We start from the raw sequence: 230,686 nt of genomic DNA, 5'->3' as shown, positions 1-230,686 counted from the left end.
ACTATCGGTTCTCTTTCGGAACCATCATAGTTATCTTGATAATCAATTGTATTTTTTGAAATATCACGTATTAATTCCATAGAAATCTTAGACATTCTTGCCTCTGTATAACGCATTGCAGCTGCTGAATCTCCATCTACAGAACCGAAGTTACCATGCCCATCTACAAGCATATAACGTTGACTAAAATCTTGCGCCATACGTACCATTGTTTCATAAACGGCTGAATCACCATGAGGGTGATACTTACCGATTACTTCACCGACAATACGTGCTGATTTCTTATACGCTTTATCAGCTGTAATTCCTAAATCATTCATCGCATATAAAACCCTACGATGCACAGGTTTTAATCCATCACGAACATCTGGTAATGCACGAGATACGATAACACTCATTGCGTAATCTAAAAATGAGGTACGCATTTCATGACTAATATTAATTTCTCGAATTCGTGCTTGTTGTTGATTGTCTGACATCAACGAGCACCTCCTCTTACATTTCCGTTACACATACATTGATTTATATGTAGAAGACAGGAATACTTAGATTCCTGTCATTACTCATTTAAATATCAAGGTTCTTCACGTATTTTGCATTCTCTTGGATAAAGTTACGACGTGGCTCTACTTTATCTCCCATTAAAATTTCAAATGTTTCGTCTGCTTCAATTGCATCTTGAAGGGAAACTTGAAGTAATGAACGTACTTCTGGATCCATTGTCGTCTCCCATAGCTGAGTTGGATTCATTTCCCCTAGACCTTTATAACGCTGAATCCCTGGCTTAGGTTGGGCCGGTAATTCTGCTAAGATTTTTTCAAGTTCCTTATCGTTGTAAGCATATTGAATTTTTTTACCTTGTTGTATTTTAAACAACGGCGGCTGTGCAATATAGATATAACCACACTCAATTATTTGACGCATATAACGATAGAAGAACGTTAATAATAGGGTACGAATATGTGCACCATCAACATCGGCATCGGTCATAATAATAACCTTATGATAGCGTGCTTTTTCAATATCGAAGTCTCCACCAATATTTGTACCAATCGCCGTAATAATTGTACGAACTTCATCATTTGATAAAATCTTATCTAAGCGTGCCTTTTCCACATTAATAATTTTACCCTTCAGCGGTAAAATTGCTTGGAAATGACGATCGCGTCCTTGTTTTGCAGATCCACCCGCAGAGTCACCCTCTACGATGTAAATTTCACTAATTGCTGGATCTTTCGAAGAGCAATCAGCTAATTTACCAGGTAAACTTGAAACTTCTAACGCACTCTTTCGACGTGTCAATTCACGCGCTTTTTTCGCAGCTACACGTGCACGTGCAGCCATCGTACCTTTTTCTACAATTTTTCGCGCTACATTAGGATTTTCTAGTAAGAACTTTTCAAACGCCTCTGAGAATACAGACTCTGTAATTGTTCTCGCTTCACTATTCCCAAGTTTTGTCTTCGTTTGTCCTTCAAATTGTGGATTTGGATGCTTGATTGATACAATTGCTGTTAAACCTTCACGAACATCCTCACCAGTTAAATTACTGTCCGCATCTTTTAAAATGCTATTTTTACGACCATAGTCGTTGATTACACGAGTTAAAGCTGTTTTAAAACCTACCTCATGTGTACCACCTTCATACGTATGGATGTTATTCGTAAATGAGTAAATATTATTTGTGTATCCCTCGTTATATTGAAGAGAAACCTCAACCTGAATACCATCTTTTGAACCTTCTACGTACACAGGCTCTTCATGAATCGGTTGTTTTGAGCGATTTAAATGCTCAACGTATGATTTAATTCCACCTTCGTAATGGAATTCTTTCTTTTGCTTATGTTCACGTTTATCTTCAATTGTTAATTTAATATTACGATTTAAAAACGCTAATTCACGCATACGAGTTGCTAGCGTATCAAAATCGTATACTGTTGTTTCTTGGAAAATTTCCGGATCTGGTTTAAATCGAGTTATTGTTCCTGTTTGATCTGTGTCACCAATGACCTTTAAATCCGCAACCGGAATACCTCTTTCGTATTTTTGGTAATGGATTTTACCTTCACGATGTACAAATACTTCTAATTCTGTTGATAGAGCATTTACAACCGATGCCCCAACACCATGTAAACCACCAGAAACTTTATAACCGCCACCGCCAAATTTACCACCGGCGTGGAGAACAGTCATAATAACTTCTACAGCTGGACGTCCCATTTTTTCTTGTATACCAACCGGAATACCACGCCCATTATCCGTTACACGAATACTATTATCTTCTTCGATACTAACATTAATTTCATCACAATAACCTGCAAGTGCTTCATCAATACTATTATCTACGATTTCCCACACAAGATGGTGAAGCCCTTTTCCACTTGTAGATCCAATATACATACCAGGGCGTTTCCGAACTGCCTCTAGTCCTTCAAGCACCTGTATCTGACTTTCATCATATGCATTTTCTTGCATTTGCTTTTGTTCCATTGACACAAAGATCACCTACTTTTCCATTTAAACAGGGGTTATTCCCTATCTATTTCACAATCTACAGTGCCGTTCGTTACATGAATTGTTTTCGCTTCTTTTAATGTTTCGTGTTCAATTCCGTCGACACTCGTCGTTGTAACAAATGTTTGCACTTTTCCTTGAATTGTATTTAAAAGATGTGATTGACGATAATCATCTAATTCTGATAAAACATCATCCAACAAAAGGATTGGATATTCTTTAACCTCTGAATAAATCAATTCAATTTCAGCTAATTTTAGGGATAGTGCGGTCGTTCGTTGTTGTCCTTGCGAACCAAAGACTTGAACATTTTTACTATTAACGAAGAATTGTAAATCGTCACGATGAGGACCAATTAAAGTCGTACCACGGAAAATTTCACGTTGTTTCACAGATTGAAAACTTTCATAGTATACTTCTTTTATTTTCGACAAATCCATTGATTCTGATACATCTACACTTGGTTTATAGACAATTTCTAACTCTTCTAATCCACGGCTTATACCTCGATGAATTGGAGCTGCCCATTCCTGTAGCAAATGCAAAAATTCAAAACGTTTTTGCAGTATTTTCGCACCATGCTCAATTAGTTGAAGTGTAAATACATCCAACATCGTTTCCTCATTCTTACTATTCCCTTGCATTTTTTTCAACAAGTGATTTCGTTGCGTGAGCACCTTTTGATATTGACTTAATTCATACAAATATACAGGAGCTATTTGTCCTAATTCCATATCTAAAAAGCGTCTTCTTACTTGAGGGCTTCCTTTTACAAGATTTAAATCTTCTGGGGCAAACATGACAACGTTCATCACGCCAATATATTGACTTAACTTTTGTTGTTCAAGTTGATTTAATTTTGCCTTTTTACCTTTTTTCGAAATATTTAATTCCAAAGACAAAGAACTGTTTCTTTTTTGTAATTTCCCCTTTATTTGACCAAAATCTTCATCCCAGCGGATAAGTTCGCGATCATTAGAGGTTCTATGAGATTTCGCCATCGCTAAAACATAAATAGCTTCCATCAAATTTGTTTTCCCTTGTGCATTTTCGCCGATAATTACATTTACCTTATCTTCAAAGGAAAGCTCTAATTTTTCATAATTGCGATAGTTTTTTAATTGTATTTCTGAAATAAACAAAGGGCTCCCCCTTTATGCCTGAACTTGGAAAGTTCCGCTTCCTGGAATTTCAATAACATCATTCGCATATAGTTTGCGACCTCTTCTATTTTCAAGTTCGTTGTTCACGTACACTTCATATTCTTGTAAAAACCATTTTACAGCGCCACCTGTATCAATTACATCAGCTAACTTTAAAAATTGTCCTAGTGTAATATACTCTGTTGAAATTTTAATACGTTTCATAAAATCGCTCACTTTCTGAAAGTGTTCATTCTTTCATTGTACTAAATAAACTAGCATTAGGAAAGTAATACCCAAAAATCAAATAAGGGCCACTAGCATCTTTAAACTAGCAACCCTTATTCCTTACCTAGTAAGTACGAACCGGTAAAATTAATTGAATAATTGAATCATCATTTACTGTACGAATTAAGAACGGTCTCATTGCCCCAGTAAAGCTAACTTTAATCTCTGTACTATCCAAAGCTTTTAATGCATCCATCATATATTTTGCACTAAAAGATATTTTTAACTCTTCTCCATCTACTTTTTCGCATTGTACTTCTTCGACAACTTTTCCGATTTCTGGTGAATTCGAAGAAATCTCTAGCATTTCTTGCTCTAAAGTTGATAATTTAACAACGTTATTGCGGCCATCTCTTGCTAATAGTGAAGCACGATCAATTGCTTGTAGGAATTCTTTTGTATTTACAAAAATATCCGTTTTACTCTCTGCTGGAATTAAACGTGTCGTATCAGGATAATTTCCTTCTAACAATCTTGAGAAGAATAATAAATGTTTTGTACGGAATAATACTTGATACTCCGTAATAACGATATCTACCATTTCTTCAGACTCATCTAAAATTTTACTTAATTCATTTAAGCTCTTACCTGGAATAACAACATTAGCTTGGAATTCATCTGCAATGTTATGTCCTTCAATTTTTGCTTTTCGAAGTGCCAGTCTATGACTATCTGTTGCAATACAAGTTAACTCGCTGTTATATACCTTCCAGTTTACACCTGTCAAGATCGGTCTTGTTTCAGAAGTAGAAACTGCAAATACAGTTTGTCTGATCATATGCTTAAGTAAATCTGTTGGTATCTTAAATACATGATGTTCTTCAATCTGTGGCAATAACGGATATTCTGCAGAATCTAAACCATTTAAGTTAAACTCTGATTTTCCAGATTTTATTTTTGTCATAAAATGATTTTCTACAGAAATTTCGACAGTGTCTTTAGGTAGTTTTTTTACAATCTCACTAAAATATTTTGCCTGTAAAACAATGCTTCCTGATTGAGCAATTTCTACGATTTCTTTTCCATCTTCTTCGACTGGAATAAACGATTCAATAGAAATATCAGCATCGCTTCCTGTTAATGTAACCCCTTCTTCAGTAGCTACAACTTTAATTCCCGTAAGGATGGGGATTGTTGTACGAGAAGAAACTGCCTTCATTACATCTTGTACACCTCTTACAAGATAGTCTTTTTGTATTGTAAAACGCATAAAGAAAAACCTCCGGTAAGTATAAGATTTTATTTAATTAATAAAGATAAAAAAATAGTAGTAATAGTAATAGGGCTTGTGGATATGTGGATAACCCCTATAAAGGATGTAAAAACAGTCTATCTACATGTGGATAGACTGTGCGTAAAACAAGGTAAGTTATTCACACTATTCAGCTACAACTTTAAAATACCATTAATTTCTTCAACTTGCTTTTGTAATTGCGTATCGGTTTTTAGTAGTTTAGAGATTTTTTCATGGGCATGGATAACTGTTGTATGATCACGTCCACCAAATTCTTCACCTATTTTTGGTAAAGAGGAATCTGTAAGCTCGCGCGATAAATACATTGCAATTTGGCGAGGAAACGCAACTGATTTGGTACGTTTTTTCGCTTTAAAATCTTCTAATTTCACTTGATAAACATCCCCGACAGCTTTTTGAATATCATAAATAGAGATAATTTTTGGCTTAGAATTTGGAATAATATCTTTAAGTGCTTCAGCTGCTAAATCAGCATTAATATCTTTATTAATTAAAGATGAATAAGCTACAACTCGGATAAGTGCACCTTCTAATTCACGAATATTTGAATCAATTTGATTTGCGATATAAAGCATAACTTCATTTGGTATATCAAGCCCTTCAGCTTTTGCTTTTTTGCGTAAAATCGCAATTCGTGTCTCTAAATCTGGCGGCGTAATATCTGTAATAAGCCCCCATTCAAAGCGGGAACGAAGACGATCTTCTAAAGTCGGAATTTCTTTTGGTGGTCGATCACTAGAAATTACAATTTGTTTACTTTCTTCGTGTAATGCATTAAATGTATGGAAAAACTCTTCTTGAGTTTGTTCTTTTCCAGCAAGAAATTGAATATCATCTATCAATAAAACATCTACGTTGCGATATTTATTACGAAAATCAACAGCCTTATTATCACGAATAGAGTTAATAAATTCATTTGTAAATTTTTCTGATGATAAATATACAACTTTTGCATTTGGATTATGTTCAATTACATAATGACCAATTGCGTGCATTAAATGCGTCTTTCCAAGCCCAACTCCCCCGTAAATAAAGAGTGGGTTATACGCTTTAGCTGGCGCCTCGGCTACAGCTAATGAAGCTGCATGGGCAAAACGGTTACCAGAGCCGATAACAAATGTATCAAATGTATATTTTGGATTTAACATGCTCTGTGGTAAATGAGCTGAATCATCTTGTGCTGGATTCGGCTTAACTGGAGGCAGATCAATATCCTCTTCAGCTTGACTTTGAGGAATAATAAAGCGAATTGCTAATTTTGCCCCTGTTAAATCGTATAGTGTTTCTGAAATTAGTTCGGAGTAATGAGATTCTAGCCAGTCACGAGCAAATTCATTTGGAGCTGTAATCGTTAATACGTCTTTCTTCAAGTTATGAGCCGTTGTTGATTTTAACCATGTCTCATAACTAGGCTTGCTTACCTTTTTTTCTAATTCTTTTAAGGCACTATTCCATAAATCAGAGATATTTTCCAAAGGTGTCCCTCCTTTACTAAGATGGTAAAAGAATAAGGTTGCGCAACAAATGTACAACCCAATAAATATAAAATGTATATTTATACGAAACGTATTTTAAAACCTAAAAACGTCGTTTGTATATGAGATAGGGTTTTCGACAAAAAAAGCAAATGTGGACAACTATTTACCCACATGTGATTAAAACTGTCCACATGTTATACACAAACTGTGGATAAAATAAAGGTGTGGAAAACTTATTCAAAGTGAAAACACAACTATAATATCAAAAAAAAGTGGCTATAGCAATGAATTTAAGAAAGTTATCCACAAAATCAATACCTTGTGGAATAAACTTGTCCACAACACGATATACTGTGTAAAAGTGCGAAAAAAGTTTGTGGATATAAAAAACGTGAAAAAACATTTATCCACAAGGAAATATAGGTGCTGTGTAAAAGTATGTGAATAGGTTCAAAATGAATATTTGATGAAAATTTCTAGAACCATTGACATTTTCCTAGTTGATTAACTATAATTTATAGGACTGTCTTTAACAGATATTCCTCAGGGAGGTGTCATATAATGAAAAGAACTTACCAACCAAATAAACGTAAGCGCAGCAAAGTACATGGTTTCCGCAGCCGTATGAGCACAGCGAACGGACGTAAAGTGCTAGCAGCTCGTCGTCGTAAAGGAAGAAAAGTATTATCTGCGTAGACCACTGATCGTTCAGTGGTCTTTTTTTCTAATAATAGTGAATTTCCGCTGATGAAATACAGGAGTGTCAATTGATATGAAGAAAAAACATCGTATAAAGAAGAATGATGAATTCCAGGCGGTTTTTCAAAAAGGAAAATCAAATGCGAATCGTCAGTTTGTTGTATACCAATTAGATAAAGAAGAACAGCCAAACTTTCGCATCGGCCTTTCTGTTAGCAAGAAAATTGGAAATGCAGTAGTTCGTAATCGAATTAAGCGCATGGTCCGTCAGGCTATTACAGAGTTAAAAGATGAGATAGATTCTGGGAAAGATTTTGTTATAATAGCAAGGAAGCCTTGTGCAGAGATGACATATGAAGAAGTAAAGAAAAGCTTAATTCATGTCTTTAAACGCTCTGGTATGAAAAGAATAAAAAAGTAGCGTAAGGAAATGAATTACACTATATACATACCGATACAAGGAGGAGTAGGCTTTGAAAAAGAAATTAGGTTTACTAGCCATGGTCGTTGCATTAATGGCGATTGCCACCGGTTGTAGTGAAACGGGTCAGCCGATTACATCGAAAAGTACTGGGATTTGGAATGAATATTTCGTATATCCGCTTTCTCAGTTAATCACGTATTTTGCCGACTTATTTAACAGTAATTACGGTTTAGCAATTGTTATTACAACTCTTATCATTCGTTTTGCATTATTACCACTAATGATTAAACAAACGAAGAGTACGAAAGCGATGCAAGCGTTACAACCGGAAATGGTGAAGTTAAAAGAGAAATATAGCTCTAAAGATCAAGCGACACAGCAAAAACTGCAGCAAGAAATGATGCAGTTATATCAAAAAAATGGTGTAAATCCATTAGCTGGTTGTTTACCAATCTTTATTCAAATGCCAATTCTGTTCGCTTTTTATCATGCAATTATGAGAACAGCTGAAATTAAACAACATAGTTTCTTATGGTTCGATTTAGGACATGCAGACCCGTTCTATATCTTACCGGTCGTTGCAGCAATTACGACATTTATTCAGCAAAAGCTTGCAATGGCAGGAACAGCTGGTCAAAATCCGCAAATGGCAATGATGCTTTGGCTTATGCCGATTATGATTTTAATCTTTGCAATTAACTTCCCAGCCGCATTATCACTTTACTGGGTTGTTGGTAATATCTTTGGTATTGCTCAAATGTACTTTATCAAAGGGCCAGAAATTAAGGCTAGCAAAGCTGGAGGCTCAAGCAAGTGAGTGTAATTACTGCTAAAGGACAAACAGTCGAGCTGGCAGTAGAGGATGCTTTAAGGCAATTAAATACATCAAAAGATCGAGTAGATATAAATATTGTCGATGAGGGTAAAAGAGGATTCTTAGGTTTATTTGGGAATCGTCCTGCAGTAGTAGAAGTTGTATTGAAGAAAGATCCAATTCAAGAATGTGAAGAATATTTAAGAAATGTTATTCACGATATGGGTGTGGAAGTTGAGATTAGTAAAATTGTAAAAGGACGCGAAATTGAATTTACAATTTCTGGTGATAATGTAGGTGTTTTAATTGGGAAAAGAGGTAATACATTGAACTCTTTACAGTATTTAACAAAACTTGTCGCGAATCGTAACACGAAGCAGTATATCGGTATTACACTAGATGCTGAAAATTATCGTAGTAAAAGAAAAAGTACGTTAGAATCACTTTCTTATCGATTAGCGAAACAAGTATTTAATACGAAAAAAAGAGTTATTTTAGAACCGATGCCATCTTTTGAACGAAAAATTATTCATCAGGCATTATCAAATCATCAAGGTATCAATACAACTTCTGAAGGAAATGAACCACATCGGCATGTTGTAATATATCCTAAATGACCGGTTGCTCAAATGAGTGCCGGTTTTTTTGAGCGAAAAATAGATGTGGATAACTAAAAAACACTAAACTTATCCACTGTGAATAAGTTTAGTGTTTTTTACATGGGGATATAATAAAATGAGTTATTCTTCTTTTGTAGATAGGTTCGTTATGGTATCCTAATAATTTAGTGAAAGAAATAATCATGTTGAAATAGAGATAAATAAGCAAGTGAGGTGAAAGGACATGGAATTTGATACAATTGCTGCGATTTCCACAGCGCTTGGAGAGGGTGCAATTGCCATTGTTCGAGTAAGTGGGGATGATGCGGTTGAGAAAGTTAATCGTATTTTTAAGGGGAAGGATTTAACAGAGGTTCCTTCTCACACTATTCATTATGGTCATATTGTTGATTTAGATACAAATCAAGTTATTGAAGAAGTTATGGTGTCTATTATGCGCGCACCAAGGACTTTTACACGTGAAAATATAGTGGAAATTAACTGTCACGGTGGACTTGTTTCAGTAAATAAAGTATTGCAACTTATTCTAGCACAAGGAGTACGATTGGCAGAACCGGGCGAATTTACAAAACGTGCTTTTTTAAATGGACGTATCGATTTATCACAAGCAGAAGCTGTTATGGATTTGATTCGAGCAAAAACAGATCGTGCGATGAATGTAGCAATTAATCAAATGGAAGGGCGATTATCTAAATTAATTGGTCTTTTGCGTCAAGAAATATTAGAAACATTAGCTCATGTTGAGGTAAATATAGATTATCCAGAATACGATGATGTAGAAGAGATGACACATAATATTTTAATTGAGAAAGCGACGCATGTTCGTTCGGAAATCGAAAAAATATTAGAAACATCAAAACAAGGGAAAATTTTACGTGAGGGTATTGCTACAGCAATTATCGGTAGACCCAACGTTGGGAAATCATCGTTATTAAATAGTCTTGTTCAGGAGAAAAAGGCAATTGTAACTGATATTGCAGGAACAACTCGTGATGTTATTGAAGAGTACGTTAACGTGCGTGGTGTACCTCTTAAACTTATAGATACAGCCGGTATTCGGGAGACAGAAGATGTTGTTGAACGAATTGGTGTGGAACGTTCAAAAGAAATGATGAGCCAAGCGGATTTAGTATTAGTTGTTGTCAACTATAGCGAGGCTTTAACAAATGAGGATGAAGATCTATTCCGTGCGGTACAAGGAAAAGACTTTATTGTTATTGTGAATAAGACTGATTTACCGCAAGCGATTGATATGGAACGTGTTACAGAGTTAGCCGCGGGAAATCGTGTTATTACAACATCCTTAATTGAGGAACAAGGAATAGATGAACTCGAAAAGGCAATAGCTGATTTATTCTTTGAAGGAACAATCGATTCTGCAGATATGACATATGTTTCTAATGCGAGACATATTGGATTATTAACACAAGCAGGAAAAACAATCGGTGATGCAGTTGAGGCGATTGAAAATGGTGTACCAATTGATATAGTACAAATTGATTTAACAAGAACGTGGGAAATACTTGGTGAAATTACTGGGGACACAGTGCATGAAAGCTTAATTGACCAGTTGTTCTCTCAATTTTGTTTAGGAAAATAATATAGTGAAGTTGTAGAAAGATAGAGATTATTAGGAGGAATAAACAATGGGATACAATGCCGGTTCATACGATGTCATAGTAATCGGTGCAGGTCATGCAGGATGTGAAGCTGGTCTTGCGGCAGCACGAATGGGCTCAAAAACATTAATGTTAACAATTAACTTGGATATGGTAGCATTCATGCCATGTAACCCTTCTGTTGGTGGACCAGCAAAAGGGATTGTTGTTCGTGAAATTGATGCATTAGGCGGAGAAATGGGACGTAATATTGATAAAACTCATATTCAAATGCGTATGCTAAATACAGGTAAGGGACCAGCCGTACGTGCACTTCGAGCGCAAGCTGATAAATTCTCTTACCAACATGAATTAAAGAAAACAATTGAAGAAACACCAAACTTAACGTTGTTCCAAGGAATGGTAGAGCGTTTAATCGTTGAAGAAGGTGTATGTAAAGGGGTAGTTACACAAGCTGGTGCAGAATATACAGCAAAAACAGTTGTAATTACAACTGGAACATTTTTACGCGGCGAGATTATCATGGGCGACTTAAAATATTCAAGTGGTCCAAATAACCAGCAACCGTCTATTACATTATCTGAGCATTTAGAGGAGCTTGGATTTGATCTTGTGAGATTTAAAACAGGGACACCTCCTCGTGTAAACAGTAATACAATTGACTACAGTAAAACAGAAATTCAACCAGGTGATGATAAGCCACGTGCATTCTCTTTTGAAACAACGAAATTTATTATGGATCAAATTCCATGTTGGTTGACATATACAAGTACAGAAACACACCGTTTAATAGATGAAAATTTACATCGTTCAGCTATGTATTCTGGTATGATTAAAGGAACAGGTCCTAGATACTGTCCTTCTATTGAAGACAAAGTAGTAAGATTTAATGATAAACCACGTCATCAAATTTTCTTAGAGCCAGAAGGGCGTAATACACAAGAAGTATATGTACAAGGTTTATCCACAAGCTTACCAGAAGATGTACAACGTGACATGCTTAGAACAATTCCAGGCCTAGAAAATGTTGAAATGATGCGTACAGGTTATGCAATTGAATATGATGCAATCGTGCCAACACAACTATGGCCAACACTTGAAACGAAAAAGATTAAAAATTTATATACAGCAGGACAAATTAATGGAACTTCTGGTTACGAAGAGGCGGCCGGACAAGGGCTTATGGCTGGAATTAATGCAGCATGCCGTTCTTTAGGTAAAGAAGAAGTTGTTTTAGGTCGCGAGGATGCTTATATTGGCGTCTTAATTGATGATCTTGTAACGAAAGGTACAAATGAACCATATCGTTTATTAACGTCTCGTGCAGAATACCGTCTATTATTACGCCACGATAATGCTGATCTTCGTTTAACTGAAGTTGGTCGTAAAATTGGATTAATTAAAGAAGAGCGCTATGAGCGATTTACAAATAAAAAATTACAAATTGAACAGGAAAAGGAACGTTTAAGCAGCATTATTATTAAACCACGTCCTGAAGTTCAAGAATTAATTCGCAATATTGGCGGAAGTGAATTGAAAGATGGAATACGTGCAAGTGACTTATTACGTCGTCCAGAGATGACATATGAGCATATTCATCTTTTAGTACCAAGTGAAGTAGAATTAAGTGATGAAGTTAAAGAACAAGTTGAAATTCAGATTAAGTATGAAGGATATATTGAAAAATCTTTACAGCAAGTAGAGCGTATGAAGAAAATGGAGAATAAAAAAATCCCTGTAGATATTGATTATGATGCGATTTCTAGCATTGCTTCAGAAGCTAGACAGAAATTGAAAGATGTTCGTCCACTTTCAATGGGGCAGGCTTCACGTATTTCTGGCGTAAATCCAGCGGATATTTCCATTTTACTTGTGTATATAGAACAAGGAAAAATTGCACGCGTATCGAACCAATAAATAGTAAGGAGATATTGCTAGATGAACAAAGAACAATTTCAATCTATGCTAGAAGAGAAGGGAATCACCCTCTCTTCTAGACAGTTAGAGCAGTTCAAAATCTACTTTGAAACATTAGTAGAGTGGAATGAAAAAATGAACTTAACGGCTATTACAGAAAAAGAAGAAGTATATTTAAAACACTTTTTTGATTCCATTACAGCTGCTTTTTATTATGATTTTTCAAAACCATTCTCAATTTGCGATGTTGGTGCAGGGGCTGGATTCCCAAGTATTCCTTTAAAAATTTGTTTCCCGCATTTAAAAGTAACAATTGTAGATTCGTTGCAAAAACGTATTAATTTCTTAAATCACTTAGCACAAAAGTTAGAATTAAGTGATGTTGCATTTTGTCACGATCGTGCTGAAACGTTTGGGAAAAAAGAAGGTGTACGTGAATCATACGATATTGTAATGGCACGTGCAGTTGCGCGTCTTTCTGTATTAAGTGAGCTATGTTTACCGCTTGTAAAAGTTGGAGGAACATTCATTGCAATGAAAGGTGCAGCAGCAAACGAAGAAATTGAAAATGGCAAGTATGCTTTAGAGGTGCTAGGCGGAGAGTTAAAAGAGATGTCTACGTTCCAATTACCGTTTGAAGAGAGTGAACGTAATATTTTATTAATTGAGAAAAAGCGCAAGACACCAAAGAAATATCCACGCAAACCGGGAACACCCAATAAATTACCTATTGAAAAATAAATCTTATTAGACGTAAGATTAAATTATATAAATGAAAACGTAAATGTTTCATAGGAAACATTTTATGGAGAATAGTCAATAGGCCTAAAAGGTGGTGGAATATGTATGAAAAATACGTTTTCTCGTTTATTTGGCTTTGGAGATAAAGAGAGCGAATTCGAATTACAAGACGAAAGCCATGAAGAGATAGATAAAAAGGTATATGAAGAAATACAAGAAATTCCGATAGTAAATATTACCCCTAACCGTTATCAACCAAGAACAGTTTTTGATGATGCGCGTATTGATGAGCTAGCATTAACAATTCGTACACATGGACTTATTCAGCCGATTGTTGTAAGGCAATATGAGGATGATAAGTACGAGATTATTGCTGGAGAAAGACGTTTTCGCGCGGCAACAAAGTTAGGTTGGGAAAAGGTTCCTGCAATTATAAAGAACTTAAATGATACAGAGACAGCTTCTGTAGCTTTAATTGAAAACTTGCAACGTGAGGAACTAACGGCAATCGAGGAAGCTGTGGCATATCAAAAGCTGATTGAGTTACATAATTTAACACAAGAAGCATTGGCACAACGACTTGGAAAAGGACAATCTACAATCGCAAATAAGTTGCGATTGTTAAAGTTGCCTGAAGAAATAAAAAGTGCATTATTAGAAAAAAGCATTACAGAACGTCATGCCCGCGCTCTCATTCCTTTAAAAAATGAGGAATTACAACTGAAAGTTTTACAGGAAATTGTGGAGAAACAACTAAATGTAAAGCAAACAGAAGAACGAATTGCGAAGTTACTAGAGGAAGCGAAACCGAAGCGTAAGGCAAAGCAAAAAGCAGTAAGTCGAGATACGAGGATTGCTATGAATACAATTAGACAATCTTTACAAATGGTTACTGAAAGTGGTTTGAATGTTAATTCTGAGGAAGAAGAATTTGATGAGTACTATCAAATTACAATTAAAATTCCAAAGAAAAAATAATAATGACGTGCTAGAGACCTTATCCTATTGGAGAGGTCTCTTTTACTATATTTTCTTGTTAAATGAAGAAGGAGTTTAGAAATAAATTTTGAAGTTTAATAAAGGACGTAAAAGAAAAAGTTTTATTTCATGTTACAATAAACGTAATTGTTACTAGAATAAGATAGAAAGGTTGAAAGTAGGTGACATCATGGGAAAAATCATTGCTATTGCTAATCAAAAAGGCGGTGTTGGAAAAACAACAACATCTGTTAATTTAGGGGCTGGATTGGCGCAAGTAGGTAAAAAAGTCCTTCTTGTAGATATTGATGCTCAAGGAAATGCAACGACTGGTGTGGGAATTGAAAAATCTGAATTAGATCAATGTATTTACAACGTTCTTGTGGAAGATGCAGATGTTCAAGGGGTTATACAGAAAACCGCAACTGAAAACTTAGATGTTCTACCCGCTACAATTCAATTAGCTGGTGCTGAAATTGAATTGGTACCGACTATTTCCCGGGAAGTACGTTTGCAAAGAGCATTACAGCCAGTTCGTGATGAATATGACTATATTATTATCGACTGTCCCCCATCTTTAGGGTTATTAACGATTAATGCATTAACAGCAGCAGATTCTGTTATTATTCCTGTACAGTGTGAATATTACGCACTAGAAGGGTTAAGTCAGCTATTAAATACAGTTCGACTTGTACAAAAACATTTAAATAAAAATTTAGCAATTCAAGGTGTATTGTTAACAATGTTGGATGCCCGTACAAATTTAGGAATTCAAGTTATAGATGAAGTGAAAAAGTATTTTAGGGATAAAGTATATCGCTCGATTATTCCGCGTAATGTACGCTTGAGCGAGGCTCCAAGTCATGGGAAACCTATTATGCAGTATGACGCTAAATCAAGAGGAGCAGAAGTATATATAGATTTAGCAGAGGAAGTGATTGCAGGTGGCTAAAGGATTAGGAAGAGGAATTAATGTGTTTTTTCCTGATTTAGATGTGAAAGAAGAGGAAACAATTCAGGAGATTCTTGTAACTGAATTAAGGCCGAATCCATATCAACCGCGTAAACACTTTAATAAAGAGGCGATTCAGGAATTAGCAATTTCGATTAAGGAACACGGTATTCTACAACCATTAATTGCTAGGAAGAGCATTAAAGGATATGAAATTGTTGCAGGTGAAAGACGATTTCGTGCTGCGAAAGAGGCTGGTTTAGAAAAAGTACCTGCGGTTGTAAGACAATTAAATGAACAGCAAATGATGGAATTTGCTTTGTTAGAAAACTTACAACGAGAAGATTTAAATCCTATGGAAGAGGCAATGGCATACCAGATGTTAATGAATGAGCTAAATGTAACGCAAGAACAATTAGCGAAACGTCTTGGTAAAAGCAGACCTTACATTGCAAATTATACTAGGTTATTAAGCCTACCTTCTTTCGTACAAGATATGATTGCAAATGGTCAACTTTCAATGGCTCATGGGAGAACTTTACTTACGATAAAAGATGAAGAACAATTGAAGTCCTTATTGAAACGCATTGAAAAAGAAGGATTAAATGTTCGTCAATTAGAGAAAATCGTCCAAGAGATTAATCAACACGTTTCACGTGAAACAAAAAAAGTGAAAAAAGAGCGAAATATATTTTTCGTAGAACGTGAAACGTTCTTAAGAGAAAAGTTTGGCACAGATGTGAAAATTAAAGAGACGAAAAAAGAAAAAGGTAAAATCGAAATTGAATTTTTTAATAAAGAAGATTTAAATCGTATTTTAGAACTATTAGCACAGAAAAATTAAAAAGCAAACCATCTTATTATTTATAGATGGTTTGCTTTTTTTAATGCGGATAATTTTTGATCCGTCTCTTTTATACTTTGTGCGATTACATCAGCCATTTTCATGACTAAACTTAATCTTGTATTTTGAAGAACGAAAAACTCCATAAACCCATTTAGATTGACGATACCGTGTATGTGCAAATCACCAACTGCAGGTAATTTCTTATTCATAGCAGCTCCAGGTTTACTAGGTCCCTTTCCAGTAGTGATTGATCCGATATTTTGGGACTTTCCTAAACATGCATCAACAGCAATTATAAATGCAGTAGGATATTCTTTCTGTATATTCTGAATTTTCTCTTCTAAATTTAGCGCATGTACTGGCTCATCTAGTGTACCGAATACTTGGAGGTTTTGGATGTCTATTTGTTCAAGTTTTGTACCAACTAATGGGCCGAGTGCGTCACCTGTAGAGCGATCTGTGCCGATACAAACGAGAATGAGTGGTATATTAGTTTTAATAGGAATATGGGTAAGTAAGAAATTACTGATTATCTCGGAGGCTTCTAGATCTTGGTGCATAACGTTTTGAGTTTCTTTCTCAAAAAATGGTAAGCGAAAACTTCCAATATTCATGAAGCACCCATCCTTTTAATAAATTTTCAATATATGTTATATGGTGAGGAAAATGGAAAGTTATAAGTACGTAATTTTTGCAAAATGTGAATGAAAACGGAAATAATAGTACTAGTATATATATATTCGTTCCATTTTATACCTGGATGTCGGGGATAAAATAGGATTAAAATCATAAAATTTTTTCAGCAATTAGGGGACTTCTGATACAATAATAAGGGTAACTAAAAAGAAATTTTAGCTAGAGAGGTAGAGGTACATGGATTTATTAGCGAAGTGGTTTAATTCTATGAAACAGTATTTATTAGATGCTGATCGTTGGGCTCATATTGGAGTTGCGACATTAAAAATATGTATTATTTTAACAATTGGTGCAGTTGTTGTGCGAATTGCAAGAGCGGTTGTACGAAATGCGTTTCGCATGGGAAGTCGTTCTCCAATTCAAATTTCAGAACGTCGTACAGTTACAGTAGCGAAATTACTTGAAAATATTGTAGCGTACGTTGTTATGTTCATTATGCTAATTGCGATTTTAGGTGTGTTTGATATTAATGCATCAGGTTTATTAGCGGGTGCTGGGGTAATTGGTTTAGCAGTCGGATTTGGTGCTCAAAGTTTAGTGAAAGATGTTATTACAGGTTTATTTATTTTGTTAGAAGATCAGTTTTCGGTTGGCGATTATGTTAAAATCGGTCAATTTGAAGGAGTCGTTTTAGAAATTGGACTTCGTACAACGAAAGTAAAGAGTTGGACAGGTGAAATTCATACTTTACCAAATGGAAGTATTGTTCAAGTTACTAACTACTCAGTTAGTAATAGTGTAGCGTTTGTTGATGTATCTATTTCATATGAGGCTGATATTGCGAAAGCAGAGCAAGTTATTGAAGATTTATTAGTAGAATTACCTTCAAAGTACGAAAAAATGGTAACAACACCTCAATTATTAGGTGTGCAAACATTAGCTGCATCAGAAGTTATATTACGTGTTATTGCTGAAGTAGAACCGATGCAACATGCAGTTATTGCAAGGGCACTTCGTAAAGAGATTAAAAATCGTCTTGATTTACATGGAATTGAAATTCCATATCCACGTATGGTTTTATATAATCGTGAAGAATTAGTTAGTGGAAAAGCAATTTAGTATGGAGAGGAGTTTGGAGAGTGGAGCAAAAGGAATATAACTTGTATGATGTTGTGGAAATGAAGAAAGCCCATCCATGTGGCGAGAATCGTTGGAAAATTATTCGTATGGGAATGGATATCCGCATTAAGTGCGAGGGGTGTGACCATTCAGTAATGATTCCTCGAAGAGAGTTTGATCGTAAGGTGAAAAAAATACTTGTGAAGCACGAAGAATAGAGGGAGAGTAACAGTTACAGTAGGTAACTGTTACTTTTTTTCGTTTGGCGGAAACTTGTCATTTTTTTCGTTACTATCTATAATGATGAAAGATTGAGACATAGGAGTGAAAAATATGGGATTAACGGCTGGGATTGTTGGATTACCTAACGTAGGGAAGTCCACTTTATTTAATGCAATTACACAAGCAGGAGCAGAATCTGCGAACTATCCATTCTGTACAATTGATCCAAACGTAGGGATTGTAGAAGTACCAGATGAGCGTTTAAATAAATTAACGGAATTAGTAGAACCGAAAAAGACTGTTCCGACTGTATTCGAGTTTACTGATATTGCAGGTATTGTAAAAGGTGCTAGTAAAGGTGAAGGTTTAGGAAATAAATTCTTATCTCACATTCGTCAAGTAGATGCAATTTGCCAAGTTGTTCGTTGTTTTGAAGACGAAAATATTACGCACGTTTCAGGGAAAGTAGATCCAATTGATGATATTGAAACAATCAATTTAGAGCTAATTTTAGCGGACTTAGAGTCTGTTGATAAGCGTATCGAGCGTGTTGCGAAATTAGCAAGACAAAAAGATAAAGAAGCGGTATATGAGCATGAAATTTTAGTTCGTTTAAAAGAAGCTTTTGAAGAGGGAAAACCAGCTCGTACTGTTGAATTTACAGAAGAGCAGATGAAGGTTGTTAAAGGCCTTCATTTACTTACAACAAAAGAAATGTTATACGTAGCGAATGTAAGTGAAGACGATGTTATCGATCCTTCGGAAAATAAATACGTACAAATGGTAAAAGAATTTGCAGCAAATGAAAATTCTCAAGTAATCGTTGTATGTGCAAAAATCGAATCAGAAATCGCTGAATTAGACGAAGAAGAGAAAAAAGTATTCCTTGAAGAATTAGGAATTGAAGAGTCTGGTTTAGATCAATTAATTCGTGCAGCATATGACCTATTAGGACTTGCTACTTACTTTACAGCTGGCGTTCAAGAAGTACGTGCTTGGACATTTAAACAAGGAATGAAGGCACCGCAATGTGCTGGTGTTATTCATACAGACTTTGAGCGTGGATTTATTCGTGCAGAAACAGTTTCTTACGATGACTTAATGACAAACGGTTCTATGACAGCTGCAAAAGAAGCTGGAAAAGTACGTTTAGAAGGAAAAGAATATATCGTAAAAGACGGAGATGTTATGCACTTCCGTTTTAACGTTTAATTTAATATTTCCTAGGAAAAATAAAGATATGAGCTTGGCAAATATATTATATGTTTGCCAAGTTTTTTATGTATTGGTGAGTTGATTCATATAACTTACTATGATATAATCTAAACTCGTGAGTAATTACTATAAATTAATTGCTCCTTGCCCATTACGGGCCGTTTAGACCAAAAGGAGGTGAAAGTGTAATGAGAAAGTACGAAATTATGTACATCATTCGTCCTGGCGTTGAAGAAGAAGCTCAAAAAGCTTTAGTTGAACGTTTTGCAGGTGTTTTAACAAACAATGGTGCAGAAATCATTAACACGAAAGAGTGGGGTAAGCGTCGTTTAGCTTACGAAATCAACGACTTACGTGAAGGTTTCTACATGATCTTAAACGTGAAATCTAACGCAGAAGCGATTAACGAATTCGACCGTTTAGCTAAGATCAACGAAGACATCCTTCGTCATATCGTTGTTAAAGAAGAAGAAAAATAATTGATATATAAGGGAGAGTGGTTCGATTGATGAATCGTGTTATCCTCGTTGGTCGTTTAACTAAGGACCCTGACTTACGTTACACGCCCAATGGTGTTGCAGTAGCTACTTTTACGTTAGCTGTGAATCGCGCATTTGCCAATCAACAAGGTGAGCGTGAAGCTGACTTTATTAATTGTGTAATATGGCGTAAACAAGCAGAAAACGTAGCAAATTATTTGAAAAAAGGTAGCTTAGCAGGCGTAGATGGACGTCTTCAAACTCGTAATTACGAGGGACAAGATGGTAAACGTGTATACGTAACAGAAGTTCTTGCGGAAAGCGTGCAATTTTTAGAGCCGCGTAATGGCGGTGGGGAGCAACGTGGTTCATTTAATCAGCAACCATCAGGAGCTGGTTTCGGTAACCAAGGCTCTAACCCATTTGGTCAATCTAGTAATTCAGGTAACCAAGGTAACTCTGGATTTACGAAGAATGACGATCCATTTTCAAATGTAGGTCAACCGATCGACATTTCCGACGACGATTTACCGTTCTAATACAGTAAATTTGTTAGTTTTAACAAAGAATGGAGGGAAATAGACATGGCAGGACGCAAAGGTGGACGTGCGAAACGTCGTAAGGTGTGTTTCTTCACAGCTAACGGCATCACTCGCATTGACTATAAAGATGTTGATTTATTAAAACGTTTCGTTTCTGAGCGTGGTAAAATTTTACCTCGTCGTGTAACAGGAACAAGCGCGAAATACCAACGCAAACTTACAGTTGCAATTAAACGTGCTCGTCAAATGGCACTTTTACCATATGTTGGTGAATAATAGCGTATGAAATGCACAGTAGAGTCGGACTCTACTGTGCATTTTGCTATGCTTTTCTTTTTTGAAAGAGAGGTTAAAATGTGAAACAAGCAAGATTTATTACTGAAGGTGCCGCGTTGTTGGCTATATATGCAATGTTATTGCTTATATCTATGTATGTTCCGATTTTGGGTACAGTTGTAACTTTTGCGTTGCCGTTACCATTTATACTATTAATGATAAGACATAAACTATCTAATGTGCTCGTGGTTTTTGTAGCGGCACTTTTTGTTACTGTTATTGTGAGTCAACCGATGAATTTAGTGAAGACAATTATGTTTGGATTGATAGGGATTGTTTTAGGATATATGTATAAAACAAGAAAAAAGCCAGTGGAAATCTTAATAGCTGGGACGCTTGCATACTTAATTGGTTTTGTACTTATTTATGTTGCGAGTATAAAGTTTTTCAACATAGATATAATGAAGCAAATGCAAAGTATATTTAGTGAAAGTATGGCGAAAAGCGAAAAGATAGTAAGTGCTACAGGTATGCCGATTAGTAAGGAACAAAAAGAGTTACTTGCACAAATGAACGATATATTACAATCGTTACTTCCGAGTATACTTGTGCTAGTTTCAGTATGTTTTTCTTGGATTACAGTGATAATATCAGGTAGTGTTTTGAAAAAGTTAAAACATGACGTTATATCTTGGCCTAAATTTAAAGATATACAATTACCAAAGAGTATCATTTGGTATTACGTTATATTTATTTTGTTAGCAACTTTTATAAAAGTAGAACCAACATCATATTTACATATGGTATTTTCTAACCTAAATGTCATATTTGCACTATTGCTTGTACTGCAAGGTCTGACATTTATCGCCTTTTTAGCGTATAGAAAAGGTTTTACTAAAGGGGTTCCTATTATTAGTTTTATTGCATGCATGTTTATTCCGATGCTGTTTCCTCTTGTGACAATCTTAGGTATAATTGACTTAGGGATTTCATTGCGTTCTAAAATAGGGGGATAAAATAATATTCCTTATACTATTTTAATCTGTTTAACTAACTGGAAGGTGAGTTAGTTTTACTTTATAGGAGTTGTATACATGCCTGAATTTGATAAGAAACAGTGGTTTTTATATCCTGTTTATGTATTGGCATTTTTTGTGTTTGTGCTCATTTCAATTCTCTGTTATTTTCATTTAATTATGGGGATAGCTGCTTTTGTCATTTTTTGTATCGTATTCTTTATCGTTATACGATTTGAACTTAATTTTCAAAGGAATTTCGAAAAGCATACGACAGATATGATTACAAGAGTAAAGAAAGTAAGTAATGAAGCATTTAACCAAATGCCGATTGGTATTTTGTTATACAATAAGGATTATGGGATTGATTGGGCAAATCCTTATTTATCTTCATGTCTGGGACAGCATGCATTAGCTGGATGGCACCTTTACGATGTATCAGAAACATTACTTCTTTTCATTAAAGGAGAAACTTCTGATGATATAGTCTCTTTAAATAATCGAAAGTTTCGCGTTTTTGTAAGGAAAGAAGAAAAGTTAATTTATTTCTTTGATGTAACGGAACAAACAGAAATCGAAAAGATGTACGAGGATCAAAGGACTGTTTTAGCTGTCATCTATTTGGATAATTATGATGAAGTTACACAAGGATTAGATGATCAATTACGTACGAATATAACAAGTCTTGTGACATCGCGACTAAATGAATGGGCACTTAAGTATGGGGCGTATTTAAAACGTGCATCTTCAGAAAGATTCTTCGTTGTGCTAAATGAAAGTATTTTGACGCAGATGGAAAAAGGGAAATTTAGCATTTTAGATCAGGTGCGTGAAGAAACATCTAAAAGGAATATACCACTTACATTAAGTGTGGGTGTCGGATCAGGTGATTTACCTTTATCAGAGCTTGGAGCAATGGCTCAATCTGGTTTAGATCTTGCGCTTGGGCGTGGGGGAGACCAAGTAGCTATTAAACAAGCGACAGGTAAAGTTAAGTTCTATGGAGGTAAGACAAATCCGGTTGAAAAACGTACCCGTGTACGCGCTAGGGTCATTTCGCATGCGTTAAAGGATTTAGTATTAGAAAGTAGTAATGTCATTATTATGGGGCATAGGGCTCCCGATATGGACGCAATTGGTGCTGCGATTGGTATTTTAAAAGTGGCTCAATTAAATGAGCGTAAAGGATATATTGTGTTAGATGAAAATGATTCCGATAAAGGAATTAAGCGTTTGATGGACAAAGTGAAACAAAATGAGGAGTTATGGTCTCGTTTTATTACTCCAGAGCAAGCGATGGAATTTGCAAATGATGAGTCGTTACTTGTTGTTGTCGATACGCATAAACCTTCTATGGTGATGGAGCAAAAACTGTTACATAAAATTGAAAATGTAGTAGTTATTGATCATCATCGCCGTGGAGAAGATTTTATTGAAGATCCATTGCTAGTTTATATGGAACCATATGCTTCTTCAACAGCAGAATTGGTTACAGAATTACTTGAGTATCAACCTAAAAATTTAAAGATGACAATGTTAGAAGCGACGGCATTGTTAGCGGGTATTATTGTCGACACGAAAAGTTTCACATTCCGGACAGGGGCTCGTACATTTGATGCTGCTTCTTATTTACGCTCACATGGTGCAGATACTGTACTTGTACAAGAACTTTTAAAGGAAGATATGGATCAGTATTTACGGGTTGCAAAAGCTATAAAAAATGCGTACATTTATAAAAATGGAATTGCGATTGCTAAAGTTGATAGTGATGATTACTACGATCAAGTGCTTATTGCGCAATCGGCAGACACGTTATTAACGATGACAGGGATTATTGCATCATTTGTTGTTGCGAAACGTGGCGAGAATCTCATTGGAATTAGCAGCAGGTCTTTAGGTGAAGTGAATGTGCAGCTAATTATGGAAAACTTAGGCGGTGGCGGGCATTTGACGAATGCAGCCACACAGATGAAAAATGTTACAGTAGATGAAGCTGAGGAGAAGCTTCGATTTGTTATTGATGACTATTTACAGGGAGGCACACAATCATGAAAGTAATTTTTCTAAAAGACGTAAAAGGTAAAGGTAAAAAAGGAGAAGTAAAAAACGTACCAGATGGCTATGCAAATAACTTCTTATTAAAACAAGGATTAGCTGCTGAAGCAACAAATAGCAGTATGAAAACTTTAGAAGCTCAAAAGCGTAAAGAAGAAAAAGATGCAGCAGCAGAGCTTGAAAATGCAAAAGAGTTAAAAGAGACTTTAGAGAAATTAACTGTAGAATTAAAGGCGAAATCTGGAGAAGGTGGCCGTTTATTTGGTTCTATCACAAGCAAACAAATCGTAGATGCAATGCAAAAATCACACAAGATTAAGCTTGATAAACGTAAATTTGAAATGGACGATGCAATCCGCGCGTTAGGTTATACAAACGTTACTGTGAAATTGCATCCACAAGTAACAGCAACAGTAAAAGTTCATGTTAGTGAACAATAAAAATAAATTAAGCAAGGAGGATTGCGTATGAGTGATGTACTTGCTGATCGTACCCCTCCGCATAATATAGAGGCTGAGCAGGCGGTTTTAGGGGCCATATTGATTAATCAAGATGCGTTAACTTCAGCATCAGAGTTATTGGTACCTGATTCGTTCTATCGAACGAAACATCAAAAGATTTTTGAAGTCATGCTTGGGCTATCTGATAAGGGAGAGCCGATCGACTTAGTAATGATGACATCAGCAATGGCTGATCAAGGATTACTAGAAGAAGTTGGTGGGGTTTCTTACTTAGCAGAGTTAGCAGAAGTTGTGCCAACTGCAGCTAACGTAGAATATTACGCACGCATCATCGCTGAAAAGGCGCTTTTACGTCGTTTAATTCGCACGGCGACTCATATTGTATCGGATGGATACGAGAGAGAAGATGATGTGGATGGTCTTTTAAATGAGGCTGAGAAAAAAATATTAGAAGTATCCCATCAAACGAATGCAAAAGCATTCCAAAACATTAAAGATGTTCTTGTAGATGCTTATGACAAAATTGAACTTTTGCATAATCAAAAGGGTGAAGTTACTGGGATACCAACTGGGTTTACTGAATTAGATAAGATGACAGCAGGTTTCCAACGAAATGATTTAATTATCGTGGCAGCACGTCCATCAGTAGGGAAAACGGCATTTTCATTAAATATTGCACAAAACGTAGCGACGAAAACGGATGAAAATGTAGCGATTTTTAGTTTGGAGATGGGTGCTGATCAGCTTGTTATGCGTATGCTTTGTGCAGAAGGGAATATTGATGCACAAAGACTTCGTACTGGTTCATTAACTTCCGATGATTGGGCAAAATTAACAATGGCAATGGGGAGTCTCTCAAATGCTGGTATATATATTGATGATACGCCAGGTATTAAAGTAAATGAGATTCGAGCAAAATGTCGTAGATTAAAGCAAGAACAAGGTCTTGGTATGATTTTGATTGACTATTTGCAGCTTATTCAAGGAAGTGGGAAATCAGGAGAAAACCGTCAGCAGGAAGTATCTGAGATTTCTCGTACCTTAAAAGGGATTGCACGTGAATTGCAAGTGCCTGTTATTGCTTTATCACAGTTATCTCGTGGTGTAGAATCTCGTCAAGATAAACGCCCGATGATGTCTGATATTCGTGAATCTGGAAGTATTGAGCAGGATGCTGATATTGTAGCTTTCCTATATCGTGAAGACTACTATGATCGAGAAACGGAAAACAAAAATACAATTGAAATTATTATTGCAAAACAACGTAACGGTCCAGTAGGTTCAGTGGAACTTGCATTCGTCAAAGAGTTCAATAAGTTCGTTAACTTAGAACGTCGTTTTGAGGATGGACATGCTCCACCGGCATAAAGGCAGTATAAAAAAGAAACACATTTCTTATAATAAGATGTGTTTCTTTTTTTTTATAAGAAAGATAAGGCTTTCATAAGTTAAATATATAATTCTTACGAACGAAAATGTTTTTTTGTGAAAAAATGTTCGCTTTTCGGTTGACTTCTCTTTCGGTTTTGGTACAATTATATTGTTTGAATAGATCGTTTGAAAATTGCGGAGGTGCTTTAATAATGTCTTCAGTAGTAGTTGTAGGAACACAATGGGGCGATGAAGGAAAAGGTAAAATCACTGATTTTCTTTCTGAGCATGCGGAAGTAGTTGCAAGATATCAAGGTGGAAATAACGCGGGACATACAATTGTTTTCGGCGGAGTTAAATATAAATTACACTTAATTCCATCTGGTATTTTCTATAAAGAGAAAATTTGTGTAATCGGAAACGGATTAGTAGTAGATCCAAAAGCATTACTTGAAGAGTTAAAATACTTACACGATCGTGGTGTAAGTACTGATAATTTACGTGTAAGTAACCGTGCACATGTTATTTTACCTTACCACTTAAAGCAAGATGAGTTAGAAGAAGCAAGTAAAGGTGATAACAAAATCGGTACAACGAAAAAAGGTATCGGTCCTGCATATATGGATAAAGCTGCTCGTATTGGTATTCGTATGGCTGATCTTTTAGACCGTGAAGCATTTAAAGAGAAGCTTGAGCGCAATTTAGTAGAAAAAAATCGTTTATTTGAAAAAATGTACGATACAGAAGGTTTCACTGTAGAAGAAATTTTCGAAGAGTACTTCGAGTACGGGCAACAAATCGCGCAATATGTATGTGATACATCTGTTGTATTAAATGATGCATTAGATAATAATCACCGTGTATTATTTGAAGGTGCGCAAGGTGTTATGCTTGATATTGACCACGGTACGTACCCGTTCGTTACATCTTCTAACCCAATTGCTGGTGGTGTAACAGTTGGAACTGGAGTTGGTCCTGCGAAAGTTACTCGCGTTGTAGGTGTATGTAAAGCATATACAAGCCGCGTTGGTGATGGTCCATTCCCTACTGAGCTTCATGATGAAATTGGTCATCAAATTCGTGAAGTTGGTCGCGAGTATGGAACGACAACTGGTCGTCCACGCCGCGTAGGTTGGTTCGATAGCGTTGTTGTAAGACATGCACGTCGTGTTAGTGGTTTAACGGATCTATCATTAAATTCTATCGACGTTTTAACAGGTATTCCAACTCTTAAAATTTGTGTTGCTTACAAATACAATGGTGAAGTTATTGATGAAGTTCCAGCTAACTTAAACATTTTAGCAAAATGTGAGCCTGTATATGAAGAGCTTCCAGGTTGGGAAGAAGATATTACTGGTGTAAAATCATTAGATGAACTTCCTGAAAATGCACGAAAATACGTAGAACGTGTTTCTGAGTTAACAGGAATTCAAATATCTATGTTCTCAGTTGGACCAGATCGTAACCAAACAAATATTGTTCGTAACGTATACGAAGCTTAATTAATAGTATTTAGAAAAAACTCATGTCCGCATGAGTTTTTTCTTATTCTTTTATAAAAAAACAAAAAAAGTATTGCAATAAATACAGAATACATGTTATGATACATCTTGTCGTCACGAAAATATGACGTTGGTGAGTATGAGCCATTAGCTCAGTTGGTAGAGCATCTGACTTTTAATCAGAGGGTCGAAGGTTCGAGTCCTTCATGGCTCACCATTTTATTTTTCGTGGCCCGTTGGTCAAGTGGTTAAGACACCGCCCTTTCACGGCGGTAACACGGGTTCGAATCCCGTACGGGTCATGTTTTTTTTTGCTTATTTTTGGTCCCGTGGTGTAGTGGTTAACATGCCTGCCTGTCACGCAGGAGATCGCCGGTTCGACCCCGGTCGGGACCGCCACTTTTGTTTATACCACCATTAGTGGTTTTATATATAGTTTTGGCTCGGTAGCTCAGTCGGTAGAGCAGAGGACTGAAAATCCTCGTGTCGGCGGTTCGATTCCGTCCCGAGCCACTCTCAGGATATTAAGTGGGCCCACTTAATATCCTTTTTATTTATGTAATTTTACAAAACTGAGTAGTTATTTTAAAATAGAACGAGGAGTCTCTAGCAGTTGAAGCTAGAGGTTTTTCTATAGATCGTATAAGATGCCGTGTAAAAGTGGATCATACATGAGTCTATGAGAATAGAGGAGAAAATACTTAAACAAAGGATGCGATCATATAGGACATACTATGTAAACATCAATATGTTTAGGGATTATTGACCATATTTTTATAAGGAGGAAATAGACGATGATGGGAAAGAAAATTTTAGTAGTTGATGATGAAAAGCCGATTGCAGATATTTTGAAGTTTAACTTAGAAAAAGAAGGTTTTGAAATAGTAATGGCACATGATGGTGATGAAGCAATTGAAAAGGCTAATGAAGAGCAACCAGATATGGTTTTATTAGATATTATGCTACCAGGTAAAGACGGCTTAGAGGTTTGCCGTGAAATACGTAAAAGCTCAGAAATGCCGATTATTATGCTTACAGCAAAGGACTCTGAGATTGATAAAGTATTAGGGCTTGAGCTTGGGGCAGATGATTATGTAACGAAGCCATTTAGTACAAGGGAATTACTTGCTCGTGTGAAGGCGAATTTACGCCGCCATCAACAAGGTGGTGCTGCGGAAAAAGAAGAAAATACAGAAATGGTTATTGGACCAATTGTGATTAATCCAAATGCATATAGTGTAACGAAGCGCGAGGAAAATATCGAGCTTACACATCGTGAATTTGAGTTGCTACATTATTTAGCGAAACATTTAGGACAAGTTATGACACGCGAACATTTATTACAAACAGTTTGGGGTTATGACTATTTTGGAGATGTGCGCACAGTAGACGTTACAGTACGTCGTTTGCGTGAAAAAATTGAAGATAATCCAAGCCATCCTACTTTAATTGTAACTAGACGTGGAGTAGGGTATTACTTGCGTGACCCAGAGCAGGAATAGTATATGAAGAAAGTTGGTTTTTTTCAATCTATTCATTTAAAATTTGTGCTTATATATATGCTATTAATATTAATAGCGATGCAAGTTATTGGAGTATATTTCGTAAGGGAATTAGAGAAGAGCTTAGTACAAGGTTTTAGGGATTCTTTAACGCAGCAAACAAACTTATTATCATATAATTTGAAGCAAGAGTTTAAAAAAAGTTATACAAAAGCAGAAACAGAGTCAACAGATGAAACGATTAAAACGTCAATTCGAAAATTTGCCTCTGATCAGAAGAAAGTTATACAAGAGGTAAGTGTATTTGATTCGCACAGAAAGTTACTGGCTATTTCAGATGAATCAAAGCAGAATAAGGTGAATCGAACATCAACTGATATAGCTGTTCAGCGAGTGTTAGTACAAAAAAAGCCAGAAGTGAAAATTGAGAAGGATGGTAGTACAGGTCATCGTGTTCAAGTTATGCTTACTCCGATTCTAGATGATAACGGTAAGGATGCGCTTGGTGTTATTTACATTGTGGCATCTATGGAAGATGTATATAAACAAATGAAGGATATAAATCAAATTTTTGCTACGGGAACAGTAATTGCTTTATTAGTAACGGCCGTACTTGGGATTTTATTGGCTCAAACAATTACAAGACCAATTTCAGATATGCGGAGACAAGCAATTGAAATGGCAAAAGGAAATTATTCCAGAAAAGTAAAAGTGCATAGCCATGATGAAATTGGACAACTGGCATTATCCTTCAATAATTTATCGAAAAAATTACAACAAGCTCGTTCTTCTACAGAAAGTGAAAGGCGTAAATTATCATCTGTTTTATCACATATGACAGATGGAGTAATTGCTACTGATCGAAAAGGGGATATTATTTTACTAAATGACCCTGCGGAAAAGATGTTAAATGTTTCTCGTGAAACAGCGCTCGATCAATCTGTTTTAGAGGTATTAGGGATACAGGAAGAATTTACGCTCGATCATTTATATGAAGAGCCAGATTCTGTTTTATTAGATTTTAGTACGAGAAACGAACCATATATTTTACGTGCTAGTTTCTCTGTTATTCAAAAAGAAACAGGGAAGGCAAACGGCTTAATTGCTGTACTATATGATGTAACAGAGCAGGAACGTATAGAACGGGAACGCCGTGAGTTTGTGGCAAATGTCTCTCATGAATTAAGGACGCCATTAACGACGATGCGCAGTTATTTAGAGGCACTTACAGATGGAGCATGGCAGGATCCAAATATTGCACCACAATTTTTAACGGTTACACAAGAAGAAACAGAAAGAATGATTAGACTTGTAAATGCGTTGTTACAGCTATCTAAACTGGATAGTACAGAGCATCGTTTAATGAAAGAATGGGTCGACTTTACTGATTTCTTTAATAATATTATTGATCGCTTTGAAATGTCTAAAGAGCAAAATGTAAGTTTCAAACGATCTTTCTCTAAGAAATCTAGATTTATTGATATGGATACTGACAAAATTACTCAAGTGCTGTATAACATTATTTCTAACGCATTAAAGTATTCACCAGAAGGTGGAACAGTAACATATCGTTTACGTGATCGCGGTGATTTATTAGAAATTAGTGTAAGTGACCAAGGAATGGGTATTCCAAAAGAAAACGTTGATAAAATCTTTGAACGTTTTTATCGCGTAGATAAAGCTCGTTCAAGACAAATGGGTGGTACGGGACTTGGATTAGCAATTGCAAAAGAAATGATTGAGGCACATGGTGGCTCTATTTGGGCGAAGAGTGAAGAAGGAAAAGGGACAACTATTTATTTCACGTTACCAATGGCAGCAGATGAAGAGGACGATTGGGAATGAGTATGGAAAACTTTAAAACAATAGTTTTAATTAACCTAGTTGTAATTAGCCTATTTCTTACTTTTAATCTATGGACGTATGTGCCAGATTCTACATCCATGCAAAACGCGAAATTTGTACAGGGGAATGAAGGAATGAACCAAACTAAAATTTCCGATGTTGTCCGTCCTACTTCTATCATCGTGCATAAAGATAAAAATCATTATGGGAGCAGAAGAGAGGCAGATATAGAATCAATCTATAAGCCTCTAGAAGTAGGGGAACTACATGGTTTTAGAGAGATATCAATCACTAAGGGGGATTTCCTTTCATATGTGCATGGTGAAGGGAAAGTTGAACTTGTTTTCCCTACCGATATCCCATTTGATGCAGTTAAATCCATGTTCAACATGAAAGAGAAAAGTACAGATAAGCCTAAACATTTTAATCGTATTCTCCTTGATCCTTCTAGAAGTAAGGATCAAGAAATTAAAATTAACTTTGTTTCTGATGGTGATAACTTTAAAATATACGAGGCAAAATTAAGTGGCTTGTATTTAAAAGATATTGTAAATGCCCAAAATCAATTTATAGTATCAGCAAAACCTTATTTTGATTATCAACTTAATGATATGAAAAAATTATTTTTACCAGATGGAACGACAGAGTTAAGCAATATAACATATATTTCATCTAATTTAGCAGTTGATACGTTTAAGAATACTCTGTTTAGTGATCCTCGTTATTTAAGTCCGATTACCGAGATGTCGAAAGAAACATTTACAGATGGTATTAGATCCATGGAAATTGAAAACGATCGTCACATGCTAAAGTATAAAAACTCTTCTGTTTTAACTGAGAAAACGATAGATAATTTAATGCTTTTACAAAAAAGCTTTGAATTTGTAAGTGGTCACAGTGGGAGTTTGGATTCATATCGTTTGGACTATATGAATAAAGGAGAGACAGTATTTCGCTTAAATGAAGATGGATATCCAGTATTCAATGCAGATGGATTAGCGGAATTAAGACAAGTATGGGGATCAGAAGAAGTAATGGAATATGAAAGACCGTTGCTGTCTTTAAATACTAAAGGTATAGAACAGAAGGTTACTCTTCCGTCAGGGCATGTTGTAATAGCATCCCTAGAAAATAATCCAGAGATAAAGAAACAAGTAATTAAGGATATTGGCATTGGATACAAGTTATCACTAGATGGGCAAGTGGTTCGACTACAACCAATTTGGTATGTAAAGCTTGTTGAAGATGAAACAGGTAAACAGAAAATCTATGAGTGGAGTGAGGGAGGACTAAATGGATTGGGATCGGATTAAAACCATATTTATTGTGACCTTTTTTGTTTTGGACCTCTTTCTCATTTTCCAATTCATTCAAAAGCAAGATAGTAATCAATTGGAGCTTATTGCAGAAACAAAGATAGATCAAGAATTAAAAGCAAATAAAATTACGATGGGAAATATCCCTAAAGAACCGAAAAAAGAGTCATTTATTAGAGCGGAAAATAAAGCCTTTAAAGAAGAAGATATACAGTCTTTGAAAAATCAAACGGTGCATATACAAAATATGTACAAGATAGAAAGTAAGCTAAAAGAGCCTTTTTTAAATACGAAATCATTATCAAAAGATAAGTATAATGAATTTTTGAAGAACTATGTATTGGATGGACAAAAGTATGAATTTGGAGCGGTGAAAGACTCTAAAATTTATTTCTTCCAAAAATATAAAGATAAGCCTATTTTCTATAATAATCAGGCGATGATTGTTGTGGAATTAAATGAAAAAAATGAACTTGTTTCATATACGCAGACAATGCTAACTGATTTAAAAGAAATGGGCGAAGGTGAAAAAACGAAAGATCAAGAAATTATTACGGCTCAAACAGCTTTAGAAAATTTGTATTTAAAAAATAAAATTCATGGAAATACGCATGTTAAAGAAGCGCAAATTGGTTATGCCACTCTTACCGCATCTACTTCTAATAACCAAGTACTTGCTCCAACGTGGAATTTAAAAACGGAGCAGAAGCAGGACTTCTTTGTGAATGCAATTGAAGGACAAGTTATGGAATTAGGAGAAAAGGAAAATCAAGTGGTTGATGAACATACTGGAGTGAGAAAGAATGGGGTTGCATTTTAGCGTACTTGCAAGTGGAAGTACAGGAAATATGCTATACGTAGGAACCGATGAAAAAAAATTACTAGTCGACGCAGGTTTAAGTGGTAAAGCAACAGAGGCTTTATTTAAACAAGCAGAACTAAATATAAATGATGTATCAGGTATTCTTGTAACGCATGAGCATAGTGATCATATTAAAGGATTAGGTGTATTGGCACGTAAATATGATTTACCTGTTTATGCGAATGAGAAAACATGGAATGCAATGGAACATTTAATAGGAAATATCCCAACTGAACAAAAGTTTATTTTCTCAGTTGGTGATGTGAAAACATTTGGTGATATTGAAGTCGAGTCATTTGGAGTTTCTCATGATGCGGCAGAACCGATGTTTTATGCTTTCCATAACAATAATAGGAAATTAGCGCTTATTACAGATACGGGATACGTAAGTGACCGTATGAAGGGCGTTATTAAGGGAGCTAATGCTTTTGTATTTGAAAGTAATCATGATGTAGAAATGCTTCGTATGGGACGTTATCCATGGAGCATTAAACGACGTATTTTAAGTGACGTTGGGCATGTTTGTAATGAGGATGCTGCATTAGCGATGGCAGATGTAATTACAGATGAGACAAAGCATATTTATTTAGCCCATTTAAGCTTAGATAATAACATGAAAGAACTAGCGCGTATGTCAGTATCACAAGTACTAGAGGAAAAAGGATTTGGAGTGGGTGAATCCTTTGAAATTCACGATACAGATCCAAAAATGCCTACAAAAATTCAATACGTATAATTCTTCATTTTAGTAAACAATAAAGGTGAATATAGTTGTTTTCAGGAAGATAGGTGAACAAATATGTCCTTTATTGATGAAGAAAGTTATCGTATGAAACGTGCAGGAAAAAAGAAGCACAAAGGTATAGTTCTTTCGAGTATAGCGGGAACAATTGTAGGAGCTTCTTTATTTGCGTTTGGAGCGCCTTTATTTTCGAATTCTGCTGATACGCTTCCGCAAGCTGAAGCAAGTGGAAGTAATATGGCTGAAGCTCAAGGGATTAAACAGATTAGCTTTGTAGATGCTGTTGATCGTGCATCTGAAGCTGTTGTGGGTGTTATTAACATTCAACGAGATAATTTTTCAGAGGCAGATTCAGAGGCTGGTACAGGATCAGGAGTAATTTATAAAAAGACAGATGGTCAAGCTTATATTGTAACGAATAATCATGTTGTAGCTGGAGCGAATCGTATTGAAGTAAGTCTAAGTGATGGTAAGAAGGTTCCTGGAAAAGTATTAGGAACCGATGTAGTCACAGATTTAGCTGTATTAGAAATAGATGCAAAGCATGTGAAAAAAATAATTGAAATTGGCGATTCTAATACTGTTCGCAGAGGAGAACCAGTTATTGCGATTGGAAACCCACTTGGACTGCAATTTTCTGGAACAGTTACACAAGGTATTATTTCAGCTAATGAACGTATTGTCCCTGTAGATTTAGATCAAGATGGACATTATGATTGGCAAGTAGAAGTGTTACAAACAGATGCAGCGATTAATCCGGGGAATAGTGGTGGTGCGCTTGTAAATGCAGCAGGACAATTAATTGGTATTAATTCAATGAAAATTGCTGCAAAAGAAGTAGAAGGAATCGGCCTTGCTATTCCGGTGACTAGAGCTGTTCCGATTATGAATGAACTTGAGAAGTATGGAAAAGTAAGAAGACCGTATGTTGGGATTGAACTTAGGTCATTAAATGAAATCCCAAACTATTATTGGTCAAAAACATTACATTTACCAGGTACTGTAACAGAGGGCGTTTGTATTTTGGATGTGAAAAGTCCTTCGCCAGGTGCGGATGCTGGTTTAAGAGAACATGATGTTATTGTGGCAGTAGATGGAAAACCGATTCGCGATATTATTGGATTCCGTACGGCCTTATATGATAAGGAAATTAATGATAAAATGACTCTTACGTTTTATCGTGGTACAAAAAGAGTAACAACAACAGTGAAATTAGGCATTCAAAAGTATTAAAAACAGGAGGGCCTACCTCCTGTTTTCTATTGTAGAAAAGTGAGGTGTAGAAAATGAATTTACCTTGTTGTTTAGAACATGTTGAATTAGCGTTAGATATTATTGTGGATGAGTGTGAAGTTGCACCAGTTATCAACAATGTGGATAACTCGGGAAAAGAGAAAAAAACATGTGAATTTTGTCAAAATGAGGCGACATATGTTGTATCGAACACAGATTCTCACACAATATGTGGGTAGTATTTGTGGATATGTGGATAAGTTTTGTGGATAACATGTTTGTAAGGTGGAGGATACGTGTGAATATCTCGATTATTTCAATTGGGAAATTAAAAGAAAAATATTTGAAACAAGGTATAGCAGAATACTTAAAACGATTATCTGCATACGCAAAAGTAGAAGTAATTGAATTACCTGATGAAAAGGCGCCAGAAAATTTAAGTGAAGCAGAAATGTTAATTGTAAAGGAAAAAGAAGGTATACGTATACTCGATAAAATTTCTGATGACACGCATGTGATTGCATTAGCTATAGAAGGAAAGCAAAAGTCATCAGAAGAATTTGCGGTAAGTCTAGATCGCCTTGCTACATACGGAAAGAGTAAAGTCGCATTTGTAATTGGTGGATCACTTGGACTAAGCTCAGAAGTGATGAAGCGTTCAAATGAATCACTTTCTTTTTCAAAGATGACATTACCACACCAATTAATGCGATTAGTGTTGCTTGAGCAAGTCTATAGAGCGTTTCGGATTAATCGTGGAGAACCGTATCATAAGTAATGTATTCTATGTAAAACACTGATATTATCATATTTATTTTATTATGCCTATAATTGGAGGCTATGTGAATGGTAAGTGATCAGACGAGATATTCTAGACTCGCAAATATAACAAAAATAATAAATACGAAATTAGAACTACGTGACGTATTGCAGCGTGTGACAATGGCGATATCAGAGGAAATTGTTAGGTGCGATGCTGTTGGAATTTATTTACCCCAGGAAGATGGAACATTTAGAGGGTTTGCAGGAAAACCAGAGACTATAAATGGCGTAACGCTCGATACTCAAGTAATTGATCCTGAAATAGACTTACTGGCAAAAGAGGTTATTGAAACGAAAAAAACCATCTATATTCCTGATACCTCAAAGGATCATCGACCAGATCCGAGACCGGTTAATGCATTCAAAATTAAGTCCTTATTAGCTTTGCCTATCTCATTTGGGCAAGAGTTATTTGGTCTAGTTTTTTTATTTGATTATGGAATTCCGATGAACTTAACAGATTCAGAAATTCAAAGTGTTGAAGCTTATGTAAATATGGCTGCGGTTGCAATTCAAAACACAAATAATTTAAAACAAAAGGAAAACCTTATTGCTGAGAAGCAGCTGTTACTAAATGTTACACGTGATTTATCAATGTGTTCCTCGATACAGGAGAGTTTTGATAAATGCTTTTTTTATCTAGAACAGATTTTAGAGAGTAAAAATATGACTGCCCATCTTCTAGATCCGCTAGATAAAACAACAATTAAAACAACGAAATTAAGTAAGGGTTGTCATTGGACAGAAGCGGATTGGACAGAGAAAAGCTATGAAGCCAAGATTCAAGAAGTTATTCAAACAAAAAATATAGATAGTAAGGGTCTATTGATGATTCCATTGGTTTCAATTGGAGAAGTATTAGGGGTAATCGTCGTTGGCAAAGAAGGAAAAGCTCACAATTATGATCATTCTCAACTTCAACTAGCAAAATCTATCGTTGATGCCACAGCCCCTACGTTTTCGAATTTGTCATATATGGATCAACTAGAAAGCATAGTGGAAGAGCGAACGAGAGAGCTAGCTGCTGCTAATGAAAAAGTTACAAGTGTGATTGAATGTATTACGGATGGATTTTTTATTTTAAATAATAAATGGGAATTTACGTACGTAAATAAGCACCAATATTTTCCGCAAAGAAAAACAGCAAAAGATGTATTAGGAAAGAATATATGGGATGTTTTCCCGAGTGAAATCGACACAGTTATGTATAAGGAATTTCATCGTGCGATGTCAGAGCGAACTACAGTTCATTTCGAATTTCTTTCTACTGCAGATGAATATTGGCACGAAGTTATTGCATACCCGTATGATGATGGTATTTGTTGTATTTTTAAAAACATAACGGAAAAAAAGAAATATGAACAGGAATTGAAAAGATTATCCAACATAGATTTAATAGGGCAAATGGCAGCAGGTATCAGCCATGAAATTAGAAATCCAATGACAACAGTACTAGGATTTTTACAGTTATTAAAAGAAGAGAATACCTATGAGAAACATAATAAGTACTTTCATTTAATGATTGAAGAACTTAACCGTGCCAATTCTATTATTACTGAATTTCTCTCAATGGGTAATACAAGGAAATCGGATTTGCAGATGTTAGATTTAAATTCAATTATCCGCGATATTATTCCTTTAATAAGGATTGATACGTACAATCAAAATAAATATATTCAAGTCGATACAAATGACATTCCAGAATTACTTTTAAATCGTAATGAAATACGGCAATTATTAATGAATCTATATCGTAATGGCTTAGAAGCGATGAATACAGGGAAAGTTCTAACCATTAGCACTTACAAGGAAGGTCAAAATTGTGTGGTGCTTGCGGTGCGGGATCAAGGAAAAGGTATCAGGCCTGAAGTATTAGAGAAACTGGGTACGCCGTTTTACACGACCAAAGATAATGGAACTGGATTGGGGTTAGGTGTATGTTATGCTATTGCTGCCCGCCATAATGCAAAAATAGAAATTCAAACAGGATCGGAAGGCACTACCTTTTTTGTTAAATTTAATTATGAAAATAATAAAAAATAACCTTATTTAGAATAGTTACGATGAACCGTATCATAAATAAATTTATTCTTTGCATATAAAAGGATAAAAAGACCATTGGACAAAAATTACCGATGGTCTTTTAAATATTATTAGATGGTATGTAGATTTCCTAAAATAAGTATGTTTCTATTTCCATAAAAATATGCTGTAATATGAAGAGGAAAAAGTATAAGTAGTTAGAGAAGTGAGGAATTAAAGGTGAAGAAGTTTAAGAAGTTTTACTTGGAGATTACGAGTGTATGTAATCTTGCGTGTAGCTTTTGTCCGCCGACGGAAAGGCAGAAGCAATTCATTTCTGTGGAGGATTTTGCTAAAAGATTAGACCAAATTAAACCTCACACAGACTACATTTATTTGCACGTGAAGGGTGAGCCGTTGCTCCACCCGAAAATAGATCAACTATTAGACTTAAGTCATGAAAAAGGGTTTAAAGTTAATATTACAACGAACGGAACGTTAATTAATAAGAGAAGACATAGGCTGTTAAATAAGCCTGCGTTAAGACAAATGAATTTTTCACTGCATAGTTTTGATGGACATCCAGGTTCGCAAGATAAAGAGGGCTATGTAAGGAGTATACTTTCCTTCATTAGGGAAGCGACAAGTCAATCAGATTTAATTGTATCGTTAAGGTTATGGAATTTAACTCAGGATAATAAAACGAATGCTGAAATCCAGAAAAATAGAGAGTTATTATCTATAATTGAAAATGAATTTGATCTATCTTATCAAATTGAAGAGAAGCTTACACCAGGAAAAGGTATAAAAATTGCAGAACGTGTCTTTATTAATCAAGACTATGAATTCCAGTGGCCAGCATTACATGAAGAAGAGGATGATGGGAAAGGATTCTGTCATGGACTTCGTAATCAAGCGGGTATTTTAGCGAATGGAACAGTTATTCCTTGTTGTTTAGATGGTGAAGGGATTATTAACCTTGGGAATATTAATAATGATTCATTTTCTAACATTATCGAAGGTGAAAGAGCAACAAACATTGTCGATGGATTTTCGAAAAGAGTTGCGGTTGAAGAACTTTGCAGGAAATGTGGATATCGCAAACGGTTTGGGAAGTAAATATGAAATAAGCCCTCATAAAGCGAGGGTTTATTTTTTATACTTGATAAGAATGCTCTAATTTATCAATTAATGAACCAACGTAAGAAACAGCTTTACGGATTGCATCTGGTTTTGACATATCTACTCAGGCATGTTTCATTGTACCACCAGCGATCAATAGCAGGTTGTCCTTCCTCTTTAATCATTTGAGCTACTGCAGTGGATGCAGTGTGTGCTGCCTTTTTTGTAGTATTTCTAGTAACGATTTACGGAAAGGTTCAAGTTTTGTTTCTTCAGTTAAATATTTTTCAATTGTTCCTTCGCCGAATGAGAGGATTTCATTATGAATAAAGGATAGTGCAGTATGTACTTTCGTCCATAAAGCAGCAATTTTGGAAGAGTTCGCTTGAATACTTGGATTTGTACGATCAGTAGATTCTTTTAAATTTGCATATGAGTACAGTTTTGTTAACGTCATTAAAAGTTCTTCTTCTAAAAGTAGGCAATTTAATAAAGTATGGGAGCTAGTATGTAAATGTCCTTTAAATGAATCAAGTTTCTGTATATCATTTTCCAATGCGTTTAATGCAGTATGCTATTCGGCATCAGAATTATACAAATCGGATAAATCCCATGTTAGTTCAGCAGGTACCTCTGCGCAATTAAGACGATTTTCTATTACATTTTTCAAGTCGTATATACTCCTTCTTAAGACTATCTAAAAATATAATGATAAAAAATTCAGTTAAATTAAATTTTTTTTCATTTTTATATACAAAAAAGAAGGACAAGCATGAAAATACTTGTCCTTCAAGTTAATTTAAGAATTAATATACTTTGTCACCATTGAAAATCGAGTTTTTCACGACAACATAATCTACAGTACGAATAGCATCTAATTTTGTTCCACCAGCGTAAGAGATAGAAGATTGAAGATCTTGTTCCATTTCGATTAACGTATCTTCTAAAGAACCTTTATGCTCAACGAACATTTTCTTACCTTCAACGTTTTTCTTCTCACCCTTTTGGAATTCAGAAGCAGAACCGAAGTATTCTTTATAAAGTTTGCCATCTCTTTCAATTGTTTCCCCTGGAGACTCTTCGTGACCAGCGAATAGAGAACCGATCATGACCATAGTTGCCCCAAATCGAATAGATTTAGCTACGTCGCCGTGTGTACGAATACCACCATCAGCGATAATTGGCTTACTTGCAGCTTTTGCACACCAGCGAAGTGCAGCTAGCTGCCAACCACCAGTTCCGAAGCCTGTTTTAATTTTAGTAATACAAACTTTACCAGGTCCAATACCAACTTTTGTTGCATCGGCACCAGCATTTTCTAATTCTCTTACCGCTTCTGGAGTTCCAACGTTTCCAGCGATAACGAAGCTCTCTGGTAAATGTTTTTTAATATGTTGAATCATGTTGATCACAGCATTAGAATGACCGTGTGCGATATCAATCGTGATATATTCAGGTGTCAGTTGCTCAGCAGCTAATTGTTGTACGAATTCATATTCGTCTTCTTTTACACCAACGCTGATAGAAGCGATTAATCCACGTGATTGCATATCTCTAATGAATGAGATTCGTTTCTCTGGTTGGAAACGATGCATGATATAAAAGTAGTTGTTCTCAGCTAAATAAGTTGCAATTCTTTCATCAATAATCGTTTGCATATTTGCAGGTACGACAGGTAATTTAAATTTATGTTTTCCTAAAGTGACAGTTGTATCACATTCAGAGCGGCTATTTACAATACATTTTGCAGGAATTAATTGAATATCTTCATAGTCGAATACGTTTTCCATCATTTACACCCCTAAAATACGAATATTTTATTTTTATTAATTAAAAATGTTCGTCCATAGGATAATTTACATTATTTTTATTAAGAAGTCAAAGAATTTCTTAACATTTTTTGAAAAAGTAGATTTTATACCTGAAAAACAACGTTAAAAACGAATTTAAAACGTTTTTTTATTTTTATTGTTCGTTTATGAAAAAGGTTGAAAAATTAAGATAATTACACAAGGTTGTATGTATTCTTTTTATTTTTTTGGAGTGGATGTAGGATACTATGAAAAGGTTAATGCTAACAATGCAAGCAAAAGATGTTATCAAGTAGTTGAACAATATATGAAATGAAAAGGTTTGTTTCTATATAAAAAGATGAATCTGGCATGATTCACCTTTTTATGTGAGGTTTCAAGTATAATAAGTAGGGTGATAGTAACGTATACAAAAGATAAAAAAGAAAATAATACAGAATAAAATGAGGTTAATATATGAGTAAAAAAAGTTTTTCTGATTATAAATTAAGTAAGGAAATTGTAAGGGCACTTACTGGGTTAGGGTATGATCATCCAACAGAAGTACAAGGTGAGGTTATTCCAGTTGCATTACAAAAGAAGGATCTTGTTGTGAAGTCCCAGACTGGAAGTGGAAAAACAGCTTCATTTGGTATTCCACTTTGTGAAATGGTGGAGTGGGAAGAGAATAAACCACAAGCATTAGTTTTAACACCAACGAGAGAGCTTGCGGTACAGGTAAAAGAAGATATTACAAATATAGGTCGATTCAAAAGGATTAAGGCTGCGGCAGTTTATGGGAAATCTCCATTTGCACGTCAAAAATTAGAATTAAAGCAAAAGACACATATTGTAGTTGGTACTCCTGGTCGTGTGTTGGATCATATTGAGAAGGGTACCCTTTCTTTAGAGTGTTTGAAGTATTTAGTTATTGATGAAGCAGATGAGATGCTAAATATGGGCTTTATCGATCAAGTAGAGGCAATTATTGATGAATTACCTACAAAAAGAATGACGATGTTATTTTCAGCAACACTTCCAGAAGATGTTGAGAAATTGTCTCGTACATATATGAATTCACCAATTCATATTGAAATTAAAGCAGCTGGGATTACGACGGATAAAATTGAACATACTCTTTTTGAGGTGATAGAAGACGAGAAGCTTTCACTACTTAAAGATGTAACAACGATTGAGAATCCTGATAGCTGTATTATTTTCTGTCGTACACAAGAAAATGTAGATCATGTATATAGACAATTAAAACGAGCTAACTATCCTTGTGACAAAATACATGGTGGTATGGTACAAGAAGATCGTTTTGAAGTCATGGATGATTTTAGAAAAGGAAAATTCCGTTATTTAGTAGCCACAGATGTAGCTGCGAGAGGAATTGATATTGATAATATTACACATGTTATTAATTATGATATTCCACTTGAAAAAGAAAGCTATGTACATCGTACTGGAAGAACGGGACGAGCTGGAAATAGTGGAAAAGCTATTACATTTATAACACCATATGAAAATAGATTTTTAGAAGAGATTGAGGAGTATATTGGATTTGAAATTCCAAAGGCAATTGGACCTTCAAAAGAAGAAGTTATGAAAGAGAAAGCTGCATTTGAAGAAAAGATACATGCTAAACCAATTATAAAGAAAGATAAAAATGCAGATATCAACAAAGGCATTATGAAGCTGTACTTTAATGGCGGGAAGAAAAAGAAAATTAGGGCGGTAGATTTCGTCGGTACAATTGCTAAAATTAAAGGTGTTACAGCAGAAGATATAGGTATTATTACGATACAAGATAATGTTTCTTACGTTGAAATATTAAATGGAAAAGGACCACTTGTCTTGAAAGTCATGAAGACTACAACGATTAAAGGGAAACAACTAAAAGTTCATGAAGCAATTAAGTAAATAAAAAACTATCCACTTTAATAGGTGGATAGTTTTTTATTTATGATTCTTTTAAATCATCCACTAGTTGCTCCGCTAAACGTCTATACATATTACTCATAGTGACGAAGGATGTTAGTAGTAGAAATTTTTCTAGCTTTGTATCTTCTAAGGAAGAAATCTCATTTACTTCTGTAACACGGTTATTTACGTCTTGTTTAAAGCTTTCGACATTGCTTTCAGTAAGAGCAAGATAATTTTTGTATAACGTATTTAATTCGAATGAATCATCATTTAATAAGGAGTCATTTATAGTTTCTAATGAACTTTTTATGTCGTTAATGGAGAGAGCTCCCTTTAATTGATAAATTAGGCTAATTAAAATCATATGCTCTTTTGAATACTTTTTATTTTTGATAGGGATGAATAGTTTACCTTTTGCGTAATTATTAATCATCGTTTTTGTTAATACTTTTTCATCATCAGTTCTCGTTGTATCTGCATAAGTATTCTCAAATAGTTGGACAACTTGGTCTACATATAAGTCAACATTTGGAATATCCTCAAGTTTAATGTTTTTTTCTAAATGTAATGTCTTAAGTAATTCATTTATATTTTCCACGTAGAATCCCTCACTTTTATAACTTAGTGGAACTTAATGTTTAATATATCTTTAAATATGGTATTACGAAACAAATGAATTGTAAATGTTGACCTTAAAAAGAAATGTGTATATAATTACATGTAGTTATCAAAACTACATGTAATTATATGAGGGGTGTTATTATGAATGCTTATGTAAGGGAACCAGTTAATGCATTTACTCACTTAGGTGGAGCGATATTATCATTTATTGCGTTATTAGCTATGCTTGTGAAAGTTTCTATCAAGATGCCATCATTTGCCGCAATTACAGCTGTTATTTTATTTGGTATTGGAATGATGGTCCTTTATACGGCGTCAGCTGTATATCATAGTGTTGTGGCCAATGAACGTGTTATTTACTTCTTTAGGAAGCTAGATCATTCTATGATTTTTATATTAATTGCAGGTACATATGCACCCTTTTGCTTAATTACATTAAATTCAGCAAGTGGTTTACTATTATTTTGTTTAGTCTATGCAACTGCGATTTGTGGCATTGTATTTAAAATGTTTTGGTTTAATTGTCCAAGATGGTTATCGACAGCAATTTATATTACGATGGGTTGGTTAATTGTTTTATTCTTTGCACCGTTAGCTGAGAATTTAAGTACAGGAGGCATTATTTTCTTAGTACTTGGGGGCATTTTTTATACAATTGGTGGATTTATTTATGGAACAAAGCCAAAATGGTTAGAGTTTAAATATATGGGGCATCATGAAATTTTTCATGTTTTTGTATTATTAGGTAGTCTTGCGCATTTTCTAAGTGTATATTGTTACGTAATTTAATAAAAAAACGCCACATAATAAAAATTATGTGGCGTTTTTTTATTACCTAATTAGAATCGTATATGTTATAAAATTATTATGGGATAAAATGTAAGTTTCTGTGTTCGCATGTTAAACATAGGATAAGAAATATGTGATATACTTTGAGAAGTTTATAATGAATGAAATATGGAGGACTATAATTATGGCAATACTTGTAACAGGTGGAGCAGGATATATTGGTAGTCATACATGTGTAGAATTACTAAATAGCGGTTACGAAGTTATAGTAGTGGATAATCTTTCGAATAGCTCGGTAGAATCTATAAATCGAGTAAAAGAAATAACAGGAAAACAATTTAAGTTTTATAAAGAAGATGTTTTAAATCGCGAAGCGCTTGACGCAATTTTTGAAGAAAATTCAATTGAAGCAGTTATTCACTTTGCAGGATTTAAAGCTGTAGGGGAGTCAGTAGCGATTCCATTAACATATTATCATAACAACATTACAAGCACGTTAGTGCTATGTGAAGTAATGCAGAAACATAATGTAAAGAAGATAATCTTTAGTTCATCTGCAACTGTATATGGTATCCCGGAAACGTCACCGATTACGGAGGAGTTTCCATTAAGTGCAACAAATCCATATGGTCAAACGAAATTAATGATTGAGCAAATTATGCGTGATGTAGCATTTGCAGATGCAGAATGGAGTATCGCATTACTTCGCTATTTCAATCCATTTGGTGCACACGAAAGTGGGCGTATCGGAGAAGATCCAAATGGAATCCCAAATAACTTAATGCCATATGTAACGCAAGTAGCGGTAGGTAAGTTAAAAGAATTAAGCGTATTCGGAAATGACTATCCAACGAAAGATGGAACAGGAGTCCGTGATTACATCCATGTTGTGGACTTAGCAAATGGTCACGTAAAGGCGCTTGAGAAAGTACTGAGTACAACAGGAGTAGATGCTTATAACCTGGGCACAGGCATGGGCTATAGTGTACTAGAGATGGTTGAAGCGTTTGAAAAAGTTTCAGGCAAGAAAGTTCCTTATAAAATTACAGAGCGTCGCCCAGGTGATGTGGCAGTATGTTTTGCTGATGCATCGAAAGCAAAGCGTGAATTAGGCTGGGAGGCAACACGCGGATTAGAAGAAATGTGTGCTGACTCTTGGAAATGGCAATCAAATAATAAAAATGGCTATTTAGAAGTTTAAGGATGAATATAAAAAAATGACCTTTGCATAAAAGCAAGAGGTCATTTTTTATATTCATTTTCTACTAAGTTTATTAGCGAACCTAGAAAAGAACGTTCGCTGTTTTAAATGATATGATTTTACAATATCTTATGCTAGAAGGTAGTAGAATGAGATAGAGTAATGTATTATTTTATTAATTTTTTATGGGAATTGAAAGCGTATTATTGAAATGTATTCCAACACTTGTATCATTGCTAGAGTACGTTTATAATCAAGGAATCCTAGTTCATGTTTTGATAGGATTATTTATTATTGAAAGCGTTTTAAGTTCACTCCTTTTTTTGAGGTAGGAGGTCTGACTTATTTAGGTGAAAAATTATGTATGTAGTTTTAAATGGGAAGAAAAATAATATAAGTATCATTTTATAGTGTGGGGAGGTTAAAAGTGTGAAAGGTAAAGATTTTCACACGAATATATATGGGTTATGTAGGATTATTACTTTCAGGAGCAGCTTTATTTTTAAATAGTCTTGTTATATTAGGGAAAGCAGAGATGAAAAGTGCGGGTGTTTTTAATTTATTTGTGGGTGCACTACAAATTATTATTCCGTTTTATTTGATTATGATTTCTGACCAAAGCAATTGGACAGTGTATTCATATGCGGCTACTTTCTTATTTGGATTAACTTATTTATATGTAGGTGTTACTTTTATAAAAGGAATGGATAGTAGTGGTCTAGGATGGTTTTGTATTTGGGTAGCAATTATAGCCTTATTCTATATGGTTGTTTCATTTGTTCAATTCCATGATGTTGTTAATGCGTTAACGTGGTTTATGTGGGCATTACTTTGGTATTTATTCTTTGTATTAAATACACAAAAGAAGAACATTAATCAATATCTTGGAAGGATTGCCTTCGTACAATCATGGGTAACATTGACTTTACCTTCACTCTTTTATTTTATGGGAGTGTGGGGAGAGGGATTCGTATATGAATTATGGGTTTATGTATCTGTAATTTCTATTTTATACTTCTGTTATTGTATTTATAAATATCGAGTACGTTAATATATTATCTGTATAAAGGCATGGAATCGTTAAACGAATTCCATGCTTTTTATATGTTAGCACTTATAATAGAGAGGTAGTATTTTACAATTTGCTAAAGTGGGGATGATGAAGTTGAAAAAAGTATTGGTGCTAGGGGGAACAAGATTTTTTGGTAAACATTTAGTAGAAGCACTTTTGCAAGAGGGGCACGATGTAACGATTGCGACGAGAGGAATTACGGAAGATTCTTTTGGCAGTAGAGTAAAAAGACTTATTGTAGATAGGGAAGATGAAAAACAACTAGCAGAGCGTCTAGGAGATAAAAGTTATGATATTGTATACGATAATTTATGCTATAGCTCGAATGCAGCGAAGGTAATATGTGAAGTGTTACGAGGGAAAACGAAGAAATATGTTATGACATCTTCAATGGCCGTCTATGAACCTGCCCTAAGCTTATCAGAAGAAGACTTTAATCCGTACGAGTATGCAATCGCGTATGGAGATAGGAATGACTTCAATTATGGTGAAGGAAAGAGATTAGCTGAAGCCGTTGTATTTCAACATGAAACATTCCCGGTCGTTGCAGTGCGTTTTCCAGTTGTTATTGGAGAAAATGATTATACGAAAAGGTTACAATTTTACGTTGAATGTATTGTGAACCAAAAACCTATCGTTGTGGATCATGTAGATGGAACTTTGTCATTTATACATGAAAAAGAGGCAGGAGAGTTTCTAGCTTGGTGCGGAATGGCAAATGTGAGAGGACCAATTAACGCCTGTAGTAACGGAGTAGTTTCTATGGAAGAAATTATTCATTTCATAGAAGAGAAGACAGGAATAAAAGCACTCATTCAGAAAGCTGGGGGAAATATAGCTCCTTATAATGAGGTAACTAACTGTACGTTACATAATGGAAAGGCTCGTGAATTCGGATTTTTGTTCCGAGAGCTGAAACTAGAAATGAAAAATATTTTAAAACATTATATAAATACAATGAAGTAATCATAAATCCCCCGGTGGCAATCCGGGGGATTCTGGAGGATTTCGACAATACTGATTTTACATTACCAAATTTACCTTATACGTACGACTAATGTTTTTGTGATTGAATTGCTTGTAAATACTTCTCGTTTACTTGGTCCCAGTTTACTGTATGCCACCAGTTGGTAACAAACTCTGGGCGCCTATTTTGATACTTTAAATAATAAGCATGTTCCCATACATCAATTACGAGTAAGGGGATTTTCCCTTCTTGCAAAGGCGTATCTTGATTTGGTGTACTCATAACAGAGAGTTCCTCACCGTCAAGAACAAGCCATCCATAGCCACTTCCAAAACGACTAATAGCTGCTTTGGAAAGTTGATCTTTTAAGTTGTCAAAGGTATTGAAATAATAATCAATTACTTTTGCAACGTCTCCATTAGGCTCACCGCCACCTCGTGGGCTCATCACTTCCCAAAAAAGACTATGACAATAGTGACCACCACCGTTATTTCGTACAGCTGTAACAATTTCCTTCGGTAAAGCATCTAAATTACATAGCAATTCTTCTAAAGATTTATTATGTAATTCAGTATAATTTTCTAAAGTAGCATTTAAATTGTTTACGTATGTCGCATGGTGCTTTCCATGATGAATGGCAAGTGTATTGCTATCAATATGTGGCTCTAGTTCATCATAGTCATATGAAAGCTTTGGCAATTGAAATGAAGACATAACATTCCCTCCTTTCGACTTAAAAAGTTGGTCTAGGTAAAAATACTTTACCTGAGTCAAAAATACACCCATTTTCCATATAAGTCAATAGTAATTCCATTAATTTTCTGAAAAATATTACAATAAAAGTAACACTCTCACTTTCATTTGTGACTCCTATCCTTTTTGCTTATACTGTAAAGTAGCAGGGTTTTGTTGAAATAGAAGGAGATTGTTTATGAGTAAAACGAAACAATTAATAGAGGAAGCAAGTAATTTTATTACGATTTGTTATAAGGAGCTTCATAAAGAACAATTGATAGAAGAACGTATAAAAGAAATTCAAATTGAGATAGAGAAGACAGGGACATATGAGCATACATTTGAAGAACTTGTTCATGGTTCACGAATGGCATGGCGTAACAGTAATAGATGTATTGGAAGACTATTTTGGAGTAAGATGCACATATTAGATGCGCGCGAAGTAAATGATGAAGAGGGTGTATATAATGCATTAATTCATCATATTAAATATGCAACGAACGACGGAAAAGTTAAACCAACCATTACGATTTTTAAGCAATATCAAGGTGAAGAAAATAATATAAGAATTTATAATCACCAATTGATTCGATATGCAGGATATAAAACAGAAACGGGAGTGATTGGTGATTCTCATTCCGCTACATTTACGGACTTTTGTCAGGAGCTTGGTTGGCAAGGAGAAGGTACGAATTACGATGTATTGCCACTTGTGTTTTCTATAGATGGAAAAGCGCCTATATATAAAGAAATTCCGAGAGAAGAAGTAAAAGAAGTGCCAATTGAACACCCGGAATACCCTATTTCATCACTTGGAGTAAAATGGTATGGTGTTCCAATGATTTCAGATATGCGTTTAGAAATTGGCGGTATTTCTTATACAGCCGCTCCGTTCAATGGATGGTATATGGGAACAGAAATTGGGGCGCGCAACTTAGCAGATCATGATCGTTATAATTTACTTCCGGCTGTTGCGGAGATGATGGATTTAGATACATCGAGAAACGGTACCTTATGGAAAGATAAGGCGCTAATTGAGTTAAATATTGCCGTACTACACTCCTTTAAAAAACAAGGAGTTAGTATTGTTGATCACCATACTGCTGCACAACAATTTCAGCAATTTGAGAAGCAAGAAGCTGCTTGTGGTCGTGTTGTAACAGGTAATTGGGTATGGCTTATTCCACCATTATCTCCAGCTACCACCCACATTTATCATAAACCGTATCCGAATGAAATTTTGAAGCCAAATTTCTTTCATAAATGATATTTAGTGTAGGTTTTTTCTGTGAAATATAATTTTTTTTAATTACTGTTATGTAGCAAATGGAAGCCTTTACTCTCGGTTATTTTTGGAAGAGGCTTTTTGAACCAAGGAGTTCCTTATGTTATAATCAAATTTCTGTTTCGAAGACCTTATAGAAATATAAGGTCTTTTGTTTTGCTTTTTTATGTAAGAGGAAGAGATTCTTTCTTTTTAATAAGGGATTTGGCATATTTTTAGGGACAACATAAGTATGTGGGAAGTCGATAAAATGTTATGCATATATAATTATTGTGTTTTGGTTTTAAACAATAAAACATAATAAAGTTGTTTTTTTAGATTGCTGAGGAAGGAGGAAGTGTAAATGAGGATGAAGAGTCGAAAAACTGATTGGCCTGTATTTATTATTAGTGGTGGTTCACTTTTATTATTTGTAATTGCAGTTTTTTTGAACAAGGATTATGTAGAGAGTGCGATTAATAAAAGTTTCGCTTTTTCAATTAAATATTTCGGTGCCTTCTGGCAAATTTTATTATTAGGTACATTTATTGTTGCGATGTGTATGGCGTTCTCCAAATATGGGAGAGTTAAGCTTGGAGGATTAGAAAAACCTGAGATTAGTACGGCAAAATGGCTTGCTATTATTATGTCTACATTACTTGCCGGAGGTGGCGTTTTTTGGGCAGCAGCAGAGCCAATGTATCATTTGATGACGGTGCCACCAATACATGATGGTATATCTGCTGGAACGAAAGAAGCAGTCATGCCTGCTTTAGCACAAAGTTATATGCATTGGGGATTTTTAGCATGGACGATTTTAGGTACAATTAGTGCGGTAGTTATGATGTATGGACATTATCATAAAGATATGCCGCTAAAACCTCGAACGCTTTTATATCCTATTTTTGGGGAAAAATTAAGAAAGAGCCTGCTTGGAACGATAATTGATGCAGCTTCAATTATTGCAGTAGCTGCAGGTACAATTGGCCCAATTGGATTTTTAGGTTTACAAGCAAGTTATGGATTACAAGAATTATTTGGAATTTCTGATGTGTTTACTACTCAATTAGCAATTATTGTTTGTGTGGTGGCCGTGTCTACCATATCGGCAGTAACAGGTATTGATAAAGGGATTCAAATTATAAGTAATTTAAATGTTAGATTAGCAATTGTATTAATGGCATTCATATTACTATTTGGGCCAGGTGGATTTATTATTGATTCGTTTGTTTCTTCGTTTGGATTTTATGTAAATGAATTTATACCGATGAGCACATACCGTGGTGATGCAAGTTGGTTAGGATCTTGGACAATCTTTTTCTGGGGATGGTTTATTGGATACGGACCAATGATGGCAATTTTAGTGAGTCGAATTTCAAGAGGGAGAACGATTCGAGAAATCATCGTTGCAATTGGAATTATCGCACCTATTATTACAACGTTTTGGTTTACTATATTAGGTGGATCAGGCGTGTTTTATGAGTTGATGAATCCTGGGTCTATCTCGGACGCATTAAGTGAATCTGGTATGCCGGCAGCTATGATTGCAATTACAGGACAATTGCCACTTTCTAATATTATTGGACCAGCATTTCTTTTATTAACAATTTTATTTGTAGTAACAACAGGGGATTCAATGGCGTATTCCATTTCAATGGCAGTGACTGGAGACGGAGATCCTAGAATTAGTTTGCGAATTTTTTGGTCGCTTATTATGGGCGCAGTTGCAGCAATTCTTTTATATATGGGTGAAGGAAGTATTAATGCGCTACAATCGTTTATCGTGGTGACGGCAGTTCCGGTATCAATTTTGTTATTCCCAATGCTATGGTTAGCGCCTAAAGTTGCGGGAGAATTAGCATTAAAACAAGGTATTGTAAAAGAAGAAGATAAAACTGCATTCTTATTTCAGAAGGCTAGTAAATCAAAATAAATAAAAACGTAAAAGAGGAAGCATCTTAAATGAGATGCTTCCTCTTTTACGTTTAATCTAATACTTTTCCCTTTGTTTCTGGTACACATAGTAGCATTGTAATTAACCCGATTGGGTAGATGATAAAAATCAAGGACATTGCTCCAAGTAGGTTGCCACCTGTAGCGAGTAAGCCAATAATAACAGGCCCAAATCCAGCTAACCCACGTCCTGTACCGAAAATAAAGTTTTCAGCGGTAGAGCGAGCTTCAGCAGGATAGTTTTCAGCTAAAATTGCTCCAAATCCTCCCATCATTCCATTTGCAAAGAATCCAAGCAATGCACTTCCCCATAATAATAATGTTGAATCTGTGAATAAGAAGAAGTAAATGAGACAGTATACTGTACCGCCAATATAATAGATTGCAAAAGTTTTACGGCGACCAATTTTATCAGCTAGAATACCAAAGATTGCAATTCCAATTAGCATACCGATGGTAGAAATGAACATCCAGCCACTTGCTTTTGCTAATGTATAGTTATATTTATTTGCTAAAATAGTGGGCATCCATGTGAAGATTCCGTAATATCCGAAGTTTTGGATAAACGACATAATAATAAGACCAATTGTTGTAATTGTTACTTTTTTATTGGCAAATAACTTTCGAAGTGGGAATTTTTTTATATGTTTTAGTTGTTCTGCTTCAGTAGTTGTTAATTTACCTGTAGCTTCTTTTTGCAACAGTTCCTTTTTGTAGCGTTGTTTTTGCTCCCATATTTTCGGTTCACTTAAACTTTTACGGACATAGACAGCTAGTAAAGCTGGAATTAATCCAAATAAGAAAACGGCTCTCCATCCAAAGTGTGGGACAATAAATGCTGGAAGGAGTGAAGCAATCAGTACACCAAATTGCCATCCAAGTGCAACAACAGATGTCGCTTTAGCTCGCATTTCTTTAGACCAGGTTTCTGTTACGATGGCCATTCCGATTCCGAATTCACCACCAACTCCCATTCCAACTAAAAAGCGCAGAATTAATAATTGCCAGTAGTCTGTTGCGAAATAAATGAGTGCGGTTGCTAGTGAAAACAGTAAGATTGTGAAGGCCATTGTACGAATACGGCCAAATAAATCAGCAATAAATCCAAATAAATAAGAACCAATTAACATCCCTATTGTGGTAGCTAATGTTAAGTTTCCACCTTCAACAGGACTTAAGTGAAACTCTTTTAAAATATAGACAAGTACGAAAGATAATAGCAACATATCTAAACCTTCTGCTGCATATCCTAGCGCAGAACCAAATAATGTTTTATATCTTTTCGCTTTCGTCTCCGCTGTTATTTGTTGTACATCAGTAGTGACGTTCATTATTACTCCTCCTTATTTTCTACAGTCGCTATGGAAGAATAACAAAAGGCCTTCTCACCTGATATGATGAGAAGGCCAAAAAAGCATACGTATCCCCCAAAAAGAACATACGTATATTATATTCCGACTTCCTTCTCAACCTCACGGGGTTGGGTTAAAGGACTGTATTATATTACTTTATTTTTAGCACTCTTCTATTGTATTGTCAAATAAAGAGGAAGTTATTATGTGTAAAATATTTCAAAAAATATTTCGTCCTTCTTGACGCCGACTTCATTATTTTCCCATAATAAAACTAACTAAATAAAAAGGAATGAATCAAAGATGCTAAATTTAGTACTCATGATGATTGAACGAGTCGGACTTATAGTTATTTTAGGATTTTTACTCTCTCATATTAAAACTTTCAGACGCCTCCTTCATAAACAGGATGGCTATGTAGATAAGCTGAAGCTTATTTGTATTTTTTCGGTATTTACAATTGTAAGCAATTACACTGGGATTGAAATAGCAGGAAATACGATTATGAATGAAAACTGGTTACAGGGTGTTTCTTCGTCAAGTACAATTGCGAATACGCGTATTATGGGTGTCGGTATTAGCGGCTTACTTGGTGGCCCTATCGTAGGGGTTGGAGTAGGATTTATTGCTGGTATTCATCGTTATATGCTTGGTGGTACGACAGCGCTAAGCTGCGCAATCTCTTCTATTTTAGCGGGGATTATAACTGGTTATATTGGATATATTTTCAAAAAATATAATCGTACAATTACTCCTAAGTTTTCAGCAGTTTTAAGTGTTTTTATCGTATCTTTAGAAATGCTAATGATTTTATTAATTATAGAGGATGGAATTAGCGTTGTGAAAACAATAGCGATACCAATGATTCTTGTAAATAGTTTTGGAAGTTTTATTTTACTTTCTATGATACAAGCTATTTTGCGTCAGGAGGAGAATGCAAAGGCACTTCAGACCCATAAAGTATTACGTATCGCAGATAAAACGTTACCGTATTTCCGCCAAGGCTTAACAGAAGAATCATGTAAGCATGTGGCACAAATTATTCACCGTTTTACAGGAACAGATGCGGTATCCTTAACAGATACAGAGAAAATATTAGCTCATGTTGGATTAGCATCAGATCACCATATTCCTTCACATAGTTTAATAACCGGTTTGTCGAAAGAAGTGTTAAACACAGGGAAAATAATGAAAGCGAAATCACGTGAGGTTATTAATTGTCAACATGAAGGCTGCCCTTTGCAAGCGGCGATTGTAATTCCACTAACTTCGCATGGAAATACGATAGGGACATTAAAACTCTATTTCAAAAATCCTAACCAGTTAAGTCGTGTGGAAGAGGAATTAGCAGAAGGGTTAGCAAAAATATTCTCCACGCAGTTAGAGTTAGGAGAAGCTGAGTTGCAAAGTAAATTACTTCAAGATGCGGAGATAAAAGCATTACAAGCGCAAATTAACCCACACTTTTTATTTAATGCGATTAATACAGTATCAGCTTTATGTCGAACAGATGTAGAAAAAGCAAGGAAGTTATTATTACAGCTTAGCGTATATTTCCGTTGTAATTTGCAAGGGGCACGTCAGTTATTGATTCCACTAGAACAAGAATTAAACCATGTACAGGCATACTTATCACTAGAACAAGCAAGGTTCCCAAATAAGTATGAGGTAAAGATGTATATTGAAGATGAGCTAAAGACAACTTTAGTACCACCATTTGTTCTTCAACTATTGGTTGAAAATGCATTGCGACATGCTTTTCCGAAGAAGCAACCAGTATGCGAAGTGGAAGTGCATGTTTTTGAAAAAGAGGGTATGGTTCACTTTGAAGTAAAAGATAATGGACAGGGAATTGAGGAAGAACGTTTAGAACAATTAGGAAAGATGGTAGTTTCGTCAAAGAAAGGGACTGGAACAGCTTTATATAATATTAATGAACGTCTTATTGGGTTATTTGGGAAAGAAACGATGCTTCATATTGAAAGTGAATTAAATAAAGGGACGGAGATTACCTTTATTATTCCAAAAAAAGTAGGGGAGGAAGAGCCGGGTGTTAAAAGTATTAGTAGTTGACGATGAAATGTTAGCACGTGATGAACTAAAGTATTTATTAGAGAGAACGAAAGAAGTTGAGATAATTGGTGAGGCTGATTGTGTGGAAGACGCATTAGAAGAACTAATGCAAAGTAGACCAGATATTGTGTTTTTAGATATTCAATTATCCGATGATAACGGATTTGAAATCGCGAATATATTAAAGAAGATGAAAAATCCACCTGCAATTGTATTTGCTACTGCCTATGATCAATATGCGCTGCAAGCATTTGAAGTAGATGCGTTAGACTACATTTTAAAACCATTTGATGAAGAGCGTATTGTGCAGACATTAAAGAAGTATAAAAAACAAAAACAAGCGCAAATAGAAACGAAGCACGAAATAAAGGGGACAGATGTAACAGCAGAGATGCATAAATTAGCATTACCAATTGAAGAATCAATCGTACTTGTGAATATTGAAGATATTATATATGTAGGGCTTGTAGATGGGAAAGTAACAGTAAAAACAACGAGGGAAACGTATGTAACACATGATACACTTGTAATTTTAGAGAAGAAGTTACCACAAGCAAGCTTCATGCGCGTACACCGTAGCTTTATTGCGAATATTAATCATATTACTGAAATTCAGCCATGGTTTAATTCTACTTATAATTTAATCATGAAAGAAGGATCGAAAGTACCTGTTAGCCGTACATATGCAAAAGAACTCAAGAAGCTGCTTCGTATTTAAGAAGCAGCTTTTGTATTTCATCCTTTTATATTTGTAACTGATTCTGTATATTTGACGTTCTGTTATGTAAACGCTTACTTATACGTTTGTATCCTATACAATAAAGGTACCAAATCGAAAGAGGTGGCCAAAATGAGTACGAAAAAAGTATATAGTTTCTTATCACAAGCATTCATATTCTCAGCTATTATGTTAATTTCTAATATTATTGCAACACATTTACCAATTCCAATGCCTTCATCGGTAATCGGGTTAGTTATTTTATTTAGTCTATTATGTTTAAAAGTTATTAAATTGGAGCAAGTTGAATCACTCGGAACAGCTTTAACAGGTATTATTGGATTCTTATTCGTCCCATCAGGTATTTCAGTTATTAATTCTCTTGGTGTAATGGGGCAATACTTTGTACAAATTTTAACTGTAATTGTTGTAGCAACAGTTATTTTACTTGCTGTAACAGGGTTATTTGCACAATTTATTTTAGGAAAAGATGAAAAAGAAACAGAAGATACAAAAGAATTGAAAGTAGTAAATAAAGGACGCAAGCACGGAAAGGTTGCGTAACCATTGCATTTATATATTGTTAGGAGGTAATGAACATGGCAAGCACAATGACTCCATATTTCGGAATCGTCGTTTCATTAATCGCATACGGAATCGGAACATTATTATTCAAGCATTCAAAAGGGTTCTTCCTATTTACACCATTATTCGTAGCGATGGTATTAGGGATTGTCTTTCTAAAGGTAGGTAACTTTACTTTTGAAGAATATAATACTGGCGGAAAAATGATTAGTTTCTTCTTAGAGCCAGCAACAATTGCATTTGCTATCCCACTCTATAAACAAGTTGATAAGTTGAAAAAATATTGGTGGCAAATTTTATCAGCTATCGTGGTTGGATCTATTTGCTCAGTAATTGTCGTGTTCATTGTTGCAAAAGCAATCGGTTTAGATACAGCAGTAATGAATTCAATGCTACCACAAGCAGCAACAACAGCAATTGCGTTACCAATTTCAGAAAGTATTGGTGGTATTCCAGCAATTACATCGTTTGCAGTTATTTTCAACGCAGTTATCGTATACGCATTAGGAGCATTATTCTTAAAAACATTTAGAGTGAAACATCCGATTGCAAAAGGTTTAGCACTTGGAACAGCGGGTCATGCATTAGGAGTTGCGGTAGGAATTGAAATGGGTGAGGTAGAGGCAGCGATGGCAAGTATTGCTGTAACAGTAGTTGGGGTTGTAACAGTAGTTGTCATCCCAATGTTCATACCATTCATTGGATAGTAAAACTTACTTAAAAAACAAGAAAAGCAAGCTATTTGTAGGACAGATTTCTACTGATAGCTTGCTTTTTATGTTACAGTAGTGGTAAGACCTATTTAAAAAAATATAAGTTTCCTTAAATCTTCATTAATACTATGTAGAATACGTTTTGAATTAGGTCATTGTATTGTAAAATAAGAAGTAAGCTACTATATACCTGTTAAGGTAGGCATATAATGAGTTTATAAAAATCTTAATATGAATGAATAATTAAAAGTAGAAAAGAGAGAGAAATCTACTTATTAACGTTTTAGTTTATAGGACAGGAGAGAGTATTCGTCGATTATGCAAATAAAAAACCTGTTTCAAAGTAAAGGATTTCAGAGGTTACTCGTATTAGTAATACTTGCTCTCGTGTTATACGGGCTGCAAAGTATGTTGAATTTAATATTAATTACGTTTATTCTCACGTATTTAATGGATCGATTCCAAAAGTTTATTTCCCGCAAATTAGATCATTTCATGCCTATTAATCGAAAAATTATTATAGCATTTCTATATGTAATGTTAATTGGTGGAATTGCTATTACGCTATTTAAATATTTACCAGTATTGACGATACAAATTTCACAACTGATTTACCAATTCAATGTATTTTTAAGAAACCCACCAGATAGTGAACTAATTAAGTATGCAGTTAATGCTGTCAATCATATGGAGCTTTCTAAATATGTAGGACAAGGCGTAGACATTTTGTATAAATCGATTACGAATGTTGGTAAATTTGGCCTTCAGGTTTTACTTTCTTTAATTTTGAGTTTGTTTTTCTTATTAGAAAAATCTCGTATTGTTGGTTTTACTGCAAAGTTTAAAGAAAGCAGGCTTGCAATTTTCTATACTGAAATTGAGTACTTCGGAAAGAAATTTGCACGTTCATTTGGAAAGGTAATCGAAGCACAATTTTTAATTGCTGTTGTTAACTGTGTTCTTTCAGTTATCGCATTATGGATATTAGGATTCCCGCAATTATTAGGTTTAGCATTAATGATTTTCTTGCTTGGATTAATTCCAGTAGCGGGGGTTATCATTTCGTTATTCCCACTTTGTATGATTGCTTACAATATTGGCGGTATTATGTACGTTGTTTATATTTTAGTTATCGTAACAGTGATTCATGCGCTTGAAAGTTACGTATTAAATCCGAAGTTTATGTCGCAAAAAACAAATTTACCGATTTTCTATACTTTTATGGTATTAATTTTCTCAGAGCACTTCTTAGGTGTATGGGGACTGATTATCGGTATTCCAATCTTCATTTTCTTACTAGATGTTTTAGACGTGACAAGTGATGAAATGGAGAAGGATGTTGGAAAAAATAAAGTGAAGTAAGAAAAAGCATCGATGTTCGATGCTTTTTCTTTTATAACATTATGTTTCTTATGCCATACTGTAAGGAGAATATAGAATAGGGGTGAAGTAATGGCTGTAAATGAAAAGGTAGAGTTAGCTACATTTGCTGGAGGGTGTTTCTGGTGTATGGTTTCTCCATTTGAAGAGATGGAGGGCATTATACAGGTTATTTCAGGTTATACAGGCGGTCATAAAGAGGACCCAACGTATAAAGAAGTGTGCTCAGAAACAACAGGACATTATGAAGCGGTACAAATTACATTTGATGCAAATAAAATGTCGTATGAGGAATTGTTAAATATATATTGGAGACAAATTGATCCGACCGATATTGGAGGACAATTCCACGACCGCGGACAGTCTTATGAAACAGTGATTTTTTATCATAATGAAGAACAACATAAAAAAGCAGAAGCCTCAAAAGAAGAACTTGAGCAGAGTGGGCGCTTTTCAAAACCAATTGCGACAAAAATACTACCAGCAGCTACATTTTATCCAGCTGAAGAATATCACCAAGGATATCATAAGAAAAACACATTCCGCTATGAGTTATATCGTAAAGGCTCAGGACGAGATGCTTTTATTAAGCAACATTGGCCAAAGGATAATGCTCATTTAAAAGAAAAACTCAATGAGATGCAGTTTTATGTAACGCAGGAAAATGGTACAGAACCACCATTTCGAAATGAGTATTGGAACCATAAAGAGGAAGGTCTTTATGTAGACATCGTTTCAGGTGAGCCGCTATTTACTTCTCTAGACAAATTTGATAGTGGATGTGGATGGCCTAGTTTTACAAAACCAGTTATGTCAGCAAGTGTGAAAGAAAAGATGGATGTGAGTCATAATATGACGCGTACAGAAGTGAGAAGTAAGGAAGGAGATTCACATCTTGGGCATGTATTTCCAGACGGTCCAGGACCAAATGGCCTTCGTTACTGCATTAATTCTGCAGCCCTTCGATTTATTCCAAAAGAGGAATTAGAGAAAGAAGGCTATGGTGATTTTCTAGTCTTGTTTGGAAATAAAAAATAACCTCGCAGTTAGCGAGGTTATTTTTTGTTATTTTGTTTTTTTCTTTTTAAATTTGCTTAATACTTCATAAACGATTGGAACAATAAGAAGTGTTAATAACGTTGAACTTGTTAATCCACCAATTACCGTTACACCAAGTCCTTTAGAAATTAAGCCACTACCTTCAAATCCTAATGCAAGCGGGATAAGAGCACCAATTGTTGCAATTGCAGTCATTAAAATTGGACGAAGGCGTGTTGCACCAGCTTCTAATAAAGCTTCACGTGTTGATAGTCCTTCATTTTCTTTATGAATAACGCGGTCGATAAGCACGATTGCGTTTGTTACAACGATACCGATTAACATAAGCGCCCCAATCATTGCAGACACACTTAATGTTTCACCGGAGATTAATAAGGCAACAAGAGCTCCGATAATCGTAAATGGTAGCGAGAATAAAATTGCGAATGGTGCAAGGGCACCGCCAAATGTAACGACAAGAACGAAGTATACAATGGCAATCGCAGCTAACATCGCTAAGCCAAGTTGCTTAAATGATTCTTCAATATCTTTTGTAACGCCGCCCATAGAAACATCTACGCCAGAAGGAAGATCCATTTTATCTACTTCTTTTTGAACAGCGGCAGATGCTTTTGAAACGTCATCAGATGTTAGTTTTGCACTTACTTCTGCATAAACACGGCCATCGCGGTGTTTCACTGTATTCGAAGTTTCACCTTCTTTTACAGTCATAACATCTTTCACAGCCACTTCATTACCAAGTGGTGTTGTAATTTTACGATTTGTTAAGTCATCGATTGTTTCATAATTTTGTTTTTCAGCTTCTACATATACATTGATATCTTTACCGTCTTTTTTAATTGTTGTCAGAACAGGGCGATCATGTTGATTAGAAAGTCCCATTCCAATTTGAGCAGCCGTTAAGCCCATTTTACTCAGCTTTTCTTGATCTGCGACTAAAGTGTACTCTGCATATGTTTTTGCAATACTAGAATCTATATCTTTTAAGTCTTTATTTTTCTTCATGATATTTTGAATATCTTTTACGACAGGCTTAATGTCTTCTGAGCTATCTCCGTAAACGTATAGTTTAATTTCGTTACTACCGCCACTTGCTCCGAAGTCTTGGTTTTTCCATTCGCCTTTGCCAGACATCTTCTGTAAATCTTTAACGACTTGTTCTTTCTCTTTTTCAAAGTTTTTCGTGTCGTTATCATATTGCACGAAGAACATTGCTTGGTTTGATTGACCAGGACTCATTGGATTCTCTCCACCTAATGAGAACTGAATTGTTTTGACGTCTTTATTATTTTGGAAGTGCTTCTCAGCTTTTGTTGCAATTTTTTCAACGTCTTCTAACGTTTGACCTGGTTCAGGATTGTATGTTGCGATAATCATTTTTTCTTCTTCAGAAGGTAAGAAACTTACACCGATAACTGGTACAAGTGCAAGACTACCAACTAATAGAAGGACAGCGATACTTGATGTAATAATTTTGTGATTTAAAGCCCATGCAAGTATGCGTTTATACCCATTTGCTAATTTACTTGGTTTTTCTTCATGATGTACTTCTTTTTCCCTCATACTCTCTTTCTTAAATAAAGAGTGAGCTAGCATCGGTACGATTGTAACTGCTACTAGTAATGATGCTAATAAAGCGAAGACGATAGTTAAGGCGAATGGTAAGAACATTTCACCAATCATACCTTTTACTAGTCCAAGTGGTAAAAATACAGCAATTGTTACGATGGTAGAAGACATAATTGGGATAAACATTTCTTTCGTAGCTTCACGAATTAAATCTTTTCCGCGCAATTTCTCTTCTGATAACGACATACGGCGGTAAATATTTTCAATAACAACAATTGAGTCATCGACAACGCGGCCTATAGCAACGGTCATTGCTCCAAGTGTCATAATGTTAAGCGTAATATCCATTTGCTTTATGACTAAAACAGCAATTAATAAAGAAAGTGGTATTGAAACGACAGAGATTAACGTTGTTCGAATATTTCGTAGGAACAGCATAATAATAACGATCGCAAAGATAGCACCGAAAATTGCTTTGCTCAGCATTGTTTCTACTGATTTTTCAATAGGTGCACCTTGATCGAATGTTGAAATAATCTCTAAGTCTTTATACTTTTTCTCAAGTTCTTTTACTTTATCTTTTACTGCATTTACAACATCAACTGTATTTGCATCAGAGGCCTTCACAATTTGAATTCCAATTGCTTCTTTTCCATTTGTTCGAGAAATGGATTCTGCTTTCCCAACTTCTTTAATGTCAGCAATTTCATCTAATGTAACTGTTGGAATCCCGTTCATAGCGGCTGGATTCATTTGTGGCGTTTGTGCACCAGCGCCAGCATTTTGACTACCTTGACCGTTAGGTGAGGAAGGTATAGCTGGGATTTTAAGTTCTTTTAATGCTTTAATCGTTGTAATATTGCCATCTACAACAACTGATTTTTCCGTGTCTTTAAATGTGTATAAGCCAAGTGGTAAAGATACATCCGATCCTTTAATCACATTTTTTACAGTATCTTCACTTAGTCCTAGTTCTTTCATTTTATCTTTCTTAAAGATGAGCTGTACTTCATCTACTTGTTGACCAGCAATTTGAACAGATGCAACACCATCAAGTCCTTTTAATCCCGGTACAACATTTTTTTCTACATTTTCAGTTAAAGTAGCTAAAGATTCATTCTTGCTTGCTACGCTTAACGAAATAACGGGAAAAGCATTGAAGTTTACTCGTGAAACTTTAGGATCTTTAACACCTTCTGGGAGTTTTACATTTGTGAGAGCTTCTTTAATTTCTGTTTCTGCTTTTTCCATATTTTTGTCAAAATCGTATTCTACTTGAATAGAAGATGCGTTTTGAAAAGATGATGAACTCACAACGTTAACACCGCTTAAATTTTGTAGTTGTTCTTCCATCGGCTTTGAAACTTTATCAGCTACTTCTTCTGGTGTAGCACCAGGATAGACCGTAGTTACTGTCACAATCGGTGTTGTAATATCAGGAATTGTTTCCAGCTTCATATTGAGTCCAGAGTAGATCCCCGCAATAGTAACAATAATGGTTAGTAGCCAAACTGCGAACTTATTTTTTAACGAGAAATTGATGATTTTGTTCATGTTTGCGCTCCCTTTGTATTATATTGACCAACTGGTCAGTCTAATACATAATATAACTGACCGTTCGGTCAATCGTCAATAAAAAGGGATGGTATAATACATTTATAATAAGATGCGAGATTAAATTTAGGAGAGAAGATATGAAAGAAAAAGAGCGTTTAATTATAGAATCGGCTATGAAGTTATTTGCTACTAAGGGTGTAAATGCGACATCAGTGCAGGAAATTGTGACAGCTAGTGGTATATCTAAGGGAGCTTTTTACTTATATTTTAAATCGAAAGATGAGCTTTTATTAGCGACACTTCGATATTATTATGACAAAATCCAAAAGAAAATGCTGGATATTGAACAAGAGTCTTTATTACCACGTGAAAAATTTGCAAAACAATTACATTGTCAGTTTAATGATATACAAAAGCATAAAGAATTTATTATTATGCATGCGAGAGAAAATGCAATTCCGTTTAATAAAGAAGTAGAAGAATTTATGATGCGGATGAAGTTAGAGTCTCATGCATTTTATCGGAATAGTTTATTGTCCATTTATGGTGAAAAGGTTATGCCATATTTATTGGATTTAGTAATTATAGTAGAAGGCATATGCCGTGGTTATTTAGAGTTAATTATTTTACAAGCACCAGAAATTGATTTATCGTATGTCGCTGCTTTTATTTTAAAAAGAGTAGATCATTTAGTAGATGGCTTAGTAGAATCTTCGGAAGAACCTATTTTACATGAAGAAAAGCTTGGAGAATTCCTTTGTAAATCAGAGCTTATTAAGGAACAAGTTAAAGAGCATTTTTTAAAAGAAATTATTGTATTTAAGCGTAGTTTAGCTGATCAATTAGAGGATGATGAGTTGTTAGTAACGTTAGATGTTTTAGAGGCGGAAATACGATTGCTTAATCCAAGAATTCCAGTAATTAGAGGTATGTTAGCAAATTTAGAGGCGTATCCGGAATTAAAAGAATTTCGATTACGACTTATAGGATACTACAATATAAAAAATTCTTAATAAAAATAAGTAAAAAACTCCTTGTCTACACAAGGAGTTTTTTCTTAAAGACTATTTACTATTTTGAGACCATTCTTCAACATCCCAAACTTTTGTAATCCAATCTTCATAGAAATCCGGTTCGTGACATACAAGGAGGATTGTTCCTTTATATGCTTTCATAGCCTTCTTAAGTTCCGCTTTTGCTGTAACATCAAGATGGTTTGTCGGCTCATCAAATAGTAGCCAGTTACTTTCCTCACCCATTAGCTTACATAAACGAACTTTTGCTTGTTCTCCACCACTTAATTGACTTAATGGGCGAGAAATATGTTCATTTTTTAATCCGCATTTTGCTAACATCGCACGAATTTGATGCTGGTCTAAACCAGGGAATGTATTCCATACATCATCAATTGGTGTTATATTGTCAGCTTTAACTTCTTGCTCAAAGTATGCAGGCTCTAAGAAGTCACCAAGGCTTGTTTTACCGCTTAAAGGCTTAATTTTACCTAAGATTGTTTTTAGTAACGTTGATTTACCAACACCGTTACATCCAACAATAGCAATTTTTTCACCACGTTCGATCGTCATTGATAGCTTTGGTAGTAGCGGATGTGTATATCCGATTTCTACATTTTCACCTTCAAAGACGAAGCGACTACTTGCGCGACTTTCTTTAAATGAGAATTCAGGTTTAATTGCTGTTTCTGGGCGATCAATAAGTTCCATGCGATCAAGTTGCTTTTGACGACTCTTTGCACGACCTGTCGTTGAATAACGAGCCTTGTTTTTTGCAATGAAGTCTTCTTGCTTTTTGATAAACTCGCGCTGCTTTTCATAAGCGTTTATATGTTGGTTTTTATTGATTTCTGCTAGTTCTAGGAATTTTTCATATGTCGCTGTATAGCGTGTCATTTTTGTGAATTCTAGATGGAAAATAACATCAACACATTTGTTCATAAATTCTGTATCATGAGAAATTAATAAGAATGCATGTGGATATTCTTTCAAATAATTTGTTAACCAATGAATATGTTCAACGTCTAAATAGTTAGTAGGTTCATCAAGCAATAACACTTCTGGCTGTTCAAGTAATAGCTTTGCAAGCAATACCTTTGTACGTTGTCCACCACTTAGTGCTGAAACATCACGATCTAAACCAATAGCATCAATTCCAAGACCACGTGCAGCCTCTTCAATTTTCATATCTAGTAAATAGAAACCACCTGCTTCAAGTGCATCTTGTATTTCTGCCATTTGTTCAAGAAGTTCTTCTAGTTCTTCTGGTGTAGCAGTTCCCATTTTTTCTGTAACTTCATTTAAAGCTTTTTCCTTTTCGAATAACGGTAAAAATGCATCCGCTAGTACGTCACGTATCGTACGTCCAGGCGTTAAAACAGTATGCTGATCTAAGTAGCCGTAATGTGTGCCCGGTGTCCATTCTACACGACCTTGGTCATGAATAAGCTGACCAGTAATGATATTCATGAATGTTGATTTACCAACACCGTTTGCACCAACTAATCCAACGTGCTCACCTGCTAATAATCGCATAGATACATCTTTAAATAATGTACGATCACCAAATGTATGTCCTAATTTTTCAACTGTTAATAAGCTCATAGTATCCTCCGTCCAACTTGAAATAGTACCTTGAATCATGATACTAAATTCTTTCATATAATGCCATCATTTCAAAATGTATATTTTTTCAAAAGAAGTGTTTGTAAATGTTAGTATATAAAAAAGTTACTTCTACCTACAGAAGTAACTTTTTGGTTATGCCTTTTGTTTAACTTCACTAACTTTCTTTTCAGCTACAATAAAATGCGGTCTACGTTTTGTTTCATAATAAATACGACCGATATATTCACCAATAACACCTAGGAATATGAGTTGAATACCGCCAATAAATAGTATAGCGGAAATGAGAGTAAAGTAACCAGGAACTTCCACACCACCAAGGATGATTTGAACGAACGTAGTGATTACGTATAAAAGTCCTAAAATGGTTGTTAGTAATCCGAGATATATAGATAGACGTAACGGTTTATTATTAAATGAAATTACACCATCAATTCCGTAATTTAATAATTTCGAGAAGGTCCATTTACTTTCTCCATCAGAACGTAATACATTTTCATATTCAATGATTAATTCGTTATAACCGATCCAAGAAAATAAGCCTTTTGAAAATCGGTTGTATTCACTTAAAGATAATAAAGAATCTACTGCTCTTCGACTTAAAAGTCTAAAGTCACCAATACCGTCTACTAATTCAATATCTACAAATTTATTCATCACTTTATAGTAAAGACGAGAGACGAAAGAGCGAACGGGTGAATCACCAGTTCTTGTTCTTTTTGCAATGACTTGGTCGTAGCCGTCGTTATATCCTTCTAACAGTTCTTTTATTAACGTAGGAGGGTGTTGTAAGTCAGCATCCATAATAACAATTGCATCGCCTGTAGCATATTTTAAACCAGCTAACATTGCAGCTTCTTTTCCGAAGTTTCGACTAAATGATATGTAGTGTACTGACGAATCTGAACTAGCTAAATCACGTAAAATATTTAAAGTATCATCTTTACTACCATCATTAACAAAAACAAATTCATAATCGGTAGTTAATTTATGAATTTCAAGAGAAGTCTCTGAATAAAAGGCTCGAAGCACCTTTTCTTCATTGTAGCATGGTACAACGATTGAAAGAGTCATTTTTGACACTCCTTGTTTGTAGTGGGTTAAAACAATGTTATGCGTTTTTATATGAATCTATCCAATTGGATAGATTCATGATTCATTGATTGCTCATTATTGCTTTTTAAAAGAAAATTTTCGTCGTGCTTTTGGATTTTTGAAAATTAGTAAAGCTATACAGATAATTAGTGAGATGATTGATATAATCATACCTAATTTGAAGTAAGGTGTAACGTAGGTCATTTCGATTACATGTGAACCTTTTGTAATGGGAACACCGATAAAGGCAGAATTCGCTTTCGTAAATTCTGTTTCTTTTCCATCAATTTTTATAGTCCAGCCTTTACTATATGGGACAGATAAATATAAGAGCCCGTCTTTATTTGATTTGATATCCCCTTTTAAATAATTGTTCTTATAATAAATATTTTCAAGCCTATTTTCAGTTAGTTTTTTTGTTTCTTTTTGTACACTTTCATAGTTTACAATATTTGCTTGCAAGTCACCTAATTCATACTCACCTGCCATATCAATAGAGATAGTTAGGTTTTCTGGACGCTCATTGCCCAAATTGTAAACAAACCTTTCTAACGGATAAGAGTATGCACCAGCATCGTCCCCTTTTCCTATCGTTTTTCCATTAACAGTTGCATTGAATGTGCCTGCATTTTTTAATTTTAATTCTATCAGTAGATCACCAGGTGTATCAGGATAATTGATAGGTACAATCATATTTCCAAAGCCATGAACAATTAGTTTATTTTCTTGTTTTTCCATGTTTTCGAATTTTGCTTTTTCCGTTTTAATAGATACTGCCTTTGATTTGAGGTCTTGTTTATTAAAATGGTTTAATGAAAATTCTTTTGTATTATTAACGACAACAGCATGTAATAATAATTGATCACGCTGAGCGAAGTTTAATTTAGAAAATTCTTCTTCACTTATAGCCGAATCATATACATATCCTAACGGTAAAGCATAGTCATTTTTGTAAATATTATATGGTCCTACTTGCTGTAATAGTTTATATCCATAAGGTACATTCTTTGAATCTGTATCAGCACTTAATACGCGATATTTTATACCTAGCATATTTTCGAGTAGTAGTCGACTATCAGCTTGATAAAACATTGAAGGTGTATCGTACATTTGGAATACACCATATTTATTTTTCATAAAGTCATGGACATAATAATTAACTAAGCTTTGATACGTACTTACGCCATGATATCCTTGTAGCATCGGTGTGTTATATTCGCTATATGGATTAAGAATACGATAAAAGTCTTTATCATTTTCTTGTATGTAGCGAATTGCAGCAATTTCTTCTTTATTATCATAGCCTGGTTCGTGTAACTTTTCAGTTGAAATCTGGCTCTGTCCGTAAACGGTGCTAAGTATATTATTCGCATACATATAATTCATAGAAATTGTGCTAACGAGTACATTCAATACAACTAAAAATTGTATGAAAGGTTTGGAAATATAACGCCATAAACATACTGTAATAACAGAAAGAACGACAGTTCCGAGTAAAATGTTATCAACGTCTTGTAAAGGTTTATCAGTTACATTTATATTTGCTTTTCTATAAAATGCATAAATGAATAATCCAATAGACACTAATAAACTTATTAAATAAGGTAATTTGTAGTCTTTCTTATGAATAATCATCCAATCTAGAATGTATGCAATTGTTTGGGCAATTACAAATACAAATAAATAGAACCATCTAGATTGCATTGCTGAAAAACCATTAAACACAGAATATGTATATGGAAGCATAAACAGAATGAACATGAATAACGTAAAGAATACTTTATTTTTAACGAGTTTATCACGTATAAACATTCCAAATACGATTAAGAATAAAATTAAAGCTGGTAAAGCTAATTGATGATTTTCAGCATTATACATGAAGAAAATATTTTCCATTAAATCTTTATAAAATTTATCTTCAAATAATAATGGTATCTCAAACTTTTTTGATAGTCGATCAGCACTAAATACGGCATTAACTGATGGGAGGAAGCAAACGGCGGCTAAACCGAGTGATAATCCATACAATAAACCGATTCTAATATAATAAGTTAGAAAAGAGACAATCGTTTTATTTTGTTGTGTCGCAAAGTATTGGAATAATGCATAAATAAATATGAAAATACTTGTGATAAAAGCAAAATAAAAGTTTGATGCTAACATTAAAGTAGCAGCGATTAGGAAAAGTCCGCGCTTCTTTTCAATAATATATTTATCAAGTCCCCATATTACTAATGGTAAAAATACAATGGCATCAGCCATGAAATCCCATAGTAAAGAGTGGCGGATGAAAGTAATACAACCACCATATATAATAGCAGCAACAAAAGATGAGAATGCTGTTTTATTATGGTAACGTAAAGAACCATACATGAATACCATAGCTAAAAAGTTTTTTAAAATACTCATGTATAATTTCACGTCATATACTTGCTCAAGACTTAGTTTAGGTAGTAACAGTGTAATCCAGAAAAACGGTGATGTGCTGTAATAATAACTAAACTCTCCAAATAAATCTCCACCTAATCCATAATCAAAAGACCAAAAAAGGTTGCCATCTTTAAAGGCATGTTGTAGAAGAAACGTAAAAAAACCAAATTGACGTAACGCATCCCCTGTACCAGAAAAGGCTTGATTAGATGTTAAAAAGAAATAATGAAAAGCAAAAGCGCACAATAATAATATTGGCATAATTATTATTGTTTTCTTGGAAAAGAATTTATTATTCGGCTTTATGCTCATAAAAATTGATAATCCTCCTTTGAAAGTCGTTACATGTAGCAACTAGTTTTTAGGTAGCATATAAAAACACACCAATTTTTAAAGGTGTGTTCTTTAGTTTTAACATGAGAAAATATATATTTTTGTTGAAGCATATATATTTTTACAAGCGTTGAAGTTCATAGTTTACATGTAATTTAGTATAAGGCATTTTCAGAAAGTAAGTCAATTTGAGCTGGAATATATAGCATTTTTTTACTGAAGAAAAATGATGGTATATAAAAAAGCAAAAAGCTTTTCCGTTTTTAAATAGGAAAAGCTTTTTGCTTTTAAGCATGTTTGCGAATAAGCTTTTGTTTTATAAATCCTAAAACGAATCCACGTATTTGAGGATCAATTACAATTCCGATTATACCGTATAGTATACCAGTAAGAGTTAAAGCAACTAATGGTGGTAAGTTGATTAATGCAATTCGGTATATACCGTAACTAATAATAAAGGCTAAGGAATTAAATATAATTCCTTTAACTAATAATTGCATGCCTTTACGAATAAAGAGGATAAATCCAATTAATAGTGTAATTTCGGTAATGATGGCTGCGGCAGCTGCCCCCATCATTCCATATTTACTACCTAATACAATATAACCTATGATGGCAACAACTAATCCAATAGTCATTGTTGTTGCACGTTTCCATTGCTGGCCAATCGTTGTTAAATTATCAGCTAGTGGATAGTTAATTGATTGTAAAATAACCATAAACGCTAGAATAGCAAGAGCGTCACCAGCGGGAGCGTATTTTTCTCCTAATAAACTAACAATCCAGAAACTTGGATCAGCAATAAAGGGGATAGAAATTCCCATTCCTAAAAAAGACATAAGTTTTAATTCAAAACTTGATAATTTTCTATGTTCTTCAATATTTTTCTCATTACCAAAAGCAAAAAGTCTTGGATAAAAAGCAGCTGCAATTACTCCAGGTATTTGATATAGTACAGCAGGTATTTTAGATGCAGCACCAAAGAATCCAACTTGCTTATATGTTGAAACCTTTTCTAATATAATAGGGCCCAATTGTGGTAAGAGCATAATAATGATTCCGTTGATCGTGAAAATAAGTAGTTGATCTAAAATGCCTTTATCCCAACCCTTATGGACTTTCGTGTAACGTATTGTCATTATAAAGGCGATAACACCTGTTACAAGACTAGATACCCCGTACATGGCAGCAACCATCATAAGTGACCATTGGAAAGACATCCCTAGTAATAGGGCAGCAGCAGCTGTTACACCTTGTAGTACAGAAATAATAGCTGTAAATTGCATGCGTTCTGTTACTTGGAAGTAAGCCATACCAACACCTTGTAAGGTTGCTCCGAACATTGTTGGTAGGACAACCCAATATACCATCGCACGTAAGTAAGCATCGGGATAGAAGAACTGGGCAAAAATAGCGAAAAGTACAGAAATTACGATAGCTAATATTAAACGAATACGTAAATAACTACTTATTAGCACACTAATATTAGCATCGCTTCTCGTTCCTTCACGCATAAACGTATGTGTTAAACCTGCATCTGTAAAGTAACAAATAACAGCTGAAACTGCTAACGCAGTTGTAAACATACCGTAATCACTTGGAGAAACATATCTTGCAAAGAAAATTGTTGCAATAGCCAGTACAAAGCGGACAGTAATGTTTCCTACAAAGAGGTAGGATGCGTTTTTTAGAATTTTATTTGTTTTCATGAGAAAAGACCTTTCTATTCTTTAGGACCCGGTTAGTTTGTCCTATTTGTAAATTTAATTTGTTCACAGAAAGAGAGAGTATCGTTATATTTTCAGTTTAAGAAAACAGAAATTTAATTCGTACAAACCAAAGCATTGCATATAGTTTTTTACTACGCTTTCCATTCTTTGAATAGATTTTACGGCAATATTTCCTTATATCTTTTTTGATTAATTGAACTTGTGATTTATCTAATCGAGAGTTTTCTTTAATATATATACAAGCGTTATTGATGACTGTATAAGGGAATAAATAAGTCTCAAGAATCTCAATCAGTGACTGAGGGTCTTTCGTAATGAAGTCTTGAGATTTATTATGTACCCAATCTTTCATACGATTGAATACTTCTAGCTCTTTTGTTGTTTTTAATTCATAATCTTTATACTTAGAAGAAAGATTTCCTTCTGATAAGATTCTATAATAAGTTAAGTATTCATCGACATAACATACATTTGTCAAACTCATAAGTTTAAATAAAAACTCTAAATCTTCTCCCCAACTACATCCTGGTGTAAAACGAATGTTATGATCCATTACGATGGATCGTTTGAAAATCCAAGTACTTGTTTGAGCAACAACTTGATGTGTTAGGAATGCTTTTGCCATATCACCTTTAATAAAGTTTGTTGTATGCTCAAGCTTTTCGCCTGTTTCTTCGTAGAAATTCATATAACCACAATAGCACGCGTCCATGTTGTTTTTATGCATACTCTCGATTTGTTTCTCAATTTTAGTTGGATGCCATAAGTCGTCACTATCAAGGAAAGCGATATATTCTCCGCTAGCATTTTCGATACCTGTATTACGGGCTACCGAAACACCTTGGTTTTTTTGATGAACGTATTTTACTTGCCCTGGGTATTTTTCAGCAAGGTTTTTCACAATAGAAGGTGATTGATCTTTACTTCCATCATCTACAATTACAATTTCAATGTTTTTATATGTTTGATCTAGTATTGACTGCATCGTTTCTTCAATATATTTTTCCGTGTTATACAGGGGTATGACAACAGAAACAAGTTGCTTTTGTTCCATCATAGAATTTTTATCTCCTCAAGTTTTTTATGTCTTGCATCATATATACAAGCCTTTTGGAAGGAAGAAGATTACAAGAACATCTGTATAAGTTTAACGCATATAAACTTTGTAAATCAACTTTCTATTGTTGTACTTTGTATAAAAAGTATTTATTATAGAACGTATTATGTTGTAAAAATATAGAAATATATTTTGAAAATTATGTATCTGAAGGGAGAAGATGAGATGTTAGGGCGATTTACTCGCAAATCTAATATAATCCTTTTAGGGATTATTATGATAGTCGGTTTTGCACTTCGTTTTGCAACTTTACAAACACATGGTGCAGATCTATCTATAGCTAGCGATGATATAGGTTATCAAAAAACGGCAAATATTTTATTGGAAACAGGGATGTTAACATATCATGAACCAGATAAACCAACGATTCATATTATGCCGGGTTTTCCAGCTTTATTAGCTGTTGTATTTTATTTTTTTGGAAATGGCAGTGAAGGTCTTTTTGTAGCAAAATTAATTATTATCCTATTAGGGGTACTTAGTATTTTGCTAACTTATAAGATTGGTACTTATTTATTGAATTCTGCTGCAGGATTAATAGGTGCTTTCTTATTAGCTGTGTATCCTCCAGAGATTGTTATGGAAAATTTAACTTTAACAGAAGGACCGTTTCTATTCCTTTCATTAGGATTAGTATATTGGAGTTTAAAATTAGCTGATACTCATAAAACGAAACATCTTCTGATTGTATTAATTTTCTACTTTTTAGCACTGTACCTCCGTGTACAAATTGCCTTATATCCAATCTTACTATTTGGGTATCTTTTAATGAAACGCTACCCATTCCGTATTATGATGAAGCAAGCGATTATAAGCATAGGAATAGGACTTATCGTACTTGGACCATGGTGGGCTCGCAATTACATTCAATTTGATAAATTTATCCCACTAACTGCTGGGGCAGGGAATCCGTTATTACTTGGAACGTATCAAGGGAAAGGTTACCCAGAAGGTAAGGATATGGGGGAACTTGAAATAGAGTTACATGCAAAATACCCTAATCTTGAAGCACATGAATTTATGGAATTAGAAGAAAAAATAGCGATTGATAAAATGAAGGAATGGTGGAAAACTGATAAGGAATCTATGATAGAGAGTTATTTAGTTTTGAAGCCAGAAATTCTTTGGAAAAAACCGTATTATTCTATAGAGCATAATATTGAAGTATTCAATGTTTCTGCAAAGGATATGAATGAAATATATAATTTTATTAAGACGACGTTTTTAATATGTACAGTACTTTCATTTATTTTCCTTTTAAAAAGGTGGAGAGAGACTACATTTTTATGGTCAATCCTTTTATTGCAAACAGCTTTAACATGTTTTTATGTTGCATATGAACGATATGCATTACCGTTAATACCATTCTTATTTATTATAATTGGAGTTGGGACCGTGGCAACTGTTATGAAAATTAGTAAATTATTAATTAGAAAAAAATAGTTTGCAATAAAAAACATCTTAATTTTTTTAAAAAATTAAGATGTTTTTTTGTATATATTCATATTTAAATAGAAAACTATTCTTTATCGGTTTCAGGTTGCGTTACTTTTAATTTTTGCTTTAATAACGCATAATCTTGCGTTAACGTTACAAGTTGATGATGTAATTTAGAAATTTTTCTTGTTAAGTCAAAAATTAATATGAAACAGAATAATAGTCCAAATAAGAATAAAACAGATGGAGGATATTCTACGTGTAATAGTTGGCCAATCCAATTTATAATTTTTTCAGTAGAACTTAAAATAGCCATTGCAACACAAACAAAAATCCATAAAATAGCATATTTAGTTTCTAAAGCTCCACGACGAATGGAATTAATAATTAATAAAAATAATAATAGAATGAAGATAAATGAAAAGGTAATTATAGGCATTTATTATCAACCTTTCACAATTTTTTGCATCAATATAGCAAGGCTTACTTTAATCATGTAATATGCAGATTTAAGAGGTGTGATAGAAGATTGTCCCCCTTGACGCTCTTGCATATTTACGGATATTTCATTAATGCGTAATTTTTTCTTTTTTAAATGAATAAGGACTTCTGGTTCTGGATAATCTTTTGGATAATTATGTGCAAAAATCTTAATTACTTCTCTATTGATAGCACGATACCCAGAAGTTGGATCCATAAAGGTTTGTTTTGTTAGTACTTTCAGTAGAGCAGTAAAATAAAAAATACCAATTCTTCTAGAAATACTACCTTTATAGGCTGTTTTCTCTGTAAAACGTGAACCTAGCACCATATCGCATTGGTCTTCAGCAATAGGTTTTATAATTTTGTACAAATCATCAGGATTATGTTGCCCATCAGCATCGAACTGAATCGCAATATCATATCCATTCTCATAAGCGTATTTATAACCAGTTTGTACAGCTGAGCCAATACCTAGGTTATATGGTAAGTTCACAAGGTGAACAGGAAAATCATTTACGATTTGAGCTGTTTTATCATGTGATCCATCATTAATAACGCAAATGCTTAATTCTGTAAAATGCTGTTTTAGTTTTAATAATCTTGTTAATGTATCTGCAATTGCTTCTTCCTCGTTATACGCAGGAATAATAATTAACGTTTTTGGTATTGAAATTGGTACCTCAATAGACATTATCGCACCATCCCTTATATACTTAATTATATTATAGTTATTTTTAAACGAACCTTATCTAATATACCATTAATAGTATAGCAAAATAAAGGAAAAACTGGTGGATTATTTTAGGAGACAAACAGTAAATAAAAGATAAGAGGTGGAATTTTTTACAATAAAAAATACATGCAAGGATGAAATAAACCTGTGCATGTATGAAGTGAGAGTATCGTATTATATATTCCATGGCTTACTTAAAGTTAAAACTTCAGCCATCTCTTTACTTTTTAAACGTCCCTTTTTTCGGTTTTCCGCGCGTTCTAAACCGGTTGTGTGTAACCAATGTTCTTCTTCAGTTTCAGGAAGTACTTGTGGTACGGATGAAGGTTTTCCATCTTTTATTGCCACAAATGTAATGAAGCAAGTAGCAGCAATTCTACGCTCGCCTGCTAATAAGTTTTCTGCGATTACTTTTACGAAAACTTCCATTGAAGATTTCCCTGTATAACATACAAATGCTTCATAACAAACAGAATCAGCTTGGTGAATTGGAGTTAAAAAATCAACTGAATCAATAGATGCTGTTACGCAATGTTTACGACTATGTCTTGCAGCCGCAATTGAAGCAATACTATCAATTTCTGCTAATAATTTCCCTCCAAAAAGTGTTTGGTGATTATTTAAATCGTTAGGAAAAACACGTGTTGTCTTAATTGCTTTAGATTCTCGCATGAATTTCTTTTCCATATATTCAGCCCCTATAGTCTGTTTTCAATCAGAATAATATGTGTAAGCTTAGTACTCATATTAGATATTTAATGAAGTAAAGTGTATTCCAAAAGAGGATTATTTAAACTTCTGTATTTGTATTCATATAACTGAAAGAAAATTTATTTTATCTAAAATGTAGTGTAAAAGAGGATTCGCTTACATTGCAAGTAAAAAGTAATGACTATATATTTGTCATAGAAATTCCCTATCAGCCGTGTACCCATTCATGATAGAATCGTTTTGTTATGAATGGAAATAGAGGTGCAATGGACATATGAATCATATACAAACAAATTTTTCATCTTTCTTCAATAAAATTACAATCGGTGCGATGCTCGCATTTTTCGTTTATAGTTGTTGGGCAGCATTTGAGACAAGTAAGCAATTTTTTGGAGGAAGTACAACAAGTGTAACAATCATATTGGCAATTTTCGTCATACTTATTTTGTTAGTGGCATCAATTCTACAATATCGTTTTACAGATAAACAATTTCTTATTTTTCTTATAAGTATATCTATAGTTGTGAGGCTTAGTATGCTGTTATTTGTAGATGCTCCAATAATTGGTGATATGAAAGTGATGTATGAGTCTGCAAAGCAGATTGCAATTGGTAATAATATAGGGACTGTAACTCATTTACCTTTTATTATATATGAGTCGGTAATTATTCGTATATTTGGTGATTCATTATTCGCTTTACAATTATTTAATGTGCTATTTTGCACAGGAACAGCATTATTTATTTATCGTATTGCGGGAATGGTTTTTGGAGAAGAATGCGGTCGTATTGCTTCTATCTTTTATGCTCTGTATATTCCAAATATATTCATGAGTTCCGTATTAACTCCTGAGTCACTTGCAATATTTTTATTTTATTTTGCTTGTTACATACTTTTATATAAAGGATTAGATCATCCTTATATGTGGGTGTTTTCAGCGATTTTACTTGCATTTAGTAATATGATTTTCCCAATGGGATTATTTCTTCCTATTTTTATCACGGTATATGTATTATTAATCGAAGTATTTCAATCAGCAACGAAACAAAAGGTGTTACTAAAAATGATAGGGATACTTATTCTATTTTATAGTGCCCATTTTGGTGTGAATTATGGAATTAAGACAATGGGAATGTCACAATATACGATTGCGAATGAGACGTATGTTCAATCTGTATTAATTGGAAAAACGCAACATGAGGAAAAAATATCGAAAAATCAAAGTGTAACAGGGCATATTGATCAAAAGTTAAAAGAGATTGAGGGAGAAAGATTTAAACTTTTAGAACCGATGATAAATCAGTTTTCAGATGAAGGGATAAATTCTATTCTTTTCAAATGTGAAAAACTGATATATATAGCCGTAACATTGTTTATGACTATAGCTCTATTACACTTCCTTATTAAGAAACAACAAAATGAGGGATATATGTTGTTCTTATTTTTAATTAGTGGCTACGTATTGTTAAAGCTCTTCCGATTAGATATGGCATATTACAATGTAATTATGCCAGCATTGTTTATTTTGCAGAGCTTTGGTGTTTATATGAGTTATGTGTATTGTCAAAAAATATTTTTCAGAAAATAAAAAGAATCCATTCTGGATTCTTTTTTTGATGGAAGATGAAATTTAGTAGTCAGTGCAGATGGAAAGTATGCCTGACTTGAATTTGATCCCGCTATTTTCCAGGCAGTAAGACCCCCACCTCAAAATCAGCGAAAGCAAAGAAGTTAGGTGGGGGGCGGGCTGCCCGTAAAAGCCCGATTGGTGAGGGCTGATAATCAACGGGGGATGAACAAAACCCCCGTTGATTAAAGTTTCACTTTATCTTATCGATTTAGTTCTAGTTGCAAATTATCGGCTGTTAGAGCCATTTGTGAGGAATCATCTTGAATTCCTTTCATTACTTGTGAAATAGCTTGTAGTTCGTGTTCAATTTTCTTATTCTGTTCTTTTGAGTTAGACATATCTTTTACGATTTCTTGGAAGTATCGATCAGTTGCCGACATACTATCCGTTCCTTCCGATACGAGAGAGCTAATTTGTTTCACGGAAGACGATACACGGGTAATTTGTTCATTTGTTTTTTCGACGAGCTTTGTAACGTTAAATATAGATTCTTTCGTTTGCTCTGATAATTTTCGGATTTCACCAGCAACAACAGAAAACCCCTTCCCAAATTCTCCAGCACGTGCAGATTCGATAGCTGCATTTAGTGCGAGTAAATTGGTTTGCTCCGCAATCGATTTAACAATATCTATGATTTCATTAATTTTGTTAGAAATATTGAGAAGTTCATGAGTATCTGTAATAATCGTCTCCATATTCATTTGAATAGATCCCATTCGTTTGTTTTGCTGGTTTAATTGTTCTTTCCCTTTATTCGCTTTTTCTTCAGATGTTGTAGCTAATGATGTACCTGTTTTAGCAATCTCTACAATAGTTTCAGATTTGGCGGTTAGTTTTTGAATAGAAGAGCTTGTTTTTTCAGATACAGCAGCTAGTTCTGTTGCGATATGCGTAATTGTCATAGCAGTTAATTCTTTTTCTTTCTCAAGCTCTTTTTGCATTCTTTCATATTCAGATTCATAAGCTGCAAGAACAAGTTCTTGTTCAAGAGTGAATAATTTATTTATGACATTTATAGAATATGAAAAATCATCGATTGTCGTTATTTTTGTTTGCAAAATCTTCATGATAGAGCGGAATAATTCTTGATAAGCAGCAGTATACCATTTTCGATGTAAACCAATTTGTACATGCCTTTTGGCAATCCTAACACGCTGTTCAATAAAATCTTCATGCATATGGCCGCTGAATAATTCTTTAATATGTGTTTTTAAAGTTTGTTTTAGTTTTGGAATAGAGCTGTAACGCTCAATAATAGTAATTAAATTAGGTTGTTTTGTAATGTTGGCATAGAATTTTTCAGTAATCCAATCAATTTCTGCATAAATAAAAGGCTGTAGTACTTTTACAACTTGTAAATCTTCTTTTGAAATATGTAGCATATCCATTTGAATTTTTAATTCAGAATTAGTAGGTACATTAAAAGTTATTTGTTGGTCCTTACTTAATTCGATTATACTGGCATTTGTTTTATTAATATTTTTTTTGAAAACCCCAAGCATCATTCTTCCCCCTGTATATAAAACGTTTTCAATTTTAAAACTAATATAGAGTAATTATATATGCTTATATATAATTACTCTATATTAGTTCGTTGAATAGTATATAAATTAAGAGAATTCTATCTAGAATTCTCTTAATGGCCTTTATTAATTTTAGCATGTGTTTTAAAGAAAACAGGGAAATGAACATTATATATTACAGTGACGACACGAATAATGAATGTTACTAATAAACAAACATAGAAAGCTAACACGTGCGCCCCCATAGCGTGTGTGATTAGGAAGCTAATTGCTCCTAAGATAGAAGCGATTGCGTAAATCTCTTTTCGGAATACGTAAGGGATATCTTGAGCACAAATGTCACGCAAAATACCGCCTCCAATACCTGTAATGACTCCCATTGAAACAACTAGAAATGAGGCGTCAACATGATGTGACATTGCCGCATTTGCACCAATAGCTGTAAAAACACCTAAGCCAACAGCATCAGAAAGCATAATAACGACTTGAAGTTTATTGATGCGCTCAAAAAACATACAAGTAAATAATGCTGATAATACACTTACGAAAAAGTAAATGGGTTTTACAAATGCGACAGGGGGCAGGTTACCAATCATGATATCACGAATAATACCGCCGCCGAGCGCAGTAGCTACAGCTAAACAAAGGACACCAAATAAATCTAAATCTTTTTTTAAACCAACTAATGTACCAGAAATGGCAGCGGCGATAATGCCAAGAAACGTAAATATATCGATTAATAACATGGCCCTAATCCCTTCCTCTTAAAGATGTTCCAGAGAAAAAATATACACTAAAGTATTGGAAATAACAATTACTTTTCGCTACATGTAGAAAAACGGATAAAATTCATAAAGAAAGCGTTTGAAAATGTTTGGAAAATAGCCATAAAGTAATTTGAAAAAGATATGAAAAGATTAATTTTACATTTTTTGATGTTGTTTATTTGGTAAAACATTACAATTATAGGTAGGTTATTTATATTTGTATAAAATGATAAAAAAATATTTATATACTGACAAAAATAAGGGGATGGTTGTTAGATAGATTTTATAAAAATAGGGGAGTATAGCTAAAGGACGATAATTTCTATTACTGATTAATACTTGTCCTGGCTAGTTTTAGCTGGAAAAATAGTTCTCGATTTGAATATGAGTTATGTTATAATTGCTAGGTGTGTTTGAATGATAAAAAATTATGATTAAAAGATAATGTTAAGATTTTGTATGGAGGTCTTGGAATGTTAGCAAATCAAGCTAGGGTTAGATTTGAGCATTTTTTGCTCTTTTTTATTATTTTACAGCCTGTTTTAGATTTATTAACGTCTCTTAGCATCACTTTATTAAAGTCAAATGCTACCGTTGGAATTTTAGTAAGATTCCTTATTATGGCTGTTGGTGGTATTTACATTTTAATTCAGGCAAAAGAGAAGGAAAATAGAAAGTTTTTAATTTATCTTATATTGTTAGCCGGAGTTTTAGGGATAGGATTTATTAATAACAAACTAGTTAAGGATCCTATTGTACTTAGTGAAGAGGTTAAATTCGTTGCGAAAGCATTATATATATATATCATGCTGGGATCATACATTTTAGCTTTAAAATCATTGAAAAAGACAGTTAATATTAGTGATAAGGTTCGAAATAGTATTGTATATTCTACATTAATCATTAACGCAATTATGGTTATTTCTATTTCAACATCTACTGACTTTGGTAGTTATGAATGGATGAAGGTTGGTTCTCGAGGTTGGTTCTATGCAGGGAATGAACTAGGTTCAATCTTAGCTATTATTTTCCCTATTGTAGTACTATATTCTATTCAAAAAACAAAGAGCTGGAAACACATTCTATATTGGATTCCATCACTTTTAATGATTTATTCGCTAATTCAAGTTGGTACAAAAGTAGGAATGGGCTCAATTGGTGCTACGCTAGCGGCAGCAATCGGGATTATTTTACTACAATTATTATTTGATAGAAAAAATCCGAACAAAAAATCCCTTGCACTTAATGCAGTAATTGCTATTGTCCTATTAGCTGGTGTAGTCGGAACGTTTAAACAAACGCCATTAGCACAAAATATGGGTATTCACAATAATTATTTATCAGAGCAAAATGTGGCACAGCAAGGTCAAAAAGAAAAAGAAATTAAAGAGAAGCTGAAAAAAGAGCAAGAACTTAAAGCAAAAGAAGAAAATCATCATAAAGTTGAAAAGCCAGAAGAAAAGGCGAAGATAGAAGAGGAAGTTAAGAAAGAGCTTGAGAAAGAGCAAAAGAAAGAAAATCAAGAAAATCTTATTTTCAGTGGACGTCAAGTATATGAAGAAAGACATAAGCAGTTCTTTAAAGAAGCGCCAATGTCACAAAAGTTATTAGGAATGGGTTATGCAGGTAACTTTAAATACAATGAACAAAAGCAGCCAGATCCAAAACTAATTGAAATGGACTTCCATGATTGGTTTTATGATTTCGGGATTATTGGCTTTGTATTACTAATGATTCCATTTATTTATTACGGGCTAAGAATTCTACTAGCATTTGCTACGAGATTTAAGGACATATTTAATATAAAATATGGAATGATTTCAGCAAGCTTATTGTTAGCGTTAGGTATTGCTTATATTGCAGGACATATTTTAACAGCACCAGGAGTTGGGATTTACTTTGTAGTGGTGTTAGCTTATCTAATAGTAGACCTAGAAATTGAATGATAAAAATAAAAGCTAACTTTTGTTAGCTTTTATTTTTTAGTACAGTAAAATAAAAATAGATGGAAACGTAGCGAGGATTTAAAGGAGGAAAAAATATGAAAATATTGCATATGAATGCAGGAGCAGAAGATGGAGGAGGGAAAACACATATTATTTCACTTCTCGATCAGTTTCCAACTGGTGAAGTAGAATTAGCAGTATTTGAAGATGGAATTGTTGCGAAGGAAGCAAGGGAGTTAGGGATAAAAGTCCATGTGTTTTCACAAAAATCGCGCTATGATTTATCCATTTTAAAGAATATAAGTGAATTTATTAATAAAGAAAAATTTGATGTAGTTCATACACATGGCCCTAGGGCTAATTTCTATGTTTCTTTAATGAAAAAGAGAATAAAGGCAAAATGGGTAACGACTATTCATAGTGATCCATTTCAAGACTTTACTAAACAGGGCTTAAAAGGTTGGATTTTTACGAAATTAAATTTGAAAGCCTTAAAAAATATAGACTTATTTTTCGTTGTAACAAATAGATTGAAAAAAAGCCTGGCAGCATTAGGTATTTCAAATGAAAAGATGCATGTTATTTATAATGGAATTGAATACGATAAGGAAAAAGCAGAAGGCTATAATAAAAAAGAAATGTTCAATATTGATGAAGATGTATTTACGGCAATCCAAGTAGCACGATTACATCCTGTCAAAGGACATGAAGTTTTATTCGATGCGTTACAACAAACAAAATTAGAGAAAATTAAAGTATTATTAGTTGGCGATGGCCCATTAGAAGAAAATCTAAAGTCATTAGCTACTGAAAAAGGGATTAACGATAAAGTAGAGTTTTTAGGACATCGTCAAGATGTAAAACAATTATTTGCGTCGTCACATGTAAATTTATTAACTTCCCATAGTGAAGGGTTCCCACTAGTTTTATTAGAAGCGGCAAATCAATGCGTACCATCAATTGTGACTAGGGCTGGAGAAATTGAACCATTAATCGTAGATGAAACTTACGGATGGATTGTGCCAACAGGTGATGGAAAGGCATTAGCATTAGCTTTAGAAGAAGCGTATGATAAGTGGAAAACTGGAGAGTTAGCAGCAATGGGTAAACATATTTATGAGCATGCTACTATGAACTTCTCACTTCAGAAACTATATGAAGATACAAAGGAAACATATAAGCAATTAATAGCGAAAAACTTGTAATGATAGAGAGGATAGTTAACTATGGCAGTACAAACAGTTGATATTCTAGGCGTTCCTTTTTCTACAATGACAATGGATGAAACGGTCCAATATTTAAAAGAACAACTAGAAGCGGAGCGAACTCATACGTTTCAGGTAGTAACAGCAAACCCTGAAATTGTTATGTGCGCAAAAAAGGATGAAAAGTTCTATCAAACATTATTGAATACAGATTTAATTACACCTGATGGTATTGGGGTTGTAAAGGCAAGCGGGATGCTTGGTACACCTTTAAAAGAACGTGTAGCAGGTTTTGATTTAATGTGTAATTTACTTGCGAAGTTATCAGAAGATAGTAAGCCGGTATCTGTTTTCTTATTAGGTGCAAAGCCGCATGTTGTACAAGCTGCAGCAGATCATTTAACAAAGACATATTCAGCTGTATCCATCGCCGGTATACAAGATGGTTATTTTAAACAAGAAGACGAAGAGAATATTATTTCTCGCATTCAAGAAGCAAAACCAGATTTATTACTTGTTGCACTTGGTTTCCCGAGACAAGAGAACTTTATCCAAAACAATAAGCATCGTTTAGAAACGAAAATGGCTGTTGGAGTAGGTGGAAGTTTAGACGTATGGGCTGGAGAGGTAAAACGTGCACCAAAATGGATTCAAGCGATTCATTTAGAGTGGTTTTATAGATTATGCAGTAATCCAACACGCTGGCGTCGTCAGTTAGTATTAGCGGAATTTTTAAAAGAAGTAATGCGTTCGAAAAAGTAGCGAAATATCGCTGCTTTTTTTATTTGTTCATTTTTAATAAATTGAAACTTTAATCAGTGAGGCATCCCCACAGATTATTAGCTCTCACCAATCGGGATAGACGTTTTACTTTTTGGGAATGATGAAGGAGAATTTTTTACACAAAAGTATTTTACTTATACAATTCACACATGTAAAATGATGTGTAAAGACACCTGTGTGAGGAGGACTTCTAGTGGGCAAGGTTAAAGAAATTTCGAAGCGCAAACTACTAGGTATAGCTGGGCTTGGATGGCTATTTGATGCAATGGATGTTGGAATGCTTTCATTTGTAATGGTAGCCTTGCAAAAGGATTGGGGATTAAGTACGCAAGAAATGGGCTGGATAGGCAGTATTAACTCAATCGGTATGGCAGTAGGAGCGCTTATTTTTGGGATACTATCAGATAAAATAGGGCGAAAATCAGTCTTTATTATTACATTATTATTATTTTCTATCGGTAGTGGTTTAACTGCATTAACAACAACACTTGCGATGTTTCTCGTTTTACGCTTTTTAATTGGTATGGGGCTTGGCGGAGAGCTTCCGGTTGCCTCTACACTAGTATCAGAGAGTGTTGAAGCGCATGAACGTGGGAAAATTGTTGTGTTATTAGAAAGTTTTTGGGCAGGTGGATGGCTAATTGCAGCTCTTATCTCGTATTTTGTTATTCCTAAATATGGTTGGGAAGTTGCGATGGTATTGAGTGCAGTTCCAGCATTATATGCTTTATATTTAAGATGGAATTTACCGGATTCCCCAAGGTTCCAAAAAGTTGAAAAAAGGCCATCTGTTATTGAAAATATAAAATCAGTTTGGTCTGGGGAATATCGTAAAGCAACAATTATGCTATGGATTCTATGGTTTTGTGTTGTTTTTTCCTATTATGGAATGTTCCTTTGGTTACCGAGTGTAATGGTGCTAAAAGGATTTAGTTTAATAAAAAGTTTCCAATACGTACTTATTATGACATTAGCTCAACTTCCAGGATATTTCACAGCTGCTTGGTTTATTGAACGTCTCGGTCGTAAATTTGTTTTGGTTACGTATTTAATCGGGACAGCTTGCAGTGCTTATTTGTTTGGGGTTGCGGATTCATTAACAGTATTAATCGTGGCAGGTATGTTACTATCCTTCTTTAACTTAGGTGCTTGGGGAGCATTATACGCCTATACACCTGAGCAGTATCCAACGGTTATTCGTGGTACAGGTGCAGGAATGGCAGCGGCATTTGGTCGTATTGGTGGTATTCTTGGGCCACTATTAGTGGGATATTTAGTTGCCTCAGAAGCTTCACTATCATTAATATTTACGATTTTTTGTGGATCAATTTTAATTGGTGTATTCGCTGTAATAATACTTGGACAGGAAACGAAGCAACGAGAATTAGTATAAAGTGAAAATTTGAACGTATCCCTGACCGTTTATTATCCTACACTACTCGGATCTTTATAGGCAGTTAGTGCGGGATAAAAGGGGAGAGGAAACCGAAGTGGTTTCCTTTTTTCTGTTTTTTTAGATAAATAATGGTATAGTAAGAAAAAGGGATTATTTCTTATAAAAGCGAATGTATACAACAGGACATATGGACAAAGAATTAGGTGGTTGAAGAAATGAAAATTTTACTGATTATGGAAGAGGCAGAAGAGAGAAGAGAGTTAGCTGAAAATTTCACTGAAAATATGAGAAATGTAGAATGTTTTGAAGCAAAGACAGGAACAGAATCTTTATTTATGATGAAAAAACATATACCAGACTTTGTTTTTTTAAGTTCCAAATTACTAGATGGTACTGGTTTTGAATATGCAAGTTTATTACGAGAAATAAATTGCTATACAAAATTTATTTTTGTAGGTGAAAACATAGAAGAATCTATTACAGCTTTTCGTTTCCAAGCATTTTATTATTTATTGCGACCATTTCGTGAAGAAGATTTACAATTTCTTTTATATAAAATAGGTAAAGAACAAGGTGAGAAAGCAAAGAGTTATTTGCGAAAACTACCGATAGAAAGTCAAGAGGGGATACGATATATTCTTCCAGAAGATATCGTATATGTAAGTAAAAATAAAGAAAATAAAACTGTTTCAATTTACACAACGAATAATCAGTATATTTCAACATATACACTTCAGGAATTAGAAAATAAGCTAAATGCATATGATTTTTTACGTGTACATAAAAGCTATTTAATTAATATGTCATATGTAAAAGAACTGAAACCTTATTATAATGGCACGTATAATTTGTATTTAGATAGGTATGATGAGCAACCGATTCCAGTCAGTCGTAATTATGTAAAACGCCTTCGAAATAACATTGAATTATAGTAGGTAATGAGAGTATTTTAACATGATAAACTGAAAATCCTTCATGATAGGGAGGATTCAAGTTAAATATTCAGAAAATTTAGTACAATCTCCACTAAGAAATAGTATTGGGGGAATTGTATGTGAAGACATTGAAATCGATCTTACTTTGGGGCATTATTACAGCAGTAGGAGCAGGTGCTTTTGGGGTAGTAGCTTTATCACAAGGTGAAACCATTAATGCTGTATGGCTCTTAGTAGCTGCCGTATGTGTATATGCAGTTGCTTATCGCTTTTATAGTAGATTTATAGCGAGAAAGGTTTTTAATTTAGATGATAATCGGCAAACACCAGCCCATACATTAAACGATGGGAAAGACTATGTTCCAACAAATAAGTGGGTATTGTTTGGACATCACTTTGCAGCGATTGCTGGGGCGGGACCTTTAGTAGGACCGATTTTAGCAGCACAAATGGGATATTTACCAGGAACCATTTGGATTATTGTTGGGGTAGTTGTTGCGGGGGCTGTCCAAGATTTTGTCATTTTATTTGCTTCGATGAGACGTAATGGTAAATCGTTAGGAGAAATGATTAAGGATGAGATTGGACCTGTTACAGGACTAATTGCAATGATAGGTATTTTAGGAATTATGATTATTTTATTAGCAGTATTAGCGTTAGTCGTAGTAAAGGCACTAATCGGAAGTCCTTGGGGAATGTTTACGATAGCAGCAACGATTCCTATCGCTATTTTAATGGGAGTTTATATGCGCTATATTAGGCCTGGTCGTGTTGGAGAAGGATCAGTAATTGGTATTATCCTACTTATTTTATCTCTTGTTGGAGGACAGTATGTAGCAGAAAATCCAACACTTGCAAGTATGTTCACATTTAGTGGTGAAACAATTGCTATTATGCTTATTGTATATGGATTTATCGCATCGGCATTACCAGTTTGGATGCTTTTAGCACCACGTGATTATTTAAGTACATTTTTAAAAGTCGGAACAATTGTAGGGTTAGCAATCGGTATCTTAATTGTAGCACCAGATTTACAAATGCCAGCAGTTTCGAAATTTATTGATGGAACTGGTCCTGTGTTTTCTGGAAACTTATTCCCGTTCTTATTTATTACTATTGCTTGTGGTGCAGTGTCTGGATTCCATGCTCTCGTTTCATCAGGTACGACGCCGAAGATGATCGAGCAAGAGGGACACGCACAGCCAATCGGTTATGGAGCAATGTTAATGGAGTCGTTTGTAGCAGCGATGGCGATGATTGCGGCTTGTGTATTAACACCGGGAACGTATTTTGCAATTAATAGTCCCGCAGCACTTATCGGTACAGATGTTTCGCAGGCAGCTCAAGTTATTTCCTCATGGGGATTTGCTATTACACCAAATGAACTAAAAGATCTCGCTGTAAATGTTGGAGAGCAAACAATTTTATCACGTACAGGTGGTGCGCCAACATTAGCGATAGGTATGGCATATATTTTCTCACAAGTAATAGGTGGAACGGCCATGATGGCATTTTGGTATCATTTTGCGATTCTCTTTGAAGCTCTATTCATTTTAACAACAATTGATGCCGGAACGCGTGTCGGCCGATTTATGATTCAAGATATTTTAGGGCATGTATATAAGCCATTTGGGAAAACGGATTCTACATTAGCGAATGTAATCGCTACAACATTATGTGTATTAGGGTGGGGATATTTCTTATACCAAGGGGTAATAGATCCGCTCGGTGGAATTAATACATTATGGCCACTTTTCGGTATTGCAAATCAAATGCTAGCAGGTATTGCATTATTACTTGGAACGACAATTTTGTTCAAAATGGGAAAAAAGGCGTACGTTTGGGTAACACTTATTCCAACTGTCGGGTTGCTGATTGTAACGATGACGGCGGGGTATCAAAAGCTATTTCATGAAAATCCTAAAATTGGATTTCTATCGCATGCAAAGGTATTTCAGGGAGCATTAGATGAGGGAAAAGTGTTAGCGCCAGCAAAAAATGTTGCTCAAATGAAGCAAATTATTTTCAATGATTATATCGATGCAGCGCTTTGCGGAATTTTTATGATAGTTGTAATCGCTGTGTTAATTTCAGCACTTCGAATTTGGATCCAAGTATTAAGAAATAAGCCAATGCCGTTAAAAGAGGCACCATATATTCCTAGAGATGAAAGTGAGTCGAGGAACTATGCTTAAAAAGTTGTGGCAAGTATGGGGTGAAAGAAAACGCTTTATTAGTTTGCTCGTTGGGGTACCAAGTTATGAAGTATATGTGGAGCATATGAAAAAGCATCATCCTGAAGAAGAGGTTGTATGTCAAAAGCAATTTTTTGCTGAGGCACAAGAAGCAAGATTTAATGCAAAGGGTGGAAAAATATCACGCTGTTGTTAATGAAAAAGGGCGAGTTTTCGCCCTTTTTATTTTTTTGCTGTTTCACGTGGAACAGCAAAAATAAACAAAATATTTGGGAATTAAAGGTATTTCGTATACAATAAGGTGAGGAAGGGGATAGATGGAAAAGTAGGGAGATTATTTTATGTTAAGGGACTTATTTGTAAATACAACAATTATTCTTTCCTTTATTTTTATTGGAGGTCAGCTTTTAAGGGATAAGCCGTTAAAAGAAGGATTCTCTTTTGGGCAGAAATGTGTAGTAGGCATTTTTACTGGGATACTAGGTATAGTATTAATGTATTTCAGTGTTCGTGTTGGTACCATTCTATTGGATTTACGCTACTTAGCTGTTATTCTAGCTGTTATTATTGGAGGACCGATAGCGAGTACCATAACAATTGGTATGATTTTAGTAACTAGGCTGTTGTTTATGGATTATTCATTAGCTTCTCAAGTGGCTTTTTATACAATCATTGCGATAGGAATAGGGAGTATCTTTATTTCGCGCATGAAGCTTTCTTTAGGGGGAAAGTGGGTATGGTTACACACATATATTTTATTTATTCTAATCCCAGCGTTATATATATGGTTAATTAAAGAGATCCACATAGTGGGATTATATTTAATTTCTAGTATTATTACAGGTTACATAACATTCATAAGTGCAAATTATGTTTTACAATCCAATGAGTTATTTCAAAAGATGAAACAATACGCAACGATAGATGCATTGACAGGTTTAGGAAACGTAAGACAGTTTGATTTAGAGATGAATCGTCATATTAGTAATAAGAACATGAAAAATGATTCGTTTTGTTTACTACTTATAGATATTGACCACTTTAAGTATGTAAATGATACGTACGGGCATCCTGCAGGGGACGAAGTGCTAAAACAAGTAGGATGTATTTTACGAGAAACTTCACAATTTCCAGATTTGGCTTTTCGAAAGGGTGGAGAGGAGTTTGCGCTTTTGATACCGAATAAGGGATTAGCTTACGGAATTCTTATGGGCGAGCAAATTCGTACAGCTGTTGAAAGTCACTCATTTCAATTGTTAGATGAAACGAAAATAAAAATTACAGTTTCGGTGGGGGTTTCAGAATATGAAGGATCACCGGAGCAATTTATTCAAGCGGCAGATGATGCGTTATACTACTCGAAACGAAATGGTAGAAATAAGGTCAGCTCTGTATCTTAAAGATAAGATGACCAGAAGACATAAAGCTTATAAAAAACACTCACAGAGGCAATGTATGAACTTTGTGAGTGTTTTTTATTTATATATTAGACAAGTTCTTTTGATACAACAAATTTACGATATGCACCATGGTGAGTTGGACCTACGTATTCGTTAATTTTGAATGAGTAACGAATAGCAGCTGTGATGAATTCTTTAGCAGTTTTTACTGCTTCTTTCACAGGTTTTCCTTTTGCAAGTTCTGCTGTAATTGCAGCAGAATATGTGCAACCTGCGCCGTGTGTATTTGTCGTATCAATTTTTTCTGATTCTAGAAGGTCGAATGTTTCTCCATCATATAGGACGTCGATTGCAGTTTCCGTACCAAGTTTGCTACCGCCTTTAATTAGGACGTATTTCGCACCTAAAGCATGGATCTTTTTCGCTGCTTCTTTCATGTCTTCAAGAGAATTAATCTTTACGCCACTTAATTGGTAAGCTTCAAATAAGTTTGGTGTTACAACTAATGCCTTTGGAACAAGAACGTCACGTAAGCAATCATTCGTTTCAGGATGTAATGCTTCATCAGCACCTTTACATACCATAACAGGGTCAACTACTACATTTTTGAAATTGTGCTTTTCGATTGTTTCTGCAACCATTTCAATAATTTCTACTGATCCAAGCATACCTGTTTTTAAAGCGTCTACGCCAACACCTTCAATTGTTGTTTCTAATTGTGGTTTTAATGTAGAAGCTGGGATTGGAAATACGTTATGTGCCCAACCGTTATGTGGATCCATCGTTACGATTGTTGTAAGAGATGTCATTCCGTATACGCCCAGTTCTTGGAATGTTTTTAAATCTGCTTGTATACCAGCACCGCCACTTGTGTCAGAACCAGCGATAGTAAGTGCTTTATTTAATGTCATTATGAAAGCCCCCTCGAGTGATATAATGAAAACTATGTTCTCACCATTATATCAATGTTACGAATAAGTACAAAGTGAAAAGTAGATGATTTATTTTAAGAGCTATTTAAAATCTTGTATGCAGGAGACTGAGTATGTTTCGAGATAATCGTACAAATGAATTAGTTATATTAAAGGAAATTGCAGAAACATTAAATACATCAAATGATACATATCATGTATTGCAAGCTGTCCTAGAGAAATTACTAAGTGTAACAGGTTTAACGACAGGATGGATTTTTCTTGCGGATGAAAATGGGAAGTATACGAAGTTAATTGATTATCAATTACCAGAGGCACTTACATATGAAAATAAACGCCCGATGTGCGAAGGTGAATGTTGGTGTTTACGAGGTTTTGTAGATGGAAAATTAGAGAGAGCCGTTAATATTATTGAATGTAAAAGAATTAATAATGCAATTGAATATAATTGGGGGGATACGGAGGGCATTCTTCATCATGCTACGGTTCCTTTAAAAGCTGGGGGAGAAAAATTTGGGTTGTTAAATGTTGCAAGTCCGGGTAAAACACATTTTTCAGAAGAAGAATTAGTATTACTCCAATCGGTTGCCTTCCAAATTGGTACGGCTTTAAAGCGAACAAAATTATATGAAAATGAAAAGAGAAGAGCACATTATTATGTGAAATTAGAGCGTTTCATTCAAGATTTAAAAACGATTCATAAGTTTAATGTACTACCTGAAAAAGTGGTAAATCACGTAGGTGAAGTATTTCAATGGAATCAAGTAGCGCTTTTTATTAGGGAGGAAAAAGAATTATCTCTGCGAGCGTCTTACGTTCAGGAAGAGTTAAAAGAGGATATAAAAGAGGCGGCCAAGAGGGCGTTAGAACAAGATGAACCAGTTCTAATAAAACATCAAATAGGACATAATGTACATCTAAATCGAGCTGTTATTGCTACACCAATACATATTCAAAACCATATATTTGGTGTTTTATGTGTTAGCCTGAATAATGGAGAGTTTGATGCTAATACAATAGACGTAATTCAAGCATTATCGAACCATGTTTCGTTAATAATAGAGAATTTGAGGTTAAACGAGCAGCGCCGTGAACTTGTGCGAATGGAAGAAAGAAATCGGTTAGCAAGAGATTTACATGATTCTGTTTCGCAAAAATTATTTTCATTAACCTTCATGACAAAAGGCGCCGAGGCAGTTTTAAAAGGTAAAAATGAAAAGGTAGATCAATCTTTGCATGAGATGCGTGAACTTGCGCAAGGAGCTTTGAAAGAAATGAGGACATTAATTTGGCAGCTTCGTCCGGCGGGATTAGAAAAAGGATTATTGCCAGCTCTAAAGCAGTACGGTGAAAATTTGGGACTGAAAATTAGGGAGCAAGTTACGGGTGTTCGTGATTTACCTCGTGTAGTAGAAGAAGCTTTGTGGCGCATAGGCCAAGAAGCACTGAACAATGTAAGTAAGCATGCAGGTATAAAAGAAGCGACGATTTATTTTACAGTGAATGAGAAAAATGTATCATTAGAAATAGTTGATCAAGGAAAGGGATTTGTGGAAAAGAATATAAAAGAAAAGAAATCACTAGGTATGATTACGATGCGTGAAAGAGTAGAATTAGTTGGTGGAACAATTAAAATTGTAAGTAGTAATAAACGAACGAGCGTAAAAGTAAATGTACCATTATGATGTGAAAATGAGGGAAGTTTGTGAAAATAAAAGTATTGTTAGTTGATGATCATACAGTCGTTTTAAAAGGATTAGCATTTTTCTTAAGTACACAGGAAGATTTAGAGTTAGTTGGAGAAGCGAATAATGGGAAAGAAGCGTTAGTGAAAGTAGGAGAAACAACTCCCGATGTTATATTAATGGATTTATACATGCCTGAAATGGATGGTGTTGAGGCGACGGCATATATTAAAAAAGAGTATCCAAATGTGAAAGTAATTGTATTAACTAGCTTTTCTGATCAGGCGCATGTGTTACCTGCATTAAGGGCTGGAGCAAGTGGGTATATTTTAAAAGATGTAGAACCAGATCAGCTTGTTGAGGCTATTCGAAGCGCATATAAAGGTAATATTCAATTACATCCGGATATAGCAAATGCTCTTCTCTCTCAAACATTACCTGTAGAAGAAAAGGAAGAAGAACCTTCTATTCAAGTGGATGTGCTAACAGCGAGAGAAAATGAAGTATTGCAGCTATTAGCGAAAGGGATGAGCAATAAGGAAGTTGCATCTGTTTTAGTTATTACAGAAAAGACGGTTAAGGCGCATGTAAGTAGCATTTTGAGTAAGTTGAATTTATCTGATCGTACGCAAGCGGCATTATATGCAGTGAAAAATGGAATTGTATAAGACGAAAGTCGTAAGACCAAGTTCGCCTTTGGAAGGTGGACTTTTTTTATGGAAAAATACGTCTATGTGAGGACGAAATTGTCATTATATAAAGATAAAATATGTTTGTAAGCAACAAAACAACAATTACAAGGGATACCTTTTTTGAAAGCATATAACAACATAAGAGTGAGTACTAGGAGGAATAAATAATGGCAACAGTTTTATTCGTTAAAGCAAATAACCGTCCAGCGGAACAAGCAGTTAGTGTAAAATTATATGAGGCATTTTTAGCAAACTATAAAGAAGCACACCCAAATGATACAGTAGTAGAACTTGATTTATATAAAGAAGAATTACCATATGTAGGCGTAGATATGATTAATGGTACATTCAAGGTAGGTAAAGGATTTGATTTAACAGAAGAAGAGGCAAAAGCAGTAGCAGTTGCTGATAAGTATTTAAATCAATTCCTAGAAGCTGATAAAGTTGTTTTCGGCTTCCCATTATGGAACTTAACGATTCCAGCAGTATTGCACACATATATTGATTATTTAAACCGTGCTGGTAAAACGTTCAAATATACGCCAGAGGGTCCAGTTGGCCTAATCGGAGATAAGAAGATTGCATTATTAAATGCAAGAGGCGGCGTATATTCAGAAGGTCCAGCAGCTGAGGTAGAAATGGCTGTTAAATATGTAGCAAGTATGATGGGCTTCTTCGGCGCAACAAACATGGAAACAGTAGTTATTGAAGGGCATAACCAATTCCCAGATAAAGCAGAAGAAATCATTGCTGCAGGTCTTGAAGAAGCAGCTAAAGTAGCAAGTAAATTTTAATTAAAAGTATAATCGTCACTCGAAAAAACAGCATTAACATGTAAACGTTAATGCTGTTTTTTTATATTTTTAGTTCATCAGCAAGTTTTTCTAATGTATTTCGATCTTGTATATAATATGTTCGGCCTTCTTTTCTTAAATAATTTTGTTGGCAAAACTGATTTAATACATATAAAAGATGACGGTAGCTGACATTTAAATATTCCGATGCCTCGGTATGTTTTTCTATATAACAATTATTTTGCTCTGTTAATAAAATAAAAGCAGCTAATCGATTTTCAAAAGGATAACTATAGTTTTTTGCGTAATTTTCAGTGCGAGTAATTGTCTTTTCTCCAATAAATTTACATAAGTGCTGTAAAAACGTTGCATCTTGTAATAAAAGTTGCTGACAATCTTTAAGAGGAAGTGCCAAACACACACAATCTTCTAGTACTTCAACGGACTTAGTAATATTTTCTACTCCTATTAATCCTAATTCCCCGATAAAAGATGGTGCTTGAATAAAATTAATTAATGAAACCTTCCCGTTTTTATGACTCATATATATTTTTGCCTTCCCAGAAATTAAGTAATAGAGATAAGGGAGAGTATTTCCTTCGCTACATATCATCTCTTTCGTTTGAAAAGAATGTAGCTCTACATATGGCAAGACATGAAATGAAAATAGGGTATGGAATTGATGGATTTGCATGTATTGATAAATTTCTTCCTCATTTTTGCTGATTTTCATATTTTCACCCCCATGTATAGTATGAGATATCTCCTATTATCTTTACAAGAAGGAATGATACGATTTATGTAAATTTGTTTTTGTAGAAAAGAGAGTGTGATGAGTTTATGAAAAAATATAAAACATTGCTATTTGATGTAGATGATACATTATTAGATTTCCAAAAGGCTGAAAAAGTGGCTTTACGGGTGCTTTTTGAAGAGAAGGGAATCCCTTTAACAGACGAGATAGAGGCTCGTTATAAAAAAATAAATAAAGGTCTTTGGGATGCTTTTGAAAAAGGTGAACTATCACGCAATGAAGTTGTAAATACACGATTCTCTCTGTTGTTTAAAGAGTATGGAGAAGAAGTAGACGGAATATTATTCGAAAATAATTACCGTAACTACTTAGAAGAAGGAAATCAACTCATGCAAGGTGCGTTTAAATTTATAAATCAAATTCAAGGGGAGTATGAGTTGTATATAGTGACAAATGGTGTTTCTAAGACGCAAGATAAACGTTTGCGTAATGCAGGGTTACATTCATTGTTTAAAGATGTTTTTGTTTCGGAAGATACAGGTTTTCAAAAGCCGATGAAAGAGTATTTTGATTATGTTTTTGAACGGATTCCTAACTTTGCACCTGAAGAAGGGCTGATTATTGGAGATTCATTAAGCGCGGATATTAAAGGTGGATATGTAGCGGGAATTGATACTTGTTGGTTTAATCCAGAAAGGAAATTAAATGATAGTGGGATTATACCGACATATGAAGTGCATAATTTTGAGGAGTTAGAAGCGTTATTAAAGCAGCATGTGTAATAAAAAAATAGGCAGTGGAGCTTTCATCCCCACTGCCTATTTTTATTAATTTTTATTTTCGTTATGTTTTGGCAGCGGAAAGGCATTCCCGATAGCAGCTGCACCAAGCATGGGCAATAGTAAATTAAGCGGGAAAAACATAAGTAATAGTAATGTTATAGCTATTGGCTTTCGTAACGCATAGCTTGAAATTGCTGTCGTTACGATGGCAACAGATGCTACTGGATCTATAGGAAGAATAGATGCTACAGCGTATCCGATACTTGACCCGGAAAATATAATTGGGAAGATATGTCCACCTCGCCACCCTGTGTTCAAACAAACGGCAGTAATGCACAACTTTAAAATCCCTGAAAGAAGTAGTATCCAAAAAGATAAATGGCTCCATTCAACAACTAATTCTTTTAATTGATGTTCCCCTGAAAATAATGTGTACGGAAGAAAAGTTCCCGCAATTCCTAATAAAATACCACCGATAATTCCGAGTGTCAGTTTGTATTCCCTAAAAGGGTGGATTAACTTCTCTAATGTGAATTCTAACTTGAAATAAAAGAAACCAACTATAGCACCGATACTAGCAAGTGGAAGAAATGCGATCCATTCATTGAAAGAAAGTGCACCTTCCCCGAAATCAACAATAAAGGATCCACGATTATCGAGTTTACTCAGTAGTAAATAAACAGAAAAACCTGCGAAAGTAGTAGCTAAGTATACAATCGCCTTTTTTCCTTTAGAAAAAGCAGCAATTTGTTCCCCCTCATTTTCATTTGGTGCTAAATAACCGAATAATGGTGCGTTAAAAATGACACTTAAAGTAGCTCCAATTCCGATCTCGGTTAGCTCATTCATACCCTTTAAGGCAAATTTAAAGCGATCCCCTACCCATGTGCACAGTCCGCCTATAATTCCAACTAGTGCGGCTTCTGGACCAAGACTAGCACCGAAAATTAAAACAATAATCGCTGTTAAAGTAGCCTGATGGACAAAGCGATATTCGATTCGACCAGTTTTTTTATATTCAGCCATCACTTCAGGCATAAGGCGTGGGTATGTACCGAAATGTTTTTGTGATAGACCAACAAGGACCCCGCCAATTATTGTTACGCAAAGGGTGTAATAAGAGGGAAAAGAGAGAACTTCAGGCAAGTATCCCCAAATAAAGTGGATTCCAATATTTATTGTGACTAAAAATAACCAGACTGTAGCTCCTACTATAGATCCTAGAAGAATGCCATATAGAGCAAGTATGTACTGCATATCTTTTTTATTTGTCATGTTATACCTCCGTTATGTAAATCTTAGTAGGTAAAAAAGTGAAATATACTAGTGAAAAATGGATTGAATATATATAGTATCTTTTTGAGAAGATGGCCTATTCAACATATAGGCTAACTTTAGGGGAATTTGAATTTATAGGTTAAATTACTTATTTAATTTTATAGACTGATTTGAGGTTTTTAAAGGTCTTTTTTGAAATAGACTAGAATATATTTCTTTTGTTGCTTTATATGAAACTGTTAACATTTATTTTAGAACATTCAGAAAAACCGTTTGACATTAGGAAATTATTGCTATAAAATCAACGGTAATTGCATAGTCTTATCAAGAAAAGGTGGAGGGACAGGCCCGATGAAACCTTGGCAACAGCCGTATAACGGAATTGTGCCAAATCCTGCAGGTAGTAATCCTGAGAGATAAGAAAGAGCCTTTAGAGCGTGTTTTCAAACTGCTCCTTTCTTGTTTTCAGGAAAGGGGCAGTTTTTTATTTTGTATAAAAGAAAGGAGAATGAGAGATGGGAGAATCATGGGGAAAAGGAACAATTTGTGTGCAAGGTGGCTATACGCCAAAAAATGGTGAACCACGTGTTTTACCACTTTATCAAAGTACAACATATAAATACGATACTTCAGATGATTTAGCAGCCCTATTTAACTTAGAGGCAGAAGGATATATTTATACACGTATTGGAAACCCTACTCTAGCCGCATTTGAGCAGAAGTTATCAGATTTAGAAGGCGGTGTAGGAGCTGTTGCAACGGCTTCTGGGCAAGCAGCTATTATGCTCGCAGTTTTAAATATTTGTAGTAGTGGGGATCATTTACTTTGTTCTTCAACGGTTTACGGGGGAACGTTTAATTTATTTGGAGTGAGTTTGCGTAAACTGGGCATTGATGTTACGTTCTTTAATCCAAATTTAACGGCAGATGAAATTACGGCGCTTGCTAATGACAAGACGAAACTTATCTATGCAGAATCGTTAGGAAATCCAGCGATGAATGTTTTAAATTTTAAAGAATTTTCAGCTGCTGCTAAAGAATTAGAGGTACCTTTTATCGTTGATAATACATTAGCAACTCCTTATTTATGCCAGGCGTTTGAACATGGGGCAAATATTATTGTTCATTCTACGACGAAGTATATCGATGGGCATGCGAGCTCCTTAGGCGGTATTGTAATTGACGGTGGAAACTTTGATTGGACAAATGGAAAGTATCCGGAACTTGTTGAACCAGATCCAAGTTATCACGGTGTAAGTTACGTTCAAAACTTTGGTGCAGCAGCGTATATTGTGAAAGCACGTGTTCAGCTATTAAGAGATTATGGAAATTGTATGAGCCCATTCAATGCATATATTAGCAATATTGGCTTAGAAACATTGCATTTACGAATGGAACGTCATAGTGAAAATGCTCTTGCAGTTGCTAAGTGGCTTGCTAATCATGAACGTATTGAATGGGTGAATTATCCGGGCTTAGATAGTAATGAAAATTACTCATTGGCACAACAGTACTTGAAAAAAGGTGCTAGTGGTGTTTTAACTTTCGGTATTAAAGGCGGATTAGAAGCAGCAAAAGAATTTATCGCAAATGTAAAACTAGCAACTCTTGTAACACACGTAGCTGATGCACGAACTTGTGTTATACATCCTGCTAGTACGACGCATAGACAATTAAATGCTGAAGATCAGCGTTTAGCTGGTGTTACATCTGATTTAATTCGTTTATCAGTTGGTATAGAAGATGTTTCTGATATTATTGCAGATTTGGAAGCAGCTCTAGTTGGGGGCAAAACACATGCCGATCATAATTGATAAAGATTTACCGGCTCGCAAAGTGTTACAAAAAGAAAATATTTTTGTAATGACGAAGGAGCGAGCGGAAACACAAGATATACGCGCTTTGAAAATTGCTATATTAAATTTAATGCCAACGAAGCAAGACACAGAGGCACAATTACTTCGCTTAATTGGAAACACACCGTTACAATTAGATGTTCATTTGCTTCATATGGAATCACATCTATCTCGTAATGTAACGCAAGAACATTTAACAAGCTTTTATAAAACGTTTCGTGATATTGAAAATGAAAAGTTTGATGGGCTCATTATTACAGGAGCGCCAGTGGAGACCCTTGCTTTTGAAGAGGTAGATTATTGGGAAGAGCTTAAACATATTATGGAGTATTCAAAAACGAATGTAACATCTACGCTCCATATTTGCTGGGGAGCACAGGCTGGCTTGTACTATCATTATGGTGTTCCAAAGTATCCCCTTAAGGAAAAAATGTTCGGTGTATTTGAACATGAAGTTTGCGAGCAACATGTGAAATTGTTACAAGGATTTGATGAATTGTTTTTTGCTCCGCATTCTCGTCATACAGAAGTACGAGAGAATGATATTAGAGGAGTGAAAGACTTAACATTGTTAGCAAACTCTGAAGAAGCAGGTGTTCACCTTGTTATTGGGCCAGAAGGAAGGCAAGTGTTTGCCCTTGGACATAGCGAATATAGTTGTGAGACGTTAAAACAAGAATACGAACGAGATCGTGACAAGGGATTAAATATTGATGTGCCAAAAAACTATTTTAAACATAATAATCCAGATGAAAAGCCGCTTGTTAGGTGGAGGAGTCATGGTAATTTATTGTTTTCTAATTGGTTGAATTATTACGTGTATCAAGAAACCCCTTATATATTGTAAAGAAGGATTGTGTAACACGTGGCAACGTTTTCCTTGTAAAGATTAACCTTTATTTTTCCGAATGTTCAAAATACATTGTTTTTCAGATTTTTTACTCATATAATTTCATCTAAACACAATTTTTGAGGGGTGGACAGTACTATGAAAGAAATTCAAGTTGGGTTATTAGGTCTTGGGACAGTTGGCAGTGGTGTGGTTCGTATTATTACGGATCATCAAGAACGACTCATACACCAAGTAGGTTGTCCAGTGAAGGTAACGAAAGTATTAGTGCAAAACATTGAGAAAGAGAGAGTGGTAGAGGTACCTTCTACTCTATTAACACAAGATGCAAATGAAATTTTAGATAATCCAAATATTGATGTTGTCATTGAAGTGATGGGTGGCATTGATGATGCAAAATCATATATTTTACAAGCTTTAAAAAGCGGAAAGCATGTTGTAACTGCAAATAAAGACTTAATGGCATTACATGGAGCTGAATTATTAGCGACAGCAAAAGATAATAAGGCTGATTTATTCTATGAGGCGAGTGTGGCAGGGGGAATTCCAATTTTACGCAGTATCGTAGAAGGACTTTCCTCAGATCTTATTACGAAAGTAATGGGAATTGTAAATGGAACGACAAATTTTATTTTGACGAAAATGTCAGACGAAGGGAGAGCATATAACGACGTGTTAAAAGAAGCCCAACAACTTGGATTTGCAGAAGCAGATCCAACATCAGATGTAGAAGGTTTAGATGCAGCAAGAAAAATGACGATTTTAGCTACTCTCGGTTTCTCTACAAATGTAGAGCTTGGAGACGTGAAAGTAAAAGGGATTACCTCTATTACAGAGGAAGATATTGAATATAGTAAGAGCTTAGGTTATACAATTAAATTAATCGGTCTTGCAAAACGAGATGGTGAAAAATTGGAGGTTACAGTTGAACCAACTTTACTTCCAAATACACATCCTCTTGCGGCAGTACAAAATGAATATAACGCTGTGTATGTGTATGGTGAAGCAGTTGGGGAAACGATGTTTTATGGACCAGGCGCAGGAAGTTTACCAACAGCGACAGCTGTTGTTTCGGATTTAGTTGCTGTAATGCAAAATATTAGATTAGGGGTAACAGGAAATAGTGCTGTAGTCCCACAATATCAAAAAGTATTAAAAGAGCCAGACGAAATTGTCGTGAAAAAGTTTTTAAGACTGCATGTAAAAGACGAAATTGGTGTATTTGCAAAAATTACTTCATTGTTCTCTGAGCGCGGAGTTAGCTTTGAGAAAATTATTCAAATGCCGCTTGAAGAGAAAGGAAAGGCTGAAATTGTAATTGTAACGCATCGTGCGTCTCTTGCTGATTATGATTATATTCTACATACGTTGCAAGGGTATGAAGAAATAGATTGTTTGAAAGCGAACTATCGAATTGAAGGGGATGCTAAGTAGTATCCTTACCATAAAACAGAAAGAGCCTATTAAGCAGCTTGCTTAATAGGCTCTTTTCTATTTAAAATCTGCGTACCAACTTGAATAAATGCTTGGATAATCCAGCCTGTTGTAAAGGATAAGATGATTGTTCCAAAATAGATAGGTCCGTCTAATAAAAAGCTTAACGTTAAAAATAAAAAGGCTAATGAAATCTCTGTTCTTCTAAACGTCCATTTTTTCTTCTCAGCAACCGTTAAAACGAAAGCTTCTTGAGGCGCTGCGCAAAGGTTTGTAGAGACGTAAAGACCAATTCCAGCTCCAACGAATAGATTTCCGCAAATAAGTGTTATATATTTTGGAAGAGAGCGGATAGCGTCCATAATAGTTGTAATGGAACCAATCCAATCAACAAAAAGAGAAATAAGAACCATCGTTACAATTGTACCGATTGTAATTTGTTTTTTATTCCAAAAGAGTACGATAAGTGTAAAAGCAAAGTTAATCATGAAAATCCAAAAACCAATACTTATGCCAAAATTTTGATATAGTGCAATAAAGAAGGAATCATAAGGGCTAAGTCCAAAGGAAGTAATTGTCGTCATCATATTAATACCGATGGCAAGAATGAGTAAACCGCCAATGAAAAATATATATTCTAATTTGAATCGAAGCATAGTTGTATATCCTTTCTAAATGTATTTGCTAGGAAAGGATATATTGTGGAAAGCTTACCAGGTCAAGGGAGAATTTTTGTGAGAAGGGGAAAATGAGATGACAAATATAAGAAAGATTGCTGAACTTGCTGGAGTATCTGTTTCAACTGTTTCACGTGTACTAAATAATCATCCGTACGTAAATGAACAGAAACGAAAAGAAATTTTAGCGATTATAGAAGAATTAAATTACACGCAAAATGTGAATGCAATTCATTTAGTGAAAGGAAAAACGAATGTAATTGGCGTTTTATTGCCACACGTAAATGATCAATATTATAGCGCTATTATTGAGGGGATATCAAAAGAGACAGCAAAGAATAATTATAATATGATGCTTTGCCAGACGAATTATAGCGAAGAAAGAGAACTAGAAATTTTAAATATGTTAAAAATGAAAAAGCTTGATGGGGTTATTATTTGTTCTCGGGCAAATAGTAAGGAGAAGCTTGAAGAATATACAAAATTCGGCCCGATTGTTATGTGTGAAGAAATAGATTCAAAATGCATTTCAAGTGTCCATATCGATTACTACAAAGTATTTTCACTTGGGATGAAAAGCTTAATAGATGCCGGTCATACACATATTGGATATTGTATTGGAAGAAGTAATAGTGTTAATAGCCAAAGACGAAAGAAGGCATATGAAGATTCGCTTCAACAGAGTATCGTAACACCGTTAGACACCTGGAAATTTGAGGGTTGTTTTACAGTGGAAGATGGACGCAATGTAATTAGAGAATGGGCTCATATGTCAGTAAAACCGACGGCGTTCCTTGTATCTTGTAACCATATTGCAGCGGGGATGGTTACAGAAGCAAAAAAACAAGGAATTCGTATTCCAGAGGATATTACGATTATCGGGTGTGATGATCAAGAGGTGGCAGATATATTGGGTATAACGACGATTTCGCATTCTAGTAAAAACGTTGGAGTAAAAGCGTTTGAATTATTATATGAAAAGATTAATGAAGAGAAATTAGATGTGAAGCATATAGAGTTATTACCAGAGTTAGTAAATAGAGAAACGACGTAATTGAGAAGGTGTGAAAATCGCTTTTCAAAATTTCGTTTGGTATAATTATGGACAATCTATGAGGGCTAAAAGGGGTTTTGATATGAGATCAAAAGTAGTAAAAGTAATTCTACTCATTACAATTGCATCTTTCTGTTTATTTGCATATGGCTTTGTTTCAGGTGTAAATGATGTATTAAATCCGAAAGCTTCAAATTTAATTAAAAAGACCGATGTAGTGGCAAAAGAGAAAAAGAAAACGGGAACGTTACAAATCGTTAGTTTAGGTGATTCATTAACGCGTGGCGTTGGTGATAAAGAAGGAATTGGCTATGTTGGGCGAATGAAAGAGGATTTACAAAAAGATTATAAGCAAAAAATTGCATTAACAAATTTAGCAGTTAGTGGTGCAAAAATGCCCGATTTATTAAAACAAATTGAAAGTAATGGCGCTCAATATTCAATTAAGCAAGCAGATGTAATCGTGTTAACGATTGGTGGGAATGATTTGTTCCCAGGCTGGGAATCGCTTGGGAAAATAGATTTAGAGACGTATCGTCCTGACACAGAAACGTTTCAAAATGAAGCAAAGAAAATTATAGAAGAAATTCGTAAATTAAATACAGATAGTCCGATTTTTTGGCTTGGTTTATACAATCCTTTTGAAGATGTAGAAGATTTAAAAGGGTCTTCAAACATTGTTGTGGACTGGAATGCATCTTTAGAGAAGTTAGCGCTAAACGATAAAAATGTATATATTACACCAACATTTGATTTATTCCAAAACCGTGGGAAAGATTTATTATACTCTGATCATTTTCATCCGAACGAAGTAGGTTATACGTATATGGCAGAACGTTTAGTTCAAAATGTTGTAAGTAAATTAAAACTAGAACAAGGAGGGGTAAAATGACGACGATACTTTCCGTACGAGACTTGAAGAAGGTAATTGGAAAGAAGACTCTTGTAGAGAATATTTCCTTTGATGTAAAGCAAGGAGAAGTGTTCGGGTTCTTAGGACCAAATGGTGCTGGAAAGACGACTACCATTCGAATGTTAGTCGGATTGATTAAGGCGACAGAAGGTACGATTTCTATTGGTGGTTATTCGATTAAGGAAAATTTCAGAGAAGCGATGCGTCAAATTGGGAGTATCGTTGAAAACCCAGAGTTGTATACATATTTAACGGGATGGGAAAATTTAAAGCAATTTGCTCGTATGTTAGGTGATATATCAGATGAACGTATTATTGAAATTGCTGAAATGGTTCATTTAGATGAAAGAATTCATGACAAGGTAAAAACGTACTCACTTGGTATGAAACAACGCCTTGGAATTGCGCAGGCGCTCCTTGGGAATCCGAAATTGCTCATATTAGATGAGCCAACGAATGGTTTAGATCCAGCAGGGATTAGAGAACTTAGGGAATTTATACATAAGCTTGTAAAAGAAGAAAATATGAGCGTGTTTATTTCAAGTCACTTGCTAAGTGAAGTGCAAATGATATGCGATCGCGTTGCTATTATTCATAAAGGAAAAATGATAACAGTTGCCAAGGTTGAAGAATTAATTAAAACAGCAAGTGATCGTGTAGAATGGATTGTTACACCAATTTCTAAGGCGAAAGATATGCTAGAAGCGGCCGAAAAAGTAAGGGAAGTGAGTGTAGAAGGCGATCGATTACTATGCCGCATGGATATTGCATCTATAAGTAGTTGGAATAAACACTTTGTCGAAAATGAAATAGATGTACATAGCGTTAAGGAGCTTGTATTTACGCTAGAAGATTTATTTATTGAACTCACAAGGGGTGAGCAGCATGCGTGAATTTGCGAATCTAGTTTTAAATGAATCAGAAAAGATTTACCGCAAGAAACGTATTTTTGTTGTCATGCTTATTTTAGCAATCTTGATCCCGCTTTTTGTGTATGCGCAGTATCGTGAAATAGAAACGACACAAAAAAGACTCGGTACAACTGATTGGAAGGTTTCATTGCAACAGCAAATTGTTGATTCTCAGAACCGGTTGAACAATTCTAGGTTGCCAGAAGAATGGCGTGATTGGTTAAAGGTAAGAGTTGAGCAACAACAATATTATTTAGATCATGATATTAATCCGATGGCACCGGGTGCACCGACTTTTGTCAGAGCATTTATTGAACAAGGAATTACATTATTTATTCCGCTTCTTGTAATGATTGTAGCCATTGATATCGTTTCAGGAGAACGAAGTGATGGGACGATGAAGATGTTACTTACGCGGCCAATTCGGCGTTGGAAAATACTCCTTAGTAAATACGTGACGATGTTATTTTTCATTTCGCTCATACTGTTTCTTGTAGGTTTGTTTGCTTACATATTATCAGGGCTTGTATTTGGATACTCGGGATGGAATTTACCTGTTTTAACAGGATTTGTTATTGATAAGGAAACGCTAAATACGAACTTTGTGCATCTTATTCCGCAGTGGCAATACATCTTAATGGCGTATGGACTAGCATGGTTTGTTGCTATCGTTGTCGGAACTATATCATTTATGGTCTCTGTTTTAATTCGTAATACACCAGCTGGTATGGGCGTTATGCTAGCTGCATTAATTGCAGGCGGTATTTTAAGCTCGTTCGCAACATCTTGGGAAGGCGCCAAATATATTTTTAGTGTGAATTTATCATTAACGGATTATTTATCAGGAAAATTACCTGCATTACAAGGTTTATCGATGGGATTTTCTTTGATGAATTTAACTGTTTGGGCAGTTGTTTCTCTTGTTATTTCGTTCGTAGTATTTACAAGACAGGATATGGTGAATTAATTAGACAGGAAGTGACAGTATGGAAAATGTTTTAAAGAATGATTGGGAGCCACTATTGGCACCAGAATTCGAGAAAGAGTATTATCTTACTCTATCCAGTTTTTTGACAGAAGAATACAGCACGCATGTTGTTTATCCGAAGGTAGAAGATATTTTTAACGCTCTTCAGTATACAAGTTATGAAAATACAAAGGTTGTTATTTTAGGACAAGATCCATATCATGGACCGAATCAAGCGCATGGTTTAAGCTTTTCTGTGCAACCTGGTGTTAAAACACCACCGTCATTGTTAAATATGTATAAAGAACTTCGAGATGAATATGGTTATGAAATCCCGAATAACGGTTATTTAGTAAAATGGGCGGAACAAGGAGTATTATTACTAAATACCGTATTAACAGTTCGTCAAGGCGAAGCAAATTCTCATAAGGGAAAAGGATGGGAGCACTTTACAGATCGTGTAATTGAACTGTTGAATGAACGTGAAAAGCCAGTTATTTTCATATTGTGGGGGCGCCATGCGCAGGCGAAGAAGAAGTTAATTACGAATCCGAATCATCATATTATCGAATCTGTACATCCAAGCCCATTATCGGCAAGACGTGGTTTCTTTGGTAGTAAGCCATATTCTAAAGTAAATACGATTTTAGCTAATATGGGCGAAAGAGAAATTGATTGGGAAATTCCAAATTTATAAATAGAAAAGGTAGTTAACAGTCGTTAACTACCTTTTTATTATTATTGTTGCTCGTTCTTTAATTTTGCATCTAGTACAAAAGTGCCAAATGGGATAACTGATGAAACAAATGCTCCAAGTGCCCATAAAATTGATTTACGGTGTACGATTGTTACTTGAATTACTGCAAAGATGAATAGAATAAATAGAACACCATGAGCCATGCCTGTAATTTTAACAGCTGTTGCAAATCCTGCGAAATATTTCAATGGCATTGCTACAAATAATAGTAATAGGAAAGAAATACCCTCAACTAGTCCAATTGCTCTTAATCGTCCGATTGGTGTAGATAACATAAAGTAGCCTCCTTTAACGTATGCTTGTATATAGTAAATTTGTATTCTTTTTCAAAATAAAATAGTCTATTTTGTTTCATTATATACAAAAAGAAAGTTTACACTACGAGAATAGTGCAAAGTTCAAAATATAGTCACAAAAGCATGAGAATTTAAATAAAAACCTATTTGAAGTATTTGACTTCAAATAGGTTTTGTGAATGAAAATATTAAACAAGTACATCCGTTTTTAAAACGAATTTCTCTACAACTTTTGCAACACCATCGTTCATATTTGTATCTGTTACGTAGTTTGCAATTTCTTTAATATCATCAGGTGCATTGCCCATTGCAACGCCAAGACCAGCAAATTCAATCATCGCTTGGTCGTTATAGCTATCGCCCATTGCGATAACTTCTTCACGCTTAATGCCAAGCTTTTGGATCAGTTTGTTTAAGCTCGTTCCTTTTGTAACACCAGCTTCAGTAAATTCTAAGAAGAATGGTTTCGAACGCATCACGCTTAATTGGCCTTCTAGCTGTTTTTGTAGTTTTTTTTCAACTTCAACAAGGCGTTCAGCTTCTTTATTCATTAATACTTTTACTACGGGCTCTTTAACTGCAGCTTTAAAGTCATCTACTACAACAATTGGCATACCAGTAATATCGCCCTCAATTTCAGTATAAGGATTATTTTCTTCCGTTACGATATCATCGCCCATATAAGTATGAATCCATACATCTTCAGTTTGACTAATTTCAAATAGGTTGTGAACGATTTCAGGAGATAGTGTACTACTAAAGATTTCTTCGTTTGTTTTACAGTTAATAATTTTTGCACCATTAAAAGATAAAATGAAACTGCCGTATTCTTCTAAACGAAGTTCTTTCGCTACATTGCGCATACCGAACGTTGGACGTCCAGAAGCAAGTACAACCTTTACGCCTTGCTCTTGTGCAGTCATTAACGCTTCTTTCGTACGAGGTGAAATAGTATGGTCATCACGTAATAAAGTATCATCTAAATCTAAAACAATCATTTTATAAGTCATATAGAAAATTCCTTTCTTTAATTGAAATCAAAATACATGTTCATGAAGAGATTGAGGAATAATAGTAAGACATCAAACCTCTTTGAAAAGAAGTAGATAAATTATTATGAGTGTGTTGCTCATAATATTGGTTAATAATCATTGGGGATGAATAAAACCCCAATGATTAAAGTTTGATTTTATCGTAACAACTCTAAAGGTAGAGTGCAATAATGGAAGTTTTCCAATTTAAGATATTTGTTTTGCTGTGGAACGAGAAAATAGTATTTCTAGCAAGATTGCCATTACAGATCCAAGAACGAGACCATTACTTAAAAACGATGCTAGAAATGGTGGAAGTGTGGAATATGCTCCTGCTGGAACAAACATAACTCCGACTCCTGTAAAGATTGAAAGACCGGCTACTTTAAATAATCGTTCTTTATCCTGGACAGTTTCGTATTCTCGAAAGGCGAGGCCAATCATGCTTGCGAATACAGGATAAATAGCGGCATAACCAACTGCAACAGGGATTGCTGCAAAGAATGAAGTAATCTTTGGAAATATACTAACGACAATAATAAAGCTTGACCCTAATATAAACGGGAGACGTTTATAAATATTAGTCGTTGCAATAAAACCTGCTGATCCAGAAATAGCGACAGGCCCAATAGCTGAAAATAGGCCGCCTAGCAATTGGTTGATTCCTGTTATAATGCCAGCTTGTTTAAAACGATCTGATGCAGCGTTTTCTTCATATTTAGAGACAACCTTTTGTACAACGCGAATACTTGCTAACATATTTGTTAGAAGTAAGAGCGTAACGAAAATGACCGTAATTACCATGTTCCATTCAACACGAGGCATTCCGAAAACAAATAAGGATGGAAAACGGATTATGTCTGTCACTGGTGTTATTGGATTAGATAATCCGAAGCATGCGAATAATATCCAGCCACATACGATACTGAAAAGAACGGAATATTGTCCAATAATAGGTAGCTTCATGATGAAAAAGGATAGTAAAATAACAATGAGTGAAAGAATAAATACGTTAGGTTGTACTTCTGTATGTTTTCCATCAAGGCCAAACATTCCCTTTAAGAAGGAGCCACTAAGCTGCGCGACAAGAAGAAATAAATACGTTCCAATGACTGTCGGTGTAAAATAGCGAACGAGTTTATCAATAAGTCCAAAAACGCTAAGAATAATACAAATAATACCACTTAATAAGAAAGCATATTGAAGAACTTTAAGTGTCTCATTATTTGATCCAAATAGTACGACGCCTAAACTTGCGTAAAGGGAGAAAATTCCCCACCAAAGGCCAGCAGGACCTTCTTGAATAGGAAGTTTATGCCCAAATATAGCTTGCAAGAGACCAGCAAAACCTAGAACAAATAATGTTCTTTGTACAAATGCGATGGCTTCAGCGCCATTAAGACCATAACTAGTTGCGACACTAATTGGTACAATAAGGCTTCCAGCTAAAATAAATAGTGCCCATTGTAAGGCGGAAAGAAATGTCTTCATTATATCAACCTCTTTCATAGATTCCGTATCTAGTATATACGTATTTTATTTCCACTGGCAAAGATTGTAGGTAGAGAAAAGAGTTGAAACACAGTATGAATGCACGTAAGCAATTATGGATAGCAGTTATATGTATGACTTTTGTTGTAATTCTAGGCACGATAGGATTTATGACGATTGAAGAGATTAGTTTGTTTCAAGCATTTTGGATGACAATGATTACTGTATTGACTGTTGGATACGGAGATGCCGTTCCTGTAACGCAAGCGGGGAAAGTATTTGCGCTTCTTATTATTCCTGTTGGGGTAGGTATTGTTACGTATGCAATTGGGGTAGTGGCAGCTATGATTATTGAAGGGAATTTATTTCATGCAGTACGGAGGAAGAAGATGGATAAACAAATAGCGCAGTTGAAAAATCATATTATAGTATGTGGTTGCGGTAGAGTGGGGCTTCAAGTTGTACATGAATTGCAAGAAAAGAATATTCCATTTGTCGTTGTTGATAAAGATGAAAGTATATTGGAGCAGGAAAAGCTTTTATTTGTACATGGAGATGCAACGGAAGATCAAGTATTACATAATGCCGGAATTTTAAAAGCAGCTGGTTTAGTTGCTATTGTTGCAAATGATGCCGAAAATGTATTTATTACATTAACAGCAAGAGGGTTAAACGATACGATTAAAATTGTGGCGAGATCTGAAAAGCCAGAAACTGAAGAGAAATTAAGGCGTGCTGGTGCAAATAAGGTTATTAATCCATCTAGTATGGCGGGTATTCATATCGCAAAAGGTATTGCAAATCCATTAACCGTTCATTATATTGATACAGTGTTGTATGGAGTAGAACAGTCATTTGTCATTGAAGAAATTCTAGTTGGAAAAGATTCAATATTAGTTGGTAAATCGTTACTAGAGAGTAATGTAAGGAATCAGTTTGATGTAACAATATTAGCGATTTCAAGAAATGGGAATATTATACATAATCCGGCGGGGCAGGAAAAATTGAAAGAACGTGATATGATAATAGTATTTGGTTCAGTAGAAAAATTGGGACAATTCGAGAAAGAATTACAAAGTACGAGGTGATAAGGAATGCAAATATCTAGCGACAAGATTTTAAATAAAATGGCGAATGAAATTGCGAAGGCAAAAAGTAGTGAAGGACAAAAGTCAAAAGAACATTTATTAGTTGTGCGTGCTTTATGTGACTTATTATTAGATGAACAAGTTGAAACATCTACATATAGAGAACCGAAAATTCAATCGCAAGTAATTGGATCACAACCAGTAACAACTATGCAACCAATTGCACCTGTTTCTGGGGAGCCAGTATATATAAAAGAAAGTGATGCAAACGGTAATTCTTTATTTGATTTTTAGAAGATAAATCGTTTGGCTTATATGCAAAAATTGCTTATGATAAAGGTAAAAAAGGGGAATTAAGATGAAAATTTTCTTTTTACTAGGTTGTATTGCAGCGGGGCTATCTGTTGCGTTAGGGGCCTTTGGAGCACACGGTTTAGAAAATAAAATTTCTGCAAAAATGTTAGAAGTTTGGAAAACAGGCGTTACATATCAAATGTTTCATGCAGGTGGACTATTCGTAGTTGCTTTATTGATGGATAAGGTTCAATCATCACTTTTAACTACTGCTGGTTGGCTAATGGTAGCTGGAATTATTATGTTCTCAGGTAGTTTGTATGCATTAAGTACGACAGGCATTAAGTTCTTTGGTCCAATTACACCTCTTGGTGGTGTAGCGTTTATTGTGGCGTGGATTCTAGTAGGGACTGCAGTTGTAAAAGGATTATAAAAAAACAAAAGCTGGCATTTGCCAGCTTTTTTTATGGTCTTGGAGTATAAGTTGCTTGTTGACTAGGTAAATACGTAATTTCTTCTGGAAACTCTACGTAATCTAAGTAGATCATTAGTAGTAAATAGCGTTTTCCTGATTGCGGTTCACTAATAACAATATGGTCACGGCCAGCTGCTTCAATAATACCTGTATAAGATTGTGTACCAAGGGAACTGCCACGTTCATAAGTCATTACAACCGTAGCTTGCTTACCTTTGTTTAAACGAAGGATATTTTCAATATAGGATTGCTCTAGAGGTAACATGCCTTGAGAAATTGCATATTGAGCTTGCGCAGCTTGAGCTGTTTGTTGTTGCATCGCTTGCTGCTGTTGTTGAGTCATTTGTTGCGGTTGTACATAAGTTCCAGATGGTTGATAAAAACCTGTTCCATAGTACGGATTTTGTTGCTGTGCCATTCAAAAATCCCTCCTCATTTTTATTCCTTAATATACGCTAGGGCAGTCTCCAGCAGATGGCTGGAAGAAGCAGTGCTTTTTAAAGCGACCAGAGTTTTGTTGGTTATACCAAGTTGGTGGACATGCCCCTTCAGGTCTAAAGAACCATAAGGCAAAGTTGGCAGGCCAAAAACGTTGCCCTTGAATGGTCCGTCTCGCTAGGGCAATATCTTGTTCACGTGCCCGTTGATAAAAGTATCCTTTTTGCGTTGCTTCAAAACCGCCGGGGTTTTGATAAACCATTTGACGTAAATTACGAATGCTTTTAAAGTCTAAACAATTTCCGCGGACACGATTTACCCCAACGTTTCCGACCATTAACATTCCTTGTTGTCCTTCTCCTTCGGCTTCAGCACGCATCAGTCTAGCTAACAACTTTACATCTTCTTCGTTATAAGCAATAACTCCCATTATGTGTCACCTCTCTTTTTGGAATACCTTTTGGAAAGAGGTTTATCTCTAGATGAAGTGTGTAACAATTACTAGTTCATACGTATGAGGAAAAGGGCTCAGATATGACAACCAAACGAAGTTTTACATTGAGAGCGGAAAATAAAAAAAGCTAGCGTGAGCCAGCTTTTTTATTAAAAAACTTTAGACCATAAGTTTGAGAAGAAATCACCAATAGAGCGCATTGTTAACACAAACCAATTTGCTTTTTCAACTTCCTCTGTCGTTTTTGCAGTAACTTTCATACTTTTACTACCGTCTAAGAAACCATATTTATCAGTTGATTCTAAAGTAATTGAGCCTACTTTGGCATCTTTCTTAATAGGAGCAACTAAATGTCCATCTTCAGCAAGAGATTTATCTAATTCAGTCCCAATTTTATAAGGTTCTTTGCTACCTTTTTTCGCAATTACTGTTATTTCTTTTTCGGGTGCAACAGTTACTTGGTCTTCTTTCCCTTTTACTACAGAGATTGTATTGTTCTTATTAACTTTTAGTTTTTGTTTTTCAAAGTTATTAAATCCATATTCGATTAATTCACGAGATTCTGTGAAACGTTCATCCATTGATTTTGTTTTAATAATAACCGAGATAAGACGTACATCACCACGTTTAGCAGTAATAGTAAATCCGTATCCAGCTGTATCAGAACTTCCAGTTTTTAAACCATCAGTACCTTCATAAGCGAAAGCAGCTCCTGGTAACATCCAATTCCAGTTTTCCATACGAATTGGTTTTGGGTGATTGTCTGGGAAGTTTCTAAATCTTTGTTTTGTATCCTCTAGCATTTCTGGATACTTTGTAATCATTGCTTTTGAAAGCATACCCATATCACGAGCTGACATAGAGTTTTCTGCATTTGGATCAGTACCCTCAGGATGTTTTCCTTTTAAGTCAGCGTTATTTAAGCCCGTAGCGTTTACAAATTTATATTTCTTTAATCCTAGCTTTTTAGCATGTTCATTTGCAAGATTTAAGAAGTTTTTCTCACTTCCTGCAAGAAGTTCTGCTAAAGCGATACTAGATCCATTTGCAGAGAATATAACAATAGAATGATATAATTCTTTTACAGTATATTGACGTCCTTTTTCGAACGGTACATTAGAGAATTCATTATTACGAGAGACTTCATAAGCGTAATCAGAAATATTTACTTTCGTATCCCATGTGATTTTTCCTTCTTTAATTGCTTCTAAAACAGCGTAAACAACAATTAATTTCGACATACTAGCAATAGCTAGCAATTCATCTGGATTTTGCTCGTGAAGTATTTTTCCTGTATCTGCATCAAATAAAAGTGCAGCGGCTGCCTCAATATGTATTTTTTCTTCCGCATGGGATGTTGTTACTCCTAAGGAAGAAATTGACAATACAAGCAATAGTAAAATAGACAAAATTTTTTTCATATAGATTATCACCTTCGCATCGTTATTTAGCATATAGCTCGTATCATTTTAGCATATCTTTACATATAAAAAGGTTACAATTTTACAATAAATTTGAAAAAATGTCGGTTTTTCTTCAAAAGTGCAGAAAAAAGGGGATTTTTGAGGATAAATATAGAGAAGAATAAAAAAAGGAACGAATTTCGTTCCTTTTCACCATTTATATGTGTAAAAATTTCTCTACTTTTTCGTCTGGTAAAATGTTTCCAACGAAGAATGTTCCAAATTCACCATAACGAGCACTTACTTCATCGAAGCGCATTTCATATATAAGTTTTTTAAATTGAAGAACATCGTCAGCGAATAATGTTACGCCCCATTCGAAATCGTCGAATCCAACAGATCCTGAAATCACTTGGCGTACTTTACCTGCGTATTGACGGCCAATTTTACTATGACTGTACATCATTTTTTTACGCTCTTCCATAGGAAGCATGTACCAGTTGTCATCACCTTGGCGACGCTTATCCATTGGATAGAAGCAAATATGATTTGCTTTCGGCAATTCAGGATATAAGCGAGCTAAAATTTGCGGGTTTTGGTATGGATCCTCATCAGCTGGAAGATAGTTGCTTAATTCAACAACAGATACGTAAGAATATGCAGGAACCATATATTCAGCTAAAGTTGTTTTATTCAATTCTGTCTCAATTTCATTTAACTCTTCCATTGTTGGACGTAAAATCATAAGCATAATATCAGCTTTTTGGCCAACAACTGTATACATTGCGTGACTACCTTTTTTCGCAGTAGCTACTTCGTTCCATTTTTCAACGACATTTAAAAATTCAGACACTGCTTGTCCGCGTTCGTCGCTAGATAATGTTTTCCATGCAGCCCAATCAATAGAACGTAAATCATGTAAACAATACCAGCCATCTAACGTTGTTGTTGCTTCACTCATTCTATTCACCTCAGTTAATGATAGTTTTACACGTTAACTATAGCATATATAGTTTTAAAATCATCTATATAAAACCTTGGCGCATAAAATTGTCACATTTAAGTGTTTAAGCAAGGTGAATTTAACGGCTGAATTTTATGAAAATATAATCATTTTTATTTTATCTATTTTTTGGGAGCTATAAGTTTAAAATATAGAAGAAAAGCAGTATTCTTAAAGATAGAGTTTTTTTAACATATGTAGGAGGGTTTATTCGTGAGCAACTTATTTACAACAGTAAAAGAAAAAGTTCAAGGAAAAGGCATTTCTATCGTACTTCCTGAAGGAACTGATGAAAGAATTTTAGGCGCTGCAGAGCGTTTAGCAAAAGAAGAGTTAGTAAAACCAATCTTAGTTGGTAATAGAGAAGAAATTAGCGCAAAAGCTGCTAGCATGAATTTAACATTAGCAGGCGTTGATATTTACGACCCAGCTACATACGAAGAAATGGATGCAATGGTAGCATCTTTCGTTGAACGCCGTAAAGGTAAAGCAACTGAAGAAGACGCTCGCAAAATCCTTAAAGACGAAAACTACTTCGGTACAATGCTTGTATACATGGGCAAAGCACACGGTCTAGTAAGTGGTGCAGCTCACTCTACAGCTGATACAGTTCGTCCAGCACTTCAAATTATTAAAACAAAACCAGGCGTTACAAAAACTTCTGGCGTATTCATCATGGTACGTGAAGAAGAGAAATATGTATTCGCTGATTGCGCAATTAACATTGCACCAAACAGCCAAGATTTAGCTGAAATCGGTATCGAAAGTGCGAAAACTGCTGAGTTATTCGGCATTGATCCACGCGTTGCTATGTTAAGCTTCTCTACAAAAGGTTCTGCGAAATCTCCAGAAACAGAAAAAGTTGTAGAAGCAACTCGCATTGCAAAAGAAATGGCTCCTGAGTTAACTTTAGATGGAGAATTCCAATTCGATGCTGCATTCGTACCATCTGTAGCTGAGAAAAAAGCTCCAGGTTCTACAATTAAAGGTGATGCTAACGTATTCGTATTCCCAAGCTTAGAAGCTGGTAATATCGGCTACAAAATCGCTCAACGTTTAGGTAACTTCGAAGCAGTAGGACCAATCTTACAAGGCTTAAACATGCCTGTAAATGACCTATCTCGTGGATGTAACGAGGAAGAAGTGTACAAGTTAGCTTTAATTACAGCAGCTCAAGCACTTTAATTCTATAATGAATTGAAATAAAGACCGTCGCTATTATAGCGACGGTCTTTATTTTTCTAAACCAAGTGCTTTATTATTACGATCAATAATACGTTGTAAATTCGTCTCATATAAAGGAATCTCATCTATTGTTAATTGAGATGGTGTTAACTTTGGAGCGAATTGCTGCAATGTTTTTAAAAGACGCATCATTAAATCTTGTACTGTAATGGTTTCACCAAGTAATTCTGAGAGTGAGGCCATCGTACTTGGTACAATTTCAGGGTACGTAAAGCGTGTTTCTTCCCCTTGAATTGCTAGGTTGTAGAAATCACGAACGAGTGCGGCACGCTCAGAGCCACTTCCGGTAGCGCAGAGATAGATTTGGACAGCGACACCTCCGCGAATACGACGTTGTGAAATACCAGCGAATTTTTGATCGCGAATACTTAAGTCATAACTACCAGGACAGTAAGAGCCGACAATTTCTTTTGCCTCGATAGTAAAGTCGTAATCCTTTAACATCTCCTTAATCAAATGCCACATTGTATCGTATCCAAGGTCAATATCGATACCTTTTTCTGTTTCTTGGAATAAAAGTGATACGTTTAAAACACCTTCATCAAGCACGACCGCAAGCCCGCCAGAATTACGGACAATAACATTGAAGTTGTTTTGTTTTAAAAAAGAAATACCTTCTTCTAAATGCGGAAGGCGTGAATCTTGAATGCCAAGGACAATTGTATTGTGATGAACCCAAGAACGCATTGTTGCGGCTGACTTGCCATTTCCAATGCTTGTGCATAATGTGTCATCCATTGCGAATGACTGAAGTGCATGGAATGTTGGTCCCAAACTAGATTGATCTACAATGCGCCACTCTGGCTGAGATAAAATGGAACGGGAATTGCTCATATAACTAACCCCTTATCTTTAAAATGACAATCTCTATTATAGCAAAAAATGAAGAATGGAGTTTTCTCACATATAAAGGGGGAGCTTAGAGGTGAAATAATAAAAAGGATGCATTACATGCATCCTTTTTATTCTGCAATTTTTTCTAAATTACCGTTTCGGTCCATTCGGAAAGATGTTTGAGAACGTTCTTCGTCATCCATGACTGCCAATTTACGAGCTCGGTTCATAATGTTCATAAGTGTTTCGTAATCTTCTTGTACAGTATGAGATTGCTTTTCTAATTTTTCTAGTTTCTTTTCTAGTTCCTCATTCCGAAGGATTTGTGCTTTAATTTCTTGTTTCAATCTCGTATTCTCGTTTTCAAGAGCTGTCACTTTTATATTTGAAGATCCGACTGTTTGTAAAAAATAAATAACATCTTGCATTGTCATAGAGCTTCTTGCAGCAGGAGCAGTAGATTCTTGATATGGAATAGCTTCTTTATATTGTACGATTGATTCTTCTTGTACTAATTCTTCATAATCAGTTATCGAATCTGAAGCTGGTGGTGTATAAAGTAAACGTTTTTTCGCTTGTTCACCGCTTGCAGCACGCATTTTATCTTTACGATGTTTTTTTGCTAGTTGAAGAGCTTGTTCATAGCTATAGCGAACAACAGCATTCCAGCGGAAACCACAAGCAGCAGATGTACGATTTAACTGATCCCCTACTTCCTCAAATGCATTTAATTGCGTACTTCCTTCTCTAACATGACGAAGTACCGTTTCAGCAAGTAATAAATCATCCTCATCTGTCCAAGCATCTTGTCTTACTTTCATAGATTCAACTCCCTTTCTTTTTATGAACTTCCTATTTTTATAATGGGCAAAAAAATAAACTTTTATACAAAGCTTTTAAAAATATGGTAGATTTCGATGAAAGGTAAAAATTTTCCCATGAATGGTGAGCGCTTCTGTAGGAGAGCATATAAAATATGTAGCATTATGTAGAGAATAGGCTTTGTAGGGAAACTTGCAACGAGCTTCAAAGAGCGGTAAAATACCATTTAGTGTTTATTTTTAAACGTACTTGAGAAAAGTTTAAAATAGAGGAAGTGTTATATAATGGGAAACGAGTTTCGCGTGTGCGATGACTGTCAGGCAACGAACGTTAAAACGTTAGTTCCGAAGTTAAAAAAAGTAGATTCATGTGCAACGATTGAAGTTGGATGTCAGTCTTACTGTGGTCCTGGTCATAAAAAATCATTCGCATTTGTAAATAACCGTCCAGTTGCGGCTCCAACAGAAGATGAGTTAATCGCAAAAATTGAAGCAAAGTTAAATAAGTAAGAAAAAGAAGAGTGAAAAGATTACTCTTCTTTTTTATGCCCATAAGAGGAATAATTTATTCTGCGAAAGTACTCTTGTATGGACGAACGTTTTCTAAAGGATAGACACAACTTTTGTATTAAAATTCCAATTTGTATAAATTTATATTTCAAAATAATGGTTGACAGTCTTTTAAAGCGATAGGTAGAATAGAAGTGTCTGATTCTGAGAATCATTATCAGGAAAATAACAATTCACCTAATTTTTTTATTACTATTTGAGAATAAATTTCATTTCAATAAATATATGTTGTTAGTTAGGATGGTTGAGGGATGGAAGCGAGCGCAAGCAGTATAGAACAGCAAGAAGAGAATGTTAAAGAGATTAAGAGCAGACCGCTTATCGCTTCTATTATTTTAGTAGCGGGTACAGTTTTGTTAGCTTTAAGCATGGCAGTTTCTATTTCTTTTGGGGCTGCAGATATTAGTTTAAAGACTGTATGGCAAGCTGTATTTCAGTTTGATGGATCTATTACACATCATAATGTAATTCAAGAGCTTCGCATGCCTAGAGCAATAGGGGGCGTAGTTGCAGGTGCCTTTTTAGCGGTATCAGGAGCAATTATGCAAGGTATGACGCGAAATCCACTTGCTTCGCCATCGTTAATGGGGATTACAGATGGGGCTGTATTTGGAATTGCAATTATGTATGCATTTTTTCCTAATTCACCTTATTTAATGTTTGTTATCGCATCTTTTATTGGAGCTGCGTTTGGTGCAAGCATTGTATATGGAATTGGGTCTTCTTCACCAGGTGGATTAACACCTGTGAAATTAGCTTTAGCAGGTGCAGCTATTAGTGCTTTATTAGGGGCGATTTCATCTGGAATCGCATTGTATTTCAATCTTGCCCAAGAGGTAAGCATGTGGAATGCAGGCGGAGTTGCTGGAGTGAAATGGCAAAGTATTAATATGTTAGTGCCAATTGGCCTTGTTTGTCTTTTTATCGCAATTATGATGTCGAGATATATTACAATTTTGAGCTTCGGTGAAGAAATTGCAATTGGACTTGGTCAAAATACGACATTAATTAAATTTATCGGAACAGTACTTGTTCTTGTTTTAACGGGTTCCGCAGTTTCCATGGCAGGATCAGTTGGATTTGTTGGTCTTGTAATTCCGCATATGACTCGTTTTCTTGTAGGCTCGGACTATAGATGGGTTATTCCATGTTCTGCGGTCTTAGGCGGGCTGTTAATTGAATGTGCAGATATGTTATCTCGCGTTATTAACCCGCCATTTGAAACGCCAATTGGAGCAATTACAGCGCTAATTGGGGTTCCATTCTTCCTCTACTTAGCACGTAATGAAGGGAGAGGAAAGATGTGAGGACGAGTGTCTTAACAAAAAAGAACATTTCTATATTAACGATTTTAGTAGGACTAATCGTTTCTATATTTCTTATTAGTTTAAATACAGGAACTTTTAAAATCCCGCCAATGGACGTATTAAAGTCATTGGTTGGACTAGGGGCTGAAGATCAGTCTGTTATTTTATTTGAATTCCGTATGCCGCGTATGGTAATTGCTATACTAGTCGGATCTGCTTTAGCTATGTCAGGTGCGATTTTGCAAGGTTTATCACGAAATCCGCTTGCTGATCCAGGTATTATAGGTATTAATGCTGGAGCGGGATTAACAGTTGTTATATTCGTCTACTTCTTCTTCGGGAAAGTAGGGACTGGTACATTTTTATCTGTATTCATTCTTCCATTCTTCGCACTAGTTGGAGCGATATTAGCAGCGGTAATTATTTATTTACTAGCATGGAAAGACGGCGTTTCATCGACTCGATTAATACTTGTCGGTATTGCCGTTGCAGCTGGATTTGGAGCTGTTAGTTTAATTTTCTCTATGAAGATGACATCTAACGATTTTCGTTTTGCTACGATTTGGCTGGCGGGAAGTCTATGGGGTACAGATTGGAAATTCGTATTAAGTGTACTTCCATGGATGGTTATTTTCTTACCGCTTGCTATAAGTAAAGCACACATATTAAATGTAATGAACCTAGGCGATTCTACAGCAGTTGGCCTTGGTGTAAACGTAGAAAAAGAAAGACGTAAATTATTATTTATTGCAGTTTGTTTAGCAGGTGCATCTGTTGCTGTTGCGGGCGGAATTGGCTTTATCGGTTTAATGGCCCCGCATTTAGCAAGGCGCCTTGTTGGTGGTAAACATCAAATTATGTTGCCCACCGCTGCGCTAATAGGAACGTTTTTACTTTTATTCGCAGACGTAATTTCAAGAAGTGTATTAACAACTTCAGAAATACCAGTCGGTCTTGTTATTTCTGTAATTGGTGCACCATATTTCATTTATTTACTTATGAGGACAAAATAAAGGGAGGCTTTTCGTATGGCAACTTTAGCGGTGGATGCGGTATCTGTTGGCTATAATGAAGGTTTAATTATTGACGGGTTAACAGTTGAAATTCCGGAAGGGAAAATTACAACAATTATTGGACCAAATGGTTGTGGGAAGTCCACATTATTAAAAACGGCGTCTCGTATTTTGAAGGCAAAGCAAGGTACTGTTTATCTCGACGGAAAAGCAATTGAGAAACAGCCAACGAAAGAAATTGCAAAGAAAATGGCGATTTTACCACAAACTGCAGAAGTGCCAACGGGTCTTACTGTATTTGAGCTTGTGTCATATGGAAGATTCCCTCATCAAAAAGGGTTTGGCACGTTGAAAGAAGAGGATTATCGCTACATTAACTGGGCACTTGAAGTGACAGGAATGAAAGAATTTGCGAATCGTCCAGCAGAAGCGCTATCAGGTGGCCAACGTCAACGTGTTTGGATCGCAATGGCTCTTGCACAAGGAACAGAATTACTTGTATTGGATGAACCAACAACGTACTTAGATATGGCTCATCAATTAGAAGTATTAAACTTATTGAAAAAGTTAAATGAAGAAGAAGGTAGAACGATTGTTATGGTTATCCATGACTTAAACCACGCTTCTCGTTTCTCTGATCATATGATTGCATTAAAAGCAGGTAAGTTAATGAAACAAGGAACGCCAGATGAAGTTATGACAAGTGAAACACTTCGTAACGTATTTGAGATTGAAGCTCAAATCGTTCCATGTCCAGTAAACTGTAAGCCAATTTGTTTAACATATGATTTAGCGATGATTAGTAATCAATTGCGTAAAAAAGCATAAGTAGAACCCCCTCGTAAAGAGGGGGGCTTCTAATGGACGTTGAGCTTCTTATATATGAATGGGAAGTTGAACGCCCGTTAGAATGGGTTATTAACAACAGTTAATAAATATATATTAATTAATTGTTATCTTTGTTTCTTATAGTTCATTGTAACTTATAAGATAAATACAGCTAGAAGGAGTGGGAACATGAAGAATTTTAAAATGGCACTATTAGCAATGGTACTAGTTGTGACTTCTGTACTATTTGCAGCTTGTTCTAACAAAGAAGAAGAAAAGAAAACAGATGCAAAGACTGAAGAGCGCACTGTAAAACATGCAAAAGGGGAAATTAAAATTCCTGCAAACCCAAAGAAAATTGCTGACCTTAGTGGTTCAACAGAAGAATTATTAATTTTCGGTATGAAACCGGTTATTACTGCTAATACATCTCAAGAAAAAATTGATGCACATATTGAAAAGAAACTAAAAGACGTTAAACCAGTTGGTTCTGCTTGGGGCGATAAAATTAACATTGAAGCAGTAGCTGCTGCAAAACCAGATTTAATTCTTGTAAATAATCGTCAAGAAAAGATTTATGATCAATTATCTAAAATTGCACCAACAGTTATGTTAAACACTCCATTAGATCAATGGCGTCCAAAATTCGAAGAAGTAGGTCAAATCTTCGGTAAAGAAAAAGAAACAAAAGAATGGTTCAAAAAGTATGATGAAAAAGCAAGCAAATTACATGACAAAATCGTCGCTAAAACTGGTGAAGCAACATTTATGAAAATGGCTGCATATCCAAATGCTTTCCGCGTATATGGTGATTACGGTTACGGTAGCGTAATCTTTAATGATTTAAAACTACCAGCAGTTAAAGGTACACCAACTGATAAACCGTTAGTACAAGTACAAAAAGAAGCTTTAATCGATTACAACCCAGATTACTTATTCGTATTTACAACTGGTGACGGTTCTCAGCGCTTAAAAGAATTCCAAGAAGAATCAATTTGGAAAAACATGAACGCTGTTAAAAATAACCACGTATTTACAATTAAAAATGAAGACTTAAACAAAGGTTACTTCCCACTAGGGAAAGATATGATCTTAGACGAAGTTGCTGAATTCGTTTTAGGTAAATAATGTATAAAGGAAATCACTTTTACTTCGGTAAAGGTGATTTTTTCTTTTTATAAAGGAAATTAATACAGTCTTTCATTTCTTTCTGTTTCTCATTTCGTTTATAATATAAAGTAAGAATGTAGTAAAGAAAGGGGGATGTCGGAAAGTGGTATATTTAAACGACAAACTCAGCGAAACAAAAGTGTTTAAAGACCCAGTACATAAATATGTGCACGTGCGTGATCGTGTTATTTGGGATTTAATCGGAACGAAAGAATTTCAACGCTTGCGCCGTATTAAGCAGCTTGGAACGACATTTTTTACATTTCACGGTGCAGAGCATAGTCGCTTTACTCATTCGTTAGGTGTATACGAAATTATTCGTCGTATGATTGATGATGTGTTTGATGGCAGACCAAATTGGAATGCTGAAGATAGATTGTTATGTTTATGTGCGGCATTACTTCATGATGTCGGTCACGGCCCATTTTCTCACTCGTTTGAAAAAGTATTTTCATTAGATCATGAGAAATTTACGCAAAAGATTATCGTAGGCGATACGGAGATTAATGATGTATTAAGTCGTGTTGATAAGGAGTTTCCACAAAAGGTAGCAGATGTAATTGCAAAAACATCTACTAATAAATTAGCGATTAGTATGATTTCGAGCCAAATTGATGCGGATCGTATGGATTATTTATTAAGAGATGCTTATTTTACAGGCGTAAAGTACGGAAACTTCGATATGGAACGTATACTGCGTGTAATGCGTCCGTATGGGAATCAAGTAGTCATTAAAAATAGTGGTATGCATGCTGTTGAGCATTACATTATGAGTCGTTATCAAATGTATTGGCAAGTATATTTCCACCCGGTAACGCGAAGTGCAGAAGTTATTTTAACGAAGATTTTACACCGTGCGAAATCACTGCACGAGAAGTATTATACATTTAAAAATCATCCTGTTCATTTCTATTCTTTATTTGAAGAAGAAGTAACAGTAGAGGATTATTTAAAGTTAGACGAGAACGTTATGTATTACTACTTCCAAGTATGGCAGGAAGAAGAAGATTCAATTTTAAGCGATTTATGCCGCCGTTTTATGAATCGAAATCTATTTAAATATGTAGAGTTTACAGATAAACACGGTTTAGATAATTGGATGGAATTAAGTAGTTTATTTAAAAAGATTGGACTTGATCCGGAGTATTATTTAGTAGTTGATTCAACATCAGACTTACCGTATGACTTTTATCGTGCAGGAGAAGAAGAAGAGCGTCTACCAATCCTACTTCTTATGCCAAACGGAGAGCTTAGAGAGCTTTCACGTGAGTCGGATATTGTTGAGGCGATTACAGGTAAGAAAAGAACGGATCAAAAGCTATTCTATCCACATGATTTAATCTATGAAGATGGAAGAAAAGGAAAATATAAAGAGAGAATTATTGAGTTGTTAGAAGGAAAGAAATAAGAAGCAGCTAATGGCTGCTTCTTATGAAAAAACTTGAAATTATTTGTCACTTAAGCGTTTTCCGCCAACTGCATAATGGTTTTTAGACATTTCTTCGATGAAAACAACGATGTTTTCTTCAGGAGCACCAGTTGTTTCGCTTACTGCTGCTGTTACTTTCTCAGCAAGAGCTTTCTTTTGTTCTTCTGTGCGTCCTTCTAGCATTTTCACTGTTACGTATGGCATGTACAATCGCTCCTTTTATGTAAGTTACACTCTTATTATAGCGGATTATGGGGAAGAACAATCGAAAAAACAAATAATTTCTTTTTTTGACATATGGAAGAGGAGATGAAGCATGGATCAGTTATTTAGATACCCGTTGCACCAAATTCCCTTGGTAGCAATGGCCATTATTATCGCATTATCAGTTCATGAATTTGCACATGCATATGTAGCATATAAATTTGGAGACGATACAGCAAAGAGACAAGGCCGTTTAACGTTATCACCGATGGCACACTTAGATCCTATAGGTTTGATTGCAGTATTAATTCTTGGATTCGGTTGGGCAAGACCGGTTCCTGTTAACCCATATAACTTTAAAAGACCGCGTCTTGCAGGTATATTAGTTTCAATTGCAGGGCCGATTAGTAACTTAATTTTAAGCGCAATTGGTTTAATTATTTGGTATAGCTTAGTAAAATTTGGTGTATTATACTCAATTCCATCTGCAGTAGCAGATACGTTAGCTCAATTTTTCCAGATTTTTATTATGCTGAATATCGTTTTACTTGTATTTAACTTATTACCGATCCCGCCACTTGATGGGTATCGAGTTGTGGAAGATTTAGCGCCAGCAAATATTCGCGCGAAAATGACACAGTATGAAAAATACGGGGCAATTGCGTTATTAATTCTCGTTATTACACCGCTTAGTAATTACACAATTCAACCTATTTTCCAGGTAGTTATTCCGCATGTATTTGTATTTTTAGATAGCATCATTGCGCCTATTTTTGGCCTTTTATAATTTTTAAGTGAGGAGGATTTTACATATGACAGAGAAAAAGAAAAAAATCGGTTTTAATATCGTGAAAAATGATTCAACAGATGGACATGGTGGATTTGGTGTTGGGGCATTAAGCTTAGAAAACATTTCACCTGTATTTGTTGATGTACTAGAGAAAACTGCATTCGTTGATATTGGTGCGATGCACGCGCGTAGTACAGTAGAAAAAGGTATTAAGTTTTTAACAAATAAAGATGAAGTTCCAAACGGAAAACCATTTTGGCTTGTTTGGGTAACGATTGAAAGAACTGCGACAGGTGCGTATTATGCAGGTGTAACAGCTTGTGAAATGACAGTAGACCGTGAAATTCGCCGCGGATATAAATCACTTCCAGAGCACGTAAATAAAATGGATAAATCATTGAAGCGTCACATTATGGTTGACCATATGGATGAATCATCTAAAAAGGTACTTGGTACGTTCTTGAAAGAACATAATGAAGCGATTTGGAACGAATCTAGTGAAGAATTGCGCCGTGCATTATTAAGTGAATAAAAAATAGCTGACGGATGCCCGTCAGCTATTTTTTTACCAAGGAAGATATTTTTTCCACCAACTTGTTTTTTTCTTTTCTTCAGTCGTTTTTTCAAATTCTTCTTTATCATCGACGTGATCCATACAATATTCAGTCGGTTCGGTACCTTTAGCGAAATACATTTTCACAGAAATAGGACAATTTTTTGTAGCAATTTTACCGTTCTCTGGATTGATATTAACCGCTACGACGTCACTTGGTTGTTTAAATTCTTTTTTAGGCTGTCCATCTAAGCCCTTCTCCATCGTATCAGTCCATATTTTCTTCGCATACCCTTGTTCTGCTACGTTTGAAATAGATTTAGGTTGATCATATCCGACCCATACACCTGTTACGATTTGCGGAGTAAATCCGATCATCCAACTATCCGTTTCAGTAGAACCGGATTTTCCTGCATATGTTCTTGATAATTTTGATAACATCGATTGGCCAGTTACAGCAGCATAACTGCTTAGTTTCTTATTAAACATACCTGTCATCATTTCTTCCATTACAAACGCTTTGCTCTTGTCGAGAACTTGTTTACTCTCTAAATGAGCATCGTATAATATATTTCCTTCATGATCCATAATGCGGCGAATGAAAGTAGGTTTTACTTCTTTTCCACCGTTTGCGAACATGCTATAAGCGTTAACCATTTCAATTGGTTTTACTGGTGACGTACCGAGAGCTAGAGAAGGCACATCTTTTAATGCACTTTTAATTCCAAATTGTTTCGCTGTTTTTGCAAGCGCGTCATCTCCTAAAAACAAATTCGTTTTCACAGCATATATGTTATCAGAGACTGCGAGAGCTTGTGCCATCGTTACGAAATCATCTGCATAATAATCTTTATAGTTCTTCGGTTTATACTTTGAAACTCCGTCACCTAAGGTGAATACAGTATATTCGCTTTTTAAGCGCGTAGCAGGCGTGAATCCTCGTTCTAATGCCGCATAATATAGAAATGGCTTAAATGTAGAACCAGGCTGACGAACGGCTTGTGTAGCCCTGTTAAATTGACTCATATTATAATCAGTCCCACCAACAAGAGCAGCCACTTCACCTGTCGTTGGATTCATAGAGACGAGAGCAGTTTGTATGTTTGTTGTATCAGGTATATGATCTTTTACAGCTTGTTCTGCTACAGCTTGTAGTTTAGGGTCTAGCGTTGTATAAATTCGCAAGCCACCCCGTTGTAAAGCTTGTTCGTCTAATCCAACATCACGAAGGAGCGAAGCTTGTACAGCATCTTGGAAATATGGTGCGACCTCTGCTACTTTTTTCGTATCCAATGAGGCAAAAGTTAGTGGCTCTTTCTTCGCTAAGGCTGCTTGTTGCTTCGTAATATATCCTTGTTCTACCATTTCATCTAATATGAGAGCTTGTCGTCCTTTCGCACGATCCTCTTTCAAAAAGGGAGAATAGACACTTGGCCCTTTCGGGATACCTGCGAGCATACTAGCTTCTGCTAATGTTAACTCTTTTGCCGTTTTATCGAAATATAGACGGGACGCAGCTTCGATGCCATAAGCGCCATGTCCGTAATAAATTGTGTTTAAATATCCTTCTAAAATATGATTTTTATTATAGTTTACTTCAAGGCGGACAGTGTACATTGCCTCTAATAATTTACGTTTCCACGTTTTATCATGATCTAAATACAGATTACGCGCGTATTGTTGTGTAATTGTACTAGCTCCTTGTACTTTTGCCATCGCTTTTAAATCAGCAACAATTGCACCCGCAATCCGTTTCATATCGAAGCCGTGATGTTTATAAAATCTTTGATCTTCAATAGAAAGGGTCGCTTCTTTTACATAAGGTGAAATTTCATTAAGAGATACATTGTAACGTTTTTGCATTTCATTACTTTGTCCTATAACAGTGTCATCATTTGCGTAAAAGACGCTTGTTTGCGGGACCGCAACAGGAGGAGGTCCCATAATTTTTGCAACTATAATAATAATAATAAAAGAAAAAACGAAGAAAAGGACGCAAGAAAACATTGCGGTGAAGAAAAGACGTTTATATTTTTTAAGTTTTGGATTCATAGTTTGATCCATCTTTTTTCAGCCCCTCATTAATACAAGCGTTATTGTATTAGTATTGAGGGTTTTCGTTTATTTTAAACAATGAAATTTCGAAAATAAAAAAGCCCCTTCCATTAAGAAAGGAGCTCAAAGGCACGTGCTGGCCAATCGGTAATGATGACATCTACACCATAATCAATCATAGTTTGTAAATCTTTGTATTCATTAATTGTATATGGACGGAAAACATACCCTTGCTCTTGTGCTAACTGCACAAATTCTTTCGTTAATAACTGGAAGTTTGGATGTAATCCATTTGCTTCTCTATGTTTTGCTTCGGCAATTGGATCAGAAAGTGGTGTATCATATAAAATTGCTCTTGGGATTTCAGGAGCAATTTCTGCTAATAATGAAACAGAGTCATGGTTAAATGATGAAAATACAATTTGATTAGAAAGATGATATTCACGCACAAGTGCAACAGCTTTTTCCTCAATATTTGGGTAATGAATAACATCTGTCTTTAATTCAATATTTAGTTGTAAGTTCGTTGTGGAAAGCCAAATGAAAACCTCACGCAACGTTGGGATTTTTGCTTCATGGAAAGAAGGGTCTTTATAGCTACCAGCGTCCAATGATTGTAGTTCCTCTACCGTTTTTTCCGAAACAAGTCCAACGCCATTTGTTGTACGATCGACGGTTTCATCGTGAATTACGACAAGTTCACCATCTTTTGATAAGTGGACATCGAGTTCAATTCCGTGAGCGCCAATGCGTTCTGCTTCTTGGAAGGCAATCATCGTATTTTCGGGATGTGTTCCTTTTACTCCGCGGTGAGCGAAAATAAGTGGTTTACTCATGTGAAATTCTCCTTATTATCTCTTTTCTTTCATTATGAAACTGCTTTAGGGAAAATACAATTGAATATGACAAACATTTACAAAAGTCTAACAGTTGCACAAAAGTTAACGTTAACGTAAAATGTAATAATCAAGTGAAGGGAGGAATAAACATGTATAAAATTGATGAAGTAACAAAGCAAGTTGGTTTGACAAAACGTACACTTCGTTATTATGAGGAAATTGGTTTAATTCATCCCCCTGAACGTAGTGAGGGGAACATTCGCCTGTATACAGACGGGGATATCGCCAGAATTAAAAAAATTGTGGAAGCGAAAGAAGTGTTAGGAATTACGCTTCAAGAGATGCAGCATTTTTTATCGTTAAAAGAAAGAATGGAGCAAAGAAGAAATAGCGAAAACCCTCGTGATCGTGAAGTGATTCAAGAAATTAAAGATATGCTTGAAAAACAAGTGGAAACGCTAGACGAAAAAATGGAGCAAATGCAACGTGTAAAGGCAGAACTAGAAGATAGTTTACATCGTGCAGTAACATTTTTAGAGAACACAAAAGGAGAGTAATCAAAATGGAGAGCAAACAAAAACTAGGGAGATTGATTACAGTGGTGGCTACCTTTCTTGCCTTTTCGGGTATAGGGGTAGTTGACCCAATTTTGCCAATTATTGCTGAGAAAATTGGTGCAACGCATTGGCAAGTTGAAATGTTATTTACCGCTTATATTTTAACGATGGCAATCATGATGTTACCAGCTGGTATATTTGCATCGAGATTTGGTGATAAACGGATGATGACAATCGGTCTTGCGATTGTGACTGTATTTGCGTTTATATGCGGTATATCGCAAACGATTGCTCAATTATCTCTTTTCCGCGCTGGATGGGGATTAGGAAATGCGATGTTTTTTGCTACAGCAATGACGCTATTAATAGCATTAAGTAAAGAAGTTCATGAAGCAGTAGGATTATACGAAGCAGCTATCGGTTTAGGCATGGCTGGCGGACCATTATTGGGCGGGATATTAGGTGGTCATTCTTGGCGTTATCCGTTTTTCGCGACAAGTATTTTAATTTTCTTAGCATTTATTTTAGTATTCTTTTTTGTAAAAGAACCGGAGCGAAAAGTGAAGCGTAAGGCTGCTGGGGTAGGAGAATTACTTAACCTGGTGAAGTATAAACCGTTTATGCAAGGTGCGATTTCAGGAATGTTATACTACTACGGATTTTTCGTTGTGTTAGCATATTCACCACTTATTATGCATTTATCAGCTATTCAATTAGGCTTTGTATTTTGCGGATGGGGGCTCGCGTTAGCTTACGGTTCTGCAATTTTAGCACATAAGCTAGAAGGGAAATATGAACCAAAAACATTATTAAAGGGTAGTTTACTCGTATTTGCGATTTTCTTAATTGCACTATTCTTTGTGAAAATTATGTGGTTACAAATTACTCTTATCGTTTTATCAGGATTGGCATCTGGCTTAAACAATGCATTATATACAAGTTATGTAATGGATATTTCACCTTATGAAAGATCTGTTACGTCAGGTGTTTATAACTTTGTTCGTTGGTTAGGTGGTGCGATTGCTCCAATTTTATCAGGAATTATCGGTCATACTGTTTCACCACAAAGTCCGTTTTTAGTAGGTGGAATTGTTGTGTTAGTTGGTTGTATTATGATCCTAATTCCAATTCGTAAACCAGTAGAAATAGAGACAAAAGCCCTTTCTTAAGAAAGGGTTTTCTTTCCTTTTGCGGTGCAAACCCTTTCCGCACATATGTTAGAACCCTCTGACTAAAATATATTTTCGGTATTTTTGTACTTTTAACTATACATTTTGGATGTTTTGTTTTATTTTTGTTAGGGGACATTAATGATGTCCCTATTATAAATTTGCATTGAAAGGCGTGATTGTACGATGGAACTATGGTTCACTGAAAAACAAACAAAACATTTTGGGATTACGGCGCGTATTAACCGCACATTACATACGGAGCAAACAGAATTCCAAAAACTTGATATGGTCGAAACGGAAGAGTTCGGAAACATGCTTATTTTAGATGGCATGGTTATGACAACAGAAAAAGATGAGTTCGTTTATCACGAAATGGTAGCACACGTACCTTTATTTACACATCCAAACCCTGAAAACGTATTAGTTGTTGGTGGCGGTGATGGTGGTGTTATTCGTGAAGTGTTAAAACACCCAAGTGTAAAGAAAGCAACTCTTGTTGAAATCGATGGAAAAGTAATTGAGTACTCTAAACAATACTTACCATCAATTGCAGGCGCATTAGATAATGAGCGTGTAGAAGTAAAAGTAGGAGACGGTTTCCTACATATCGCAGAAAGCGAAAATGAATACGATGTAATTATGGTAGATTCTACTGAGCCAGTAGGACCAGCAGTAAACCTATTTACAAAAGGCTTCTACGCTGGAATTTCAAAAGCGTTAAAAGAAGATGGTATTTTCGTTGCACAAACGGACAACCCTTGGTTTACACCAGAACTAATTACAACTGTGTTTAAAGACGTAAAAGAGATCTTCCCAATTACTCGTTTATACACAGCAAACATTCCAACTTACCCAAGTGGTCTTTGGACGTTCACAATTGGATCTAAAAAACATGATCCATTAGAAGTAAGTGAAGAGCGTTTCCACGAAATCGAAACGAAATACTACACAAAAGAATTACACAATGCAGCATTCGCATTACCGAAATTTGTTGGGGATTTAATTAAGTAAGAGAATTGTATCAAACAAATAAAGTGTAAGTAGCTCATTTAAGGTGTTTGTCCAGAAGACTTGAACATGCTAGCTACTTACACTTCTGTAGAGAAAATCGTCTTCTTGTTGTTAAAAAGAAGACCCGGTAAATCGAGAAAGAGGAGCAATTCGCTCCAAATTTGAGAAATAGTGAAAGGTTGGGATACCTTAAGTTCCACATAAGGAGGAAAAGAATATGCGTTTTGATGAAGCTTATTCAGGTAAAGTATTTATTAAAAGTCATCCAAGTTTTGAAGAGTCAAAGGTAGTTATTTATGGGATGCCTATGGATTGGACAGTAAGTTACCGTCCGGGATCTCGTTTTGGCCCTGCACGTATTCGTGAAGTATCAATCGGTCTTGAAGAATATAGCCCGTATTTAGATCGTGAACTAGAAGAGGTAAAATATTTTGATGCGGGTGATATCCCATTACCATTCGGAAACGCACAACGTAGCTTAGACATGATTGAAGAGTATGTATCAAAACTTTTAGATGCCGATAAGTTTCCACTAGGTCTCGGCGGTGAGCACCTAGTGTCTTGGCCAATTTTTAAGGCAATGGCAAAAAAATATCCGGATTTAGCAATCATCCATATGGATGCTCATACTGATTTACGTGAATCGTATGAAGGGGAGCCTTTATCCCACTCTACACCAATTCGTAAAGTGTGTGATTTAATTGGTCCGGAAAACGTATATTCTTTCGGAATTCGTTCTGGAATGAAGGAAGAATTTGAATGGGCGAAAGAAGTAGGTATGAACTTATACAAATTTGACGTATTAGAACCGTTAAAAGAAGTATTACCGAAACTTGCTGGCCGCCCAGTCTATGTCACAATCGACATTGATGTATTAGACCCAGCTCACGCTCCAGGAACAGGAACATTAGAAGCTGGCGGTATCACATCTAAAGAATTATTAGATTCCATCGTAGCAATTGCAAATTCAAATATAAATGTAGTTGGAGCAGACTTAGTAGAAGTAGCTCCAGTCTACGACCATAGTGATCAAACACCAGTCGCAGCAAGCAAATTCGTGCGGGAAATGCTGCTCGGTTGGGTGAAATAAAAGTGAAGCCGACTGTTTAGACCCGGTGACTAAGGTTCTTTCCTGCAAAAGGTGCTTTTTACCTTTTGGCAGGGAAGGTTCTTAGACGCAAGGGTCTAGGAGGCGTAACTGGATAGTAATAAAAGCGGAGGCAGCTCGCTCAGAATCGCAGGTCATTGGAACGCTCGACCGAGAGTGTGAAATGGCTGGAGATTCTAGCCGCTGCAGCTAGATAAAATAAGAGCCCTCTATATGATTAGAGGGCTCTTATTTTGTCGTTATGTGTCGGTAAGTCGATATATTAAAAAAATCGCTGATATAATTCGAGTTGCGCCGATATATTAAAAAAATCGCCGATATAATTCGAGTTGCGCTGATATATTAAAAAAACCGCCGATATAATTTCATTTACGGTTACGCAACACAAAAAAAAGCTATTCTCAAACGATGGGAATAGCTCTTTTTCTTATGCAACCTTCTCTTCCGAAGTAACTCCGCGAATTTCATCAGCAGAGCGGATTGGATATTTACGGAACACAATAGATCCAATGTATCCGACAATAGTGGTAACGATTCCACATAGTACGGCAGCGATCGTTACTTTTATAACGTCATTAAATCCGAATAGGACAAGAAGACCTGGAATTGGTGATGCTGTTCCTGGTGCATTATTAACAAGCTGGAATAGCGATGTAATAATACCGGCAAGTGCACCGCCAACGAAATTTGTCATATAGATTGGAATTGGATTTGCTGAGACAACATCGGCTTGTGTTAAAGGTTCGATTGCTACAGCAATTGTATCTTTCTTTGAACAAATTTTTAATCGTTTAAAGAAAATAAAGTTCATCGGGGCTGAGGCCGCAACGGCAAGACTACCAATTGCCATAGGTAAACCTGTTAATCCAAGCATTGCAGTTAGTGCCATAGAACTTAGTGGAGAGGTAGAAATAACTGTTATTAATCCACCAAGCATAATACCCATAATGATAGGGCTTTCTGTAGTTGCAACTGAAATCATAGAACCGATTTTACCGAGTGTTGCGTTAACAAGCGGATCCATAAGCATTGCCATTCCGCGTGAGATTGGTGCAGCGATAAATAGGATTGCTAAAAATTCCACGCCAGCTGGTAATTTCTTTTCGAGAAATTTCACGACGAAAGCACAAACGTATCCAGCGAAAAATCCTGGTAAAATACCGAATCCACTAGTAGCGATACCAATTAAAACAGCGTATACGGGGGAAACACCGATTGCTAATGAGACTAAAATCGCTGCTGCGACACCGCTCATACTACCGGAAGCTTCTCCTACTGATTGTAAAAAGTCATTATGAAACATTTCTCCACCTATATAACGGTGAAATGCTTCAATAAGAAAACTTGCGATTGCTGCATTAGCTAAAGCACCCATCGCCTTCATTCCATAAGGCGCACGGTAACTAAAAAGTGTAAATAGACAAAGTACAACAAGTAATAGTGCTAAACCTTGCAAGATAGCCATTTGAAAACTGTCTCCTTTGATTTTTGTAATAAAAATTCGTATCATTCAATAATAATATAAAAGTGTATGAAACGGAAAAATTTTTTCTTGGGAACTTGCTGTAAGAAAAATCCCTTACAATAATGTAAGGAAAGTGTAAGACTTTTAGATAGAGTATAGTATGCTCTTTTCCGTATAATACAAGTATAGATATAATACTAGTGAGAAAGAAGTGCAAACAGGAGGTTCATGTATGAAATTGGTAATTAAAGTTTTAGCTATATTCGCCATTATTCTAGGTGGAACAGCGTATTATTTGAACACAAAAACAGAAGGTGTACATGCTTTTGTAGACAACTTCTTTTCAAATAAAGAAATACAAGATTATTATGCGGTTATAGATAAAGGTGAGAAAAAAGACGGAGAATACTTGTATACTTTTAAAGGGTATACAGAAGACGGAAAGTTACAGATCATTAAAAGAATGATGAACCGTGAATTGCATACGGGGGCGTTTATAAAAATTTATGCAAAAGGTATGCAAGGAAAAGGATGGGCTGAAATCCCGAAAGAATCTATTCCACAAAAAGCGTTGGAAAAAATAGAAAAACCATAAAAGGAGCGACTCATTCGCTCCTTTTTAGTGCGTTAAAATAGTGATAGATGTTTTTTCCTTGTTAGAAATAATTTTTGCACGTCCACCAATTGGGAAAGTGAAAATCGGGGTTGTATGCCCGAAACTTGCGTTTGCAATGATAGGAATATGTGCAAGTTCAGGTTTTGAAGCAATCATTTCTTGAATGTCTTCTATCGTACATTCTGCACCTTTTTGCATCTTTCCTATAACGATTCCCTTTATGTATTCAAAATCTTGCTGCTGCATAAGGGAATGTAAATAACGATCAAAAGTTTTAAGAGTAGATGTTCCAGTTAAACTATCTTCTTCAATAAATAAAATTTTGTCCTTTAAATTTGGCATATATGGTGTGCCTTGCAGTAAGTTAAATGTGCTCATATTGCCACCGATAATATCTCCCGTAGCTTCTCCTTCCTGAATTGAAACGTATCCTTCATTTTTAATAAATTCTCGATTTTCCTGATCTATATACCAAGAATCATCGCTCCATGTTTCAGATGGCAGGACTTCAATAGGCTCATTAGAAGTTAAGCACTTTAAAAAGTAATCGGTTGTATACTCGAGCCCTTTCTCCATTCCAAAGGAAGAGAAATGGGGTCCTGAATATGTAACGAGACCTGTTTTTGCGTAAATTGCATTATTTAAAGCAGTAATATCTGAATAACCACAGAAAAATTTCGGGTTTTTATGAATTAGATCATAATCGAGATGTTTCAATAAACTATTGGAGTTGTATCCGCCAAGTGTCGTCAAAATAGCTTTTACATTAGGGTCTCCAAATGCTTTATGGAGGTCTTGAATGCGGGAAGAAATAGAAGAGGAAGCAAATCGATCTATCTCATCGGCATATTTTGAGAATGTAACTTGAAAGCCCATGTCGGTTAATCTTTTTATAGCAAATTTTTTATTTTCATTTGAAACAATACTTAAACTACACGATGGTGAAATCACTCGTATTTCATCACCCTTTTTTAACTTTGTTGGTATCACTATATTCACCTCTTCAATTGAAAGAATATTTAGATTTAAAAAATATTTTATCATATGAAATAAAGTAGAAGTGAATTATTTTTTGAAATGGAGTTTTCCTGATTTTTCAGCAGACAGACAGAGTCTTTTTTTGATATGATAGGAAAAGTGATTTATTATAAGTAGTATTTAATATCTATAACATTTGAAAGGTGTGCAAGACGTGGAGAAACAACTTGCAGGCTTGCCGGTACACGTTCATTTCGTAACAGAAATCCGTGAAGGGGCGAGGAAGGAAACCGTTGCTTTTGAAGCAAATGGTCAATACTATGTAAAAGGTCAAGGTACATATGTAACATTCCAGGAGCCGAACGAACAAGGCGAAGTGAAAACAATTATTAAAATTCAAGATGAACAAGTTCTCATTATGCGTTCAGGTGCTGTTTCTATGCGTCAGACGCATGTGAAAGGTGAATGGACAACTGGTACGTATACGAGTGAACTTGGTACGTTTGCATTGCAAACAAAGACTGATAACGTTCTTTTTAAATGGTCGGATGAAAAGAAAAAAGGACAACTCTTCTTAACTTACGCATTGCTTCTAAGTGAACAAGAAGCTGGCAGATATACTATTACAATTAATTTGAAGGAGGCAAAATAATGAATTCCTTAGAACAAGTAAAAGGATTGATTAAAGAAGAAATTCAGGCTGCTGTATTAAAGGCAGAATTAGCGACAGAAGAACAGATTCCAAACGTTGTATTAGAATCTCCAAAAGATAAAACAAATGGTGACTTCTCTACAAATATGGCAATGCAACTTGCACGCGTTGCGAAAAAAGCACCTCGTATGATTGCAGAAGAACTAGTTGCAAACTTCGATAAAGCAAAAGCTTCTATTGAAAAAATCGAAATCGCTGGTCCTGGTTTTATTAACTTCTATATGGATAATAGCTACTTAACAGATTTAATTCCAACAATCGTAAACGCTGGTGAAGCTTACGGTGAAACGAATACTGGTAAAGGTGAAAAAGTACAAGTTGAGTTCGTATCTGCGAATCCAACAGGTGACCTTCACTTAGGACATGCACGTGGTGCGGCAGTAGGTGACACTTTATGTAACTTATTAGCAAAAGCAGGCTACGATGTATCTCGTGAGTACTACATTAATGATGCTGGTAACCAAATTCATAACTTAGCTCTTTCTGTTGAAGCTCGTTACATGCAAGCTTTAGGCTTAGATAAAGAAATGCCAGAAGACGGTTATCATGGTGCGGATATCATTGGAATCGGTAAACGTTTAGCTGAAGAATTCGGCGATCGTTATGCGAAAGCTGATGAAAAAGAAAGTTATGAATTCTATCGTGAATACGGTTTAAAATATGAATTAGCAAAACTTCAAAAAGACTTAGAAAGCTTCCGTGTTAAATTTGATGTATGGTTCTCAGAAACATCACTATACAAAAACGGAAAAATCGATCAAGCTCTTGCTGTATTAAAAGAGCGTGAAGAGATCTTTGAAGAAGACGGCGCAACTTGGTTCCGTTCAATGACTTACGGCGATGACAAAAATCGTGTATTAATTAAAAACGACGGTTCTTACACATACTTAACGCCAGATATCGCGTATCACCGTGATAAATTAGAGCGTGGTTTTGATAAGTTAATCAACATTTGGGGTGCTGACCACCACGGTTACATTCCTCGTATGAAGGCTGCTATTCAAGCACTTGGTTACGATAAAGACACGCTTGAAGTAGAAATCATCCAAATGGTACAACTATACCAAAATGGTGAAAAAATGAAGATGAGTAAGCGTACGGGTAAAGCAGTTACACTTCGTGAGCTTATGGAAGAAGTAGGCGTGGACGCAATGCGTTACTTCTTCGCAATGCGTAGCGGTGATTCTCATTTAGACTTCGATATGGACTTAGCTGTATCAAAATCTAATGAAAACCCAGTATACTATGCACAATATGCTCATGCTCGCGTATGTAGTATCCTTCGTCAAGGCGAAGAATTAGGATTAGCTGTAGATGGAGATGTGAACTATAAACTTGTTAATTCTGAGAAAGAAGTAGAGTTACTGAAAAAACTTGGTGAATTCCCAGCTGTAGTTGCGGATGCAGCACAAAAACGTCTGCCACACCGTATTACAAACTATGCATTTGAATTAGCAGCAACATTACACAGCTTCTACAATGCAGAAAAAGTATTAAACCAAGATAACGTAGAATTAAGTAAAGCTCGTTACGAGTTAATGAAAGCAGTACGCACTACACTTCAAAATGCATTAGCAATCGTAGGAGTATCTGCACCAGAAAAAATGTAATGAAGAAAAGCGGAAGCGGCTCGTTTAGAATAGGAGGGGGATGGAGCTCCTGACAGAGAGGTGTACTTTGCCTCGGAGGAAGGCGCGAAGCCACCGAGTATTCTAGCCGCTGGAACTGGACAATAAAGAAAAGCGGAGCCGATTTTTCGCTTTCAGTAAAAGGCAATCACACGATGTTGTGATTGCCTTTTTATGTGGAGATAATAAAAAAAATTTATCAAACAAAAGGGGAATTTGCGTCGTCTTATATAAATGACAGGAGGCTTATGATGGAAGAAAAGATAGAAGAATTAATTGATATATATAAGCAGCAAATATATTCCTTATGCTATAAGTTAGCGAAAACGAAAGAAGATGCGGAAGATATTTTTCAAGAGACGTGGATAAAGGTTTTTTCATCAAGGCACCAACTTTTTTATGTGGATAATTATAAAAAGTGGATTACTACAATTTGCGTTCGTACATTTTATGACTTTTACCGCAAGAAGAAAAGATGGAAAGATCGCGTCTTAGATTTATTTTATAAAGAAGATGGTGGAGAAATAGATTTCGCAGATGATGTGAATATATCAGAAGAATTTATTCAAAAAGTGGAAGCGGAAATGATACGGGAAGTTATACAGCTATTGAATGAAAAATATAAAACCGTGCTCGTACTCTACTATTATGAACAATACTCTTATAAAGAAATGAGCGAAATATTAAATATACCGATTGGTACAGTGAAATATCGCCTTAATTATGCGAAGAAGCAAATGCGAGAACATTTGGAGGGGTTCGTTTATGACAGAAGATAAATTTGAACAGAAGGTAAAGAGTAGCTTAGCAGAAGAGATAACTCCAAGCGAAGAGCTAATAAATAACACGAAGCAGGGCGTGCGAAAGGCTCAGAAGTTAGAGAGGAAATGGATGATTTGTATTCACACCATTTGGATTGTTTTGTTAACAATTGTTATAGAACAATTTGTCACACATTTGGATTATAAAATTCCTATGTTGATAGCCATTGTGATTATGATGCATGTATACATTCCGATATATGTTGTAATACAGTCATTTTTAAAGAAGGAGTATAGATTACATGAAAGAGTTCGCTAATCCGTTTGTACTATTTGAAGTAGCTGGAGTGACGATGTTTTTAGCTTTTATAGCACTTTTAATATGTGTTGCATCATGGGTATATACAGATGCTAAAGCACATCAAATGAGCAAAGGATGGAGTATTTTAGCAGTTATATTGCCATTCTTTATTGGGTTTTTATTATATATGGTAAGAAGAAGTAAAAAGAAGGTTGAAGGAGAATGTAAGGTGAATTTTGTTAAAAAACAGAAAGTAACATTAGTTGCGATATTGGCAAGCACAATGTTTGTATTACTTAGTGGTTTTACTTTTGCACAAACGTTAGATGATGCATGGAGAGCCGGGGATATATATTTAGCAAATGAGAAGCAAGGGAAAACAAGTTATGAGGCAAAATTCTCATCATGGGATATTGCCAGTAAGGATATTGAATTTCAGTATGAAAAGGATACAGAAGTGACATTTTCTTATGAGACAGATGCAAAACGAGGAAACTTATGTTTTAGTGTGTATGAAAGACAAGGAGAAGGTATAAAAGAGTTAAAGGAAATTTGTGAATCGAAAAAAGGTACTTTTACAGTTACTTTAAAAGCAAATGAAGAATATGTATTGAATATAAGCGGATTAACAGTAAAAGATGGATTTGTAAAAGTGAATTGGCAAGAGAAATAAAAGGGGCCCTATAAAGGACCTCTTTTTTATTGAATAGTATAAGTAACAGAAAAACTAACAGGACTATAGTAAACGTAAGGTGCATGAAATTGAACATACATATTTCCATCTGTTTTTGCAGTGAAAATTCGGCCGTAACCATCAGAATAACGTCCAATTAGGTTATGATTTGAGTCATAAACACTGTAACTAGGAGTTTTGCTGTTAGGATGAATTGTTAGTTCTTGTCCTTTTTGAAGGAAAATAGGTTCTTGTTCAGAACTACCTCCAGTTTGCAAAGAATAAAATTTTGTAAAGCTTTGTTCTTGAGCGGCAGCAGCGACTTTTGTTTCAGGAATAAACGCAGTAGCTCCAGTAATTCCTGCTAAAGTTAATGCACCTGCTAAAATCATTTTTTTCATAATAGAAAAAGCCTCCTTATTAGTTGTAATCAGATTTGTTACAATTAATATTGTATACGATAATGGGTAGGATAAAATATGCTTTTATGCATATATATTTTTTCTCAATAAAAGACCACCGATAAAAATCAGTGGTCTTTTAAATGATTAAGCAGCTTTCTGTTCAGTTTGAGGAACAGGTTTTTGAAGCGAGTTATAAACTCCTGTTCCGATAACGTCTAATGCCATTCTCATTCGTTCAGGTGAAATGTTTTCTAATACGTTATCTTGAGGTGTATGGTATACCTTCTCAATATGATAGATTAATGGATTCCAACTATCGACACCCATCCAAATGAATAGAGCAGCAGGAATACCAGCTTCAGCAAATGGAACATGATCACTAGAACCGAATTTACCTTGTAGGATGAGGTTATTATTTAGTTGTTTACCTGCTTGCAAGGCAGCGTCTGTTACAAAGTTTGTAGAGCCACCAGGTGTCATAGCATATAAATTCTTTGCTTTATCATAATTTGTTGCAACCATGTCGGCGTTAAAGACACCTAAAATACGGTCGCGTTCTTTTTGGGATAGACTATTCACGTAATAATCCGAACCAAGTAATCCAGTTTCTTCAGAACCAAAGGTAATAAAGCGAATTTCTTTATCAGTTTCTACATTTTGAAAAGCACGAGCTAGTTCTAATACTAATCCAGTTCCAGAAGCATTATCATTTGCGCCAGGTGCTCCGACAACACTATCATAGTGCGAGCTTACAACGACTGCTTTTTCATTACCTGTACTCTTCTTTGGTTTCTTTTTGGCGATAACATTTAGAGATGTTAATTTAGATTCATGTCTCGCTTTTAGGGAAAGAATTGTTGTCCCTTTTTTAGCGATTTCTTCTTTAAATGCATTTCCTTGCGCATAAGCAAGACCAAAGACAGGGATAGATTGCTTTTTCATTAGGCGGGGATTGAAGGTTTGTCCATAATTTCCGCGTCCGCCAATTAAACTGTATAAAAGAACACCTTTTGCACCTTTGCTAACAGCATTTTCAACTTGTTTATTATAGTCGGTAACTGTCGTTCCTCTTTCAAATAAAACAATTTTATCGTTTACTTCATTTGGAATATCTTCTAATTTTGTCCCACCTTGAACAAAGATAAGGGGAGCTGTAACAGCTTCTGTAGAAATTAGTGCATTAGGAGCAGCACCAGCTTGCCAATTACGTTTTGTTGATAGGGGTGATTCAATGAATCCAACGTATTGATCGGGCACCTGAAATGGTTGATATTCTACTTCATAGCCCATTGATTTAAGCTGCATACCAATGTAACGAGAAGCCCATTCTTCGGATTTTGTTCCACCGGGGCGAGGACCAATTGTTTCAGATAAGAAACGAACATGTTCAATCGCGCGGTTTGGATCAATCTGTTTTGTAATAGATGGAGTTTGTGTAACCTCTGACGTGGAATCCGCTTTTGCTTGCCCAATTGGAGCTAAGCTAACAGCAAGTGATACAGCAAGCAAAGAGCTTACTATTTTTTGTTTCAATGATTTTCTCATTTTTTCCTCTCCTATTCTTCTATTCTCTCTGACTGACAAAAGAAGACGGATAATGACTTTATTTTACCTTCACACCTTTTATTTTTCAATATTCTGACATCGAGAAATAAAAAAACGATATATGCATATTTGCATATTTTTGAGGGAGATATGTATGCTATCATTTTAAACGAAGGTTCGCTTTCTACTCTGAAAGCTCCTACATTGCATGAATCTAGTGTACCCAAACTTTAGATTATGTAGAGGAATGGAACCACTGTAGGGTTTCATTTCTCATGTTTGAATCAGTTGATGGTAATTATGTTTCCGCATTTCATAATTATTATCAGTGATATATGTAAGGCATCCATATGAAAATAAGAGGCTGTTCAAAGGTTTTCCGTACTTTTGGGCAGCCTCACCCCGTTAAAAGGACGATACTTTATGTATCGTCCTTTTTGTATAAAAAAACATCCAATCAATTGAGAGATTGATTGGATGTGAAAAAATTATTAATAATTTTTTTTGCGTTTTGTAGCTAAAATACTTAATAATCCAGCTAGTAGAAGAACAATACCTACTGTTTGTGTAGGGTCTTCTTTATGACCTGTATTTGGAAGGTGCTTATCCGTATTTCGATCATCTTGATGTTTGTTATCTGTTTTATTCGATGTTTCTTCGGAAGTTCCGTTTTCGTGTTTCTCAGATGTTTCATTGCCTTTGTTATCTTCTTTATTTGGAGGAGTAATTGGCTTGTCATCTCCACCTGAAGAAGATTCAATTTTTTTATTTGAAACTGTAATTTGTAGTGGCTTAGCTTGGGCTTTATCAATTGTAAAGTTTATTGGTGATGCATCTAATTGATAGCCTTTAGGAGCCTTTGTTTCTACTAATTGATAATTACCAGGTTTCAAATCATTTACGATTACTTTTCCGTGTTGATCTGTTTTTAAACCTTCTCGGATGACTTTTCCATCTTGGTCTAAAATATTGAAAATGGCACCTTCAAGTGTTCCATGGTGATCAATATCAACTTTAGTTAACTCAATTGAACCTGTTGTTAAACTATTTAAGGCTGTAACAGAGGTAACCTGAGATTGTCCTTTCGTAATTGTGAAAGGAATTGGTTTAACGTTTAAATCATAGCCAGTTGGAGCTTTCGTTTCAATGAACTGATAATCTCCCGGACGTAAATCAGAAACTGAAATCTTCCCATCTTTATCAGTAGTTAAATCAGTGCGAACAATTTTACCTTTCGCATCGATGATGTTAAACACTGCATCAGAAAGTTTTGTATCTGGATTTATATCATCCACTTTTATTAATTCTACAGCACCCTCAGTTAAGCTATTTGTAGCAGTAACTTGGAGCTTTTCTTTTTGGCTTTTCTTAATTGTAAACTTAATAGGTGTACTATCTAATTTATAGTGTTCAGGAGCTTTCGTTTCAATAAACTGATAGTCCCCAGGACGTAAATCAGAAACAGAAATTTTTCCATGTACATCTGTTGTAAGTTCAGTGCTAATGCCGTTACCATTCATATCAGTAATTTTAAATATCGCATCTTTAAGAGCAGTACCATCTACATCATCTACTTTAGAAAGTTCCACAGTGCCTTTCGTTAAGCTATTTGTAGCTGTAACGGAGATAGGATCAGCTTGGCTCTTTGTGATTGTGAATGGAATTGGCTCTTTGTTTAAATCATAGTGTTTCGGAGCCGTTGTCTCGATGAATTGATAATCACCAGGACGTAGGTCAGAAACGCTAATTTTACCTTGTTGATTCGTAACAAGATCTTTGCGAATTACAGTGCCATTCATATCCACAATTTTAAATACTGCGCCTTCAAGAGTAGTGCCATCGACGTCATCCACTTTAGAAAGTTCCACGCCGCCTTTTGTTAAACTATTTTTCATAGTAACGGTAGCAATATCTTTTTGGCTTTTTTCAATTGTAAATATAATTGGTTTTTTGTCTAAATCATAGTGTTCAGGAGCCGTTATTTCAACGAATTGATACGTACCAGGACGTAAGTTTTCGATAACGATTTTACCTTCACTGTTTGTTTTTAAATCTGTTTTAAGTACTTTGCCATCTTGATCTAGTAAATTAAATACCGCATCGGCAAGTTTTGTTTGAGTGTTTAAATCATCAACTTTAAGTAATTCGATACTACCTTGTTTTAAGCTATTTGTAGCAGTTAAAGAAATAACTTTCTTCTGTCCTTTTTCAATAGTGAATTTGATTGGTGTTTCATCTAAAACGTAATGCTTAGGAGCTTTCGTTTCGATGAATTGGTAATCACCAGGACGTAGGTCGTTAATTTCGATTATTCCTTGTTCATTTGTAACAAGGTCTTTATGAACTACATCACCGTTCATATTAACAATTTTAAATACTGCATCTTTAAGAACAGTGCCATCAATATCGTCTACTTTAGAAAGTTTAACTGCACCCTTTGTTAAAGCATTTGTAGCAGTGATATGAAGAGTTTCAGTTTGGCTCTTTTTAATTGTAAATACGATAGGTTTTTTATCTAAATCGTAATGTTCAGGAGCAATTGTTTCAACGAATTGATACGTACCAGGACGTAGATTTTCAACAACAATTTTACCTTCAGCATTTGTTTTTAAGCCCTCTTCAACTAGCTCACCGTCTGCATCTAATAAATTAAATACGGCGTTAGAAAGTTTTGTATTTATATCAATATCGTCAATCTTTGTTAGTTCAACGCTACCTTTTTTCAAAGCATTTTTGCCTGTAACATTGATCTCTTTCGTTTGACTTCTTTCAATTGTAAATGGAATCGTTGTTTCATCTAATACATAGTGCTCAGGAGCTTTTGTTTCAATGAACTGATAGTCTCCAGGGCGTAAATCAGAAACAGAAATTTTTCCGTTTTTATCTGTAACAAGATTCGTATGAACTTCCTTACCATTCATATCCACAATCTTAAAGATTGCACCTTCGAGCATCGTACGATCGATGTCATCAATTTTTGTTAATGTTACTGCACCTTTCTTTAAACTGTTAGTAGCGGTAACAGTAATATTCTCTTTTTGACTTTTTTCGATAGTGAACGGAATAGGGTCTTTGCTTAAGGTATAGTCTTTTGGAGCTTTTACTTCAATAAATTGATAGTCTCCAGGACGTAAATCAGAAGCAGTAATTTTACCGTTTTTATCAGTCGTTAAATCTTTTCGAATTACCTTTTTAGTATCATGAGCGTCAACGATTATAAATTCTGCACCTTCAAGAGTAGTGCCATCAACATCATCCACTTTTGTTAAAGTGACGCCACCTGTAAGTAAACTATTTTTTACAGTAACAGGGATAGGAAGATCTTCCTTACTACCTTTTTTAATTGTGAACTTAATAGGTGTTTTGTCTAATTTATAATGTTCAGGGGCTTTTGTTTCGATAAATTGATAATCCCCTGGTGCTAAATCAGGAATAACTAATACTCCGTGATCATCTGTTGTTAAATCTTTCATAATTTCTTTGCCAGTTGCGTCTTGCAATGTAAATACAGCGCCGGCAAGAGCTTTACTACTTTCCACATCATCTTCTTTAATAAGTTTAACTTTTCCTTTCGTTAAACTATTTTTAAATGTAAGTGGAAGGAGTTTTTGTTGTCCTTTTTCGATTGTAAATTCAATTGGTTCTACATTTACATCGTAATAAGTTGGAGCCTTTGTTTCGATAAGTTTATAGTTACCAGGACGTAAGTCATCTACAACTAGCCTTCCTTTACTATTCGTAACAAGGTCCGTACGAACATCTTCATTAGTATCTCTATTAACGATTTTAAATACTGCACCTTCAAGTGTTTCCTTTTCATCTGCAGCATTCACTTTTGTTAACTCAATACCGCCTTTTGTTAAGCTGTTTTTAGCGGTAACAGTAGCCTGAGTTGTTTGACTTTCTGTAATCGTAAATTTAATTGGTTTTGTATTTTTGTCGTAATACTTCGGTGCTGTTACTTCGATAAATTTATAATCGCCAGGGCGTAAGCCAGTAGCGATAGCTTTACCATCCGCACCAGTTTTTACATTTTCGCGAATGACTTTCTTTTCATCATTAGCATCAACAATTTTAAATACAGCACCTTCAAGAGCTGTACCATCGATATCATCAACTTTTGTTAATTCAACATCTCCTGGTTTTAAAGCATTTTCAGCTTTCACAAGTAGAGTTTCTTTCTGACTTCTATCGATTGTAAATTCAATAGGTTCTGCTCGTAAAACGTAATGTTCAGGAGCAGCTATTTCAATAAATTTATACGTACCAGGACGTAGGTTACTAACTTTAACTTTACCGTGTTTATCAGTAGTTAAGTTAGTGTAAGGGGAAACGTCATTATTATTTGTATCGACAAGCTTGAATACTGCACCTTCAAGGGGTTTTTTCTCACCAAACTCATCAACTTTTAATAATTCAACTTCGCCCGTTTTTAAGCTGTTATTTGCCGTAACAGTAGCAAGAGCTTGTTGGCTTTTATCAATTGTAAACTCGATAGGGTTTGTACTTAACGTATAATCCTTAGGAGCTTCTGTTTCGATAAATTTATAAACACCAGGCTCTAGATCTTTAATGGTAACTTTTCCATCTGAACCTGTTTTTATATTTTCACGAATTACTTGTTTCTCGTCATTCGCATCGACAATTTTAAATACAGCACCTTCAAGGGCAGTGCCATCGACATCATCGACTTTCGTTAAAGTGACACCACCTTTAATGAGGTGATTTGTCGCGGTAACAGTAAGTGCTTTCTGTTGGCTTTTTTCAATTGTAAATTTAAGCGGTTTTTTATCTATTTCATAATGTTCAGGTGCTTTCTCTTCAACAAACTGGTACTCTCCAGGAAGTAAATTTTTCGCTTCGATTTGTCCGTTACCATTTGTCGTTAATTTGGTATAACCAGGAATTCTTTTGTTATTTTGGTCCCGTACACTAAATACAGCACCTTCTAAAGTATTACCCTCTTTATCAACTTTTGTTAGGATAGCTGAGCCTCTAATTAAGCTGTTTTGGGCCGTTTTATTGATTACTGTTGTTTGATCTTCCTCGATTGTAAATTCAATAAGTCGATCATCTAATTGATAATGCTCAGGAGCCTTTATTTCTTTTAAATAGTAAGTTCCTGGTTTTAAATTATCTACAGTAATTTGTCCTTTATCATTTGTTGTTAATTTTTCGTGTTCTGAAATTATTTTTTTATCTTTATCAAGTAGTGTGAAAACGGCACCTTGCAGTGTGACGTTTTTATTCAGGTCATCAGACTTTGTTAAAACTACTTTACCGACAAACTTCTTATTTGCAAGTTTATATGTTGTAGTCTCTTGTGTACCAAGTTCAACAATTTTTCCTTGTTTTAAATCCCAGCTAATTACATAGCCTTCAGGAGCCTTTGTTTCTTTTAATAAATATTTATCGCGTTTTAAATTATTAAATTTAGCGATACCGTCTTTGTCTGTTGTAATTTTACGGATAACAGTTTTACCTGTACGATCGTATAAAGTAAATTCTGCCCCAGCTAATAGTGCGTTTTTATTGTCGTTATCTACCTTTATAATTTCAAGGTTTCCACGGCCTTTAGTAGCAGATCCTCCGCCTGAACCAGAAGACATTCTCACTTCAATCGTTTCAGTAGTTTCTGTGTTTTTAACTGTCAACTTATTGCCTGTGATTTTCGCTTTATTACTTACTTTTTCTTTATCGTCTGCATTAATAAGTGAGCGATATTCTAAAATATAAGCTCGATCAATTTTTTTCAAGAAGGCAATTTCGAAATGTTGCTTTCCGGTATTATTGTCTGTTGTTATTTTGAGTTTATAGTCTGTTCCTTCTTTTAATTCGTTTACTGTATCTTTTGTTAAATTTCCATATGGATCAACAGTTGTAGGATATAAGTGGAATGAATCTTCCACAATTACCTGATTTTCGGTTGGGTCATCTGTTACAACGGCATCTGCAATGGTTGATTGGCTTTCGTTAATTGCGATACTCCAATTAATATAGTTGTCGTCTTGCACAGCTTTTTTAGTAACGAAGCTGCCACCTTTATTTACTTGAGTGTCACCTGTAAGGGTGTTTACGATTTTAGAGCCATCTTTTAAATCTGCCTCGTTTTTGTAGGTGCCTTGGATAAGTTCACCATCAAGGCTTGTTTTAAAGATAATATAGTAAGGTGAATTAATTGATTGTTTGAAATGAACCTTTAGGGTGTTTTTATTTTCCTCTGTAGGTTCTTCAAGTTCATATTTCTCAGTTGGTACAGCATTACCAGGTTGTGCATTATCAGGATTTCCATTTAAAATCATATCGCGCACTTCAATGGATCCAGGCACTAACTTTTGTTTATCTTGTATGACGTCTATAACATAAGGATCTTTAATCTCAACATTATTATAGTTAAAGCCTATTATCCAAGTAATTTCCTTCGTTTGGGCGTTATAAGAACCGTATTTATAACCATTTGCCTTTGTGAAAGTATCAGGATCAAAATTAGCTTCAACTTTATTTGATTGTGGATTAGAATCCGTATCTATCCAAGAAAGATTACCTGTATTTTTAAATGAAGTTTTACCACTTTCTAGCTTTGTATAATCAAAGTCTGTCGTATATTTTACGACTAATGTCTTTGTCATATTAGACTGATACGTACCTATAAGAGTGATTTTGAAGCCTTTATCTGTTACATCTAAAACATAGTCAGTCCCAGCTTGAAGGGTATAATTTCCGTCTTTAATTTCTAGTTTCTTATCTTTTAATTGTAATCCACCATGATCAAAGGTGTCCGTAATAATCGCGTTGTTTAATGGATAGTTGTTATTATTTACTATAATTGTCCAAGTTGTTGTTTTGTCTTTATAATTTGTTTCAGCTTTATTATTAGATTTAATAATATTTTGCTGCTTGAAGCTAGCTTCATTTTCTTTACTTGAATCATTATCAGCTGTAACTTTATTTTTTACTTTTCCATCTTCTATAACTTTATTAGTTGGCTTGGTTTTATAGGTAATCACATAAGCACTATTAATATCATCATTAAACTGTAAATCGAAGCCATTCTTCTTGTTACTTACAGTGTAATTATTAACAGCGTCTCCTGTTACAAGCGTTCCTTTTTCATTATATGAAGCGTTTTTTACAACAATAGAATTTGCATCTAGTTCGTGTGTATCGTCAAAAATATCTTTTAAAATCGCATCTGCTTTTTTGATCTCTCTTTGATCACCATTGTAAGTAATTGTCCACTCAATTGTTTGCGTCTTTGGATCATATTTACTTGTTTTATTTAAGTGTGTACCACGAGAAACCGTTACAGTAGAGCTTGCGTTTTGTTGCTTTTGATTATCACTCGTTATCGTAACGTTATTTCGGAAACTTTTAATATTTTCATCAGTAATTTTTGTGGCATATTCGATTTGATATGCTTTATTGATAGAATCTTTAAAAGCAATCTCCAATTTTGAGCCATCTGATGAAATAATATTGTAATCTGTTGGCTCAGCTTCTGCACCACGCGTTACATTCCCATTAACATCAACTTCTAAATAATAAACTTTAATAGAATCTTTATTTAAGTTTGTACCTTGTGGAATGTTATCTTTAAAAATAGCGTTTTTAAGGGTGTCTTGCGTTTTGTTCATCTCTACTTTCCAATTAATTTCATTTGTATTAATTGGTCTATCAGGTAATCCTTTTTTATTCGTAGCTGTTTGTACATTAGGCTTAAAGTCAACTGTAATAGAAACATCCTTATCTTTAATCGGGAAAGGAATTTCTTGTGTTGTTGTACCTTTAATTTCAGCTTTATTAAATTCTGTCTTTAATTGTAGGTTACCAGCAACATCTGGATGCTCTTCAACATAATCGTTGAATGTCATCGTGACTTTTCCATCTTTTGTAACAGTAAAATTACCAATTTGATGGTTTTCACTATCATATAAAGGACTGTTAATTGTATTGTAAATCTTAAAATGTTTAGGAAGATCAAAAATATAGTAATCTCCATTTTTCACATTCATTGACTTTAAAAGTTCCCATGTAAACTCAATATTGGCAGGGGAATCTATACTTGGACGGTTATCCTCTGTAAATGGTTTTCCGTCTTTATCCGTCAACTTTACACCGGTTAAAATGTTTGTTGTTATTTGCTTTGGACCTGAATTTGTATTCTCAGCAGGGTCGCTTGATAGCTTTTGTTCTGGATTGTCAGTAGCAATTTTAGCTGCTAGGTTTTGTTCCGGATTATCAGTGGCAGTTTTAGCTGCTGGGTTTTGTTCCGGATTATCAGTGGCAGTTTTAGCTGCTGGGTTTTGTTCCGGATTATCGGTAACAGTTTTAGTTGCTGGGTTTTGTTCCGGATTATCAGTAACAGTTTTAGTTGCTGGATCTTGCTCCGGATTGTCAGTAACAGGTTTAGCTACTGGATCTTGCGCTTGTTTATTAGTATCCTGTTTGGTGCCATCTTCTTTAGAGTTTTCTACTTGAACAGGAACTGATATAGGCTGAACCATTGTTCCTAAAGGAAAAGCGATTTGAACTGATTTTTCCCCAGTTTTTAAAGTTGAGTTAAACACGGTATCAACTTTAATTTTTCCTTTAGCGTCTTTCAAATTTTCTACTTGATCATTAAATATTAATTTTAGTTTATTATCTTTAGCTGTTATAAAATATTGACCAATATTTTTTTGATCTGTTACTAAATCCCCTTGCAAATCTTTAGATACTTTTAATGCAAGTGGTATTTGAACTACTGCTGTATCATTTGCGTGTGCAACTTGTTGATCCTTTATTGACCAAGCGTATTCTACTTGAATGGTTGATCCTATCTTTATTAAATTGTTAGGATTTTTTGCTTCGTCAATAATATGATTCGTCGCATCTTTCATTTCAACAGTGTCAAATAAGGAATCTCCTGTTAAGGTTTCCGCTTTTACTTGATTGTATGGAAAACTAGCAAGTTGCGAAAATAGTACGAATACAATTAAACATACATTAAAAAGTTTTTTCATTTTTCCTCCTCTGAACATTCATTTGTCCATTGGGGACTTATTCCACATGAACAAATGGAATATTAAAAGTATTTGTTATAAGCTATTTATTTTTGTTATCCCTCCGTTTCTATACGCGTTCTCAGACAAACAGAATTATGTTCAAAGCAATATTATTTAACGTAAAACAAAATGTATATTTACACAGTTCTATGGAAATATACACAATTCGACAAAAAATGTCGAAAAAAATACTGATATAAATAATGATATCAGACCTTTATATGTGAGATAGTTTTCATGTATATCTAGTAAAAAAGAATGGTTATAAAGGTAAGTTTTACGATACATACTAACCAATGTAGTGTATCCCTTTGTGAAGGCTTATTTTTGCCTTAAAGTTATGTGGAAATAAAAATCTAGATAGGGTTGGTTTTGGTCAGAATGAAGACAATATGTACTTTGAAAATAGTCATTTATTTTGTCTAAAGAGAGTTGTGCGATTAGTGGACCGAAGTTGAAAGGTGATAGTTTCTTACATTGTTAGAGAAATATAAGGATTACAGAATATTCGACTAACACGTTACTACGGTCATTTTTGAGCCTGTTTAAACAATAGGAAAGAAGGTGTTTTACTCCTTAGTTACAATATCTTTTTAGTAAAGATAAGCTTAAGTAACCTCCGCTAAAGATTATATACTTAAATGATAAAGAGTTCAACACTAGTTCACATATTTTCCCAAAAATAAAAAACGGCTGTTTTATGTGGAATAAATCTACAAAACAGCCGTTTTTGGTATTAGATTTCTGTTAAGATTATTGGTTCACCGCGTGTTACGACAACGGTATGTTCACATTGTGCAACAAGACTTTTATCTGGTGTAACGAATGTCCAACCATCGTCACCACGTTCAATAATATGATCAGCTTTCATAGAGATGAACGGTTCTACAGCGATAACAAGACCGTCTTTTAGAAGCGCATTATCCATTGGGTCATAGTAACTTAAAATGTGATTTGGTGCTTCATGTAAGCTAAGACCAATGCCGTGACCAGTTAAGTTTTGGATAACATTGTATCCACTTTTATGTGCGAAGTTTGAAACAGCACGACCAATTTGATTTTGTTTTGAGCCAGCTCTAACCTTTTTCATTGCTGCCCAAAATGCATCAACCGCTGCTTGGCAAAGTTTTTCTTTTGCCTCGTCTTCTCCAAGAACAAATGAAATGCCTGTATCTGCATAATAGCCATCAAGTGCAGCGGATACATCGACGTTTACTAAGTCGCCTTCTTTTAATACACGATCTCCTGGAATACCATGAGCAACTTCTTCATTTACACTAATGCAAGTTACACCTGGAAAATCATATTCTTTTTCAGGTGCAGAAATAGCACCATGCTCATCTAATACTTTTTTACCGATCAAATCAAGCTCTTTCGTTGTCATACCTGGCTTCGCTTGTTTTTTCATTTCTTCACGTGCAAGCGCAACGATGCGGCCGATTTTTCGTAAGCCTTCTAAATCTTGTTCATTACGAATAATCATGAAAACCACTGTCCTTCCTCGAATATATATCTTATCCGATTGTATCATGTTTATTTTCGTCCTGCTACTCGCTTGCGGTATGGGGGCTGATTCCTCTCATAAAGAATACATGACAATTGTCATATCGATGTCATGACGCATCATACTGTTTCCTAAGTTTTCCAAGGAATACAATGTAAATATAAGAAACAGCGGGGGTGGAGAGATGGAAAAGATTATTGAAGTAAATGATGTTTCTAAAACATTTAAACATAAAAACGCAGTAAATAATGTTTCATTTCATGTAAATAAAGGGGAAATAGTAGCGTTGCTTGGTCCAAATGGTGCGGGGAAAACAACGACGATGTCGATGATGCTTGGATTAAAGGAACCAACGGAAGGTAAGGTCTCTATATTTGGAAAGAGTCCAAAGCATAGAGATGTTCGTAATAGCCTCGGTGCGATGCTGCAAGAAGTAAGTGTCATTGATAGTATTACGGTGGAAGAGGCAATTGAGTTATTCCGTAGTTATTATACGAATCCTATAGAGAAAGAAACGTTACTGCAGTTAGCAAATTTAGAATCAGAGCGAAAGCAAAGATGTGAGAAATTATCAGGTGGGCAAAAAAGAAGGTTAAACTTTGCGCTTGCACTTGCGGGAAATCCGGATTTGTTATTTTTAGATGAGCCGACAGTCGGAATGGATATTACGTCTCGAAGAACGTTTTGGGAAACGATTCGAAAGTTAGCAAGTGAAGGGAAAACGATTATTTTAACGACGCATTATTTAGAAGAAGCAGATGCTTTAGCAAATCGTATCTTATTATTTGCGAACGGAAAGATTATCTCAGATGGTACACCAGACGAAATGAAAGCAACGATTTCGAGAAAAACAATCACATTTTACTCAAAGGAAAGCATTCCTACAAAATTACTAAAGGAATTACCAAATGTAATAGAAGTAAAGTCAAACGAAGGCCGCTTCATTTTAACAACGGAGGATACGGATGCAACTTTAAAAGCCATTTATCAAAGGAGTTTACCTGTAACAGATGTTTCAGTTGAACGTGGAAGCCTTGATGAGGCATTTGAACAGTTTGTCGCAAATCAGAAGGAGGAAATCGCATGAGAGCGTTATGGATGCAGTGCAAAATAGAAATTTTACGTACATTCCGCAATAAATTATTTATCTTTTTCTCATTATTAATGCCTGTTATGTTTTACTACATTTTTACAAATGTTGTTCAAGTACCACAAAACGGAGATGCGTGGAAAGCACATTATTTAATTTCGATGGCAACTTTCAGTATTGTAGGGACTGCACTCTTTAGTTTCGGTGTGAGACTTTCTCAGGAAAAAGGGCAAGGATGGACACATCTTTTAAAAATTACACCGCTTCCAGAGGGAGCATATTTAACAGCGAAAATTATCGCTCAAACAGTAGTAAATGCTTTTTCAATATTAGTTATCTTTATTGCAGGGATACTAATTAATCATGTTGAGTTAACAGTAGGGCAATGGATTGGTGCGGGGTTATGGTTATTGTTAGGGGTAACACCATTTTTAGCGTTAGGAACAGTAATAGGTTCCATTAAGAAGGCGGACGCAGCTGCTGGCTTAGCAAATATTTTAAATATGAGTTTAGCTATAGTTGGCGGGTTATGGATGCCGATTGAAGTATTCCCCAAAATATTAAGAACGATTGGTGAATGGACACCAACATACCATTTCGGAAGTGGTGCGTGGGATATTGTAGCTGGAAAATCAATTGGATGGGAAAATATCGCGGTATTAGGAGGTTATTTCCTTATATTTGTTGTAGTATCAATATATATAAGAAAAAGACAGGAAGCGGTATAAATGATAGAGAAGAAGAGGATTGAGATTTTTCCGAAACATATGGGATTTTTTCCGTACATGTGGCTTGTGTATTTATTATTTCCAATTTACCATTTAGCACAAGCATCAGGATGGAAGCTTGTGCTAGGAAGCGGTATGTTGATACTTTTTATTATCACATACCGTCAGCTATATTTTGTTCAGAAGACGTTTATTTTATGGGCATGCATTCAAATGATACTCATCTTTTTATTTGCTTTATTTTATAATCCCTTCATGATATTCTTTGGCTTTTTCACGGCAAGTGCGATGGGATTTGCACCAAGTAAGAAAGTATTTCGGGTATTACTCTGTTTGTTAGCTGTAATGCTTGGAGCATTTGTATTTGTAAATATGAATCAACTAACACCAACAAGTTTAGTAAATATCGTCCCGATGTTTATTTTAATGCTTCTTACGCCATTTGGTATGCGTAATTTTAATCAGAAAAAGATGTTAAGAAATCAATTAGATGAGGCGAACGAGCAAATTAAAGACTTAGTAAAACGTGAAGAACGGCAGCGGATTGCAAGAGATCTTCATGACACATTAGGGCATACGTTATCTCTTATTACTTTGAAAAGCCAGCTTGTAGAGAAGTTAATTGTGAAAAATCCGGAGCGTGCAAGTGCGGAAGCGAAGGAAATTACACAAACGTCTCGTACAGCCTTAAAACAGCTGAGAGAATTAATTTCTGATATGCGTATGATTACGGTAGAAGAAGAGCTAGAGCAAATAAAAGCAATCTTACAAGCAGCTAATATTGAATTAGAAGTGAGGCAAGAAGCAAGATCGAGCTCGTTATCACCAATTGAACAAAATATTGTCGGGATGTGTTTACGTGAGGCCGTTACAAATGTTGTAAAACATAGTAAGGCGACGCGGTGCGCAGTTTCTGTATTAGAATCACAAGGTGAACTAATTTTGAAAGTAGAAGATAACGGAATTGGTTTAACAGATCAAAATCATGATGGAAATGGTATTCGCGGCATGAAAGAACGAATTGCTCTTATTGATGGATTTGTTGAACTAGGTACAATCAATCCAGGGACGTTGTTAACAGTAAAAGTTCCAGTTGTTATTAGAACAGGAAAAGATGAGGTGAGGGCATGATCCGAATTATTATTGCAGAAGATCAGCGGATGCTTCGTGGTGCGTTAGGGGCTCTGCTTGATCTAGAAGATGATATCGAAGTAATTGGACAAGCGGCAAACGGGGAAGAGGCGCTAAAATTAATTGAATCGTTAAAACCGGATATAAGTATTATGGATATTGAAATGCCGATTCAAAGTGGATTAGATGTTGCTGAAGCGTTAAAGAAAGAAAAATCATCATGCAAAGTAATGATTTTAACAACATTTGCACGGCCGGGATATTTTGAAAGAGCAATGAAAGCTGGTGTGCACGGCTATTTATTAAAGGATAGCCCAAGTGAAGATTTAGCGGCAGCAATTCGTAGTGTAATGAAGGGAAAACGAGAGGTCTCCCAAGATTTAATGTTCGGCCTATGGCAGGAGCAAAATCCGTTGTCAGATCGCGAAAAGGAAGTATTGTTGCTTGCGAAAGAAGGAAAGACGGCAAACGAAATTGCGAAGGCACTTTATCTTTCGCCGGGTACAGTGCGTAATTATATTTCTGAAGTATTAACGAAGCTCGATGCGAAAAATAGAATTGAGGCAATTACAATTGCGGAAGAAAAGGGTTGGATATGAAAAGAAGTTTACCTATGATTGGTAAACTTCTTTTTTATTATTGTACCGCTATTACTTTATTTATTTTTTGTAACGGTTTGTAACCGTGTGCTTCAAATGCCTTTGCAAATTCATTTGATACGGCAGTGCCATATAAATCTTTTGCAGCTTGTACAATATGAGATTGAAGTGATTCAAAGTCTTCAGCGGAAGTTGCATAATTTTGCAATGTACGCATAACAACTTTACTTACTTTTTCATTTCCTTGCTTTTGAACAGCAACACCGTTATATGTTTTACCTTCAGCTAATTGATATAATACGTGACTGATAATACCAGAATTCACGTGTGATTCTTGATTATTACCATCGTTATAGAAATCTTGTAAATTTGTATATAATTTATGACCGCCGTCACCAATTTCTCTTGGGATATCACGAATTGTTAGGCCACCTAATGTATCGCCCATAATCCAGTTTCCTTTATCTTTCTTTACGTAATATTCGATTTGTGTACCCCAGAAATCCGCTAATCCCTCGTTTAGTGCAGATGTTTCAGCGCTTGGATATCTCACGACTTTATTTTTCGTCGTGCCACTAAATACAGCATGTCCAAATTCATGAGCTGTTACATCAAGAGCGGATGTTAGTTTTCCGCCTAAACCATCACCAAATACCATTTGGTTCCAAGCGGGATGCCAAAATGCATTTACATAGTCTTCTTTTACACCATCACTAACTTCAGTAGAATCAAAACCGTGTACACTAGCAACAACTTTTGAATCTTTATTGTCGTAACTTTTTAGATTATGTTCTTTCTTAAAGTAATCGTAAATATCACTCATATTCTTCATAGCGCCCGCGGCTTCTTTATCCGCAAAATTAGGAGTACTACTTGAAATTAGTGTCCCTGGATAACCAGCTTGACTATATCCTCCGAGGGAATCGGCGTAGTTTGCATTATAAATATAAATACCATTTCCGCGTGATAAATCCGCTAAATAAAATTTCCCATCAGTTCCTTTGGCAATATTGAAAGAGATGTTTTCTTGAAGTGCATTTTTCCCAGTTCCTTGCTCACTTGCAGGGGATAATCTAGGTGATGTTACTTGATTTATAGTCTTATTCTCTTTGTTTTTAATGAACTTTTCTTGGAAAAGTACTTCGCCAGTTTTTAGATCAACGATAGCATTGCCGTTTATAATTTGTTCATTGTTTTCATAAGTAAATGTAATAACAGTTGCGAATGTATAATAGCCATCTTTTTTCTTATAAACAACGGTTTCGCTAGAGAATTCTGTCTCAACTGCATCACTTGGAATTTGAACTATATCGCGTAATTTAGATTTTACTTCATTTTTCGACAAAAAATTTGTTATAGTAAGATTAGGTTGTTGATTTAAATTTTGAACAACTTTACCACTAACAGTTGTGATCACTCCATTTTTATCTACTTTTACAATGAGATCTTGGCCATATACTTTATAGTTTTTATATGTTTGTGCAAGGCGAACTTCGGTTTGATTTTCTTTGGTTTCTTTATTTGTAGGTTGGAAATCTACATTTTTTTCAGTAGTGACTTGTTCTTGTTGAGCTTTCGCCCCATTTACCTCACCTTTTAAATACTTTTTAGCAATATTTTCTTTTGTATCATTTTGAGGTTGTGTTAATTTCCCGATTGTTAAACCAGGCTGAGCAATTTCAACTTTGACTACACTTTTGTCTAATTCTTGAGCATGAATAGCTTCTGTTGATAAAGGGCAAAGAAGACCGAATGTAACGAAAGCACTAGCAAGTTTTCTATAATTCATCTATAACACTCCTAATCTATTATTGTATGTGAGATGAATTGTATGAAAAATTTGCCGAATTTTATATATATTATGCATTATTTCATATCAAAAATTGTCGAATTCACATTATTGTAGTGGTATGACAACTTAACAAATTAGATTGTTATAATGGGATGGTGAGTAAGTATGCACGCAGAGAAATTAGGAAGTGAAATTAAGAAAATTAGAGTGTTGAGAGGATTAACACAAAAACAGTTATCCGAGAACATATGTCATCAATCGGAAGTGAGCAGGATTGAATCGGGTGCGGTATACCCAAGTATGGATATATTGCAAGGTATTGCAGCAAAGTTACAAGTTCCCATTATTCATTTTTATGAGGTACTCATTTATTCCGATATTGAGAGGAAAAAGCAGTTAAAAGATCAAATCATTATGCTTTGTAAGCAAAAGAAATATAAAGAAATTTATAATAAAGTATGGAATGAGTTGAAAAAGGAAGAATATCATCCTGAGTTTCAGCAATTTCTTCAATGGCAATATCATGTAGCAGCGTATGTATTGAAGAAAAGTGATTATGAATATTGTATTTTAGAATTAAAAAAATTGTTAAATCAACAATTAACTGGGATTGATGTGTACCAAAATCTTTATATAGAGAATGCAATTGCAAATATTTATGCTGAAAATGGTTACTTTAAGAAGGGCATGGAGTTATTTGAAGGTATATTAAAGCAATTAGAGGCATTACCTGAAAATAAAGAGTTTGATGTGAAGGTAAGACATAATTATGCGAAAACATTATACTTAGATAATCAATATGAAGAGGCTCTTTATCAAATAAATAAAGCTATTGAAATATCGTGTCGAATTAATAGTATGGCATTGATTGGGCAGCTATACTATCAAAAAGGTGAATGCTTAGAAAAGCTAGGCTATGATGAGGCAGAGAGTGAAGAAGCTTATGAAAAAGCTTATTTCTTTTTTGATATACTAGAAATGCATACGTATAAAGAAAAGTTTATGAAAAAAATGCCGAAATAAAATAACGCAAAAACTAAATATGCATAATTGCATAATATATGGATAAATTTTCATGATATATTAAAAGAAAAAATGTGGGTGATGGAATATGAAGAAACTACTTATCGGTAGTCTATTAACGTTAGCAATGACATGGGGTATTTCATTAGCGGATACAGCTTTAGAGAAAAGCCAAGTAATTTCTCATGATGATCAAGAGGTACAATTAGCTTCAGATATGCCTTTTGAGTTTTAAAAAAAACAACCGTCTTACTTAGACGGTTGTTTTTTTATGGAGTAACATCCAAACGTCTTTACTAGAAACAGGTTTGCTAATAAAGAATCCTTGAATGTGATCACAATTTTGTTTATGTAAAAATTTCCATTCTTCTTCTGTTTCTACACCTTCTGCAATCACTTCTAAATTTAGTTCTTTTGATAGTGTAATAATGGAAGAGACAATTGCTTCTTCTAAAGGGCTAGTTGTAATTCCACAAATAAACTCTCGAGCGATTTTTAATGTGTTGATTGGATATTTTGTTAAATAAGCTAAAGAACTATAACCAGTTCCAAAGTCGTCGATTGAAATTTGAATACCGAGATTTTGAAGTTGTTCTAGTTTTGCAACTACAGATTGATTTTGATTAATTGCGATGCTTTCCGTAATTTCAATATCTAGTGCTTCTGGTTTCAGTTCTGTTTCTTCCAACACCTTTGAAATAGTTGGGATTAAATCTGCATGGTTAAATTGAACAACAGATAAATTTACACCAACTTTTAAGTGAGAGAAACCTTGATTATGCCATCTTTTTGCCTCTAAACAGGCAGTACGTAAAATCCAATTGCCAAGTTCAATAATAAAACCAGTTTCCTCTGCTAGAGGAATAAATTGGGCAGGAGATACGATACCGAGTTTTGGATGCTTCCAACGTATTAATGCTTCAAAACCGATAATTTGTTTTGTTTTTGTGCTTACTTGTGGCTGGTATTCAAGGAAAAATTCATTTTGTTGTAATGCTTTTGAAAGTTCACCTTCTAAGAATTGAATTTCATTTTGAGCGATACTCATTTCTTTTGAGAAGAAAACAAATCGGTTTTTTCCATTTGCTTTCGCACGATACATAGCCATATCAGCATTTTTCATTAATTCATTTACATCAGTTCCATAATCAGGGTACATCGCAATTCCGATACTTGGTGTAATAGAGAGTTCTTCGCCTTGAATGAAGAATGGTTTGTTTAAAATAGTTAAAATCTGTTCAGCTATAAAAATTGCACTTTTTTCTGAGTACATTTCTGGTAACAGAATTGTAAACTCATCTCCACCTTGGCGAGCGACGATATCTTTTGAACGCAAGCAACCGCGTAATCTTTTTGCTACTTCAATTAATAATAAATCTCCAACGTCATGGCCAAGTCTATCGTTAATTTTTTTAAATCGATCTAAATCAAGGAATATGACGGCGACATCATTTGCGTTAGTTTGGGCTGTATTTAAAATGGCTTTTAAATCTTTTTCGAACTTTCGACGATTTGGTAATCCAGTAAGTGCATCGTGAAAGGCTAAATGCTCTACTTGTTTTTGTTTTTCATATAGAGTGGTAATATCACGCGCTATCCCAAACATTCCGACCACTTCTTTGTTTATAAAAGTAGGGATAAGTGTAATATGAAGATAATAATAATAGCCTTCTTGTTCTTTTGTACGAACTTCTAACGTTTGTGGCCTACCTTCCTTTGTAATTTGTAAAGCCTTCTTTAGTAGTTCGTGGTCTTTTGAATCAATGAAGTGTACCAGAGAATAGCTTGCTACTTCACAATAATAGGCAGTAAATAAGCTTTCGCATGCCTTATTAGATTGTTGAAAAATGCCATTCATATTTAAAGAGAAAACGGCATCGGGATGATCTTCGAATAAAGACTTATAGCGTTGTTCACTTTTTGATAATGCAAATGCACCTTCTTCAACTTCATCCTCTAGTTGTGTAGTCAACTGTTCATATGTAAGGATTAGTGCTTGATTATCTTTCCACATGTAAAGTTGCCGCAAGAATAACAAAATAAGTGATAATACGAGACCAATTAACATAAATTTATCATCCCAAGGTTGAATGATAATAAAGGAAAAAGTAATAATTATACTAAAATAAGGTAGTATAAAACGTACATAATCGAATCGATAATATTTTGCTTTCGTTTCATGTTGCATTGGTTTATCCAAGATATATAGTATGGAAGAAAGTCCAATTAATAAAATAGAAGCAGTGTGTATTAAATAATTAAATTCAGGAGAAGTTTTCATCCCAAAATTTAATTGAAACAGATGAATGTAACCGTATACGAGTATAATAGTGAAACCGATAATTAATGCGATTCTACTAGAAGAATATTGTTCTCTTCTATAAAGACTAATAACGGCGTAAATTACTAATGATTGCGCAATAAAATAGCCAATTAAAATCCAAGTTTCCTTTGTTAACATACGGAAGCTTGAAAGGTCCAAGATAAAAGTTAAAGTGAAATAAATGTTCATAATAACAATAAAGATGCTATCGAATGAAAATTGAGCAAGACCCTTAATAGAGTAAATTTTTATAAACTTTATAGCAAATCCAACAAAGAGTAAAACATATTGTATGATAAAAAAAGGTAATGCTTTATATGAGAATATAACTTGCTTATGAATAGAAAGTGAAGGAAGAAATAAAGTTATTTCCATAGCTAACCCGCATAGACAAGTACATAATAATAAAATCCAAAATAATTTATCACCATGCGTCATTTTTCTAATCGCTTTACATAAGCAATAGCAAGAAAAAAGTGCAGCGAAACAGAATAAGAAAAGAATCCCGATTTCTTTTATATTCGACTCATTTGGTATAAGGAATATCCAAAGAGCAAATATAAATATGTATATTATGACAGATTGTATATACTTTTTTTGATTAATCATATTATGACTCCGTTTCAATAAAGTTGAATCTCGGGGAGAAAATGCTAATTTAAATAATAGCATATAAAACAGAATGTTTTTTACTATAAAAATTACTTTTTTGAAAAAATGGTGCAAAGTTACAATTTACCACTGTAACATTGCACCACTTATTCTTTTAATTCCTCTTATAGCAGAAAGTTCATCTATTAATTGGAATAGTGCTAAGTCTTTTTGTTTACTTTCAATCATAATATCGAAATTATGATTGTGTTTTTTTGCAATGTGTAAGAAAGGCTTAATAAACTCTAAATCGATATATTCAGCATGAGCCCTAAATTCTTTTTCCGATCTCGGGGAGGAAATGTGAACTTTAGGAGAGATATTTGTATGTGACCAAGTTTCAAAAATTGCAGGAAGCAACTCTTCTAGTGGTTCCTCGCAAAGATTGGCCATATGATGATGATAATCAAATACAAATGGAATATTTTCTTTTTGGCAAATGGATAAAGTTTCAGCGGTTGTATAGGTTTTATCATCATTTTCAAGAGTCATTTGTTTTTTTATATGTGTAGGAAGTTTTTTTATGTTTTCATGGAAGCGCTCAATCGCCTTTTCTTTATTTCCATAGGCTCCACCTACATGAATATTAATGTAAGAAGAATCTGCAATGCCTATAGCATCCAATATTTTATAATGATAAGTCATATCCGTAATAGCGTTAGTAGTAATATGTGGCTTGTCGCTTGTAAATAGCGTAAATTGATTTGGATGAAAACTTATTCGTAAATTGTGTTCTTTAATTAAAGCCCCTATTTTACGCCAAAGTGGTGTGAATACCCCAATATAGTCAAACTCGACTTCGGGATGTGTTGCAAGTGGGACGATGGAAGACGATAGGCGATATAGTGGGATTTCATGCGCTATATTGTAATGAAGGATACGTATTGTGTGCTCTAAATTTTGCTTTATAACATGGTACAGTTTGTCTTCTCGTTCTTGCTTGCTAAGTTTCTTAAAACTTGTAAACGTCATTGTTTTGGCAGGAGAACAGTCCCAGAGTGCCATTGCATGTGAGACATATCCAAACCGTATAATCATATGAGATACACCTCTTTTATTCATTGTCTTTCCTATAAAAAGAAAGCAAGTATTGTTCCAATCCATTCCTTTCCTCTATTGATAAGAGAAGGCGGGTTTACATCGCTATAGGAAAGTACGGATGCATTCTCTAGATCTTCATGAAATTTATTTTTTACTGTTTGAATGAAATGTTTATTATATAACAGGCAGTTTATTTCATGGTTAATATATAAACTTCTCATATCAAAGTTTGCCGTTCCGATATCACAAATATCATCGTCCACTATAATAATTTTGGCGTGAAAAAACCCTTGTTGAAATGCATAAATATTGCAACCAGCCTGTATTAATTTTCGGCAGTACGGGAATTTTGCTTCCCGAACGAGAGGGTGATCAGCTTTTTCTGGAACAAGAATTGTGATTTGAACCCCTCTTTCTCTTGCTTTTAATAAGGCATTCATAATTTTTTTTCCAGGAATGAAATATGGCGTACCGATACAGATTTCTTTTTTTGCTCCGTTAATTAAATGTAAAAAAGTATGCTGTAAATAAGCACCATCAGTCGGAATAAATTGATGCAAGATGGTACCTGGTTGTTGTTTTGGAAAATAAAGAGAAGCATCCAATAAATTCTGTTTCGTATCATCAAACCAATCATGCAAAAATTGCTTTTGTAAATCTTGAACCCCTTCTCCTGTAAGACGTAAATGATAGTCTCGCCATAATCCTAAGTGTTCATTATGCCCTAGATACTCTTCGCCAATATTAAATCCCCCGATATAGCCGGTTTTCCCATCAATCACTGTAATTTTTCTATGATTTCTTTGATTGGCAGAAAAGAAAGGAAGAGGAAATTTTACCTTATGACAAAATGAAAAAGATACACCATGTTTTTGCAGGGAGCGAATAGCTTCGTTTGATAAAGAATGGCTGCCAAATCGATCAAGTAAAAGTCGTACTTCAATTCCTTCCTGAGCCTTATCAATCAGCAACTTTAAAAATTCACGACTGATTTTATCGTTTTTTACAATGAAGAATAAAATATGAATGTGGTGCTGTGCTTGTTTTATATCAGTAAATAAAGCATCATATAAATCTTTCCCATATGTATAAAGGTGAAAATCACTTTGACGTAAAGGGAAAGTGCGAGAGCTTACCCGTTTTAAATGAAGAAGTCTCCCGTATGAAAGGTCAATTGTAATCCAAAGAGCAACGGATATTAACAAAAGAGATAAGTAGAGCATCAGTGAATTCCCTCCTTCGCATTCTTTTCACCTTCAGTATGTTACAAATGATACGGGTAGCACGGCTGTTATTATAAATTTCTTTAGAGGATAGATGTTGTACTAATTAAAGTTTCACTTTATAGTTTCACCGAAATAAACAGCTTTATGAAAAAATGTGTTGTTCTATAACAAAAAACTGTTGACTGAATGCTCACTCATTATATAATGGGGATAGGGGATATAATTCAGAAAATTATATATTTTTGAAGATTCAAAAAGAAAGAGGGCTTACAAAGAGAGGGGTAGCATAAAAATGAATAGCTTACTGATTATTAATTGGCTGGCTGCCATTGCTGTTATTGCTTATGCAGGATATTTGTTTGTATATCTTATACGGACGAGAATGGCCTACATACAATTAGGAAAAAAAATTGAGTTTGACCGTCGTTTTAAAGAGCGTTGGGATCTCCTTAAGGTCAATGTTTTCGGTCAGAAAAAGCTGCTGAAAGATAAGAAAAGCGGCATCATTCACGTTATGTTCTTTTACGGATTTATTCTTGTCCAATTTGGAGCAATTGACTTCGTTTGGAAAGGACTCGCACCAGGATCACATCTTCCACTTGGACCACTATACCCTGCATTTACATTCTTCCAGGAAATTGTCACACTTGTTATTTTAATTGCAGTATTTTGGGCTTTTCATAGACGTTATGTAGAAAAGCTTGTTCGTTTAAAACGTAACTTCAAATCAGGTCTTGTTCTTATTTTTATCGGTGGTTTAATGATTTCTGTGCTACTTGGTAACGGTATGGGACTTATATGGCATGGCGAGGAGCTTTCATGGAGTGAACCAATTGCTTCTGCAATCGCTTACGTTTTTAGCGGGATAAATGAAACCGTAGCCATTTCAGTGTTCTATTTTTCTTGGTGGGTGCATTTACTAATTTTGTTAACGTTTTTAGTGTATGTTCCACAATCAAAACATGCGCATTTAATTGCAGGACCAGCTAATGTATTCTTCGGTCGTCTTTCAAACCCAGGGAAGCTTGAAAAGATTGATTTTGAAGATGAAACGCAAGAGACATTTGGTGTTGGTAAAATTGAAGACTTTAGACAAAATCAACTTATTGACTTATACGCTTGTGTAGAGTGTGGCCGTTGTACAAATATGTGTCCGGCAACAGGAACAGGAAAAATGTTATCACCGATGGACTTAATTTTAAAACTTCGCGATCATTTAACTGATAAAGGAGCTGCGGTAACATCAAAAGCACCGTGGGTTCCAGTAGTTGCCTTCAATAATACACAAGGAAATCAGTTAGCGATGATGGCAGCTGGAAAAGGGCAACAAGAATCAGCGTCTACAATGCTCGCTTACGATCCGAGTTTAATCGGAGATGTTATTACAGAAGAAGAGATCTGGGCATGTACAACGTGCCGTAACTGTGAAGATCAATGCCCAGTTATGAATGAGCATGTTGACAAAATTATTGACTTACGTCGATATCTCGTTTTGACTGAAGGAAAAATGGACGCGGAAGCACAACGCGCGATGACAAATATCGAGCGTCAAGGAAATCCGTGGGGGCTGAACCGTAAAGAGCGTGAAACATGGCGCCAAGGTGATGACGAAGTAACAGTTCCAACTGTAAAAGAAAAATCAAAAGCTGGGGAGGAATTCGAGTATTTATTCTGGGTTGGTTCAATGGGATCATACGACAATCGTAGTCAGAAGATTGCGATATCGTTTGCGAAGTTAATGAACGAAGCAGGCATTTCATTCGCAATTCTCGGTAATAAAGAAAAGAATTCTGGAGATACACCACGCCGCCTTGGAAATGAATTTGTATTCCAAGAGATGGCGACAAAGAATATCGAAGAATTTGAAAAGGCAGGAGTGAAGAAAATCGTTACGATTGATCCTCATGCTTATAACACATTTAAAAATGAGTATCCGGACTTTGGCTTGCAAGCAGAAGTCTATCATCATACAGAATTGTTAGCTCAGTGGGTGAAAGAAGGGCGCTTAAAGCCTGTTCACGCTATTGAAGAAACAGTTACGTACCATGATTCCTGTTATTTAGGAAGATACAACGAAGTGTATGAAGCGCCACGTGACATTTTGAAAGCGATTCCTGGAGTGAATCTTGTAGAAATGGCACGTAACCGTGAAACGGGAATGTGCTGTGGCGCAGGTGGTGGCTTAATGTGGATGGAAGAAACAACAGGTTCACGTATTAACGTTGCTCGTACAGAACAAGCATTAGCTGTACAGCCATCCATTATCGGTACAGGTTGTCCATATTGCTTAACGATGATCAGTGATGGAACGAAAGCGAAAGAGGTAGAAGAGAAGGTTCAAACTCTTGATGTGACAGAGATTTTAGAACGATCTGTTATCGGACAGAAAAAAGAAGCGATGTAGTTTGTAAGAATGTATACAACTTTAGAAAGAGGTGCAATGATTGCACCTCTTCTCAACGTAGGGATACCGAGCGAGCGCTCAGTGTTAAAAAATGAAATGGGGGAAAGAAACATGAGTAAAACAGTTATTTTAAGTGCTGCAAGAACACCAGTTGGAAAATTTGGAGGATCTTTAAAAGATGTAAAAGCGACGGAACTTGGAGGAATTGCAATTAAAGCAGCGCTTGAAAGAGCAAATGTTGCGGCTAGTGATGTTGAAGAAGTTATATTTGGAACGGTTATTCAAGGTGGACAGGGGCAAATTCCATCGCGCCAAGCTGCAAGGGCTGCTGGAATCCCATGGGAAGTGCAGACGGAAACAGTGAATAAAGTTTGTGCATCAGGACTTCGTGCGGTTACGTTGGCGGATCAGATTATTCGTACTGGCGATCAATCACTAATTGTAGCTGGCGGTATGGAGTCGATGAGTAACAGTCCTTACATTTTACGCGGAGCAAGATGGGGATACAGAATGGGCAATAACGAAGTTGTTGATTTAAACGTTGCTGACGGTTTAACATGTGCATTTTCAGGTACACACATGGGCATTTATGGCGGAGAAGTTGCGAAGGAAGATGGAATTTCTCGCGAAGCGCAAGATGAATGGGCATATCGTAGCCATCAGCGTGCGGTTTCAGCGCATAAAGAAGGGCGTTTTGAAGAGGAAATCGTGCCAGTAACGATTCCGCAAAGAAAAGGCGATCCTATTGTTGTTGCAAAGGATGAGGCGCCACGTGAAGATACAACGATTGAAAAGTTAGCAAAGTTAAAACCTGTATTTGATAAGACAGCGACGGTGACAGCTGGTAATGCGCCGGGACTAAATGATGGTGGTGCCGCACTTGTATTAATGAGCGAAGACAGAGCGAAGCAAGAAGGAAGAAAGCCATTAGCGACAATTTTGGCGCATACAGCAATTGCAGTGGAATCTAAAGATTTCCCAAGAACGCCAGGTTATGCAATTAACGCATTGCTTGAAAAAACAGGCAAGAAAATTGAAGACATCGATTTATTCGAGATTAATGAAGCATTTGCAGCGGTAGCAATTGCAAGTACAGAAATCGCAGGAATTGATCCGGAAAAATTGAATGTAAATGGCGGCGCGGTAGCGATGGGACATCCAATTGGAGCAAGCGGAGCGCGCATTATCGTTACACTAATCCATGCACTTAAGCAGCGCGGCGGCGGAATTGGAATTGCTTCGATTTGTAGCGGTGGCGGTCAAGGGGACGCAGTGATGATTGAAGTCCACTAATTAAAGTTCGAGGGTATAAAATTTATTAACAATTAAGGGGGAAGAAAAAATGGGTGTACAAAACATTGTTGTAATTGGTGCAGGGCAAATGGGATCAGGAATTGCACAAGTATGTGCAATGGCAGGATATGACGTGAAGGTACAAGATTTAAAGCAAGAGCAATTAGATAGAGGAATGGCTATCATTACGAAAAACTTAGCGCGCCAAGTAGAAAAAGGACGCATGAAGGAAGAAGAGAAGGAAGCGACATTAAATCGTCTTACAGTAACGCTTGATTTAGATTGTGTGAAAGAAGCGGATCTTATTATTGAAGCAGCTGTTGAGAAAATGGATATTAAAAAGAAAATCTTTGCGAATCTAGATGAAATTGCTCCAGAACACGCAATTTTAGCGACGAATACGTCATCTCTGCCAATTACAGAAATTGCAGCGGTAACGAAGCGTCCGGAAAAAGTAATCGGTATGCACTTTATGAATCCAGTCCCAGTTATGAAGCTTGTTGAGATTATTCGTGGTTTGGCTACCGATGATGCGGTATATGAAGCAATTGAAGATATTACGAAAAAAATTGGGAAAGTACCAGTTGAAGTGAATGATTTCCCAGGTTTTGTATCAAACCGCATTTTACTACCGATGATTAACGAAGCAATTTATACGTTATATGAAGGTGTAGCGACGAAAGAAGCAATTGATGAAGTCATGAAGCTTGGTATGAACCATCCGATGGGGCCTTTGACACTCGCTGATTTTATCGGTTTAGATACGTGTTTATACATTATGGAAGTGTTGCATGAAGGATTAGGAGATAGTAAATATCGCCCATGTCCATTATTACGTAAGTATGTGAATGCAGGATGGTTAGGGCGTAAAACAGGTCGTGGATTCTACGTTTACGAATAAATGCCCCCTTTGTTACAACATAGTGGTCTTACCAAATTATTTAAAGGATATATAGCAAATGGAGGCGGAATATATGAACTTTCGTTTTAATGAAGAGCAGCAAATGATGAGGAAAATGGTTCGGGATTTTGCACAGAAGGAAATAGCTCCCTTTGTTCCTAGTATGGAACAAGGGGTGTTCCCGAAAGAGATTTTGCAAAAGATGGGTGAGCTTGGATTAATGGGTATTCCAGCGCCTGCAAAATACGGCGGGGCAGAAATGGACTTTATTTCTTACATTCTAGCAATTGAGGAAATCTCAAAGGTAAGTGCAACAGTTGGTGTCATTTTAGCTGTACATACGTCAGTTGGAATGAATCCGATTTTATATTTTGGAACAGAAGAACAGAAGAAAAAATATGTTTCTAAACTTGCAACCGGGGAATATTTAGGTGCATTTGCTTTAACAGAGCCAAATGCAGGATCAGATGCAGGGAGTTTGAAATCAAGAGCTGTGAAAAAAGGTGATCATTATATTATTAATGGATCGAAAGTGTTTATTACAAATGGTGGTGAAGCAAGTACATACATTGTATTCGCTTCTACAAATCCAGAGGCAGGAAAAAGTGGTATTTCTGCATTTATAGTAGAGAAAGATACACCTGGTTTAATCATTGGAAAAGATGAACATAAGATGGGACTTCTCGGTTCTCGTACAGTACAACTTACTTTTGAAGATATGAAAGTGCCAGCTGAGAATTTACTTGGGGAAGAAGGACAAGGATTCAAAGTGGCGATGGCGAATTTAGATGTTGGGCGAATTGGAATCGGTGCGCAGGCTTTAGGAATTGCTGAAGCGGCGCTTGGCTGTGCAATTGATTATGCAAAAGAAAGAGAGCAATTCGGGAAGCCGATTGCGGCGCAGCAAGGGATTGGCTTCAAGCTTGCAGATATGGCAACAAGTGTCGAGGCAGCAAGGTTACTCGTATATAGAGCGGCATCTCTTAGGGCACAAGGATTACCATGCGGTAAAGAAGCATCTATTGCGAAATTATTTGCTTCTAAGACAGCGGTTGAAGTCGCGATTGAGGCGGTGCAAGTATTTGGTGGTTACGGTTATACGAAAGACTATCCAGTAGAACGATTTTTCCGTGATGCGAAAATTACGCAAATATATGAAGGAACAAGTGAAATACAGAAACTTGTTATTAGCCGTGCTTTATAAAAGGGCGAGGGGGAGACGGAGATGCATTTTAAACTATCAGAAGAACATGAAATGATAAGAAAAATGGTTCGAGATTTTGCTAAAAATGAAGTGGCACCAACAGCAGCTGAGCGTGATGAAGAAGAGCGATTTGATCGAGAGTTATTTGATCAAATGGCAGAGCTTGGTTTAACTGGTATTCCGTGGCCTGAAGAGTACGGCGGAATTGGAAGCGATTACTTAGCATACGTAATCGCTATTGAAGAATTATCTCGCGTTTGTGCTTCAACAGGTGTAACACTGTCTGCGCATACTTCACTTGCGGGATGGCCAATTTTTAAATTTGGGACGGAAGAGCAAAAGCAAAAGTTTTTACGACCGATGGCTGAAGGGAAGAAAATTGGTGCATACGGCTTAACGGAACCAGGATCTGGATCGGATGCTGGTGGAATGAAGACGATTGCTAAAAGAGATGGAGACCATTATGTATTAAATGGATCAAAAATATTTATCACTAATGGCGGTATTGCTGATATTTATGTTGTTTTTGCGCTAACTGATCCTGAATCGAAGCAGCGCGGTACGAGTGCATTTATTGTAGAAAGTGATACACCGGGATTTTCAGTTGGGAAGAAGGAGAGCAAGCTAGGGATTCGCTCTTCACCAACGACTGAAATTATGTTTGAAGATTGCCGCATCCCTGTAGAGAATTTACTAGGGGAAGAAGGACAAGGGTTTAAGATAGCGATGCAAACATTAGATGGAGGTCGTAACGGTATTGCGGCGCAAGCGGTTGGTATTGCACAAGGGGCTTTAGATGCTTCCGTAGAATATGCAAGAGAGCGTCATCAGTTTGGGAAGCCGATTGCGGCGCAGCAAGGGATTGGCTTTAAACTTGCGGATATGGCAACAGATGTAGAAGCAGCACGCCTTTTAACATATCAAGCGGCTTGGCTTGAATCAGAAGGGCTTCCGTATGGAAAAGAATCAGCGATGTCAAAAGTATTTGCAGGCGATGCAGCGATGAAGGTGACGACTGAAGCGGTGCAAGTATTTGGTGGTTACGGTTATACGAAAGATTATCCAGTAGAGCGTTATATGCGAGATGCAAAGATTACACAAATATATGAAGGAACACAAGAGATTCAGAGGCTTGTAATTTCTCGTATGTTAACGAAGTAGGAACGAAAGCGTAGGTATTTTCCTACGCTTTTTCCTTCCAAAAAATAATAGAGAGAGGTGAAGGGAATGGTTAAACATAATGTGCATGCATCGGTGAAAGATGAAAAATTAGTTGCGTTAAGACGTGAACAAATGATTAAAGGTGCGGTGCAACTGTTTAAACAAAAAGGATTTCCGCGTACAACAACGAGAGAGATTGCAAAAGCGGCTGGGTTTAGTATAGGGACACTTTATGAGTACATTCGTACCAAAGATGATGTTTTATATTTAGTTTGTGATAGTATATATGAACATGTAAAAGAAAGATTAGAGGAAGTAGTGTGTACAGAAAAAGGGAGTATAGAAAGTTTAAAGATAGCAATAACGAATTACTTTAAAGTGATGGACGAATTACAGGAAGAAGTATTGATAATGTATCAAGAGGTACGCTTTTTACCGAAAGAATCACTTCCGTATGTATTAGAAAAGGAGTTTCAAATGGTAGGAATGTTCGAGAATATTTTAGAACAGTGTACGGAAAATGGAACATTTACATTAAATAAAAAAGAAATACAGCTTCTTGCGCATAATATTTTTATACAAGGACAGATGTGGGGATTTAGACGCTGGGCGCTGCAAAAACTGTATACGCTCGAAGAATATACAGAAATGCAAATTAGGTATGTATTGCAAGGGGCCCATATGCTTCCGAAATAAGGAACAGACAAATTATAATTTTACTACCCTATAAAAGTTTCCCGTTTTTTTTGTAGCATATTTGTGCGACTTTTGTTTATAATGAATAGTATGGATTTTTTTAAGCAGGCCGTTATATATAAGGTTATATTTGATGAAAGGAAGTGCCGCATAAGTGGATTTTAAGCAATATTCACCAGAAGAGCTAAAAGAATGTTCAATGATTGAAGTTGTACATAGCGTTTTAGGGGATAAAAAACAAGCAACGACATTCAACGAGTTGGTTCAAGAAATCGCTCAAGTGCTGGGACTATCTCAAGAGCAAGTTAATGCGAAAATCGCACAATTTTATACAGACTTAAACATCGATGGACGTTTCATTAATTTAGGAGAAAATCGTTGGGGGCTACGCAGCTGGTACCCATATGAGCAAATTGATGAAGAAATCTTGCCTCAACCAAAACCGAAGAAGAAACGTAAAGTTGAAGAAGACGGTTTTGACGACTACATTGAAGAAGACGAAGATGACTTCGACGATGCAGACGTAAGTGAAGATGAAGACGATGTAGAAGATTTGGACAAGGTTCTTGAAGAAGAAGACGGAGATGACGACGATCTTGATGATTTAGACGAAGATGACGACGACTTCGCTGAAGAAGAACTTGAGTATGATGAAACTGAAGAAGAAGAAGAGGAAGAACTGTAGTTCTTGACTTTTCATTATCGTCCATGTAGAATCATTTTTGGGCTCTTTAAAAAAGGACGATAATACTTTTAAAGTGTAAATATAAAAGAAAATTGCTCCCTACTTATTACTTTTTGTGATGAGGGGAGCAATTTTCTTTTTTGTTTTTTGTTTAGAAAATAAAAAGAGTCTAACAATAAGATGGATACAGTGTTATCTACATACGTTGCGCTTTGCAACGGTGATTATATAACAGCAAAATAGAAGGGAGCTTTTTCATGACTAAGTATATTTTTGTAACAGGCGGTGTAGTATCGTCTTTAGGAAAAGGTATTACAGCAGCATCTCTTGGAAGACTTTTAAAAAATCGTGGTTTAAACGTAACGATTCAAAAGTTTGATCCATACATTAACGTAGACCCAGGGACTATGAGCCCATACCAACACGGTGAGGTATTCGTAACAGATGATGGCGCAGAAACTGACTTAGACCTTGGTCACTATGAGCGTTTTATCGACATTAACTTAAACAAATACAGCAACGTAACAACAGGTAAAATTTACTCTTCAGTTCTTCAAAAAGAGCGTCGCGGTGAATATTTAGGAGGAACAGTTCAAGTTATTCCTCATATTACTAACGAAATTAAAGAACGCGTATATCGTTCTGGTCGTGAAACAAATGCGGATGTTGTTATTACAGAAATCGGTGGAACTGTTGGTGACATCGAGTCTCTACCATTCTTAGAAGCAATCCGTCAAATTAAGAGCGACATCGGTCGTGACAATGTAATGTACATTCACTGTACGTTAATCCCGTACTTAAAAGCAGCGGGTGAAATGAAGACAAAACCAACACAACATAGTGTTAAAGAACTTCGTAGCTTAGGTATTCAACCAAACATTATCGTTGTTCGTACAGAAATGCCTGTTTCTCAAGATATGAAAGACAAGCTTGCATTATTCTGTGACATCGATACAAAAGCAGTTATCGAAGCTCGCGATGCAGATACTTTATATGCGGTTCCATTATCTCTTCAAGAACAAAACATGGACCAAATCGTTTGTGACCACTTAAAATTAGACAATCCAGCTGCAGATATGACAGAGTGGACTGCGCTAGTTAACAAAGTGCGTAATCTTTCTAAGAAAACAAAAATCGCTCTTGTTGGTAAATATGTAGAACTTCAAGATGCTTATATTTCTGTTGTAGAAGCACTTCGTCATGCTGGTTACTCATTCGACACAGATGTAGAAGTAAAATGGGTAAATGCTGAGCACGTAACAGCAGAAAACGTAAAAGAATTAGTTGGCGATACAGATGGTATCCTTGTACCAGGTGGCTTCGGCGATCGTGGTGTAGAAGGTAAAATCGTTGCGATTCAATATGCTCGTGAAAATAAAGTTCCATTCTTAGGAATTTGCTTAGGTATGCAACTTGCATCAATCGAATTTGCACGTAATGTATTAGGTTTAGAAGGTGCTAACTCTTCTGAAATCAACCCTGACACACCATATGCAATCATCGACTTATTACCAGAACAAAAAGATGTAGAGGACCTAGGTGGTACACTTCGTCTTGGTCTATACCCATGTAAGCTTGCTGAAGAAACAAATGCTTACAATGCTTATAATGAGCCGGTTGTATATGAGCGTCATCGTCATCGTTATGAGTTCAACAACCAGTTCCGTCCTGATATGGAAAAAGAAGGATTTGTATTCTCTGGTACAAGCCCAGACGGCCGTCTAGTTGAAATCATTGAATTAAAAGACCACCCTTGGTTCGTGGCAGCACAGTTCCACCCAGAACTTGTTTCTCGTCCAAACCGTCCACAACCATTGTTCCATGACTTCGTAAGAGCTTCTATTACGAATAAAGAGAGCAAGTAATAAAAAAAGCGCCTGAAATAAGGCGCTTTTTTTTAATATTCATTTAACATTTCATCGATTGTAAATTTGATTCCGTGATAAGCAAATAAAGCTACTATTAAACTTGGGAATCCGTAGCGATTACCTTCATCGTCTGGAATAAGACCTTTTAACAGTTTTGTATCAATATGTACGTCTGTATATCGTTCGAGTGATTCCGTACCTTCTTGAAGAGCAGAAATGCCGACAATAGAGTGTCCCTCTTCTTGTAGTTTTTTTGCAATTTCTACAACCGCTTCATCTGTTGAAAAACGGCTAATAAGAAGTACACGATCCGCAGAGGTTACTTCTGCTTCTTTACCATTTTCAAATAAGCGTTTTGCTTGCTTCATTGGTTCAGCACCGAATAGTGCCTCGGCAACAACGCCTTCCATTTCATTTGTACCATGTAAATAAATGAAACCATCGCCAACTAGTGCTTGAGCAAGTAAACGAGCACTATCTTCTATATTCATTTCTTCTTTTTGAGAAACTCTGGAGAAATAACCACTTAATTGAGTTGAAAAAATTTTTAACATAATGTTACTCCCTTCGTACGTGTTTGCCGGCTTTCATTATAGTTTATTTTTTTAGAAAGGTGAAATCGTAGGGTAGCATAACAAAATAGGAAACGGTAAAATAAGAAAGAATAGGAAGGAATTTGCCAAAGAATAGCGAAAATAAATCGTTAAGATATAAGAAGCTTTAAATCTTGTACTTACACAGAAAGGTTGGGAATTATGGAAGGTAAAATTTTAATCGTTGATGATCAATATGGGATTCGTGTGCTATTACATGAAGTGTTCCAAAAAGAAGGTTATCAGACATTCCAAGCAGCAAATGGATTTCAAGCTTTAGATATCGTGAAAAAAGATAATCCAGATTTAGTAGTGTTAGATATGAAAATTCCAGGCATGGATGGTATAGAGATTTTAAAGCATGTAAAAGAAATTGATGAGAGTATTAAAGTAATTTTAATGACTGCTTATGGAGAGCTTGATATGATCCAAGAAGCAAAAGATTTAGGTGCTTTAATGCATTTTGCTAAACCATTTGATATTGATGAAATTCGTCAAGCTGTGAGAAATGAGCTCGCTGTAGAGGCGTAAAAATGAATTTTTTATAAAAAATATGGAAAAAAGCGTTTACATGGACTATTGTGCAGGTGAATACGGTTGAGTTTTTGAGTACAAGTTGTTATCCTATTGAGTGTAGAAAAAAGTCCGGTATGTAGATATACATATTTTACCTTATTCTGGTCATACTACCAGCGATAAGAACTTATCGGATACAAAAAACGTTTTTTAGGAGGATTCACCATGCCTTTAGTTTCTATGAAAGAAATGCTAAACAAAGCACTAGAAGGAAAATACGCAGTTGGTCAATTCAACATGAACAACTTAGAGTGGACTCAAGCTATCTTAGCTGCTGCGGAAGAAGAAAAATCTCCTGTAATCCTAGGTGTATCTGAGGGTGCAGCTCGTCATATGACTGGTTTCAAAACAGTTGTAGCTATGGTTAAAGCTTTAATCGAAGAAATGAACATCACTGTTCCTGTAGCGATTCACCTTGATCATGGTTCAAGCTTCGAAAAATGTAAAGAAGCAATCGATGCAGGTTTCACATCTGTAATGATCGACGCTTCTCACCACCCATTCGAAGAAAACGTTGAAACTACTAAACAAGTAGTAGAATACGCACACGCTCGTAACGTATCTGTTGAAGCTGAGCTTGGAACAGTTGGCGGACAAGAAGATGACGTAATCGCTGAAGGCGTAATTTACGCTGACCCAGCAGAGTGTAAGCACCTTGTTGAAGCAACAGGTATCGATTGCCTAGCTCCAGCTTTAGGTTCTGTACACGGTCCTTACAAAGGTGAGCCTAACTTAGGATTCGCTGAAATGGAACAAGTTCGTGACTTCACTGGCGTACCTTTAGTATTACATGGTGGTACTGGTATCCCAACTGCTGATATCGAAAAAGCTATCTCTTTAGGTACTTCAAAAATCAACGTAAACACTGAGAACCAAATCGAGTTTACAAAAGCTGTTCGTGAAGTATTAAACAAAGACCAAGAAGTTTACGATCCTCGTAAATTTATCGGACCTGGCCGCGACGCTATCAAAGCAACTGTTATTGGTAAAATTCGCGAATTCGGTTCTAACGGTAAAGCGTAAGAATAAAATTCCGTTTTGGAAACCGTCTAGTCTTTTAGACGGTTTCCTTTCGTTGTATAATGAAAGCGTGAACAAGTCTAAAGATTTTATCATTTTTGGTTTTTAAATAGAAAATAATGTGCATAGTCCTATTAATAAATGTGATAACGTATCTAAATTGATAAAGTGAATTCGATGAATAGTTGATCTTTATCTATTCGTGCTACAGGAGAAATGAAGATAATGGTTTCCTATTTATTGAGTTTTGGGATGGAAAGAGTAATTGAGATTCTTAAGGGGAGCTTTCTATAAAAAGATAGAAAGTAAATACATTCACAAGAAGGGAGCTCAATATGGAAAAATTGCTAATTGAAGGCGGAAGAGCTTTAAATGGAACAATTCGAGTAAGTGGTGCAAAGAACAGTGCCGTTGCATTAATTCCAGCGACAATTTTAGCAGATACTCCAGTAACTATTGGTGGTGTCCCTAATATTTCGGACGTGAAAATGTTAGGAGACTTACTAGAGGAAATTGGAGGGAAAGTAACTTATGGACAGGAGGAAGAAATGGTAGTCGATCCTTCTAACATGGTTGCAATGCCTTTGCCAAATGGAAAAGTGAAAAAATTGCGCGCTTCTTATTATTTAATGGGTGCAATGCTTGGCCGTTTTAAAAAAGCTGTTATTGGGCTTCCGGGTGGATGTCATTTAGGCCCGAGGCCGATTGATCAGCATATTAAAGGGTTTGAAGCGCTAGGTGCACATGTTACGAATGAACAAGGTGCCATCTATTTAAGAGCAGATGAGCTACGCGGGGCACGTATTTATTTAGATGTTGTTAGTGTAGGAGCTACAATTAATATTATGCTAGCAGCTGTACGAGCAAAAGGTAGAACTGTTATTGAAAATGCAGCGAAAGAGCCTGAGATCATTGATGTAGCTACATTGTTAACAAGCATGGGAGCCCGTATTAAAGGTGCTGGTACTGATGTAATCCGAATAGATGGTGTTGACTCTTTACATGGTTGTCACCATACTATCATCCCAGATCGTATTGAAGCTGGTACGTATATGATTCTAGGAGCTGCATCAGGAGGAGAAGTAACGGTTGATAACGTTATTCCTCAGCATTTAGAATCAGTTACTGCAAAGCTAAGAGAAGCTGGTGTTCAAGTTGAAACGAACGATGATCAAATTACGGTGAACGGTAATAGAAAGTTAAAAGTAGTTGATATCAAAACGCTTGTATATCCAGGTTTTCCAACGGATTTACAACAGCCGTTTACGACGCTTTTAACAAAGGCGCACGGGACGGGAGTTGTAACAGATACAATTTACGGTGCCCGTTTCAAACACATTGATGAATTACGTCGTATGAATGCTCAAATTAAAGTAGAGGGTCGTTCGGCAATTGTAACTGGTCCTGTATTATTGCAAGGTGCAAAAGTGAAGGCGAGTGATTTACGAGCAGGAGCGGCACTTGTTATTGCAGGATTAATGGCAGATGGAATTACAGAAGTAACAGGACTTGAGCATATTGATCGAGGTTATGAGAATATAGTGGACAAGCTTAAAGGGCTTGGAGCAAACATTTGGCGAGAACAAATGACAAAGCAAGAAATTGAAGAAATGAAGAACGCATAAGTGATACTTCCGCAAGGGGGAAGCGAAGCATCACTACTTGCGGAAGTACACTTTATAGAAAAACACGGTTCACAAAATACGGCAGAAATATAAAGACTTAAAGGAGAGGGATTATCGTGGAGAGAAGTTTATCTATGGAGTTAGTACGTGTAACAGAGGCTGCAGCTTTATCATCAGCGCGTTGGATGGGGCGCGGGAAAAAGGATGAGGCAGACGGTGCAGCAACATCAGCTATGCGTGATGTATTTGATACAATTCCGATGAAGGGTACAGTTGTAATTGGTGAAGGTGAGATGGATGAAGCACCAATGCTATATATCGGAGAGAAATTAGGTACAGGATATGGACCACGTGTAGACGTTGCGGTTGATCCTTTAGAAGGGACAAACATCGTAGCAGCTGGTGGCTGGAACGCTCTTGCTGTTATTGCAATTGCAGACCACGGTAATTTGTTACATGCCCCTGACATGTACATGGATAAAATCGCGGTTGGCCCAGAAGCAGTTGGGGCGGTCGACATTGATGCGCCTATTATTGATAACTTACGTGCAGTTGCGAAAGCGAAAAATAAAGATATTGAAGATGTTGTAGCGACAGTTTTAAATCGTCCACGTCATCAAGAAATTATCGAAGAAATTCGTAAAGCTGGTGCGCGCATTAAATTGATTAATGATGGAGATGTAGCTGGAGCGATTAATACAGCGTTTGATCGTACAGGTGTAGATATTTTATTTGGATCTGGTGGAGCACCTGAAGGTGTATTAGCAGCAGTTGCTTTAAAATGTTTAGGTGGAGAAATTCACGGAAAACTATTGCCACAAAACGAAGCTGAATTAGCACGTTGTAAAAAAATGGGCATAGAAGACATTAATCGTATCCTTCGCATGGAGGACTTAGTAAAAGGTGACGATGCAATCTTTGCAGCAACAGGCGTAACAGATGGAGAACTATTACGCGGTGTTCAATTTAAAGGTAGCGTAGGAACAACGCAATCCCTTGTTATGCGCGCAAAATCAGGCACAGTTCGCTTCGTGGATGGACGTCATAGCTTGAATAAAAAACCAAACTTGGTTATTAAATAAAAAGCGTAAGCAGCTCGTTCAGAATGGGAGGGGGATGGAGCTTCTGACGTAGAGGCGCTTTTTGCCTCGTAGGAAGAAGTGAAGCCACCGACCATTCTAGCTGCTGAAGCTGGATTAAGTAAAAAGCGGAGGTGGCTTGCTCAGAAGGGGAAGACATTGGAACTCCTGACGAAGAGGCGTTTTGTGCCTCGCAGGAAGGGGTGAAATGACTGACCCTTCTAGACACCGGAGCTGGATTAAATAAAAAGTGCAAGCGGCTCGCTCAGAAAGGTTAAAATGGTCGACTTTTCTAACTATCGGAGCTGGAACTAAATTAAATAAGAAGCGAAGACAAATTTTCTTGTCTTCGCTTCTTGTATTTGTGTTCCAACGTATTGATTAAAACTAGATAAAAGGGTTACAATAGTGAATATTACCCTACTTGAACTTATTGCCTTTCATTATTAATTATTTGCCTTCCGTATTTTTTCCCTTTACCCATGAAAAAAGAGAATAACGTTAAAGTGTGGTGTCTGAATGAATTTGTCAATTGCAGCATTAGAAAACATGAAATTAAAAGAGTTATACGAGCTTGCGAAAGAATTTAAGATTTCGTATTATAGCAAATTAACGAAAAAAGAGTTAATTTTTTCTATTTTGAAAGCTCGAGCAGAAAAAGAAGGTTTCTTTTTCATGGAAGGCGTATTAGAAATTATTCAATCAGAAGGATTTGGATTCCTACGTCCTATCAACTATTCTCCAAGCTCAGAAGATATTTATATCTCAGCTTCGCAAATTCGTCGTTTCGATTTACGTAATGGAGATAAGGTTTCTGGTAAAGTACGACCTCCGAAAGAAAATGAACGCTATTTTGGGTTATTACAAGTTGAAGCTGTAAACGGAGATGATCCAGATTCAGCAAAAGAGCGTGTGCATTTCCCTGCATTAACACCATTATACCCAGATCGCCAAATGAAATTGGAAACGGAACCTAAAAAGTTACCGACACGCATCATGGATTTAATCGCACCAGTTGGATTTGGACAACGTGGTTTAATTGTTGCGCCTCCAAAGGCTGGTAAAACAAGTCTATTAAAAGAAATCGCGCATAGTGTTACAACAAATCATCCGGAAGCAGAATTAATTGTACTTTTAATTGATGAGCGTCCAGAGGAAGTAACAGACATTGAACGTTCTGTTAAAGGAGATGTTGTAAGTTCTACTTTTGATGAAGTGCCAGAAAATCATATTAAAGTAGCTGAGCTTGTGTTAGAACGTGCGATGCGTCTTGTAGAGCACAAGAAAGATGTTATCATTTTAATGGATAGTATTACCCGTTTAGCTCGAGCTTACAACCTCGTTATTCCACCAAGTGGTAGAACATTATCAGGTGGTATCGATCCAGCTGCCTTCCATAGACCGAAGCGTTTCTTTGGAGCTGCGCGTAATATTGAAGAAGGCGGTAGCTTAACAATTTTAGCAACAGCCCTTGTTGATACAGGATCACGTATGGACGATGTTATTTACGAGGAATTTAAAGGAACTGGAAATATGGAACTTCACTTAGATCGTTCATTAGCTGAACGTCGTATCTTCCCGGCGATCGATATTCGTCGTTCTGGTACACGTAAAGAAGATCTATTAATTCCAAAAGAACATTTAGACAAGTTATGGGGCATTCGTAAAACAATGCGTGATACACCAGACTTCGTTGAAAGTTTCTTACGTAAGCTTCGTCAAACGAAGACAAATGAAGAGTTTTTACAAAACATTGTTGCAGACTCAAAAAGGTATGTAACAACTAAGTAAAGGGAAAAAATCAGGACTCGCTTATTTTATAGTAAGCGAGTTTTTTATGCTGTTTAGGTGATATTAAAGAGAGAAATAAGTGAGAGAACCTTAGCCAGTCAGAGCTAAACGAGCCGTCTCCACTTTAAGATAATATCCAGCTCCAGCGGCTAGAATGGTCGGTGGCTTCGCGTCTTCCTACGAGGTAAAAAGCACCTCTACGTCAGAAGCTCCATCCCCCCTCCCATTCTGAACGAGCCGAGTGCGCTTTAAGGTGATATCGAGCTCCAGCGGCTAAAATCTCCGGTCATTTTGCTCTCTCGCATGAAGCAAAAAGCGCTTCAGGGTCGAGAGCTCCAAATAGCCTGCGATTTTGAACGAGCCGTCTCCACTTTAAGATAATATCCAGCTCCAGCGGCTAGAATGGTCGGTGGCTTCGCGTCTTCCTACGAGGCAAAAAGCGCCTCTACGTCAGAAGCTCCATCCCCCTCCCATTCTGAACGAGCCGCTTGCGCTTTTAAAATTAAAAAGACAAAAACAGGTAGTTGCAAAATGAAGTTAGCCTTGTTATAATTTCATCATATGTGTTTCATCAATATAGTTGTGTATGCAGCTGAAGATGAAAAACTCTGTTTCGAAAATGATTCAGGGCGGAAGGAGATGAAAAGAATGAAAGCAGGAATTCACCCAGATTACAAGAAAGTTGTATTCATGGACACAAACACAGGCTTCAAATTCTTAAGCGGATCTACTAAAGGATCTAACGAAACTGTTGAGTGGGAAGATGGTAACACTTATCCATTACTAAAAGTTGAGATCAGTTCTGATTCTCACCCATTCTACACTGGACGTCAGAAGTTTGCTACTGCAGACGGACGCGTTGACCGCTTCAATAAGAAATACGGTCTTAAGTAATAAAAACATAAAACAGGCAAGTGTATGTATTCGCTTGTCTGTTTTTTTTGCGAAAATATTATACCTTTACCCTACTTTTAACTGAAAAGTAGATGAAAGGAGAGCTTCATGTACTTAATAAATCAAAATGGCTGGATTGAAGTGATTTGCGGTAGTATGTTTTCTGGCAAGTCAGAAGAGCTAATCCGCCGTGTGCGCCGTACGCAATTTGCAAAACAACATGCAATTGTATTTAAACCATGTATTGATAATCGATATAGTGAAGAAGATGTAGTATCACATAACGGATTAAAGGTAAAAGCAGTTCCTGTTTCAGCTTCAAAGGATATATTTGAACATATTACAGAAGAGCTGGATGTTATTGCAATCGATGAGGTGCAATTTTTTGATGGGGACATTGTGGAAGTGGTGCAAGTATTGGCAAATCGTGGCTATCGTGTCATTGTAGCTGGTTTAGACCAAGATTTCCGTGGTCTACCATTTGGACAAGTTCCTCAGCTGATGGCGATTGCTGAACATGTGACAAAACTACAAGCAGTATGTTCTGTATGTGGATCTCCAGCAAGTCGTACACAACGATTAATTGATGGAGAACCAGCGGCATTTGATGATCCAATTATTTTAGTTGGAGCTTCAGAATCGTATGAACCGCGTTGTCGTCATTGTCATGCAGTACCTGCAAACAAAGATAAGTAAAACTCGCTGCGCAAGGCGGGTTTTTTTCAAAATAGAGAGAATGAGCGGTGTGAGCCGCTACCGCTTTTAAATATATCTAGTTCTGGTGGCTAGCTCTTCGCATCTAAGAACCTTCCGCCCAAAAGGTAAAAAGCACCTTTAGGTCGAAAGAACCTTAGCTGGTCAGAGCTGAAAGAGCCACCGCCACTTTTAAATATATTATCTAGCTCCAGCGGCTAGAATCTCCGGCCATTTCACTCTCTCGCTCGAAGCAAAGAGCGCTTCAAGATCGAGAGTTGAAAGTGGCCTGCGATTCTGAAAGAGCCGCTACCGCTTTTAAATATATCTAGTTCTGGTGGCTAGCTCTTCGCATCTAAAAACCTTTCGCCCAAAAGGTAAAAAGCACCTTTAGGTCGAAAGAACCTTAGCTGGTCAGAGCTGAAAGAGCCACCGCCACTTTTAAATATAATTTGCGTTTTTTTGAGTAAGTACCATATACTATTTGTATTAGATACTAGGATGTAGAGGTGAATGATGTGTTAGATCGTTTGCAAGCTGTAGAAAATCGTTATGAGAAGTTAAATGAATTGTTAAGTGATCCAGCGATTATTAGTGATTCAAATAAGCTTCGTGAATATTCAAAGGAACAGTCTGATATACAGGAAACGGTAGAGGTGTATCGTGAGTATAAGGATGTTCGTGAGCAATTAAAAGATGCGAAAGCAATGTTAGAAGATAAGTTAGACGCAGAAATGCGTGAAATGGTAAAAGAAGAAGTTTCTGAGTTAGAATCACAAGATAAAACATTATCAGAGCGTCTGAAAATTTTACTTGTTCCAAAAGACCCTAATGATGATAAGAACGTTATCGTTGAGGTTCGTGGAGCTGCTGGTGGAGACGAGGCAGCTTTATTTGCTGGTGACTTATACCGTATGTATAGCCGTTACGCTGAGGTACAGGGCTGGAAAACGGAGATTATTGAGGCTAGCTATACAGAGTTAGGTGGATATAAAGAGATTATCTTTATGATTAATGGTAAAGGTGCTTTCGCGAAGCTGAAATTCGAGAATGGTGCTCACCGTGTACAACGTGTTCCTGAAACGGAATCTGGTGGACGTATTCATACATCTACAGCAACTGTAGCTGTATTACCAGAGGCAGAAGAAGTAGAAATTGATATTCACGAGAAAGATGTTCGTGTTGATACATTCGCTTCTAGTGGACCTGGTGGACAGAGCGTTAATACAACGATGTCAGCGGTGCGTTTAACGCATTTACCGACTGGTGTAGTTGTATCTTGTCAGGATGAGAAATCACAGATCAAGAATAAAGAAAAAGCGATGAAAGTATTACGCGCACGTGTTTATGATAAGTTTAGACAAGAAGCGCAAGCTGAGTATGATCAAAACCGTAAACAAGCTGTTGGTACGGGAGATCGTTCAGAGCGTATTCGTACGTATAACTTCCCGCAAAACCGTGTTACAGACCATCGAATCGGTTTAACGATTCAAAAGCTAGATCAAATCTTACAAGGTAAGTTAGATGATTTCATCAATGCCTTAGTGATGGAAGATCAGGCTCAAAAGATGGAGGCAGCTGAGTAATGCGTGTCTATGAAGCCCTGAAATGGGCTTCTTCTTTTTTACAGGAAAATGGACGAGATGAAAATGCGGGAGAAATTGTCCTTTGTCATGTATTAAAGGTGAACAGAACAGGATTACTTATGAATATGCGTGAAGAAATAACTGAGGATCAAGAGAAAAGCTTTACGGAGTTTATCCACAAGCATGTAGAAGGTATTCCTATTCAATATATGATTGGTTATGAAATGTTTTATGGACGGTCTTTCTTTGTGAATGAAGAAGTATTAATACCAAGACCGGAAACAGAAGAGCTTATAGTGGGAGTATTAGAAAGAATCGAGCGCCATTTTGGTGATGAGAAACTACATGTAGCAGATATAGGTACAGGTAGTGGAGCGATTTCTATTACGCTTGCTTTAGAAAATGAAAATCTTCATGTGTATACAGTAGATATTGCACAAGAGTCGATTGAAGTTGCAAAAGAAAATGCAAAAGCTTTAGGTGCAGAAGTAACGTTCTATCACGGTGATTTATTGTCACCATTTCATAAAACGGGTCAAAAGCTAGATGTTGTTGTTTCAAATCCTCCATATATACCGGAAGAGGATTGGCGTGGTCTTTCTCCTGTTGTGAAAGAGCATGAGCCGAAGAGAGCACTTGTTGGTGGTGAAGACGGATTAGATTTCTATCGCCGTTTTATGGAAGAATTGCCGAATGTGTTGCAGAAGAAAGCGATTGTGGCGTTTGAAATTGGAGTAGGACAAGGTGGGGATGTAAAAAGATTGTTACAACAAGCTTTTCCACATGCTCATGTTGAGGTTGTTTTCGATATTAACGGAAAAGATCGTATGGTATTTGCAGAGATGGAGTAAGGTTCACACCTTACTCTATTTTTTTGTGGAAAAATTCATATAGATTTTGAATTTAATAGTTTAGAAAGATGAAAGTCTGTCCACACTGTTTGTAGAAGGGACGGTGGAGGAAATGAAAAAACAAGTTATTGCTTATCTTCTTATACTATTAATTGGTGCACAGTTACTTGTGCAGTTTGGATATATGAAAGCTGATGCGAAAGGGCCTTCAGTTATTCCGAAAGAGGCCGTTCGATTAAGAATTTTAGCAAATAGTGATTCAGATAAAGACCAGGCATTAAAGCGTAAAGTGCGTGATGAAGTAAAAGCACAAATTGATGGATGGGTAGCGGATTTAACTTCATTTGAAGAGGCACGCAAAGTAATTCAAAGTCATATTCCAGAAATCGAGAAAACGGTGGAAAATACGTTAAAAAGAGAAGGAAGTAAAGATTCATTTCAAGTGAAATTTAGTAAGAATGTAAAGTTTCCTACAAAGGTATACGGGAATTTTATTTATCCAGCAGGAGAATATGAAGCAGTATTAATCACAATTGGAGAAGGTGAAGGGGCGAACTGGTGGTGTGTATTATTTCCACCAATGTGTTTCTTAGATTTTTCGAGTGGGACAGCTGTAAGAAAAGAAGAGCACGTTGTAAAGGCGGAATCTCCTGAAGAGGAGCAGGTGAAACAACTAGATGAGGAAGTAATAGATAAAGAAGAGAAGAAAGTAGATAAGGTAAAAGAAACGAAAGCTGTAAAGCAGGAAGTAGTAAAAAAAGTAACAGCTTCTGAAAAGAAAGTAGTAAAAAATGAAACAAAAGTCGAAGAGCAGCCTGTAAGTAAAGAAGAAATAAAAACTGTGGAAAAAGTGGAGAAACCTGTGGAGAAAAAACAAGAAAAACAAAATGAGTATGTAAAAGTAGAAGAGGAAGAAGAAAAGCCAGAAGTTAAATTGTTTATTGTAGAAGCTTTTACATCTTTATTCTCTAAATAGTACTATTAATAAATCCCTCTTCATATATAAAAATGAGGAGGGATTTATTATGAAGAAAGTGTATTTTGCTACGAAAGCAGATGTGGAAAGATTACATTCTTTTTTCGGACAAGCTAATAAAAAAGATGATAAAATAAATGAGTTGTACGCACAATTTATGATTTTGGAAGAGGCAGAAGAAATACGAGCTGTAATTGGTTATGAACAAAGTGGGGAAGATGTGCTTATTCGTTCTTGTTTATTCACACCTCATGTGGATAAACAGACTTTCTTATATTTTTTTGAAATGTTTTTGCAGTATATGAAAGAAAAAAGTGTTCAACAATTGTACTTACTAACAAATCATCCACAATCTGTACCGATCTTTCAGTTTTTTGACTTTTTTACTATAGAAAAGGATGAGGTTCCAGAGGGAATTCAACAACTAGAACATTTTTGTAAAAATATAAAAGAGCAGAATGCAATAATACTAAATTGTCAGCTATTCACAAAGTTATCCACGGATTAATTAGGTTTATCCACATTTTGTGGATAAACCTTGTTTGTCTTTTGGATAAATCTCATAGTAAACTAAAAATATACAAGTATTTAAGGGTAGAAAAGGACGTGGAAAAAAATGCATACAAACATGTGGGTTGTGGATAATGTTGTGGAAAGAAAAAAATATTATCCACAGTTACAAGAAGCAGCAAAATTATTAAGAGAAAATGAGGCGGTGGCTTTCCCTACGGAAACAGTATATGGGTTAGGTGCAAATGCGATGGATGATGAAGCAATCGCGAAAATTTTCCAAGCGAAAGGAAGACCGAGTGATAATCCACTCATTGTCCATATAGGTACAAAATCTCAGTTAGATGGGATTGTGAAAGAAATTCCACCAGTTGCAGAGAAGTTAATGGCGCATTTTTGGCCAGGACCATTAACAATTATTTTGCCGAGAAAAGAAGGGATTTCAGAGAAGGTGACGGCAGGACTTAATACGGTTGGAGTAAGAATGCCTGATCATCCAATTGCACTTGCTCTTATTGAAGAGGCGAATGTACCTGTTGCGGCACCAAGTGCGAATCGTTCAGGGCGTCCAAGTCCAACATTAGCTTCTCACGTATATGAAGATTTGAATGGGAAGATTGCAGGTATTGTTGATGGTGGTGCAACTGGAGTAGGCGTTGAATCAACTGTAATTGATTGTACAAGCGCGGTTCCAACAATATTACGTCCAGGTGGGATTACGAAAGAACAATTAGAAGCGGTGATAGGTACTGTTTCTTTAGATCCAGCTTTAAAGGATGAGAAGGAAAAACCGAAATCGCCTGGAATGAAATACACACATTATGCCCCGAAAGCACCACTTAGTATTGTTGAGGGCTCACGTGAGTTTATTCAGCATCTTGTGGATGAGAAAAAGGAAGAAGGATTTAAAGTAGGCGTATTAACGACAGAAGAGTATCAGCATGTATATAGTGCAGATGTTATATTATCTTGTGGTGTTAGAAGTGACTTAGCTAGTGTTGCGACTAAATTATATGATGTACTTAGAACATTTGATGCAAGTGAAGTGGATGTTATTTTTAGTGAGTCATTCCCTAATGAAGGAATAGGGAATGCAATTATGAATCGTTTAACAAAAGCGGCAGGACATCATATTATTATTGAATGATAAGGTAAGATTAGCAAACAGAATATTTCTCCTTGGATAAGCATATTGTGAAGTAGCACGTCCAAGGAGGGGCATGAATGACGTTTGAACAGCTAATACCTTTAATAATTATGGCATTCGCCTTAGGGATGGATGCGTTCTCGGTGAGTCTTGGTATGGGGATGATACCCCTAAAGTTAAGACAAATCCTGTATATTGGTATGACGATAGGGATATTTCATATTATTATGCCGTTTATAGGAATGGTACTAGGTCGTTTTTTATCAGAGAAGTATGGAGATATCGCACATTTTGCGGGTGCTATTTTATTAATCGGACTAGGGTTTTATATCGTATATTCGAGCATTTTACAAAATGAAGAGACTAGAACAGCCCCTATTGGAATTAGTTTATTCGTATTTGCATTTGGCGTCAGTATAGATAGTTTCTCAGTAGGACTTAGTCTTGGTATTTATGGAGCACAAACAATTATTACGATTTTACTTTTTGGATTTGTTAGCATGTTATTAGCGTGGATGGGTTTATTAATTGGGAGACATGCGAAAGATATGCTCGGTACATATGGTGAGATAGTAGGTGGTATCATTTTAGTTGGGTTTGGATTATATATCCTTTTTCCTATATAATTTTATGTAGGAGGGAATTATGAACAAGCTATTGGAATGGTATGTTAAATTTTTAACCTTCTATCCTCGATGGCTAAGAAGACTTATAATTTGGGGTATTATTTTGCAAATTTCGATGTTAGGTTGGATTAAGTTAATTCGTGAATGGTGAGATAGTTCCTTTCTGTGAATATTTTGTTTGTACTATATTTATTGCGCTAAAAATTACAGATATAGAAAGGATGAGATGAATGACGAGATTGAAGCAAGTTTTTGGTATTATTATTAGTTTTTTTGTTTTTTGGTTTAGTATGCTCGGTGTACAAATGTTTGCTGAGTTTTTAGATATTGAGTCATTGAAATTTGTTGCGGGAAAGACTGAGGCGGCGCGTGCCTTTTACTCTCCGTACCCGTTTTTAATTGTTTTTCTTATTACATTGCTTTCCCTATACTTCTTCGTAATTAAGCTAGGGAAGCCGAAAAAAGAGAAAATGCCTACTTTAGAGGAAAAGAAGGAAGAATTACAATGATAAAATCCCCTGCTAAAAAGCAGGGGATTTTATATTTGAGTGATGGGAGGAATCTAGCCGCCTTGCTTTTAAATATATCCAGCTCCAGCGGCTAGAATCTCCGGTCATTTCGCTCTCTCGCATGAAGCAAAAAGCGCTTCAAGGTCGAGAGCTTGAAGTGTCCTGCGATTCTGAACGAGCCGCTTCCGCTTTTAGATATTATCCAGTTCCAGTGGCCAGCTCTTCGCATCTAAGAACCTCCCGCACGAAAGGTAAAAAGCACCTTTTGTGCGAGAGAACCTTAGCTGGTCAGAGCTAAACGGGCCACTTCCACTTTTAAATATTATCCAGCTTCAGCGGCTAGAATCTCCGGTCATTTCGCTCTCTCGCATGAAGCAAAAAGCGCTTCAAGGTCGAGAGCTTGAAGTGCCCTGCGATTCTGAGCGAGCCGCTTCCGCTTTTAGATTGGCCTAACCAATTCAAATTGTTCTCCTAATTTTGCATAGTTGTGTCCTGCTAGGCGGCTTATTGGTTTGAGTCCTTCGGCGTGAATGCGCCCTTTTTCATATAGATGTTCGGCAACGTGGAAACGAACGACGCGTCCAATTAGTAGATCACAAGCTGGTGAGTCTTCCGTTCCGCCAAGTGGAATTGCACGTTCTAATACGCATTCCATTCGAATATTTGCTTCTTTTACACCTGGAACAGAGATGACTTCACTTTCGATTGGTGTTAGTTTTGCTAGTTCAATTTCACTTTCATTTGGCGGGAGGTTAGCTGCTGTTTCGTTAATTGCTGCTACATATGATTCGTCAGAAATATGTACGACAAATTCTCCTTTTTCAATTGCGTTTCGGGAAGTGTCCTTTCTTTCTCCGGCTTTTCGTTGTACAGATACTGAGATAAGTGGTGGATTAGCAGCGACAATATTGAAATAACTATATGGTGCTCCGTTTAGTACGCCTTCTTTTGTTACAGAAGTAACGAATGCGACAGGACGAGGGATGATACTTCCAGTAAGTAATTTGTAATTATCTTTTTCAGTTTGTTCATTTGGATTAATGGATAACATGCTTGTAATCCCCTTTCTAAATATGAATACTTATTGTTTGTTTACAAGATAACGATGAGAAAATCCTGCTGGAAATAATATTTTGTTTCATAAAAAGAACTTACTTCAATTGTAATGAAGTAAGTTCTTTTTTCAAGAATCTCAAATTTGAGATAAAAATTAAAGTAAAACGTATGCGCCAGGTCCGATTAAAGCTACACCAACAGCGACAGCGATTAACATTAAGTTATATTCATATCCGTTTTGTGTTACCCAGTAACCATTTTTTCCGTGAACAGTGAAGATAGCCATTAACATTGTTCCAACGATAAATAATGAACCAACTACAATGAAAATACCTGATGCAAATAAGAAACCACCTAGTAATTCAGTTGCGCCAGCCATAAATGCCATAAATACACCAGGACGTAAACCGATTGACTCCATCCAGCCACCTGTTCCTTTTAAACCGTAACCGCCGAACCAACCAAATAATTTTTGAGCGCCATGACCCATGAATGTAATTCCTATAATAAGACGAATAATAAGTAGACCGAAATCCATCATTTTTAAAAACCTCCTAAAAGTTATTAACTTACCTTATGTAAGTAATAATAAAATAGTTACTTACTTTAGTCAAGTGGATTTTGAAAAAAGTTTGAATTAAATTTTACAAATTAACAACAAAAAATAAAATGTAGTAAAGACCTCTAGACAAGTTGGGCAAAAAAAGAGAAAATATGAATAGAAGTTAACTTCTAATTGTTATTCAGACAATCAGAATTGACTGGAATTTTGTGAAGCGCTACAATAAGAGTCTATTAGTAATGACGTAATTTATTTCGAAAGCGTTTTTACAGTATAATATTCGAAGTATGAAGTCTTACATGTATCCCGAGCTTTACTAGGGATTGCCCTATAAACTTTTAGGTAAATTATAAGGAGGACTATCCTATGTTTAAAAAATTATTCGGTCTTGGTTCAAAAACAAATGAAGAAACAATCGTAGCTCCATTAACTGGAGCAGTGAAAAATATTGAAGAAGTACCAGATCCAGTATTTGCTGGTCGTATGATGGGTGACGGTGTTGCAATCGATCCTACTGAAGGTGTAGTTGTATCTCCAGTTGATGGTGAAATCGTACAATTATTCCACACAAAACATGCTATCGGAATTAAAGCGAAAAACGGTACAGAAATTTTAATCCACGTTGGATTAGAAACTGTAAAAATGGAAGGCGAAGGTTTCGAAGCTCACGTTTCTGAAGGCCAAGCTGTAAAAGCTGGAGATAAATTAATCTCATTCGACTTAGAATTAATCCGTGAAAAAGCGAAAAGCACAATTACTCCAATTGTTATTACAAACACAGATGCAGCTGAGTCTATTAAGACAACTGTAGGCGTAGCAGCTACAAAAGGTTCAACAGAAGTAATGAAAGTTACAATGAAATAATTGCAATATAAGAGGAATCCGTTTCGTATGAAATGGATTCCTTATTTTTGTTGCATGTTCAGCATGTATGTTAAAATACTCTAGGCACTTGGAAATAGGGTTTCACATATATGTGGATAAGGCGCATTTTTCTTAGAAAAAATATAAGAGAAATGCGCCTTTTGTATATTCACATTTCTTTTGTTCTATTCTAATGTAAGTTATGATGAATGGTAAGAAATCGAATATAGGGGTGGGTTTGAATGAAACGAGTGTTATTTGTTTGTACTGGCAATACATGTCGTAGTCCAATGGCTGAGGCGTTGCTTCGTCATCACGGAGGAGATAAGTTTGAAGTGCAATCTGCTGGTGTTTTCGCCTATCCTGGGAGCGATGCATCGGTACATGCGAAGGAAGCTTTAGCTGAAAAAGGAATTTTAATTGATCATGCGGCGCAGCAAATAAATGAAACTTTGCTTGATTGGGCTGATATTGTCGTAACGATGACAGAAAACCATAAGCAAATTGTACTTGGGCATTATCCGAGCGTTGAAAAGAAATTAAATACGTTATATGGATTAACTGAAGGTATAGGCAAGGACATTTCAGATCCATTTGGAGGCTCGCTTTCTATTTATAAAGAAACGTTAGATGAGATGGAAAAACTTGTACAAACTTTACTGAAAAAACATTCAGTAGGTTGATGTTTCGTGTATAATACGATATTGGAGATCACTTCTTCCTATGTGAGGTAGCGAGTGTGAAATGAAGATAATTGATTGAAACTTTGGAGGGGTAAAAATGAAAGTAGTAATAGCATCTGATCACGGCGGTATGAATATCCGCAAAGAACTTGTAAGTTTATTAGAAGAGTTAAATATTGAATATATTGATTTAGGTTGTGAATGTGAAGCTGGTTCTGTTGATTACCCTGACTTTGCGTTTCCAGCAGCTGAAATGGTAGCGAATGGTGAAGTAGATCGTGGTATTTTAGTTTGTGGGACAGGCATTGGTATGTCAATCGCAGCAAACAAAGTAAATGGTATCCGTTGTGCGTTAGTTCATGATACTTTCAGCGCGAAAGCAACGAGAGAGCATAATGACACTAATATGCTAGCGATGGGTGAGCGTGTAATTGGTGCTGGTCTAGCGCGTGATATCGCGAAAATCTGGTTAACAACTGACTATGAAGGTGGTCGTCACGAAAACCGCGTAGGAAAAATTAAAACATACGAAACAAAGTAATAGATTCTAACTATCAGTAGTGTGAAATATAATTTGGTGAACCAACCTGTGAAAGGAAGAGGCGTAATGACAGAAATCGTAAAGGTAAGAGAACAGCTACAAATGTCGCTTTCTGATTTCCAAGAACAAGCTTCATTACAAAGCGGTCAAATTTTTGTAGTGGGTTGTAGCACGAGCGAAGTGCTAGGCGAAAGAATTGGAACATCAGGAACGATGGAAGTAGCAGAGGCGATTTTCTCTGAGTTAAAACAATTTCAAGAGCAAACAGGTATTGAATTAGCGTTTCAATGTTGTGAGCATTTAAACCGTGCTTTAGTAGTTGAGAGAGAAGTAGCGATAAAATATCAATTTGAAATTGTAACAGTTACGCCTGTTAGATCAGCAGGTGGTGCATTGGGGACATACGCGTATCACAATTTGAAAGATCCGGTAGTAGTTGAGTTTATTAAAGCTGATGCAGGAATGGATATTGGTGATACATTTATCGGTATGCATTTAAAGCATGTAGCTGTTCCGGTTCGTACAAGTGTGAAGGCAATTGGAAGTGCGCATGTAACGATGGCCAAAACACGTGGAAAACTAATTGGTGGAGCGCGTGCTGTCTATGCGGCAGTGGAAGAGACTATCACTTGCCGTTAAATATGAGAAATTAGGAAGTCATATAGTAACTGTTTATCATAAGATAAAAGGTATGTTGTCTGACTTTATAATAGAAGAAAGAAAAGACCGATTTTCGGTCTTTTTTTTCTTTTATGATATAGAAAGTCATGTTAGAATGTAGTTGAAAACATGAAGGTTCGAAAGAATTACAACCTGAATTTTCGTTTTTTCTGAATAAATAAGAAAAAACTGTTGGGAATCGATGTAATTCGTTCAGAAAAGGGGGATTTTGGTGGATCATTTAAAACGTCAAGATGAAAAGGTATTTGCTGCAATTGAGGCAGAACTAGGAAGACAGCGTTCAAAGATTGAGTTAATTGCTTCGGAAAACTTCGTAAGTGAAGCAGTAATGGAGGCACAAGGTTCTGTTTTAACGAATAAGTATGCTGAAGGATATCCTGGAAAACGTTACTATGGTGGCTGTGAACACGTAGACGTAGTAGAAGATATCGCACGTGATCGCGTGAAAGAAATTTTCGGCGCAGAGCACGTAAATGTTCAACCACACTCTGGTGCACAAGCGAACATGGCAGTATACTTTACGATTTTAGAGCAAGGCGATACAGTACTTGGTATGAACTTATCTCATGGTGGTCACTTAACACACGGAAGCCCTGTTAACTTCAGTGGAGTACAATATAATTTCGTAGAATATGGCGTGGATGCTGACTCTCACCGTATTAATTACGATGATGTATTAGCAAAAGCGAAAGAACATAAACCAAAATTAATCGTTGCAGGTGCAAGTGCATACCCTCGTGTTATCGATTTCAAGCGATTCCGTGAGATTGCAGATGAAGTGGGCGCTTATTTAATGGTTGATATGGCACATATCGCTGGTTTAGTAGCTGCTGGTTTACACCCAAATCCAGTACCACATGCACATTTCGTTACAACGACAACACATAAAACGTTACGTGGTCCGCGTGGTGGTATGATTTTATGTGAAGAGCAATTTGCAAAACAAATTGATAAATCAATCTTCCCTGGTATTCAAGGTGGTCCACTTATGCACGTAATCGCTGCAAAAGCTGTTGCATTTGGTGAAGCACTTCAAGATGATTTCAAAACATATGCACAAAATATCATTAACAATGCGAACCGCTTAACTGAAGGTCTTCAAAAAGAAGGACTTACACTTGTTTCTGGCGGAACAGACAATCACTTAATCTTGATTGATGTTCGTAACTTAGAAATCACAGGTAAAGTAGCAGAGCACGTATTAGATGAAGTTGGTATTACAGTGAACAAAAATACAATTCCATTTGAAACAGCAAGCCCATTTGTAACAAGTGGTGTACGTATCGGTACAGCAGCTGTAACATCTCGTGGTTTCGGTTTAGAAGAAATGGATGAAATTGCGTCACTTATTGCTTATACATTAAAAAATCATGAAAATGAAGTTGCATTAGAAGAAGTACGTAAGCGTGTAGAAGCGTTAACTAGCAAATTCACAATGTATCCAAATCTATAATAGATTGAAGAAGACTGCCGAGACTTAATTGTTTTGGCGGTCTTTTTTGTGGACATATATTATTTTTAAAGTATGTATACAAATGATGAATAAATTTTGGCGATATAATGAAGGATACAGCTCCCATAATTGGTAAAGATACTAGATAGATTCATCGTAAAATCATGATTTTGCCAAATTTGCCCTTGAATATTAGTAGCGTTTTCTTTACAATCGTAAATAGTGTAAAAAAGCGTGCAAACGCATGAATATCATCTAAAGGAGAGATTCACATGGGAAAACTGTATGTATTTGATCACCCGTTAATTCAACATAAGATTACATATATTCGCGATAAGAATACAGGTACGAAAGATTTTCGTGAATTAGTGGACGAAGTAGCAAGTTTAATGGCTTTCGAAATTACTCGCGACCTTCCACTTAAGGACATTGAAATTGAAACACCTGTAAGCAAAGCGACAACAAAAGTGATCGCTGGTAAAAAACTTGGTTTAATTCCGATTTTACGTGCAGGTTTAGGAATGGTTGATGGAATTCTGAAATTAATTCCAGCAGCAAAAGTAGGACACGTTGGTTTATACCGTGACCCTAAAACATTGCAACCGGTAGAATACTATGTGAAACTTCCAACGGATGTAGAAGAGCGTGACTTTATCGTACTAGATCCGATGCTAGCAACAGGTGGTTCTGCGGCTGAAGCAATTAACTCTCTGAAAAAGCGCGGTGCGAAACAAATTAAATTAATGTGTATCGTTGCAGCTCCAGAAGGGGTAAAAGTAGTACAAGAAGAACATCCTGATGTTGATATTTATGTAGCAGCATTAGATGAGAAATTAAATGACCACGGATATGTAGTACCAGGTCTTGGTGATGCTGGTGACCGTTTATTCGGAACGAAGTAAGACAACTGACGAGCAGGGGAGATTCCCCAGCTCGTCTTTTTTGTTGTAAGCAAGTAGGGGAGGGGGAGAGGATAAATATACATCGTATATACAACATAAGTTGCATACACCTCACATATAATATAGAAGTCTTACGTCTGAGGAACACTATATTATGGAAGAAAAGCGTTATATCTCGAAAATATAATAGTGACAAACTTGTGAACATTTCCTTCTATTATAAAGAGAAAACTGTTAGAAATTGCATATATGTAACCAGTATTTAGAAGGGGAACGTTTTCATTTTTGGGAGGAAATGCCTAATACTCAAATTTTTAGATTTTTTACGATTTCTCGTTGACACTGTTAATACCCTATTGTATGCTAACAACGGGGATAGATGGTAGGGCTTTCAGTGACAAAATTACATCTATTCCGTGACGAAAATGTAAACTTTTTGTTTTGTATAGGATTTATGCAAAAAAATGAGTTATTATTAACACATCGTGAATGAGGGTTACATATTGGAGGGATGAATCCTTGCAAAAAAACGATCGCAGCCATATAAAAGCTTATGCTTTAATGTCAGGTATTCTTGCTCAATTAGTCGGTTCTATTCTTGTTGGAATCTTTGGTGGGCAGTGGATTGATAATAAGGTTGGAACGTTTCCGTTGTTTCTTATTATAGGGTTATTACTCGGACTAGGAACAGGGGTATACGCAATGATTCGACTCATTCGACATTACTATTCGGGAGAGCAATGATGATAGACGTACATGGACTTGTCCAAAGACAAAAGAAATATATGTACTACTTGCTTGCGCTTCTAGTGCTAGGATGGGGATTTACCTCTTACAAGGATGTATTTCTTGGACTGATTATCGGGACGATTTTCAGTTTTCTTAGTTTGCGCATCATTGCACGTAGAACAGACAAGCTGCTAGATCGCGTAACAAATGGAGAAAACGTGAAGTTCAAGGCAACAGCGGTAAGTACATATTCAAGATTCGCCACGATTGGGTTATTAATTTTATTTGCAGCCAAATATCAAGAGTTAATCGCGATGTGGGGCCTAGGTGTAGGATTGCTGACAGGATACCTTGTCATGATCATAGATTTTCTTTATTTAGAGTATAAGAGCAGGGAAGAGAGGTGAATTACTAGTGGAACACGGTAAATTAGTTGAATTTCTAGGTTTAACGTTCGATTTGTCATCAGTTATGATGGTTACTGTAGCAGCAGTTATTGTTTTCTTAATCGCTGTTATTGGAACTCGCAGCTTAGCTCTTCGCCCAACCGGAATGCAAAACTTCATGGAATGGGTGTTTGACTTCGTGAAAGGGATTATCAATAGTACGATGGACTGGAAAACAGGTGGACGTTTCTTAACGCTTGGCGTTACGCTTATCATGTTTATCATCGTATCGAACTTCCTTGGTTTACCATTCATGTATTCAGCAACTGAAGCTGGCGAACATATTGCATGGTGGAGATCACCAACGTCTGATCCAGCAGTTACATTAACATTAGCCGTGATGGTAGTTACCCTCACCCATTATTATGGAATTAAGATGAAGGGTACGAAAGAGTACGTAAAAGGTTATTTCCAACCTATGAAATTCTTATTCCCATTAAAGGTTATTGAGGAGTTTGCTAACACATTAACGTTAGGTCTTCGTTTATTTGGTAACATTTATGCAGGTGAGATCTTGTTAGGATTACTTGCTAAGTTGGGCGGAGCATCAGTCCTTGGGGCATTAGGTGCGCTTGTACCAATGTTAGCATGGATGGGATTCAGTGTATTCGTTGGATCAATCCAAGCATTTATTTTCGTTATGTTAACGATGGTTTATATGGCTCATAAAGTAAGCCATGACCATTAATATAATTTAAGTAAGAAAAAATTTATTTTTTTATAATACAAAGGAGGACAAATTAAATGAGTTTAGGTGTAATCGCAGCTGCAATTGCAATTGGTTTATCAGCATTAGGTGCAGGTATTGGTAACGGTCTTATCGTATCACGTACAATCGAAGGTGTTGCTCGTCAACCAGAATTAAAAGGCGCACTTCAAACAATTATGTTCATCGGGGTTGCTTTAGTTGAGGCACTTCCAATCATCGGTGTAGTTATTGCATTCATCGTAATGAACAAATAAGGGAGACTCCCCTTACATAGATGGCGAAGAGTGTTTTTCCGAACTTTCTTCGCCATTGCTTTATGAATGAAACGTATGTCTTTTTTTTTCATATGATCAATTTAGATATTTTGAAGGGAGTGAATCCTTGTGCCAACTTTATTATTAGGTGCTGCCATTCCATTTGGAACGATTGCTTATACATTGTTCATTTTCTTACTTCTATTAGTAATGCTACGCAAATTTGCGTGGGGTCCTTTAATGGGAATTATGAAAGAACGTGAAGAGCATGTTACTAATGAAATCGACGCTGCAGAAAGAAGTAATGCTGAGGCGAAGAAATTAGTAGAAGAACAACGTGAAATGTTAAAACAATCACGTGTTGAAGCACAAGAGTTAATCGAAAGAGCGAAAAAGCAAGCTGTAGATCAAAAAGATGTTATTGTTGCTGCTGCGAAAGAAGAAGCAGAATCAATTAAAGCATCTGCTGTACAAGAAATTCAACGCGAAAAAGAGCAAGCAATTGCTGCTTTACAAGAACAAGTTGCTTCTTTATCTGTTCAAATTGCTTCTAAAGTAATTGAAAAAGAATTAAAAGAAGAAGATCAAGTGAAGTTAATTCGCGATTATATTAAAGAAGTAGGAGAAGCGCGATGAGCAATGGGATTGTAGCAAAACGTTATGCTGTCGCTCTTTTTAAAATTGCTAAAGAAAAACACGTATTAGAAATGTTTGAAGAGGAATTACGCCTTGTACAAAACGTTTATGTAAAGAACGGAGAACTACATAGCTTTTTAACGCAACCGAACATTTCAAAGGAACAAAAGAAAACGTTTCTTGCAAACGTATTCGGATCTGTTTCTGAATCTATTTTAAATACGTTATATATTTTAATTGATAACAAACGCATTGATATCTTACCTGAAATTGCAGATGAATATGTTGTTCTTGCTAATGAAGAACGTAACGTAGCGGACGCAACTGTATATTCTACTCGTCTTCTATCAGAAGAAGAGAAGCTTAACATTGCTGAAGCATTTGCAAAGAGAACGGGAAAAGATGCAATTCGCGTGAAAAATGTTGTAGATGAAGATTTACTAGGCGGAATTAAAGTACGTATTGGAAATCGCATTTATGACGGAAGTTTACAAGGAAAATTAGCACGTATTCAGCGTGAATTAATGAAGAATAGATAGGGGTGAAGCACATGAGCATCAGAGCTGAAGAAATTAGCGCACTGATAAAGCAACAAATCGAGAACTATCAGTCTGAAATCGAAGTTAGTGATGTTGGTACAGTTATCCAAGTTGGTGACGGTATCGCGCGTGCTCATGGTCTTGATAACGTTATGGCTGGTGAACTTGTAGAGTTCTCTAACGGCGTTATGGGACTAGCACAAAACTTAGAGGAAAACAACGTAGGTATTATCATTTTAGGACCTTACACAGAAATTCGTGAAGGTGACGAAGTTCGTCGTACTGGTCGCATCATGCAAGTACCGGTAGGAAAAGAACTAATTGGTCGTGTTGTAAACCCATTAGGTCAACCAGTTGATGGTTTAGGCCCAATCAATACAACAAACACTCGTCCAATCGAAAGTCCAGCACCAGGTGTAATGGATCGTAAATCTGTTCATGAGCCACTTCAAACAGGTATTAAAGCGATCGATGCTCTTGTACCAATTGGCCGTGGTCAACGTGAGTTAATCATTGGTGACCGTCAAACTGGTAAAACAGCAGTTGCACTTGATACAATCATTAACCAAAAAGATGAAGACATGATTTGTATCTACGTAGCAATTGGACAAAAAGAATCAACTGTACGTAACGTAGTAGAAACACTACGTAAGCACGGTGCATTAGAGTACACAATCGTTGTAACTGCATCTGCTTCTCAACCAGCTCCATTATTATACCTAGCTCCTTACGCTGGTGTAACAATGGGTGAAGAGTTCATGTACAATGGTAAACACGTATTAGTAGTATATGATGACTTATCAAAACAAGCAGCGGCTTACCGTGAGCTGTCATTACTATTACGTCGTCCTCCAGGTCGTGAAGCTTACCCAGGGGATGTATTCTACTTACATTCTCGCTTATTAGAGCGTGCAGCAAAATTAAGTGATGCAAAAGGCGGCGGTTCTTTAACTGCACTACCTTTCATCGAAACACAAGCAGGGGACGTATCAGCATACATCCCAACAAACGTAATTTCTATTACGGATGGACAAATCTTCTTACAATCTGACCTATTCTTCTCTGGCGTACGTCCAGCGATCGATGCGGGTACTTCTGTATCTCGTGTAGGTGGATCTGCTCAGATTAAAGCAATGAGTAAAGTATCAGGTACACTTCGTCTTGACCTTGCATCTTACCGTGAGTTAGAAGCGTTCGCTCAGTTCGGTTCTGACCTTGATAAAGCAACTCAAGCGAAATTAAACCGTGGTGCTCGTACTGTTGAGGTATTAAAACAAGGATTACACAAACCATTACGTGTAGAGAAACAAGTTATCATTCTTTACGCTTTAACACGTGGATTCCTAGATGATATCCCAGTAGTAGATATCACTCGTTTTGAAGAAGAATTCCATGCTTGGTTAGATTCTAATGCGACTGACTTATTAGAAGAAATCCGCACAACTAAGAAACTTGCGGATGACGACAAATTTGCAGCAGCAATCAATGGATTTAAAAAAGTATTTGTAGCTTCTGAATAATAAAAGCGGAAGCGGCTCGTTCTGAATGTGAGGGGGATGGAGCTTCTGACGAAGAGGCGGTGTTTGCCTCGTAGGAAGAAGTGAAGCCACCGAGCATTCAAGCCGCTGGAGCTAGATAGTATATATAAAAGGCATCTCGGGCTCTGAGATTGCTAAAGGTCATGTAAAGGAAAAGAGTAGGTGCACCTATTCTTTTCCTTCAATCATGAGCAAGAATATCTTGCAACGTAGATTAGGAAGAGGATTCTTACTAATCGTGCCAACTTCCGGAAAAAAGGTGGTGAAAACCTGTGGCATCTTTACGCGATATAAAAGCGAAGATTAACTCGACAAAGAAAACGAGTCAAATTACGAAAGCGATGGAGATGGTATCTGCATCTAAGTTAAACCGTGCAGAGCAAAATGCTAAATCTTTCGTTCCGTATATGGAAAAGATTCAAGAAGTAGTAGCGAGCATTGCGCAAGGAAGCAAAGGGATTAATCATCCAATGCTAAATGCGCGTCCTGTAAAGCGTACAGGATACATCGTTATTACGTCTGATCGCGGACTAGCAGGTGGTTATAACAGTAACGTATTACGTACAGTAAGTAACGTAATTCGTGAACGTCATAATATGGATTCAAACCAATATTCTATTATTGTGCTTGGACGACTAGGACGTGATTATTTAAAACGTCGCGGCTTTAACATTATTGATGAAGTAGTTGGATTATCTGACCACCCATCATTTACTGATATTAAAGACCTTGCTTCTCGAGCAATTGCGATGTTCGCAGATGGTGCTTATGATGAGCTGTACATCTACTACAACCATTACGTAAGTAAAATTTCACAAGAGGTAACGGAAAATAAAATTTTACCGCTTACTGATGTGGCGTCTGACAAACCGACGACAGCTTATGAATTCGAACCTTCTGAAGAAGAAATTTTAAAAGTACTATTGCCACAATACGCAGAAAGCTTAGTGTACGGTGCATTACTAGACGGTAAAGCAAGTGAACACGCAGCGCGTATGACAGCAATGAAGAGTGCTACAGACAACGCAATGGAAGTTATCGATTCACTTACACTTTCATTCAACCGTGCGCGTCAGGCAGCGATTACGCAAGAAATTACGGAAATCGTTGGTGGAGCAGCAGCGTTAGAATAGTATTAAAAGGCGGAAGCGGTTCGTTCAGAATGAGAGGGGGATGGAGCTTTTGACGTAGAGGCGATTTGTGCCTCGTAGGAAAAAGCGAAGCCACCGAACATTCTAACCGCTGGAGCTAGATTCAATAAAAAGCGGAAGCGGCTCTGTCAAAAGAGTCGCGTAAGCTATAAACCAATAAAAAATTAAAAGCTAGCTGCTCGTAGAAAGTTGGCTAATTAAAAGAAAGCTAGGAGGGAACCCGATGAATAAAGGGCGCGTTACGCAAATCATGGGTCCGGTTGTAGACGTTAAGTTTGATGGCGGAAAGCTACCAGAAATCTACAACGCCCTTACGGTAAAACAAAGCAACGAAAACGGAAGTATTAACTTAACATTTGAAGTTGCACTTCATTTAGGTGATGATACAGTTCGTACAGTTGCGATGTCTTCCACAGATGGACTTGTTCGTGGCACAGAAGTAGAAGATACTGGTAAACCAATCTCTGTACCAGTTGGTGATGTAACACTTGGTCGCGTATTTAACGTATTAGGTGATGCAATTGACTTAGATGGTGAGGTTCCTGCAGATGTACATCGTGATCCAATTCACCGTCAAGCACCTGCATTCGAAGAATTATCTACTAAAGTAGAAATTCTTGAAACTGGTATTAAAGTAGTAGACTTACTTGCTCCTTACATTAAGGGTGGTAAGATCGGCCTATTCGGTGGTGCCGGCGTAGGTAAAACAGTATTAATTCAGGAATTAATTAACAACATCGCACAAGAGCACGGTGGTATCTCTGTATTCGCTGGTGTAGGTGAGCGTACTCGTGAGGGTAATGACTTATACCACGAAATGAGCGATTCTGGCGTAATCAAGAAAACTGCGATGGTATTCGGACAAATGAACGAGCCACCTGGAGCACGTCAACGTGTTGCATTAACAGGTTTAACAATGGCTGAGCATTTCCGTGATGAGCAAGGACAAGACGTACTTCTGTTCATCGATAACATCTTCCGTTTCACGCAAGCGGGTTCTGAAGTATCTGCCCTTCTTGGTCGTATGCCATCTGCGGTAGGTTACCAACCAACACTTGCAACAGAAATGGGTCAATTACAAGAGCGTATTACATCTACAAATAAAGGGTCTATCACGTCTATCCAAGCGGTATATGTACCAGCCGATGACTATACTGACCCAGCACCAGCTACAACGTTCGCTCACTTAGATGCAACAACAAACTTAGAGCGTCGTTTAACGCAAATGGGTATTTACCCAGCCGTAGATCCATTAGCATCTACATCTCGTGCACTTTCTCCAGAAATCGTAGGAGAAGAACATTATGAAGTAGCTCGTCAAGTACAGCAAACTTTACAACGTTATAAAGAGCTTCAAGATATCATCGCTATCTTAGGTATGGATGAGTTATCTGAAGAAGATAAGTTAGTTGTACATCGTGCTCGTCGTATTCAATTCTTCTTATCTCAAAACTTCCACGTAGCTGAGCAGTTTACAGGTCAAAAAGGTTCTTACGTACCTGTAAAGAATACAGTTAGTGGTTTCAAAGAAATTCTAGAAGGAAAATATGATGACCTTCCAGAAGATGCATTCCGCTTAGTAGGTGGCATTGAAGAAGTTATTGAAAACGCGAAGAAAATGATGGCGTAAGGCCTTAGGAGGGACGAAGTATGAAGACATTTCCAGTCAGTATTGTAACTCCTGATGGACCGGTTTACGAAAAAGAAGTAGAAATGGTAAGTGTAAAAGCAGAGAGTGGGGAAATGGGGATCTTACCAGGTCACATTCCAACTGTTGCACCATTAAAAATTAGTGCAGTTCGTCTGAAAAATGGTGGACACACTGATTATGTAGCAGTAAGCGGTGGCTTTATCGAAGTTCGTCCAGATAAAGTGACTGTATTATCATCATCTGCTGAAGAAGCAAACCATATCGATATCCATCGCGCAAATGAAGCGAAGCGTCGCGCTGAGCAACGTCTGCAAGATAAACAAGCACATGTTGACTTTAAACGTGCAGAAATGGCATTACAACGTGCCGTGAACCGTTTAAACGTTTCCGATATGAAGTGAAAAAATCCGTAAGGGCTTTGCCTTTACGGATTTTTTTTTGTGTATTTTATGGATAATTTTACAAAACTGGTATAATTATATTGATGCTTGTATAAGTAGAAGTGTACAACAATTTATATTTCATAAAGGGGATGAATCAATGATTGGTGAAATGAAGCGAGAAGCATTGTACTCTTTAAAGGGAAAATGGGGACTAGGTGTTGGATCAACAATTTTATATTTTATTTTAAGTTATGTCGTTTCGATGGCTGCAATGCTTATACTATTAATTCCAGGAATTATTATATTTCTCTTATTTGCTGGTCTAGCAGGTTCACTTGAAGGGCAAACAATATCAAATGGAGCAAGTGTTACATTCGGGATTTTTTATTGCATTATGATAATTTTGAGTAGCGCATCGTATGGGATTACATCATACGGTTATACAAATGTATTTTTACAGATCAGTAAACGAGAAGATGCTAAAGTAGATTACTTATTTGAAGGATTTCGTGGCTTTAAAATAATGATGAAAACAATGTGGGCAATGCTTGCAATTTTATTATATACAGGTACATGGATTCCGATATTGTTAGTAGCCTTATTTGCATTTTTTGGTGAAGAAGGAAATGCGTCGTTTGCTATTGCTATCTGTGTACTACTAGCAATTTCAATTGTTGGTATGATTGTGATGTATTTTTCTTATGCACTGACGTACTATGTGATGATTGAAAATCCAGAATATAGTGTTTCGCAGGCGATGAAGGAAAGTAAGAATCTTATGAAGGGTCATAAGTTAGATTTGTTTCTTTTATGGCTTAGCTTCATAGGATGGGCTATTTTAGCGCTTCTTACTTTTGGAATAGGATTTCTTTGGCTTAGTCCGTATATGAGTACGACGACAGCACACTTTTATCGCTATATTTCAAAAGGTGAATTTCAATAGTAACATGCTATACTAATAGAATTATTGTGTATAGGAGGCGAGGCTACGCATGATTAGTGATTTAAAAGGAGAAGCACTAGATTCATTAGAAGGGAAATGGGGATTAGCTGTTGGAGCTACACTACTCATTTCAATTCTTATCACGGCTTTTAGTTTTAGTGTTGATTGGGGATTTTCTTTAATTTTCGGTTGGCAAAAAACAAATGGTTCACTTTCAACGAATATTCTTACATTTTTTGTTACTGGACCGTTAACTTTAGGTGGATATTACCTTGGTTTAAATATCCTTCGTGAAAAGCAAGCTAGTATTGGTAATATATTCATTTGGTTTTCAGAGGGAAAGAGATTTCTAAAATCATTTTTATTATATTTATTAGTAAATCTTTATCTTTTCTTATGGACGTTATTGTTCATTATTCCAGGTATTATTAAATCTTTTTCTTATGCGATGACATACTTTATTATAAACGATCATCCTGAGTATTCACTGAACCAAGCTATTACAGAAAGTCGTCGTATGATGGATGGACATAAGATGGAGTATTTCATTTTATGTTTAAGTTTTATTGGCTGGTTTATATTAAGTTGTATTACATTAGGAATTGGATTCCTGTGGTTAATTCCATATTTCTATACGACATCTGCAGCTTTTTACGAAGAGATCGCAGAAGAATATTATGAGAAAAATATTTAGCATTATAAAATCCCCAGTATGAATTATTTGTTCATACTGGGGGTTTTTTGTAGAAATTTTATAAACTGATTACTAGTAAGTGGTTTACTGAAATAGTAACCTTGCATATATTTACAGTTATGTTTTTGCAGAAACTTAAGCTGTTTTTCGGTTTCAATTCCTTCGGCAACGACTGAAAGATTTAAAGTATTTGCGAGGGAAAGTATTGTAGAAACGATGGCTCGTTCTTCAGGACGATGATCAGCTAATTGTGTAAATTCTCTCGGTACTTTTAATGTGTCGATTGGAAAAATTGATAAATAAGCAAGAGAAGAATACCCAGTACCGAAGTCATCAATGGAAGTTTGGATACCGTATTCTTTTAATTGCTTCAGTCTTAATAACGTTTCTTTCTCGTCAATCATTGCAATTCTTTCTGTTAACTCAAGTGTTACATATTTTGGATCGACTTGCACGTCGTTTAATATTTGTGAAATGTTTTCGATTAATTGATCTTGCCGGAATTCTTTTGCGGATAAATTAACACTTATTTTTAAATTTTGGTAGCCAAAGGTATGCCATATTTTTAATTGGAGACAAGCTTCTTGTAATACCCAATGCCCAAGTGGGACTACTTGTGGCGTCTCTTCTACAATTGGAATAAACTCACATGGTGAAATGTCACCTAATAGTGGGTGTTTCCAACGTATTAAAGCTTCAGCACCGATAATTTTATTTGTTGTCGTATCAATTTGTGGTTGATAAACGAGATAAAATTCTTTGTTTACTAAAGCGATTGGCAAATCTTTTTCAATTCGAGCTTTTCGTTCCATTTTTTTATATAGTTCTTTCGTGTAAAGAGAGCTGCCGTTTTTTCCTTTATTCTTTGCTTCGTACATGGCCATATCAGCATGCTGCAAAATGGATAGCGCATCTTCACCTGCTTCAGGATATATTGCAATTCCGATGCTCGGTGAGATTTGTAAATGTTGATTTTCGATTTCAAATGGCTCATTCATGGCCGCTACAATCCTATCAGCTATTTTTTGGACATCTGGCTTTTTTTTGTAATTCTCGATAAGGATTGTGAACTCATCTCCAGCTAGCCGCGCGAGTTTCATATTTGATGTTGCTATTCTTTCGAGCCTTTTTGCTACTGCGATGAGCAATAGGTCTCCTACTCGATGACCGAGGGTATCATTAATAACTTTAAAACGGTCTAGGTCGAGAAACATAACAGCAAAAGGCTTTTTCGATATTTTTGCTCGCGCAATTGCCTGTTCTAAATGTTGATGAAATGCACGTCGATTTGCAAGCTCTGTTAAAGTGTCATGGTATGCTAGGAAATTAATTTGTTCTTGTTGTTGCTTGCTTTCCGTAATATCTTTAATCATTAAATAAACCCCAGAAATTTTCTCCTTTAAAAAGATCGGTACGGCGGTAACGTGCAAGTAGTAAATATCTCTGTTTTTATGGTACGCCCGTATTTCTAAAGAGATAGAATCCCCCTTTTTCACGCGATGAAAGGCGTTAATCATTTCTTCTAAATCTTCTTCGTATATGAGTGAATAGTAAGGCTGGTTTAATAATTCATTCGTTTGATAACCGAGTAAAGTAGTACCAGCGTTATTTACTTTGAGAAAATTACCGTACAAATCTAATGTGAAGATTGGATCTGGATGATGCTCGTATAAAGATTTAAACATTTGTTGATTATGATAGAGTTCATTTTTCTGTTCTACTAAATCTTCTGTACGTAGTTTAATTTGTTTCTCGAGTTCTGAGTTGAATTGCATTTGAGCAATCAATAATATTTTATTTTGTTTTCGAACTAAACTATGACGTATGAGAACGAAGGAGAAAGTTATTATAAGTCCGATTACTATAATAGGCGCAAAAATGTATTCAACTAATATGAAAACAATAAGCATTACTACCGAAATATACGGTAATGATAATCGGATTGATTCACCAATTTTAGGTGTTAGTAGTACTTGTTCTTGTTTTTCAGGCTTTTTTGTATGGAGAATACAGGCGATTGCTACTAGTACTAAGGTTACTTGATAGAAAGGAGTAACTGTAAACATAGAATACTCTGGTATGAAGTATTTTATATACGCATAAATCGCATCTGTAGTAGCATATAAAATTAAAGCACTGCCAAGAAGTGCACCGACCTTTTTAGGTAATAAGGATAGTGGTTTGAATAAAAGGTTGATTCCTATTAAGAGAAAGAGTAAATCAGCCATTGGATAGGTAAGTTGAACAAATATGTCGATATAGGATGTTGTAAAGATATGAATAGTTCGTTCAATAAGTAAGTAGTAACTTAAAGTAAATTGGGCTGTAACGATAATACAAATATCACATAGCATAAAAAGTTTTTCTAATAAATCTCGGTTATAAATGATTTCGTATAGAAAGGCAAACGTAAAGCTAACTAAAAAAAGTAAGTAAAAAAAGTCAGATGGATCAACGAACGTATAGAAGTCCTTTACAATTAAACGCTGATAGGCAACGACTATATCACCGATAAAATAAGAGAGAGCTCCAACAGATAATATGATCCAAAATAAACGAGATAGCCCTTCTTTCATGTTTGAAAAATAAAGTATATAACTACAAGCGATAATATCAATTAATAGGGTACTCATTCCGATTAATAGCTGAAAAGAAAATGAGTATTCATATAGAAAAGGCATCGCTACATAGTGAAGCGTTATAGACAGCAATACAATGCTTATAAGAATACTTACATGTGTTTGTTTTTTCATTTATATCACCTACGGTTTCTTGAAAAGCATATATAAGTTTTATATTTATTTTGCACAATTATAGTAAGTTGTAAAGATAGATTTTAATAATTCTTGTTTCTGCCTCCCAACATATCGACATAGGAATTTGAAGTTTGCTATAATGATTATAATAGTTGCATTATTTAGAAAAATTTAAAAATAATAATTACTGCAACTAGGACATATTGTTTACTATGTGAACTTGTTCTTAATTTAGGGGGGAGGGTTTCACAATGGCAAGTGTATATGAAAATAGTTATATGATCGTTTTGATTTTCTTGCTATTAGGTATATTGCTGCCGGTAGTGGCTCTTACATTAGGAAGGATGCTGCGCCCAAATAAACCAAGTGCAGCAAAGGCGACGACGTATGAGAGTGGAATTGAGCCTTTTCATGATGCAAATATTCGGTTTCATGCTCGTTATTATATTTTTGCTTTATTGTTTGTGATCTTTGATGTAGAAACTTTATTTTTATATCCTTGGGCTGTTGCGTATGACAAGCTAGGTTTATTTGCATTAATTGAAATGCTCATCTTTGTTGTAATGTTGCTAGTTGGATTAGCGTATGCTTGGAAAAAGAAGGTGTTACAATGGTTATAAATTTTGAGGAATTACATCCAAATGAGCGAGCAGAATTAGAACGAAATATCTTTTTTTCTACATTGGAACAGTTGAAAGGATGGGCGAGGAGCAATTCTTTATGGCCGATGACATTCGGACTGGCGTGCTGTGCAATTGAAATGATGGGAGTAGGCTCATCACATTATGATTTAGATCGATTTGGGTCATTTTTTCGGACTTCACCAAGGCAATCGGACGTCATGATTGTATCGGGAACGGTAACGAAGAAGATGGCTCCTATTGTTCGGCGCTTATATGATCAAATGCCCGAACCGAAATGGGTTATTGCGATGGGATCTTGTGCAACAGCAGGTGGTCCGTATGTAAATTCATATGCTGTTGTGAAAGGTGTAGACCAAATTGTACCAGTTGATGTGTATATTCCTGGTTGTCCCCCAAATCCAGCTGCTTTAATTTATGGAATTAATAAATTAAAAGAAAAAATTCGTTACGAAGCAAAGACCGGGAAGCAGGTGACGAATAAATGAGCAATCCAAATAAAGATTTAGAGGAGCTGAAAAAAGAAGCAGCTAGGCGTGCAAAAGAAGAAGCGAGAAAACGCCTTGTAGCGAAACACGAGGCGGAAATAAGTGAGCTTGAGGAAGAAGATCAAGAAAAAGAGAAAGCGCTACCAAAAAACGATGATATTACTATAGAAGAAGCAAAAGCGGCAGCGTTAGCGAAGCAGAAAAGAGAAGGAACCGAAGAAGTGACGGAAGAAGAAAAAGCGAAAGCCAAGGCGAAGGCAGCAGCAGCTGCAAAAGCAAAAGCGGCGACGTTAGCGAAGCAGAAAAGAGAAGGAATAGAAGAAGTAACGGAAGAAGAAAAAGCGAAAGCCAAGGCGAAGGCAGCAGCGGCTGCAAAAGCAAAAGTGGCGGCGTTAGCGAAGCAGAAAAGAGAAGGAATAGAAGAAGTAACGGAAGAAGAAAAAGCGAAAGCCAAGGCGAAGGCAGCAGCCGCCGCAAAGGCAAAAGCGGCAGCGTTAGCGAAGCAGAAAAGAGAAGGAACCGAAGAAGTAACGGAAGAAGAAAAAGCGAAAGCCAAGGCGAAGGCAGCGGCAGCTGCCAAGGCAAAAGCGGCGGCGTTAGCGAAGCAGAAAAGAGAAGGGACAGAAGAAGTAACGGAAGAAGAAAAAGCGAAAGCCAAGGCGAAGGCGGTGGCAGCTGCCAAGGCAAAAGCGGCAGCATTGGCGAAGCAGAAAGCCTCGCAAGGTGATGGGGATTCGGGAGATGAAAAGGCAAAGGCAATTGCAGCGGCAAAAGCGAAAGCAGCAGCGGCTGCAAGAGCGAAGACAAAGGGGGCTGAAGGTAAGAAAGAGGATGAGCCGAAGCAGGAAGAACTGTCCGTAAATCAGCCTTATTTAAATCAGTATGTTGAGGCTATTAGGGAGAAGTTAGGAGAGGGTGTATTAGTAGATTCCTACATTAATAAACTGTCAAAGGATGTGCCAACTCTTGTGGTGGATCCCGAAAAATATTATGAAGTGATGGAGTCACTGCGATTCCATGAGGGACTTGCTTTTGATTATATGTCAGAGCTACATGCGACGGATTTTGTGACACATATGGAAGTGTATGTTCATTTGTTTTCATATAGTAAGAAACAATCGGTAGCGGTGAAGGTAAAGCTAGACCGGGAAACGCCGCAAGTCGAATCTGTGACAGCGCTTTGGAAAGGGGCTGACTGGCCGGAGCGAGAAGCATACGATTTGCTCGGCATTATATTTAAAGGGCATCCGAATTTAACACGTATTTTAATGCCAGAGGATTGGGTAGGATATCCGCTTAGAAAAGACTATGAACCGTATGATGTGGAGGTGTAGCTATGATCCGCACGGAAGAGATGCTTTTGAATGTAGGACCTCAGCATCCGAGTACACATGGTGTGTTCAGGCTCGTAATTAAGATTGACGGGGAAATTATTAAAGAAGCTACACCTGTTATTGGGTATTTACATCGCGGGACGGAAAAGATCGCTGAGAGCTTACAGTATACGCAAATTATCCCTTATACAGATCGAATGGACTATTTATCAGCTATGACGAATAATTACGTCATTTGCCATGCTGTAGAGACGATGATGGGGCTTGAAATTCCAGAGCGTGCCGAATACTTGCGAGTACTTGCGATGGAGCTAGGAAGAATTGCGAGCCATCTCGTTTGGTGGGGGACGAATCTTCTTGATATAGGAGCGGTTAGCCCGTTTTTGTACGCTTTTCGTGAACGAGAGATGATTATAAATTTATTAAATGAATTATGCGGGGCACGGCTTACTTTTAACTATATGAGAGTTGGTGGTGTGAAGTGGGATGCGCCAGATGGTTGGATTGAAAAGGTGGAAGAGTTTGTTCCGTATATGAGAGAGCAACTGGCAGGTTATCATGATCTTGTTAGCGGTAATGAGATTTTCTTAAATCGTGTGAAAGGCGTTGGTATATATAGCGCGGAAGAAGCGATTTCGTATTCTTTAAGCGGAGCAAATTTGCGGTGCACTGGAGTAAACTGGGATCTTCGCAAAGATGAGCCGTATTCGATTTATGATCGTTTTGATTTTGATATTCCTGTTGGAAGCGTGGGAGATGCTTGGGATCGCTACGTTTGCCGAATGCAAGAAATCGAGGAGTCTTTAAAGATTGTTGAGCAAGCGGTTCAGCAGTTCCCGAAAGATGGAGCTGTGCTGGCAAAAGTACCAAAAATTATTAAGGCACCTAAGGGAGAAGCATTTGTACGTATCGAATCGCCGCGCGGAGAGATTGGGTGTTATATCGCTAGTGACGGAAAGAAAGAGCCGTACCGTTTGAAGTTTCGTAGGCCATCTTTTTATAACTTGCAAATTTTACCAAAGTTATTGAAAGGTGAAAACATCGCTAATTTAATTACGATTTTAGGTGGAGTTGATATTGTACTTGGGGAGGTTGATGGCTAATGATTGAGACGCTCTTACAATCACCTTCAAGCTGGACGAATTTCTTCATTTTTTTCGGATTAGCGGTACTTCTACTATTTGCAGTCCTTGGCTTCGTTACATATGGAATCTTGGCAGAACGGAAAGTGATGGGGTTTATGCAAGGGCGGATTGGCCCAAACCAGGTTGGAGGCCGATTTGGTTTACTGCAAACGGTAGCTGATGTTTTAAAACTATTATTGAAAGAAGATAGTATTCCGAAAGCAGCAGATAAACCGCTGTTTATATTAGCACCTGTCATTGCATTTGCACCAGCATTTATGGTGCTTGCAGTTATCCCATTCACTGATAAATTTCAATTTGCAGATATTGGAGTCGGGTTACTTTATTATATCGCTGTTTCCGGTATTACGACGATAGGTGTTGTAACTGGGGGATGGGCATCGAATAATAAATATTCCCTTTTAGGAGGGATGCGTGCGGCGGCGCAAATGATTTCTTATGAGATTCCGCTCGTAATGAGTGTAATTGGTATCGTTTTGCTAGCTGGTAGCCTGAATTTAAATGAGATTGTAGCGGCGCAAGAGAAGGTTTGGTACATTTTCGTACAGCCAATTGGCTTCGTCGTTTTCTTAATCGCAGCAGTTGCAGAGTTAAATAGAACGCCATTCGATTTGCCAGAAGCGGAGTCAGAACTTGTTTCTGGATATCATACGGAATACTCAGGTTTTCGCTGGGCGTTTTTCATGCTTTCAGAGTACGTATATTTCTTCGGGATGGCATCGTTAATTACAGTGCTCTTTTTAGGCGGATGGAATCCAGTCATGTTTCTTGGATTTATCCCAGGTGCCGTATGGTTTGCTTTGAAATTTAGCAGTGTAGTCTTTCTATTAATTTGGTTCCGCGTTACGTTCCCGCGTATAAGAGGTGACCAGTTAATGGAGTTTGGTTGGAAAGTATTATTGCCGATTGCACTTGCAAATATTTTCTTAACGGCATTGATTAAGGAGTTATTCTTCTAATCTATGAGGGGGGTGCCAGTAAGAGATGAAAGGACTATTTAAAGGATTAAAATATACATTAAGTAATTTGAGCAAGAAGAAGGTAACGTATGATTATCCAAATCAACCGTTGCCGTTGCCAGACCGTTTTCGTGGAATTCAAAAATTTTATCCGGAGAAATGTATTGTTTGTAATCAGTGCTCTAACATTTGTCCGACAGACTGTATTCAGTTAACAGGAAAGAAACATCCGGATCCTACGAAAAAAGGAAAAATTATCGACACGTATGATATTAATTTTGAAATTTGTATTCTTTGTGATTTATGTACAGAAGTTTGTCCGACAGAGGCAATTGTCATGACAAATAACTTTGAACTCGCGGAATATTCACGTGATGACTTATTTAAAAATTTGCAGTGGCTTGACGAAAACGACGAAAACGTCAGGAAGGAGAACAAGGCATGAATGGCGAGTTTGTAGCATTCTTTATACTATCCTTGTCTGCAATTATCGGCGGTGTTCTTATGTTGAACTTAACGAAAGTTATGCACATGATGCTAGCTCTCGTTCTGACATTTCTCAGCATTGCAGGTTTGTATTTTCTTTTATCAGCTGAATTTATAGGCGTTGCACAAATTTTACTTTACTCTGGTGCAATCACAATTATTATGATTTTCGGCATTATGTTAACGAAACATAACGCGGAAAATGAATCGCGTCTTACTCTTCAAAAATGGATTATCTTCTTTGCAGTTGTAGCATTTGGAGCGGTTATGTATTTCGCTGTTAATAATGTTGATTTTGCAAATGAAAGCACACAAGGAAGTTTACCTCTCCATGAAAACAACACACTTCAAATCGGTACGCTTCTCTATTCAAAATATATTATCCCATTTGAACTAACTTCAGTTATTTTACTTGTAGCACTCGTTGGCGCGATTGTACTTGCGAAAAAGGATGAGAAAGAGGAGGATTCCAATGAGTAGCGTTCCAGCTTCTGCATATTTAACACTTGCGATTATTTTGTTTTGCATCGGTCTATTTGGAGCTTTAACAAAGCGGAATACAGTAATCGTATTAGTTTGTATCGAATTAATGCTGAATGCTGCCAATTTAAACTTAGTGGCGTTTAGTAAATTAGGCTTATTTCCGAATTTAACAGGTCAAATTTTCTCACTGTTTACGATGGCTGTAGCGGCAGCGGAAGCGGCGGTAGGACTCGCTATTTTAATTGCTTTATATCGTAATCGTACAACAGTTCAGGTGGATGAAATGGATACGCTTAAAGGATAGCATTGTGACCGAAAAAGGGGGAAGGAAACAATGATCGATTATGCATGGCTCATACCGCTTTTCCCACTCGTTTCGTTTTTGTTACTTATTATATTCGGGAAGAAAATTAGAGAAGGAAGCAGCGTACTTAGTATTTTTTTCGTCTTTCTCTCCTTTATACTTGCGGTACTTGTGTTAATAGAAAGGTTTTCAGAAGCAAGCGTGAAGCATAAGTGGGTGTGGCTTAGAGCTGGAGATGTGGATATATCATTCGGCTTTGAAGTGACTGCATTAGGAGCTTTAATGTTATTTATCGTGACGCTTGTGAGTCTACTTGTACATGTGTATTCGAAAGGTTATATGAAAGGTGATGAACGATTACCAACCTTTTACGCATATTTAGGACTCTTTACATTTGCGATGTTAGGGCTTGTTATATCAACGAATTTATTACAGCTTTATATATTTTGGGAATTAGTTGGCCTTGGTTCATTTTTACTTATCGGTTTTTATTTCTTTAAAGAAGAAGCGAAGGCTGCTGCAAAAAAGGCTTTTATTATGACCCGTATTGGGGATGTTGGTTTATTTATCGGGATGATTTTAATTTTTTGGTACGCAGGTAGTTTTGAATATGACGCAATATTTAGGGCGATTTATACAGGGGATCTACCTCCTTACATGATTACAATAACAGCGATATTAATTTTTATCGGGGCGATGGGAAAATCAGGTCAGTTCCCGCTTCATACGTGGTTGCCAGATGCAATGGAGGGGCCAACGCCCGTTTCGGCACTTATTCACGCGGCGACGATGGTCGCAGCTGGCGTATATTTAGTAGCGACGATGTTTCCTCTGTTTTCAGCAAGTACAGTGGCGATGCAGACAGTGGCAATCGTTGGAGCTTTCACTGCAATCTTTGCGGCCTCTATCGGTCTTGTGCAAACAGATATAAAGAGGGTGCTTGCTTATTCTACAGTTAGCCAGCTCGGGTACATGATGCTCGCGTTAGGTTCTGCCGGTTATGTAGCTGGTATATTCCATTTAACGACACACGCTTTTTTTAAAGCACTACTATTTTTGGCAGCAGGAAGTGTAATTCATGCTGTGCATACGCAAAACATTAATAAAATGGGCGGTTTACAGAAGAAGATGAAAGTAACTGGTACGCTATTTTTAATAGGTACCCTTGCCATTAGCGGTGTTCCGCTGCTTTCCGGTTTTTTCAGCAAAGATGAAATTTTAGCGGCGACGTGGATGAATGGCAATTACGTTTTATTTACTTTAGCAGTAATTGCGGCGTTTTTAACAGCGTTTTATATGTTCCGCCTATACTTTCTTGTCTTTACTGGAGAAACGAAGACGAAGGAAGAAGTGCATGAATCGCCTCGCGTTATGACGTATCCAATGATTGTTCTCGGCGTTCTTGCGGTAGTGGCAGGATATATAAATACACCGTGGTTTGGGACGTTTCTCGGAGATTGGTTGACGAAAGATGTAGGGTTTAAGGTTGAAGAAGCGCATGGACCAGTTTGGATTATGATTGTTGCGACACTCGTTTCATTTGCGGGAATCGCTCTTGCATATTTCATATATGGCAAGAAATCAATTTCTAGAAATTGGGCTGGGGGTACGGAAACATCTCTTTATAATCTTTTGAAAGAAAAATATTATGTGGATGAACTATACAACATGACGGTGATCCCTATTACGAAAGGAATCGCTCATGTGCTTCGCTTATTTGAAGTGTATGTAGTCGAAGGAATTGCAGTTTTAATTGGAAGTGTAGTTAAAGGCACAAGTAATCTTGGATCGAAACTTCAAAACGGGAATGTACAAGTGTACGGTACTGTAACGGCGGTTTCGCTCGCTGTACTCGTCATTATTTTGCTCTATACGGGAGGGGATTTACGATGAATGATTTGTTGTTAACGTTCTTCATTTTTTCCCCGCTTTTAGGAATTTTATTGCTTGTATTAACACCGAAAAAGGAATTGCGTACAGTGCGAGCGCTTGGCTTATTTGGGACGGCACTTCCATTTGGAATCGCTATCGTCCTCGCTTGTACATATGCTTCTGGAAAGAATTTGTCCCTATTTGATGAGAAGGTGAAATGGATTAAGTTCGGCGATTTCACAGCGGTAGATAAAAGGTGGTTTTCTATTTATTACGAGCTCGGTATTGATGGTTTGTCGCTTGTCATGATGGTACTGACGGCTCTTCTAGCGATGCTTGCAGCAATTGCAGCCTTTTCTATTAAAAGAAATTTAAAAGCATTTTATATGCTGTTACTTATGCTAGAAATAGGAATGCTCGGCGTCTTTGCTGCTCAAAACTTAATGTTGTTTTTTATCTTCTTTGAAATTACGTTGCCACCAATGTTCTTATTAATTGGAAAGTGGGGAAAATTGTCGAGTGAAAAGGCTGCGTATAGTTATTTAATATATAACGGTATTGGCTCAGCTATTTTGCTCATTGTTTTCTCAATTTTGTTTGCGAAAACAGGTACAACAAATATTGTGGAGCTGAAAGAGATATTAAGAAGCATAAACGCAGAGGGAGCACTCGTCATCCCAAGTAGTTTGCAGCTTAGTGTATTTATTGCCATAATGATTGCTTTTGCAATTAAACTACCTGTTTTTCCGTTGCACCGCTGGATGGTCAATGTACACATAGAAGCGCATCCAGCTGTAGTTATGCTTCATGCGGGTGTTTTGCTGAAGATTGGAGCGTACGGTATTATTCGCTTCGGGAAAGGGCTATTCCCGGAATATTTTCACGATGTTGCAACACTAATTGCGATATTAGGCGTAATTAATTTATTATACGGTGCCTTTTTAGCGCTCATCCAAACGGACTTTAGGAAAGTACTGGCTTACTCTAGTATTTCGCATATGGGAATTGTGTTAATGGGACTTGCGTCACTTAATGCACCTGGTACACAAGGAGCGTTATTCCAAGTTGTATCACATGGTTTAATTGCAGCCTTGCTCTTCTTCCTACTGGGTGTTATAGAACAACGATTTGGAACTTCGGATATTACGGTGCTAGGCGGACTTGCGAAAAGTGTACCGATACTTAGCGGATTCTTTTTAGCAGGAGGAATGGCATCGCTTGGATTACCAGGGATGTCTGGGTTTGTTAGTGAATTTCTTGCCTTTCTCGGTTTATTTCAAGGAGAGCCCGTCATTGCTGCAGTCGGTGTGATTGGCATCATTTTAACCGCTGTATATGTATTAAGGGCGACACTTCAAGTGACATTTGGAAAGAAAGAGTGGGAAGCAAAAACTGATATACACGGATGGGAGTATGTCCCTGTTTTACTACTTATCTTTTGTATTATTGCAATTGGGGTTATGCCAGAAATACTAGGGGATCCGCTTCAAAATACATTGAAAACATTGGGGGTGAAGTAGGATGGATATGAATACGTTACTTAGCTTATCGTGGTATCTAATGGTGCCAGAATTTATTATTCTCGGCGCCGCCATCCTCCTTTCCATATGTGATTTGTTTTTTAAGCTGAACCATAGATATGTAGCTCTTGGTGCGATTGCTGCTATCGTATTAGCAATCGTGTCATTAATTACGCTATATAGCGAACCGGCAGGAGATATTTTAAATGGATCGTTTGTGTTAGATGGATTTTCAAAAGGGTTTAAAACGTTGCTATTAGGTGCCTCAGCTCTCATTTTATGCACCGCAATGAGCGATGATAAGAAGAATCCAATTGAAGATAAGGGTGAATATTATTACTTATTTTTAATGGCACTTCTTGGTGCGATGTTCATGGCTTCTAGTGTTGATTTCATTACCTTTTTCGTTGGTTTGGAGTTACTTTCACTTTCTTCCTATATTTTAGTAGGAATACGAAAAAAGAGCCGTGCATCAAATGAAGCGGCAATGAAATACGTCATTAGCGGAGGAATTGGAACGGCGATTACGCTCTTTGGAATGAGTTATTTATACGGTATTACAGGTTCAACTAACATTGTAGATATGCAAAAGGTACTCACTGGGGAACTCGCTAGTGGTATTCAGTTATTGTTAGCTCTCGCATTTCTTTTATTGCTAGTTGGTCTCTCATTTAAAATTGCCACAGTGCCGTTTCATATGTGGGCACCTGATGTGTATGAAGGAGCGGCTACACCTGTTACTGCTTTTCTTGGAACGATTTCTAAAATTGCTGGTTTCCTACTCATTATTCGTTTGTTCCTTATGGTTTTTGCAAGTGTATTAATACAAGGAGATATGCAATCTTTATATGGGCATATGAGTATATATATTGCGGTGCTAGCAAGTATTACGATGATTGTTGGGAATGTAGTCGCGTTAAAACAATACAATATAAAGCGTTTATTTGCTTATTCGGGCATTGCTCATGCAGGGTATTTACTCGTTCCACTTGTCGCATTATCACCATTTACGATGGATAGCATGTGGTTTTATATGCTGGCATACATGCTTATGAATATAGGTGCATTTGCTATCATCCACGGCTTAATCTTACAAAATGATGAGGAAAATATAACGATTTTCACAGGTTTATATAAAAGGTCACCATTTGCAGCGATTATGATGACAATCTTTATTTTATCGCTGGCTGGGATACCAGGAACGGCTGGCTTCATTGGAAAGATTAACATCTTTTTAGGCGCGCTTCATGTAGAGCCAGCACATTACGTACTAGCTTCGATTATGATGGGTACGACAGTCGTTTCATTCGTATATTATTTCCGTATTTTACAACAAATGTTTTTCCGCACAGGAGAGACAGAAGAGAGGATACGGTTACCGTTAAATATAAAGGTTGTTATGAGTCTTTGTGCAATTTCGATTGTAATACTAGGGATTATGCCGATGATTGGGTACAATTTCTTTTATGAATATTTTCCATTAATGAAAGATTTCTTCTTCTTAGGGAACGTGGTACAATAGTGAAAATAAAAGGTGTGGAGTCAGTACTCTGCGCTTTTTATTTTGTGTTAACTTGTAATGTAGATATACGTTTTTGGAAAGAAAATCACGATGTAAAATGTAAGATGTCTATGTGCATTTGAAAAAGTGTAGCTCCTACTTATTATGGTATCGTTTTTATATTCTTTCATAAGTAGTAGCTGAGTAAAAAGGGGTCGATTTTTTGGCACAACTTTTAGGGCAACAAGCACTGATTGCCATTGTTTCGCATTTATTGTTTATTACCATTACGTGGTGGGCCTTACAAGGCATTCACATTGAGCGTTTAATGAAGTCCGGAAAAGTGCTGCAGACGCGAGTATTACTCATCTTAATTACAATTGCAATTGGGACATCTGTAAGTAACTTTTTCCTTGATTATTTAGGCTATTCGAAGAGTTTAACGTATTTAGTAAAGTAAGTGTATAGAACCTCAAATCTCCGTTAACAATGGGGATAGGAGGGGATGAAATTGAAGCTTAAAGCCATTCTTATTGTTGCACTTAGTGTTGTTTTATTTTTGGTTGGATATAGAGAGATGAAACCGATAAGCGATGAACAGAAAATGGAGAGCATGATCAAGGCTTTAGAGAAAAATGATGCTAAAGTAGAAAAATGGTCATGGTTAGCGAGAGAAACAAAAACAATTTCTAACATACATACGTTTCAAAAGTTGTTAAACGATGTGAAGGAAAAGGCAAATATTCAAAAGTGGGAAGTAGAGCAATCTCCAGATGGATATAAAGCTACATCCTATAAAAAGCTTTCTTCTTATGAAGAACGAGTAGTAGTAACTTGGAGTAAAGAAAATACTAAAGAAAACACTTTCATTATCTTTGAAGTAAGTGGGGCGAAATGGGACCCGAAGTATGTTCAAAACATGAATAAAATTTTTAGTGAAAAACCTATAATTTACACTTGTGTTCAAGGTGTACTGAATGATAAGATTGAAGGTGTTTTGCAAAATAAAACCAATCAGGTTTTGAAAGATCTTTCAGCAAGAGCGATCGAACAAGTAGAAGAAAGAGCATTTGTGTCAGTCTCCGCATACAATAAAAAGTGGGATGACGCTCTTTCAACAAATAGAGAGAAAATAAATGTGCAAATAGCAATACGTTCTACAGACAACAAAGATACAATTGTGGTTGGCACACCGATCATAACTTCTGAGTATTGAGTGAATAGATACTGAAAAAAGGACACGGAGGGGAATAATTTGGAAAAGATCATCGTCCGTGGCGGAAAGCGGTTAAACGGCACAGTGCGTGTTGAGGGCGCAAAAAATGCTGTATTACCTATAATCGCTGCAGCCCTATTAGCGAGTGATGGAAAGAATGTACTATCTGAAGTACCAGTTTTGTCTGATGTATACACAATTAATGAGGTATTACGTCATTTAAATGCTGAAGTCGTATTTGAAAATAATCAAGTAACAATCGATTCTTCTAAAGAACTAAACATTGAAGCACCATTTGAATATGTACGTAAAATGCGTGCATCTGTTCAAGTAATGGGACCATTATTAGCACGTAACGGTCGTGCTCGTATTGCACTTCCTGGTGGATGTGCAATTGGTTCACGTCCAATTGACCAACATTTAAAAGGCTTCGAAGCAATGGGAGCAAAAGTACAGGTTGGTAACGGTTTTGTTGAGGCATATGTTGAGGGAGAACTAAAAGGAGCTAAAATCTACTTAGACTTCCCAAGCGTAGGCGCGACAGAAAACATTATGTCTGCAGCTACATTAGCAAAAGGGACAACAATTCTTGAAAACGCAGCGAAAGAACCAGAAATCGTTGACTTAGCTAACTTCTTAAATGCGATGGGAGCGAAAGTACGCGGAGCTGGAACTGGAACGATTCGTATCGAAGGCGTTGATAAATTATATGGTGCAAACCACTCTATTATTCCTGACCGTATTGAAGCGGGAACATTCATGGTTGCAGCAGCAATTACTGGTGGAGACATCTTAATTGAAAATGCTGTACCTGAACATTTACGCTCAATTACAGCGAAAATGGAAGAAATGGGTGTTAAAATTATTGAGGAAAACGAAGGTGTACGTGTTATCGGCCCAGATAAGTTAAAAGCGGTTGATATTAAAACTATGCCTCACCCAGGTTTCCCAACAGACATGCAATCACAAATGATGGCATTATTACTACAAGCTGATGGAACAAGCATGATTACAGAAACGGTATTCGAAAACCGCTTTATGCACGTTGAAGAATTCCGTCGTATGAATGCTGATATTAAAATTGAAGGTCGTTCTGTTATTATGAACGGTCCAAACAGCTTACAAGGTGCTGAAGTAGCAGCAACTGACTTACGTGCTGCAGCTGCATTAATCTTAGCTGGTTTAGTATCAGAAGGTTATACTCGTGTAACTGAGTTAAAACATCTTGACCGTGGCTATGTAAACTTCCATAAGAAATTAGCTGCATTAGGTGCAACTATTGAACGTGTAAACGAAAAAGTAGAAGAAGTGAAAGAACAAGAAGTTTCTGATCTTCACGCTTAATTGAAATAGTCTCTATGTCTTTTGACATAGGGGCTATTTTTTTGGGTTATTACTGTTATAGTCAATAAATTCTATACTTATGCACGTACCAGTAAAAATATTTAGAAAATTTCTGTTTTATACTCTTCCCCTTAAGTATGTTCTAAAAGAAAGAGTTGTTCCATAAGAATGAATGGAGTAAAGCTTTTATATTGGGGGAAAATAGGATGAAATTTTCAAAGCCACTTTTTATTACAGTAGCGCTCTTAATAGCGCTCGTTATCATTGTACCTGCAGCCCTTGTTATTCCATTTGCGAAAGCAAAAGTAGGGGAAGAAACGGCCTCTAAAACTCCTCCAGCGATAGAAAGCATACCAGCTCCAGGAAAAGTAGATACAGCTGTTCAAGTTGCTGTATATCGCGAAAAACAGAAGAAGGTAGAAACATTACCAGTGGAGGAGTATGTGACAGGTGTAGTAGCTTCTGAGATGAATGCCAGTTTTGAAATAGAGGCACTAAAGGCGCAGGCATTAGCAGCGAGAACATTTGTAGTACAACGTATGCTAAGCGGAGGAAAGAAAAATAATGCGGACGTGACAGATACGGTGAAAGATCAAGTGTACAAAAGCAAAGATGAATTGAAGAAGCAATGGGGCAATAACTACGAAAATAATTTGAAGAAAATCGAAGAAGCCGTTTCGAAAACAGCAGGACAAGTTTTAACGTATGATGGAAAACCAATTTCAGCATCCTTCTTTTCAACGAGTAATGGCCGAACAGAAAATGCAGCTGACTATTGGGGAAATGATTATCCGTACTTGAAAAGTGTAGATAGTCCGTGGGATCAAGCCTCTCCAAAGTTTACGAGCGAGCAAACATTTACAGTAGCTGATTTTCAAAAACGTCTCGGTGTGAAAGTGCTAGCAGACGGGAAGGTTGGAAATATTAAAGACCTTACGGAAGGAAAGCGCGTAAAGGATGTAGCTTTTCAAGGAAAAACATTAACAGGAAAAGAAGTTCGTGAAAAGTTAGATTTACGTTCTTCTGATTTCACGTGGAAACAACAAGGAGATAAAATCATCGTTACGACGAAAGGGTTCGGTCACGGCGTTGGTATGAGTCAATACGGGGCGAACGGCATGGCAGCGGAAGGAAAGAAATATACAGATATCGTCGCTCATTACTATAAAGGCGTTGAAATAAAGACGATGAATGATTATGAAGGAAAACTGATGGTGAAGAAATAGGTGTCAGAACTCTGGCACCTATTTTTTTTGTTTAAAATATCATAATTTTCCATTAACTGTTTGATATAATAGGATAAAAAGGCATTTGGGGGAAATGAAATGGCGTTACTAGAGTTGAAACAGTTAGGGAAGGCGAACCAGTTACCGGAAATGGAGCTAAAGGTTGAAAAAGGGCAATGTATTGTTTTGCAATGCAATAATCATACAGCTAAAGTGTTACACCGCATTATTATTGGTCAAGAAGAAGCTTCAACTGGCAACGTACTGTTTGAAGGGGAAGCAATTGGAAAGAAAAATTATTCCCGCATAGGCTTTTGTTTTTTGAAGGATGAAGCATATGATCGTTTGAAGGTGAAGGAATACTTTAAGTTTTTAATAGGGCTTTATGAATCAAAGATAAGTATAGAAGAAGTTGTGCAGTCTGTTGGTCTCCTAGATAAGCTAAACGTTAAAATAGAAAAACTATCATTTTCAGAGAAGCGTCGTCTTCATATTGGGCGAGTGATGATTCATAATCCGGATTTAATCATTTTGGAAGAACCGGAGCAAAATGTAGATATAGAGAGTACGGTTATTATTCGAAAAGCAATTATGAAAATGAAAGAACAAGGAAAGGCAATTTTTATTACGTCATCTTTCCTATCGGATGCCCTTTCGTTAACAGAGGATGTATACATATTAAACAACGATGGTGTGAAAAAAGTAGAAATTGAACAAGAGGAAGTGGAAGAAGTCGATGAAGAGAAGGTCGTTCAAATAATTCCGCAAATGAAGTTAGAAAGAATACCTGCGAAAGTGAACGATAAAATCATTTTACTTGATCCGATGGAAATCCATTTCATTGAAACACAAAACGGAGTAACACATATTCACGTTCGTGAAGGAGATTTCGTATGTGCTTTAACATTAGGTGAACTAGAAGCAAGGTTAACAGGTTTTGGTTTCTTTAGATGTCATCGCTCGTACCTTGTGAATTTACAAAGAGTGCGAGAAGTGATTACTTGGACTCGTAACAGTTTTAGCTTAATTTTAGACGACGAAAGAAAAAGTTCAATCCCGCTTTCAAAAGGACGAATGGATGAATTAAAAGGTGTTATTGGACTATAAAAGTGCTCCAATAAGCTCAACATGCGATTCATTCACCGGTAAAAATACTCCTTTTACCGGTATTTTAATGCGCCTACCCTTTGTTTTTCATATGATTGAGTCAAGAAAAGCGAAACAAACGAACGAAAAGCGCTAAAGCGACTTTCATCTATAAAGAAGAAAAACAAAGGGGATGAAGAAATGACATTGGCAATTGAAATGAAAGATGTAATGAAAAGTTTCAACGAAAAAACGGCACTTCGAAATGTAAATATTGAGGTGAAGCAAGGAGAGATATTCGGATTCCTTGGACCGAGTGGATCTGGTAAGACGACAACAGTAAAAATTTTAACTTCTCAATTGCTTCATAGTGTTGGAACGGTAAGAGTATTAGGGAAAGATATTACAGGACCAAGTAGCATCGATTACAAACGAATTGGTATTTTAACAGATAACAGCGGCTTATATGAAAGACTTAGCATTTATGATAACTTACTATTATTTTGTGACTTATATGATTGCAAAAAAGAACGAATCGATGAAGTACTAGCACAAGTGAATTTATTAGATGATAAAAAAACACCAGTAAAAAAATTATCAAAGGGAATGAAGCAACGCGTCACACTAGCAAGAGCAATCCTTCATAAACCAGATATCCTCTTCTTAGACGAACCAACATCTGCACTTGATCCAGTAAACGTACAAAACATTCATAAAATCTTAAAAGACTTAAATAAAGAAGGAACGACGATTTTCTTAACGACTCACAACATGGACGAAGCAGAAACGCTTTGTAACCGCATTGCCTTCCTGTGTGGCGGAGAGATTGTAGCACTTGATACACCGGAGAACCTTCGCTTACAATACGCGAAAGATCAAATACAAGTCGTGTTAAAGGATAAGAAGAAAGAAACGGTACATAAAGATGAATTAGGTGCAAAACGTATTTCAGAATGGATGAACAAAGGAGAATTACTATCCATTCATTCACACGAACCAACTTTAGGCGATATTTTTATTGAAGTTACTGGGAGGGGATTATAATGACATTTTCAATGAGACGTGTATCAGCTATTTTTAGAAAAGAAGTACAAGATTTTAAGACAAATTCACAAGTGTTGTTAATGGCATTTTTACCAATTATACTTTCATTTTTGTTTAGCAGATTTGGAGCGGGAAAGGAAATGTTAGGCATTACTACTATAACGGCCTTCCTATTTGTCGCAGGCTTTGTTCAATCTATGGTAATTGCAGAAGAAAAAGAAAAACATACATTGCGTGTATTAATGCTATCACCGGCATCTTCGGTTGAAGTTCTACTTGGAAAAAGTATATTAACAGCATGTTTGACATTGGGCATTTGTATTGTGAACTTATTCATTTTGGATCAATTCAGTGGAAATCTATTATTGCTAGGATTTATTTTCTTATGTGGAACAATTCTATTTATTGTGATTGGAACAATGATTGGATTGTTAGCTGCATCTGTACCACAAACATCAATAATTGGAATGCCGATATTAATGACGATGTATTTGGCTGTACAGTTTGAGCCAATGGTTGAAAATAAAGTAATTAAGACGATGATTGGATATCTTCCAACATCTCATATTGTGAAAGCACTTAACAGCTTAGTAGGTGGGGCGGGATTTAGTAGTATTAGTGGGCATGTATTAAATGTTGCAGTTTGGCTTATTATATCGCTCTTTGTATGTTTAATCGTATATAAAAAGAAACAATTAGACTAAAAACTGAGCCGAAACGCTCAGTTTTTTCTTTTTTCTATCATTTCCTCGGAAATTTTACAGTTCTTATACATATTTTTACATATTTTGTCGAAAAGTAATTAGTTATACGTTGTATAGGATACGTGAATATTGTTCAAAATGATTGCTGAGGTGATGATGGAATGCGAGGAAGAAATAATAAAAAGTCGCAAAAGGTAGTACATTTATTTCAAAAAAGATGGGTGTTTCCGGCACTATACATTGCTTGTGCAGCGGTAATCTTAATGGTTGCGCTATGGTTCCAAGGAGCTAATCCGAAGAAGACTCCAAACCACGATCAAGCAACACCGTATACACAATCGGAAGATCCAGCAGTACCAGTAACAAAATCTTCAGAAGTAGTGAAAATGCCAGCTGCCGCGAATGCGGAAGTAGTCGTACAGAAGAAATTCTATGAAGATGCAGCAACTGAGGCGGAACAAGAAAAAGCACTTGTCTTTTATAACAACACATATTCCCCGAACAAAGGAATTGACATTGCTGCGAAGAATGGAAAAGAATTCAATGTTGCTGCTGCTTTAAGTGGTACAGTAACGAAAGCTGAAAAAGATTCACTTCTTGGTTATGTTGTAACAGTTGATAGTGGAAATGGTGTAGCGGTATCTTATCAAAGCTTAGGCAGTGTGAAAGTAGAAAAAGGTGCAAGAGTTGCACAAGGTGAAGTATTAGGAACATCCGGTCTAAGTGCAATGAATAAAGAGGCAGGTTCTCACGTTCATTTTGAAGTACGTAAAGACAATGTGGCTGTGAACCCTGAACGTTACTTAAATAAATCAGTAACAGAAATTAAAGCTGATGCAGGTGCTGCAAAGGCTACGAATGCTTCTGGTAAAAAAGCTGATGACAAATCTCAAAAAGAAGAGAAGTCAACGAGCACGAAACCTGAAAGTAAAACAGAAGACAAGTCTCAAAAAGAAGAGAAATCAACAAGCGGTTCAACTAGTGACAAAAAAGAAGAACCGAAGAAAGAAGAAAAATCAACAAATGGTTCTACAGAATCATCTAACGATTCTTCTTCACAAGAATAATGAAGTGAAAAAATCAGTTCCCACTAGGGGAGCTGATTTTTTTATTTTTATATAAAAATACTCAATTTCGAGAAAAAAGTTGCAATAACAAGGAAAAATGACGAGATTCTCGAATATATATTACAAAAGGGAGGGGATACTGTGTCATTTTTGTTTGTTCTGTCGACTGCTATTATTTTATTGTTTGTTTTATTCACTTTATATTATTACATTGCCGGTAAGAAAGAGGTTCCCCACCATCAATTGTTAGAAGAAGAATTGGAACGAGAAGAATGACACCTTATATATAAGGTGTCATTTTTTTTCGCTATAATAGTCAGTTTTAACGTATTTCTCACAAAAAAACATAATTTTTCTTAACTTAGTCCGCAAAAATAGTGAACATGTAGCATATATCAGTAGTGCGGGCAATACAATGGTATAAACCAAAGCAAAGAGAGTGTTTGAGGTGAGAAATCGTGAATCATTTCATTATAAATCCAAGAATGTTTAACGCTTACAAACAGCACTCACACTTACTTCTTAGTCGTATGCAGCGAGGCTCATTTCACCCTTCTCACATCCAAATTAGGGAGGCGAGTGGTGTGCACGATTACATCAAAGAGAGAACTATCAAGATTGGTAAGTATATCGTGGAGACAAGAAAGACAGTGCGTGTCATTGCAAAGGAATTTGGGGTATCAAAGAGTACAGTCCATAAAGATTTAACAGAACGTCTACCAGAAATTAATCCAGAGCTCGCAAATGAAGTGAAAGAAATTCTTGATTATCATAAGTCTATTCGTCATTTAAGAGGGGGAGAAGCAACAAAACAAAAGTATAGAAAAGAAGATGTAGAGAAGCCTGTACGTCAATAATGTTACAGTAGCAAACATTCCGTTCACATTCGGTAATATTTTTCAGAAGAATTCTTTTTGCGAATATTACGTTTCTGTTAAATTTATGATAAAATCAGAAATTAGGTGAAAAGAATTCGGGTGTAACCTGATTTTGAATATCGAGGAGGAAAAAACGGGAATGTTTGCGCGAGATATCGGAATTGACCTAGGTACGGCTAACGTATTAATTCATGTTAAAGGTAAGGGTATTGTATTAAATGAGCCATCTGTTGTGGCGATTGATCGTAATAGTGGTAAAGTATTAGCAGTAGGTGAAGAAGCGAGAAGCATGGTGGGACGTACGCCTGGTAATATTGTAGCAATTCGTCCACTTAAAGATGGTGTAATCGCAGATTTCGAAATTACAGAAGCAATGTTAAAGTATTTCATTAACAAATTGGACGTAAAGAGCTTCTTTTCAAAACCTCGTATTTTAATTTGTTGTCCAACAAATATTACATCAGTAGAACAAAAAGCAATTCGTGAAGCTGCTGAACGTTCAGGTGGTAAAACAGTATTTTTAGAAGAAGAACCAAAAGTAGCCGCAGTTGGTGCTGGTATGGAAATCTTCCAACCAAGCGGTAACATGGTTGTTGATATTGGTGGAGGTACAACAGATATCGCTGTACTATCTATGGGTGATATTGTTACCTCTTCCTCTATCAAAATGGCTGGCGATAAGTTTGATATGGAGATCTTAAACTATATTAAACGTAAGTATAAGCTATTAATCGGAGAACGTACTTCAGAAGATATTAAAATTAAAGTTGGTACAGTATTCCCAGGTGCACGTAGTGAAGAACTTGAAATTCGCGGACGTGACATGGTAACAGGCTTACCACGTACAATTACAGTATGCTCTGAAGAAATTACAGAAGCATTAAAAGAAAATGCAGCTGTTATTGTACAAGCTGCAAAAGGCGTATTAGAGCGCACACCACCAGAACTATCTGCAGATATCATCGACCGCGGTGTTATTCTAACAGGCGGTGGAGCTTTACTACACGGTATCGACATGCTTCTAGCAGAAGAACTAAAAGTACCAGTATTAATTGCTGAAAACCCAATGCACTGCGTTGCGGTTGGTACAGGTATTATGTTAGAGAATATCGACAGATTACCAAAGCGTGCTTTGAGATGATTTGAAAGAACTAAGGCTAATGCCTTAGTTCTTTTTTCGTTTTTATATTTTTTTATTTTGTTTTTTTGCGAAAATGGAAGGAAAATAGAGAAATATGAAGGAAACAGGTAAAATATTCATATATATGGTTAAATTTAATATTTCCTTAATTGAAAACGTTTATAATATAATGAGTCGAATACGACATTAAGGCAAATAATGTTTCAATACATATTGCCTTTCCCTAATTTGGGCATACACTCTTTTCCACCTCCGTGTCAGTTGCAAAAATGTGCAACTATTTTAATGGAATAGAGTGTGTGCATTTTTTTTAGGAAGTTGTGCTAAATATAAAATGTTACTTTGTAATGACAAACAATAAACAAAATGGGATAATAGCAATATGTCCAAGTGGTAAGACCAATATTACAAAAGGGGCGATTGTTACATGCTAAATATAGAACAAATTAAAGAAATCATTCCTCACCGCTATCCATTTTTACTTGTTGATAAAATATTAGAAGTAGATGAAGGCAAAAGAGCGGTTGGGATTAAAAATGTATCCGCAAATGAAGAATTCTTTAACGGACACTTCCCTGACTATGCAGTTATGCCTGGTGTACTTATTGTAGAAGCATTAGCGCAAGTAGGAGCAGTTGCAGTATTAAAGAAAGAAGAAAACCGCGGGAGACTTGCTTTCTTTGCAGGTATCGACAATTGCCGTTTCAAAAAACAAGTACGCCCAGGTGATCAGCTTCGTCTAGAAGTAGAAATGACACGCGTACGCGGCCCAATTGGAAAAGGAAAAGCAATCGCAACAGTAGATGGTGAAGTTGCATGTGAGGCAGAAATTACATTTGCGATTGGTGATAAAAAAGAATAGATAGTACTAAAAAATCTCCTTGTGAAAAGACAAGGAGATTTTTTAGTTTCTGCTATATAACGATGAAATGATAATATACAAACTAATCAGAAAATATCTTGTAAATAGATGGTAATTACCATATACTTACTTTATTGTTTATCTAGAAAACTGGATAAGTGATAAAGGTAATAAAGAAATAAGGGCTTTGTCATATTGTTAAGGTACTTAAATAAGACAAAGTAGAATGTTATTGATTATGATGAAATATGGGGAAAACAGCAAAAAATTAATTAGACGTATGAAATCGAGCATAAAAGAGAGAAAAGGGAAATGTCGCATTTCACAAAAGGAGATTATGAATATGTTCGGGAGAAAGAAAAGAAAACCATTACGACAATTAATTACACATAAAGAGCCTAAATCGCGTATTACAGAACAATACCGTAACATTCGTACAAACATTGAGTTTACATCTGTAGATAATCATGTTCGTTCTATTATTGTTACTTCAGCCGACCCAGGTGATGGGAAAACAACAACAATAGCAAACTTAGCAGTTGTTTTCGGACAACAAGGAAAGAAAGTTTTATTAATTGGAGCTGACTTGCGTAAGCCGACGATACAAAACTTATTTGCTATTCATAGTTCAAATGGGTTAACGAACCTATTATCAGGACAAGCGAAACTCGTGCAATGCATTCAAAAAACAGATATAGAGAACGTATACTTAATGGCAGCAGGTCCAATCCCGCCAAACCCAGCAGAACTATTAGGGAGCCGGGCAATGGACGAGGCGTTGCTAGAAGCGTATAACATGTTTGATATTATATTAATTGATACACCACCTGTCCTTGCGGTTACAGATGCACAAATACTTGCGAATAAATGTGATGGAATCGTACTCGTTGTACGAAGTGAAAAGACAGAAAAAGATAAAATCGTAAAAGCGAAACAAATATTAGATAAAGCATCAGGAAAACTACTAGGTGTTGTTTTGAACGATAAAAGAGAAGAAAAAGAGCAGTATGGTTATTACTAAAATATGAAAAAGCCAACAAGGAAGTACTTGTTGGCTTTTTTTTTATTTTGAAATTTATTTCTCAAGTTACATAGCATAAAAAACATGATATGATAAATAATTTGGAAAATCATTGGAATGTGTTGTCATATTTAAGATTATTTTGTAAGATTATACTTGTTTCTTGTGAACAAATATAGAACTGAATTATTAAAAATAAAAAATGTAAGATTTATATGTTATAATTTTTCCTATGTGTAAATTTTAGAAAGTTGGAGGAACTTATGGAAGAAACAATTAGTCTAAAAGAGTTATTTCATATCTTAAAAAAACGTTTAGCAATGATCCTCGTAATCGCATTTGGTGCAGCTATAGTAAGTGCTATCATTAGCTTCTTCTTTATGACACCAATCTATCAATCTTCGACGCAAATTCTTGTTAATCAGAAGAAGCAAGAGGGATCGATGTTTCAAGCTGGTGAAGTTCAAACGAATATTCAATTAACGAATACATATAAGGTTATTATTAAAAGCCCAGTAATCTTAGAACAAGTGAATGAAAAATTAAATTTAAATATGACAGCGCAAGAGTTAACGAAAAAAGTTAATGTTGCGAATGAAAAGGATTCACAAGTAATCGCTGTAACAGCTGAGGATAAAGATCCTAAAATAGCTCGTGATATTGCGAATGCAACTGCAGATGTGTTTAAAGGTGAAGTTGCAAAAATTATGAATGTTGATAACGTAACAGTAATATCTAAAGCAGAAGTTGCAGAAAATCAATCTCCGATTAAACCAGCGCCAATGCTTAATGTAGCAATTGCTTTCATTGTTGGTTTAATGGCTTCAGTTGGTCTTGCATTCTTACTAGAATACTTAGATAATACGGTGAAAAAAGAAGAAGATGTAGAAACCTTACTTGGCTTACCAGTGTTAGGAATTGTAGCTCGTATGGATGAAGAAACAATGAACGTGAAATCACACGCTCCATCATCAAGGAAAGTGAGGGGACAAACAATTGGCTCTTAATTTATTTAAAAAGAAAAAAAATCATCGTCAACGTCGTCAATTAATTGCTCATCAGCAACCGAAATCACCAATTTCAGAACAATATCGTAATATTCGAACGAATATTGAATTTGCAGCTGTTGATACGAATTTACATTCATTAATGGTCACGTCTGCAAACCCAAGTGAAGGGAAAACGACAACGACAGCGAATATGGCAGTTGTGTTTGCTCAACAAGGAAAAAAAGTATTATTAATTGATGCAGATATGCGTAAACCAGCAATGCATCAAATGTTCCAAGTAGATAACATTTTTGGACTTACGAATGTACTAACACATAGTGAACGTTTAGAAAAATGTGTACAGACGACATCTGTAGATAATCTACACTTTTTAGCTTGTGGCCCAATCCCACCAAATCCAGCAGAATTATTAGGTTCAAAATCAATGAAAGAACTTCTTGGACAAGCATACAGCATGTACGATTTAGTTATTTTTGATATGCCTCCAATTTTAGCTGTTACCGATGCACAAATCATGGCAAATGTATGTGATGCTTCTGTTCTTGTTGTTCGTAGTGAATCAACAGAGAAAGAAACAGCAGTAAAAGCAAAAGGGTTATTGGAGTCTGCAAAAGGTAAATTGTTAGGTGTTGTTTTAAATGACCGTGAACGTGAAAACGGCTTATATTATTATTATGGCGCAAACTAATTAAAAGGATGAGATATGTTTCAACCATATCTCCTTTTTTCCCTTGAATATGAGATGTCTCATATTCAAGGGAAAAAAGACTGATAGGAGAAAGGAAGGCTGAAAGAATGATTGATTTACATTGTCACATTTTACATGGTATCGATGACGGTGCACAAACAGTAACAGATAGTTTAGCAATGGCACAACAAGCCGTATCAGAAGGAATACATACAATTGTCGCAACGCCGCACCATCAAAATGGCAAATATATAAATGAACGTACCTCAATTATTCATCACGTAAAACAACTAAATGATGAACTACAACAACATAATATTCCACTTACCATTTTACCTGGACAAGAGATCAGATTATATGGTGATTTATTAGAAGACTATGAAGCTGGTAAAATCGTTACTTTAAATGAAACAAATAAATATATATTCATTGAATTCCCATCTAATCACGTACCGCGTTATGCGGAACACCTATTATATGAATTGCGTGTTAAGGGAATGATTCCAATTATTGTTCATCCGGAACGTAATGCCGAGTTAATCGAGCGGCCAGATAAGTTATATAACCTTGTAAATAAAGGTGCACTGACGCAAGTAACGGCAGGTAGTTTATTAGGGAAATTCGGTAAAAAAATCAAAAAGTTTTCACTTCAACTTGTAGAACACAACTTAACACATATGGTTGCTTCAGATGCACATAACATAACGTCAAGAGGATTTCATTTAGCGGAAAGCTATGAATTAATTGAGAAAGAATTTGGAATGAATGTTATGAGTGATTTGAAAGAAAATCCGTACTTATTAATTAGCGGGAAGGCAATTTACAAAGAAGATCCAGAACAAATTCGTCGTAAAAAATTGTTCGGTATTTTTTAAATAAAGAATGGTGATGTCTCCTAACCGTTATCAATGGGGGCACTCGGTCGTGCTGTGGGTAGAAATTTTATTTCATGCCTACCTTAGACGCTTGTCGTCGGGAGTATGGCGTGAGGATGGGTTAGATGCCCATAATTTATTTCTAATGGAAACTCTACCTATGGAGTTATAAAAATGACTCTATAGGTAGGGTTTTTGTTATTGTTACATGCAAATAAATAGATTTATAGGAGGAGTATAATTGAAAAAAGTAAGAAAAGCAATTATCCCAGCTGCTGGTCTTGGGACAAGATTTTTACCAGCAACGAAGGCAATGCCGAAAGAAATGCTACCTATCGTCGATAAACCGACAATTCAATACATAATAGAAGAAGCGATTGAATCAGGAATTGAAGACATTATTATTGTTACTGGAAAAGGAA

At 36.0% G+C, this 230,686-nt stretch carries 217 protein-coding genes, 4 tRNA genes, 2 pseudogenes and 1 riboswitch (2 of these 224 cut by a window edge); of the genes and pseudogenes, 169 read left to right on the top strand and 54 right to left on the bottom strand.

From position 1 onward, the window contains the following. The 6 genes from gyrA to dnaA all read right to left on the bottom strand — a co-directional run. Positions 1 to 479, bottom strand: the 5' portion of a protein-coding gene (gene gyrA, locus AC22L0_RS23490) for a DNA gyrase subunit A (RefSeq protein WP_001282864.1). It extends 1,993 nt beyond the left edge of the window; only the first 479 of its 2,472 coding nucleotides appear in the window; it begins with the start codon at positions 477 to 479; the stop codon falls past the left edge of the window. A gap of 88 nt (positions 480 to 567) precedes the next feature. Then, on the bottom strand, positions 568 to 2,490 hold the full coding sequence (gene gyrB / locus AC22L0_RS23485) for a DNA topoisomerase (ATP-hydrolyzing) subunit B (RefSeq protein WP_000435982.1): 1,923 nt from the start codon (positions 2,488 to 2,490) through the stop codon (positions 568 to 570). Between the two features lie 38 nt (positions 2,491 to 2,528). Then, entirely contained in the window at positions 2,529 to 3,656 is a 1,128-nt protein-coding gene (gene recF, locus AC22L0_RS23480) for a DNA replication/repair protein RecF (protein ID WP_000470745.1), read from the bottom strand. A 12-nt stretch (positions 3,657 to 3,668) separates the two neighbouring features. Beyond that, complete coding sequence (yaaA, locus tag AC22L0_RS23475) at positions 3,669 to 3,881, bottom strand: S4 domain-containing protein YaaA (protein ID WP_000821364.1); 213 nt, start codon at positions 3,879 to 3,881, stop codon at positions 3,669 to 3,671. Between the two features lie 127 nt (positions 3,882 to 4,008). Then, the gene (gene dnaN / locus AC22L0_RS23470) at positions 4,009 to 5,154 is read right to left on the bottom strand and encodes a DNA polymerase III subunit beta (protein ID WP_001212884.1); all 1,146 of its coding nucleotides are present in this window, start codon (positions 5,152 to 5,154) and stop codon (positions 4,009 to 4,011) included. A gap of 176 nt (positions 5,155 to 5,330) precedes the next feature. After that, positions 5,331 to 6,674 (bottom strand): chromosomal replication initiator protein DnaA, encoded by a 1,344-nt coding sequence (dnaA, locus tag AC22L0_RS23465; protein ID WP_087967109.1) that lies wholly within the window; start codon positions 6,672 to 6,674, stop codon positions 5,331 to 5,333. 564 nt (positions 6,675 to 7,238) lie between these two features. On the opposite strand from dnaA, the gene rpmH reads away from it, so the two are divergent. From rpmH to spo0J, 10 genes are all read left to right on the top strand, one after another. Continuing rightward, the gene (gene rpmH / locus AC22L0_RS23460; RefSeq protein ID WP_000831901.1) at positions 7,239 to 7,373 is read left to right on the top strand and encodes a 50S ribosomal protein L34; all 135 of its coding nucleotides are present in this window, start codon (positions 7,239 to 7,241) and stop codon (positions 7,371 to 7,373) included. Positions 7,374 to 7,449: 76 nt separating this feature from the next. Further along, the gene (gene rnpA, locus AC22L0_RS23455; protein WP_000726621.1) at positions 7,450 to 7,797 is read left to right on the top strand and encodes a ribonuclease P protein component; all 348 of its coding nucleotides are present in this window, start codon (positions 7,450 to 7,452) and stop codon (positions 7,795 to 7,797) included. 52 nt (positions 7,798 to 7,849) lie between these two features. After that, positions 7,850 to 8,617, top strand: a complete 768-nt coding sequence (spoIIIJ, locus tag AC22L0_RS23450) for a YidC family membrane integrase SpoIIIJ (RefSeq protein ID WP_000727737.1) — start codon at positions 7,850 to 7,852, stop codon at positions 8,615 to 8,617. Beyond that, positions 8,614 to 9,231, top strand: a complete 618-nt coding sequence (gene jag, locus AC22L0_RS23445) for an RNA-binding cell elongation regulator Jag/EloR (RefSeq protein ID WP_087967111.1) — start codon at positions 8,614 to 8,616, stop codon at positions 9,229 to 9,231. Before spoIIIJ ends, jag begins: the two co-directional genes overlap by 4 nt. Positions 9,232 to 9,457: 226 nt before the next feature. Beyond that, on the top strand, positions 9,458 to 10,834 hold the full coding sequence (gene mnmE / locus AC22L0_RS23440) for a tRNA uridine-5-carboxymethylaminomethyl(34) synthesis GTPase MnmE (RefSeq protein ID WP_070758286.1): 1,377 nt from the start codon (positions 9,458 to 9,460) through the stop codon (positions 10,832 to 10,834). Positions 10,835 to 10,880: 46 nt separating this feature from the next. Next, on the top strand, positions 10,881 to 12,770 hold the full coding sequence (gene mnmG, locus AC22L0_RS23435; RefSeq protein WP_000541055.1) for a tRNA uridine-5-carboxymethylaminomethyl(34) synthesis enzyme MnmG: 1,890 nt from the start codon (positions 10,881 to 10,883) through the stop codon (positions 12,768 to 12,770). Positions 12,771 to 12,791: 21 nt separating this feature from the next. Then, positions 12,792 to 13,511 (top strand): 16S rRNA (guanine(527)-N(7))-methyltransferase RsmG, encoded by a 720-nt coding sequence (gene rsmG / locus AC22L0_RS23430; RefSeq protein ID WP_001031395.1) that lies wholly within the window; start codon positions 12,792 to 12,794, stop codon positions 13,509 to 13,511. 105 nt (positions 13,512 to 13,616) lie between these two features. Next, positions 13,617 to 14,489 (top strand): nucleoid occlusion protein, encoded by an 873-nt coding sequence (gene noc, locus AC22L0_RS23425; RefSeq protein WP_000799016.1) that lies wholly within the window; start codon positions 13,617 to 13,619, stop codon positions 14,487 to 14,489. A 190-nt stretch (positions 14,490 to 14,679) separates the two neighbouring features. Continuing rightward, positions 14,680 to 15,441, top strand: coding sequence for a sporulation initiation inhibitor protein Soj (gene soj, locus AC22L0_RS23420; protein ID WP_000516114.1), 762 nt, complete (start codon positions 14,680 to 14,682; stop codon positions 15,439 to 15,441). After that, on the top strand, positions 15,434 to 16,285 hold the full coding sequence (spo0J, locus tag AC22L0_RS23415; RefSeq protein WP_001051829.1) for a stage 0 sporulation protein Spo0J: 852 nt from the start codon (positions 15,434 to 15,436) through the stop codon (positions 16,283 to 16,285). Before soj ends, spo0J begins: the two co-directional genes overlap by 8 nt. Before the next feature lie 20 nt (positions 16,286 to 16,305). Here the strand turns inward: spo0J and yyaC are convergent, their stop codons facing one another. Next, positions 16,306 to 16,902: a spore protease YyaC gene (yyaC, locus tag AC22L0_RS23410; RefSeq protein ID WP_001020715.1), complete on the bottom strand. Its 597-nt coding sequence runs from the start codon at positions 16,900 to 16,902 to the stop codon at positions 16,306 to 16,308. 259 nt (positions 16,903 to 17,161) lie between these two features. Between yyaC and AC22L0_RS23405 the strand changes: the two genes are divergently transcribed. From AC22L0_RS23405 to AC22L0_RS23285, 25 genes are all read left to right on the top strand, one after another. Then, on the top strand, positions 17,162 to 18,043 hold the full coding sequence (locus AC22L0_RS23405; protein ID WP_000364815.1) for a mechanosensitive ion channel family protein: 882 nt from the start codon (positions 17,162 to 17,164) through the stop codon (positions 18,041 to 18,043). A gap of 20 nt (positions 18,044 to 18,063) precedes the next feature. Next, positions 18,064 to 18,261 (top strand): DUF951 domain-containing protein, encoded by a 198-nt coding sequence (locus AC22L0_RS23400; protein ID WP_000435485.1) that lies wholly within the window; start codon positions 18,064 to 18,066, stop codon positions 18,259 to 18,261. A gap of 115 nt (positions 18,262 to 18,376) precedes the next feature. Then, positions 18,377 to 19,477, top strand: coding sequence for a redox-regulated ATPase YchF (gene ychF, locus AC22L0_RS23395; protein WP_000524672.1), 1,101 nt, complete (start codon positions 18,377 to 18,379; stop codon positions 19,475 to 19,477). 191 nt (positions 19,478 to 19,668) lie between these two features. Further along, the gene (gene rpsF / locus AC22L0_RS23390) at positions 19,669 to 19,959 is read left to right on the top strand and encodes a 30S ribosomal protein S6 (protein ID WP_001233778.1); all 291 of its coding nucleotides are present in this window, start codon (positions 19,669 to 19,671) and stop codon (positions 19,957 to 19,959) included. A 26-nt stretch (positions 19,960 to 19,985) separates the two neighbouring features. Beyond that, positions 19,986 to 20,498, top strand: a complete 513-nt coding sequence (gene ssb, locus AC22L0_RS23385) for a single-stranded DNA-binding protein (RefSeq protein ID WP_000981966.1) — start codon at positions 19,986 to 19,988, stop codon at positions 20,496 to 20,498. A 45-nt stretch (positions 20,499 to 20,543) separates the two neighbouring features. Continuing rightward, positions 20,544 to 20,777 carry a 30S ribosomal protein S18 gene (gene rpsR / locus AC22L0_RS23380; RefSeq protein ID WP_000918873.1) on the top strand — a complete coding sequence of 78 codons (234 nt, stop codon included), beginning with the start codon at positions 20,544 to 20,546 and terminating at the stop codon, positions 20,775 to 20,777. Positions 20,778 to 20,857: 80 nt separating this feature from the next. Then, a complete protein-coding gene (locus AC22L0_RS23375; RefSeq protein ID WP_000806422.1) occupies positions 20,858 to 21,793 on the top strand; it encodes a YybS family protein in 936 nt (311 codons plus the stop codon). A 78-nt stretch (positions 21,794 to 21,871) separates the two neighbouring features. Next, positions 21,872 to 23,845 (top strand): DHH family phosphoesterase, encoded by a 1,974-nt coding sequence (locus tag AC22L0_RS23370; protein WP_001113788.1) that lies wholly within the window; start codon positions 21,872 to 21,874, stop codon positions 23,843 to 23,845. Further along, complete coding sequence (rplI, locus tag AC22L0_RS23365; RefSeq protein WP_000864228.1) at positions 23,842 to 24,288, top strand: 50S ribosomal protein L9; 447 nt, start codon at positions 23,842 to 23,844, stop codon at positions 24,286 to 24,288. The genes AC22L0_RS23370 and rplI overlap by 4 nt, the downstream gene beginning before the upstream one ends. A gap of 27 nt (positions 24,289 to 24,315) precedes the next feature. Continuing rightward, positions 24,316 to 25,677 (top strand): replicative DNA helicase, encoded by a 1,362-nt coding sequence (gene dnaB / locus AC22L0_RS23360; RefSeq protein ID WP_050229053.1) that lies wholly within the window; start codon positions 24,316 to 24,318, stop codon positions 25,675 to 25,677. Positions 25,678 to 25,892: 215 nt separating this feature from the next. Beyond that, on the top strand, positions 25,893 to 27,182 hold the full coding sequence (locus AC22L0_RS23355; protein ID WP_000100238.1) for an adenylosuccinate synthase: 1,290 nt from the start codon (positions 25,893 to 25,895) through the stop codon (positions 27,180 to 27,182). A gap of 141 nt (positions 27,183 to 27,323) precedes the next feature. Next, a tRNA-Lys gene (locus tag AC22L0_RS23350) sits at positions 27,324 to 27,399 on the top strand. 13 nt (positions 27,400 to 27,412) lie between these two features. Continuing rightward, a tRNA-Glu gene (locus AC22L0_RS23345) sits at positions 27,413 to 27,484 on the top strand. A gap of 21 nt (positions 27,485 to 27,505) precedes the next feature. Then, a tRNA-Asp gene (locus tag AC22L0_RS23340) sits at positions 27,506 to 27,581 on the top strand. 41 nt (positions 27,582 to 27,622) lie between these two features. Continuing rightward, a tRNA-Phe gene (locus AC22L0_RS23335) sits at positions 27,623 to 27,695 on the top strand. A 281-nt stretch (positions 27,696 to 27,976) separates the two neighbouring features. Further along, complete coding sequence (gene walR, locus AC22L0_RS23330) at positions 27,977 to 28,684, top strand: cell wall metabolism DNA-binding response regulator WalR (protein WP_000971865.1); 708 nt, start codon at positions 27,977 to 27,979, stop codon at positions 28,682 to 28,684. Positions 28,685 to 28,687: 3 nt separating this feature from the next. Then, complete coding sequence (gene walK / locus AC22L0_RS23325) at positions 28,688 to 30,529, top strand: cell wall metabolism sensor histidine kinase WalK (protein WP_000755367.1); 1,842 nt, start codon at positions 28,688 to 28,690, stop codon at positions 30,527 to 30,529. After that, positions 30,526 to 31,842 (top strand): YycH family regulatory protein, encoded by a 1,317-nt coding sequence (locus AC22L0_RS23320; RefSeq protein WP_087967116.1) that lies wholly within the window; start codon positions 30,526 to 30,528, stop codon positions 31,840 to 31,842. The genes walK and AC22L0_RS23320 overlap by 4 nt, the downstream gene beginning before the upstream one ends. Then, on the top strand, positions 31,823 to 32,665 hold the full coding sequence (locus tag AC22L0_RS23315) for a two-component system regulatory protein YycI (protein ID WP_000383738.1): 843 nt from the start codon (positions 31,823 to 31,825) through the stop codon (positions 32,663 to 32,665). The genes AC22L0_RS23320 and AC22L0_RS23315 overlap by 20 nt, the downstream gene beginning before the upstream one ends. Further along, positions 32,649 to 33,443, top strand: a complete 795-nt coding sequence (locus AC22L0_RS23310; protein WP_000522837.1) for an MBL fold metallo-hydrolase — start codon at positions 32,649 to 32,651, stop codon at positions 33,441 to 33,443. Before AC22L0_RS23315 ends, AC22L0_RS23310 begins: the two co-directional genes overlap by 17 nt. 63 nt (positions 33,444 to 33,506) lie before the next feature. Continuing rightward, positions 33,507 to 34,682 (top strand): S1C family serine protease, encoded by a 1,176-nt coding sequence (locus AC22L0_RS23305; RefSeq protein WP_000008042.1) that lies wholly within the window; start codon positions 33,507 to 33,509, stop codon positions 34,680 to 34,682. A 53-nt stretch (positions 34,683 to 34,735) separates the two neighbouring features. Beyond that, positions 34,736 to 34,921, top strand: coding sequence for a CxxH/CxxC protein (locus tag AC22L0_RS23300; RefSeq protein WP_001052831.1), 186 nt, complete (start codon positions 34,736 to 34,738; stop codon positions 34,919 to 34,921). Positions 34,922 to 34,980: 59 nt separating this feature from the next. After that, positions 34,981 to 35,460 (top strand): 23S rRNA (pseudouridine(1915)-N(3))-methyltransferase RlmH, encoded by a 480-nt coding sequence (gene rlmH, locus AC22L0_RS23295; protein ID WP_001027003.1) that lies wholly within the window; start codon positions 34,981 to 34,983, stop codon positions 35,458 to 35,460. A gap of 68 nt (positions 35,461 to 35,528) precedes the next feature. Continuing rightward, complete coding sequence (locus tag AC22L0_RS23290) at positions 35,529 to 37,547, top strand: GAF domain-containing sensor histidine kinase (RefSeq protein WP_087967118.1); 2,019 nt, start codon at positions 35,529 to 35,531, stop codon at positions 37,545 to 37,547. A 219-nt stretch (positions 37,548 to 37,766) separates the two neighbouring features. After that, the gene (locus AC22L0_RS23285; RefSeq protein WP_000713633.1) at positions 37,767 to 38,645 is read left to right on the top strand and encodes a radical SAM/SPASM domain-containing protein; all 879 of its coding nucleotides are present in this window, start codon (positions 37,767 to 37,769) and stop codon (positions 38,643 to 38,645) included. 202 nt (positions 38,646 to 38,847) lie between these two features. Here the strand turns inward: AC22L0_RS23285 and AC22L0_RS23280 are convergent. Both AC22L0_RS23280 and guaC read right to left on the bottom strand, forming a co-directional pair. After that, positions 38,848 to 39,318 (bottom strand): annotated as a pseudogene (locus AC22L0_RS23280) (oligoendopeptidase F); the annotation flags it as partial. Positions 39,319 to 39,454: 136 nt separating this feature from the next. Further along, positions 39,455 to 40,438, bottom strand: a complete 984-nt coding sequence (guaC, locus tag AC22L0_RS23275) for a GMP reductase (RefSeq protein WP_000432447.1) — start codon at positions 40,436 to 40,438, stop codon at positions 39,455 to 39,457. A 477-nt stretch (positions 40,439 to 40,915) separates the two neighbouring features. On the opposite strand from guaC, the gene AC22L0_RS23270 reads away from it, so the two are divergent. Continuing rightward, on the top strand, positions 40,916 to 42,361 hold the full coding sequence (locus tag AC22L0_RS23270; RefSeq protein WP_000039343.1) for a DEAD/DEAH box helicase: 1,446 nt from the start codon (positions 40,916 to 40,918) through the stop codon (positions 42,359 to 42,361). A 40-nt stretch (positions 42,362 to 42,401) separates the two neighbouring features. Here the strand turns inward: AC22L0_RS23270 and AC22L0_RS23265 are convergent, their stop codons facing one another. Continuing rightward, complete coding sequence (locus AC22L0_RS23265) at positions 42,402 to 42,962, bottom strand: DUF1836 domain-containing protein (RefSeq protein WP_000427884.1); 561 nt, start codon at positions 42,960 to 42,962, stop codon at positions 42,402 to 42,404. Between the two features lie 164 nt (positions 42,963 to 43,126). Between AC22L0_RS23265 and trhA the strand changes: the two genes are divergently transcribed. The 4 genes from trhA to AC22L0_RS23245 all read left to right on the top strand — a co-directional run bounded on the left by trhA (position 43,127) and on the right by AC22L0_RS23245 (position 47,013). Beyond that, positions 43,127 to 43,774: a PAQR family membrane homeostasis protein TrhA gene (trhA, locus tag AC22L0_RS23260; RefSeq protein ID WP_000995363.1), complete on the top strand. Its 648-nt coding sequence runs from the start codon at positions 43,127 to 43,129 to the stop codon at positions 43,772 to 43,774. Between the two features lie 184 nt (positions 43,775 to 43,958). Next, complete coding sequence (galE, locus tag AC22L0_RS23255; RefSeq protein ID WP_000996548.1) at positions 43,959 to 44,975, top strand: UDP-glucose 4-epimerase GalE; 1,017 nt, start codon at positions 43,959 to 43,961, stop codon at positions 44,973 to 44,975. Between the two features lie 460 nt (positions 44,976 to 45,435). Continuing rightward, positions 45,436 to 46,026 (top strand): AmiS/UreI family transporter, encoded by a 591-nt coding sequence (locus AC22L0_RS23250; RefSeq protein ID WP_000542569.1) that lies wholly within the window; start codon positions 45,436 to 45,438, stop codon positions 46,024 to 46,026. Positions 46,027 to 46,131: 105 nt separating this feature from the next. Then, on the top strand, positions 46,132 to 47,013 hold the full coding sequence (locus tag AC22L0_RS23245; RefSeq protein WP_087967120.1) for an NAD-dependent epimerase/dehydratase family protein: 882 nt from the start codon (positions 46,132 to 46,134) through the stop codon (positions 47,011 to 47,013). A gap of 88 nt (positions 47,014 to 47,101) precedes the next feature. Here AC22L0_RS23245 and sodA read toward each other — a convergent pair whose 3' ends face one another. Next, entirely contained in the window at positions 47,102 to 47,728 is a 627-nt protein-coding gene (gene sodA, locus AC22L0_RS23240; RefSeq protein ID WP_000094035.1) for a superoxide dismutase [Mn], read from the bottom strand. Between the two features lie 217 nt (positions 47,729 to 47,945). Here sodA and AC22L0_RS23235 point away from each other — a divergent pair, with 217 nt between their 5' ends. Beyond that, a complete protein-coding gene (locus AC22L0_RS23235; protein ID WP_000047625.1) occupies positions 47,946 to 49,016 on the top strand; it encodes a nitric oxide synthase oxygenase in 1,071 nt (356 codons plus the stop codon). A 361-nt stretch (positions 49,017 to 49,377) separates the two neighbouring features. After that, positions 49,378 to 50,946, top strand: coding sequence for a BCCT family transporter (locus AC22L0_RS23230; protein WP_087967122.1), 1,569 nt, complete (start codon positions 49,378 to 49,380; stop codon positions 50,944 to 50,946). Between the two features lie 52 nt (positions 50,947 to 50,998). Here AC22L0_RS23230 and AC22L0_RS23225 read toward each other — a convergent pair whose 3' ends face one another. After that, the gene (locus AC22L0_RS23225) at positions 50,999 to 52,297 is read right to left on the bottom strand and encodes an MFS transporter (protein ID WP_001103404.1); all 1,299 of its coding nucleotides are present in this window, start codon (positions 52,295 to 52,297) and stop codon (positions 50,999 to 51,001) included. Between the two features lie 324 nt (positions 52,298 to 52,621). Here AC22L0_RS23225 and lytS point away from each other — a divergent pair, with 324 nt between their 5' ends. From lytS to msrB, 6 genes are all read left to right on the top strand, one after another. Continuing rightward, positions 52,622 to 54,391: a two-component system sensor histidine kinase LytS gene (lytS, locus tag AC22L0_RS23220; protein WP_000933590.1), complete on the top strand. Its 1,770-nt coding sequence runs from the start codon at positions 52,622 to 52,624 to the stop codon at positions 54,389 to 54,391. Beyond that, positions 54,369 to 55,109 carry a LytR/AlgR family response regulator transcription factor gene (locus AC22L0_RS23215; protein ID WP_000921841.1) on the top strand — a complete coding sequence of 247 codons (741 nt, stop codon included), beginning with the start codon at positions 54,369 to 54,371 and terminating at the stop codon, positions 55,107 to 55,109. The genes lytS and AC22L0_RS23215 overlap by 23 nt, the downstream gene beginning before the upstream one ends. 132 nt (positions 55,110 to 55,241) lie before the next feature. Beyond that, positions 55,242 to 55,673, top strand: coding sequence for an antiholin-like murein hydrolase modulator LrgA (gene lrgA, locus AC22L0_RS23210; RefSeq protein ID WP_000104901.1), 432 nt, complete (start codon positions 55,242 to 55,244; stop codon positions 55,671 to 55,673). 35 nt (positions 55,674 to 55,708) lie between these two features. Further along, a complete protein-coding gene (lrgB, locus tag AC22L0_RS23205) occupies positions 55,709 to 56,401 on the top strand; it encodes an antiholin-like protein LrgB (RefSeq protein ID WP_000168868.1) in 693 nt (230 codons plus the stop codon). 324 nt (positions 56,402 to 56,725) lie between these two features. Further along, positions 56,726 to 57,769, top strand: a complete 1,044-nt coding sequence (locus AC22L0_RS23200) for an AI-2E family transporter (RefSeq protein ID WP_001166010.1) — start codon at positions 56,726 to 56,728, stop codon at positions 57,767 to 57,769. Positions 57,770 to 57,859: 90 nt separating this feature from the next. Next, complete coding sequence (gene msrB, locus AC22L0_RS23195; protein ID WP_000290175.1) at positions 57,860 to 58,825, top strand: peptide-methionine (R)-S-oxide reductase MsrB; 966 nt, start codon at positions 57,860 to 57,862, stop codon at positions 58,823 to 58,825. 27 nt (positions 58,826 to 58,852) lie between these two features. Here the strand turns inward: msrB and AC22L0_RS23190 are convergent, their stop codons facing one another. Continuing rightward, positions 58,853 to 61,969, bottom strand: a complete 3,117-nt coding sequence (locus AC22L0_RS23190) for an efflux RND transporter permease subunit (RefSeq protein ID WP_001033487.1) — start codon at positions 61,967 to 61,969, stop codon at positions 58,853 to 58,855. A 140-nt stretch (positions 61,970 to 62,109) separates the two neighbouring features. Between AC22L0_RS23190 and AC22L0_RS23185 the strand changes: the two genes are divergently transcribed. Further along, positions 62,110 to 62,985, top strand: a complete 876-nt coding sequence (locus AC22L0_RS23185; RefSeq protein ID WP_000659645.1) for a TetR/AcrR family transcriptional regulator — start codon at positions 62,110 to 62,112, stop codon at positions 62,983 to 62,985. 51 nt (positions 62,986 to 63,036) lie between these two features. Here AC22L0_RS23185 and AC22L0_RS23180 read toward each other — a convergent pair whose 3' ends face one another. The 5 genes from AC22L0_RS23180 to AC22L0_RS23160 all read right to left on the bottom strand — a co-directional run bounded on the left by AC22L0_RS23180 (position 63,037) and on the right by AC22L0_RS23160 (position 71,256). Beyond that, positions 63,037 to 64,590: an ABC-F family ATP-binding cassette domain-containing protein gene (locus AC22L0_RS23180; protein ID WP_000055410.1), complete on the bottom strand. Its 1,554-nt coding sequence runs from the start codon at positions 64,588 to 64,590 to the stop codon at positions 63,037 to 63,039. A 156-nt stretch (positions 64,591 to 64,746) separates the two neighbouring features. Next, entirely contained in the window at positions 64,747 to 65,685 is a 939-nt protein-coding gene (locus AC22L0_RS23175) for a glycosyltransferase family 2 protein (protein WP_000175827.1), read from the bottom strand. A gap of 96 nt (positions 65,686 to 65,781) precedes the next feature. After that, positions 65,782 to 68,448, bottom strand: a complete 2,667-nt coding sequence (locus tag AC22L0_RS23170) for a YfhO family protein (RefSeq protein ID WP_053513758.1) — start codon at positions 68,446 to 68,448, stop codon at positions 65,782 to 65,784. A gap of 308 nt (positions 68,449 to 68,756) precedes the next feature. Further along, positions 68,757 to 70,178 (bottom strand): oligosaccharide flippase family protein, encoded by a 1,422-nt coding sequence (locus AC22L0_RS23165; RefSeq protein ID WP_087967125.1) that lies wholly within the window; start codon positions 70,176 to 70,178, stop codon positions 68,757 to 68,759. Positions 70,179 to 70,275: 97 nt separating this feature from the next. Next, positions 70,276 to 71,256, bottom strand: coding sequence for a glycosyltransferase family 2 protein (locus AC22L0_RS23160; protein ID WP_000970519.1), 981 nt, complete (start codon positions 71,254 to 71,256; stop codon positions 70,276 to 70,278). A gap of 225 nt (positions 71,257 to 71,481) precedes the next feature. On the opposite strand from AC22L0_RS23160, the gene AC22L0_RS23155 reads away from it, so the two are divergent. Then, positions 71,482 to 72,759, top strand: a complete 1,278-nt coding sequence (locus tag AC22L0_RS23155) for a glycosyltransferase family 39 protein (RefSeq protein WP_000901470.1) — start codon at positions 71,482 to 71,484, stop codon at positions 72,757 to 72,759. Positions 72,760 to 72,835: 76 nt separating this feature from the next. Here the strand turns inward: AC22L0_RS23155 and AC22L0_RS23150 are convergent, their stop codons facing one another. The 3 genes from AC22L0_RS23150 to AC22L0_RS23140 all read right to left on the bottom strand — a co-directional run bounded on the left by AC22L0_RS23150 (position 72,836) and on the right by AC22L0_RS23140 (position 74,656). After that, positions 72,836 to 73,192, bottom strand: a complete 357-nt coding sequence (locus tag AC22L0_RS23150; RefSeq protein WP_001121767.1) for a DUF2304 domain-containing protein — start codon at positions 73,190 to 73,192, stop codon at positions 72,836 to 72,838. Positions 73,193 to 73,198: 6 nt separating this feature from the next. Further along, entirely contained in the window at positions 73,199 to 73,927 is a 729-nt protein-coding gene (locus AC22L0_RS23145; RefSeq protein WP_000021476.1) for a glycosyltransferase family 2 protein, read from the bottom strand. Positions 73,928 to 74,143: 216 nt separating this feature from the next. Then, complete coding sequence (locus AC22L0_RS23140; protein WP_000412120.1) at positions 74,144 to 74,656, bottom strand: acyl-CoA thioesterase; 513 nt, start codon at positions 74,654 to 74,656, stop codon at positions 74,144 to 74,146. 298 nt (positions 74,657 to 74,954) lie between these two features. Between AC22L0_RS23140 and AC22L0_RS23135 the strand changes: the two genes are divergently transcribed. Beyond that, positions 74,955 to 76,268, top strand: coding sequence for an ArnT family glycosyltransferase (locus AC22L0_RS23135; protein WP_086408452.1), 1,314 nt, complete (start codon positions 74,955 to 74,957; stop codon positions 76,266 to 76,268). 242 nt (positions 76,269 to 76,510) lie between these two features. On the opposite strand, the gene AC22L0_RS23130 is transcribed toward AC22L0_RS23135, so the two are convergent. The 3 genes and pseudogenes from AC22L0_RS23130 to AC22L0_RS23120 all read right to left on the bottom strand — a co-directional run bounded on the left by AC22L0_RS23130 (position 76,511) and on the right by AC22L0_RS23120 (position 78,579). After that, the gene (locus AC22L0_RS23130; RefSeq protein WP_370658441.1) at positions 76,511 to 77,212 is read right to left on the bottom strand and encodes a methyl-accepting chemotaxis protein; all 702 of its coding nucleotides are present in this window, start codon (positions 77,210 to 77,212) and stop codon (positions 76,511 to 76,513) included. Positions 77,213 to 77,266: 54 nt separating this feature from the next. Next, positions 77,267 to 77,812, bottom strand: a pseudogene (locus tag AC22L0_RS23125) (protoglobin family protein); the annotation flags it as partial. Positions 77,813 to 77,946: 134 nt separating this feature from the next. Then, on the bottom strand, positions 77,947 to 78,579 hold the full coding sequence (locus tag AC22L0_RS23120) for a trimeric intracellular cation channel family protein (RefSeq protein ID WP_000924369.1): 633 nt from the start codon (positions 78,577 to 78,579) through the stop codon (positions 77,947 to 77,949). A 494-nt stretch (positions 78,580 to 79,073) separates the two neighbouring features. On the opposite strand from AC22L0_RS23120, the gene AC22L0_RS23115 reads away from it, so the two are divergent. The 8 genes from AC22L0_RS23115 (at position 79,074) to AC22L0_RS23080 (ending at position 88,460) form a co-directional block, all read left to right on the top strand. Further along, on the top strand, positions 79,074 to 80,546 hold the full coding sequence (locus AC22L0_RS23115; RefSeq protein WP_000880749.1) for an O-antigen ligase family protein: 1,473 nt from the start codon (positions 79,074 to 79,076) through the stop codon (positions 80,544 to 80,546). 95 nt (positions 80,547 to 80,641) lie between these two features. After that, positions 80,642 to 81,751 carry a glycosyltransferase family 4 protein gene (locus AC22L0_RS23110; protein ID WP_487272450.1) on the top strand — a complete coding sequence of 370 codons (1,110 nt, stop codon included), beginning with the start codon at positions 80,642 to 80,644 and terminating at the stop codon, positions 81,749 to 81,751. A gap of 21 nt (positions 81,752 to 81,772) precedes the next feature. Next, positions 81,773 to 82,513, top strand: coding sequence for a WecB/TagA/CpsF family glycosyltransferase (locus AC22L0_RS23105; RefSeq protein ID WP_000290748.1), 741 nt, complete (start codon positions 81,773 to 81,775; stop codon positions 82,511 to 82,513). Positions 82,514 to 82,727: 214 nt separating this feature from the next. Next, positions 82,728 to 83,927: an MFS transporter gene (locus tag AC22L0_RS23100; RefSeq protein WP_000521077.1), complete on the top strand. Its 1,200-nt coding sequence runs from the start codon at positions 82,728 to 82,730 to the stop codon at positions 83,925 to 83,927. Positions 83,928 to 84,145: 218 nt separating this feature from the next. Next, positions 84,146 to 84,862: a LytR/AlgR family response regulator transcription factor gene (locus AC22L0_RS23095; protein ID WP_000698256.1), complete on the top strand. Its 717-nt coding sequence runs from the start codon at positions 84,146 to 84,148 to the stop codon at positions 84,860 to 84,862. 122 nt (positions 84,863 to 84,984) lie between these two features. After that, positions 84,985 to 87,060 carry a carbon starvation protein CstA gene (gene cstA, locus AC22L0_RS23090; RefSeq protein ID WP_000854295.1) on the top strand — a complete coding sequence of 692 codons (2,076 nt, stop codon included), beginning with the start codon at positions 84,985 to 84,987 and terminating at the stop codon, positions 87,058 to 87,060. After that, entirely contained in the window at positions 87,053 to 87,256 is a 204-nt protein-coding gene (locus tag AC22L0_RS23085) for a YbdD/YjiX family protein (protein ID WP_000914504.1), read from the top strand. The genes cstA and AC22L0_RS23085 overlap by 8 nt, the downstream gene beginning before the upstream one ends. 145 nt (positions 87,257 to 87,401) lie before the next feature. Then, positions 87,402 to 88,460 carry a GGDEF domain-containing protein gene (locus AC22L0_RS23080; protein ID WP_487272449.1) on the top strand — a complete coding sequence of 353 codons (1,059 nt, stop codon included), beginning with the start codon at positions 87,402 to 87,404 and terminating at the stop codon, positions 88,458 to 88,460. Positions 88,461 to 88,546: 86 nt separating this feature from the next. Here AC22L0_RS23080 and pdxK read toward each other — a convergent pair whose 3' ends face one another. Continuing rightward, positions 88,547 to 89,371: a pyridoxine/pyridoxal/pyridoxamine kinase gene (gene pdxK / locus AC22L0_RS23075; RefSeq protein WP_000174252.1), complete on the bottom strand. Its 825-nt coding sequence runs from the start codon at positions 89,369 to 89,371 to the stop codon at positions 88,547 to 88,549. Positions 89,372 to 89,505: 134 nt separating this feature from the next. On the opposite strand from pdxK, the gene AC22L0_RS23070 reads away from it, so the two are divergent. The 3 genes from AC22L0_RS23070 (at position 89,506) to AC22L0_RS23060 (ending at position 92,563) form a co-directional block, all read left to right on the top strand. After that, positions 89,506 to 91,077, top strand: a complete 1,572-nt coding sequence (locus tag AC22L0_RS23070) for a GAF domain-containing sensor histidine kinase (RefSeq protein ID WP_000488129.1) — start codon at positions 89,506 to 89,508, stop codon at positions 91,075 to 91,077. Positions 91,078 to 91,097: 20 nt separating this feature from the next. Continuing rightward, the gene (locus tag AC22L0_RS23065; protein WP_000695813.1) at positions 91,098 to 91,745 is read left to right on the top strand and encodes a response regulator; all 648 of its coding nucleotides are present in this window, start codon (positions 91,098 to 91,100) and stop codon (positions 91,743 to 91,745) included. A gap of 191 nt (positions 91,746 to 91,936) precedes the next feature. Continuing rightward, entirely contained in the window at positions 91,937 to 92,563 is a 627-nt protein-coding gene (locus tag AC22L0_RS23060) for an FMN-dependent NADH-azoreductase (protein WP_000246735.1), read from the top strand. A 61-nt stretch (positions 92,564 to 92,624) separates the two neighbouring features. Here the strand turns inward: AC22L0_RS23060 and AC22L0_RS23055 are convergent, their stop codons facing one another. Further along, positions 92,625 to 93,296 (bottom strand): transcriptional regulator YeiL, encoded by a 672-nt coding sequence (locus AC22L0_RS23055; RefSeq protein ID WP_000703312.1) that lies wholly within the window; start codon positions 93,294 to 93,296, stop codon positions 92,625 to 92,627. 107 nt (positions 93,297 to 93,403) lie between these two features. Here AC22L0_RS23055 and AC22L0_RS23050 point away from each other — a divergent pair, with 107 nt between their 5' ends. Continuing rightward, a complete protein-coding gene (locus AC22L0_RS23050) occupies positions 93,404 to 94,099 on the top strand; it encodes a YjjG family noncanonical pyrimidine nucleotidase (protein WP_000760189.1) in 696 nt (231 codons plus the stop codon). A gap of 45 nt (positions 94,100 to 94,144) precedes the next feature. Here AC22L0_RS23050 and AC22L0_RS23045 read toward each other — a convergent pair whose 3' ends face one another. Next, a complete protein-coding gene (locus AC22L0_RS23045) occupies positions 94,145 to 95,374 on the bottom strand; it encodes a chloride channel protein (RefSeq protein WP_000182464.1) in 1,230 nt (409 codons plus the stop codon). Positions 95,375 to 95,695: 321 nt separating this feature from the next. After that, a riboswitch (SAM riboswitch) is annotated at positions 95,696 to 95,800 on the top strand. 92 nt (positions 95,801 to 95,892) lie between these two features. Between AC22L0_RS23045 and AC22L0_RS23040 the strand changes: the two genes are divergently transcribed. From AC22L0_RS23040 to AC22L0_RS23030, 3 genes are all read left to right on the top strand, one after another. Then, positions 95,893 to 97,191 carry a bifunctional O-acetylhomoserine aminocarboxypropyltransferase/cysteine synthase gene (locus AC22L0_RS23040; RefSeq protein WP_000504780.1) on the top strand — a complete coding sequence of 433 codons (1,299 nt, stop codon included), beginning with the start codon at positions 95,893 to 95,895 and terminating at the stop codon, positions 97,189 to 97,191. Beyond that, the gene (metA, locus tag AC22L0_RS23035) at positions 97,175 to 98,080 is read left to right on the top strand and encodes a homoserine O-acetyltransferase MetA (protein ID WP_001121538.1); all 906 of its coding nucleotides are present in this window, start codon (positions 97,175 to 97,177) and stop codon (positions 98,078 to 98,080) included. Before AC22L0_RS23040 ends, metA begins: the two co-directional genes overlap by 17 nt. Before the next feature lie 141 nt (positions 98,081 to 98,221). After that, positions 98,222 to 99,517, top strand: coding sequence for a homoserine dehydrogenase (locus AC22L0_RS23030; protein WP_087967130.1), 1,296 nt, complete (start codon positions 98,222 to 98,224; stop codon positions 99,515 to 99,517). 29 nt (positions 99,518 to 99,546) lie between these two features. Here the strand turns inward: AC22L0_RS23030 and AC22L0_RS23025 are convergent, their stop codons facing one another. Continuing rightward, positions 99,547 to 100,173, bottom strand: coding sequence for a YczE/YyaS/YitT family protein (locus AC22L0_RS23025; RefSeq protein WP_000943411.1), 627 nt, complete (start codon positions 100,171 to 100,173; stop codon positions 99,547 to 99,549). Positions 100,174 to 100,270: 97 nt separating this feature from the next. Here AC22L0_RS23025 and AC22L0_RS23020 point away from each other — a divergent pair, with 97 nt between their 5' ends. From AC22L0_RS23020 to AC22L0_RS23000, 5 genes are read left to right on the top strand one after another with little or no spacing between them, the layout of a single operon-like run. Continuing rightward, a complete protein-coding gene (locus AC22L0_RS23020) occupies positions 100,271 to 101,248 on the top strand; it encodes a LacI family DNA-binding transcriptional regulator (RefSeq protein ID WP_000181958.1) in 978 nt (325 codons plus the stop codon). 10 nt (positions 101,249 to 101,258) lie between these two features. Next, on the top strand, positions 101,259 to 102,140 hold the full coding sequence (locus AC22L0_RS23015) for an SGNH/GDSL hydrolase family protein (RefSeq protein WP_002022849.1): 882 nt from the start codon (positions 101,259 to 101,261) through the stop codon (positions 102,138 to 102,140). Continuing rightward, on the top strand, positions 102,137 to 103,054 hold the full coding sequence (locus AC22L0_RS23010; protein WP_087967133.1) for an ABC transporter ATP-binding protein: 918 nt from the start codon (positions 102,137 to 102,139) through the stop codon (positions 103,052 to 103,054). Before AC22L0_RS23015 ends, AC22L0_RS23010 begins: the two co-directional genes overlap by 4 nt. Then, positions 103,047 to 104,039 (top strand): DUF2705 family protein, encoded by a 993-nt coding sequence (locus tag AC22L0_RS23005; protein ID WP_001206477.1) that lies wholly within the window; start codon positions 103,047 to 103,049, stop codon positions 104,037 to 104,039. The genes AC22L0_RS23010 and AC22L0_RS23005 overlap by 8 nt, the downstream gene beginning before the upstream one ends. A gap of 19 nt (positions 104,040 to 104,058) precedes the next feature. Then, on the top strand, positions 104,059 to 104,736 hold the full coding sequence (locus AC22L0_RS23000; protein ID WP_000432520.1) for a uracil-DNA glycosylase: 678 nt from the start codon (positions 104,059 to 104,061) through the stop codon (positions 104,734 to 104,736). A 41-nt stretch (positions 104,737 to 104,777) separates the two neighbouring features. On the opposite strand, the gene AC22L0_RS22995 is transcribed toward AC22L0_RS23000, so the two are convergent. The 3 genes from AC22L0_RS22995 to AC22L0_RS22985 form a co-directional block, all read right to left on the bottom strand. Beyond that, positions 104,778 to 105,071 (bottom strand): DUF3817 domain-containing protein, encoded by a 294-nt coding sequence (locus AC22L0_RS22995; protein ID WP_000953396.1) that lies wholly within the window; start codon positions 105,069 to 105,071, stop codon positions 104,778 to 104,780. A gap of 209 nt (positions 105,072 to 105,280) precedes the next feature. Beyond that, on the bottom strand, positions 105,281 to 106,102 hold the full coding sequence (locus AC22L0_RS22990; protein ID WP_000221395.1) for a Cof-type HAD-IIB family hydrolase: 822 nt from the start codon (positions 106,100 to 106,102) through the stop codon (positions 105,281 to 105,283). A 228-nt stretch (positions 106,103 to 106,330) separates the two neighbouring features. After that, the gene (locus AC22L0_RS22985) at positions 106,331 to 107,614 is read right to left on the bottom strand and encodes a purine/pyrimidine permease (RefSeq protein ID WP_000847044.1); all 1,284 of its coding nucleotides are present in this window, start codon (positions 107,612 to 107,614) and stop codon (positions 106,331 to 106,333) included. A 95-nt stretch (positions 107,615 to 107,709) separates the two neighbouring features. Here AC22L0_RS22985 and AC22L0_RS22980 point away from each other — a divergent pair, with 95 nt between their 5' ends. The 3 genes from AC22L0_RS22980 (at position 107,710) to AC22L0_RS22970 (ending at position 109,429) form a co-directional block, all read left to right on the top strand. After that, positions 107,710 to 108,702 (top strand): potassium channel family protein, encoded by a 993-nt coding sequence (locus tag AC22L0_RS22980; RefSeq protein WP_000993982.1) that lies wholly within the window; start codon positions 107,710 to 107,712, stop codon positions 108,700 to 108,702. A 6-nt stretch (positions 108,703 to 108,708) separates the two neighbouring features. Further along, complete coding sequence (locus AC22L0_RS22975; protein ID WP_001167349.1) at positions 108,709 to 108,996, top strand: YwdI family protein; 288 nt, start codon at positions 108,709 to 108,711, stop codon at positions 108,994 to 108,996. A 64-nt stretch (positions 108,997 to 109,060) separates the two neighbouring features. Next, on the top strand, positions 109,061 to 109,429 hold the full coding sequence (locus AC22L0_RS22970; protein WP_000688315.1) for a DUF423 domain-containing protein: 369 nt from the start codon (positions 109,061 to 109,063) through the stop codon (positions 109,427 to 109,429). Positions 109,430 to 109,460: 31 nt separating this feature from the next. On the opposite strand, the gene gerQ is transcribed toward AC22L0_RS22970, so the two are convergent. The 4 genes from gerQ to hemQ all read right to left on the bottom strand — a co-directional run bounded on the left by gerQ (position 109,461) and on the right by hemQ (position 112,727). Beyond that, complete coding sequence (gene gerQ / locus AC22L0_RS22965) at positions 109,461 to 109,889, bottom strand: spore coat protein GerQ (RefSeq protein ID WP_000068652.1); 429 nt, start codon at positions 109,887 to 109,889, stop codon at positions 109,461 to 109,463. Positions 109,890 to 109,916: 27 nt separating this feature from the next. Then, on the bottom strand, positions 109,917 to 110,339 hold the full coding sequence (gene cwlJ, locus AC22L0_RS22960) for a cell wall hydrolase CwlJ (RefSeq protein WP_000538167.1): 423 nt from the start codon (positions 110,337 to 110,339) through the stop codon (positions 109,917 to 109,919). Between the two features lie 173 nt (positions 110,340 to 110,512). Beyond that, positions 110,513 to 111,784: a serine hydrolase gene (locus AC22L0_RS22955; RefSeq protein ID WP_000722867.1), complete on the bottom strand. Its 1,272-nt coding sequence runs from the start codon at positions 111,782 to 111,784 to the stop codon at positions 110,513 to 110,515. A 199-nt stretch (positions 111,785 to 111,983) separates the two neighbouring features. Then, on the bottom strand, positions 111,984 to 112,727 hold the full coding sequence (gene hemQ, locus AC22L0_RS22950) for a hydrogen peroxide-dependent heme synthase (protein ID WP_001287595.1): 744 nt from the start codon (positions 112,725 to 112,727) through the stop codon (positions 111,984 to 111,986). A gap of 255 nt (positions 112,728 to 112,982) precedes the next feature. Between hemQ and pta the strand changes: the two genes are divergently transcribed. Further along, the gene (gene pta, locus AC22L0_RS22945; protein WP_000067225.1) at positions 112,983 to 113,954 is read left to right on the top strand and encodes a phosphate acetyltransferase; all 972 of its coding nucleotides are present in this window, start codon (positions 112,983 to 112,985) and stop codon (positions 113,952 to 113,954) included. Positions 113,955 to 114,002: 48 nt separating this feature from the next. On the opposite strand, the gene lipL is transcribed toward pta, so the two are convergent. Continuing rightward, complete coding sequence (gene lipL / locus AC22L0_RS22940) at positions 114,003 to 114,848, bottom strand: octanoyl-[GcvH]:protein N-octanoyltransferase (protein WP_087967137.1); 846 nt, start codon at positions 114,846 to 114,848, stop codon at positions 114,003 to 114,005. A gap of 128 nt (positions 114,849 to 114,976) precedes the next feature. Further along, positions 114,977 to 115,669 (bottom strand): RsfA family transcriptional regulator, encoded by a 693-nt coding sequence (locus AC22L0_RS22935; RefSeq protein ID WP_000868358.1) that lies wholly within the window; start codon positions 115,667 to 115,669, stop codon positions 114,977 to 114,979. A 285-nt stretch (positions 115,670 to 115,954) separates the two neighbouring features. On the opposite strand from AC22L0_RS22935, the gene AC22L0_RS22930 reads away from it, so the two are divergent. The 6 genes from AC22L0_RS22930 to AC22L0_RS22905 all read left to right on the top strand — a co-directional run bounded on the left by AC22L0_RS22930 (position 115,955) and on the right by AC22L0_RS22905 (position 121,965). Beyond that, positions 115,955 to 116,179, top strand: coding sequence for a YuzB family protein (locus tag AC22L0_RS22930; RefSeq protein WP_487272446.1), 225 nt, complete (start codon positions 115,955 to 115,957; stop codon positions 116,177 to 116,179). A gap of 311 nt (positions 116,180 to 116,490) precedes the next feature. Beyond that, complete coding sequence (locus tag AC22L0_RS22925) at positions 116,491 to 117,546, top strand: FecCD family ABC transporter permease (protein WP_000388296.1); 1,056 nt, start codon at positions 116,491 to 116,493, stop codon at positions 117,544 to 117,546. Beyond that, on the top strand, positions 117,543 to 118,559 hold the full coding sequence (locus AC22L0_RS22920) for a FecCD family ABC transporter permease (protein WP_001260757.1): 1,017 nt from the start codon (positions 117,543 to 117,545) through the stop codon (positions 118,557 to 118,559). The genes AC22L0_RS22925 and AC22L0_RS22920 overlap by 4 nt, the downstream gene beginning before the upstream one ends. Positions 118,560 to 118,574: 15 nt before the next feature. After that, positions 118,575 to 119,387 (top strand): ABC transporter ATP-binding protein, encoded by an 813-nt coding sequence (locus AC22L0_RS22915; RefSeq protein WP_000212068.1) that lies wholly within the window; start codon positions 118,575 to 118,577, stop codon positions 119,385 to 119,387. 189 nt (positions 119,388 to 119,576) lie between these two features. Further along, a complete protein-coding gene (locus AC22L0_RS22910; protein ID WP_000787733.1) occupies positions 119,577 to 120,515 on the top strand; it encodes an ABC transporter substrate-binding protein in 939 nt (312 codons plus the stop codon). 145 nt (positions 120,516 to 120,660) lie between these two features. Continuing rightward, positions 120,661 to 121,965, top strand: coding sequence for an HD domain-containing protein (locus tag AC22L0_RS22905; protein ID WP_000262731.1), 1,305 nt, complete (start codon positions 120,661 to 120,663; stop codon positions 121,963 to 121,965). A gap of 39 nt (positions 121,966 to 122,004) precedes the next feature. Here the strand turns inward: AC22L0_RS22905 and thmT are convergent, their stop codons facing one another. Continuing rightward, complete coding sequence (gene thmT, locus AC22L0_RS22900; RefSeq protein ID WP_001147171.1) at positions 122,005 to 122,190, bottom strand: 2-hydroxymuconate tautomerase; 186 nt, start codon at positions 122,188 to 122,190, stop codon at positions 122,005 to 122,007. Between the two features lie 112 nt (positions 122,191 to 122,302). Here thmT and AC22L0_RS22895 point away from each other — a divergent pair, with 112 nt between their 5' ends. Both AC22L0_RS22895 and AC22L0_RS22890 read left to right on the top strand, forming a co-directional pair. Continuing rightward, positions 122,303 to 122,977 (top strand): site-2 protease family protein, encoded by a 675-nt coding sequence (locus AC22L0_RS22895; protein ID WP_000372455.1) that lies wholly within the window; start codon positions 122,303 to 122,305, stop codon positions 122,975 to 122,977. 25 nt (positions 122,978 to 123,002) lie between these two features. Continuing rightward, positions 123,003 to 123,512 carry a YwhD family protein gene (locus AC22L0_RS22890; RefSeq protein ID WP_000136678.1) on the top strand — a complete coding sequence of 170 codons (510 nt, stop codon included), beginning with the start codon at positions 123,003 to 123,005 and terminating at the stop codon, positions 123,510 to 123,512. Between the two features lie 33 nt (positions 123,513 to 123,545). On the opposite strand, the gene AC22L0_RS22885 is transcribed toward AC22L0_RS22890, so the two are convergent. Together AC22L0_RS22885 and AC22L0_RS22880 are read right to left on the bottom strand one after the other, a co-directional pair. Further along, positions 123,546 to 125,597 (bottom strand): transglycosylase domain-containing protein, encoded by a 2,052-nt coding sequence (locus tag AC22L0_RS22885; protein ID WP_087967140.1) that lies wholly within the window; start codon positions 125,595 to 125,597, stop codon positions 123,546 to 123,548. A gap of 101 nt (positions 125,598 to 125,698) precedes the next feature. Continuing rightward, positions 125,699 to 126,424 (bottom strand): glycerophosphodiester phosphodiesterase, encoded by a 726-nt coding sequence (locus tag AC22L0_RS22880; RefSeq protein ID WP_000042788.1) that lies wholly within the window; start codon positions 126,422 to 126,424, stop codon positions 125,699 to 125,701. A 152-nt stretch (positions 126,425 to 126,576) separates the two neighbouring features. On the opposite strand from AC22L0_RS22880, the gene AC22L0_RS22875 reads away from it, so the two are divergent. From AC22L0_RS22875 to speB, 4 genes are all read left to right on the top strand, one after another. After that, positions 126,577 to 126,984: a MerR family transcriptional regulator gene (locus AC22L0_RS22875; RefSeq protein WP_000276578.1), complete on the top strand. Its 408-nt coding sequence runs from the start codon at positions 126,577 to 126,579 to the stop codon at positions 126,982 to 126,984. Between the two features lie 5 nt (positions 126,985 to 126,989). Next, positions 126,990 to 128,153, top strand: a complete 1,164-nt coding sequence (locus AC22L0_RS22870) for an MFS transporter (protein WP_000444233.1) — start codon at positions 126,990 to 126,992, stop codon at positions 128,151 to 128,153. 186 nt (positions 128,154 to 128,339) lie between these two features. Continuing rightward, a complete protein-coding gene (gene speE / locus AC22L0_RS22865; protein ID WP_000424696.1) occupies positions 128,340 to 129,167 on the top strand; it encodes a polyamine aminopropyltransferase in 828 nt (275 codons plus the stop codon). A 217-nt stretch (positions 129,168 to 129,384) separates the two neighbouring features. Continuing rightward, a complete protein-coding gene (gene speB, locus AC22L0_RS22860) occupies positions 129,385 to 130,257 on the top strand; it encodes an agmatinase (protein WP_001209831.1) in 873 nt (290 codons plus the stop codon). Between the two features lie 445 nt (positions 130,258 to 130,702). On the opposite strand, the gene AC22L0_RS22855 is transcribed toward speB, so the two are convergent. Further along, the gene (locus AC22L0_RS22855; RefSeq protein WP_487272445.1) at positions 130,703 to 131,740 is read right to left on the bottom strand and encodes a PTS sugar transporter subunit IIC; all 1,038 of its coding nucleotides are present in this window, start codon (positions 131,738 to 131,740) and stop codon (positions 130,703 to 130,705) included. A 232-nt stretch (positions 131,741 to 131,972) separates the two neighbouring features. Here AC22L0_RS22855 and AC22L0_RS22850 point away from each other — a divergent pair, with 232 nt between their 5' ends. Further along, positions 131,973 to 132,335, top strand: coding sequence for a YxeA family protein (locus tag AC22L0_RS22850; protein ID WP_000779915.1), 363 nt, complete (start codon positions 131,973 to 131,975; stop codon positions 132,333 to 132,335). A 24-nt stretch (positions 132,336 to 132,359) separates the two neighbouring features. Here AC22L0_RS22850 and AC22L0_RS22845 read toward each other — a convergent pair whose 3' ends face one another. Further along, complete coding sequence (locus AC22L0_RS22845; protein ID WP_087967141.1) at positions 132,360 to 133,346, bottom strand: S66 family peptidase; 987 nt, start codon at positions 133,344 to 133,346, stop codon at positions 132,360 to 132,362. Positions 133,347 to 133,548: 202 nt separating this feature from the next. Here AC22L0_RS22845 and AC22L0_RS22840 point away from each other — a divergent pair, with 202 nt between their 5' ends. The 5 genes from AC22L0_RS22840 to AC22L0_RS22820 all read left to right on the top strand — a co-directional run bounded on the left by AC22L0_RS22840 (position 133,549) and on the right by AC22L0_RS22820 (position 137,409). Next, complete coding sequence (locus AC22L0_RS22840) at positions 133,549 to 133,986, top strand: YwiB family protein (RefSeq protein WP_000414867.1); 438 nt, start codon at positions 133,549 to 133,551, stop codon at positions 133,984 to 133,986. Further along, entirely contained in the window at positions 133,986 to 135,656 is a 1,671-nt protein-coding gene (gene argS, locus AC22L0_RS22835) for an arginine--tRNA ligase (protein ID WP_087967143.1), read from the top strand. The genes AC22L0_RS22840 and argS overlap by 1 nt, the downstream gene beginning before the upstream one ends. A 269-nt stretch (positions 135,657 to 135,925) precedes the next feature. After that, positions 135,926 to 136,453 carry an RNA polymerase sigma factor gene (locus AC22L0_RS22830; protein WP_058840350.1) on the top strand — a complete coding sequence of 176 codons (528 nt, stop codon included), beginning with the start codon at positions 135,926 to 135,928 and terminating at the stop codon, positions 136,451 to 136,453. Then, a complete protein-coding gene (locus AC22L0_RS22825; protein ID WP_000133823.1) occupies positions 136,440 to 136,754 on the top strand; it encodes a hypothetical protein in 315 nt (104 codons plus the stop codon). The genes AC22L0_RS22830 and AC22L0_RS22825 overlap by 14 nt, the downstream gene beginning before the upstream one ends. Then, a complete protein-coding gene (locus AC22L0_RS22820; RefSeq protein ID WP_000657192.1) occupies positions 136,738 to 137,409 on the top strand; it encodes a hypothetical protein in 672 nt (223 codons plus the stop codon). Before AC22L0_RS22825 ends, AC22L0_RS22820 begins: the two co-directional genes overlap by 17 nt. Before the next feature lie 26 nt (positions 137,410 to 137,435). On the opposite strand, the gene AC22L0_RS22815 is transcribed toward AC22L0_RS22820, so the two are convergent. The 4 genes from AC22L0_RS22815 to map form a co-directional block, all read right to left on the bottom strand. Further along, a complete protein-coding gene (locus AC22L0_RS22815; RefSeq protein ID WP_000738221.1) occupies positions 137,436 to 137,810 on the bottom strand; it encodes a hypothetical protein in 375 nt (124 codons plus the stop codon). A gap of 147 nt (positions 137,811 to 137,957) precedes the next feature. Next, a complete protein-coding gene (locus AC22L0_RS22810) occupies positions 137,958 to 139,358 on the bottom strand; it encodes a M28 family metallopeptidase (protein ID WP_487272444.1) in 1,401 nt (466 codons plus the stop codon). A 491-nt stretch (positions 139,359 to 139,849) separates the two neighbouring features. Further along, on the bottom strand, positions 139,850 to 148,360 hold the full coding sequence (locus AC22L0_RS22805) for a SpaA isopeptide-forming pilin-related protein (RefSeq protein WP_140160744.1): 8,511 nt from the start codon (positions 148,358 to 148,360) through the stop codon (positions 139,850 to 139,852). A gap of 778 nt (positions 148,361 to 149,138) precedes the next feature. Continuing rightward, the gene (gene map, locus AC22L0_RS22800) at positions 149,139 to 149,933 is read right to left on the bottom strand and encodes a type I methionyl aminopeptidase (RefSeq protein ID WP_003313889.1); all 795 of its coding nucleotides are present in this window, start codon (positions 149,931 to 149,933) and stop codon (positions 149,139 to 149,141) included. Positions 149,934 to 150,090: 157 nt separating this feature from the next. Here map and AC22L0_RS22795 point away from each other — a divergent pair, with 157 nt between their 5' ends. The 4 genes from AC22L0_RS22795 to AC22L0_RS22780 are packed head-to-tail and all read left to right on the top strand — an operon-like array spanning position 150,091 to position 153,454. Further along, entirely contained in the window at positions 150,091 to 150,993 is a 903-nt protein-coding gene (locus AC22L0_RS22795; protein ID WP_000411111.1) for an ABC transporter ATP-binding protein, read from the top strand. Next, positions 150,990 to 151,724 (top strand): ABC transporter permease, encoded by a 735-nt coding sequence (locus AC22L0_RS22790; RefSeq protein WP_001202427.1) that lies wholly within the window; start codon positions 150,990 to 150,992, stop codon positions 151,722 to 151,724. The genes AC22L0_RS22795 and AC22L0_RS22790 overlap by 4 nt, the downstream gene beginning before the upstream one ends. Further along, positions 151,725 to 152,855 (top strand): sensor histidine kinase, encoded by a 1,131-nt coding sequence (locus AC22L0_RS22785; RefSeq protein ID WP_000570626.1) that lies wholly within the window; start codon positions 151,725 to 151,727, stop codon positions 152,853 to 152,855. Continuing rightward, a complete protein-coding gene (locus AC22L0_RS22780) occupies positions 152,852 to 153,454 on the top strand; it encodes a response regulator transcription factor (protein WP_087967149.1) in 603 nt (200 codons plus the stop codon). The genes AC22L0_RS22785 and AC22L0_RS22780 overlap by 4 nt, the downstream gene beginning before the upstream one ends. 37 nt (positions 153,455 to 153,491) lie before the next feature. On the opposite strand, the gene AC22L0_RS22775 is transcribed toward AC22L0_RS22780, so the two are convergent. After that, positions 153,492 to 155,243: a M4 family metallopeptidase gene (locus AC22L0_RS22775; RefSeq protein WP_048568663.1), complete on the bottom strand. Its 1,752-nt coding sequence runs from the start codon at positions 155,241 to 155,243 to the stop codon at positions 153,492 to 153,494. Positions 155,244 to 155,411: 168 nt separating this feature from the next. Between AC22L0_RS22775 and AC22L0_RS22770 the strand changes: the two genes are divergently transcribed. After that, the gene (locus AC22L0_RS22770; protein ID WP_000542907.1) at positions 155,412 to 156,269 is read left to right on the top strand and encodes a helix-turn-helix domain-containing protein; all 858 of its coding nucleotides are present in this window, start codon (positions 155,412 to 155,414) and stop codon (positions 156,267 to 156,269) included. Between the two features lie 88 nt (positions 156,270 to 156,357). Then, positions 156,358 to 156,504 (top strand): quorum-sensing peptide PapR, encoded by a 147-nt coding sequence (locus AC22L0_RS22765; protein WP_000734744.1) that lies wholly within the window; start codon positions 156,358 to 156,360, stop codon positions 156,502 to 156,504. An 18-nt stretch (positions 156,505 to 156,522) separates the two neighbouring features. On the opposite strand, the gene AC22L0_RS22760 is transcribed toward AC22L0_RS22765, so the two are convergent. From AC22L0_RS22760 to cls, 3 genes are all read right to left on the bottom strand, one after another. Beyond that, a complete protein-coding gene (locus AC22L0_RS22760) occupies positions 156,523 to 159,201 on the bottom strand; it encodes a DUF4084 domain-containing protein (protein WP_048568662.1) in 2,679 nt (892 codons plus the stop codon). A 126-nt stretch (positions 159,202 to 159,327) separates the two neighbouring features. Continuing rightward, complete coding sequence (uvsE, locus tag AC22L0_RS22755) at positions 159,328 to 160,281, bottom strand: UV DNA damage repair endonuclease UvsE (protein WP_002101584.1); 954 nt, start codon at positions 160,279 to 160,281, stop codon at positions 159,328 to 159,330. Between the two features lie 32 nt (positions 160,282 to 160,313). Further along, positions 160,314 to 161,507, bottom strand: coding sequence for a cardiolipin synthase (gene cls / locus AC22L0_RS22750; protein ID WP_000966417.1), 1,194 nt, complete (start codon positions 161,505 to 161,507; stop codon positions 160,314 to 160,316). 295 nt (positions 161,508 to 161,802) lie between these two features. Here cls and AC22L0_RS22745 point away from each other — a divergent pair, with 295 nt between their 5' ends. From AC22L0_RS22745 to pyrG, 8 genes are all read left to right on the top strand, one after another. Beyond that, positions 161,803 to 163,914, top strand: coding sequence for a (Fe-S)-binding protein (locus AC22L0_RS22745; protein ID WP_087967151.1), 2,112 nt, complete (start codon positions 161,803 to 161,805; stop codon positions 163,912 to 163,914). 9 nt (positions 163,915 to 163,923) lie between these two features. Continuing rightward, the gene (locus AC22L0_RS22740) at positions 163,924 to 165,207 is read left to right on the top strand and encodes an acetyl-CoA C-acetyltransferase (RefSeq protein ID WP_487272442.1); all 1,284 of its coding nucleotides are present in this window, start codon (positions 163,924 to 163,926) and stop codon (positions 165,205 to 165,207) included. Between the two features lie 49 nt (positions 165,208 to 165,256). Then, positions 165,257 to 166,108, top strand: a complete 852-nt coding sequence (locus AC22L0_RS22735) for a 3-hydroxybutyryl-CoA dehydrogenase (RefSeq protein WP_000538880.1) — start codon at positions 165,257 to 165,259, stop codon at positions 166,106 to 166,108. Between the two features lie 73 nt (positions 166,109 to 166,181). After that, the gene (locus tag AC22L0_RS22730; protein WP_001011179.1) at positions 166,182 to 167,312 is read left to right on the top strand and encodes an acyl-CoA dehydrogenase; all 1,131 of its coding nucleotides are present in this window, start codon (positions 166,182 to 166,184) and stop codon (positions 167,310 to 167,312) included. Between the two features lie 21 nt (positions 167,313 to 167,333). Further along, entirely contained in the window at positions 167,334 to 168,473 is a 1,140-nt protein-coding gene (gene acdA / locus AC22L0_RS22725; protein ID WP_050964428.1) for an acyl-CoA dehydrogenase AcdA, read from the top strand. A gap of 66 nt (positions 168,474 to 168,539) precedes the next feature. Beyond that, positions 168,540 to 169,169 carry a TetR/AcrR family transcriptional regulator gene (locus AC22L0_RS22720; RefSeq protein ID WP_000238599.1) on the top strand — a complete coding sequence of 210 codons (630 nt, stop codon included), beginning with the start codon at positions 168,540 to 168,542 and terminating at the stop codon, positions 169,167 to 169,169. Positions 169,170 to 169,323: 154 nt separating this feature from the next. After that, entirely contained in the window at positions 169,324 to 169,854 is a 531-nt protein-coding gene (gene rpoE, locus AC22L0_RS22715; protein WP_000346280.1) for a DNA-directed RNA polymerase subunit delta, read from the top strand. 257 nt (positions 169,855 to 170,111) lie between these two features. Next, positions 170,112 to 171,719, top strand: a complete 1,608-nt coding sequence (gene pyrG / locus AC22L0_RS22710; protein WP_000170460.1) for a CTP synthase — start codon at positions 170,112 to 170,114, stop codon at positions 171,717 to 171,719. A gap of 32 nt (positions 171,720 to 171,751) precedes the next feature. Here the strand turns inward: pyrG and AC22L0_RS22705 are convergent, their stop codons facing one another. Then, positions 171,752 to 172,276, bottom strand: a complete 525-nt coding sequence (locus AC22L0_RS22705) for a DUF2529 domain-containing protein (RefSeq protein WP_000912402.1) — start codon at positions 172,274 to 172,276, stop codon at positions 171,752 to 171,754. Positions 172,277 to 172,477: 201 nt separating this feature from the next. Between AC22L0_RS22705 and spo0F the strand changes: the two genes are divergently transcribed. The 15 genes from spo0F (at position 172,478) to AC22L0_RS22630 (ending at position 186,198) form a co-directional block, all read left to right on the top strand. Next, positions 172,478 to 172,846, top strand: a complete 369-nt coding sequence (gene spo0F, locus AC22L0_RS22700) for a sporulation initiation phosphotransferase Spo0F (RefSeq protein WP_000398594.1) — start codon at positions 172,478 to 172,480, stop codon at positions 172,844 to 172,846. A 210-nt stretch (positions 172,847 to 173,056) separates the two neighbouring features. Continuing rightward, entirely contained in the window at positions 173,057 to 173,914 is an 858-nt protein-coding gene (locus tag AC22L0_RS22695) for a class II fructose-bisphosphate aldolase (RefSeq protein WP_001131855.1), read from the top strand. Positions 173,915 to 174,246: 332 nt separating this feature from the next. Beyond that, positions 174,247 to 175,536: a UDP-N-acetylglucosamine 1-carboxyvinyltransferase gene (murA, locus tag AC22L0_RS22690; protein ID WP_000413254.1), complete on the top strand. Its 1,290-nt coding sequence runs from the start codon at positions 174,247 to 174,249 to the stop codon at positions 175,534 to 175,536. A gap of 116 nt (positions 175,537 to 175,652) precedes the next feature. Beyond that, positions 175,653 to 176,618 carry a class II fructose-bisphosphatase gene (glpX, locus tag AC22L0_RS22685; protein WP_000442340.1) on the top strand — a complete coding sequence of 322 codons (966 nt, stop codon included), beginning with the start codon at positions 175,653 to 175,655 and terminating at the stop codon, positions 176,616 to 176,618. Between the two features lie 516 nt (positions 176,619 to 177,134). Then, complete coding sequence (gene rho / locus AC22L0_RS22680; RefSeq protein WP_001053903.1) at positions 177,135 to 178,406, top strand: transcription termination factor Rho; 1,272 nt, start codon at positions 177,135 to 177,137, stop codon at positions 178,404 to 178,406. Positions 178,407 to 179,054: 648 nt separating this feature from the next. Next, complete coding sequence (locus AC22L0_RS22675; protein WP_000643433.1) at positions 179,055 to 179,300, top strand: type B 50S ribosomal protein L31; 246 nt, start codon at positions 179,055 to 179,057, stop codon at positions 179,298 to 179,300. 108 nt (positions 179,301 to 179,408) lie between these two features. Beyond that, a complete protein-coding gene (locus AC22L0_RS22670; protein ID WP_000280859.1) occupies positions 179,409 to 179,996 on the top strand; it encodes a thymidine kinase in 588 nt (195 codons plus the stop codon). Between the two features lie 515 nt (positions 179,997 to 180,511). After that, positions 180,512 to 181,579 (top strand): peptide chain release factor 1, encoded by a 1,068-nt coding sequence (gene prfA, locus AC22L0_RS22665; RefSeq protein WP_000887064.1) that lies wholly within the window; start codon positions 180,512 to 180,514, stop codon positions 181,577 to 181,579. Next, on the top strand, positions 181,579 to 182,430 hold the full coding sequence (gene prmC, locus AC22L0_RS22660) for a peptide chain release factor N(5)-glutamine methyltransferase (RefSeq protein WP_001267056.1): 852 nt from the start codon (positions 181,579 to 181,581) through the stop codon (positions 182,428 to 182,430). The genes prfA and prmC overlap by 1 nt, the downstream gene beginning before the upstream one ends. Positions 182,431 to 182,542: 112 nt before the next feature. Continuing rightward, complete coding sequence (gene spoIIR / locus AC22L0_RS22655; RefSeq protein ID WP_000745063.1) at positions 182,543 to 183,406, top strand: stage II sporulation protein R; 864 nt, start codon at positions 182,543 to 182,545, stop codon at positions 183,404 to 183,406. A 49-nt stretch (positions 183,407 to 183,455) separates the two neighbouring features. After that, positions 183,456 to 183,914 carry a GNAT family N-acetyltransferase gene (locus AC22L0_RS22650; protein ID WP_000758437.1) on the top strand — a complete coding sequence of 153 codons (459 nt, stop codon included), beginning with the start codon at positions 183,456 to 183,458 and terminating at the stop codon, positions 183,912 to 183,914. A gap of 108 nt (positions 183,915 to 184,022) precedes the next feature. Next, the gene (locus AC22L0_RS22645; protein WP_016111025.1) at positions 184,023 to 185,063 is read left to right on the top strand and encodes an L-threonylcarbamoyladenylate synthase; all 1,041 of its coding nucleotides are present in this window, start codon (positions 184,023 to 184,025) and stop codon (positions 185,061 to 185,063) included. Positions 185,064 to 185,140: 77 nt separating this feature from the next. Beyond that, entirely contained in the window at positions 185,141 to 185,689 is a 549-nt protein-coding gene (locus tag AC22L0_RS22640) for a manganese efflux pump MntP (RefSeq protein ID WP_000142463.1), read from the top strand. Between the two features lie 19 nt (positions 185,690 to 185,708). Continuing rightward, positions 185,709 to 185,840, top strand: coding sequence for a hypothetical protein (locus AC22L0_RS22635; RefSeq protein ID WP_001037636.1), 132 nt, complete (start codon positions 185,709 to 185,711; stop codon positions 185,838 to 185,840). A gap of 79 nt (positions 185,841 to 185,919) precedes the next feature. Further along, positions 185,920 to 186,198: a DUF3935 domain-containing protein gene (locus tag AC22L0_RS22630; RefSeq protein ID WP_000197472.1), complete on the top strand. Its 279-nt coding sequence runs from the start codon at positions 185,920 to 185,922 to the stop codon at positions 186,196 to 186,198. A gap of 439 nt (positions 186,199 to 186,637) precedes the next feature. Here the strand turns inward: AC22L0_RS22630 and AC22L0_RS22625 are convergent, their stop codons facing one another. Together AC22L0_RS22625 and AC22L0_RS22620 are read right to left on the bottom strand one after the other, a co-directional pair. Further along, positions 186,638 to 187,249, bottom strand: a complete 612-nt coding sequence (locus AC22L0_RS22625) for a flavin reductase family protein (RefSeq protein ID WP_000949054.1) — start codon at positions 187,247 to 187,249, stop codon at positions 186,638 to 186,640. A gap of 159 nt (positions 187,250 to 187,408) precedes the next feature. Beyond that, positions 187,409 to 187,795: a DoxX family protein gene (locus AC22L0_RS22620; RefSeq protein WP_000968616.1), complete on the bottom strand. Its 387-nt coding sequence runs from the start codon at positions 187,793 to 187,795 to the stop codon at positions 187,409 to 187,411. 387 nt (positions 187,796 to 188,182) lie between these two features. Between AC22L0_RS22620 and AC22L0_RS22615 the strand changes: the two genes are divergently transcribed. From AC22L0_RS22615 to AC22L0_RS22525, 19 genes are all read left to right on the top strand, one after another. Beyond that, entirely contained in the window at positions 188,183 to 188,680 is a 498-nt protein-coding gene (locus AC22L0_RS22615) for a PTS sugar transporter subunit IIA (protein WP_000473665.1), read from the top strand. A gap of 242 nt (positions 188,681 to 188,922) precedes the next feature. Further along, a complete protein-coding gene (locus tag AC22L0_RS22610) occupies positions 188,923 to 189,363 on the top strand; it encodes a low molecular weight protein arginine phosphatase (RefSeq protein ID WP_000832368.1) in 441 nt (146 codons plus the stop codon). Positions 189,364 to 189,460: 97 nt separating this feature from the next. After that, a complete protein-coding gene (gene rpiB, locus AC22L0_RS22605) occupies positions 189,461 to 189,904 on the top strand; it encodes a ribose 5-phosphate isomerase B (protein ID WP_000869542.1) in 444 nt (147 codons plus the stop codon). A 66-nt stretch (positions 189,905 to 189,970) separates the two neighbouring features. Further along, positions 189,971 to 190,543 carry a TIGR01440 family protein gene (locus AC22L0_RS22600; protein WP_000136375.1) on the top strand — a complete coding sequence of 191 codons (573 nt, stop codon included), beginning with the start codon at positions 189,971 to 189,973 and terminating at the stop codon, positions 190,541 to 190,543. Between the two features lie 253 nt (positions 190,544 to 190,796). Next, positions 190,797 to 192,038 (top strand): serine hydroxymethyltransferase, encoded by a 1,242-nt coding sequence (gene glyA, locus AC22L0_RS22595; protein WP_139894710.1) that lies wholly within the window; start codon positions 190,797 to 190,799, stop codon positions 192,036 to 192,038. A 272-nt stretch (positions 192,039 to 192,310) separates the two neighbouring features. Then, entirely contained in the window at positions 192,311 to 192,940 is a 630-nt protein-coding gene (gene upp / locus AC22L0_RS22590) for a uracil phosphoribosyltransferase (RefSeq protein WP_000517539.1), read from the top strand. A 379-nt stretch (positions 192,941 to 193,319) separates the two neighbouring features. Then, on the top strand, positions 193,320 to 193,433 hold the full coding sequence (locus AC22L0_RS22585) for a DUF4024 domain-containing protein (protein ID WP_000232962.1): 114 nt from the start codon (positions 193,320 to 193,322) through the stop codon (positions 193,431 to 193,433). A 26-nt stretch (positions 193,434 to 193,459) separates the two neighbouring features. Further along, on the top strand, positions 193,460 to 193,684 hold the full coding sequence (locus AC22L0_RS22580; RefSeq protein WP_001171223.1) for an AtpZ/AtpI family protein: 225 nt from the start codon (positions 193,460 to 193,462) through the stop codon (positions 193,682 to 193,684). Continuing rightward, entirely contained in the window at positions 193,684 to 194,076 is a 393-nt protein-coding gene (locus tag AC22L0_RS22575; RefSeq protein ID WP_000567600.1) for an ATP synthase subunit I, read from the top strand. Before AC22L0_RS22580 ends, AC22L0_RS22575 begins: the two co-directional genes overlap by 1 nt. A 7-nt stretch (positions 194,077 to 194,083) precedes the next feature. After that, on the top strand, positions 194,084 to 194,803 hold the full coding sequence (gene atpB, locus AC22L0_RS22570) for a F0F1 ATP synthase subunit A (protein ID WP_000399871.1): 720 nt from the start codon (positions 194,084 to 194,086) through the stop codon (positions 194,801 to 194,803). Positions 194,804 to 194,859: 56 nt separating this feature from the next. After that, positions 194,860 to 195,078 carry a F0F1 ATP synthase subunit C gene (gene atpE, locus AC22L0_RS22565; RefSeq protein ID WP_000052064.1) on the top strand — a complete coding sequence of 73 codons (219 nt, stop codon included), beginning with the start codon at positions 194,860 to 194,862 and terminating at the stop codon, positions 195,076 to 195,078. A 129-nt stretch (positions 195,079 to 195,207) separates the two neighbouring features. Beyond that, positions 195,208 to 195,714, top strand: a complete 507-nt coding sequence (atpF, locus tag AC22L0_RS22560) for a F0F1 ATP synthase subunit B (protein WP_001142618.1) — start codon at positions 195,208 to 195,210, stop codon at positions 195,712 to 195,714. Next, on the top strand, positions 195,711 to 196,253 hold the full coding sequence (gene atpH / locus AC22L0_RS22555) for a F0F1 ATP synthase subunit delta (protein ID WP_000064683.1): 543 nt from the start codon (positions 195,711 to 195,713) through the stop codon (positions 196,251 to 196,253). Before atpF ends, atpH begins: the two co-directional genes overlap by 4 nt. An 11-nt stretch (positions 196,254 to 196,264) precedes the next feature. Further along, complete coding sequence (gene atpA / locus AC22L0_RS22550; protein ID WP_000027518.1) at positions 196,265 to 197,773, top strand: F0F1 ATP synthase subunit alpha; 1,509 nt, start codon at positions 196,265 to 196,267, stop codon at positions 197,771 to 197,773. Positions 197,774 to 198,063: 290 nt separating this feature from the next. Further along, positions 198,064 to 198,924: a F0F1 ATP synthase subunit gamma gene (gene atpG / locus AC22L0_RS22545; protein WP_000157696.1), complete on the top strand. Its 861-nt coding sequence runs from the start codon at positions 198,064 to 198,066 to the stop codon at positions 198,922 to 198,924. Between the two features lie 241 nt (positions 198,925 to 199,165). Then, on the top strand, positions 199,166 to 200,572 hold the full coding sequence (gene atpD / locus AC22L0_RS22540; protein ID WP_001032593.1) for a F0F1 ATP synthase subunit beta: 1,407 nt from the start codon (positions 199,166 to 199,168) through the stop codon (positions 200,570 to 200,572). A 20-nt stretch (positions 200,573 to 200,592) separates the two neighbouring features. Then, a complete protein-coding gene (gene atpC / locus AC22L0_RS22535; RefSeq protein ID WP_000847211.1) occupies positions 200,593 to 200,994 on the top strand; it encodes a F0F1 ATP synthase subunit epsilon in 402 nt (133 codons plus the stop codon). A 37-nt stretch (positions 200,995 to 201,031) separates the two neighbouring features. Continuing rightward, positions 201,032 to 201,919: a DUF975 family protein gene (locus tag AC22L0_RS22530; protein WP_139894709.1), complete on the top strand. Its 888-nt coding sequence runs from the start codon at positions 201,032 to 201,034 to the stop codon at positions 201,917 to 201,919. A gap of 49 nt (positions 201,920 to 201,968) precedes the next feature. Further along, entirely contained in the window at positions 201,969 to 202,613 is a 645-nt protein-coding gene (locus tag AC22L0_RS22525; protein ID WP_000622463.1) for a DUF975 family protein, read from the top strand. Between the two features lie 23 nt (positions 202,614 to 202,636). Here the strand turns inward: AC22L0_RS22525 and AC22L0_RS22520 are convergent, their stop codons facing one another. Further along, the gene (locus tag AC22L0_RS22520) at positions 202,637 to 205,366 is read right to left on the bottom strand and encodes an EAL domain-containing protein (protein ID WP_087967158.1); all 2,730 of its coding nucleotides are present in this window, start codon (positions 205,364 to 205,366) and stop codon (positions 202,637 to 202,639) included. 254 nt (positions 205,367 to 205,620) lie between these two features. Between AC22L0_RS22520 and nuoA the strand changes: the two genes are divergently transcribed. The 28 genes from nuoA to bpsC form a co-directional block, all read left to right on the top strand. After that, positions 205,621 to 205,989: an NADH-quinone oxidoreductase subunit NuoA gene (nuoA, locus tag AC22L0_RS22515; protein WP_000179273.1), complete on the top strand. Its 369-nt coding sequence runs from the start codon at positions 205,621 to 205,623 to the stop codon at positions 205,987 to 205,989. Continuing rightward, positions 205,980 to 206,498, top strand: a complete 519-nt coding sequence (gene nuoB / locus AC22L0_RS22510; RefSeq protein ID WP_000236331.1) for an NADH-quinone oxidoreductase subunit NuoB — start codon at positions 205,980 to 205,982, stop codon at positions 206,496 to 206,498. The genes nuoA and nuoB overlap by 10 nt, the downstream gene beginning before the upstream one ends. Beyond that, positions 206,495 to 207,832: an NADH-quinone oxidoreductase subunit C gene (locus AC22L0_RS22505; RefSeq protein WP_487272441.1), complete on the top strand. Its 1,338-nt coding sequence runs from the start codon at positions 206,495 to 206,497 to the stop codon at positions 207,830 to 207,832. Before nuoB ends, AC22L0_RS22505 begins: the two co-directional genes overlap by 4 nt. 2 nt (positions 207,833 to 207,834) lie before the next feature. Beyond that, positions 207,835 to 208,935: an NADH-quinone oxidoreductase subunit NuoD gene (nuoD, locus tag AC22L0_RS22500; protein WP_000621434.1), complete on the top strand. Its 1,101-nt coding sequence runs from the start codon at positions 207,835 to 207,837 to the stop codon at positions 208,933 to 208,935. After that, complete coding sequence (gene nuoH, locus AC22L0_RS22495) at positions 208,935 to 209,936, top strand: NADH-quinone oxidoreductase subunit NuoH (protein WP_000573426.1); 1,002 nt, start codon at positions 208,935 to 208,937, stop codon at positions 209,934 to 209,936. Before nuoD ends, nuoH begins: the two co-directional genes overlap by 1 nt. A gap of 25 nt (positions 209,937 to 209,961) precedes the next feature. Further along, complete coding sequence (nuoI, locus tag AC22L0_RS22490) at positions 209,962 to 210,381, top strand: NADH-quinone oxidoreductase subunit NuoI (protein ID WP_000677191.1); 420 nt, start codon at positions 209,962 to 209,964, stop codon at positions 210,379 to 210,381. Next, on the top strand, positions 210,378 to 210,902 hold the full coding sequence (locus AC22L0_RS22485) for an NADH-quinone oxidoreductase subunit J (RefSeq protein ID WP_087965176.1): 525 nt from the start codon (positions 210,378 to 210,380) through the stop codon (positions 210,900 to 210,902). Before nuoI ends, AC22L0_RS22485 begins: the two co-directional genes overlap by 4 nt. Continuing rightward, on the top strand, positions 210,895 to 211,209 hold the full coding sequence (nuoK, locus tag AC22L0_RS22480; RefSeq protein ID WP_000100079.1) for an NADH-quinone oxidoreductase subunit NuoK: 315 nt from the start codon (positions 210,895 to 210,897) through the stop codon (positions 211,207 to 211,209). The genes AC22L0_RS22485 and nuoK overlap by 8 nt, the downstream gene beginning before the upstream one ends. 30 nt (positions 211,210 to 211,239) lie before the next feature. After that, a complete protein-coding gene (gene nuoL / locus AC22L0_RS22475; RefSeq protein WP_000568227.1) occupies positions 211,240 to 213,102 on the top strand; it encodes an NADH-quinone oxidoreductase subunit L in 1,863 nt (620 codons plus the stop codon). Beyond that, on the top strand, positions 213,099 to 214,601 hold the full coding sequence (locus AC22L0_RS22470; RefSeq protein WP_061655619.1) for an NADH-quinone oxidoreductase subunit M: 1,503 nt from the start codon (positions 213,099 to 213,101) through the stop codon (positions 214,599 to 214,601). Before nuoL ends, AC22L0_RS22470 begins: the two co-directional genes overlap by 4 nt. A 7-nt stretch (positions 214,602 to 214,608) precedes the next feature. Then, positions 214,609 to 216,123: an NADH-quinone oxidoreductase subunit NuoN gene (nuoN, locus tag AC22L0_RS22465; RefSeq protein ID WP_340637541.1), complete on the top strand. Its 1,515-nt coding sequence runs from the start codon at positions 214,609 to 214,611 to the stop codon at positions 216,121 to 216,123. Between the two features lie 202 nt (positions 216,124 to 216,325). Further along, positions 216,326 to 216,562: a DUF1146 family protein gene (locus tag AC22L0_RS22460; protein ID WP_000057889.1), complete on the top strand. Its 237-nt coding sequence runs from the start codon at positions 216,326 to 216,328 to the stop codon at positions 216,560 to 216,562. Between the two features lie 51 nt (positions 216,563 to 216,613). Then, positions 216,614 to 217,318, top strand: a complete 705-nt coding sequence (locus tag AC22L0_RS22455; RefSeq protein WP_000767916.1) for a YwmB family TATA-box binding protein — start codon at positions 216,614 to 216,616, stop codon at positions 217,316 to 217,318. A 39-nt stretch (positions 217,319 to 217,357) separates the two neighbouring features. Further along, a complete protein-coding gene (gene murA / locus AC22L0_RS22450; protein ID WP_000411274.1) occupies positions 217,358 to 218,662 on the top strand; it encodes a UDP-N-acetylglucosamine 1-carboxyvinyltransferase in 1,305 nt (434 codons plus the stop codon). Positions 218,663 to 218,868: 206 nt separating this feature from the next. Continuing rightward, positions 218,869 to 219,888 carry a stage II sporulation protein D gene (spoIID, locus tag AC22L0_RS22445; protein WP_000672663.1) on the top strand — a complete coding sequence of 340 codons (1,020 nt, stop codon included), beginning with the start codon at positions 218,869 to 218,871 and terminating at the stop codon, positions 219,886 to 219,888. Positions 219,889 to 219,987: 99 nt separating this feature from the next. Further along, complete coding sequence (locus AC22L0_RS22440) at positions 219,988 to 220,995, top strand: LytTR family transcriptional regulator DNA-binding domain-containing protein (protein ID WP_087965182.1); 1,008 nt, start codon at positions 219,988 to 219,990, stop codon at positions 220,993 to 220,995. Positions 220,996 to 221,175: 180 nt separating this feature from the next. Then, complete coding sequence (locus AC22L0_RS22435) at positions 221,176 to 222,018, top strand: ABC transporter ATP-binding protein (RefSeq protein ID WP_087965184.1); 843 nt, start codon at positions 221,176 to 221,178, stop codon at positions 222,016 to 222,018. Next, positions 222,018 to 222,722 carry an ABC transporter permease gene (locus tag AC22L0_RS22430; protein ID WP_000144442.1) on the top strand — a complete coding sequence of 235 codons (705 nt, stop codon included), beginning with the start codon at positions 222,018 to 222,020 and terminating at the stop codon, positions 222,720 to 222,722. The genes AC22L0_RS22435 and AC22L0_RS22430 overlap by 1 nt, the downstream gene beginning before the upstream one ends. A 161-nt stretch (positions 222,723 to 222,883) precedes the next feature. After that, a complete protein-coding gene (gene spoIIQ, locus AC22L0_RS22425) occupies positions 222,884 to 223,789 on the top strand; it encodes a stage II sporulation protein SpoIIQ (RefSeq protein WP_001214926.1) in 906 nt (301 codons plus the stop codon). A 141-nt stretch (positions 223,790 to 223,930) separates the two neighbouring features. Beyond that, positions 223,931 to 224,065 (top strand): hypothetical protein, encoded by a 135-nt coding sequence (locus tag AC22L0_RS22420; RefSeq protein WP_000008903.1) that lies wholly within the window; start codon positions 223,931 to 223,933, stop codon positions 224,063 to 224,065. A 308-nt stretch (positions 224,066 to 224,373) separates the two neighbouring features. Next, positions 224,374 to 224,646, top strand: coding sequence for a sporulation transcriptional regulator SpoIIID (spoIIID, locus tag AC22L0_RS22415; RefSeq protein WP_000544012.1), 273 nt, complete (start codon positions 224,374 to 224,376; stop codon positions 224,644 to 224,646). 160 nt (positions 224,647 to 224,806) lie between these two features. Continuing rightward, the gene (gene mreB, locus AC22L0_RS22410; protein ID WP_000457978.1) at positions 224,807 to 225,808 is read left to right on the top strand and encodes a rod shape-determining protein; all 1,002 of its coding nucleotides are present in this window, start codon (positions 224,807 to 224,809) and stop codon (positions 225,806 to 225,808) included. A 427-nt stretch (positions 225,809 to 226,235) separates the two neighbouring features. Continuing rightward, entirely contained in the window at positions 226,236 to 226,670 is a 435-nt protein-coding gene (fabZ, locus tag AC22L0_RS22405; RefSeq protein ID WP_000931959.1) for a 3-hydroxyacyl-ACP dehydratase FabZ, read from the top strand. A 343-nt stretch (positions 226,671 to 227,013) separates the two neighbouring features. After that, positions 227,014 to 227,691 (top strand): CpsD/CapB family tyrosine-protein kinase, encoded by a 678-nt coding sequence (locus AC22L0_RS22400; RefSeq protein ID WP_048655555.1) that lies wholly within the window; start codon positions 227,014 to 227,016, stop codon positions 227,689 to 227,691. A 263-nt stretch (positions 227,692 to 227,954) separates the two neighbouring features. After that, positions 227,955 to 228,698: a YveK family protein gene (locus AC22L0_RS22395; RefSeq protein WP_000393157.1), complete on the top strand. Its 744-nt coding sequence runs from the start codon at positions 227,955 to 227,957 to the stop codon at positions 228,696 to 228,698. Then, positions 228,688 to 229,389, top strand: a complete 702-nt coding sequence (locus AC22L0_RS22390; RefSeq protein WP_001207165.1) for a CpsD/CapB family tyrosine-protein kinase — start codon at positions 228,688 to 228,690, stop codon at positions 229,387 to 229,389. Before AC22L0_RS22395 ends, AC22L0_RS22390 begins: the two co-directional genes overlap by 11 nt. Positions 229,390 to 229,496: 107 nt before the next feature. Continuing rightward, complete coding sequence (locus AC22L0_RS22385; RefSeq protein WP_048655554.1) at positions 229,497 to 230,264, top strand: tyrosine-protein phosphatase; 768 nt, start codon at positions 229,497 to 229,499, stop codon at positions 230,262 to 230,264. A 241-nt stretch (positions 230,265 to 230,505) separates the two neighbouring features. Continuing rightward, positions 230,506 to 230,686 carry the 5' end (the start) of a UTP--glucose-1-phosphate uridylyltransferase BpsC gene (gene bpsC, locus AC22L0_RS22380; protein WP_048655553.1) on the top strand. It continues 701 nt past the right edge of the window, so 181 of the gene's 882 nt are visible here — the first part of the coding sequence; its start codon is at positions 230,506 to 230,508; the stop codon falls past the right edge of the window.

The sequence above is a fragment of the Bacillus sp. LQ01 genome (assembly GCF_057624735.1).
Note: the sequence above shows the minus strand (reverse complement) of the source record. Positions and strands in the feature narration are given on the sequence as shown.

What these genes read in the sequence shown, in the direction of transcription:
- AC22L0_RS22735 (WP_000538880.1), top strand. Translation starts at nt 165,257, where the DNA reads ATGGGTGTACAAAACATTGTTGTAATTGGTGCAGGGCAAATGGGATCA.
- AC22L0_RS22775 (WP_048568663.1), bottom strand. Translation starts at nt 155,243, where the DNA reads ATGAATTATAGAAAACTTGCTAGTGCTTTCGTTACATTCGGTCTTCTT.
- AC22L0_RS22780 (WP_087967149.1), top strand. Translation starts at nt 152,852, where the DNA reads ATGATCCGAATTATTATTGCAGAAGATCAGCGGATGCTTCGTGGTGCG.
- AC22L0_RS23045 (WP_000182464.1), bottom strand. Translation starts at nt 95,374, where the DNA reads ATGACAAATAAAAAAGATATGCAGTACATACTTGCTCTATATGGCATT.
- mnmG (WP_000541055.1), top strand. Translation starts at nt 10,881, where the DNA reads ATGGGATACAATGCCGGTTCATACGATGTCATAGTAATCGGTGCAGGT.
- AC22L0_RS22790 (WP_001202427.1), top strand. Translation starts at nt 150,990, where the DNA reads ATGAGAGCGTTATGGATGCAGTGCAAAATAGAAATTTTACGTACATTC.
- AC22L0_RS23165 (WP_087967125.1), bottom strand. Translation starts at nt 70,178, where the DNA reads ATGAAAACAAATAAAATTCTAAAAAACGCATCCTACCTCTTTGTAGGA.
- rpsR (WP_000918873.1), top strand. Translation starts at nt 20,544, where the DNA reads ATGGCAGGACGCAAAGGTGGACGTGCGAAACGTCGTAAGGTGTGTTTC.
- AC22L0_RS23070 (WP_000488129.1), top strand. Translation starts at nt 89,506, where the DNA reads ATGTTTCGAGATAATCGTACAAATGAATTAGTTATATTAAAGGAAATT.
- AC22L0_RS22955 (WP_000722867.1), bottom strand. Translation starts at nt 111,784, where the DNA reads ATGAAAAAAATTTTGTCTATTTTACTATTGCTTGTATTGTCAATTTCT.
- AC22L0_RS23155 (WP_000901470.1), top strand. Translation starts at nt 71,482, where the DNA reads ATGTTAGGGCGATTTACTCGCAAATCTAATATAATCCTTTTAGGGATT.
- AC22L0_RS22820 (WP_000657192.1), top strand. Translation starts at nt 136,738, where the DNA reads ATGAAAGAGTTCGCTAATCCGTTTGTACTATTTGAAGTAGCTGGAGTG.
- AC22L0_RS22935 (WP_000868358.1), bottom strand. Translation starts at nt 115,669, where the DNA reads ATGAAAGTAAGACAAGATGCTTGGACAGATGAGGATGATTTATTACTT.
- mreB (WP_000457978.1), top strand. Translation starts at nt 224,807, where the DNA reads ATGTTTGCGCGAGATATCGGAATTGACCTAGGTACGGCTAACGTATTA.
- AC22L0_RS23050 (WP_000760189.1), top strand. Translation starts at nt 93,404, where the DNA reads ATGAAAAAATATAAAACATTGCTATTTGATGTAGATGATACATTATTA.
- AC22L0_RS22400 (WP_048655555.1), top strand. Translation starts at nt 227,014, where the DNA reads ATGTTCGGGAGAAAGAAAAGAAAACCATTACGACAATTAATTACACAT.
- AC22L0_RS22695 (WP_001131855.1), top strand. Translation starts at nt 173,057, where the DNA reads ATGCCTTTAGTTTCTATGAAAGAAATGCTAAACAAAGCACTAGAAGGA.
- speB (WP_001209831.1), top strand. Translation starts at nt 129,385, where the DNA reads ATGCGTTTTGATGAAGCTTATTCAGGTAAAGTATTTATTAAAAGTCAT.
- AC22L0_RS23175 (WP_000175827.1), bottom strand. Translation starts at nt 65,685, where the DNA reads ATGACTCTTTCAATCGTTGTACCATGCTACAATGAAGAAAAGGTGCTT.
- argS (WP_087967143.1), top strand. Translation starts at nt 133,986, where the DNA reads ATGAATTCCTTAGAACAAGTAAAAGGATTGATTAAAGAAGAAATTCAG.
- AC22L0_RS23170 (WP_053513758.1), bottom strand. Translation starts at nt 68,448, where the DNA reads ATGAGCATAAAGCCGAATAATAAATTCTTTTCCAAGAAAACAATAATA.
- lrgB (WP_000168868.1), top strand. Translation starts at nt 55,709, where the DNA reads ATGGCAAGCACAATGACTCCATATTTCGGAATCGTCGTTTCATTAATC.
- AC22L0_RS22440 (WP_087965182.1), top strand. Translation starts at nt 219,988, where the DNA reads ATGGCGTTACTAGAGTTGAAACAGTTAGGGAAGGCGAACCAGTTACCG.
- AC22L0_RS22985 (WP_000847044.1), bottom strand. Translation starts at nt 107,614, where the DNA reads ATGAAGACATTTCTTTCCGCCTTACAATGGGCACTATTTATTTTAGCT.
- AC22L0_RS22430 (WP_000144442.1), top strand. Translation starts at nt 222,018, where the DNA reads ATGACATTTTCAATGAGACGTGTATCAGCTATTTTTAGAAAAGAAGTA.
- thmT (WP_001147171.1), bottom strand. Translation starts at nt 122,190, where the DNA reads ATGCCATACGTAACAGTGAAAATGCTAGAAGGACGCACAGAAGAACAA.
- AC22L0_RS23030 (WP_087967130.1), top strand. Translation starts at nt 98,222, where the DNA reads ATGAAAGAAATTCAAGTTGGGTTATTAGGTCTTGGGACAGTTGGCAGT.
- AC22L0_RS22720 (WP_000238599.1), top strand. Translation starts at nt 168,540, where the DNA reads ATGGTTAAACATAATGTGCATGCATCGGTGAAAGATGAAAAATTAGTT.
- nuoI (WP_000677191.1), top strand. Translation starts at nt 209,962, where the DNA reads ATGAAAGGACTATTTAAAGGATTAAAATATACATTAAGTAATTTGAGC.
- AC22L0_RS22825 (WP_000133823.1), top strand. Translation starts at nt 136,440, where the DNA reads ATGACAGAAGATAAATTTGAACAGAAGGTAAAGAGTAGCTTAGCAGAA.
- pdxK (WP_000174252.1), bottom strand. Translation starts at nt 89,371, where the DNA reads ATGACATTAAATAAAGCACTTACTATCGCTGGTTCTGACACAAGTGGC.
- AC22L0_RS23235 (WP_000047625.1), top strand. Translation starts at nt 47,946, where the DNA reads ATGAGTAAAACGAAACAATTAATAGAGGAAGCAAGTAATTTTATTACG.
- rpmH (WP_000831901.1), top strand. Translation starts at nt 7,239, where the DNA reads ATGAAAAGAACTTACCAACCAAATAAACGTAAGCGCAGCAAAGTACAT.
- AC22L0_RS22620 (WP_000968616.1), bottom strand. Translation starts at nt 187,795, where the DNA reads ATGATGGATTTCGGTCTACTTATTATTCGTCTTATTATAGGAATTACA.
- AC22L0_RS22810 (WP_487272444.1), bottom strand. Translation starts at nt 139,358, where the DNA reads ATGAGAAAATCATTGAAACAAAAAATAGTAAGCTCTTTGCTTGCTGTA.
- AC22L0_RS23245 (WP_087967120.1), top strand. Translation starts at nt 46,132, where the DNA reads ATGATGAAGTTGAAAAAAGTATTGGTGCTAGGGGGAACAAGATTTTTT.
- AC22L0_RS23010 (WP_087967133.1), top strand. Translation starts at nt 102,137, where the DNA reads ATGACGACGATACTTTCCGTACGAGACTTGAAGAAGGTAATTGGAAAG.
- AC22L0_RS23305 (WP_000008042.1), top strand. Translation starts at nt 33,507, where the DNA reads ATGTCCTTTATTGATGAAGAAAGTTATCGTATGAAACGTGCAGGAAAA.
- nuoH (WP_000573426.1), top strand. Translation starts at nt 208,935, where the DNA reads ATGATTGAGACGCTCTTACAATCACCTTCAAGCTGGACGAATTTCTTC.
- AC22L0_RS23080 (WP_487272449.1), top strand. Translation starts at nt 87,402, where the DNA reads ATGTTAAGGGACTTATTTGTAAATACAACAATTATTCTTTCCTTTATT.
- AC22L0_RS23230 (WP_087967122.1), top strand. Translation starts at nt 49,378, where the DNA reads ATGAGGATGAAGAGTCGAAAAACTGATTGGCCTGTATTTATTATTAGT.
- nuoB (WP_000236331.1), top strand. Translation starts at nt 205,980, where the DNA reads ATGGTTATAAATTTTGAGGAATTACATCCAAATGAGCGAGCAGAATTA.
- dnaB (WP_050229053.1), top strand. Translation starts at nt 24,316, where the DNA reads ATGAGTGATGTACTTGCTGATCGTACCCCTCCGCATAATATAGAGGCT.
- AC22L0_RS23000 (WP_000432520.1), top strand. Translation starts at nt 104,059, where the DNA reads ATGGAAAATGTTTTAAAGAATGATTGGGAGCCACTATTGGCACCAGAA.
- atpD (WP_001032593.1), top strand. Translation starts at nt 199,166, where the DNA reads ATGAATAAAGGGCGCGTTACGCAAATCATGGGTCCGGTTGTAGACGTT.
- AC22L0_RS23290 (WP_087967118.1), top strand. Translation starts at nt 35,529, where the DNA reads ATGGTAAGTGATCAGACGAGATATTCTAGACTCGCAAATATAACAAAA.
- pyrG (WP_000170460.1), top strand. Translation starts at nt 170,112, where the DNA reads ATGACTAAGTATATTTTTGTAACAGGCGGTGTAGTATCGTCTTTAGGA.
- map (WP_003313889.1), bottom strand. Translation starts at nt 149,933, where the DNA reads ATGATACAATCGGATAAGATATATATTCGAGGAAGGACAGTGGTTTTC.
- AC22L0_RS23315 (WP_000383738.1), top strand. Translation starts at nt 31,823, where the DNA reads ATGGATTGGGATCGGATTAAAACCATATTTATTGTGACCTTTTTTGTT.
- rplI (WP_000864228.1), top strand. Translation starts at nt 23,842, where the DNA reads ATGAAAGTAATTTTTCTAAAAGACGTAAAAGGTAAAGGTAAAAAAGGA.
- AC22L0_RS23270 (WP_000039343.1), top strand. Translation starts at nt 40,916, where the DNA reads ATGAGTAAAAAAAGTTTTTCTGATTATAAATTAAGTAAGGAAATTGTA.
- AC22L0_RS22870 (WP_000444233.1), top strand. Translation starts at nt 126,990, where the DNA reads ATGGAGAGCAAACAAAAACTAGGGAGATTGATTACAGTGGTGGCTACC.
- fabZ (WP_000931959.1), top strand. Translation starts at nt 226,236, where the DNA reads ATGCTAAATATAGAACAAATTAAAGAAATCATTCCTCACCGCTATCCA.
- AC22L0_RS23130 (WP_370658441.1), bottom strand. Translation starts at nt 77,212, where the DNA reads ATGACAATTACGCATATCGCAACAGAACTAGCTGCTGTATCTGAAAAA.
- AC22L0_RS22575 (WP_000567600.1), top strand. Translation starts at nt 193,684, where the DNA reads ATGATAGACGTACATGGACTTGTCCAAAGACAAAAGAAATATATGTAC.
- spoIIQ (WP_001214926.1), top strand. Translation starts at nt 222,884, where the DNA reads ATGCGAGGAAGAAATAATAAAAAGTCGCAAAAGGTAGTACATTTATTT.
- AC22L0_RS22610 (WP_000832368.1), top strand. Translation starts at nt 188,923, where the DNA reads ATGAAACGAGTGTTATTTGTTTGTACTGGCAATACATGTCGTAGTCCA.
- AC22L0_RS23300 (WP_001052831.1), top strand. Translation starts at nt 34,736, where the DNA reads ATGAATTTACCTTGTTGTTTAGAACATGTTGAATTAGCGTTAGATATT.
- walK (WP_000755367.1), top strand. Translation starts at nt 28,688, where the DNA reads ATGAAGAAAGTTGGTTTTTTTCAATCTATTCATTTAAAATTTGTGCTT.
- AC22L0_RS23055 (WP_000703312.1), bottom strand. Translation starts at nt 93,296, where the DNA reads ATGAAAATCAGCAAAAATGAGGAAGAAATTTATCAATACATGCAAATC.
- sodA (WP_000094035.1), bottom strand. Translation starts at nt 47,728, where the DNA reads ATGTCTTCATTTCAATTGCCAAAGCTTTCATATGACTATGATGAACTA.
- speE (WP_000424696.1), top strand. Translation starts at nt 128,340, where the DNA reads ATGGAACTATGGTTCACTGAAAAACAAACAAAACATTTTGGGATTACG.
- AC22L0_RS23190 (WP_001033487.1), bottom strand. Translation starts at nt 61,969, where the DNA reads ATGAACAAAATCATCAATTTCTCGTTAAAAAATAAGTTCGCAGTTTGG.
- nuoN (WP_340637541.1), top strand. Translation starts at nt 214,609, where the DNA reads ATGAATACGTTACTTAGCTTATCGTGGTATCTAATGGTGCCAGAATTT.
- AC22L0_RS22805 (WP_140160744.1), bottom strand. Translation starts at nt 148,360, where the DNA reads ATGAAAAAACTTTTTAATGTATGTTTAATTGTATTCGTACTATTTTCG.
- AC22L0_RS23120 (WP_000924369.1), bottom strand. Translation starts at nt 78,579, where the DNA reads ATGTTATTAATCGATATATTTACGTTTCTTGGCATTATCGCCGCTGCC.
- AC22L0_RS22770 (WP_000542907.1), top strand. Translation starts at nt 155,412, where the DNA reads ATGCACGCAGAGAAATTAGGAAGTGAAATTAAGAAAATTAGAGTGTTG.
- AC22L0_RS23320 (WP_087967116.1), top strand. Translation starts at nt 30,526, where the DNA reads ATGAGTATGGAAAACTTTAAAACAATAGTTTTAATTAACCTAGTTGTA.
- nuoA (WP_000179273.1), top strand. Translation starts at nt 205,621, where the DNA reads ATGGCAAGTGTATATGAAAATAGTTATATGATCGTTTTGATTTTCTTG.
- AC22L0_RS22880 (WP_000042788.1), bottom strand. Translation starts at nt 126,424, where the DNA reads ATGAGTAAACCACTTATTTTCGCTCACCGCGGAGTAAAAGGAACACAT.
- AC22L0_RS22795 (WP_000411111.1), top strand. Translation starts at nt 150,091, where the DNA reads ATGGAAAAGATTATTGAAGTAAATGATGTTTCTAAAACATTTAAACAT.
- nuoK (WP_000100079.1), top strand. Translation starts at nt 210,895, where the DNA reads ATGAGTAGCGTTCCAGCTTCTGCATATTTAACACTTGCGATTATTTTG.
- AC22L0_RS22600 (WP_000136375.1), top strand. Translation starts at nt 189,971, where the DNA reads ATGACAGAAATCGTAAAGGTAAGAGAACAGCTACAAATGTCGCTTTCT.
- AC22L0_RS22765 (WP_000734744.1), top strand. Translation starts at nt 156,358, where the DNA reads ATGAAGAAACTACTTATCGGTAGTCTATTAACGTTAGCAATGACATGG.
- AC22L0_RS22885 (WP_087967140.1), bottom strand. Translation starts at nt 125,597, where the DNA reads ATGGATCAAACTATGAATCCAAAACTTAAAAAATATAAACGTCTTTTC.
- AC22L0_RS23040 (WP_000504780.1), top strand. Translation starts at nt 95,893, where the DNA reads ATGGGAGAATCATGGGGAAAAGGAACAATTTGTGTGCAAGGTGGCTAT.
- lrgA (WP_000104901.1), top strand. Translation starts at nt 55,242, where the DNA reads ATGAGTACGAAAAAAGTATATAGTTTCTTATCACAAGCATTCATATTC.
- atpH (WP_000064683.1), top strand. Translation starts at nt 195,711, where the DNA reads ATGAGCAATGGGATTGTAGCAAAACGTTATGCTGTCGCTCTTTTTAAA.
- AC22L0_RS22970 (WP_000688315.1), top strand. Translation starts at nt 109,061, where the DNA reads ATGAAAATTTTCTTTTTACTAGGTTGTATTGCAGCGGGGCTATCTGTT.
- gyrB (WP_000435982.1), bottom strand. Translation starts at nt 2,490, where the DNA reads ATGGAACAAAAGCAAATGCAAGAAAATGCATATGATGAAAGTCAGATA.
- soj (WP_000516114.1), top strand. Translation starts at nt 14,680, where the DNA reads ATGGGAAAAATCATTGCTATTGCTAATCAAAAAGGCGGTGTTGGAAAA.
- AC22L0_RS23310 (WP_000522837.1), top strand. Translation starts at nt 32,649, where the DNA reads ATGGGGTTGCATTTTAGCGTACTTGCAAGTGGAAGTACAGGAAATATG.
- atpE (WP_000052064.1), top strand. Translation starts at nt 194,860, where the DNA reads ATGAGTTTAGGTGTAATCGCAGCTGCAATTGCAATTGGTTTATCAGCA.
- AC22L0_RS22855 (WP_487272445.1), bottom strand. Translation starts at nt 131,740, where the DNA reads ATGGCTATCTTGCAAGGTTTAGCACTATTACTTGTTGTACTTTGTCTA.
- upp (WP_000517539.1), top strand. Translation starts at nt 192,311, where the DNA reads ATGGGAAAACTGTATGTATTTGATCACCCGTTAATTCAACATAAGATT.
- AC22L0_RS22975 (WP_001167349.1), top strand. Translation starts at nt 108,709, where the DNA reads ATGCAAATATCTAGCGACAAGATTTTAAATAAAATGGCGAATGAAATT.
- AC22L0_RS22470 (WP_061655619.1), top strand. Translation starts at nt 213,099, where the DNA reads ATGAATGATTTGTTGTTAACGTTCTTCATTTTTTCCCCGCTTTTAGGA.
- lytS (WP_000933590.1), top strand. Translation starts at nt 52,622, where the DNA reads ATGCTAAATTTAGTACTCATGATGATTGAACGAGTCGGACTTATAGTT.
- AC22L0_RS23135 (WP_086408452.1), top strand. Translation starts at nt 74,955, where the DNA reads ATGAATCATATACAAACAAATTTTTCATCTTTCTTCAATAAAATTACA.
- AC22L0_RS22850 (WP_000779915.1), top strand. Translation starts at nt 131,973, where the DNA reads ATGAAATTGGTAATTAAAGTTTTAGCTATATTCGCCATTATTCTAGGT.
- AC22L0_RS22630 (WP_000197472.1), top strand. Translation starts at nt 185,920, where the DNA reads ATGACGAGATTGAAGCAAGTTTTTGGTATTATTATTAGTTTTTTTGTT.
- yaaA (WP_000821364.1), bottom strand. Translation starts at nt 3,881, where the DNA reads ATGAAACGTATTAAAATTTCAACAGAGTATATTACACTAGGACAATTT.
- AC22L0_RS22525 (WP_000622463.1), top strand. Translation starts at nt 201,969, where the DNA reads ATGATTAGTGATTTAAAAGGAGAAGCACTAGATTCATTAGAAGGGAAA.
- galE (WP_000996548.1), top strand. Translation starts at nt 43,959, where the DNA reads ATGGCAATACTTGTAACAGGTGGAGCAGGATATATTGGTAGTCATACA.
- AC22L0_RS22650 (WP_000758437.1), top strand. Translation starts at nt 183,456, where the DNA reads ATGAAGAAAGTGTATTTTGCTACGAAAGCAGATGTGGAAAGATTACAT.
- AC22L0_RS23150 (WP_001121767.1), bottom strand. Translation starts at nt 73,192, where the DNA reads ATGCCTATAATTACCTTTTCATTTATCTTCATTCTATTATTATTTTTA.
- nuoD (WP_000621434.1), top strand. Translation starts at nt 207,835, where the DNA reads ATGATCCGCACGGAAGAGATGCTTTTGAATGTAGGACCTCAGCATCCG.
- AC22L0_RS22585 (WP_000232962.1), top strand. Translation starts at nt 193,320, where the DNA reads ATGGTAGGGCTTTCAGTGACAAAATTACATCTATTCCGTGACGAAAAT.
- AC22L0_RS22830 (WP_058840350.1), top strand. Translation starts at nt 135,926, where the DNA reads ATGGAAGAAAAGATAGAAGAATTAATTGATATATATAAGCAGCAAATA.
- uvsE (WP_002101584.1), bottom strand. Translation starts at nt 160,281, where the DNA reads ATGATTATACGGTTTGGATATGTCTCACATGCAATGGCACTCTGGGAC.
- dnaN (WP_001212884.1), bottom strand. Translation starts at nt 5,154, where the DNA reads ATGCGTTTTACAATACAAAAAGACTATCTTGTAAGAGGTGTACAAGAT.
- hemQ (WP_001287595.1), bottom strand. Translation starts at nt 112,727, where the DNA reads ATGAGTGAAGCAACAACAACGTTAGATGGCTGGTATTGTTTACATGAT.
- nuoL (WP_000568227.1), top strand. Translation starts at nt 211,240, where the DNA reads ATGATCGATTATGCATGGCTCATACCGCTTTTCCCACTCGTTTCGTTT.
- prmC (WP_001267056.1), top strand. Translation starts at nt 181,579, where the DNA reads ATGCGTGTCTATGAAGCCCTGAAATGGGCTTCTTCTTTTTTACAGGAA.
- AC22L0_RS22485 (WP_087965176.1), top strand. Translation starts at nt 210,378, where the DNA reads ATGAATGGCGAGTTTGTAGCATTCTTTATACTATCCTTGTCTGCAATT.
- AC22L0_RS22505 (WP_487272441.1), top strand. Translation starts at nt 206,495, where the DNA reads ATGAGCAATCCAAATAAAGATTTAGAGGAGCTGAAAAAAGAAGCAGCT.
- AC22L0_RS23025 (WP_000943411.1), bottom strand. Translation starts at nt 100,173, where the DNA reads ATGCTTCGATTCAAATTAGAATATATATTTTTCATTGGCGGTTTACTC.
- AC22L0_RS22815 (WP_000738221.1), bottom strand. Translation starts at nt 137,810, where the DNA reads ATGAAAAAAATGATTTTAGCAGGTGCATTAACTTTAGCAGGAATTACT.
- AC22L0_RS23020 (WP_000181958.1), top strand. Translation starts at nt 100,271, where the DNA reads ATGACAAATATAAGAAAGATTGCTGAACTTGCTGGAGTATCTGTTTCA.
- AC22L0_RS22875 (WP_000276578.1), top strand. Translation starts at nt 126,577, where the DNA reads ATGTATAAAATTGATGAAGTAACAAAGCAAGTTGGTTTGACAAAACGT.
- atpC (WP_000847211.1), top strand. Translation starts at nt 200,593, where the DNA reads ATGAAGACATTTCCAGTCAGTATTGTAACTCCTGATGGACCGGTTTAC.
- gerQ (WP_000068652.1), bottom strand. Translation starts at nt 109,889, where the DNA reads ATGGCACAGCAACAAAATCCGTACTATGGAACAGGTTTTTATCAACCA.
- AC22L0_RS22990 (WP_000221395.1), bottom strand. Translation starts at nt 106,102, where the DNA reads ATGACTTATAAAATGATTGTTTTAGATTTAGATGATACTTTATTACGT.
- AC22L0_RS22745 (WP_087967151.1), top strand. Translation starts at nt 161,803, where the DNA reads ATGAATAGCTTACTGATTATTAATTGGCTGGCTGCCATTGCTGTTATT.
- atpA (WP_000027518.1), top strand. Translation starts at nt 196,265, where the DNA reads ATGAGCATCAGAGCTGAAGAAATTAGCGCACTGATAAAGCAACAAATC.
- metA (WP_001121538.1), top strand. Translation starts at nt 97,175, where the DNA reads ATGCCGATCATAATTGATAAAGATTTACCGGCTCGCAAAGTGTTACAA.
- AC22L0_RS23115 (WP_000880749.1), top strand. Translation starts at nt 79,074, where the DNA reads ATGTTAGCAAATCAAGCTAGGGTTAGATTTGAGCATTTTTTGCTCTTT.
- AC22L0_RS23110 (WP_487272450.1), top strand. Translation starts at nt 80,642, where the DNA reads ATGAAAATATTGCATATGAATGCAGGAGCAGAAGATGGAGGAGGGAAA.
- AC22L0_RS22435 (WP_087965184.1), top strand. Translation starts at nt 221,176, where the DNA reads ATGACATTGGCAATTGAAATGAAAGATGTAATGAAAAGTTTCAACGAA.
- spoIID (WP_000672663.1), top strand. Translation starts at nt 218,869, where the DNA reads ATGAAATTTTCAAAGCCACTTTTTATTACAGTAGCGCTCTTAATAGCG.
- trhA (WP_000995363.1), top strand. Translation starts at nt 43,127, where the DNA reads ATGAATGCTTATGTAAGGGAACCAGTTAATGCATTTACTCACTTAGGT.
- cls (WP_000966417.1), bottom strand. Translation starts at nt 161,507, where the DNA reads ATGCTCTACTTATCTCTTTTGTTAATATCCGTTGCTCTTTGGATTACA.
- AC22L0_RS22635 (WP_001037636.1), top strand. Translation starts at nt 185,709, where the DNA reads ATGAACAAGCTATTGGAATGGTATGTTAAATTTTTAACCTTCTATCCT.
- AC22L0_RS22980 (WP_000993982.1), top strand. Translation starts at nt 107,710, where the DNA reads ATGAATGCACGTAAGCAATTATGGATAGCAGTTATATGTATGACTTTT.
- AC22L0_RS22640 (WP_000142463.1), top strand. Translation starts at nt 185,141, where the DNA reads ATGACGTTTGAACAGCTAATACCTTTAATAATTATGGCATTCGCCTTA.
- AC22L0_RS22645 (WP_016111025.1), top strand. Translation starts at nt 184,023, where the DNA reads ATGCATACAAACATGTGGGTTGTGGATAATGTTGTGGAAAGAAAAAAA.
- AC22L0_RS22925 (WP_000388296.1), top strand. Translation starts at nt 116,491, where the DNA reads ATGGAAGCGAGCGCAAGCAGTATAGAACAGCAAGAAGAGAATGTTAAA.
- AC22L0_RS22930 (WP_487272446.1), top strand. Translation starts at nt 115,955, where the DNA reads ATGGGAAACGAGTTTCGCGTGTGCGATGACTGTCAGGCAACGAACGTT.
- AC22L0_RS23225 (WP_001103404.1), bottom strand. Translation starts at nt 52,297, where the DNA reads ATGAACGTCACTACTGATGTACAACAAATAACAGCGGAGACGAAAGCG.
- AC22L0_RS22785 (WP_000570626.1), top strand. Translation starts at nt 151,725, where the DNA reads ATGATAGAGAAGAAGAGGATTGAGATTTTTCCGAAACATATGGGATTT.
- AC22L0_RS23005 (WP_001206477.1), top strand. Translation starts at nt 103,047, where the DNA reads ATGCGTGAATTTGCGAATCTAGTTTTAAATGAATCAGAAAAGATTTAC.
- AC22L0_RS22915 (WP_000212068.1), top strand. Translation starts at nt 118,575, where the DNA reads ATGGCAACTTTAGCGGTGGATGCGGTATCTGTTGGCTATAATGAAGGT.
- AC22L0_RS23145 (WP_000021476.1), bottom strand. Translation starts at nt 73,927, where the DNA reads ATGTCTATTGAGGTACCAATTTCAATACCAAAAACGTTAATTATTATT.
- AC22L0_RS22520 (WP_087967158.1), bottom strand. Translation starts at nt 205,366, where the DNA reads ATGAAAAAACAAACACATGTAAGTATTCTTATAAGCATTGTATTGCTG.
- spo0F (WP_000398594.1), top strand. Translation starts at nt 172,478, where the DNA reads ATGGAAGGTAAAATTTTAATCGTTGATGATCAATATGGGATTCGTGTG.
- rpsF (WP_001233778.1), top strand. Translation starts at nt 19,669, where the DNA reads ATGAGAAAGTACGAAATTATGTACATCATTCGTCCTGGCGTTGAAGAA.
- lipL (WP_087967137.1), bottom strand. Translation starts at nt 114,848, where the DNA reads ATGAGCAATTCCCGTTCCATTTTATCTCAGCCAGAGTGGCGCATTGTA.
- AC22L0_RS23095 (WP_000698256.1), top strand. Translation starts at nt 84,146, where the DNA reads ATGAAAATTTTACTGATTATGGAAGAGGCAGAAGAGAGAAGAGAGTTA.
- AC22L0_RS23200 (WP_001166010.1), top strand. Translation starts at nt 56,726, where the DNA reads ATGCAAATAAAAAACCTGTTTCAAAGTAAAGGATTTCAGAGGTTACTC.
- AC22L0_RS23140 (WP_000412120.1), bottom strand. Translation starts at nt 74,656, where the DNA reads ATGGAAAAGAAATTCATGCGAGAATCTAAAGCAATTAAGACAACACGT.
- msrB (WP_000290175.1), top strand. Translation starts at nt 57,860, where the DNA reads ATGGCTGTAAATGAAAAGGTAGAGTTAGCTACATTTGCTGGAGGGTGT.
- spoIIR (WP_000745063.1), top strand. Translation starts at nt 182,543, where the DNA reads ATGAAAAAACAAGTTATTGCTTATCTTCTTATACTATTAATTGGTGCA.
- noc (WP_000799016.1), top strand. Translation starts at nt 13,617, where the DNA reads ATGAAAAATACGTTTTCTCGTTTATTTGGCTTTGGAGATAAAGAGAGC.
- AC22L0_RS23405 (WP_000364815.1), top strand. Translation starts at nt 17,162, where the DNA reads ATGGATTTATTAGCGAAGTGGTTTAATTCTATGAAACAGTATTTATTA.
- AC22L0_RS22995 (WP_000953396.1), bottom strand. Translation starts at nt 105,071, where the DNA reads ATGTTATCTACACCAATCGGACGATTAAGAGCAATTGGACTAGTTGAG.
- walR (WP_000971865.1), top strand. Translation starts at nt 27,977, where the DNA reads ATGATGGGAAAGAAAATTTTAGTAGTTGATGATGAAAAGCCGATTGCA.
- AC22L0_RS22705 (WP_000912402.1), bottom strand. Translation starts at nt 172,276, where the DNA reads ATGTTAAAAATTTTTTCAACTCAATTAAGTGGTTATTTCTCCAGAGTT.
- AC22L0_RS23185 (WP_000659645.1), top strand. Translation starts at nt 62,110, where the DNA reads ATGAAAGAAAAAGAGCGTTTAATTATAGAATCGGCTATGAAGTTATTT.
- AC22L0_RS23085 (WP_000914504.1), top strand. Translation starts at nt 87,053, where the DNA reads ATGCTTAAAAAGTTGTGGCAAGTATGGGGTGAAAGAAAACGCTTTATT.
- rsmG (WP_001031395.1), top strand. Translation starts at nt 12,792, where the DNA reads ATGAACAAAGAACAATTTCAATCTATGCTAGAAGAGAAGGGAATCACC.
- AC22L0_RS22760 (WP_048568662.1), bottom strand. Translation starts at nt 159,201, where the DNA reads ATGATTAATCAAAAAAAGTATATACAATCTGTCATAATATACATATTT.
- AC22L0_RS22895 (WP_000372455.1), top strand. Translation starts at nt 122,303, where the DNA reads ATGGATCAGTTATTTAGATACCCGTTGCACCAAATTCCCTTGGTAGCA.
- AC22L0_RS23180 (WP_000055410.1), bottom strand. Translation starts at nt 64,590, where the DNA reads ATGAGCTTATTAACAGTTGAAAAATTAGGACATACATTTGGTGATCGT.
- rpiB (WP_000869542.1), top strand. Translation starts at nt 189,461, where the DNA reads ATGAAAGTAGTAATAGCATCTGATCACGGCGGTATGAATATCCGCAAA.
- AC22L0_RS22625 (WP_000949054.1), bottom strand. Translation starts at nt 187,249, where the DNA reads ATGTTATCCATTAATCCAAATGAACAAACTGAAAAAGATAATTACAAA.
- guaC (WP_000432447.1), bottom strand. Translation starts at nt 40,438, where the DNA reads ATGGAAAACGTATTCGACTATGAAGATATTCAATTAATTCCTGCAAAA.
- AC22L0_RS23250 (WP_000542569.1), top strand. Translation starts at nt 45,436, where the DNA reads ATGGGTTATGTAGGATTATTACTTTCAGGAGCAGCTTTATTTTTAAAT.
- AC22L0_RS22385 (WP_048655554.1), top strand. Translation starts at nt 229,497, where the DNA reads ATGATTGATTTACATTGTCACATTTTACATGGTATCGATGACGGTGCA.
- AC22L0_RS23105 (WP_000290748.1), top strand. Translation starts at nt 81,773, where the DNA reads ATGGCAGTACAAACAGTTGATATTCTAGGCGTTCCTTTTTCTACAATG.
- AC22L0_RS22675 (WP_000643433.1), top strand. Translation starts at nt 179,055, where the DNA reads ATGAAAGCAGGAATTCACCCAGATTACAAGAAAGTTGTATTCATGGAC.
- yyaC (WP_001020715.1), bottom strand. Translation starts at nt 16,902, where the DNA reads ATGAATATTGGAAGTTTTCGCTTACCATTTTTTGAGAAAGAAACTCAA.
- acdA (WP_050964428.1), top strand. Translation starts at nt 167,334, where the DNA reads ATGCATTTTAAACTATCAGAAGAACATGAAATGATAAGAAAAATGGTT.
- mnmE (WP_070758286.1), top strand. Translation starts at nt 9,458, where the DNA reads ATGGAATTTGATACAATTGCTGCGATTTCCACAGCGCTTGGAGAGGGT.
- AC22L0_RS22615 (WP_000473665.1), top strand. Translation starts at nt 188,183, where the DNA reads ATGTTTAAAAAATTATTCGGTCTTGGTTCAAAAACAAATGAAGAAACA.
- rnpA (WP_000726621.1), top strand. Translation starts at nt 7,450, where the DNA reads ATGAAGAAAAAACATCGTATAAAGAAGAATGATGAATTCCAGGCGGTT.
- ychF (WP_000524672.1), top strand. Translation starts at nt 18,377, where the DNA reads ATGGGATTAACGGCTGGGATTGTTGGATTACCTAACGTAGGGAAGTCC.
- AC22L0_RS23355 (WP_000100238.1), top strand. Translation starts at nt 25,893, where the DNA reads ATGTCTTCAGTAGTAGTTGTAGGAACACAATGGGGCGATGAAGGAAAA.
- AC22L0_RS22910 (WP_000787733.1), top strand. Translation starts at nt 119,577, where the DNA reads ATGAAGAATTTTAAAATGGCACTATTAGCAATGGTACTAGTTGTGACT.
- AC22L0_RS22730 (WP_001011179.1), top strand. Translation starts at nt 166,182, where the DNA reads ATGAACTTTCGTTTTAATGAAGAGCAGCAAATGATGAGGAAAATGGTT.
- AC22L0_RS23060 (WP_000246735.1), top strand. Translation starts at nt 91,937, where the DNA reads ATGGCAACAGTTTTATTCGTTAAAGCAAATAACCGTCCAGCGGAACAA.
- murA (WP_000413254.1), top strand. Translation starts at nt 174,247, where the DNA reads ATGGAAAAATTGCTAATTGAAGGCGGAAGAGCTTTAAATGGAACAATT.
- AC22L0_RS22890 (WP_000136678.1), top strand. Translation starts at nt 123,003, where the DNA reads ATGACAGAGAAAAAGAAAAAAATCGGTTTTAATATCGTGAAAAATGAT.
- AC22L0_RS23370 (WP_001113788.1), top strand. Translation starts at nt 21,872, where the DNA reads ATGCCTGAATTTGATAAGAAACAGTGGTTTTTATATCCTGTTTATGTA.
- AC22L0_RS22740 (WP_487272442.1), top strand. Translation starts at nt 163,924, where the DNA reads ATGTATACAACTTTAGAAAGAGGTGCAATGATTGCACCTCTTCTCAAC.
- AC22L0_RS23160 (WP_000970519.1), bottom strand. Translation starts at nt 71,256, where the DNA reads ATGATGGAACAAAAGCAACTTGTTTCTGTTGTCATACCCCTGTATAAC.
- rho (WP_001053903.1), top strand. Translation starts at nt 177,135, where the DNA reads ATGAATTTGTCAATTGCAGCATTAGAAAACATGAAATTAAAAGAGTTA.
- cwlJ (WP_000538167.1), bottom strand. Translation starts at nt 110,339, where the DNA reads ATGGGAGTTATTGCTTATAACGAAGAAGATGTAAAGTTGTTAGCTAGA.
- AC22L0_RS22395 (WP_000393157.1), top strand. Translation starts at nt 227,955, where the DNA reads ATGGAAGAAACAATTAGTCTAAAAGAGTTATTTCATATCTTAAAAAAA.
- AC22L0_RS22670 (WP_000280859.1), top strand. Translation starts at nt 179,409, where the DNA reads ATGTACTTAATAAATCAAAATGGCTGGATTGAAGTGATTTGCGGTAGT.